The following is a 222906-nucleotide window of genomic DNA, read 5'->3' on the forward strand; positions in this document are numbered from 1 at the left end:
CACCCAGGATGGTGGCGAGAACGCCGAGCAGACCGTCATCGACAAGGTACGTGGCGAGCTGCAGGACCAGTATGATTTCCGCCGCGTCGAAGTGGTGGGACCGACGGTTTCGGGCGAACTCGCCAAGCAGGGCACGATCGCCATGCTGATCGCGCTGCTCGGCATCCTGGTCTATGTCTGGTTCCGCTTCGAATGGCAGTTCGCGGTCGGCGCCATCATCGCGACCGTGCACGACGTGGTGATGACCATCGGCTTCTTCGTCATCACCGGACTGGAATTCAACCAGTCGTCGCTGGCGGCGATCCTGACCATCATCGGCTACTCGCTGAACGACACCATCGTCGTCTACGACCGCGTCCGCGAGGATCTGCGGAAATACAAGAAGATGCCGCTGCCGCAGCTGTTGAACAACGCCATCAACGAGACGCTGTCGAGAACGACGCTGACCTCGGTGACGACGATCCTGGCGCTGCTCGCGCTGGTGCTGTTCGGCGGCGAGGTGATCCGTTCGTTCACGATGGCGATGCTGTTCGGCGTGGTGTTCGGCACCTATTCGTCGATCTTCATCGCCGCGCCGCTGCTGATCCTGTTCAAGTTGCGGCCGCAGGCCACGGCCGCCGACGAGGAGAAGCCGGTGAACGGCAAGGCCGTGGCGACCTGACGCCGCGGCCGTGGCCAAGGGCATCGTCATCCGCGAGGCGCATTTCCCCGGCCGGGCGCCGATCGAGGCCTATGGCAATGGCGGCTTCCGCTTCGCCGATATGTCGCATCGCGGCTCGCTGCTCTGCCTGCCGTCCGGCATCCATGGCTGGGAGCCGGCCGATCCGGTGGCGTTGACGGTGGCGGACTTCAGCAAGCTGCTCGCCGAGGCCGGCAAGGTCGAGATCGTGCTGGTCGGCACCGGCAAGGATCTGCGGCCGCTGCCTGCCGCGCTGCGCGCGGCATTGAAGGAAGCCGGCATCGCCGCCGATCCGATGTCGACCGGCGCGGCGGTGCGGACCTACAATGTCCTGCTCGCCGAAGACCGCGCCGTGGCCGCGGCGCTGATTGCCGTCGACTGACGTGGCCGATACCGCCAACATCGTCATGGATGCGGTGCGCGCTTCCGACCATGACCGTTATCTCAGCGCGCTCTACGCGCCCGCCGACAAGCGCGACGCGCTGTTTTCCCTCTATGCCTTCAATGCAGAGATCGCGTCCGTTCGCGACCGTATCCACGAGCCGTTGCCCGGCGAGGTACGGCTGCAATGGTGGCGCGATGTCATCGCGGCAGAGAACGATGCGGAGACCGGCCATCCGATCGCCGATGCGCTGAGGGCAACGATAGCGGCCAACCGCCTGCCGAAGCCAGCCTTCGACAACATGCTCGAAGCGCGCATCTTCGATCTCTATGACGACGCGATGCCGTCGCGCACCGACCTCGAAGGCTATTGCGGCGAGACCGCCGCTGCGCTCATACAGCTTGCGGCAATGGTGCTCGATCCCCAGGAGGCGCCGCGCTTCGCCGAATTGGCTGGGAGGGCGGGCTGCGCCCAGGCGATCACGGGCCTTCTGCTGCTGTTGCCGCTGCATCGTCGACGCGGCCAATGCTTCGTGCCGGCGGATATCCTTGCGGCGGCTGGCTCGTCATCGGAAGAGTTCGTCAAAGCGGACGGCGGCCCCGGCGCGCAGCGCGCGGTGGCGGCGATGATCGCGCTGGCGCGCGAGCATCTCAATGCTTTCGAGCGCGGCGCCGCCGCGCTGCCGGCTTCACTGCGCCCGGCCTTCCTGCCGCTGGTGCTGACGCGCGCCTATCTCGGCAAGATGGAAGGGCGCTCGCCGCTCGATGGCGCTGCGCGGCTTTCGGCTTTGGGCCGGCACTGGCTGCTGCTGCGTCGCGCCTCGAAAGGCTGGCCGGCCATTTGACGTAAACGTCAATCGTGCTAGGTGTTCTGCCGGTCGGACTCGCGTCGAAGAAGCGCAAGCCGCCGGAGGAGATGCCATTCCATGAGCCTGCCCGTGCTGGTCGCCCTTGTCGTGTTCGGCATCGCGCTGTCGGTCGCTGCCGTGCATTTCACTGGCGGCACCACGACCGCGACGCTTGCCGGCACGGATCAGGCGCTGCAGCGTTTTGCCGAGGATTTTCCCGATGAGAAGCCGGCGGCGGTGCGTCTGACGGCGGACCGCCGGGCGGCATTCCTCGACCTCGGGCCGGCGCGCGCCGGTATCGTCAGCAGCATCGGCGATTGCTTCCTGACGCGCATCGTCACGCCGCGCGACATCCTGGCCCTGACCGTCGACGATCCGCTTTCGATCTCCATCAGGCCAAACGACTTCACCTGGCAGGGCGGCCGGTTCGCCTTTGCCGATGAGGCCGACGCCAAAGCTGTGGCGGCTGCATTGCAGGACGATGATCGGACCGGGGAGGCCGCGTGATGGACGACTACAATTTTCCGCAGGTCACCCAACTGGCCATCCCGTTCTTCGTCGCCGCCATCCTGATCGAATTGTGGCTGGTGCGCACCGGCCGCGCCAGGGGATCGTTCGAGACGCGCGACACGCTGACCAGCCTGATGATGGGCACCGGCAACGTCGTTGCCGGGCTGCTGCTCGGTGTTGTGTCCTACTGGGCGCTGCTTTGGCTTTGGCAGTTCCGCTTCTTTAATCTCGGCCTGTCGGTCTGGGTGTTCCTCGCCGCCTTCCTGCTCGACGATCTGCGCTACTATGTCTACCACCGCATCGCGCACCGGGTGCGCTGGGTGTGGGCCGAGCATGTCAACCACCACTCCAGCCAGCACTACAATCTCTCGACGGCGCTGAGGCAGAGCTGGACCGGGCTGTTCACCTTCATGTTCGTGCTGCAGGCGCCGCTGGTGCTGCTCGGCTTCCATCCGGCGGTGATCGCCTTCACCTTTGGCTTCAACCTAGTCTGGCAGTTCTGGATCCACACCGAGGCGATCGGCAAGATGTGGGGCTGGTTCGAGTTCATCTTCAACACGCCCTCGCATCACCGCGTCCACCACGCTACCAATCCGCGCTATCTCGATGCCAATTATGCCGGCACGCTGATCATCTGGGACCGCATGTTCGGCACGTTCGTCGAGGAGTTGGAGGAGGACCGGCCGCGCTACGGCATCGTCAAGAACATCGGCACCTTCAACCCGCTGAAAGTGGCCTTCCACGAATGGATCGGCATGTTCAAGGACGCGCTGATGCCGGGACTGACGCTGCGCCAGCGCCTGAACTACCTCATCCAGCCGCCCGGCTGGAGCCACGACGGCTCGCGCGAGACGTCGGAGACGCTGAAAACAGCCTATGTCAGGCGAAATCCGGGCGAGGCGGGCAAGCCGGGCTTGCCTGCGGCGCCAGCCGTGCCTGCGGAGTAGTTAGGACGGTTCGTCGCCGCGCATCAGCGTTTCATAGTCGCGGCCGCCGTAGAAAATCCTGACGATGTGGACGAAATCGTCCTCGATCACGTAGGCGATGACGGCGGAATGTTCGAATGGGACAGTTCGCAGTCCCGGCACGATGTCGTCGCGCGACCGGCCACCACGAGGGGCGTTACCGATGCTCAGGCAACGCTCCTTGATCCGATCGATAAAACCGTTGGCGGTAGTTTCGCTGCGGCTACTATCAAGGACATAGGCGGCAATGGCTTCGAGGTCGGATATTGCCTCTTCCCTAAGAACGACGGCGAGACGCTGAATCATCTTTGTCTCGTGCCAATCGTGAAATCCGGCCTCTTACTCTTTCGATTGCCTCTTCGAGCGGAACCGCGGGTCTCGTGTCCTCAAGCGAAGCCTTCACCCGCGCCCGGATCGACGCCATGCGTTCTGCATGCTCCTCTTCTTCGCGCTGAAAGGCGCGAAGCGCGGCGCGGATCACTTCGCTCGCCGAGCCGAAGGATCCGTCCTCGACCTTTTCGCGGATCATGCGCGCCATGGCAGGCGTGACGGTGACGGAGAGTTTTTCGGCGGCTTCCACGGGATTGCTCCAAAAGGCATGAAGTAGGATAATATCCCACTTTGCGCCTTAGGCCAACCGGCGCCTGTTATTCCGCCGCCTCTGCCTGCGCCGGCAGGCCCAGCCATTGGCGGCAATCGGCCAGCGCGCGCCCCGTGATGGCGCGCCGCTTGGCGACGATCTTGTCCTTGCCGCGCAGCCGCTTGCCGTCGGACTTCGGTGCCTCGACCGGTGGGAACAGCCCGAAATTGACGTTCATCGGCTGGAAGGAGCGTTTACCGGGCTCGTCGTCGGAGACGATGTGGCCGCCGGTAATGTGGTTGAGCAGCGCGCCGAAGGCGGTGGTGAGTGGCGGCGGCGCGGCCTGATGGCCGAGCCTTTCGGCAGCGGCGAAACGGCCGGCGAGCAGGCCGATCGCGGCACTCTCGACATAGCCCTCGCAGCCGGTGATCTGGCCGGCAAAGCGCAGGCCCGGCCGCGACTTCAACTGCAGCGAGGCATCGAGCAGTGTCGGCGAGTTGATGTAGGTGTTGCGGTGCAGGCCGCCGAGGCGGGCAAAGTCGGCGTTTTCCAAGCCCGGAATGGTGCGGAACACGCGCACCTGCTCGGCATGCTTCAGTTTGGTCTGGAAGCCGACCATATTGTAGAGCGTGCCCAGTGCATTGTCCTGGCGCAGCTGGACGACGGCGTACGCCTTCACCGATGGATTGTGGACGTTGGTCAGCCCCATTGGCTTCATCGGTCCGTGGCGCAGCGTCTCGACGCCGCGCTCGGCCATCACCTCGATCGGCAGGCAACCGTCGAAATAGGGCGTGCCTTCCCATTCTTTGAACTCGGTCTTCTGGCCGTCGACCAGCGCCTGCACGAAGGCGAGATACTGCTCCTTGTCCATCGGGCAGTTGATGTAGTCCTTGCCGGTGCCGCCGGGGCCGACCTTGTCGTAGCGCGACTGGAACCAGCAGGTGTTCATGTTGATCGTGTCGAAATGCACGATTGGCGCGATCGCATCGAAGAAGGCGAGCGCATCGGCGCCTGTGGCTTCCGCGATCGACTGGGCAAGCGAGGGCGCGGTCAGCGGGCCGGTGGCGATGATCGCCTGGTCCCAGTCGGCCGGCGGCAGGCCCGGGACCTCCTCGCGCTGGATGCTGATCAGCGGATGCGCCTCGATCTTTCGGGTCACCGCGTCGGAAAACCCGTCGCGGTCGACGGCGAGCGCGCCGCCGGCCGGAACCTGGTTCGCGTCTCCGGCGCTCATGATCAGCGAACCGGCAAGCCGCATCTCGGCATGGAGCAGGCCGACCGCGTTGGTTTCGGCATCGTCGGAACGGAAGGAGTTGGAGCAGACGAGCTCGGCAAGACCATCGGTCTTGTGCGCATCGGTGCCGCGGACGGGCCGCATCTCATGCAGCACGACCGGAACGCCGGCCTCAGCGATCTGCCAGGCGGCTTCGGAGCCGGCGAGGCCGCCGCCGATGACGTGAACGGGATTTTTGCTCATGGGCGCCGGAATAATCGCTTGTCGCCGCGATTGCAATCGGCGCGAAGGACTGGAAAGGGCCGATGGCGGGCCGAAGGGCGGCAAAGCCGGCCTCAGAAACACAACACCCGCCGGGGGAGGAGGTCCGGCGGGTGTCGTTTTGGGGGTCGATCCTCGGGAGGAGGTGAAGATCGACCGTATTCGTCATCGCCGGGGAGGAGGTCGGCTCTGACGAAATTCCTTTCGCCGTTTGAAAAGGGGCGAAACCTTTGGAAGACGAACTATGTTCGCTTCGAAGACGAACTGCGTTCGCTTCGGGAACAACGCCCGCCGGGGGAGGAGGTCCGGCGGGCGCCGTTTCAGTGGTCAACCCTTGGGAGGAGGTAAGGGTTGGCCGTATCCGTCAGGGTCGGGGAGGAGGTCGACCCTGGCGAAATTCTTGTACTTAGACCGCCTTGCGGGCGACCATCTTGATCTCGTCACGGACGATGCCGAGATCATGGAGCTGGCGATTCGACAGACGACCCAGCTCGGTAACCGTCTCGCGATAAACGCGCCAGTTACGATAGTTGCGGATCAGGTTCATTGTCGTTCTCTTCTTCAAAACTGGTTCGGACCATTCGCGGTCCGAAGAGGATTAGACCGCCTTGCGAGCGACGTAGTGGATGTCGCTGCGGCTGATGCCGAGGTCGGTCAGTTCACGGTTCGACAGGCGGCTCAGCTCGGAGACGGTGTCCCGGTAGCGGCGCCAGTTGCGGTAGTTGCGGATCAGGTTCATGGTAGTGCTCGTTTCGTCTTTCGTTCGGATCATTCCGTTTGTGTACGAACAGAAAATAGGCGGGGTCATATCGATTTAAAAGTGCCATTGGCGCATGGCAGCAATGCAAATTGTGCAATGCAACATTAACGCGCGTTCACGGCTTCGACATAAAGAAACCCGAATCGGAAAATGCCGTAGCGTCAACGGTTTGACCGGGTGGGCCGAATAAAAGACCGAGGGCAGGGGGAAAGAAAATGGCGAGCTATGCTTCGCGGGTCAGGTCAGACATCGTCCGATGGCGGCAGACCGGCCTGATCGACGCGCCGACGGCCGAGGCACTGGTGCGCGATATCGAGGCCACCGAGCGCAAGTCGCTGAGCTTCGGGTCGATCCTGGCGATGATGGCGGCGCTGCTGTTCGGCGCCGCGATCCTGATCTTCGTCGCAGCCAACTGGGAAGCCATTCCGCGCCTGGTCCGCGTCGCGGCGCTGTTCACCGCCATCCTGGCTGGTTATGTCGGGGGCGCGGTGCTGAAGACACGCGACCACGCGGCCATAGGCGAGGCGCTGTGGATCGTGGCGGCGGCGGCCTTCGGCGGATCGATCGCGCTGATCGGCCAGATGTATCATCTGACCGGCGACGAGGCCTCGGCGCTGCTCACGTGGGGCGCCGGCACGGCGCTGGCAGCGGTCGCGCTACGCTCGAACCCGCTCACTGTCGTTTCCGTCGGCATCGCCGACGCCTGGCTGCTCCTCAAATGGGGCGGCTTTTTCCGGCGCTCGGAATTTCCCCATCTCTTCCCGGCCATTGTGCTGGTGCTGTTCGCGATTTCGTTCTGGACCCGCAGCCAGGCGGCGCGGCACCTGATCATCCTGTCGGTCCTGTTCTATCTCGTGCTGCTGTCGATGGATCACAACACGCTGCAGGTGTCGGTTCCGCTGGCGCTCGTTTCGGCGCTGCTTTTTGCAGCCGCGGTCTTCGCCGCCGAGCCGGTCGACAGGATCGTGCAACTCGGCGGCCGTCTGCCCCTGCACGCGCTGATCGGTTTCCTCACCGGCATGGCGATGGTCCAGTTCGAACTGGCCGACGAGGCGAGCTACAATGGCGCCTTCGCCATTGCCTCGGCGGTGGCGCTCGCCGCCATCGTCGCTGCGATCATGCTGGGCGGCCGCGAGAGCAGGGGTCTGCGCTGGGTCGCCTATGCCGGCTTCGCCTTCGAGCTCGCCATCATCTATGTGGTGATGCTGCAGTCGATGCTCGGCACCGCCGGCTTCTTCCTGGCCGCCGCGCTGCTGCTCGGCACAATGGCGCTGGTCATCATCCGCGTCGAAAAGCGCATGAACACGCCGCGCAGCGAAGGAGCCCTTGCATGATGACCGGCAAAAGACTGATCATCTCGGCGCTGCTGCTGGCGCTCGTCCAGATCGGCTTCCTCGGCTGGATCATCGCCGGGCGGGCGGCGATCCTGCGCGACGGCAAGCAGGTGCTTTTGAAGGTCGAGCCAATCGATCCGCGCGACCTCTTGCGCGGCGACTATATTTTCCTGGGCTACGAGATATCGCGCATCCCGGTAAAGCTGATAGCCAACATCCCGGCCGACAAACTCGTGAGCGACGACACCTCGATCGTGGTCCGGCTGAAAAAGGGCGCAGACGGCTATTGGCAACCGACAACGGCCTGGTTTGGCGCCGCGCCAGCGCCGGCCGCCGCGGACGAAGCCGATATCGTCGGACATATCAACGACGGTTGGGGCCTGCGCGAAGAGGGCGCATCGATCACTCCGGACTACGGCATCGAGCGCTTCTATCTGCCGGAAGGCGAGGGCATGGCGATCCAGAACGACATGCGGGTGCGGCCGTTCGCCGTCCGTGTCGCCATCGCCGCCGACGGCACCCCGCAGATCAAGGCGCTGATGGACGGCGACAAGACGCTGTTCGAGGAGCCGCTCTACTAGCTCCGCATTGCCACCCGGCGTGACCCTGATGATCCCCTCCGAACTGTGTGAAGCATGACGATTGAGCTGACGGCGCGGGGCGACATCAACCTCGACACTGTTTTTCGTGTCGCCTGGCGCAAGGAGCCGGTGCGCATCAGCGACAAGGCCATGCAGCGGATTGCCGCGTGCCGCGCCTCGTTCCTGCGACTTATCGAATCCGAGCCGCCACCGATCATCTACGGCGTCACCACCGCGATGGGCGAACTGGCGAGCCGTAAGCTCGAGCGTGACGAGCGGGACCGTCACGCGCGCATCAAGGCGTTCGCGGCCGCGACTTCGTTCGGCGAGCCGCTGCCGGAGCGTGTGGTCAGGGCGATCGTGCTTGCCCGCCTCACCAATTTCATCGAGGGCAACGCCGCCACCTCGCCGCGCATCGCTGAAGCCGTCGCCGCCATGCTAGACGGCGGGCCAATGCCGATCGTGCCGTCGCAGGGCCAGGGCGGCGCCGGCGAGATCCTGGCCCTCTATCCGCTGTTCGCCGCGCTTTCGACGCGCTTCGACCTGGAGGTCAAGGAGCGGGGATCGCTGATCAACGGCTCGCCCTGCGCGGCGGCGCTGGTCGCCGACGCCGCCCTCGCCGCGCGTAGGCGCATTCAAATGGCGCACAAGGTGTTCGCGCTGTCGATCGAGGCCTTTCGCGCCCCGCTCGAGCATTACGATGCCGCGCTCGACGGGCTTTGGGGCGACGAGCAGGAAGCGGCGGCGCTGCAAGGGCTGAGGGAGTTTCTCGTCGGCGCCGGCGACGGGCGGCGCAACTATCAGGCGCCCGTCAGCTACCGCATCGTGCCGCGCGTGCTGGGACAGGCGCATCGCGCGCTGTCCGGCGCAGAACGGGCGGCGACCGTGTCGCTGGCGTCGATCTCGGACAATCCGGTCTACGTCCCGCCGGACGAGGCGCATCCGCTCGGGCGCTGCATCAGCACCGGCGGTTATCACAATGCGATGGCGACGCCGGCGCTCGACGATCTGGCGGCGATCTGGGCCGACATCTGCCTGCTCTGCGACCGCCATGCCTCAAAGCTGCTGAACGGCAAGGTCTCGCTGCTTCCCGATCTGCTGATGGCCGACCGGCATTGGGCCGACAGCGATGGCCACGGCAATGTCGGCTACGTGCCGATGGCGATCACCGGCTATCTGGAACAGGCGAAGCTTGCGGCGCAACGCACCTTCATCCCGGGCACGGAATCTGCCGGCGCCGGCCAGGACGATGTCGCGACGACGGCGTTCCTCGCCTGGACGAAGGAGGCGGCCGCCGGCCGCTGCCTGGACGCGGCGATGGCGATGCTGGCGATGATCGCCTCGCAGGCGCTTTACGTCACCGGGCGCGAGGCGCCGCCGGCGCTTCGGCCCTTCGTTGCCGACATCAGGGCCATCGTGCCGCCGGTCAGGGATGACCGCGTGCTGGGGCCGGAACTGGCGAGATTCAGCGAATGGTTTACCGGCAAGGTCTTCGAGGCATAGCCGCGGCGCCTCGGTCTGTCAGCCGAAGCGGATGGTGCGGGTAGAGGGACTCGAACCCCCACGATTGCTCGCCAGAACCTAAATCTGGTGCGTCTACCAGTTCCGCCATACCCGCGCCGCCCGGCAATCCCATGTAGCCATCATTCTGTCAATGTCGCAGCCCAAATGGCTGTCATTCGCCACAATGCGAAGATGGTTGAAAATTAGGCCGGCCTGTGACAAAAGGCGTGTCGAATGTGACGGGACGCGACGATCCGCTTCTGCAGAATGTGATAAGAAGTAGGAAAAACAAAGACTTATTCACATCTTGGAACGCAGTTTGGAAGGATTTGAGCCGCTTTAGCGGTCAAGCCGCCAGCTTCCGTACCAAAAGCCATTCCCGGCAAGATTATACCGGCAGGCTGTAAGCGGCATGAACCGCCTGGCAGCCTCATGGGTGAGAACAAAGGTTTTATGATGCAGGTCACCGAAACGCTCAATTCCGGTCTCAAGCGCGAGATCAAGATCACCGTGCCGGCCGGTGACATGGAAGCCAAGCTGATGGCGCGGCTGACGGATGCCCGCAACAAGGTCCGTATCAACGGCTTCCGTCCCGGCAAGGTGCCGGTGCAGCACCTGCGCAAGGTCTACGGCAAGTCGTTCATGGCCGAAGTGGTCAACGAGATCCTCAACGATTCGACCCGTTCGATCATTTCGGGGCGCGGCGAGAAGGCCGCCATGCAGCCTGAAGTGATCATGACCGAGGACGAGAAAGAGGCCGAGAAGATCCTGGCCGGCGGCGCCGATTTCGAGTTCCGCCTCAACTACGAGATCATCCCGGCGATCGAGATCAAGGACTTTTCCGACATCAAGGTGACGCGCCAGGTGTTCGACGTGCCGGACACGGAAATCGACGACCAGGTCAAGCGCATCGCCGAATCGGCGCGCAGCTATGAGCCGAAGACCGGCAAGGCCGCCGAGGGCGACCGCGTGACGATCGACTATGTCGGCAAGATCGGCGGCGAGGCGTTCTCCGGCGGCGCCGGCAACGACCAGCCGCTGGTGCTCGGCTCCAAGGAGTTCATCCCGGGCTTCGAGGACCAGCTGATCGGCGCCAAGGCCGGCGACGAAAAGCAGGTGACCGTCACCTTCCCGGAGAACTACCAGGCAGCGCATCTGGCCGGCAAGGAAGCCACCTTCGACGTCACCGTCAAGGAAGTGGCGAAGCCCGGCGAACTGGAGATCAACGACGAGACCGCCAAGAACCTTGGCCTGGAATCGCTGGAGCGCCTGCGCGAGATCGTGCGCGGCCAGATCGAGAACCAGTTCGGCTCGATGACGCGCCAGAAGGTCAAGCGCCAGCTGCTCGACCAACTCGACGCGTCCTACGCGTTCGAGGCGCCCTCGAAGCTCGTCGAGGCCGAGTTCAACAACATCTGGAGCCAGGTCAACCGCGATCTGGAAGCCGCCGGCCGCACTTTCGCCGACGAGGAGACGACGGAGGAAGAGGCGCGCGCCGAATATATGCGCCTGGCCGAACGCCGCGTGCGCCTCGGTCTGGTGCTCGCCGAGATCGGCGAGAAGGCCGGCGTCACCGTTTCGGACGAGGAGCTGCAGCGCGGCCTGTTCGAGCAGGTTCGCCGCTTCCCGGCCAACCAGCAGCAGGAAGCCTTCGAATTCTACCGCAGCAATCCGGATGCGCTCAACACGCTGCGCGCGCCGATGTTCGAGGAGAAGGTGGTCGACCATCTGCTCGGCCAGATTTCGGTCACCGACGTCAAGGTCAGCAAGGAAGAGCTGATGGCCGACGACGAAGAGGGCGAGACCGCGACCAAGGCGAAGCCGGCGAAGAAGGCCGCGTCGAAGAAGGCCGAAGCCAAGGCAAGTGAAGCCAAGGCCGGCGACGACGCCGAGGAGCCCAAGAAGAAGGCCGCGCCGAAGAAGAAGGCGGCCAAGGACGCCGAATAACCCGGCGCACTTTGTTCAATCGCGAAAGGCCGCCCTCGGGCGGCCTTTTTCGTTGTGGCTGTCTCGTCGGTGTGCCGACCCGCTGAGCGCGCGCTCTAAACCTTCGCAATCTCTGGCTTTTTCTATCCGCCGGCTGGAATCCGTGGTATGTAGGTGCCGCAATTCCACTGCGGTAGTGCGGATATTCCGTACTTGCCATCTAGGGGCGCAAGCCGACGTGATCGGCTGCGTAAATCGTCAAAGGCAAGGATGACGACCAGGGAGGAAGTGCCATATGCGCGCCATCGCATTTATTGCAGCCATGTCCGTAACAGCCTTCACCGCGCATCCCTCGCAGGCGCAGGACGCCGCGGCGGGTGAGAAGGTCTTCGTCAAATGCAAGGTCTGCCACATCGCGGACGAGGACAAGAACAAGATCGGGCCGTCATTGCATGGCGTCATTGGGCGCACGGCGGGCACGCACCCTGATTTCACCTACTCCCAGGCGATGATCGATGCCGGCAAGTCCGGCGTCAAATGGGACGAGCCGACTCTGACGACCTACCTTCATGATCCCAAGGCCATGGTCAAAGGGACCAAGATGGCGTTTGCCGGTCTCAAGAACGACCAGGACGTGGCCAACGTTATCGCCTACCTCAAGCAATTCTCGCAATAGTCATTCTCCTGCCTCCATCGGTGGTCGCCTGCAATGTCGACTAGGGAAAGCCGCCTCGAGGACACCGGCATTCGCCTCTCGGAAGCGACGGCCGCCGATTTCTTCGCACTGCTCAAGCCGCGCGTCATGGCGCTTGCCGTCTTCACCGCTTTCGTCGGCCTGATGACGGCGCCCGGGGCGATGAACCCGGTCATCGCGGTGATCGCGATAGCGGCGATCGCCATCGGGGCAGGGGCGGCCGGCGCGCTCAACATGTGGTACGACGCCGATATCGACGCACTGATGTCGCGCACCGCAAAGCGGCCGGTGCCGTCGGGCCGCGTCAGCCCTGGCGAGGCGCTCGGTTTCGGCCTGGTGCTTTCGGCGCTTTCGGTGATGACGCTCGGGGTGCTGGTCGGCTGGCTCGCCGCGTCGCTGCTTGCCTTCACCATCTTCTTCTACGTCGTCATCTACACGATGTGGCTGAAGCGCTCGACGCCGCAGAACATCGTCATAGGCGGCGCGGCGGGGGCGCTTCCGCCGGTCATCGGCTGGGCGGCGGCCACCGGCGTCGTCGGGATCGAAAGCTCCATCCTGTTCCTGATCATCTTCCTGTGGACGCCGCCGCACTTCTGGGCGCTGGCCTTGTTCAAGGTCGGTGACTACGCCGCTGCCGGCATTCCGATGATGCCGAACGTGGCGGGCGAGGCGTCGACCTGCAGGCAGATCTTCGCCTATGCGCTCATCCTGGCGCCGATCGGCGTGCTGCCCTGGCCGTTCGGTTTCGCCAGCGGCTTCTACGGGGCAGTCGCAGCCGCGTTGGGCATCGGCTTCATCTGGCATGCCTGGAAGGTGCTGGCCGCGCCCGACAAGGAGATGAAGCCGGCGAAGGCGCTGTTTGCCTTTTCGATCGCCTATCTCTTCGCGATCTTCGCCACGCTGCTCGCCGATACCATTGTCGCGCGCGCGGTCGGTTCATTCTGAACCGCTGGCATGAGCCTCAGTCGCCGGCGGGGATGACTGCCGGCGACGTCACGCCGGCAGCGCGAAAAACCCCAGCAGCAGCAGAATGAGTATCCCGAGGCCGAGTATGAGAAGCGTCCGCGTGTCCATGACCTTCACCTTCGACCCGGCAGAGAATAGCGAAAAAGGTGTTTTTGAACCAGCTTATGGCTGGCGACCGCGGGAACCCTAGCCGACAAAGGGCGACAAGTCCCGCGCAAGAGAGTATGGTGATTGCGGTGCAGGTCGCGGTTGGCGTGACCAATCACGCAGATCGATCGCACCATGAAACCGCGACCTTGCCGGACCTGATCTGGAGGAATGGTTCATGGCGAGCTTTCACGTGATTGCAGGTGCCAGCGAAACGCTGGAGCATACAAGAATTCGAAAAATCGGCGTTTCCGATCTTTTCGACGCTCTCAGACGCGGCGTCGACGATTTCATGGTCAAGCCCTCGCATATCGTGTTCCTCTGCCTGATCTATCCGCTGGTGGGCGTGGTTCTCGCCGCCTGGACGTCGGGCGCCAATGCGTTGCCGCTGCTGTTCCCGCTGGTCTCCGGCTTCGCGCTGCTCGGCCCGTTCGCGGCAATCGGCCTCTACGAGATCAGCCGCCGACGGGAGGCCGGTATCGATGCCTCCTGGAGCCATGCCTTCGAGGTCAAGAACTCTCCCGCCCTGCCGTCGATCGCCGCCGTTGGGATCATGCTGTTTGCGATCTTCATCGCCTGGCTTTTGACCGCCCAGGCATTCTACGTGCAGCTTTTCGGTCCGGCGCCGCCTGCATCGCTGTCCGGCTTCATCAATGAGATATTCGCCACCGGGCGCGGCTGGACGCTGATCGTGCTTGGTCACGCCATCGGCTTCGTCTTTGCCGTGGTGGTGTTGTGCACCACAGTGGTCGCCTTCCCGCTGCTGCTCGACCGCGATGTCGGCGCCTACGAAGCCATCCACACCTCGGTGCGCGTGGTCATGGCGAACCCGGTCGTCATGGCGGTCTGGGGGCTGATCGTCGCCGTCGCGCTGATCATCGGCTCGATCCCGGTGTTCGCCGGGTTGGCGGTGGTGCTGCCGATCCTCGGCCATGCCACCTGGCATGTCTACCGCAAGGTGGTGGAACCGCCGCCCTCGGCAAAGCCGGCAGGTTGAGCTTTGGGGCCGCGCCGTTTCGGCGCGGCCCCGATCTCTCGGTAGTTCTCTCGATTTCTCAGTAGGCCGGATGGCTGAAGCGGGCCTGGCGCGCATCCGTGGTCAGGTTGCGAAAGTCCTTGCCGCTGACATGCACCAGCGTTCTGTGGTCGCCGCCCTCGAAATAGACGTCGTCGGCGGCGCCGAGGCTTTCGTCGAGGATCACCGGCACGTCATAGGCGGCACCGATCGGCGGGACGGCGCCCACGTCGCAATCGCCGAAGAGCGAGACCACCTCGTCTTCGGAAGCGAGCCCGAGCCGCTTGTCCATGATGCTTTGCAAGGTGCCGAGCTCGATCCTGTGGGTGCTCGGGACCACTGCCAGCGCATAGCCGAGCTCATGGTGAACGACCACCGATTTGGCCATGATGCTGCCCGGCACATGGGCGGCTATGGCCGATTGCCGGCTGGTGGACGTGCGGTGATGCTCGACGGTGTCGTAGAAAACTCCCTTGCCATCGATGAAATGCTTGAGTTTGTTCGCGATCGTCATTTTGGCGCCTCTTGTCTTGAGTTGTGACGCATTGAAATGACGGCGGTCTCCCACCGTTTCCGATGCCGACAAAGATGGCTCAGCCATCCATTGTTTCAAGGCGAGGCGGCCGTCCAGCAACTCCGGCTGAGCGTCAGGGTCCGGCACCGAAAAACGTGATGCGGGTGAAAAGCGTGTAGTCGGACTCGAAGACCATCATCATCGTGAACACCAGCACCAATATCGGCGGCAGGATGATCGCATAGGCCAGCGCCAGCCTTTCCCAGGCCATGTGCATGAAGACAGCGACGATCAGCCCGGCCTTGAGCATCATGAAGATCAGGATCAACGACCATCTGAGATAGCCGTGCAGACCGAAATAGTCGACCAGGTAGGAGCAGGTGCTGAGGATGAACAGCCACACCCAGACCACCAGATAGAGCTTGATCGGATGTTCCTGATGCGCCTCGGCTACGGCGACCGTCGCAGCATCATGCGCGTGGTCGCCGTGCAGTGCGTGTTGCCCGAGGCCGTTTGCGGTTGCTTCAGCCATAGCTTCCTCTCACCAAAGCCTGCCTCTCACCAAAGATAGAAGAAGGCGAAAATGAAGACCCAGACCAGGTCGACGAAGTGCCAGTACAGACCCATGATCTCGACATTCTCGTAGCGGCCCCTGCGGCTGGTGAAGAAGCCGGGCCGTCCGACATCGTAGTCGCCACGCCAGACCTTGCGTGCCACGATGATCAGGAAGATCACGCCGATGGTCACATGCGTGCCGTGGAAACCGGTGATCATGAAGAAGCAAGAACCGAACTGCGCGGCGCCCCATGGGTTGCCCCAGGGCCGCACGCCCTCGGTGATCAGCTTGGTCCATTCGAAGGCCTGCATGCCGACGAAGGTCGCACCGAGCGCCGCGGTCAAAAGCATCAGGATCGCGGTCTTGCGGCGGTCGTGGCGGTAGCCGAAATTGACCGCCATGGCCATGGTGCCGCTGCTCGAGATCAGCACGAAGGTCATGATGGCGATCAGGATCAGGGGGATCTCCTGGCCGCCGATGCGCAGCGCAAAGACCTCGCTCGGGTTCGGCCACGGCACACGCGTCGATATGCGCGCGGTCATGTAGGAGAGCAGGAAGCAGCCGAAGATGAAGGTGTCGCTGAGCAGGAAGATCCACATCATGGCCTTGCCCCAGGACACGTTCTTGAACGCGCGCTGGTCCGAGGCCCAGTCGGCGGCAATGCCTTTCAAGCCGGCCGGCCTTGGCGCCGTTTGGCCGCTATGCGTCAGAGTCGTCTCGGACATACCCTGCCTCCTCAGGTCAGCAGCCCACGGCAAATGTCGATGAATGTGGCGGCCCAGCCGGCCAGAAGGGCGAAGATGCAGAGCCAGACGAAAAGCAGGAAATGCCAGTACATGGCGCAGAGTTCGACGCCGAGGCGCAGCCGCTCAGGCCGCGAGCCGTTCCAGGCGCCGACGCTGGTCTTGCCGAGACCGATCAGGCCGCCCAGTATGTGCAGACCATGCATTCCGGTGATCAGATAGAAGAAGCTGTTGGCCGGGTTGGCAGCCAGCAGGTAGCCGTCCTCGGTCAATTGCCGCCACGCCATTAACTGTCCGATCAGGAAGGCGAAAGAAGTGAAACCGGCCGTGGCAAGGCCGAGCCGGACATTGTCGATCTGGCCCTTGCGCGCGGCGACCACGGCGCATTGCAGCGCGATGCTGCTCAGCACGAGAACGCCGGTGTTCAGCCAGAGCAGGCGCGGCAAAGGCAGCGGCCGCCAGTCCGACAGGCCCATGCGCATGAAATAGGCGCTGGTGAAAAGCGAGAACAGGCAGCCGACCACGGCGAGGAAGACGCCGAGCCCGATCTTGGCGGTGGGCAAGGCCGACCGGTCGAGGCCGACGAAATCGCCGGCCAGGCCTTGCTCCAGCCACGGCTTGGCGGTCAGCCGCTGGTGCGAAAGCCACCAGCCGGCAAAGCCGGCGATCACAGCCAGGAAGACCAGGATGACGCTCATGCCGGCTCCTTGGAGAGGCCGAAATTGCCCGGCACGTTCTGCGGAATGAAGTCCTCCTTGGCACCCGGCACGCTGTAGTCATAAGCCCAGCGATAGACGATCGGCAGCTCCTTGCCGAAATTGCCGTGAGCCGGCGGCGTCTGCGGCGTCTGCCATTCCAGCGTCGTCGCCCGCCATGGATTGCCGCCCGCCTCGCGGCCATGGCGGATGCTCCAGATCAGGTTGAACAGGAACACCATCTGGGCGAAGCCGACGATGAAGGCCATGATCGAGATGAACGAATTCAGATGATGGGCCGACTCCGTCATGATCGTCATGTCGGTCAGCTCCGCGTAGCGCCGCGGAATGCCGATCAGGCCGAGATAGTGCATGGGGAAGAAGATCAGATAGGCGCCAAGGAAGGTCACCCAGAAATGGAACCGGCCGAGCGTCTCGTCGAGCATGCGGCCGGTGACTTTCGGGTACCAGTGGTAGATCGCGCCGAGGATTACCAGGATCGGGGCGACGCCCATGACCATGTGGAAATGGGCGACGACGAACATGGTGTCCGACAGCGGCACGTCGACGACGACGTTGCCGAGGAACAGGCCGGTCAGCCCGCCATTGACGAAGGTGACGATGAAGGCGAGCGCGAACAGCATCGGTATGGTGAGATGGATGTCGCCGCGCCACAGCGTCAGCACCCAGTTATAGACCTTGATGGCGGTCGGGATGGCGATGATCAGTGTGGTGGTGGCGAAGAAGAAACCGAAATAGGGGTGCATGCCGCTGACATACATGTGGTGCGCCCAGACCACGAAGCTCAGCGCGCCGATGCCGACGATGGCCCAGACCATCATGCGATAGCCGAAGATGTTCTTGCGCGCATGGGTGCTGATCAGGTCGGAGACGATGCCGAAGGCCGGCAGAGCGACGATGTAGACCTCGGGGTGGCCGAAGAACCAGAACAGATGCTGGAACAGGATCGGGCTGCCGCCATTGTGCTGCAGTTGTTCGCCCATCTCGACGATCGCCGGCATGAAGAAGGAGGTGCCGAGCACGCGGTCGAGCAGCATCATGACGCAGGCGACGAACAGCGCGGGAAAGGCGAGCAGCGCCATCACGGTGGCGGTGAAGATGCCCCAGACGGTGAGCGGCAGGCGCATCATCGTCATGCCGCGGGTGCGCGCCTGCAGCACCGTCACGACATAGTTCAGGCCGCCCATGGTGAAGCCGATGATGAACAGGATGAGCGAAGCGAGCATCAGGATGATGCCCCAGTCCTGGCCGCCGGGCGTGCCGGTCATGATGGCCTGCGGCGGGTAGAGCGTCCAGCCGGCGCCGGTCGGTCCGCCAGGCGCAAAGAAGCTCGACACCAGAACCAGCACGGCCAGCAGGTAGATCCAGTAGCTCAGCATGTTGACATAGGGAAAGACCATGTCGCGCGCGCCGACCATCAGCGGGATCAGGTAGTTGCCGAAGCCGCCGAGGAAGAGCGCAGTGAGCAGGTAGATCACCATGATCATGCCGTGCATGGTGATGAACTGGTAATAGGCCTCGGGGGTAATGAAGTCGAAGGTCCCGGGGAAGCCGAGCTGCAGCCGCATCAGCCAGGACAGGCTGAGCGCGACGAAGCCGATCGCCGTTGCCGTCGCCGAATACTGGATGGCGATGACCTTGGCGTCCTGCGAGAAGACGTACTTCGTCCACCAACTGTGCGGATGGTAGAGCTCCATTTCCGCGACTTCGGCGGGCGGGACGGCATCTGCAGGCGTGATATCGACCATGGCGGCACCTCCGTGCCCTGTTCAGCGAGCCTCGACAGTTTCGAGCTTTGCCGCAACGTTCAGACCAGACGCCGTCGCCTGGTCGGCCGAGCCCGTCTTCTGGGGCGCCGACAGTTGCGCGAAAGTCTGCTGCTGGCCCAGCCAGGCCAGGTAGTCCTGTTCGGTGTCGACCATGACCACGCCGTGCATCAGCGGGTGGCCCTGGCCGCAGAGTTCCGCGCACAGGACCTGGAAGGTTCCGGTCCTGGTCGGCGTGAACCAGAAATAGGTGACCGAGCCCGGGATCATGTCCATCTTGGCGCGGAATTCCGGTATGTAGAAATCGTGCAGCACGTCGACCGAGCGCAGCACCATCTTGACCGGCTTGCCGATCGGCAGGTGCAGATCGGCGGCCTCGACCACGACGTCGTCCTGGCCGTTGGGATCGCCGGGGATGACGCCGAGCGGATTTTCAGCCGTTATGTCGCGGGTGTCCGAGGTGCCGAGCTTGCCGTCCTTGCCGGGCAAGCGGAAGCTCCATTGCCATTGCTGGCCGATGACCTCGACCTCGGTCGCGTCGCTCGGGACATTGACGAAGCGGCTCCAGACGAACAGGCCGGGCACCAGGAGAGCGGTGACGCCGACCCCGGTGATGACCGTCAGCCACCATTCGAGGCGCTTGTTCTCCGGTTCATAGGCGGCGCGGCTGCCCTCCCGGTGACGGAAGCGGAACACGCAATAGGCCATGAAAAGCACCACGGCGGCGAAGACGACGCCGGTGATCCAGAAGGTTATGATGATGGTGTGGTCGATATAGTCCCAGTTCGAGGCAATCGGCGTCCACCACCATGGGCTCAGGAAGTGAAACAGCACCGAGCCCACAACAACCAAAACGAGTACAAGCGCAATGGCCATGTCCCGTCCTCCCGGCAATCGAGGGGGCGCGGAGCCGTCCCGGCGAGTGCCAAGATCATCATAGCGTGATTTGCGGTTGAAATTCCAGAGCCGACTATGGGTAGGAAATATATGTGGACAAAGTGGCGCGTCCTGCGGTCGCGGCGGCTGGATTTCAGTCCGGACCGGAGCGCGCGATGATCCAGTCGGCCGCCGCCGCGAGATCTGCGACGGTCGCGGTCGGCGGCGGGTCGAACCGCTTTTCGTCGCCGCGGCGATATTTGCCGGTGCGCACCAGCAGGGCGCCCGAAAGCCCCGCGCGGAGCGCGCCGGCTATGTCGGCCTCGGCGTCGTCTCCGACCATGATGGCCCGATCCGGCGGGCAGTTCATCGAGGCCAGCGCCGAGAGAAAGAATGCCGGTGACGGTTTGCCGAGAACGGTGGCGCGTTTCAGCGAGGCAAATTCCAGCGCCGCCACGAACGGTCCCGCATCGAGGCTGAGCCCGCCGTCGGCATCGCGAAAGGTCCGATTGGTGGCGAGAGCCAGCAGTTCGGCCCCCGCGGTCAATTCGCGGAAGGCGTCGTTCAGCACCGCATAGGTCAAGGTCTCGCCGGCATCGCCGATGATGACGGCGCGCTTGTCGCGGTCCGGCAGTTCGTGAAAGTCCGGCTCGAGACCGGGGTGGACCAAAAGATATGGCGCGCGGCCATTGCGAAGCAGCCATTCGCGCGCGGCCTGCGCCGGCGTGAAGACGTCCGCCTTGGCCGCGATCAGGCCAATCGCCGCGAGATGGTCGAGAACCCGTTGCTTCGACGAGCGCGTGGTGTTGCTGACGAAGCGTATGGAAAAACCGGCCCGCCGCAGACGGGCGACGGCGTCGACCCCGCCCGATATGGCGGTCCCGCCATCATAGATGACGCCTGCGAGGTCCAGCAGCACGCCCCGTGTCATCGGTTCAGCATGACGAGTAGTCCGCTATGCGTCAAATGCGAAAGGAACGAGGTTGCGGCGAAGAGCGGTCCTGCTACTTGTGCTTTCGTCGAGCCATGTCGCCAGCGCGGGGCGGAGATCGACACCGAGCTCAGATCAACAGCAGTCCCTTCATACTCGCATTGCCTTTCCTGCCGATGATGAGGTGGTCGTGGACGGCGATGCCGAGCGGCTTTGCGGTGTCGATGATCTGCTTGGTCATCTCGATGTCCGCGCGCGACGGGGTCGGGTCGCCGGACGGATGGTTGTGCACCAGGATGATGGCGCTGGCCGAGAGTTCCAGCGCGCGCTTGACCACCTCGCGCGGATAGACCGGCGTGTGGTCGACGGTGCCGACCTGCTGCACCTCGTCGGCGATCAGCCCGTTCTTCTTGTCGAGGAACAGCACGCGGAACTGCTCGCGGTTCTCGAAGGCCATGACTGACCGGCAATAGTCGAGAAGCTGCGTCCAGTTCGCGACGATTTCGCGGCCGCGCACCTCGCCGCGCGCCATGCGCTGCGCCGAAGCAGCGATCACCTTCAGGTCGACCGCCACCGAGGGGCCGATGCCCTTCACCTCCTGCAGCAGCGCCACTGGCGCGCCAAGCACTTCGGCGAAGGTGCCGAAGCGCGCCAGCAGCGCCTTGGCGATCGGCTTGGTGTCGACGCGCGGGATCAGCCGGAAGAGCAGCAGTTCGAGAAGTTCGTAGTCGGGGAGGGCGTCGGCGCCGGCGGCCGTGAAACGCTCGCGCAAACGGTCGCGATGGCCATGATAGTGCGGCTGTTCTGGTGTCGCCTTCTTTTCGGCCGTCGCTTTGCCGGCCGGCGGTTCGATCCACCGCTCGGAGAAAAATCCCCGCTCGTCATCGCCGGTTTTTCCCATGCCTGCCCCCTGAAAGGACGGAAGACTAGGCCGGCAGGCCGGGGCGGTCGAGTTTTTTCGGCGAGAGCGTGAAGATCTCGCAGCCGGTGTCGGTGACGCCGATCGTGTGCTCGTACTGCGCCGACAGCGAGCGGTCGCGCGTCACCGCCGTCCAGCCGTCCGACAGCACCTTCACATGCGGGCGGCCGAGATTGATCATCGGCTCGACAGTGAAGATCATGCCCGGCCGCATCTCGACGCCTTCGGTGGCGGTGCCGTAGTGCAGGATGTTGGGCGCGTCGTGGAAGAGCTGGCCGACGCCGTGGCCGCAGAAATCGCGCACCACCGAGCAGCGCTCTGCCTCGGCATAGGTCTGGATGGCGGCGCCGATGGCGCCGGTGCGGGCGCCGGGCCTGATCGCGGCGATGCCGCGCATCAGGCATTCATGGGTGACCTCGAGCAGGCGCTCGGCGGCGCGCTTGATGGTGCCCACCGGATACATGCGCGAGGAATCGCCGTGCCAGCCGTCGAGGATGTAGGTGACGTCGATGTTGACGATGTCGCCATCCTTCAGCGGCTTGTTGTCGGGAATGCCGTGGCAGACGACATGGTTGATCGAGGTGCAGGACGATTTTGTGTAGCCGCGATAGTTGAGCGTTGCCGGCAGCGCGCCATGGTCCATGCCGAACTCAAAGACGAAGCGGTCGATCGTCTCGGTGGTGACGCCGGGCGCGACCATCGGCACCAGCTCGTCGAGGCAACGGGCGGTGAGCTCGCAGGCCTTGCGCATGCCGGCAAAGCCTTCCTCGCCATAGAGGCGGATCTGGCCGGTGTTTCTGAGCGGTGCCGTGGCGGCGTCGAGATAGGTGACCATTTACGTTCGTTTACCGGGTGGGTTGGCTTCTGATACGAGCCGTCGCGAAAATCTCCCCAGATTTGGCACCGGAAGCCGCAAGGTTCAAGGACGAACTGCCGCAGACGGACTTAAGCCCGCTCTATTTGGCCCGTAAGGCGGATTGTCCCAGCCTTGTCCGGCGCCGGATCGGCGCGGTGCTTTCCTTTTGCGGCTCGACCGGATAGGGCGAAGGGAAGAGTTGGAGACTTGATGGCGTCCACGCGCGCAAGATCATCGCCGTCGCTGATCAGGGCGGCCTGCTCGGGGCTGATGGCCCTGCTGCTGGTGTCGCTGCTCGGTCTCGCCCAGCAGCAGGCGATCGGCGCTGCCGCTTCGGGCGGCGCCGGCATCAGCGTGGCGCGGCAGGGCGAGCAGGTCGCGCTGCTGCGCATCACCGGCAAGACGCGGGCGCTCGAAATCCGCGCCGGCCGGGCGCTGCCGGTCAAGTTCCTGAGCAGCGGAACCGGCGCGCTTGCGCCGGCGACCCTTGCACTCCTCGTCGACCAGGTTTCGCCGATCCAGGCGGCAGCCGCGCCGGCGGCTCCACACTTGCGGCAGGCGAGCAGCAACCAGCCGCGCGCGCCGCCTTTCGCTTGATCCCAGCGGTCGCGGACCGCGCCTTCAACCATTCCCCATTCTTTCGCGTCGCGTGCGCGCGGCGGCCGTCGGCCGTCCGTCGCCGCGTGGCGCGCCATTTTCGGAAGCATGCTCAATGCAACGCATCAAGACATTCAAGACACTGACGCGCGGTGCCTCGGCCGCGCTGTTTCTCTCGGTTCAGGTGATCATCTGCATCGGAACCGTTTATTGGGCGGTCGCCGAGACGCTCGGCATGGCGGGAACATTTTCGCCGTGCCCTCGGCCTACGCCCTGTTCTTCGTCAGCCGCATGGCTTTCGAGGCAGAGACCGATCCGGCCAACCAATGAGCGCAGGCCGGGCTTACCGCACTCAGGACACATTCCTGAGTCAAAAGCCCGGCCAAAGCGATTTTTCAGGACGAACGCCGGTGCCGTGACAGCACCGGTCGGGGAGACTTGGAATGGACAGATTGCAATTCGAGGTGCCGGTGCGCATTACCCCGGCGCCCGGCCTGCCGGTCGAGGAGATCTACGGCGTCGAGCAGGCGCTGGATTTCCTGCAGGCATGGCCGACGCGCCGCCAGGGCAAGGTCCATGAGGCCGCCTTCAATGCCTGCTTCGGCGCCACGGTGGACGTGGTCAAGACCGAGGATGCCTGCCGCGCGTTCATGGCGTTCTGCCGCGTCAGCGGCCTGCTCGCCAGGGACATGATGGTTCCCGGCAAGCGCGGCGGCGAGGCGAGGGGACTGCGGGCGTAGCTTGCATCGCCCGCCTTCGCCGGCATCTAGCGGCTGAATTTCAGGTCCGGCTTGTCGCCGTCCCATCCCTGAAGCCCTCCAGGCGCCTCGCGAAAGCGCAGGCACCTTGTGCCCCTCTTGCCGGAAATGCAGATCTGGTCGACGTCGCTCGACTTGCTGGTTCCAGATTCCGGCTGATGCTTGCTCACTTGACCTGTTCAATCTCCGGAGCCGGCGTCTGGTCCGTCGCTGGAGCCGGCGCGCAGTCTTGCCCCTTGCACTCCAGGACAGGGTCCTCAGCCGGGGGCAGGCAATTTTGCCCCTCGCAATGAACTGCCGGCTGCTCTGGCACCGCTTGCCCGTTCGGCGGAGCAGGCTGCTCCTCAGCGCTAACGGCCAGCGGCCCTGCCAGGCCGCCAATGGCCGCGCACAGAAGTGCCATCCGAAGCAAATGCATTCCCGCCTCCACGGCTGAGAGCAGGTCGAACTTTACACTTTCGAGCTGAGGCCGACTCCTGTCACGCGCGAACGGCGTTAACAGCGCGTTTCTGTCCGAGGCGGATTCCGCCTCTTTGGATGGAAGCGATCTCGCGTTTTCGGCGGTTGAGTCGTCGTGGCTACGCAAGTCGCCAGCGCCAGAACTGCACTACTCCTTAGGGCGGTAGGGTTAGCGATTGCGCTTTCGCCGGGAACAATGCAGCCTAGCCTGGGGTTCGAGAAGCTACTTCCCGGCGGGACCATGCAGGACGGATTCGCGGCACGGCAACTGGTGCAGAGGTCATGACACGCGCTCAGTTGGCCGGCGTCGTCCTGGGCCTGTCGCTGGTAGCGGCGCTGACCATTGTCCGGGCGAGCGACCCGCAGCCGTTGAGACTCGCCCGCGAAGCGACGTTCGACCAATATCAGCGGCTGGCACCTCGCAGCTTCGAGGCGATGCCCGTCCGCGTGGTCGACATCGACGAGGCTTCGTTGCGGCAGTTCGGGCAGTGGCCGTGGCCCAGGGATCGCATGGCGGCTCTGGTCGATAGGCTGACGGAGCTTGGCGCGGCAGTCATCGCATTCGACATCCTTTTCGCCGAGCCCGATCGTCTGTCGCCTCGCACTGTTGTCCGCGACGTGCCAGGCATCGATCCTGCCCTGCTCGATCGCCTGCCCGACAACGACGAGATCTTCGCCCGGTCGATCGCCGGCAAGCCGGTTGTCCTGGGTTACGGCATCTCCAACGAAGGGAACTATCATCCGCAGGTGAAGGCTGGCATTGCCTTTACGGGCGAGAGCCCGGTCGATGCTCCTCCCCATATCAAGGCAGCCACACCGCTGCGGCCGCAGCTTGAGGCCAATGCCGCCGGCATCGGACATATCAGCCTCAATCCAGGCAAATCGACCGCTGTCGTGAGGACAGCTCCACTCTTTCTGAGTGATGGCGAGCAGCTCTATCCGGGTCTTGCTCTCGAAGCCATGAGGGTAGCGCAGGGCGCCTCCACCTATCTGATTGCCGGCGCGCCGGAGGGGCAGGGCATAATGACCTCCGTCAAGATCGGCGACTTCGTTATCCCGGTGACCTCGGCAGGCGAACTCTGGCTCTATGTCAGCCCCGACAGGGCGGAACGGTATGTTTCGGCGAAGGACGTGCTTGCACCCAATGGCGTCTCGCCCCAAACAAGGGCCGCGATCGAGGGCAACATCGTGTTTGTCGGCACCTCCTCCGCCGGGCTGCAGGATATTCGTGTCACGGCGCTCGGTGAGAACGTGCCGGGCGTGTCGCTCCACGCGCAGATGGTTGAACAGGTACTGTCCGGCCACTATCTGTCGCGGCCCGACTGGGCAAACGGGCTGGAAATCGCGTCGATCGCGATGCTGGGCAGCCTTCTGGTGCTTCTCACGATTTTCGTGAGCCCTGCGATTGCTCTCGCCTGCGGCCTGGCGATCACCGGCATGGCGCTCGTTGCATCATGGCTTGCCTTTTCGCTTGCGGGACTGCTGTTCGACCCGTTTGCGCCAATCGTCATGGGCTCGATGACGCATTTCGCGACCACCTCTTTCCGCTTCCTGGTGACTGACCGGGAGCGGCGCGCGATCCGGCGGGCGTTCGGTCAATATTTGTCGCCATCGCTGCTCTACCGTATCGAGCACACCCGCGACGCGCTTCGCCTTGGCGGCGACGACCGCGAGCTGACCGTGATGTTTGTGGATGTACGCAACTTCACAGAGATCAGCGAAAGACTGCCGCCCACCGCCGTCGTGGGGTTTCTGAACACGCTTCTCGACGCGCTCAGCCGTCATGTCACCGCCAATGAAGGCACACTCGACAAGTTCATCGGCGATTCGATCATGGCCTTTTGGAATGCCCCGATCGATGTCGCCGATCATCCCGCCAAAGCCGTTCGCGCGGCATTGGCCATGCGCGAGACGATTGCTCGTCTCAACGAAAGCGACGCATTCGGATTCGGGGCCGAGCAGACGGTTCGCATCGGCATCGGAATCCATACCGGCGTCGCCTGCGTCGGAAACATGGGTGCCGAGTCGCGATTCAACTATTCGGCGGTGGGCGACGCAGTGAACACCGCAGCGCGTATCGAGACGGTGTGCAAGACGGTGAGCTTCGACATCCTCGCGTCCGACGACACCGTAAGATCGCTGCCAGGCTGGGCTTTCCTCGACGCGGGATCGCTGGAGCTCAAGGGAAAAAGGGCGAGGACGAGAATCAATGCCGTCGTCGGCGATGAAAGTGTTGCCTCGTCGCCGGATTTTGCGGAATTGCGGCTTCTGCACGGCAAGCTCATCGAGGCGTTGCGTTCGCGCTCGCCAGGCAGCCGAAAGATCATCGCGGCGGCCAAAGCCAAGGCCGCGGGCCTGCCGGCGGGCCTGCAGGACTTCTATGGCAGGATATCGCGCAGAGCGGATGATTTTCTTGCCAAACGGGCGGGAGCGGCGGTGGAAGCGAATGCCGGCTATGCGGAGCAACAATTCGGCTCCAACTCCTGACCTGCATTTGGACAGGGCAGTTGGCCGCCGCGCTCGCTGCTCTTTTTCGGCCACACCGATCTAGAAGGACTCAGCCCCGACCGGCCAGCGAAGCCGAGCACAGGACGCGCCAGGAAAAAGAGCGGCTGTCTGTTGCGCTTGCCCTATCAGTATTTTCGGCCAGGACCGTAGGATTTTCCGGGATTGCTGGGGTCGTGCTTGCCCGGGTCATTTCCATGACCGTTGTTGCCGTCATCCGTTGGCGGGGCCGGCGGGTCCGGCGGATCCGGCGGATTGGGTGTGCCCGGACTGGGTGGACTGGGCGCCCGTTGCTGCTGCGGCCGCGGCGTATGCTCCTGCTGAATGGCGGCCGCAAGCCCGCAATTTCCGCCGGTACCGAAGCCTCCCGAAAGCTGCTGAGTGCCGGTCAGAAACGGCAACGCCCGCTGGGTGCCGAGTGCGGTGAGCACAGATCGATTGACCTTGGTAACGTCGCTCATTGCGCCTGATGGCGAGGCGACCACACAATCGCAGCGCTGCTTCAGTTCCCTGCATCCGCCACCGCTGCAGAACCGAGCCGACCCCTTCAGGAGCACGACGGCGGTTTTGCCGTTGGGCGCGATGTGAACGTCGAATGCTGTTCCCCGCACGCCTATCGTGCCCGCGGGCGTGACGATCTGGTAGGCGGACGAGGACGAGCTTCCGCTTATCCAGCGAAACGTTCCTTTGGCGGCGCGGATGGTAAGGTTCTTCACCGAATTATCATCGTTGAAGACGTACTTGTCGATGACGACGGAAGAACCCCACCCGACAGCCAGTTTGGTGCCATCAAGGAACACGAATTGGCCAAGCCCGGTATTGGATGTCCTGATACGTTCGTCCCGATGAACGGGCGCGCTGACCACCAGCGGTCCGGTTGCGCCGGTGACGGCAGTCTTGATCACGACGGCCTTGCCGACTGTTTCGGCGGCGGCTATCGGTGTCGTATTGCTGAGCGTCGCGGCAAGCGCGACAATAGCAGCCCACCTCAAGGACGGCATGGCATCCCTCCTGCCATGGCTTATTAGCACATGCGCAAAAGGCTGTCCTTACGTCAGGGCATACCTCAAATGGAGTAGGGCAGAGCCACAATCCCACCTGATGCCCAAGGGCTGCGGCAGCGGAATTTCCATGTAGCACGTACCATCGAACCTGATACTTTGGACTTCTCTGAACAACTCGGACTTCACTTATGGAGCGCCGGCTTACCGCGATCCTCGCTGCCGATGTGGTCGGCTACTCCAGGCTCATGGGGCTGGACGAGGCGGGCACGCTGGCGGCGCTGAAGACCCACCGACGCGAGATGGCGGACGCCAAGATTGCCGAACACCGGGGGCGGATCGTCAAGCTCACCGGCGACGGCATGCTGGTCGAATTCCCAAGCGTGGTGAACGCCGTGGCGTGTGCCGCCGAGATCCAGCGCAAAATGCGCGAGCGCAATGTCGACGTTTCGGAAGACAGGCGGATCGAGTTCCGCATCGGCGTCCATCTCGGCGATGTCATTGTCGAGGACAACGACATTTACGGCGACGGCGTCAACATCGCGGCGCGTATCGAGAGCATGGCCAGGCCGGGCGGCGTAGCAGTATCCGGCTCGGTCCGCGACAATGTCGGCAACCGGCTCGACTTGGCCTTCGAAGATACGGGCGAGCAGATGCTGAAGAACATCGAGCGGCCGGTCAGGGTCTATAACGTCGACCTCTTCGCAGACGTGCCGCCCCGATCCATTGCCTCGATCGCTCGAGAGAAAGCCGAGCCGGCCATCCGGGCCAAGCCGTCGATCGCCGTCCTTCCCTTCAACAACATGAGCGGCGACCCCGAACAGGAGTATTTCTCTGACGGAATCACCGAGGACATCATAACGGACCTCAGCAAGGTCGGCGCACTGGCGGTCACTGCGCGCAACACGACCTTCGCCCTCAAAGGCAAGGCAATGGACGTGAGCGAAGCGGCGCGGCAATTGCGCGTTTCGCATGTGCTGGAAGGCAGCGTGCGCAAGGCGGGTAGTCGCGTTCGCATCACCGCGCAGTTGATCGACGGGATGAGTGGGCATCATCTGTGGGCCGAGCGCTACGACCGCGATCTCAACGACATATTTGCGCTCCAGGACGAGATCGCGCGGGCCATCGTCGATGCCCTGAAAATCCGGCTGATGCCGGCCGAGCATGCTGCCATCGGCAAGCGCACGACCGAGAACGTCGAAGCCTATCAATATTACCTGATGGGACGGCAGCATTTCCTGCGCCTGGGCCGTCGCAATCACCTTTCCGCCCGACGCCTCTACCAGCGAGCGCTCGAGATCGATCCCGAATACGCGCTGGCGCGGGCCGGGCTGGCGCTGGCTGAAGGCATGTTGCTGAGATCCGGAGATCGCAGCGCAAATCTTGTCACCTTGAGCGCCGAGGCGCAGCGCGCGCTGGCCTTGGACTCGACGCTGGCGGAAGCACACGTGGCCGACGCGATGGCACATTTCCAGAAGGAGCAGATCGAGCTGGCAGGCGTTGCCTGCCGGCGAGCAATCGCGCTCGATCCCAATCTCTACGAGGCGCACAGGACCCTGGGCGACGTGCTGCGCATGGAGCGCAAGTTTGCAGAGGCCGCAGCCGCCTATGAGAAGGCGGCGGAGGTCGATCGCAACAGCTATGGTGCGATGTGCATGCTGTGGGATTGCCGCAAGACCCTGGGCGACGAGGAGGAGGCCCACAGGCTTTCACGGGGGGTGCTGACCCGCATCGAGAAAGCCATGCAACTGTATCCGGACGATGGGGCAGCCTATGCCTATGGCTGTTACATCCTCCACAATCTCGGCCTGGAGGAACGCGCCCTTGAGTGGGCCGAGCGCGCGATCACCATCGATCCGGAGGACTACAACAGCCACTACAATGTCGCGTGTTTCCTGGCGGCGATCGGCGCAGTCGAAAAGGCTATCGACACGTTGGAGCACAGCGTGCCGCAGCTTGGATTGCAGCAAGTGCACTGGATGGCGCAGGACGTGGATATGAATCCGCTGCGCGATCATCCGCGCTATCGGGCGCTGATCGAGAGCCTCGAGATCAGCTTGGCCGAGGCGGAAGGCCGATCAACCAGCGGGCCCGAAACGCGGCCTAGTGGAACTTAGAGCCACTTCCCGTGCAGGACTGCGATGACGGCTGTGGGGGGCCACAGGGAACGCCGAGGACAACACAGCGCTGCGCTCGGTGGAACAACTCTCTCGTTTGTTCGGAAGCGTCTTCGAACACTCAATGAAATCAAGGCACTTGGGAATTTGGTACGCCCAAGGGGAATCGAACCCCTGTTACCGCCGTGAAAGGGCGGTGTCCTGACCGCTAGACGATGGGCGCGCTCAGATGAAGCGGCTTATAATTGCGTTGTTCGCAACCGGCAACCCGTCTGCCGCCGCCTGCGACAACTTTTTTCAACAGTGGCAAAAATCGCGATTTGGGCACGCCGGGAGATGGGTTTCGAGCCCAAGCGGTTTCGGAAACGGTGCCGGCAATCGGCAAGGCTGGTGAAGGATCAGCCGTCGCCGCCGCCGCTGCGCCGGCGGCAGCGCCAGTTCCAGTCGCGCTCGGGACCGACGTCAACATGGATGGATTCGGTGTGGCAGTAGGTGCCGACGCCGCCGCGGCCGGGCATGGAGCGGACGTAGCTTGCCAGCTCCCATTTGGAGACGCCGGGAACCTGGATGTCGGCGGCGGCGCAATACATGTGCAGCGAATTCTTGGCGCCGTTGGCGCGGCGGTTGCGGGACGGGTCGCGATAGCCTGAGGTGACGACCATCTTGCGGCCATAGTGGCCCTCGATCGTCTTCAGCACCCGCACCAGCGACGGCTTCAGGCAGGCGACGTCGACGCTTTCGTTCTGCTTCAAGAGGCCGTTGGGCGCGAGCCGCGCCATGCCGGCGGCCGACGCCACCTGGTAGGAGCCGCCCTCATCCTCGTTGAGGTCGACGTCGCTCTCGTCGTCGATGCCGGACTTGCGCTTGATCTCGAATAGCGCCGTCTGGCGCACGCCGGGCAAGGCATCGGCGCCGGTGATGTGGTTGCTCGGGTCGTCGAGCGAGGCCAGTTGCACCGGCTTTTCGGCCGGGGTGGCGGAAGCGAGCGTGATGATCGGCTTGGCGGGCGCAGTCGCCTTGGCGGCCGCCGGCTGTTCGCCCGAGCGCGTGTTGACCAGCGGCGTGGGCGCCGCCGACGCCGGCGCGGTGCTGAACAGCGAGGCAAACAGGCCCTTCTTCGGCGCGGCGATCGGCTGCTGGGGTGCTTCGCCGGCGGTCACGTAGACGCCGTTGTTCATCGGCCGCGCGGCGGCCTCGGCCTGCGGCTTGGCTGCGGTCGCGGCGGCATCGCCAGCGGCGACCTGCTGCGCGACGGCCTGCGTCTGCTCGGCTGCCTGGGCCTGCTGCACCAGTGGCTGCGGCGTGTTGCCGGCGATGGTGTCGGCGCCGGCGGGCACGTTGATCGGGAAGGCCGATCCGGGCTTCGTCACCGGTACGTAGGCAACCTTCTCAGGCAGAGGCTTGTCGTCCTCGCTCATCACGGTCGACACCGCCTCCGATGAGGCCGACGTCACCTGCAGAGACGAATCGGTCGAGGTCGCTGGCTTGGCGCCGGTTGCAGCGCTCATCTCGGTGGTGGTGGTATTGTAGCCGGGCATGCCGACCGACATCGTGGGGTCGCCGGCGGAGGTGCAGGAGGCCAGAAGCACTGAGAAAAGCGCTGCCGCAATGCTGCGACCTTCCCTCCGCGCGAGACGCCAACCACCTGATCTCAAAACTAAATTCCCCCTCGGTATCCGGCCGTCTGGTCATCGCCGCAGCGTTCTACGCCCCTCGCAACGGCTGTTCTGTTCCCAAACCGGAAACGGGACCTGTGTCAAATCTGCAAGCCTCGGAAGTAATCGTTTTTTCCAGGCGAAATGAAGCCGCCAGATAGTTGACGCCACCATTTCGACCTGTTTTAGCGGGCCGTCAACTCACCAGACATTACAGACTGTTACACGCGCACCTTGACATAGGTGCCCGGCGCATCGCCCAAGGTTTTCATATGCTTGCCGGGTTTGCGCGCCGGCACGCGGGCTTTGTCCTGGGTCTCGACCCAGTGCTGCCAGTGCGTCCACCAGGAGCCGGGATGCTCCACGGCGGCGGCGAACCACTGGCCGAAATCACCCACCGGTTTGCCGCCGGTCCAGTACTGATACTTCTTCGCGGCCGGCGGATTGACGACACCGGCGATGTGGCCGGAGCCCGCCACCACATATTCGACGTTGCCGCCGAAATAGCGCGAGCCGAGGAACACCGACAGCGCAGGCGCGATGTGATCCTCCTTGGTGGCCAGGTTGTAGACGGGGATCCTGATGTCGCCCAGCGAGACGGTGCGGCCGGCAAGCTCCATAGTGCCGCGCGAGAGGTTGTTCTCGAGATAGCAGTTGCGCAGGTAGAAGGAATGGTTGGCCGCCGCCATGCGGGTCGAATCGGCATTCCAGTACAAGAGGTCGAAGGGCAGGGGATCCTTGCCGCGCATGTAGTTGTTGATGACATAGGGCCAGATCAGGTCGCCCGAGCGCAGCATGTTGAAGGCGGTCGCCATCTTGGTGCCGTCGAGATAGCCCTTCTCGTTCATCGACCGCTCGACCGCCGCGACCTGGTCCTCGTCGACGAATACTTTCAGGTCGCCGGCATAGGTGAAGTCGACCTGCGTGGTGAAGAAGGTCGCCGATTTGATGCGGTTGTCGCCCTCTTGCGCCAACAGCGCCAGCGCCGCGGCGAGCAGCGTGCCGCCGACGCAGTAGCCGATGGCGTTGACTTCCTTCTCGCCGGTGGCCTTCTCGACCATGTCGAGGCCGAATTGCAGGCCTTCGCGGATATAGGCTTCCCAACCCTTGGAGCCGTGGCGCTCGTCCGGATTGATCCAGGAGATGACGAAGACGGTGTGGCCCTGCTCGATCGCCCAGCGGATGAAGGATTTCTGCGGGTTGAGATCGAGGATGTAGAACTTGTTGATCCACGGCGGGCAGATCAGCAAGGGACGCTTGAGCACGGTCTCGGTCACCGGATCGTACTGGATGATCTCGGCGACGTCGCTGCGACCGACCACCTTGCCGGGCGTCGTCGCCACGTTCTTGCCGATCTCGAAGGGCGAATAGTCGGCCTGGCGGAGCTTCAGGTCGCCCTTGCCGGCGGCGATATCCTCAGCCAGCATCTTCATGCCGCGAACCAGGTTCTCTCCGTTGGAGGCGACGGTCTCTCGGAACAGTTCCGGGTTGGTCAGGATGAAGTTCGACGGCGCGATCGCGTTGGACACCTGCTTGACGTAGAAGCTGGCCTTGTGGCGCGTGTGCTCGTCGAGACCCTCGGCATGCTCGACCAGATCGGCCGCCCAGCGCGAGGTGACGAGATAGGCCTGCTTCAGGAAATCGAAGAAGGCGTTGCGGCCCCATTCCGGGTCCTGGAAGCGCTTGTCGCCGCGTTCGGGCTTGACGGCGTCGTCAGGCGGCGCCTCGCCATTCGGGCTGACACGCTGGATAGCGTTTGCCCATACCGTCATGTAGCCGGCGAACAGCCGCGTCTGCGCCTCCAGCGCGCGCTGCGGGTCGGCCAGCCAGTACTCGCTGAGCTTGGAGAAGGTCTTGACCATGTCGACGACAGGCTCGGCGACGTGGTCGCGCACCTCGCCCTTCTCGCGCGGCTCGGCCCAGGCGGAAGCCGCCTTGCCGGCCTGCTCGACCATGCGCGCCATGTTCAACGCGAAGCGTTCCGGGTCCTTGACCAGATATTGCTCGACCGACGAAGGTCCGCCATCTTCCGCTTTGTCCGAATCGGCAGCTTTGGACATGGTTCGCGGGGTTCCTCCCGGGGCGTTTTCTTGACATATTATCATGGGACATCTGACCGGGTCCAACACGCTCTAACCCGGCTGCCAGGAAAACAATATGACGATTAATATTGGCAAGACGGTTTTTTCGGACGCCGGTCGCATTTGCCGCATTGCCGCGGCGATGGCGTTGCTGTCGGCCGGCATGCTGGCGGCGGGCGGCTGCTCGACCAGCAACACTTCGAATACGGCGCCGGTCGCCGGCGTCGAAGGACCGAAGGACACCGGTTCCTATCCGAACCTCAACATTCCGCCGCAAGTGGCCGCCAAGCAGCTCACCAAGGAGGAGACGGACGCCAAGCTTGCCCAGTTGAAGGGCGAGCAGCAGGCGCAACTCGCCAAGAGCGGTGGCGGCGGCCAGACCGCAAGCCCGGCGGCGCTCAACTCGCTGGCCAAGAACCATGGCGACCAGGCGCTGAAGCAGATCGAGACGAAATGCGATCCCGCCCTCGACCCTAGCTGCAATTAGGGATATATCGCGCGCCGAAAACCACCTTTGAATGTCTGGAACTGACATGGAAGAATTTCACAAGGTCCGCCGGCTTCCGCCTTACGTGTTCGAGCAGGTCAACCGGCTGAAGGCCAGCGCCCGCTCGCGCGGCGCCGACATCATCGACCTTGGGATGGGCAATCCGGACCTGCCGACGCCGAAGGCCATCGTCGACAAATTGTGCGAAGTGGTGCGCGATCCGCGCACGCATCGGTATTCCTCCTCGCGCGGCATTCCGGGCCTGCGCCGCGCCCAGGCGGCGTACTATCAGCGCCGCTTCGGCGTGAAGCTCAATCCCGACACGCAGGTGGTGGCGACGCTTGGCTCGAAGGAAGGCTTCGCCAACATGGCGCAGGCGATCACCGCGCCCGGCGACGTGATCCTCTGCCCGAATCCGACCTATCCGATCCACGCTTTCGGCTTCATCATGTCGGGCGGCGTCATCCGCTCGCTGCAGGTGGAACCCGACGACGGCTTCATCCCGGCGGTCGAGCGCGGCATCCGGCACTCGATCCCGAAGCCGCTGGCGCTGATCCTCAACTATCCGTCGAACCCGACGGCGCTGGTTGCCTCGCTCGATTTCTACAAGGACGTCGTCGCCTTCGCCAAGAAGAACGACATCATCATCCTGTCGGATCTCGCCTATTCCGAGATCTATTTCGACGGCAATCCGCCGCCCTCGGTGCTGCAGGTGCCGGGCGCGATCGACGTCTGCGTCGAGTTCACCTCAATGTCGAAGACCTTTTCCATGCCCGGCTGGCGCATGGGCTTCGCCGTCGGCAACGAGCGGCTGATCTCGGCGCTGACGCGGGTGAAGTCCTATCTCGACTACGGCGCCTTCACGCCGATCCAGGTGGCGGCGGCGCATGCGCTCAACGGCGACGGCGCCGACATCGCCGAGGTGCGCGAGGTCTACCACAAGCGCCGCGACGTGATGGTCGATTCCTTCAGCCGCGCCGGCTGGACCATTCCGGCGCCGGCGGCCTCGATGTTCGCCTGGGCGCCGATCCCGGAGCAGTTCCGTCACCTCGGCTCGCTCGAATTCTCCAAGCTCTTGATCGAGCACGCCGACGTGGCGGTGGCGCCCGGCGTCGGCTTCGGCGAGCATGGCGACGATTTCGTGCGCGTGGCGCTGGTCGAGAACGAGCACCGCATCCGCCAGGCGGCCCGCAACATCAAGCGCTTCCTGGCGTCCACCGCCAAGCAGCCCAACAATGTGGTGCCGCTCTCCGCGCACCGCTGAGTTCGCCTGACATCACCGATCGAATTTTTGAGGGGCATCGCCGGACATGGCTGAAGCGTTGCGTGTTGGAATTGCCGGCCTCGGCACGGTCGGCGCCTCGGTGGCGCGCGTGCTGCGCGACAAGGCGGCCGAGCTCACCCGCCAGTGCGGCCGCGACATCGTGGTGGCAGCCGTCTCGGCACGCGATCCCAAGCGCGACCGCGGCGTCGATCTTGGTGGCGCTCAATGGTTCGACGATGCGGTCAAGATGGCGGAGACGGCCGACATCGACGTCTTCGTCGAACTGATCGGCGGCGACGAGGGCCCCGCGCGGGCCTCGGTGAAAGCAGCACTCGAGGCCGGCCGCCATGTGGTCACCGCCAACAAGGCGCTGCTGGCCAAGCATGGCGTGCAGCTGGCCGAGATCGCCGAGAAGAAGGGCGTGCTGCTGAACTACGAAGCGGCGGTCGCCGGCGGCATCCCGGTGATCAAGACGATGCGCGAGGCGATGGCCGGCAATTCGGTCACCCGCGTCTTCGGCATCCTCAACGGCACCTGCAACTATATCCTGACCCGCATGGAAGCCGAGGGCATCACCTTCGACGCCTGCCTGAAGGACGCGCAACGGCTCGGCTATGCCGAAGCCGATCCGACCTTCGACATCGAGGGCCACGACACCGCGCACAAGCTGTCGATCCTGACCAGCCTTGCCTTCGGCACGAAGATCGCCGCCAACGACATCTACATGGAAGGCATCTCCAACATCAGCCAGGCCGACATCCGCGCGGCCGGCGATCTCGGCTACCGCATCAAGCTGCTCGGCGTCGCGCAGCGCACCGAGAGCGGCATCGAGCAGCGCGTGCACCCGACCATGGTGCCGACGGCTTCCGTCATCGCGCAGGTGCACGGCGTCACCAACGCGGTGGCGATCGAGACCGACATCCTGGGCGAGCTCCTGCTTTCCGGCCCCGGCGCCGGCGGCAACGCCACCGCCTCGGCGGTGATCGGCGATATTGCCGACATCGCCAAGAGTCGGCCGGGCTTCCAGCACGGTCCGGTCTTCGGCCGCCCGGCGAAGGAGCTGAAGCCCTACAAGCGGGCGCAGATGCGCAGCCATGCCGGCGGCTATTTCATCCGGCTCACCGTGCACGATCGCATCGGCGTCTTCGCCGCGATCGCCAAGCGCATGGCCGACAACGACATCTCGCTGGAATCGATCGTCCAGCAGGCGGCCGGGCCGGAAACCGACGCCCAGAAGACCGTCATCCTCGTCACCCACGAGACGACGGAGGCCGCGGTGCGCAAGGCTGTCGAAGGCATCACCAAGGACGGCCATTTGACCGACAAGCCGCAGGTGATCCGCATCGAGCGGGCGGAATAGCCAAACTCGCCTTTAATCGATTGATATTGCTTGGATTTCAAAAAAATCCGCGGCCAAGTCTTGCCGTTGTCACGGAGCTTTGACACAAGAAACGCGCCTCTGGCGGGAGGCAGCGTTTCAACGAGGAACTGCCGCTTATGAACATCGCGCAGAACATTGTCGCCGGCCTCGACCGGATACTCACCATGGAGCTGGTGCGCGTCACCGAGCGGGCAGCGGTGGCGGCCGCCAGACTGCGCGGGCGGGGTGACGAGAAGGCGGCCGACCAGGTCGCTGTCGATGCCATGCGCCAGGAGCTCAACCGCCTCGCCATCAAGGGCACGGTGGTGATCGGCGAGGGCGAGCGCGACGAAGCGCCGATGCTCTACATCGGCGAGGAGGTCGGCACCGGCAAAGGCCCGGCGGTCGATATCGCGCTCGATCCGCTCGAAGGCACGACGATCTGCGCCAAGAACCTGCCCAACGCGCTGGCGGTCATCGCCATCGCGGAAAAGGGCAGCCTGCTGTTCGCGCCCGACGTCTATATGGACAAGATCGCCATCGGTCCCGGCTATGCCGACGGCGTCATCGACATCGATGCCGCGCCGGCCGACAACATCGCCAGCCTGGCCAAGGCCAAGGGTGTCGCGGTGTCCGACATCACCGCCTGCATCCTCGACCGCCCGCGCCACGCCAAGCTGATCGATGCGGTGCGCGCGACGGGCGCGGCGATCCGGCTGATCGGCGACGGCGATGTCGCCGGCGTCATCCACACCACCGATCCGGAAGAAACCGGCATCGACATCTATCTCGGCACCGGCGGCGCGCCGGAAGGCGTGCTGGCGGCGGCGGCGCTGCGCTGCACCGGCGGCCAGATGCAGGGCCGGCTGATCCTCGACACGCCGGAGAAGGTGGCGCGCGCCGCCAAGATGGGCATTTCCGATCCGAAACGGGTCTATCAGGCGAAGGACATGGCGCGCGGCGACGTGCTGTTCGCGGCAACCGGCGTCACCGACGGCAACATGCTCGACGGCGTCAAGTTCGGCCGCACCTTCATCACCACCCACACCATCGTGCTGCGGTCCTCGTCGCGGACGGTGCGCGAGATCAAGGCGCGCCACCAGGATCTGGAAAAGTTTTGATTCCGTCCCGATTAGCCGTCGCATATTAGTATCGGCACTATGAAAATATGCGGGCGGCGCGTCGCATGACGGGCGAAAGACGGCTTTTCCTGGATGTCAGGCAGTCGGCCACTGGTGTCTCCTGGGAGCACCGGCTGACCGAACGGCAGGATATGAACGCGCTCGCCATCGCCCAGGGCCATGGCGTGCCCGACATCGTCGCACGCGTGCTGGCCGGACGCGGCGTCACCGCCGATCAGACCGAGCGCTTCCTCGACCCGACGATCCGCGACCTGTTGCCGAACCCGGCCTCGCTCACCGACATGGACAGGGCGGCGGCGCGCATCGCGGAAGCGATCGTCGCCAAGGAGAAGGTGGCGATCTTCGGCGACTACGATGTCGACGGCGCCGCGTCGTCGGCGCTGCTGAAACGTTTCCTGGCGCATTTCTCGGTGCCGTCGGAAATCTATATTCCCGACCGCATCTTCGAGGGGTACGGCCCCAATCCGGAAGCCATGCGCGACCTCGTCTCGCGCGGCGCCAAGCTGATCGTCACCGTCGACTGCGGCACCAACAGCGCCGTCTCCATCGAGGCGGCGCAGGAAGCGGGCGCCGATGTCGTGGTGCTCGACCACCACCAGGTCGGCGGACCGCTGCCGGCGGCGAACGCGGTGGTCAATCCCAACCGCGAAGACGATCTTTCCGGGCAGGGCCATCTTTGCGCCGCCGGCGTCGTTTTCCTCTGCCTGGTGCAGACGGCGAAGGTGCTGCGCGGCCGGCTGCCCGCGGCGGCGCCGCCGGACCTTCTGTCGTTGCTCGACCTGGTGGCGCTCGCCACCGTCTGTGACGTGGTGCCGCTCACCGGCGTCAACCGCGCCTTCGTCGTCAAGGGGCTGCAGGTGGCGCGCCAGCAGAGAAACGAGGGGCTGGCGGCTCTTGCCCGGGTGTCGCGCATCGGCGAGCCGATCAGCACCTTTCACCTGGCCTATCTGATCGGGCCGCGCATCAATGCCGGCGGGCGCATCGGCGACGCCGCGCTTGGCAGCCGCCTGCTAGCCACCGACGATCCAGTCGAGGCCGGCACGATCGCCGAGACGCTGGACCGGCTGAACCAGGAGCGCCAGCAGATGGAGCTGGAGATGCTGGCCGAGGCGCGCGCCGAGGCCGACGCCGAACTCGCCGGTGGCAATGGCCCGGCCATCGTCGTCACCGCCAGCCAGACCTGGCATCCGGGCATTGTCGGGCTGCTCGCCTCGCGGCTCAAGGACCATGCACGGCGGCCGGCCTTCGCCATCGCCTTCAACGCCAATGGCGTCGGCACCGGCTCGGGGCGATCGGTGTCGGGCTTCGATCTCGGGCGGCTGGTTCGCGAGGCGGCCGATGCCGGTCTGATCGTCAAGGGCGGCGGCCACGGCATGGCGGCCGGCATCACGGTCGAGCGGGCCGGGCTCGGCGCGCTACGCGCCTTTTTCGAAGAGCGCGCGGCGGCCGATGTGTTCAGGCTGCAGGACGAGGAGAGCCTGGCGATCGACGGCGCGCTCGCCGCCGAGGGGGCGACGCTCTCCCTGCTCGACGCGCTGGAAAAGGCCGGTCCGTTCGGCGCCGGCCATGTCGCACCGGTGTTCGCGCTGCCGCGCCACCGGCTGACCGACGCGCGGCCGGTCGGCACCAACCACATCCGCGCCGAGCTGCAGTCGCAAAGCGGCGGCCGCATCCAGGCGATCGCCTTTCGCGCCGTCGATACGGCGCTCGGCGAATTCCTGTTCAGGAACCGGGGCAGGACGGTGCATATCGCAGGGTCGCTGTCCGGCAATTACTGGAACGGCAACCGTACGGTGCAGTTCCGCATCACCGACGCGGCGCTGGCCTGAGGCTTTCGGGTTATCGTGAATCAGGCGAGGACGGTCTGCAGCCGGGTCAGTTCGCCGATCTGCGCCTTCGTCGCCTGGTAGCCGAGGCTGATCGCCTCGTCGGCGCGATGGAATTCGGTCAGGCCGATATGGCTGAGCTTGGGCTGCAGCGACATGTCGGGCGGGTCGCCGGCGAGCCTGGCGCGCGAGATCCGGTCCTGGATGATGTTGAAGGCTTCGACCATGACGCCGGTGATGCCAAGCCGTGTCTGGTGCGACTGGTGCGCAGCATCGATGTGGCCGGGTTGAGGCGCGTCCTTCTCGATGACCAGCTCGCCGGCGCTGTGCTTGATGACGGCGGCGCGGCCGAACAGGTCATAGTGGAGGTTGACCGCCACGACGAGCGGCTGCTCGTAGGCGCGGCAGACCGAAACCGGCACCGGGTTGACCAGCGCGCCGTCGACCAGAACGCGGCCGTTACAGTTCACCGGCTCGAACACGCCCGGCAGCGCATAAGAAGCGCGCATGGCCGTGATCAGCGAACCGTTGGACAGCCAGATCTCATGGCCGGTGCGGATTTCCGAGGTGACGGCGACGAAGGGCTTCGACAGGTCCTCGAAGCGGATGCCGGCCATATGCTCGCGCAGCCTTGCGTCGAGCTTGAGGCCGCCGAACAGGCCGCTGCCGCGCAGATTGAGATCGAGGAGGCCGAAGATGCGCCGCTTGGTCAGGCTGCGGGCGAATTCCTCCAACTGGTCCAGCTTGCCGGCCAGGTAGCAGCCGCCGACCAGGGCGCCGATCGAGGTGCCGGCGATCATCGACACTTCAATGCCGGCCTCGTCGAGCGCGCGCAGCACGCCGATATGGGCCCAGCCGCGCGCGCAGCCACCGCCGAGCGCCAGCGAAATACCCGTCTTCTTGCCAGGCTTCTGGTCGGATGCGCCGCCGGACGAGGAGGGGCCGTTGGCCTCTCGAACATCTGGTCTGCCACGTAATGACGCCCATTCGAGCATCATAATCTCCCCTTATCCCACATTCCTTCTACAGCAAGGATGTTTGAGAATAGTGAACATGAGTGGTTTGTGAATATTGAATGGTTCACACCGGCTTCCGATACGTTTCACCCGCATCGAACAGCGGCCTGCTGCCGTCGTCGGCAAGCACCGCCTTGCCGTCGTTCAGCCCCACCGTCCGATAAAAGCAGGAACGTCGACCGGTGTGACAGGTTGCGTCGTGGCCCAACACTTTCACGCGAAGCCATATCGAATCCTGGTCACAATCTGTGAGCATCTCGACGACGGTCTGGACATTGCCCGAGGTCTCGCCCTTCTTCCACAGCGCGTTGCGGGAGCGCGACCAGTAGTGGGCGATGCCGGTTTCCAGCGTCAGCGCCAGTGCCTCGGCATTCATGTGCGCGACCATCAGCAGCTTGCCGTCCTCGGCGTCGGTGACGACCGCGGTGACAAGGCCGGCTGCATCGAAGCGCGGCGAAAAGGCGGTGCCTTCCTCCAGCGCTTTCTTGTCTGATGGAGCCTCTGGGAACTGCAGTGCCGACATCGCCGGTCCTTAGCTATTAAAGATATTCAGGGGAGGCTGGGCCATGCAAAATGGCGGCTTCCGCCGCTTCCAGTGCTCACGTACTTTTCATACGCTCAGCTCCGGACCTCGGAAACCACCATTTTCGACTAAGCCTACGCCTTTGGCAGGTGACGGCCGACGATCAGCCGCGCACCATGGTGACGAAGCGGACCTGCTCCTCGGGCGTGTCCTTGAAGACGCCGGTGAAGGTCGAGGTCAGCGTGGTGGAGTCCTGCTTGCGGATGCCGCGCATGGCCATGCACATATGCTCGGCCTCGATCATGACGGCGACCCCGCGCGGATTGAGCACGTCCTGGATGACGCCGGCAATCTGCGCCGTCATCGCTTCCTGCGTCTGCAGGCGATGGGCGAAGATATCGACGACGCGGGCGATCTTGGAAAGGCCGACGACCTTGCCGTCGGGCAGGTAGCCGACATGCGCCTTGCCGATGATCGGCACCATGTGGTGCTCGCAATGCGAATGGAATTTTATGTCCCTGACGATGACGAGGTCGTCATAGCCGGCGACTTCCTCGAAGGTGCGGCCGAGTTCGTCGGCCGGGCACATGTCGTAGCCATTGAACATTTCGCGGAACGCCTTGGTCACGCGCTTCGGCGTATCGATCAGGCCCTCGCGATCCGGATTGTCGCCGGTCCAGCGCAGCAGCGTGCGCACGGCGGCCTCGACCTCGGCTTCGCTTGGCCGATCGGTGACCGGCTTCTCCATGTATTCGGAGGGGGGCATGAGTTTCTTGATGACGGCATCCATAAAAGGCGTCTCCCGTAGTCCCTCTCTCAGGAGGAACGAGTTGAACGGACCACGACCTTTCGGGTGTTAGAAACTCGCCCGGTTTCCAGCCCGCAAGCGGCGTGAACAAATTTGGGCAGCGATGGCGGCTTTTGGCTGCCTTGTCGATGCCCGACTGCCAGCATTATATATGGTCGTGCCGAGCGAATGAAAGACGCATCAGCGGCAATCCTTGTTCGCTGGGCGGCGACAGATTGGAAAAATATGATCGACGACGTCTACAATGCGAAAATCCTCGGCTTCGCCGGAAACATCGCGCGGATCGGCCGGCTCGATCAGCCCGATGCGACGGCGCGCGCGCATTCCAAGCTGTGCGGCTCGACCGTCACCGTCGACCTCAAGATGGACGGCGACGTCGTCACCGATTTCGCGCATGACGTGAAGGCCTGCGCGCTCGGCCAGGCCTCGTCCTCGATCATGGCCCAGAATGTCGTTGGCGCCCACGCGGATGAGTTGCGCGCAGTGCGCGAAACCATGCTGAAGATGTTGAAGGAAAACGGCGCGCCGCCCGAGGGCCGCTTCGCCGACCTCAAATTCCTGGAGCCGGTGCGCGACTACAAGGCGCGCCACGCCTCGACCATGCTGACCTTCGATGCCGTGGTCGACGCCGTCGGCCAGATCGAGAGGAAGCGGGCTGGCGAGGCGGCCTAAGGATAGGGCTAGGCAGTTCTTCTGGTCACGGCGAACTCGCTTCTGATCCACTCGGCGAACGCCTTGGCGGGTTCCGGCAGATCCCGCAAGCTCCTGGCCACCAGCCAATAGGCGCCGGAAGCAACATCGATGTCGAACGGCTTTATCAAAGTGCCTGACGCGAGCTCCTCGCCGACTTGCAGGAGATCGCCGAGGGCCACGCCATGGCCGAGCAGGGCCGCCTGCTTCGAAAGCGAGATGTCTGCCAGCATAGGGCCTCGCGCGGCTACCGCGTCGGCGGGCACGCCGGCAGCCTGGAACCAGCGCGCCCAACCCTGGCGGTTTTCTTCGTGCAGCAGGGTGTAGTGGCGAAGGTCGATCGGCTTTTCCAGGGGAGGGCCAGATGCCAGCAAGCCCGGTGACAAGACAGGTGAATCGACGGTCGAGACCAGGCGCTCGGCTTCAGTGCGCGGCCATGACGTGGCGTGCGCGCTGAAACGCAAGGCGAGTTCGGGCTGATCGCTGCGGAACTCGATCGGTCGCACATCGACTTCCAGCGACACGTCGATGTCGGGCCGCAATTGGCGAAAGCGATTGAGCCGCGGGACCAGCCACACGGCGGCGAGCGATGGTTCGACGCTGACGCGGACCACGGATTGCGCGGGCGAGGCCGCCAGGTCAGAAAGCACCCGGTCGATGTCGTCGAAGCTTCTGACCAATCGGTCGAGCAGCCGTTGCCCCGCATCCGTCAGCTCGACCCGCCGATGCAGGCGATGGAACAGCGGTTGGCGCAGGAAGGCTTCGAGTTCCCTGATCTGACGGCTAATGGCGGCCTGCGAAACGAAAAGCTCTTCAGCGGCGCGGCTGAAGCTCAGATGCCGGCCGGCGGCTTCGAAACTTCTGAGAGCCGTGAGGGGTAGGCGGCCGCGTTTCATTCGCATAACCTCAAGTTATCCGACCTGGACGTTATACTCGTTTGTGGAAGAAGGCCAGCAGCGGTCTAATCGGCGCTCAAAGGAGAGCTGACATGATCCAGTTCCTGAACATTCTTCACGATGTCATGCGGATCGCGACGTTCCAGTGGCGGGGCGACACGCAGCAGAGCGGATGCGGTGAACGATGGCCCGGCCATTGCCGCGGCGAAAGCGCGTCGATCGATCGCCTTCGCATCCGTCGTGCGCGGCCGTGAGGACGATCGCCGACATGGGATTGCGTTCTGCGCGCAACCTCCACATCTATGGCGGGGAGAACGCGGCGATGCGGAGATTGCGGTGCACGACCACCATGGGCATGCCCACGGCGCCCGGCCGGTCCGGCGCGGGCGCAACTGGCCTGGACCCTGGCGCAGGACGCCGGGCCGTGTCTTCGGCACGTCGCTTGTCCGTCTCTATCAACTGACGCTGTCCGGCTTCGTCGGCAATTCCTGCCGGCATCTGCCGACCTGCTCCGAATACGCGCATGAGGCGATCGCCCGCCACGGCCTGTGGGCCGGCGGCTGGATGGGGCTTTTCCGGGTGCTGCGCTGCGGTCCGTTCGGAACGCATGGCATCGACCTTGTGCCCGAGACGCTCGCCAAACGCTATCTCTGGTTCACGCCCTGGCGATATTGGCGGATCGGCAAGAAGCGCGGCGATCCCGAGGCCTGAGCTCTGCCACGGAGCGGTGGCCGGACCATCAAAACCTTAACGATTTGGTTAGGGTAACCGCATGTTGCTGTGAACTCGCGCATTTGAGACAAAATCGAGACAAGAGGCCCCGCTAAATCGCTCCTGCACCCTTCAGGAGAGAGACTGCCATGCGCCAGATAGATCGCCTTCCGTTCGTTTTTGCCGCCGTTCTCTTCCTGCTGGCCTGGCTGCTCGGATTCCCGATGCGGGCACAGTCGGCGCCGCTCGGAGATGTCGAATGCACGCTGATCCAGGATGCGGCGAGCGGTGACACACTCTATCGCGACGGTGTCTGCGACCAGCGCTTCACCCCGGCCTCGACCTTCAAGGTGCCGCTGGCGCTCATCGGCTATGATGCCGGTGTTCTCACCGACGAACATACGCCGAGCTGGGACTACAAGCCCGAGTTCAACGCGGTGAAGCGCGATCGGAAGACGGTCGATCCGACAGTCTGGGAGCGCGATTCCGTGCTCTGGTACTCCCGCGAAATCACGCGCAAGGTCGGCAGCGAGCGCTTCGCCGGCTACGTTTCGAAATTCGGCTATGGCAACATGGATGTCTCCGGCAATGCCGGCAAGAATGACGGCCTCACACATTCCTGGGTGAATTCCTCGCTGGAGATATCGCCTGCGGAGCAGACTGCCTTCTTGCGGCTGCTGCTTGCCGGCAAGATGCCGGTTTCGGCCAAGGCGCATCAGATGGCGGAGGCGATCGTCCCGAGCTTCCAGGCCGGGGGCTGGGCGGTGCAGGGCAAGACCGGCAGCACGAGACTGGGCAAGGGCGGCGAGGACGAGCGCTCGCTCGGCTGGTTCGTCGGCTGGGCCGCCAAGGGCGAGCGCCGGATCGTCTTTGCCCGGCTGGTCGTCGACACGAACCGCAGCGATATGCCAAAGGGCCCGAAGACGCGGGCAGGGTTCCTGAAGGATTTGCCCGGCCTGGTCAAATAGAGGGGTGCTGCAGCTTTACGGCGGCGGCATCTGCCCATAAAAGACTGCCGCGCCGGACGCATCCGGCATTTCACCACCCGCGCTCGTTTGCGGGACTGGATAGGAGAACTCTATGCTGAATTCCGTTTCCCTGACATTTCCCGATGGCTCCGTCCGCGACTACGACGCGGCGATGACCGGCGCCGGCCTTGCCGAATCGATCTCGAAGTCGCTGGCCAAGAAGGCCGTGGCCTATGCCATCGACGGCACCGTGCGCGACCTTTCCGATCCTCTCGGCAAGTCCGGCAAGGTCGAGATCATCACCCGCGAGGATCCGCGCGCGCTGGAACTGATCCGGCACGATGCGGCGCACGTGCTGGCGGAAGCCGTGCAGGAACTGTGGCCGGGAACGCAGGTGACCATCGGGCCGGTGATCGAGAACGGATTCTATTACGACTTCGCCCGCAACGAACCGTTCACGCCCGACGATTTCCCGGTGATCGAGAAGAAGATGCGCGAGATCATCCAGCGCAACAAGCCGTTCAGCAAGGAAGTCTGGTCGCGCGAGAAGGCGAAGAAAGTGTTTGCCGACAAGGGCGAGCGCTACAAGCTGGAGCTGATCGACGCCATCCCGGACGACCAGGACCTCAAGATCTACGCGCAGGGCGACTGGTTCGACCTCTGCCGCGGTCCGCACATGGCCTCGACCGGGCAGATCGGCAATGCCTTCAAGCTGATGAAGGTGGCCGGCGCCTATTGGCGCGGCGACTCCAACAACCCGATGCTGACGCGCATCTACGGCACCGCCTGGGCCGACCAGGCGCAGCTCGACGCCTACCAGACGATGCTGGAAGAGGCCGAGAAGCGCGATCACCGCAAGCTTGGCCGCGAGATGGACCTGTTCCATTTCCAGGAAGAGGGCCCTGGCGTCGTCTTCTGGCACGCCAAGGGCTGGAAGATGTTCCAGAACCTGGTCAACTACATGCGCCGGCGCCTCGACGAGCAGGGCTATCAGGAGGTCAACGCGCCCCAGGTTCTGGACAAGAGCCTGTGGGAGACATCGGGCCACTGGGGCTGGTATCGCGACGCCATGTTCAAGGTGACGGTGGCCGGCGACGACACCGACGACGACCGGGTCTTCGCATTGAAGCCGATGAACTGTCCGGGCCATGTGCAAATCTTCAAGCATGGGTTGAAGTCTTATCGCGATCTGCCCGTCAAGCTTGCGGAATTCGGCAACGTCCATCGCTACGAACCTTCGGGCGCGCTGCACGGGCTGATGCGCGTGCGCGGCTTTACGCAGGACGATGCGCATATCTTCTGCACCGAGGAGCAGCTTGCGTCCGAGTGCCTGCGAATCAACGACCTGATCCTGTCGACCTATGCCGACTTCGGCTTCGACGAGATCAGCGTGAAGCTGTCGACGCGGCCCGACAAGCGCGTCGGTACCGACGAGGCCTGGGACCATGCCGAGGAGATCATGAGCGGCGTGCTGGACACGATCCGCACCCGGTCGGGCAATCGCATCAAGACCTCGATCAACCCCGGCGAGGGCGCCTTCTACGGCCCGAAATTCGAATATGTGCTGAAGGACGCCATCGGCCGCGAATGGCAGTGCGGAACCACGCAGGTCGACTTCAACCTGCCGGAACGCTTCGGCGCCTTCTACATCGGCTCGGATTCGGAAAAGAAGCAGCCGGTGATGGTGCACCGTGCCATCTGCGGCTCGATGGAGCGTTTCCTCGGCATCCTGATCGAGAACTATTCCGGCCATTTCCCGCTGTGGTTCGCGCCGCTGCAGGTGGTGGTGGCGACGATCACCTCGGATGCCGACGACTACGCGAACGAGGTGGTGGCCAAGCTCAAGGCCGCCGGGCTTTTGGCGGAAGCGGACCTGCGCAACGAGAAGATCAACTACAAGGTCCGCGAGCATTCGCTGGCCAAGGTCCCGGTCATCCTCGTTTGCGGCAAGCGCGAAGCCGAGGAGCAGACGGTCAACATCCGCCGATTGGGGTCGCGCGACCAGGAATCGCTCGGCCTGGCCGAGGCGATCGCACAGTTGAGCGAGGAAGCGGTAACACCGGATCGCAAGCGCAAACGCGCTGCCTGATCCGCACATTCCCGATGGCATGGCGGTGGAGCGCTCCACCGCCATTTTCATATGCCTGTCACGCCAAGCCTGTAACGAGCCGCCATGCTCAAGCTGAAACTGCGGGAAAGGCCGTTTCCCGAGCTTTCCTATGCCAGTCCGCATCAGCCGGCGCTGACGCGCTGGTTCATCCATTCGGTCGAGGGCCTGTCCGGCCGCGACCGTTTTGCAGCACTTTATGATTTCTGGCGGCGCCAGGTGGCGCCGAGCGGCGAGCGCGTGTTCAGCCGCATGCTGGAACTCATCGACGTCAGGGTCCGGAACGCCGCTCCATGGCCGCCGGCGAAGCTGCCCGACACGCCATTGGTGATCGTCGCCAACCATCCGTTCGGCATCGGCGACGGCATTGCCGTGCTGTCGCTGGCCGAGCAGCTCAGACGGCCGTTCCGCGTCATGATCCACAAGGATCTGCTCAAGATCCGCGAGATGGAACCCTATTCGCTGCCGATCGACTTTTCCGAGACCAAGGAGGCGCTGAAGAACAATTTGGCGGTGCGCCATGAGGCGGTGCGGCTCTTGAAGGAAGGCATCACCATCGTTGTCTTCCCGGCCGGCGGCGTCGCCACCGCGCCGAAGGGATTCGGCCGGGCAATCGACCTGCCATGGAAGATGTTCCCGGCCAGGCTCATCCAGGACGCCAAGGCCTCGGTCGTCCCCATGCATTTTTCCGGCCAGAACGGCCGGCTGTTCCATCTGGTTAGCGGTCCCATGAACATGGCCGAGCGCGAAGGGCGGGTGGCGAAGTTCGTCGGCAAGGCGTCGCTGACGCTGCGCTTGTCGCTGCTCATCCGCGAATTCGCGCGGCTGTCGGGCAAGGCCATCGACGTGCGCACCGGCGATATCCTGACCTGGCACGAACTGGAGCCGCTGCGCGACCGCAAGGCGCTGCTCGACCGGCTCCATCGCGGCGTCTTCGACCTGGCGCCGGTCGCGCCGCGCGGTCGCGTGCAATTTCTGCCGCGCCGCATGCGCAAGGCGGCCTGACGGGCAGATCGATCAGTCCGCGCCTTCCTCGGGATCGATCGCCGAAGCCTCGGTGGCCAGCACCTCTATCTCCTGGTTCTGGCCGGCGACGACGGTGAAATCCTTCTGGTAGATGCGGTCGCGGTTCTTGGCGATGATGGTGTAGTCGCCTTCGGCCAGCACCATCGAGGCGAAGGCGCCGACGGTTTCCTTGATCGGGTCGCCGGATTCGTTGAGCAGCGACCAGGAGGTGTCGGCGATCGCTTCGCCGCCGGCCTCGCGCACCAGCTTCATCGTCATCTCGGCGGCGCGGTGCTCGACGGTCGCTTCGGTCAGCTTGCCGGCCTCGACGCGGATGTCGGAGCGGATGACGGCATTCACCGAGCCGTAGGTGGAGACGACATGGTAGGTGCCGGCATTCAGCCGCACCACTGCGTTCGGCTCGACGTCGGGGACGATCAGCGCGCGGTCGCCATTGGCCTCGACCTTGTCCTCGTAGATCGAGAAACGCAGCTTTTTCGGCGGTATGTGCACGCCGCCCGACAGCACGGCGTCGAGCTTGAGGCCGCCGGCGTCGAGGACCAGGCTTTCGCGCTTGGCCTCTTTGCCGACGGTGATGCGCTTGGTGGCGCCGGCACGTCCGTAGGAAGCATGGACAAGATAGCTGCCGGGCTCGAGCTGGAACACGGCGGTGCCGCCATGCGCCGAAGCCACCATCGGCAGCTGGCCGTCGCTGGCCGGCTCGGGCTTGAAGACCCGCCAGACGATGCCACGGGTGATGTCGGCGCCCTTGTCGGTCAGTTGCGCCGATAGCGTGATGGCGCCGCCGCCGCTCAAGGCCAGCGATGTGTCGCCTTTCGGCGTCGCATAGCTCGAAATTCCCGGCAGCTTCAGATTGCTGATGCCGTCCGCGTTCTGCGCAAAGACCGGCGAAACCGGCACCGCGAGCAGTGCGGCCGCGAGCCAGACCAGGAAAAGGCGCAGTGTCCCCTCAAACATGCCTTGCGTTGAAGCCCAAGGCGGTGGCAATTTCAAGGCTTAAGAGTCTACAAGGCTCTTGCCGTCCGGCGCGAAGCGCCACTGCCCGAGCCGCCCGAATTCCCGCCGGCGCGCTTCAGCCCAAAACTTATCTTCTAGGAGACTTGCGCCCATGGCGTCGCCGATCATCGACTTCCTGCTGACCCGGAACTCCGCGCCGATCCCGGACCTGAAGGAACCGGCGCCCAGCGACGCCGAGATCGCCACCCTGATCACCGCCGCCACGCGCGTGCCGGATCACGGCCGTCTCGAGCCTTGGCGCTTCATCCTCTACCGTGGCGAGGCGCGCGTCGAGATCGGCAAGAAGCTGGCGGCCTTGGCCGAGCAGCGCGAGGGGCCGCTGCCCGAGGGCCGGCGCAACCAGGAGCTGGCGCGCTTCTCGCGTGCGCCGCTGGTGATCGGCGTGGTGTCGGTGCCGAAGGAGAATCCGAAGATCCCGCAATGGGAGATGTTCCTCTCGGGCGGCATGGCGGCTATGAATCTGATGATCGCGGCCAACGCGCTGGGCTATGGCACCAACATGATCAGCAACTGGTATTCCGACGTGCCGGAGGGCCGGGCGATCCTTGGCCTGATGCCGCAAGAGCGCGTCATCGGCTTCGTCCATATCGGCTCCTACGAGGGACCGGCGCCGGAGCGGCCGCGGCCAGATCCGGCAAAACTCTATGCCGACTATTCCGGACCTTGGGCAGGCTAGAGGCCAGATGTTCTACGAACCGTCGAAGGGCCACGGCCTGCCACACGATCCGTCCAAGGCGATCGTGGCGCCGCGCCCGATCGGCTGGATCTCGACCATCGACCGGCAAGGCAAGATCAACCTCGCGCCCTATTCGTTCTTCAACGCCTTTTCGACGAAGCCCTTCATCGTCTGGTTCTCGTCCGAGGGCGAGAAGGACAGCGCCACCTTCGCCGAGGAGACCGGCGAGTTCGTCGCCAATCTGGTCAGCCGCGAGCTGGCGCAGAAGATGAATCGCACTGCGGTCGACGCGCCGCGCGGCGTCAGCGAATTCGGTTACGCCGATCTCACCATGGCGCCGTCGCGCCTCGTCGCGCCGCCCCGGGTGGCCGAGGCGCCCGCCGCGCTCGAATGCCGGGTGACCGAGATCATCCGGCCGCGGGCGCTCGATGGCACGCAGACCAGTGCCGTCGTCGTCGCCGGCGAGGTGGTCGGAATTCACATCGACGACGCTTACCTGAAGGACGGCATGTTCGACATCGTCAGAGCCGGCAATGTCGGCCGGCTCGGCTACATGGACTATGCCAGCGTCGACCAGATCTTCTCGATGCGCCGGCCGCGCTGGGAAAAGGGCTGAACAGAGCTCGGGCAGACGCCGGCGGGGCAAGTCACGAAAGGCTGCTCATGATCGCGAGACTGATCCTGCAGACATTCGTGTGGTTCGGCGTCATGGGCGCCGTGCTGTTCCTCTCGGCCGGCACGCTGAACTGGCCGGGAGCCTGGGTGTATCTGGTGGTGATGATCGGGCTCAGCCTGACGCTCGGCATGTCGCTGGCCCGTCGCGATCCCGGCCTGATGAACGAGCGGCTCAGCCCTCCCATCCAGAAGAACCAGCCTCTGGTCGACAAGGTGCTGCTTTCGACACTGCTCGTCGCCATTTTCGCGTGGTTGGCTCTGATGGGGCTCGACTTCCGTTTCGGCTGGTCGGCGGTTCCGTTGTGGGTACTGGTGATCGGCGGGGTGACCCTGCTGGTTGGACTCTGGATCTGCTACCTGACGATGCTGGAGAACAGCTTCGCGGCGCCCGTCGTGAAGATCCAGGACGAGCGCGGACAGCATGTGATCACCACAGGTCCCTACAGCTATGTCCGCCATCCGATGTACGCCGGCGCCATCCTCTATTTTGCCGGCACGGCGCTTCTGCTTGGTTCCTGGTGGGGGCTGGCATCGGTGCTCTTCTTCATCGTGCTGCTGGCGATCCGCACCTTCATCGAGGAGCAGGCGCTGCGGACCGGCCTGCGGGGCTATGACGACTACGCGGCCAGTGTCCGCTACCGCCTGATTCCGCTGGTCTGGTAACGGTCAGGCGGAAATCCCCGCGGCGCGGGCGCGCGCCAGGAGACGCTCGGCCAGGCGCAGGTGCGGCCGGTCGTACATCTTGCCGTCGATGCCGACCACGCCCGGATTTCCGGCCGCCGCGAAGGCATCGACGATTGCCTGCGAGTGCCGCACGGCTTCCGCCGACGGCGTGAAGGCGGCGTTGATGACCGGCACCTGCGCCGGATGGATCGCCATCTTGCCGGTGAAGCCGTCGCGCTCGGCCTCGCGGCATTCGGCTTGGAAGGCGGCCATGTCGCGGAAATCCGGAAAGACGGTGTCGATCGCCGCAACTTCGGCCGCACCGGCCGCAAGGATGGTCATGGTGCGGGCGAGACGGAAGACATCGGTGTAGCGGCCGCTCTCGTCGCGGGCGGCGCGGGCGCCGATCGCGGCCGACAGGTCCTCGGCGCCCCAGGTGAGGCCGGCGAGCCGCGCGCTGGTTCCGGCATAACTCCCCGCCGCCAGCACGCCCATCGGCGTCTCGGTGATGATCGGCAGGATCCTGATCGCGCCGTCGGGCAGGCCGTTCTCGGCCTCGTGCACCCTGAGCTTGGCCGAGAGCTGTTGGACATCCTGGCCGCTGTTCGACTTCGGCAGCATGATGCCGTCGGGTCGAACGGGAACAAGGGCTGCGAGATCGTCGTCGGTGAGGCCGGTCGACAGATCGTTGACACGCACATAGATCGCGGAGGCCGCCTGGTGCCTGTGCCCGGCGATGAAACGCGCCGCGATGTCGCGCGCGGCGGGCTTGTTGCCGGCTGCGACGGAATCCTCGAGGTCGACGATGACGACGTCGGCGCCGGCGCCGAAACCCTTTTCGAGCTTCTTTTCGGAGTCACCGGGAACGAACAGCAGCGAGCGCATCAGGCCGCTTTCTTCAGCATCATCGCCTGCCTGGTGCATTTGGCGACGAGAACGTCATCCTGGTTGTAGGCGCGGTGCTCGAACTCGACGATGCCGCGATCGGGTTTCGAGCGGGACTCGCGCACCGAGATCACCGTGGTTTCGACGCGGATGGTGTCGCCATGGAAGACCGGATGCGGAAACACCGTTTCCTTCATGCCGAGATTGGCGACGGTGGTGCCGACGGTGATGTCGTTGACCGAAATGCCGATCATCAACCCCAGCGTGAACAGCGAGTTGACCAGCGGCTTGCCCCATTCGCTCTTTGCGGCGAAGTCGAAATCGATGTGCAGCGGCTGCGGGTTCAGCGTCATCACCGAAAACAGCATGTTGTCGCTCTCGGTGACGGTCTTGCGCAGCGTGTGGCGGAAGACGTGACCGACGACGAACTCTTCGAGATAAAGCCCGGCCATGCACGATCTCCTCAACGGCTCATGGGTTGATAGGCGCTGCCTGCGGTGCCCGCAAGCCAGTTAATAAACATGGTGAACCGTTCGTAAACCATTTCAGGCCTACGGTTTCCAACGGGGCCGGGACGTTCCGGCAAGGGCGCAAGCTGGTCGGCATGATTGTTTCGCATTTTCTAAAATGGATCGATACGGCAAGGGTTGCCGAACGTGCTGCCGCGGCCAGCGCCCTGGCGCGGGCCTATATCAATTGCGACCTGCCTTTCGAGGACCGCTGCGCCGCGGAAGCGGCGTTGACGCTGCTGCTCGACGACGCCTCGTCGAAAGTGCGGCTCGCGCTGGCCGAGGCGCTGTCGATGAGCCATCACGCGCCGATCCAGATCATCAGCGCGCTGGCCTCCGACCAGCCGGAAGTGGCCGCCATGGTGCTGGCGCGTTCGCCACTGCTTACCGATGCCGATTTGATCGACCGGGTCGCCGGCGGCCAGAAGGCGACGCAGAAACTGATTGCCGACCGGCCGGTCGTCTCGATGGCGCTGGCGGCGGCGATCGCCGAAATCGGCGAGCCGGAGGCCTGCGCCGTGCTGCTCGCCAACAGCGGCGCCGACATCGCATCGCTGAGCTTCCGCCGCATGGCTGAGCGCCACGGCCATCTGCCGCTGGTGCGCGAGGCGCTGATCGCCGACGAGCGCCTGCCCGCCGATTGCCGGCACATGTTGCTGGTCAAGCTCGGCGAGACGCTGAAAGGCTCGCCGCTGGTGCTGGCGCTGATGGGCGCGGCAAGAGCCGATCGCGTCATGCGCGATGCCTGCGTGAAGGCCTCGGTGACACTGATCGAAGGCACGCGGGCCGATGAGCATGCCGCGCTGATCGAGCATCTCAGGCTGCGTGGCGACCTCACCGCGAGCTTCATCATCCGCACCATCGCGCATGGCAAGGTCGACTTCTTCGGCTCGGCGCTGGTGGCGCTTGCCCAGCAATCCGAGCAACGCGTGAGGGCGCTGCTCGCCGGTGGGCACGACGTCGCGCTGCAGGCGCTGTTCCGCAGCGCCGGCCTTGCCGCGGCCACCCACGGCATCATCCTGCGCGCGCTCAAAGTGTGGCGCGAGGTGGCCAATGGCAAACGCGTCGCCGGCGTGCAGGAAGTGAGCTGGCTGATGCTGAAGGAGCTCGGCGGGCAATCGGCCGAGGGCGACCTTGCCGGGCTGGTGAAGTCGATCCATCTCGACGCGCTGCGCGAAAACGCGCGAGGGCATGCGCTGGCGATCGCAGCGGCCTAGCCGGCGTCAGCCCGGCCCTTCGCGAAGAAATCCGGATAGTCCTCCATCGCGGCGGCGATGATGCGCAGCGAGGCGGCGACCTGCAGCATTTCGGCCTTGTCGCTGCGCTCGGCGATGCTCGCCGCATATTGCCTGGCGACGGCGATGGTCGCCGTCTGCGGTTCGCCGGGCCTGCGAAACAGCAGCTCGCGCGCCAGCCCGCGCTGGAAGTTGGTGATCGAGAGAGCTGTTTCCGGCGGGATCTCCGCATCCTGCTGGGCGCTGCGCAGCCGCAGGATCTCGAGCCCGACGGTCACTGCCGCGATGCTACCGCCGAGCACGGCGTCGCCCTTCCTGCCGACGCGCTGCAACAGCGGCATCAACTGGTTGACCCGGTCATAGGCCAGGCTCTCGAAGGCCGACCTTCGGGGCACGCGTTCATGCAGGCAAAGCCGCGCCAGGTCTTCGCGCATGGCCTGGAGGATGCGGTTGACGGTGACCCATGGATCGGCGGGCAGCACGACGATGAAGACGCCGATGGCGATGAGAATGCCGACCAGGATCGACGCCGACCCGGCGAGGAACGGGCCAGGATCGTAGGTCATGGCCTGATGCGGACTGAGGAAGGCGAGGAAATTGATGGCGAAGGCGGTGGCGACGCCGACATGGCGCGGATTGGCCATGCCGAGAGCCGCCGGCACCATGATCGGCACGACGAAGAGCGTGAACCAGCCGAAGCCGGGGAGCGCCGGCAGCGCGACCTGGCCGACGAGGAACGCAAAGGGCAGCGCAAGCAAGGTCCCCTTGAAGAAGCCCCACGCCGAGTCGACGGGGTCGGGGCGGGCGGCGAACAGGCTGGAGACGACGGCGACGAGGATGACCGTGCCTGCCGCTTCCGACCATTTCGTCGTTAGCCAGAACGCCGTGACCAACAGCGTCGCAAGGCCCGCCCGAACGGCGTTGCGCCATGCGGCATGATAGTCGCGATGGACGACGAGCGCCGGCTGGCGACGGTCGCGCGAGGGCCGCGAAGCCGGCGAACGGAGCGCGTCCAGCCCGCGCAGCACCTGCTTCAGCGCTTCGGCAAAATCGGCGGCGATGGTGAGGCGGGTGATGGCGCCGAGGCGGTCGCTTTCGGGATCCGGTGACGCCTCGGGCGTCTGCCGCGCCTCCCTGGCGATCGCGTCGAGCCGCGCCACCCACGGGCTGGTGTCATCCAGCGCGCCCGGGCTGGTCGCCATTTCGCCGACCAGGGCCTGCAATTCGCCGCGGACCGGGATAAGGGCGGCATTCTTCGGCGCGGCATGCGAATGCAGGGCGCGCGCGGCGGAGAGCGCCCACAGGAGCTGGCCGATCGTGCGCCGGACCGGATGGGCGCGGGGAGCAAAGCTCGGCGCTTCGAGCCTTGCGTAGGTGCGCATCTCGGCCAGTGTCTGGGCGTCGGCGATCAGCTTCCTCTGCAGACCGGCCAGGGTGGCTGCGTCACCGCCCGAAAAGGCGCCGCCGGCATAGGTGGCAAGGTCGAGGATGCTGCGCTTCAGCCGGGAGATGATGGCGTCGGCGGCCAGCTTCGGCAGGATCAGCCGGCTGGTCAGGCCGGCGCAGACGATGCCGAGCACGATCTCGGCGCAGCGCGCGACGGCAAGATCGACGACGAGGTGCGGCTGGCCGAAGGCAGGCAGGCCGATGATCATCGCGGTGTAGCCGGCAAGCGCGGCGCCATAGGCTTCGGGGTTGCGCAGCAGCGACGAGACCAGCGTGCAGATCCCGATCCACATCGCGAGCACGACGACCAGCAGCCAGGGATTGGCGCCGAACAGGGAGGTGATGCCGATCGCCGCTAACCCGCCTGCCAGCGTGCCGAGCAGGCGGTAGAAACCCTTGGCCAGCACCATGCCGGCGACGGGCTGGGCAACGATGAACACCGTCATCATCGCCCATTGCGGGTGGTCGAGCTTGAGGGCGTAGGCGGCGAGCAGCGCGATCAGCCCGGCCGAAACGGTGCGCAGGGCGAAGATCCAGTCCGAACGCGTCGGCCGGGTCAGGCTACCGAACCTTGCCTCGATAAGATCTTTCACTCGCGCCAAGGTCCCATGCTCGTCTCCGCAACGGAGCCTGTTATGGACCGGTCAGCACTCAGATATCCAGCACGTCCGCCTCGGCGAATTCGGCGCGCTCCTGGATGAAGCGGAAACGGGCTTCCGGCTTGGTGCCCATCAGTTCGTCGACCCTGTCCTTGGTCGCCGCCGCGGCTTCGATCACGTCGACCCTGAGCAGCGTGCGCTTCCTCGGGTCCATGGTCGTTTCCTTGAGCTGCGAGGCCATCATCTCGCCCAGGCCCTTGAAGCGGCCGATCTCGACCTTGGCGCGCCCGGTGAATTCGGTGCGCAGCAGCTCGTCCTTGTGCGCGTCGTCGCGGGCATAGGCGACCTTGCCGCCCTGCCGGATCGAATAGAGCGGCGGCACCGCCAGATAGAGATGGCCGCCGTTCACCAGATTCGGCATTTCCTGGTAGAAGAAGGTGATCAGCAGCGACGCGATGTGGGCGCCGTCGACGTCGGCGTCGGTCATGATGATGACGCGGTCGTAGCGCAGATCCTCGTCGCGGTATTTGGAGCGCGTGCCGCAGCCGAGCGCCTGAACCAGGTCCGAGATCTGCTGGTTGGCCGCCAGCTTGTCGTTGCCGGCGCTGGCGACGTTGAGGATCTTGCCGCGCAGCGGCAGCACCGCCTGGCTGGCGCGGTCGCGCGCCTGCTTGGCCGAACCGCCGGCGGAATCGCCTTCGACGATGAACAGCTCGGCGCCGGCCGCGGCGTTCTGCGTGCAGTCGGCGAGCTTGCCCGGCAGGCGCAGCTTGCGCACCGCGCTCTTGCGCGACACTTCCTTCTCCTGGCGCCGCTTGACGCGCTCGTCGGCGCGCGCGATCACCCAGTCGAGAAGCTTGGAGCCTTCCTGCGGATTGTCGGCCAGCCAGTGGTCGAACGGATCGCGGAGCGCCGTCTCGACGATGCGCATGGCTTCGATCGTCGCCAGCCTGTCCTTGGTCTGGCCGACGAATTCCGGCTCGCGGATGAACACCGACAGCATGCCGGCGGCCGAGATCATGACGTCTTCCGAGGTGATGATCGAGGCGCGCTTGTTGCCGATCAGGTCGGCATAGGCGCGCAAGCCCCGGGTCAGCACGTTGCGGAAGCCGGCCTCATGCGTGCCACCCTCGGCGGTCGGGATGGTGTTGCAGTAGGAGTTGAGGAAGCCGTCGCCGCCGAACCAGGTCACGGCCCATTCCAGCGAGCCGTGGCCGCCCTGCTTGTCGCTCTTGCCGGCAAAGACCTCGCGCGTGACCTGGAACTCGTCGCCGAGCGTAGCCTTCAGATAATCCTTGAGACCGCCGGGGAAATGGAACTCGGCCTTGGCCGGAGTGGTGTCCTTTCCCTTGATCAGCGAGGGATCGCAGGTCCAGCGGATCTCGACGCCGCCGAACAGATAGGCTTTGGAGCGCGTCATGCGGTAGAGCCGCGCCGGCTCGAAGGCGGCGCCCTTGCCGAAGATCTGCTCGTCGGGATGGAAGCGGGTCCTGGTGCCGCGGCGGTTGTGCACCTCGCCGAGGTGCTCCAGGCCGCTCACCGGAATGCCGCGTGAGAAGCGCTGGCGATAGAGCTGGCGCCCGCGCGCGACCTCGACCTCGAGGTGGTCGGACAGCGCGTTGACCACGGAAACGCCGACGCCATGCAGGCCGCCCGAGGTCTCGTAGACCTTGCTGTCAAACTTGCCGCCGGAATGCAGCGTCGTCATGATGACTTCGAGCGCCGGCTTCTTGAACTTGGGGTGCGGATCGACCGGAATGCCGCGGCCGTTGTCGGTGACGGTCAGATAGCCATCGGCCGAAAGCTCGACATCGATGAAGGTGGCGTGGCCGGCGACCGCCTCGTCCATCGAATTGTCGATGACCTCGGCGAACAAATGGTGCATTGCCTTGTCGTCGGTGCCGCCAATGTACATGCCGGGCCGCCGGCGCACCGGTTCAAGCCCTTCGAGCACCTCGATGTCGGCGGCGCTGTAGCCCTCGCTGCCGTCGCGCGAGGCGGCCGGGCGCCTGGCCGCCGCCTGCACCAGCGGGTCTGCAGGGCGCGTGCTGGCGCGAACCGGCTGCGGTTGCTTTTCCAGGTTGCCGAAAAGGTCGTTGCTGTCGTCCATGCTCGCCTAGAGTCCGGTACTGCGAATCACTCCTCGATACTGCCACGCTTTTGACGGGCGAACGAGGTTCCTGTTCCGTTCGGGGGTTTGGAGCCCTCTTATCCTAAAACCTTTCGATAACCAAGCCGGCGGAAATAGGTCGAATCCAACGGGTTCGGATACGTGTTTCTTTAACAATAACCCCTAGCGTAAGCCCTAACGAACAAAAGACCACGGGCGTCAGGGGTTTCGCGTGAGGGGCAAGGCCATAACCATGATCGGCATCGCCGCCGTTTTCGGCGCGATCTCGATCTTTGCCGCCGATTTCTGGGTCAAGAGCCAGGCGAGAGCCGATTCCGAAGAGAAAACGGCCTCGATCGTGGTGCCCCAGGCGCCCAAGGTCGAGTTCAAGACCATCGTGGTGGCGAACGCGCCGCTGCGCTACGGCATGCAGCTCGACAAGGCTCAGCTCAACGAAATCCCGTGGCCGCAGGATTCTCTGCCGCAGGGCGCGTTCACCTCCGTCGACGAACTGCTCAAGGAAGGCAGCCGTGTGGTGCTGTCGCCGATCGAGGTCAACGAGCCGGTGCTGCTCACCAAACTGTCGGGGCCGAACGGCCGCGCGACGCTCTCCAACATGCTGTCGCCGGGGATGCGGGCGGTGACCATCCGCACCGATGAGATCGCCGGCGTCGGCGGCTTCGTGACGCCGGGCGACCGCGTCGATGTCGTGCTGACCCGCGACGCCGGCGATATCCAGGAAGTGGCCAAGAACGCGCAGGGCGCATCCGGCTCGACGATCACGTCCGAGATCGTGGTCGCCGATGCCAAGGTTCTGTCGGTCGGCCAGGGCGCTGACGAGCGCCAGACCGAGCCGCAGGTTGCCAATTCCGTGACCCTCGAGGTGACGACCGACGGCGCGAAGCAGGTGGCGCTGGCCCGCACCGTCGGCACGCTGTCGCTGTCGCTCCGCTCGGCCAGCGACAGCAGCGCCGGCACGGACGGTCTCACCACGATCTCGTCCTTCGGCGGTTCGGTGGCGGCAACCGCGGGGGCGGCGGCCGGCTCGCTGTTCAACGCGGTGGCGACGGAGCCTGAGAAGCCGAAGTTCAAGACGATCATCGTGACGCGCGGCACGCAGGCCGAAGAGTACAAGGTGCCTTCGCCGGACCAGCAGCAGCAGCAGCAATAGCCGGTGGGGACCGGCGGGGACAGGGACAATGTTTGGGCTGAACACACATAGCTTGACGCAGGGGCTGCGCCTCGCGGGCGCGCTCGTCGTGGCGGTTGCGCTGGCCGGGGCTGGAGTGCTTGCGTTCGGCGGGCCGGCGCGAGCCGGCAATGACGTCGTCTATGTCTCGGCGACCAAGAACGCCTCGATCAAGGTTGCCAAGGGCAAGCCGCGGACGATCATGACGAGCGCGGCCTTCTACCAGATCGTCATCGGCGATCCGGAGATCGCCAACGTCAACCCGTTGACCGACAAGTCCTTCTATGTGCTCGGCAACAACCTCGGCACCACCGGCATCGCGCTGTTCAACGAGAGCAAGCAGCTGGTCGGCACGATCGACATCGAGGTGACGCTCGACACCGAGCAGTTGGCGAACACCATCCGCGCCAGCGTGCCGGACGCCAAGATCAACGTCGGCTCGGCCAACGGCCGCGTGGTGCTGTCGGGCGAGGCGGACGATGCGGTCGCCGCCGAGAAGGCGAACAAGATCGCCAGCCGTTTTTCCGGCAACGAGGAGGTGATCAACTCGGTCAACATCTCGTCCTCGCAGCAGGTCCAGCTCAACGTCCGCTTCGTCGAGATCAACCGCCAGGCCGGAATTGATCTCGGCGCCAAATACAGCGCCAATTTCGCCTACGGCCTCGGCGGCCGCGACGTGACGATCGATCCGGGAACGATCCCGGCGGCGGGAACCGGCGAGATCATCGGCCGGCTGCTGTCCAACGGCGTCTCGATCGACATCGCCATCAAGGCGCTGGAGGAGCGCGGCCTCGCCCGGCGGCTGGCCGAGCCGAACCTGATCGCCCGCTCGGGCCAGACCGCAAGCTTCCTCGCCGGCGGCGAATTTCCGATTCCGGTCTCGGAAGAAAATGGCAAGATCAGCGTCAGTTACAAGAAATACGGCGTCAGCCTCGATTTCACCCCGACCGTGCTGAAGGACGGGCTGGTCAGCCTCGACATCGCGCCGGAAGTGTCGTCGATCGATGCGTCGGCCTCCTACAATATCGGCGAGATCTCGGTGCCGGGCTTTATCGTGCGCCGGGCCAAGACCTCGATCGACCTCAAGAACGGCCAGAGCTTCATGATCGCCGGCCTGCTGCAGTCGCAGAACGACATCACCACGTCGCGCCTTCCAGGTCTCGGCAAGCTGCCGGTGCTGGGTTCGCTGTTCTCGTCCAAGGCCTATCAGCGGCGCGAGACCGACCTGGTGATCATCGTCACGCCGTATCTGGTCAAGCCGGTCGATCCGTCGAAGAAGATGGTCGAGCCAACCGACGGCACGCAGCCGGCCAGCAATTCGGATTATTTCCTCAACAACACCGAGGAAGTGAAGGTTTCCGATCCAAACCGCGCCGTGGCGATGGCCGATGGCCGCGTCACCCAGCCTGCCGCGCCGACGGCCGGGCATTTCCTCGATCTGCCGAAGGATTGAAGCCATGCGTCCGGTTCCGCGACTGATGCTAGCCCTGTTGCTCGCCGGCCTCTGCGGCTGCACCAGCGACGACTATGTGCGCACCGAGGGCGTGTCGCCCGCCGCCGGCAACGCGCAGGCGGCCAATACGGTCATGCAGATGGTCGATCCGTGGAAATACGGCGTCCAGAACACCAGGCTGCTGGTGCCGGCGCAGCGCAGCAGCGCGACCGCCAGCGGCGGCGCCGACCAGGCGGCAGGCGAGAAGACGGCGCAGACGAGCACGACAACCAACTGATTTCTTTGATCTGACGGGCTGACGACATGGCAAGCGGCATCAAGAGCAAGAAGATCCTGCTCGTATCCACCGACAGGACGTTCCTGCAGGACACCCGCACGGCGTTCGCCGCCTCGGACGTCATCGAGCTTCTGACGGTCGAGAAGAACGTCACCGAGCTGCGCGGCGAGGTCCAGGAGGCGGATTTCGGCGCGCTGATCGTGGACATGGACGCGGCCAAGCTGGAGGAGATCGAGTCGCTGCAGCGCGTCATGCGCCGGCTGGAGGGCCGCGTGCCGGTCGTCGTGGTCACGCAGGAATTCAACGCCGCGGCGGTGCGCATCCTGGTCCAGCTCCAGGTCGCCGACTTCCTGGTCAAGCCGATCACCACCGCCGATCTGGTGCGTTCCGTGGTGCGGGCGCTGCAAGGGCCGGGGCGCGAGGAAAACACCGAGTCGCAGATCTACACCTTCATGCCCGCCGCCGGCGGCGTCGGCACCACGACGCTGGCGCTGCAGACCGCCTTCCAGCTGCATCATTCGGTGACGCGCGGCGCCTCGACCTGCGTCGTCGACCTCAACTTCCAGCAGGGCGCCTGCGCCGAATATCTCGACCTCGAGCCGCGCTTCGACATCACCGAAATCGAGAACCAGCCTGAGCGGCTCGACCGGCAGCTGCTGGATGTGATGCTGTCCAAGCATGCGAGCGGGCTGTGCGTGCTGGCCGCACCGACGCGCCCATCGGAAATGCGCTCCTTCAAGACCGACGTCGTGGTGCGCATGCTCGATCTCGTCTCGGCCTATTTCGACAATGTCGTCATCGACATGCCGCGCACCTGGTTCCCCTGGACCGAGACGGTGCTGCTCGGCTCCAACAAGCTCTACATCGTGGCCGAGATGACGGTGCCGTGCCTGCGCCACACGCAGCGCCTGATCCAGGCGATCTACGAGACCGCCGGCAGGGAAGTGAAGCCGAACGTCATCGTCAACCGCTTCGAGCAGAAGATGTTCGACAACGGCATCAAGCAGGCCGACGTCCAGGACATCCTCGGCGAGCATTTCGTCGGCGGCATCTCGAACAACTACCGGCTGGTGCGCGAAGCCGTGGACCGTGGCGTGCCGCTGCACGACATCGATCCGAACGCCAATGTCGTCAACGATCTCAAGAAGATCATCCTGCCCGAGGAAGCGGTGACGACGACGGCCAAGTCGAAGTCGCTGTTCGGCATCGGCAAGGGTCTCTTGAAGAGGAAGGCCGGATGACCAGCCGCTTTTCAACCCTGCAGAACCGCGACCTGCGTCCCCAGCGCCCGGCCGAGGCCGCTCCGGTCGCGCACCATGCCGTCGTCATCCCGACGACCCGCAAGCCCGTGGCGCCCAAGGCCGAAGCAGCGCCCGGCAAGAACACCAACAAGGTGCTCGACGCGCGTGTGCGCATCCACCGCATGCTGCTGGAGGAGATCAACCTCGTCGCGCTGGAGCGCCTGCCGAAGGACGAGATGCGCCGGCAGGTGCATGAATTCGTCTCGGAAAAGACCCGCCAGGAGCGGATGGCGATCAACACCGCCGAGCTCGACGCGCTGGTCGACGACATCGTCGACGAGATGGTCGGCCTCGGCCCGCTGGAGCCGCTGCTCAAGGACCCGGAGATCAACGACATCCTGATCAACGGCCACCAGAACTGCTTCGTCGAAAGGCGCGGCAAGCTGCAGCAGGTGCACATCCCGTTCAAGGATGAGGCGCATCTGCTTCGAATCATAAACAAAATCGTCGCCGCTGTCGGCCGCCGCGTCGATGAATCGGCGCCGATGGTGGACGCGCGCATGCTCGACGGCTCGCGCTTCAACGCAGCCATCCGGCCGGTCGGCGTCGACGGGCCGCTGGTGTCGATCCGCAAATTCTCCAAGAACAAGCTCGGCCTGCACAAGCTGGTCGAGTTCGGCGCCATCACCCAGAACATGGCCGAAGTGCTGGCGGCGGCCGTGCATGCGCGCAAGACCACGATCATCTCGGGCGGCACAGGCACCGGCAAGACGACGATGCTGAACGCGCTGTCGGCCTTCATCCCCGAGGACGAGCGGCTGATCACCATCGAGGACGCGGCCGAACTGCAGCTGCAGCAGCCGCATGTCGCGCGCATGGAGACGCGCCCGGCCAACATCGAAGGCCACGGTGAATTGAAACAGCGCGACCTAGTCAAGAACGCGCTGCGCATGCGTCCCGACCGCGTCATCCTCGGCGAGTGCCGCGGCGAGGAAGCCTTCGACATGCTGCAAGCGATGAACACCGGCCATGAAGGCTCAATGGCGACCATCCACGCCAACACGCCGCGCGACGCCATTTCGCGCCTTGAGCAGATGCTCGGCATGACCGGCATGCCGATGACCGTGCAGTCGATCCGCAGCCAGATCGCCAGCGCCATCGACATCATCGTGCAGTTGACCCGCCTGTCGGACGGCAAGCGCAAGGTGACCAGCGTCGCCGAGGTGACCGGCATGGAAGGCGACGTCATCCAGATGCAGGAGATCTTCCGCTTCGTGCGCACCGGCATGGAGGCCGACGGCAAGATCCTCGGCCATTACGAGGCGACCGGCATCCGCCCGCGTTTCCTCGAGGACCTGCGCGCCATGGGCATCGAATTCCCGGGCAAGTATTTCGAACCCGGCCGTCCGCAGGAGTGAACGGTGTTCGAGGGCTTTAGCGCGATCTACGTCGTCTACGCCGCCGCCGCGCTCACCGGCATCATGATCGCCGAGGCGTGCTACCTGCTTTATGCCGGCCGCAGCGACAAGCGCACGGCCATCAACCGGCGCATGAAGCTGCAGGAGAACAAGATCAGCCAGGAGCAGGTGCTGATCCAGCTGCGCAAGGAACGCGGCCTGGAGGCCGGCGCCTCGGCGTTCTCGCTCGACCGGTTCCGCGCGTTGCGCACCCAGTCCGGCATGACGATGCCCTTGTCCAAGTTTCTGACCATCACCTCCGGCGTGGCGCTGGTGCTGGGCTGCGTGGCCGTCTGGTATGGACTGCCGCTGCTGATGGGCCTTCTCCTGTTTGTCGTGCTGCTGCCGGTGCTGCCGGTCATGGCGATGCGTTTCCAGCGCGGCCGCCGGCTGAAGCGGTTCGGCATGCAGTTGCCGGAGGCGCTGGAACTGATCACGCGCGGCCTCAAGGCCGGCCATCCGGTGCCAGTGGCCATCGCCATGGTGGCGCGCGAGATGCCGGACCCGATCGGTACCGAGTTCGGCGTCATCGCCGACGAGGTGACGTACGGCTCGGACCTGGTGTCGGCGCTCAACTCGCTGTTCGACCGCGTCGGCCACGAAGACCTGCCGCTGTTCGTCACCGCGGTCTCGATCCAGACCAGCTCGGGCGGCAATCTGCGCGAAATCCTGGACGGGCTGTCGTCGACGATCCGCGAGCGCGGCAAGCTGCGCCGCAAGGTGCGCGCGATTTCGACCGAGGGCCGCATGTCGGCCTACATCCTGACGGCGGTGCCGGCGCTGCTGTTCGCCGCCATCATGGTGCTGATGCCGCGGTTCTATCGCGAGGTGTGGGGCGAAGCGAAGACCTGGTACCTGCTGGGCGGCTCGATAACCTGGCTGATGCTGGGCAACGCCATCATGTTCAAGATGTCGAACTTCCGGTTCTGACATGCAGCGCGTGATCGAATTCCTCGCCTCGCTCGCGCCGACCTCGCTGATGCCGGTGGCAGTGCTGCTGCTCCTGCTCGGCGGCAGCGCGGTGGCCTGGCCGCTGGTCGTTGCCAAGGGCGACCGCAACGAGGTCAAGCGCCGGTTGAAGGTCGAGGAGGCGAGCAAACCCGTCGAGCAGGCCGAGCCCGCACCGCGCAAGAATTCCAACGCGGTGCGCGAGAAGGCGGTAAAGCGGGCGCAGGAATTCTACGCCAAGAGCGACCCGGAAAATGTCGCGCGGCTGCGCATGAAGCTCATCCAGGCCGGCTACATGGAACCGCGCGCGATCGGCGCCTTCTTCCTGATCCGCTTCGCGGCCTTCATCGGTCTCGCTCTCGGCGCCTTCCTGGTCAACCACTGGATGGCCAGCGCCGATTCGACCATGACCAGCCGCTGGAGCTTCGTCATCCTTTCCGGCGCCGCCGGCTACTTCCTGCCCGGCCTGGTGCTGAGCCAGAAGGTGCGCGAGAAGATGCGCGAATACCGCAATGGCTTTCCCGACTTCATGGACCTGATGATTGTCTGCTCCGATGCCGGCATGAGCATGGAGGCCGGCATCGAGCGCGTCTCCAAGGAGCTCGCCAAGACCTATCCGGCGCTGAGCCAGAACCTGCAGCTGGTTTCGCTGGAGCTGAGGGCTGGCCGCAGCCTCGACGACGCGCTGAAGGCGCTCGCCGATCGCTTGAGCCTCGATGAGGTGCGCTCCTTCGCAACGCTGCTGCAGCAGTCGAAGGAACTAGGCACCAGCCTGTCGGGCGCGCTGCGCGTCTTCTCCGACGAAATGCGCCACAAGCGCATGTCGCTCGCGGAGGAGAAGGCGCATGCCTTGCCGGCCAAGATGTCGGTGCCGGTGACGGTGTGCATCCTGCCCGTGGTGCTGATGATCGCCATCATTCCGATCATCGTCAAAATGACGGCGCACTAAGGTTTACGCTCCGCGCCGGTTCTCGGAATCCGCATGGTTTGGTCGCTTCGCGCCCGTCTTCGACTCCGGCTCGGCCTGACCTGAATCTCGACAGACCTTGGGTCGAATTGGACCTTTGTTCGAAACCAATTCTTAGGCGCGTTTCGGCACCGAAGGTTAATCGCCCTCTTGTAGAGTGCTTCCTGAAGAACGACCCGGCAAATCGGGCGATGGGGCAGGGGCATGCGTCACAGACTTCCCACGGCAGCGGCCGCACTGGCAGCCGTCTTGATGATCACCGGTTGCACGACCAACAACGCCGTCGACACGACCAAGACGACCGCGATCCAGCCGACGTCCGAGGACGTCAACGCGTCGGACCTGGCGGAAGGCAAGGCGCAGTTCCGCGAAGCGAATTACGGCCTTGCCGAAAAGCATTTCCGCAAGGCGGTCGAGCTCAAGGCCGACAATGCCGAGGCGTGGATGGGGCTCGCCGCTTCCTATGACGAGCTGGGCCGTTTCGACTTCGCCGACCGCGCCTACGACCAGCTCCTGAAGGTCGCCGGGCGCAAGCCGCAAATCGTCAACAATATGGGCTATTCGCAGCTGCTGCGCGGCAACAAGAAGAAGGCCAGGGTCCTGCTGCTCGAGGCCAAGGCCCACATGGCCGACCAGACCGTCGTCGACGCCAATCTGGAACTGCTGAACAAGAGCTAGAGGCCTTACCAGGCCGGACTGAGTCGTCCCGCTCGAATTGACCGGCTATTCGCCGGTTGGTTTCGCGCTGGCGGACGGCCCGCCTCGTCCGCTGGCTTGCCCGCAGCACAACATCGGCGTGCGTCCTCCTTGGGAGGGATCGACACGGGGTCGCAACAGAACTGTTCCAATATAAACCATAACATTCCTAGTCTTCGTGTCTGCCACGCCAAGTAGTGGACGCTTTGTAAACCTTGTCTGAAAGTAGGGTCGAAAGGTTAGCGGAAAACGGTGTCGGCGGGCCGCCGTTAACCTAGAATGGGGGTGCAACCGACGACTCCCAAGAGGCTGCGCTCAAGAATGTTGGATTTTAGTTCGCTCCTGCTCGCGGCGGCGCTGTCGGGCACGTGCCTAAGCATAACCATGCTGGCGATCTGGTTCACCGCTCCGCGGGCGCGCTTCGTGCTGACGGTGGCGTGCGGCATCCTCGTGCTCGTCGCGCATGTCGTGCTGTTCTGGCAGTACACCAAGGAGCCCAACCCCTGGCTCTGCCAGGCGGTGCTGGCGCTGCTCAGCCTCGGCTTCCTCATCATCTGCCTGTCGGCCATGCAATATCTGGGTGTCGGCAACCAGGGCAGCGTCGTTGTGCCGACGGTGACGGCCATGGCCGTCTGCGCGCTCGTGACCTATCTCGGCTTTGACGGTGTCGGCTTCATCATCACCTATACGACCGTCACGGCGCTGCTCGCCGTGATCGGGGTGATGTTCTGGACCAAGGGCGGTCACGATCGTCGGATCCTGCTGGTCGTCTCGTTTCTCAGCGGTACCTGTGCGGTGTCCTTCGCGCTATGCGGCGCGATGCTGGCGATCCACGGACAATGGGTGCTCGGCGTGGCGCCCGATAACTGGGCGGAGCGGCTGAATACCGTCGTGGCGGTCGCCTGCATGACCGGTCTCGGCGCGCTGACGCTTTCGCTGCATCATCTGCAGGCGCAGATCGAATTGAAGGCCGAGACGCTGACCGATCCGCTGACAGGGCTGATGAACCGGCGGGCGCTGAACTCGCTCTACGGCGAGCGCGCCTTCGGTCCGTTCATGGCGGTCGTCATGTTCGACCTCGACCATTTCAAGAGGACGAACGACCTGTTCGGCCATCCGGTCGGCGACAAGGTCTTGTGCCGCTTCGCCGCGATCATCAGGAAGTACGGCAGGAACGGCGTCGATGCCTTCCGCCTGGGCGGCGAGGAGTTCGCGCTGGTCATCTCGCGCATGACCGAAGAGAAAGCTTACGATCTTGCCAGCAAGATCGGCGTCGCCTTCGGCGCCGAGGTCGTGCCGACGCCGCGCGGTCCGTTGCGAAGCACCGTCAGTGGCGGCATCGGCTTTGGCGCGGCCGGCGGCAGCAGCCTGGACGAGGTGCTGGCCGAGGCCGACAGGGCGCTCTATGCCGCCAAGCACGCCGGGCGGAACCGCGTGCTTGTCCTGGACAAGGAGAGCAAGGCCGGCGGGCCGGCCCTGCGTTCCGCCTGATTGCCGGCCAGGCTACTCGGCGGCGCCCAGATATTCCGACAGCGGCGGGCAGGAGCAGACGAGGTTGCGGTCGCCGGCGACATTGTCGATGCGCGACACCGGCGGCCAGTATTTGGCCGAGGTGTCGGCGTCGCCGGCGGGATAGGCCGCCTCAAGCCGCGAATAGGGATGCGACCACTCGCCGGCCAGCGCCTCCGCCGCGGTGTGTGGCGCGTTGACCAGCGGGTTGTCGTTGAGCGGCCACTCGCCCTTCGCCACCTTGGTCGCCTCGCCGGCGATGGCAATCATCGCCTCGCAGAAGCGGTCGAGCTCGCGCTTGGGCTCGGACTCGGTCGGCTCCACCATCAGCGTGCCGGCGACCGGGAACGACATGGTCGGCGCGTGGAAGCCGTAGTCGATCAGGCGCTTGGCGATGTCATCGACGCTGATGCCGGCGCTCTCCTTGAGCACGCGGGTGTCGAGGATGCACTCGTGCGCGATGCGATCGTGCCTGCCCTTGTAGAGGAGCGGGAAGTGCGGCGCGAGCCGTGTCGCCACATAGTTGGCCGAGATGATGGCGGTCTCGGTAGCCTGCTTCAGGCCGGAAGCGCCCATCATGCGGATGTACATCCAGGTGATCGGCAGGATGGACGCGCTGCCGAAGGGTGCTGCCGACACCGCATGCGCCGAGCCTTCAGTGACATGACCCGGCAGATAGGATTTCAGGTGGGCCTTGACGCCGATCGGGCCGACGCCGGGGCCGCCTCCGCCATGCGGGATGCAGAAGGTCTTGTGCAGGTTCATATGGCAGACGTCGGCGCCGATATCGGCGGGACGGGCGAGGGCGACCAGGGCGTTGAGGTTGGCGCCATCGAAATAGACCTGGCCGCCATGTTCGTGGATGAGGGCGCAGAGGTGGCGCGCGCCTTCCTCGTAAACGCCATGCGTCGAGGGATAGGTGAACATCAGCGCCGCGAGATTTTTGGAATGCTCGTTGGCCTTGGCCCTCATATCGTCCATGTCGATATTGCCGTCCTCCAGGCAGCGCACGACGACGACGCTCATTCCCGCCATCGCCGCGCTTGCCGGATTGGTGCCATGCGCGGAGGAGGGGATCAGGCATACGGTGCGATGGCTTTCGCCGCGCGAGCGGTGATAGGCGCGGATGGCGAGCAGTCCGGCATATTCGCCCTGGCTGCCGGCATTGGGCTGCAGGCTGACCGCGTCGAAGCCGGTGATCTCCGACAGCCAGCCCTCCAGTTCGCCGACCATGGCGCGATAGCCCGCCGAATGGCTGGCAGGCGCGAACGGATGCAGGTTGGCGACGCTCGGCCAACTGACCGGCATCATTTCGGCCGCCGCGTTGAGCTTCATGGTGCAGGATCCCAGCGGGATCATGGCGCGGTCGAGCGCAAGGTCCTTGTCGGCCAGCCGGCGCAGGAAGCGCATCATGTCGGTCTCGGAGTGGTTCTCGTGGAAGACCGGCTGGGTCAAAAACTCCTTGCCGCGCGGTTTTCCCGGTACGGTCCGATCGGCCGCCGCGGCGGCCTTGGCGCCGAACAGCGCGGCGATCGCCTCGAGGTCGGCCTCGGTCGAGGTTTCGTCGAAGGCGACGCCGACATGGTCGGCGTCGATGACGCGCAGCAGCCGGCCGATCTTCTCGGCGGCGGCGGCGATCGATTTCGCCTTGCCCTTCACTTCGGCCGTCACCGTGTCGAAGCGGCTGGCGCCGAGCACGGAAACGCCCGATGCGGTTAAGCCGGCGGCAAGGCGGCTGGCGAGACCATGGATGCGCTCGGCGATCGCCTGCAGGCCGGCGGGACCATGCCAGATCGCATAGGCGGTCGCCATGTTGGCGAGCAGCGCCTGGGCGGTGCAGATGTTGGAGGTCGCCTTGTCGCGGCGGATGTGCTGCTCGCGCGTCTGCAGCGCCAGCCGGTAGCCGGGACGCCCCTTGCTGTCGGTCGACTGGCCGACGAGGCGGCCAGGCATCAGCCGGGTCAACTTGTCGGAGACGGCGCAGTAGGCGGCGTGCGGGCCGCCAAAGCCCATCGGCACGCCGAAGCGCTGCATCGGGCCGACGGCGATGTCGGCGCCGAGCTTGGCCGGAGTGTCGGTCAGCGTCATGCCGAGCGGATCGGCGATGAAGATGACCAGCGCGCCGGTGGCGCGGGCTTTCTCGATCGCCGCCTTGTGGTCGCCATAGACGCCGAACGTGTCGGGCCACGAGACCAACAAAGCGGCGGTGTTGTCGTCGATCGTCTCGCCGTCGACCTCGGTGCCGAGCGGCTCGGCGCGGGTGCGCACGACGTCCAGCGTCTGCGGGTGCGGCGTGCCGGCGAGCGCCACCTTGGTGCGCTTGTCGCGATGATGGCGCAGCGCAATGCCGACGGCTTCAGCGACGGCTGTCGCCTCATCGAGCAGCGAGGCCGACGCCACCGGCAAGCCGGTCAACTCGGTGACCAGGGTCTGGAAGTTGAACAGCATTTCCAGCCGGCCCTGGCTGATCTCGGCCTGGTAGGGCGTGTAGGCGGTGTACCAGGCCGGGTTCTCGAACAGGTTGCGCTGGATGACCGGCGGCACGTGGACGCCGTGATAGCCGGCGCCGATGAAGCTCTTCAGCACCTTGTTCTTCGCCATCGTCGCAGACAATTCGGCCAGCGCCTCGGCTTCGCTGGCCGGCGCGGGCAGGGACAGCGGCAGGTCGAGGCGGATCGATCTCGGCACGGCCTGGCTGATCAGCGTTTCGACGGACGGAACGCCGATCACGGCCAGCATGGCTCGGACATCGTTAAGGCCGGGGCCGATATGGCGGGCCGAGAAGGGGTAGGGTGCTGCGGTCATCGTAACTGTCCTGCTTTTCAGCCGATATGGGCTTTGTAGGCGGCCTCATCGAGCAGGCCTTCGAGCTGGCTTTCGTTGGAAAGCCTCATCTTCCACAGCCAGCCGTCGCCGGTGGCGGCCGAATTGACCAGCGAAGGGTCCGACGACAGCGAGCTGTTGGCCTCGGTGATCTCGCCGTCGACCGGCGCGTAGACGTCGGATGCCGCCTTGACAGACTCGACCACGACGGCGGTGTCGCCCTTGGTCAGCTTGCGGCCGGTTTCCGGCAATTCGACGAAGACGAGGTCGCCGAGCTGCTCTTGTGCATAGTCGGTTATGCCGACCGTGGCGACGCCGCCCTCGACACGGAGCCATTCATGGTCTTCGGTGAAATAGGTTTTTGCCATCGGGACTTATCCTTTGCGGTAGCGATGAGGTGTGAAGGGCAAGGGGTTGATATCGATCGGGATTTTCGCCCCGCGCACATCGGCGAACAGTTTTGTTCCGGGCTTGGCCAGTGCTGTGTTGACATAGCCCATGGCAACCGGATGACCAGCCGAAGGGCCGAAACCGCCCGATGTGACATGGCCGGCCGGATTGCCGTCGGCGTCGAACAGGGCAGCACCCGCGCGCACCGGCAGGCGGCCCTCCGGCTTCAGCCCGACACGTTTCTGCGCCGGGCCGCGCTCCAGGATGGCGCGCAGCGCGTCGGCGCCGATGAAGGAGCCGGTCGCCCGGATGTCCTTGGGGATGGCCCACATCAGGCCGGCGCTGGTCGGGTCGAATTCCTCGGTGATGTCCTGGCCGTGCAGGCAGAGCCCCGCTTCCAGCCGCAGACTGTCGCGAGCGGCAAGGCCGATCCAAGCGACGCGCTCGTCCTTGAGCAATGTCGCGACCAGATCCCGCGCATCCGCTTCCGGCAGACCGATCTCGAAGCCGTCCTCGCCGGTGTAGCCGGAACGGCTCATGAACCAGTTTTGGCGCGGCTCGATGCCGTGCATGAACAGCAGCGAGCCGGTCTCGATGCCGGCGCGGGCGAGGGCGGCCCAGGCCTCGGGACCCTGAATGGCGAGGAAGACGCGGTCGAGCGCATCCACCTTTGCCTCGAAATCCCCGGCCAGCGCCCGCAGATGCTTCTCGTCGACGGCTGCGTTGCCGGCATTGGCGACGACCATGAAGCGGTCGTCGCCAAGCCTGGTGATGATGAGGTCGTCGATGATGCCGGCGGCCTCGTTGAGGAAGAAGGTGTATTTCGACTGGGAAATCTCAAGCGCGCCGGCATCGAGCGGGCAGGCGCGGTTGAGCAGGGCAATCGCGCCCGGGCCGCTGACCAGGAACAGCTTCATGTGCGAAATGTCGAACAGGCCAGCATGCTCGCGGGTGTGAAGGTGCTCCTTCATAACCCCGGCAGGATAGGTGAGCGGCATCGACCAGCCGGCGAACGCACCAAAGCGCGCGCCAGCAGCCGTATGCAGATCTTCGAGGGGTAGGTGTTTGGTTTCGTCGCCCGTCATGTCATCTCCAGAGTCGCACGCAATCGGCCGCTGATGGCGACCAGTCCGTGCCCCTCTGTCTGAAGCCTGAGAGACTCGCGCCCCGTAACTCTGTCGGCAGCGCTTACACCTTCGGCGCGGGGCACGAGCCCCGACTTTCCAGAGTGTCTTTCCCGTCTACGGTTCTTTTGCCTGAGAGATTTCGGGCGATTTCCCCTTCGGCGGCAGCTCTCGCTGCTCTCTCCCGCAAACAGGTAGGACTCAGGGTTGAGCCCTCGACTCCTCATCCATAGCCCGTCAACGACACCTTGTCACCTGCCTGCGACATCTTGCTGACAAGTCTTCGCTAACCACGCGGTTTGCCGGTTTTTCAAGACACTGCTGGTATGTTGGGTCGAAACGACCTTTGGGTCCGGCTACGGCCGGCGGCGACGGGGACAAAAATGGGCGAACTGATCATGAGCGCTCCGGTGGCGGGGCTGACCTCCAAGAACCGAATCACGGCCGAAGACGTGGTGATGCTGCGCCGCGAAGTATTTGGTGACGGCGTGGTAAGCCGTGGCGAGGCCGAGGCGCTGTTCGCGCTCGACCAGACGGCGCGCGACAAATGCCAGGAATGGCCGGCGTTCTTCGTCGAGGCGGTCACCGATTACATCGTCCACCAGGAAAAGCCGACGGGCTATATCTCCGAGGACAATGCCGACTGGCTGATCCGGACGATCTCGCGCGACGGCATGGTCGACAGCCTGACCGAGCTCGAGCTCCTGGTGCATGTGCTGGAGAAAGCCAAATCTTCGCCCAGCCGGCTTTCCGCCTATGCGCTGGAGCAGGTCTCGCATGCGGTGGTCGACGGCAAGGGGCCGCTGATGCTGGGCGGCCAACTGGTTCCGGGATTGGTGGCCAAGGCCGAAGTCGACCTGTTGCGCCGCATCCTCTACGCCTACGGCGGCGACGGCAACATCGCGATAACCCGCGCCGAGGCGGACGTGCTGTTCAAGATCAACGAGAGCACCGCGGCGGCCAGCAACGATCCGTCCTGGAACGAACTGTTCGTCAAGGCGATCGCCAATTTCGTCATGTGCTCGGCCGGCTACGAAGCGCCGACGCGGGATGTGGCGCTGCGCCAGGAGAACTTCCTCGATGCGGGCGAGCCGGGCATCGGCGGCTTCTTCGGCCGCATGGTTTCCGGCGGGCTTGCCGGCATCATGGAGGCCTACCGCTCGCCCGACGATATCGAGGCCGATTGGGAAGCCAGGAACCGGGCCGTCGAGGCAATGGTCCGCCGCGCCGAGACGGTCGACGCCGGCGAAGCGAAGTGGCTGGCCGAGCGGATCGACCCGAATCGGCCGCTCAGCGAGAACGAGCGCGCGCTGCTGACGCTGATCAAGCACGCCTCGCCGGAAATCCATCCGGCACTGAAGCCGCTGCTGGATAAGGTCGCCTAGGCGGCGACCGTCCTGCAGAGAATGATGTTGGAATGGCCTTCGGGCCACCCGGCGAATTCACCCATACGCTCGAAGCCCGCCCTCTCGTAGAGACCCGGTGCCTGAAAGTCGTGCGTTGCGACCCAGATGCGTCTAACTCCTCTCGCGGAAGCCTCGGCTACGAAGGCATCGAGCAGCTTACTGCCATGGCCAAGACCTCGACAGGCCTCGTCGACCCACATCAGCTTTAGTTCGGCGATCCCCGCCCAGGAATGGCCTGCGGCGATGCCAATCGGGCGTCCGGCTGTGTCCCGCAGCAGAAAGACTAGGCCGCGATCATCGTCGCGGCCTGTCAGACGCCGGTTGTCGCCGTCGAGACGTTCCTCAATGGCGTTGAGCTCGGTCGGCGCAAGATCGTGCTCGGCCCGCAGGCGAGGAAAATCAAATGCCGCCATACCAGTCGTAGCCATTGTCTTCCCAGTAGCCGCCGCGACCGCCGCCGATCGCGGTGAAGCTGTCGACCAGTTCGATCTTGTAGAGATACTTCGGCATCTTGTAGCCAAGCTGGCGCTCGACGCGTACGCGCAGCGGCGCGCCGTTCTCGACCGGCAGCGGCTTGCCGTTGACGCCGTAGGCGAGGATCGTCTGCGGGTGGCGGGCATCGATCAGGTCGATGGTGCCGTAATATTTGACGTCGCCGGAGAGGCTGCGGTCGATCGTGTCGAGGCAGTGGAACATCACATACCGGGCCTGGGGTTTCACCACCGCCTGGTCGAGAACCAGGGACAGCGGCGTGCCGGTCCATTTGGCGATGCAGCTCCAGCCCTCGACGCAGTCGTGGCGGGTGATCTGGGTGCGGCTCGGCATGTTCTGAAGCTGCTCGCGGGTGAGCGACAGCGGTTTCTCGACGAGGCCGGAGACCTCGAGACGCCAGTCGGCGAAGTTGTTGGCAAGCAGGCCCTTGTAGGTGTCGTCGTCGGGCGCGGTGACGCCGTTCGGCCGCTGCGGCTGGCGGATATCGGCCTCGGTGAACTCCTGCGCCAGCGCGTCGCGGCCGGCGAGCAGGCGCTGGGCCCGGTATGTCAGGCCATTGGCATTCTCGAGGAAGCTGCGCAGACCGCCGCCGATGCCGAGCCCGCCGTCGAAGGCATCGCAGCCCGACAGCGCGATGCCGGACAGGCCGAGACTGGCGGAGGTGAGGAATTTCCTGCGGTTGATTTGAAACTTGGCCATATCAGCCGCTCCTCTCGGACGAGCTGTCGTCATGCGCCGGCGGGTCGGTGCGGTACCAGCCGGTGATGATCGAGCGCAATTCGTTGATCGGGCCGGCGGCGAGGATCATCAGCATGTGGATGATGAAGAAGCCGACGAGCAGCACCATGACGGTGAAGTGGATGGTGCGCGCCGTCTGCCGGCCGCCGAGCAGTTCATTGAGCCAGGGCAGCACCGAATTCATGCTCGGCGACATGGCGAGGCCGGTGATGATCATTAGCGGCAACAGCACGAACAGCACGCCGCCATAAGCCATTTTTTGCAGCGTGTTGTATTCGCGCGTGTGATGGAACTTCAGCTTCGCGTGGTCGACGATGTCCCGCGGCAATCGCCGGAGATCGTCGAGGCGCGGGGCGAGATCGCGCCTGACATGGCCGTTGATCAGGCCGGCGACCAGCCAGACGAGCAAGGTGGCGGAGAGCACCCAGGCGAAGAAGAAATGAACGACGCGGGCGGTGCCGAGATCATAGTAGGAGGGGATCGTCGCCCAGGACGGGAAAGCGCGGGGCGACTCCTGTCCGGGCGGTCCGGACCAGCCGAGCACGCCGGTCGTGTCGAAGCGTTTGCCGAAGATTTCGGTGTAGCCGCGCGGACCCTGGTCGGTGTTTTCGGCGCCGATGGCGAAGATGGTGTTGTTGTAGCCGAAGCCGGATTCCTTGCCGATATAAAGCTGGGGGCGGGCGTTGAATATCTGCAGGCCGGAAAGCAGCATGAAGAACAGCGCGATCGCCCAGAGCCAGTGGGTCAGTCGCGTCCAGCGGGACTGGCGGTAGATCAGCGTCGCGTCCTTCGATGCGGCTTGCGCATCGGCGGCGGGCTCGCTCCTGGCAACGGTTTCCATCGTCCTTCGTTCTCCCGGCCTTGTAGCTCTTCGTTCTCCTCCCAATACGTCGCCAGCCAAAGCGATGTTTCATCCGATCACGGATTTATTACGGGCAAGCGGTCAAGGACTGCTCAGGCTGACGGCGAGATTGACCGCCGCGGCGACGATCACCGTGTTGAAGAAGAACGACAGGATCGAATGGATGAGCACCACCTGGCGCATGTGCGAGGTGGTGATGGCGGTGTCGGCGGTCTGCGCGGTCATGCCGATGACGGTCGCAAAATAGAGGAAATCCCAGCCCTCGGGACGCTTGTCGCCGGGGAAATCCAGACCGCCGACCGGAACCTTCTTCTTGGTGGCAACGTCGATCTCTTCGCCGTTCATCCAGTAGACATGCGCGTAGTGGAGCGAGGCCATGGCGTGGATCGTGAACCAGCCGAGCGGAATCGACATGATGGCGAAGCTGAGCTCGAATGGATGCGCGGCCTCCTGCTGATTGATTAGATGGAACAGCGAAACGGTGGCGACGCCGACGATGAAAAGGGTAACCGCAAAGATACCCAGTACCGGTAGATCGGTAGCGCGCGCGTTCTTGCTGAGATAGCGGCCGGTAAGCCTCGGCATCAAGGCGAGGACGAGAATGATGTAGGTGGCAAAAAAGACATTCGCGCCGATCGAATAGGCGAGCGGCACGCGCAGCAGCGAGGCCAGCAACAAAGCGACAATGCCAATGGCCGCCGACAAAGCGAACTGGATATGCGGATGCATCGGCGTTTTGACGGATGTGTCGTCGTCACCCATGGCCCGGCCTCCAGATCAGTCCGGTGTGGCGGATTTCAGCGCCCGCCGCAAGATGCGGTCGAGCTCGCCAAGAAAGCGCGAGCGGTCCTGCGGCGTGAACCCGGCATTGTAGCCTTTGCTTTCGCCAGTCTCGCGCAGATGCTGCTTGAGGTCGCGCATCGCCACTGCCATGCCGATGGTTTCAGGCGTGAAGGGACGGCCGGTCGGGCCCAACACATGCGCGCCGAGCGCCACGGTGCGCGCGGCAAGCGGGATATCGGCCGTCACCACGATGTCGTTGGACAGTGCATTCTCCACGATCCAGTCGTCGGCGGCATCGGCGCTCTTGGATACCACGACGTTGCGGATCATCGGATCGCGCGACGGGCGCAGGCCGCCATTGGAGACATAGGTGACCATGACGCCGTGGCGCTCCGCCACCTTCTCGACCTCCGCCTTGACCGGGCAGGCGTCGGCATCGACGTAGATGATGGGTGCGGGCATCGTCCCTCCAAAACGAACATGGGGCCGGTTTTGACCGGCCCCATGGCAGAAATTCTCGAACTTGTCAGGCCGGCAAGGCGCCGGACTTCTTCGCGGTCCAGGTGGCGATATAGTCCATCAGGCCGGGGTTGAGGCAGTCATAGGGCTCGAGCCCGATCGACTTCAGCTGCGAGCGGATACCGTCCATGCGTTTCGGATCGACACCGGATTCGATGATCGACGAGACGAAGGCGGTGAAGCCCGGAGGCGACCATCCGTCCTCCTCGAAACGCTCGGGATGGATGAAGCTCAGGCCCTTGAACGGATGGTCGCGCTCGACCGGTCCGTGCATGTGGACGCCGCAGCCGGTGCAGGCATGGCGCTGGATCAGCGCGCTCGGATCGACCACTTTCAGCTTGTCGCCATTCTCCACGACGGTGACGTCGCCGGTGCCGGCAACGGCCACGACGGAGAAGATCGCGCCCTCGGGCTTCCAGCATTTGGTGCAGCCGCAGGCGTGGTTGTGGGCGATCTGGCCCTTGACCTTCACCTTCACCGGCTTGCTGGTGCAGGCGCAGACCAGCGTGCCGCCGGAGAAGCTCGCGCTTTCCTTGGGCAGGCCATTGTCGATTCTAGGATGCAGTTTTTCCGGCATTCCATTCCTCCCATGTTTCACCACAGAGGTCGCTGGCCGATAGGCCGGCGGCGTGCGGCTTCCTCAGTAAACCACGACACTGCGGATCGACTTGCCCTCATGCATGAGGTCGAAGCCCTTGTTGATGTCCTCCAGCTTCAGCGTATGGGTGATCATCGGATCGATCTGGATCTTGCCCTCCATGTACCAGTCGACGATCCGCGGCACGTCGGTGCGGCCGCGCGCGCCGCCGAAGGCGGTGCCCATCCAGGTGCGGCCGGTGACCAGCTGGAATGGCCGGGTCGAGATCTCCTGGCCGGCGCCGGCGACGCCGATGATGACCGATTTGCCCCAGCCGCGATGCGAGGCTTCGAGCGCCTGGCGCATCACCTTGGTGCTGCCGGTGCAGTCGAAGGTGTAGTCGGCGCCGCCGATCTGGTCGGCGCCGCGCTTGGTCATGTTGACCAGATAAGGCACGATGTCGCCGTCGATCTCCTTCGGATTGACGAAATGCGTCATGCCGAACCTCTCGCCCCACGGCTTCTTGTCGTTGTTCAGATCGACGCCGATGATCATGTCGGCGCCCGCGAGCTTCAGGCCCTGGATGACGTTGAGGCCGATGCCGCCGAGGCCGAAGACGACGGCGGTGGCCCCTTGCTCGACCTTGGCGGTGTTGATCACCGCGCCGATGCCGGTGGTGACGCCGCAGCCGATGTAGCAGATCTTGTCGAAGGGGGCGTCGGGATTGACCTTGGCCAGCGCGATCTCGGGCAGCACGGTGAAGTTGGAGAAGGTCGAGCAGCCCATATAGTGGAACAGCTTGTCCTTGCCGATCGAGAAGCGCGACGAGCCGTCCGGCATCAGGCCTTGCCCCTGCGTGGCGCGGATCGCGGTGCAGAGGTTGGTCTTGCGCGACAGGCAGGACGGGCATTGGCGGCATTCGGGCGTATAGAGCGGGATGACGTGGTCGCCCTTCTTGACCGAGGTCACGCCCTTGCCGACGTCGACGACGACGCCGGCGCCTTCATGGCCGAGGATCGCCGGAAACAGGCCTTCCGGATCGGCGCCCGACAGCGTGAACTCGTCGGTGTGGCAGATGCCGGTCGCCTTGATCTCGACCAGAACCTCGCCATCGCGCGGCCCTTCGAGGTCGACCTCCATGATCTCCAGCGGCTTTCCGGCGGCGACAGCAACAGCGGCGCGCGTTTTCATGAGGCAGTTCCTCCCAAGGCAATCGACAATCTCTGATGTGGCCGGCTTGTTGAGCCTGCCCGGCGAAGCGAAATGCCCGCCAGCCCTCCGCAGTGAGCCACGCGCCACTCTACAGAGTTCGGCGACGGCGGCCAACTTCCTTGCGACGTTTTTCGGCGCGCTATTCGCAATCCGGGCAGGGCGGATGCGCGTCGCCCGGCCACTTGAGCCATGGCGGGATTGTCCATAGAACTGGTTTCTCGCCGGAGGAACGACGCCCGAATGTTCAAGAAGATCCTGATCGCCAATCGCGGCGAGATCGCCTGCCGTGTGATCAAGACGGCGCGCAAGATGGGGATTGCCACCGTCGCGGTCTATTCGGACGCCGATCGCGACGCCGTGCATGTCGAGATGGCTGACGAAGCCGTGCATATCGGGCCTTCGCCCGCCGCGCAAAGCTATCTGCTCGCCGACAAGATCCTTGCCGCCTGCAAGCAGACCGGAGCAGAGGCCGTGCATCCCGGCTATGGCTTTCTTTCCGAACGCGCCGCCTTCTGCGAGGCGCTGGAGAAGGAAGGCATCGTCTTCATTGGCCCGAAGCCCAAGGCGATCAGGGCGATGGGCGACAAGATCGAATCGAAGAAATTCGCCAACCAGGCGAAAGTGTCGACCGTGCCCGGCTGGCTGGGCGTCATCGAGAACGCCGACCATGCCGAAAGAATAGCCGGCGAGATCGGCTATCCGGTGATGATCAAGGCCTCGGCCGGCGGCGGCGGCAAGGGCATGCGCATCGCCTGGAGCGAGGCGGAAGTGCGCGACGGCTTCGATCGGGCGCGCTCGGAAGCGAAAAGCTCGTTCGGCGACGACCGCGTCTTCATCGAGAAGTTCGTGGTCGATCCGCGCCATATCGAGATCCAGGTATTGGCCGACGCGCATGGCACTGCGCTCTATCTCGGCGAACGCGAGTGCTCGATCCAGCGCCGCAACCAGAAGGTGGTCGAGGAGGCGCCGTCGCCATTCCTCGACGCCACGACCCGAAAGGCGATGGGCGAGCAGGCGGTGGCGCTGGCCAGGGCCGTCGACTACCAGAGCGCCGGCACGGTGGAATTCATCGTCGACAGCGAAAAGAACTTCTATTTCCTTGAAATGAATACGCGATTGCAGGTCGAGCACCCGGTGACCGAGCTCGTCACCGGCATCGATCTGGTCGAGCAGATGATCCGTGTCGCTGCCGGCGAGAAGCTCGCCATCAAGCAGAGCGACGTGAAACTGAACGGCTGGGCGGTGGAAAGCCGCCTCTATGCCGAGGATCCGTACCGCAATTTCCTGCCCTCGATCGGCCGGCTGACGCGCTACCGGCCGCCGGAGGAGGGGACGTTCGGCGATGTGGTCATCCGCAACGATACCGGGGTCACCGAAGGCTCCGAGATTTCGATGTTCTACGATCCGATGGTGGCCAAGCTTTGCACCTGGGCGCCGACCAGGATCGAGGCGATCGACGCCATGTCGGAGGCGCTCGACAGTTTCGTCGTCGATGGCATCGAGCACAACATTCCGTTCCTGGCGGCGCTGATGCAGCATCCGCGCTGGCGCGAGGGACGGCTGTCGACCGGCTTCATCGCCGAGGAATATCCGCACGGATTCGCGCCGATCGCGCCGGACGGCGAAGAAAAGGCGGTGTTGGCAGCGGTCGCAACGGCGATGGAGCTGCTGCGCCGCGACCGGCTCGACCGGCTGAGCGGTCGGCTGGCGCCGCATTCGGGCATCCTCAAGCGGGACTGGGTGGTCAAGATCGGCGCCGACTACCTTTCGGCCGCTGTTCTCGAAGGCATGGTCTCGATCCCCATGGAAGTCGATTTGTCGATCGATGGCGGCAAGCCTCTGACGGTGGCGTCCGACTGGCGGCCGGGCGATCTCATCTGGCGCGGCACGGTCGGGAGCAACACGGTCGCGGCACAGGTGCGCCCGGCGCTGAACGGCTTGCGCATCGCCTGGAAAGGCATGTCGGTGGCGGCCCAGGCCATGCTGCCGCGCACCGCCGAGCTCGAAAGGCTGATGCCGGAAAAGCTGCCGCCGGATACGTCGAAGCTGCTGCTTTGCCCGATGCCGGGCCTCGTCGTATCGATCGCCGTCGCCGAGGGACAGGAGGTCAAGGCCGGCGAGACGCTGGCCGTGGTCGAGGCGATGAAGATGGAGAACGTGCTGCGCGCCGAACGCGACCTCACCGTGTCCAGGCTCAACGCCAAGCCGGGCGACAGCCTCGCCGTCGACGCGGTGATCATGGAATTTGCCTGACCTGTGCACAGGAGATCGCTGGACTCGCATCCCGCGCTCCCGGACAATACATCTGCACTGATTGTTGAGTCCTTTCGAGCGACGCGAGCCCCATGGCGGATGAACGACTTCCACGCGACCCGTTGCTGCGCGAAGCAGCGGTAAAGGAAGCGCGTCCGGAAACGCCGGCGCGGCCGTTCATCCATCTGCGCGTGCACTCTGCCTATTCGCTGCTCGAAGGCGCTCTGCAGCTCGGCGCCATCGTCGGCCATGCGGTCAAGGACGAGTGCCCGGCGATCGCCGTCACCGACACCAACAATCTGTTCGGGGCGCTGGAATTCGCGCAGAAGGCGGTGAAGGACGGCATCCAGCCGATCCTCGGCTGCCAGATCGATCTCGCCTTTTCCGGCGAGGCGGTCGATGGCCAGCGCGACCGCCGCCGCCAGGGGCCGGAGATGCACGCCCTCGTGCTGATCGCCGCCACCGAGGCCGGCTACGCCAATCTGGTCAGGCTGATCAGCCGGGTCTACCTGGAAACGCCGCCCGGCGAGCCGGTGCACCTGACCAGCGTGATGCTCGAGGGACAATCCGACGGCTTGATCTGCCTGACCGGCGGTCCGCGCGGTCCGATCGGCCGCGCCTTGAAGGAGGACCGCCGCGACCTCGCCGAGCAGCGGCTGCTGACGCTGAAGGCGATGTTCGGCGATCGGCTCTACGTCGAGCTGGAGCGGGTCCAGGGCTACGACCGCATGATCGAGAAATCGACGGTCGACCTTGCCTACAGCCACGATCTGCCACTGGTCGCCACCAACGAGGCGTTCTTCTCCAAGCGCGACGACTATGAGGCGCATGACGCGCTGGTCGCCATCGCCGAGGGTTCGGTGGTCGCCGCCGACAATCGCCGGCGGCTCTCGCCGGACAATTTCCTGCGCAGCCAGGCGGAGATGGCGAAGCTGTTCTCCGACCTGCCGGAAGCAATCGACAACACGGTCGAGATCGCGCTGCGCTGTTCCTACTATCCGAAGAACCGCAGCCCGATCCTGCCGCGCTTCACCGGCGGCGATATCGCCGACAAGGATGCGGCGGAGAAGGCGGAGGCGGCCGAGCTCGCCCGCCAGGCGCGCGAGGGGCTGGAGGCGCGGCTGGCCGCGCACGGCCCGACGCCGGGCTATACGGTCGAGCAATATCGCGAGCGGCTCGATTTCGAGCTCGGCATCATCGAGAAGATGAAATTCCCGGGCTACTTCCTGATCGTTGCCGACTTCATCAAATGGGCGAAGTCGCAAGGCATTCCGGTCGGGCCGGGACGCGGTTCGGGCGCCGGTTCGCTGGTTGCCTATTCGACGACCATCACCGATATCGACCCGCTGCGCTTCTCGCTGCTATTCGAGCGCTTCCTCAATCCCGATCGCGTCTCGATGCCCGACTTCGACATCGACTTCTGCCAGGACAGGCGCGAGGAGGTGATCCGCTACGTCCAGCAGAAATACGGCCGCGACCAGGTCGGGCAGATCATCACCTTCGGTACGCTGCAGGCGCGCGCGGTGCTGCGCGACGTCGGCCGCGTGCTGCAGATGCCTTATGGCCAGGTCGACAAGCTGTCCAAGATGGTGCCGCAGAATCCGGCCAATCCGGTCAAGCTGGCGGACGCCATCGCCAACGAGCCGCGCTTCGCCGAGGAGGCGGAGAAGGAGCCGATCGTCCAGACGCTGCTCGATACGGCGCAGAAGCTCGAAGGCCTCTATCGCCATGCCTCGACGCATGCCGCCGGCATCGTCATCGGCGACCGGCCTCTGTCGGAACTGGTGCCGATGTACCGCGATCCGCGCTCGGACATGCCGGTCACCCAGTTCAACATGAAATATGTCGAGCAGGCCGGGCTGGTGAAGTTCGATTTCCTCGGGCTCAAGACGCTGACCGTGCTGGAGACAGCGGTGAAGCTGATCCGCCGTCGCGGCATCGACATCGATCTCGCGACGATCCCGCTCGACGATCCCGATACCTACGCCATGCTGTCGCGCGGCGAGGTGGTCGGCGTGTTCCAGGTGGAAAGCGCCGGCATGCGCAAAGCGCTGATCGGCATGCGGCCGGACTGCATCGAGGACATCATCGCGCTGGTGGCGCTCTACCGCCCCGGCCCGATGGAGAACATCCCGACCTACAACGCCCGCAAGCATGGCGAGGAGGAGATGGCCTCGATCCATCCCAAGATCGACCATCTGGTGAAGGAGACGCAGGGCGTCATCGTCTACCAGGAACAGGTGATGCAGATCGCGCAGGAGCTTTCCGGCTATTCGCTCGGCGAAGCCGACCTTCTGCGCCGCGCCATGGGCAAGAAGATCCGCGCCGAGATGGACAAGCAGCGCGAGCGCTTCGTCACGGGCGCGGTCGAGCGCGGCGTCGGCAAGCCGCAGGCCGACTTCATCTTCGATCTTTTGGCGAAGTTCGCCGACTATGGCTTCAACAAGTCGCACGCGGCGGCCTACGCGGTCGTCTCCTACCAGACCGCCTACCTCAAGGCGCACTATCCGGTGGAATTCCTGGCGGCGTCGATGACGCTCGACATGGGCAACACCGACAAACTGGCCGATTTCCGCCAGGATGCGCTGCGGCTCGGCATCGAGGTGGTGGCGCCGTCGGTGATGTCGAGCTTCCGCCCCTTCGAGGTCGGCCAGAACAAGATTTTCTATTCGCTGGCCGCGCTCAAAGGCGTCGGCGACGCGGCGGTCGAGCATATCGTCGCCATGCGCGGCGAAAAGCCGTTCAAGAGCCTTGCCGACTTCTGCGAAAGGGTCGATCCGAAGATCGTCGGCAAGCGCGTCTTCGAAAGCCTGATCATGGCCGGCGCGCTGGACTGCTTCGGCCATGACCGCGCCGCCATGATGGCCGGCGTCGAGCGGATGATGGGGCTGGCCTCTCTGGCGCAGCAGAATGCAGTCTCCGGCCAGGCCGACATATTCGGCGCCTCGCTCGGCGCCCAGTCGCAGGCGCTCAATTTGCCGGCGACCGAACCGTGGCTGGCCGCCGACCGGCTGCACCGCGAATTCCAGGTGGTCGGCTTCTATCTCTCGGCGCACCCGCTGGACGAGTACAAGGCGGCGCTGCAGAAGATGCGGGTGCAGAACTGGGGCGAGTTCTCTGCCGCGGTCAAGCGCGGTGCCGCCGCCGGGCGACTCGCCGGCACGGTCACCACCAAGCAGGAGCGCAAGACGCGCACCGGCAACAAGATGGGCGTGGTGCAATTTTCCGACACGACGGGGCAATACGAGGCGGTGCTGTTCTCCGAAGGCCTGGCGCAATTTCGCGACATGCTGGAGCCTGGCCGCTCGGTGGTGATCACGGTTTCGGCCGAAGACAGGCCGGAGGGCATCAACCTACGCATCCAGACGGTGCAGTCGCTGGAGGATGAGGCCAGCCGCATCCAGAAGGCCCTACGCATCTTTGTCAGGGACGATAGGCCATCGTCGATCATTCAGGCCCAGCTCAAGCAGCGCGGCGACAGCCAGGTCAGCATCATCCTTCTCAAGGGAGAGGCGCAGGGCGAGATCGAGATCGATTTGGGTCGTTACCGCGTCTCGCCGCAAATCGCGTCCGCCATGCGCGCGGTGCAGGGCGTGGTGGAAGTGGAACTTATCTAGGAGAAGCGGTACCATCTCCACGCCTGCGGATGGGGGGAGGCATGGACCCGCGAACAGCCGCTTTCGAAGTGATACGCATGGTCAATGAGTACCGGGTGTCGCAAGCGATCTCGGTCGCGGCGATGCTCGGCATCGCCGACCACATCAAGGATGGCAAGCGCTCGGCCGTCGATCTCGCGAGCCTGACCGGCACCCATCCACGCGCGCTCTACCGCTTGCTGCGCGCGCTCGCGGCGGCCGGCTTATTTCACGAGGCGGAAGACGGGCAGTTCTCGCTGACGCCGCTCGGCGGCGCCTTGCGCTCCGACGCCGAGCATTCAGCCGCCCCCTGGGCGGCGTTTGTCGGCCGGCCTTACTATCGGCAGGCGTGGAGCGATCTGCTCTACAGCATCCAGAGCGGCAGGAATGCGTTCCGCCACGCGCATGGCAAGGGCGTCTGGGAATACCGGGCCGAACACCCCGAGGAATCCGCCATTTTCGATCTTGCGATGGCGGCGAACTCGCGCGGCGTCGCGGCGGCGATCCTTGCGGCCTATGATTTCTCGCGCTTCCCCGTCATCATGGATGTCGGCGGCGGGCAAGGTGCGCTGCTCGCCGAAATCCTCGCCGCCAATCCCGGCAGCCGCGGCATTCTGTTCGACCAGCCGCATGTGGTGGCTGCGGCCGGCCGGGTGATGGCCGAGAAAGGCGTGGCCGAGCGTTGCGACATCGTCGGTGGAGATTTCCTCGCGGCGCTGCCCGCAGGGGCGGACGCGCTGCTGCTCAAATGGATCCTGCATGACTGGGACGACGAGACCAACATCTCGATCCTGAAAAATTGCCGCAAGGCAATGCGCGCGGACGGGAAGCTGCTGGTGTTCGAGGCCGTGCTCGCGCCGCCCAATCAAGGGGCGACGGCCAAATTCGCAGACCTCAACATGCTGGTCGCGCCTGGCGGCGAGGAGCGCACGGCCGAGGAGTTTCGGTCGCTGCTGGCAAAGGGCGGCTTCGAGGTCGCCGATATCATCGAAGCGGGGCCACGCATCAGCGTTATCGAGGCGAGGCCGGTCTGATGTCGCGGAGGTGGCGCGCAGCGCCGCGCCGCTATGAAGCGGCGATCTCGGCCGGCTGCGGTGCCTTGCGCTGCAGGTTGAGCAGGTTGCCCGTCAGGATCAGCAGTGCGCCGCCGGCGGTGAAGACATCGATCTGCTCGTGGTAGAGCAGCCATCCGATCAACGCCGACAGCGGCACGCGCAGGAAATCCATAGGCGAGATGAGTGTGGCGTCGGCATGGGTAAGGGCGCGGGCCATGCAGAAATGCGACGACATGCCCGTGAAGGCGATCACCACGATCCACGGCCAGAGCTCGAGCGGCGGGTTGCGCCATTCGTAGAGCGCCGGAGCCAGGCCGAGCACGGACTGGATGATGAGCATCCAGAAGATGATGCTGACGACGCTGTCGGTGCGGGTCAGCGACTTGACCAACACCACGGAGGTACCGAAGCAAACCGCTGCGCCCAGTACGATAAGCTCCCCCAGATTCATGGAGCCTAGCCCCGGCCGTACGATGATGACCACGCCGATCAGCCCGAGCACGATCGCCGCCAGCCTTGGCCGCGAAAGCTTCTCGCCAAGGAAGCTGACGGCGAGGATGGCGGTCCAGATCGGTGTCGTGAACTCGATCGAGATCAGCACCGCCAGCGGGATCAGGGTGAGCGCGTAGAGCCAGGCGGCCTGACCGGAATAGTGGACGATGTTGCGGGCAAGATGGGCGAGCGGACGCTCGGTGCGCATCGCGGCGAAGCCGCCGCTCATCATCACCAGCGGCAGCAGGATGAGGAAGCCGATGACCGAGCGCAGCTCCAGCACCTGGAAGACGTTGAGCTCCGCCGTCGTGGCGCGGCCGGCGACCGACATCGCCAGGAACGAGGCGATCGACAGCGCCATCCAGAACGCGGCCTTGGGGATCGAGGGAGCGGGTGCCATGCGCGCTATGTCGCAAGCCGGACCTTCGAGGGCAACCGCTAGTCGGCGCATTCGACTGGGCCAGCCGATGCGGCGTTAAAAAACAGTCACGTTGAAGGCGGAACCTGGGGTCGCCACAGGCGTTCGAGTCCCTGTATCCGCGCTTAGGCATTTCCGATTCTACCGGGGGAGACCTTCGATGAGATCAATGCTGCTGCTTCTGCTCGCCGGCGGCCTGACCGCCGTGAGCCCCGCGCATGCCGACGATGCCGATTTCCTGCGCTCGTTCCAGGGCAGTTTCGCCGGCAACGGCACCGTCAAGGTGACCACCAATGCGCCGACGGTGAACGTCTCCTGCACCTTCAATTCCGGCGCGACGTCGACTTCGCTGTCGCTCGACGGCAATTGCCGAGGTCTCGTGCTGGTGACGCGGGCGATCAGCGCGGATTTGAAATCCAACGGCAAGGGCTATACCGGCGTTTATGTCGGCTCCCGTACCGGGCCGGCGCAGTTGAATGGCAAGCGGTCGGGCAATGCGCTCAGCCTCGCAATCCGATGGGCCAAAGAGGTGAATGGCGACCGGACAGCGCGGCTAACCGTCGAGAAGACCAGCGGGGACGGCATGCGGCTCACCGTGACAGACGCCGATCCGAAAACCGGCAAGACGGTGGTGACAAGCCGGATCGATCTCAAACGCACGTGAGTGGCGGAAGCCGGATTCGATCACTCCTCGATCGGCTCCGGCGGATTGGCGCCGCGGCCCCTGCCGAACGTATAGCCGGTTTCCACGGCCTTCTTGCCGAACTTGTCGCGCAATGAATCGATGGCGCCCTCGGCCAGCGCGCGCTTGCGCGACTGGATGTCGACCAGGTCGGGCGGGTCGGCCTTCCCGTCATCGGACAGATCGCTGACGCCAATGCCGAGCAGCCGGAACTTCGTCCCGTCGGCTTCCCGGCGCAAGAGGTCGAGGCCGGTCTGAAAGATCCGGTCGGCCAGGCGCGTGGGATCGCCAAGCTGGCGGTTGCGAGTGCGGAGCTTGAAGTCCTGTGTCTTCAGCTTCAGCACCACGGTGCGCCCGGCAATGCCCGACTTCTTCAGCCGTGCCGAGACCTTTTCCGACAGCGCCCGCAGCACCGGCACCAGTTCGGCCATGGCGCCGATGTCGGTGTCGAAGGTGGTCTCGGCCGACACGCTCTTGGCGTCGCCATCCGGGTCGACCCGGCGGTCGTCCTCGCCGCGCGAGAGCCGGTAGAGCCGGTCGCCCATCACGCCGTAGCGGCGCATCAGCTCGGCCCGCTCCATGCGCTGAAGCTGGCCGATGCTGCGGATGCCGTCGCGTTCCAGCGTGGCGGCGAAGGCCTTGCCGACGCCCCAGATCATCGTCACCGGCTGTTCGGCCAGGAAGCCCATCGCCTCGGCTTCGCCGATCACCGAAAGGCCGCGCGGCTTACGGAAGTCGGACGCCACCTTGGCGAGGAACTTGCAGTAGGAAAGACCGGCCGAGACGGTGATGCCGAGCTCCTTTTCCACGGACAGCGCGAAACGCGCCAGGACGAGGGCAGGGGGCATGCCGTGCAGGCGCTCGGTGCCGGCAAGATCGAGGAAGGCCTCGTCGATGGAGAGCGGCTCGACCAGCGGCGTCAATGCCTGCATCAACGCGCGGACTTCGCGCCCGACCCGGACATATTTCTCCATGTCGGGAGGAATGACCACCGCCTCAGGACAGGCTTCCAGCGCCTTGAACATCGGCATCGCCGAACGCACGCCGTGGATGCGGGCGATGTAGCAAGCGGTGGAGACGACGCCGCGCCTGCCGCCGCCAACGATCACCGGCCGGTCCTTCAGCGCCGGATTGTCGCGCTTTTCGATGGCGGCGTAGAAGGCGTCGCAGTCGATATGGGCAAGATGCAGCCGGTAGAGTTCGGCATGGCGGGCAAGCCTGGGGCTGCCGCAACGCTCGCAGCGACGTGCATCGCCGCGCTGCAAGGCCAGGCAGTCACGGCAAAAACCGTGTTCGGGATTGTTGACAGGAGCCGCCATTGCTGCGAACATAAAGAGAACAAACGCAATGGTACGACAGCGCAGGGCAAGCAACAAGGCTGGCCTGGGGAGAACGCATGAGCACGACCATCGCGCCGCTGGCGCCCGAGCTCTGGGCGGATTTCGAGGATCTTTTCGGCAAGCAGGGCGCCTGTTACGGCTGCTGGTGCACGCATTTCCGTTTGGCGCCGGCGGTACGACGGGCCAACGACAAGCAGCGCAACAAGGACCATATCAAGGCGCGCATCGAAGCCGGGCCGCCGCCGGGTTTACTGGCTTTCGAGGATGGCAAGGCGGTCGGCTGGATGCAGATCGGGCCGCGCGCCGACGTGCCCGAATGGAACAACCAGGGCAGGGGGTCGGCGCCGGTCGATCCGGCCGATGCCGCCGACGCGGGAGTCTGGGCGATCTCGTGCTTCTTCATCCGCGTCAAGGCGCGGGGCAGGGGCATCAGCCATCGCCTCGTCGAAGGCGGCATCGACTTTGCCCGCCGGAACGGCGCGCGGCTGGTCGAGGCCTGCCCGATCGACCTGTCGCGCGATTCGCGTTCGATCGGCCTGTTCGTCGGCTCGTCACGGGTGTTCGAGAAGGCGGGCTTCGAGCGGCTTGTCGAGCGCAAGCCCGGCCGGCCGCTGATGCGGCTGGTGCTTTAGGAAGGCGACTAGCCTTTGTCTTGCGGCTGTGATGGTATTTGCCTACCAGCAGCGCGAAGCGATTTTGTCTTCCGAGCCCAAACGGAGAATCGACGTGAAGCGTGTCCTGCCCCTAGTTTTCCTTCTCGCGCTCGGCGCGCCGGCTTTCGCCCAGACGGTCGATAGCCAAGGCGCCAAGCAGCTTTCCGAGGACCTGTCCCGCTACGTCGGCAAGAAGGCGCTCGACACCGGCGTGCTGAAGGTCTCCGTCGAAGGCGACGCCTACCGGATCGCCATTGATTTCAAGGCGCTGGTCGAGGCCCTGCCGGACCAGAAGCTGCTGAAGTTCGACGTCGCGCCTTATGCCTTGAAGGTGAAGCCGCGCAGCGATGGATCCTGGGACGTCTCGATGGATTTCTCGCAGAGCGCGTCCTTCGAGTTCAACGGGCCGGAAGGGCTGCAAAGCACCCAGTTCACCGTCAAGGACGGCAAGGGCAGCGGCGTCTATGACCCCGCGCTCGCAGCCTTCACCAGCGGCGTCAGCACCATAGCCAGCATGACGATGACGTCCAAGGACGCCAAACAGCATGTTGACGCCAGCTTCGGCGCCGGCACGGCGAACTTCGCCGCGACCAAGGCCGCCAATGGCGGCGTTGACGTCACGATGACGCAGAAGATGTCGAGCTTTACCGAGGCGGTCAATTTCGACGATCCCGAGAGCGGAATGAAATTTCCGGTGACGATTAAGTCGCCGGAGCTGTCGGTGACCGCGAACGGCAAGGGCGTGCGAAGCAAGCCGTTGCTCGACCTGCTGGCCTTTGCCGTGGCCAATGAGGACGAAGCGGCGCTGAAGGCGAACCAGGCGCAGCTCAAGTCGCTGCTGCTTGCCGCGCTGCCGGTATGGGAAAGGCTCGATGGAACCTATGGGTTCAAGGACTTCGCGGTCGAGAGCCCGATCGGCACGTTCGGGGCGACGCAATTGAGCACGGCCTTCGGAATGGACGGCGTCTCCCAGAGCGGCAAGATCAACTACGCGATCAAGGCCTCTGGCCTGAAGATTCCGCAGCAGATGCTGCCCGGCTGGAGCGTGGCGTTGCTGCCCACCGACGTCGACCTGAACTTCGGCGGCGCCAACATCGATCTCGACAGCATGGCGAAGAAGGCGATCGAAACGCTTGATCTCAATAAGAATCCGCCGCTGCCGGAAGATTTTGGCGACCAGATCTCCGCCGATTTCCTGGCCAAGACGCCCAAGGCCGTCATCGGCCACAGCACGCTGAAGAACAAGGACATCGAGATCGCGCTGGAAGGCGAGATGACCTTCCCCGGCGAGAAGCCCGATGCGAGCGTGACGGTCGATATCGCCGGCTACGACAAGATCGTCGAAGCCTTGCAGACCGCGGCCAAGACCGACCCGGAAGCCGCGCAGTATTTTCCGATGGTGCTTGCGGTCAAAGGGTTCGGCAAGACGCTGCCGGACGGACGCATCGAATGGGCGATCAACGCCAAGCCCGATGGTTCGGTGACGGTCAATGGTGCCATGCTGAAGCCGGCGGATGCCGTTGAGGACGATACCACCGATCAGGATGATGGCACCGATCAGGATGTCGTTCCCGGCGAGGGCAACAGCGGGTCGGGCGCGAAGCTTCAGCCTTGAGGCATTTTCGGGAAAGGGCGGAGCGGTTTTCCGCCCCCGGGTTCTAGAGCGGTTCAGCGTTTCATGGAATCGCTGAACCGCTCTAACTATTTGTTTCTACGCAATTCCGGACGGAAAACCGTTACACACTTTTCCTGGAATTGCTCTAAAGCCCGAGCGCGCTGACGATCTTCGGCGCCGCCTCGTGCCAATCCTCGACCGAGACGATGCCTTCGGGCGTTGGCGGCAGGAAGGCGCGCAGCGAGTTGTCTGCCATCAGGTGGAAGAGATGCGCGTCTGCCACCGAGTTGCGCACCGACAGAAGGTTGTACGGCTGGTCGTCGACGAAGGCGACCGGCCGACCCTTGGCGCCGCGCAGTTTGGCGACGGCCGGTCCTTTCGCCATCTCCGTCGTCAGCAGCGGATAGTTCAGCCCAAGCGCGTCGAGGTGGGCGCGGCGCGCCGCGCGGTGCCTGTGCGGCATGGCCGTCAAAAGCACGATCTCGGCACGGCCGCCGAATGTCGACAGCGCTTGCGCCGCACCATCGGTGACGCTTTGCCATTCGGCCTGGGCGTCGAAGAATTCGCCGAGAAGCGCCGTCACCTCAGCCTGCTCGATCAACCGGCCGCTTGCCGTCTCGGCAATGTTGCCGGTGAGGCGGAAGGAGGCCAGCGTCAGGGCGAAGCCGCGCGATTGCAGAAAATGCGGGAACGGCCGGATGAACTCCAGCACGACGTCGTCGACGTCGAGCACCAGAAGCGGCCGGTCGTCCGCGGCAAGCTCTTCGATCTGCCGCGCCGTCTCGGGATCGTCGCTCATACCGAGCGCTCGTGATCGTCGTTGCCGAGCGGCAGCGCCCGCAAGGCCTTGCCGACGGCGGCCGGCGGCGTGCCGGTCTCCTCGGCGAAGCGCAGCAGCGTCGGCTCATGGGCGAGGATGAACTGCAGCACGCCGGCCAAAAAGCCTGGCTCGCCCGCCGCCCGCCTGATCGACTGCGCCTCGATGCCGGTGATCGCCAGGAAGCGCGGCAGGAGTTCAGGATCGGCGGCGACGAAGCCGAGAGCCCTGATGGCAAGGGCTTCCGCTTCCTCGCGCATTGACGCCGCGTTTGTCATGACTACCTTTTGTGCGTGGAATTTGAGTCTCTCCGCAGTAACGGCAAGCGCGACTTGCGGCAAGCCATTGCCCTCCGCGAGACGGGATCCGGCCAGTTTTTTGGGGCCGCCGGTTTGCGTTTCGTCAATCATATTGGCGTAGCGTGGATGAGGGTTGGGTGCGACCGGCAAGGACGCATGACGGTGGTCTTCGGCGTCGAGGACCGTCGGGACGGGAAATCGATGCCTAAGAAGGTCATGATCGTCGAGGACAACGAGCTCAACATGAAGCTCTTTCGCGACCTCATCGAAGCCAGCGGCTACGACACTGTTCGCACGCGCAACGGCCTCGAGGCGCTGGACCTGGCGCGCAAGCACCGGCCGGACCTGATCCTGATGGACATCCAACTGCCCGAAGTGTCCGGGCTGGAGGTGACCAAGTGGCTGAAGGAGGATGACGACCTCCATTCGATCCCGGTCATCGCGGTGACCGCATTCGCCATGAAGGGCGACGAGGAGCGCATTCGCCAGGGTGGCTGCGAGGCCTATATCTCGAAGCCGATCTCGGTGCCGCGTTTCATCGAAACCATCAAATCCTATCTGGGCGACGCCTGATGCCCAGCCAGACCGGAGCCTTGTGAGATGACCGCGCGGATCCTCGTCGTCGACGACATCCCTGCCAATGTCAGGCTGCTCGAGGTCAGGCTGCTGGCCGAGTATTTCGAGGTGCTGACCGCCTCCAACGGGCCGGACGCGATCGAGACCTGCGAGAACGGCAAGGTCGATGTCGTGCTGCTCGACGTGATGATGCCCGACATGGACGGCTTCGAGGTCTGCCGGCGGCTGAAGAGCGACCCGGCGACCTCGCATATCCCGGTCGTCATGATCACCGCGCTCGATCAGGTCTCCGATCGGGTGCGCGGCCTGGAGGCCGGCGCCGACGATTTCCTGACCAAGCCGGTCAACGACCTGCAGCTGATGACGCGCGTCAAGAGCCTAGTCCGGCTGAAGTCGCTGACCGACGAATTGCGGCTGCGCGCCTCGACCACGCGTAACATCGGCATCGAGGAACTGTTGAGCCGCAACTTCGCCGCCGAGGATGCGAAGCCGAAGGTGCTGTTGATCGACGAGCGCAAATCGTCCTTCGAGCGCATCAAGAAGATGCTGCGAAGCAGCGCCGAGCTCGACGTCGCCACCGATCCCAATGCCGGTTTCTTCCAGGCTGCCGAGACGGCCTACGAATGCGTGCTGATCTCGACCGCTTTCGCCGATTTCGATCCGCTGCGCCTGTGTTCGCAACTGCGGTCGCTCGACCGCACCCGCTTCCTGCCGATCATCCTTTTGGCGGACGCAGGCGAGGAGGGGCGCATCATCCGCGGCCTCGAACTCGGCATCAACGACTATCTGACGCGGCCGGTTGACCAGCAGGAACTGACCGCGAGGCTGCGCACCCAGGTGCGCCGCAAGCGCTACAACGACCAGCTGCGCGCCAGCGTCACCCAGACCATCGAGATGGCGGTGACCGACGGGCTGACCGGGCTGCACAACCGCCGCTACCTCGACAGCCATCTGCAGACGCTGTTCGACCGCGCGGTGGCGCGGCGGCGTCCGCTGTCGGTGATGATCACCGACCTCGACCGCTTCAAGTCCATCAACGATGCGCATGGCCATGACGGCGGCGACGACGTGCTGCGCGAGTTCGCGCGGCGGTTGCGCAAGAACGTGCGCGGCATCGATCTCGCCTGCCGTTTCGGCGGCGAGGAGTTCGTGGTGGTGATGCCCGACACGGAGGGCGCGGTGGCGGAAAAGGTCGCGGAACGCATCCGCGCCGAAATCGCCCAGTTGCCGTTTGCGATCGGCCATGAGGGCAAGACGATCGAGGTCACCGTCAGCGTCGGCGTGTCGTCGCTGCTCAAGGGGGCCGATACGGTGGCCGCCCTGATGAAGCGCGCCGATCTGGCTCTCTACGAGGCCAAGAGCGGCGGGCGCAACCGCGTGGTCGCCAAGGCGGCGTAGGCTTGGGCGCCAATTAACCGGTCAATCCGACAGGGTTAGCAATTTACCTTAATCCAAGCGATTCGGGTGGCTTGGTTAAGAAACTGTTGATTTTCATAAGCTCTTGCGCAAATGTACAGCATAGACAAAACGAGGCCGGCACGAGGGTAGACCGCCGGATCGTTCCGTTAAATACCCCATGATGCTCAGGTCCGCCGCATCTCCTGGGTCCGTGGGGTCGGCCGGCCGGCGCTGGCACATAGTGGCCTCCTCGTACCGCTGCCAAACGCCGACCGGCCCCCTTTTTTCCAAAAAAATGAACGTCAGGACTTCGCGCCAATCGGCGGAAGCTCCTGCTATCGGGTCAGGCCGAATCGCCGGCCAAAACAAAAACGCCGCCCAAAGGGCGGCGTTTCGGCATTCTCGGAGGAAACCGGATTACTTGATCTTGGTTTCCTTGAACTCGACGTGCTTCTTGGCGACCGGATCGTACTTGCGGAACGACAGCTTGTCCGTCTTGGTGCGGCTGTTCTTGCTGGTCACGTAGAAGAAACCGGTGTCGGCGGTCGACAGAAGCTTGATCTTGATGTTTGCGGCTTTGGCCATGATGTTCGTCCGTTAATGTTCGTGGAGTTTTGGCCGCTGGAGCACGGGGAAAACGCCCGGACGCGGGAAACTTGGCGCGACACATAAAGAACGCGTCCGGAAAGTCAACCCCAAGCGGGTTTCGGCGACGCCCGATGCGGCTGCTGCCGGCAATGGTGGAGCCGGCCAGCGGCGGCAAGGTAGGCGGTCAGGCGTCCTCCCTGACTGGGGAGGCGGCCTTCTTCCAGTCTCCGGCCGTGTTCCACCAGCGGTTGGGGTTGGCGCGGTCGTCAAGGCCCTTGGTGCGGCTGGCAAGCAGCGGCTGGATGCGGATCACGGGCTCCTCATAGCTGTGCGCCTGGTAGATCGCCTCGACGACTCGAGCGGCGAGGCCCTGGTCGTCGGGCAATTCGAACGACACCTCGACCGTACCAGGCCGCTGCCGCAGCAGCGTCTCGGCGCCGGCGGCGGCACCCTCGAGCGGCCGGTAGCGCTCGACGCCATCGGCCGACTGGAAGGCGTTGCTGTCGTAATTGCCCATGCCGAGCGGCGTGATGGCGACCACGGCGTCCATGATGCGATCGACGTCGGCTGCCGGCGCCTGGAAGCTGACAAGCAGCAGCAACTGCATCCGCACGGATTTGGTTTCGAAGCCACTGTCGATCATCTGATATCTCCCTGCATGTGGAGCGTGGGTATAGCAGGGGTGCTCCTGACACGGTGATGTCAGCAGCGTAACCTGACGAGCGTTCAGCCTGTCGGCCTACAGGACCTTGCGGATCAGCCTGACGCCGACCAGCGCTATATAGGCGGCGAAGAACAGAGCGAGCGACCAGCCGAAGCCGGAGGGGCCGAAGACGTCCATGCCGATGCCGATCGCCTGTGGGCCGAGCACCATGCCGACGCCGTAGCAGAGCACGAAGGCGGCGTTGGCGGAGGCGAGCTCATGGCCGGACAATTGCGAGCCGAGGTGGGCAAGGCCGATCGTGTAGAGCGCCGCGACGACGCCGCCCCAGACGAACAGCAGCGCCGCCATCAGGTGCCAGTCCCCGGCGAAATGCGGCATGAAGATCGTGCCGGCAAGCCCGACTGTGGCGCAGGCCAGGAGCAGATGGCGGCGGTCCGAGACGCGGTCGCTGATCATGCCGATCGGAATCTGCAGCAGCACGTTGCCAAGGCCGATCATGGTGAGCAGCAGGGCGGCGTCCGCCTCGGAATAGCCGATGCGGCTGCCGTAGACCGGGAACAGCGCAAAGCCGCCGGTCTCGACCGCGCCGAACACCAGCACCGCGAAGGTGGCGGTCGGCACCAGCCAGATGTAGCGCAGGAAATGACTGGTTTCGCTGTCGGCGACGATGGTCGGGCTTTCGTTGCGCGCCGCCAGCACCGGGATGGCGGCCAGCGTCACCAGGCCGATTGTCACGCCGAAGGGCAGGAAGCCGGTGCTGCCGAGATGGGCGAACAGCCATGGTCCGGCGGCGAAGCCGAGCGACAACACCGTGGCATAGATGCCGAGCACCAGGCCGCGCCGGTGCGGCGGCGCCGAGGTGCTTATCCAGAATTCCGACAGGATGAACAGCACCGTCAGCGCTATGTGCAGCACGACGCGGAGCGGAAACCACATCCAGAAATCCGGCGCGAAGTGGAAGCCGACGAAGGCAAGCGCGCCCGCCGCGATCATCATCAGCATCGTCCAGGCGACGCCGAACCGCATGGCGAGCGGCGTTGCAAGCGGCGCGCCGGCGATCGAGGCAAGGCCGGCGATGGCGGTGTTGAGGCCGATCATCGAAGCCGAATGGCCGCGCGTCTCCAGGATGACGCTGAGCAGCGGCATGCCGAGGCCGATGGCGATGCCGACGACGCTGATCGAGGAGATCGCAGCGATCATCGGCAGCCAGTGTACGCGCTCGTCGCCCTGTTCTTGGGTATCGACCGTCATGGGATGCCTGAATAGCCTAGAGGATTTCGCGGGTGAAGTGGTTGCGGACACGCCGGTAGAGCGGCACCGCGCCGCCGGGGCGCAGCAGCGGATCGTCGGCGAGCCGCTTTTCCAGCTCGTCGAGGATCATCCGGGTGATGTCTGGAATATCGGCCTCGCGGGCCTTGGCGAGCGGCAGCCAGACCAGTTCCTCCAACTCGTTGGTCGGGCCGCCATCCGGCAATTCGATGGCGACGTCGCTGCGCCAGGCGCTGAAGAAGCGGGTATCGAAGCGGCGCACCCGGTTCGGCGGCGTGATCGCGCGGGCGATGAAGCGCAGCACTTCCAGCGAGGGCACGACGCCATGCTCGGCAAAGCCCTGCCAGTCGCGCCTGGCAGTGGTGAAGGCGCCCTTGCGGCCGATAAGCAGGCCGGCTTCCTCATAGGTCTCGCGGATGGCCGACAGCGCGATGGCGCGTGCGCGCGCCTGGCTGGTGCGGCCGAGGCCCGCGGTCAGGTTGGCTTCTTCCTCGGGGTGGAGGTCCGTGGCAACGGCGATGCGGCCGTCGGCCGGATCGGTGCGGCCGCCCGGAAAGACGAACTTGCCTGGCATGAAGGCGTGCCCGGCATGGCGCCGGCCCATCAGCACCAGCACCTCGCTGCCCTTGCGGTCGAGCAGGATCAGCGTCGCGGCATCGCGCGGGCGCAACCGCTTGCCGGCGGGCGCGGCAGCGCTTGGCTCAAGCTTGTCGACGTTCGCCTTGGTCATTCGGTCCCCAAGCTGATGCATGTCGCCCAGACGCCGTCGCGGTCTGGGGACGATGACATGCATGAAAGCAAAGATCTGAAGCGCGTCGCGTGAACCCGTTCATTTGCGAGGCGCTTTAGCGGAAACTTGCCGCATGCGAAAGTGGCGTTCGGACATCGCCGATTGCGCCAGCCGCGACGTCAGGCCTCGGGGTGATGCTCGATGACGTCCTCTTCGCCGCCGAAGCCGTGCATATAGAGCGCCCATTGCAGGCCGATGACGGCGCCCTTGACCGGCTGCAGCAGCACCATCGCCAGAAGGATGGTCAGCGGCACCCAGATGAGGATGTGCTGCCAGGTGGAGAGCGTGGAGGTCGCCTCGACCCCCATGAAGGCGCCAAGCACGATGTGGCCGACGATGACCACCACCAGATAGGCGGGCAGGTCGTCGGCGCGGTGATGGTAGAGTTCCTCGCCGCAATGCTCGCATTTGTCGACGGTCTTGACATAGGCGCGGAACAGCTTGCCTTCGCCGCAATGCGGGCAGCGGCCGAGCAGGCCGCGCTTCATCGCCGTCCACAGCGGGCGGGCGACGCGGCCCGAATGATGCTCGCCGCCGAAAACCTGGTCTTCCATCTGCAATTGCCTTGCCATCACCGTCTCCTGCCGCGTGGGCGCGATTGCGACGCGCGGGCGCGGCCCTTGGCCTTGTGAAACGACCGTTTGGAGCCGGGCAGCGGCTTCGGATCGGTCAGCATTTCGAAACGCATCGCGCCGGCCATGGGCGCGACCTCGACCAATCGGACCTCGACGCGGTCGGCAAGCTGGTAGCCCTTGCCGGTGCGTTCTCCGAAAAGCGATCGGGCGGTTTCGTCGTATATATAGTAATCGCCTTCAAGGCTTGACACCGGGATGAAACCATCCGCGCCGTACTGCGGCAATTGGACAAATAGTCCCGCCTTGGTGACGCCGGAGATGCGCGCGTCGAAACGGTCGTCGATATGCTCGGCGAGATGGGCGGCGACCAGCCGGTCGACCGTGTTGCGCTCGGCCGCCATGGCGCGGCGCTCGGTGGCGGAGATCAGCGCCGACACCTCTTCCAGCCGATCGGCTTCCTGCTGCGTCAGGCCGCCCGGGCCAAGACCGAGCGCGGCGATCAGCCCGCGATGCACGATGAGGTCGGCATAGCGGCGGATCGGCGAGGTGAAATGCGCGTAGCGTTTCAGGTTGAGGCCGAAATGGCCGATATTCTTCGGCGAGTATTCGGCCTGGCTCTGCGAACGCAGCACCACCTCATTGACCAGCGCCTCATTGTCGGCGCCCCGCACGCGCTCGAGGATGCCGTTGAACTGCGCGGGCCGCATCTGCGCGCCGCGCGCCAGCGACAGACTGAGCGTTGCCAGGAATTCGCGCAGCGATTCCTGCTTGGCGAGCGAGGGCGCGTCATGGATGCGGTAGACCAGTGCCTGGCGCTTCGCCTCCAGCGTTTCGGCGGCCGCGACGTTGGCCTGGATCATGAACTCCTCGATCAGCTTGTGGGCATCGAGGCGTTCCGGCACGACGACGCGGTCGACGGTGCCGTCCTCCTTGAGCAGGATCTTGCGCTCGGGCAGGTCGAGTTCCAGCGGCTGGCGGCCGTCACGGCCGCGCTTCAGCACCGCATACGCATCCCATAGCGGCTTCAGCACCGTATCGAGGATCGGCCCGGTCTTGTCGTCGGGCATACCATCAATCGCCGCCTGCGCCTGCGGGTAGGCGAGCTTGGCCGCCGACTTCATCATGACGCGATGGAAGGAATGGCGCAGCTTGCGGCCATCGGCCGCGAACGTCATGCGCACGGCAAGCGCCGGCCGGTCCTGGCCCTCGCGCAGCGAGCAGAGATCGTTGGAGATGCGCTCCGGCAGCATCGGCACCACGCGATCCGGGAAATAGACCGAATTGCCACGCTTCAGGGCCTCGCGGTCGAGCGCGGTGCCGTAGCGGACGTAAGCCGCGACGTCGGCGATCGCCACGGTGACCAGAACGCCGCCGGGATTCTTCTCGTCCGGGTCGGGCGTCGCGAAGACCGCGTCGTCATGGTCCTTGGCGTCGGCCGGGTCGATGGTGATCAGCGGCAGGTCGCGCCAGTCCTCGCGGCCGGCATGCGCCGCAGGCTTCACCGCGTCGGCCTCGGCGATGACGTCGGCCGGGAAGATGTGCGGGATGTCATGGGCGTGGATCGCGATCATCGAGACCGCCTTCTCGCTGGTCAGCGAGCCCAGCACCGCCAGGACCTTGGCGCGCGGCAACCCGTAGCGGGACGCCCGCGCGGGCTCGACCTCGACCAGGTCGCCATTCCGGGCGCCGTTCTGGAATTCCTTGTCGACGATCAGTTCGGGCTGGCGCCGCTCCACCGGTTCGATGCGCAAGGTGCCGTCCTTGAGGACGCGAAAGACGCCGAGCACGGCGTCGCTGCGCTTCTCGAAGATCTTCATCACCCGGCCGGTATAGGCGGGGCCGGCCGGATCGTCGGTCGGGAAGGTCTTGGCGAGCACGCGGTCGCCGATGCCGGGCGCCGGGCCATTGCTTCCACGCGAAATGCGGATGGAGACGACCGGCGGCGAGCCAGCGCCGCTGTTTTCGCTCGGATGCGCCAGGAGCACACCGTCGCCGTCGCGGCCGAAAATGTCGAGCACGGCGACATGGGGCAGGGCGCCGGCGCGCGTCAGCCGCTTGCGTTCCCTCGTCAGCAGGCCCTCGTCCTGCAGGTCGCGCAACAGATCCTTCAGCCAGATACGGTCATCGCCGCGCAGCGCGAACGCCTTGGCGATCTCGCGCTTGCCGGAACGGTCCGGATTTTCGGCTATGTAGCGCAGGATTTCTTCGCGCGACGGGCGGTAATCGTCCCGGACCTTGGCCCTCGTGTCGGCGGTGCGCGGATCGCCGTGGCTTCGTCCGGAGATCCTGCGCGCCACGCCCTATCCCTTTTTCTTGGCCGGGGATTTTTTGGCGGCCGGCTTGCCGGCTGCCGCCTTGCGGAACGGCTTCTTGCCGCCACCGCCCTTGGCTTCCTTCTCGGCGATCAGCGCCAGGGCGTCCTCGACCGTCACCGATTGTGGATCCTTGCCCTTGGGCAGCGTCGCATTGACCTTGCCATAGTTGACGTAGGGCCCGTATTTGCCGTCGCGCACGACGATCTTGCCGCCGCCGTCGGGGTGGTCGCCAAGATCCTTGAGCGCCGCGGGCGTTGCGCCGTTGCGGCCGCCCTTGCCCTTCAACTGCTTCTCCGCGATCACCGAGACGGCGCGATTGAGGCCGATCGAGAACACGTCCTCGATGCTGTCGAGATTGGCGTAGGTGCCGTCATGCAGCACGAAGGGGCCGTAGCGGCCGAGGCCGGCCGAGATCATCTTGCCGGATTCAGGGTGCTTGCCGACGTCGCGCGGCAGCGCCAGCAGCGCCAGCGCCTTCTCATGGTCGATCTGCTCGGCGGCCCAGCCCTTGGGCAGGCTGGAGCGCTTGGCCTCCTTGCCTTCGCCGCGTTGGATATAGGGGCCGAAGCGGCCGCTGCGCAGCGTGATCTCTTCCGCCGTGTACGGATCCTTGCCGATCAGCCTGGTGCCGTCCTCGCCATTGCCGTTCTCGCCATTGGGATTAGCGGCATCGCCGAGCTGGCGGGTGAAGGAGCATTCGGGATAGTTCGAGCAGCCGACGAAGGCGCCGAACTTGCCGAGCTTCAGCGACAGGTTGCCGGTGCCGCATTTCGGGCAGATGCGCGGGTTCGAACCGTCCTCACGCGCCGGGAACACCAGCGGCGCCAGCTCGTCGTTGAGCGCATCGAGCACGTCGGTGACGCGCAGTTCCTTGATGTCGTCGACCGCGCCGGAGAAATCCCTCCAGAAGTCGCGCAGCACGTCCTTCCAGGCGAGCTTGCCGTCGGAAATCTCGTCGAGCTTTTCTTCCAGCGAGGCAGTGAAATCATACTCGACATAGCGCTCGAAGAAGCTCTCGAGGAAGGCCGACAGCAAGCGGCCCTTGGCCTGCGGCACCAGCTTGCGGCGGTCGATGGTGACGTAGTCGCGGTCCTCCAGCGTCTTCAGGATCGCCGTGTAAGTCGACGGGCGGCCGATGCCCAGCTCTTCCAGCTTCTTGATCAGCGACGCCTCGGAATAGCGCGGCGGCGGCTCGGTGGTGTGCTGGGTGGCGTTGATCGCCTGGCGGGCAAGCTGCTCGCCGGCGCGGATCTCCGGCAGGCGGCGGCTTTCCTCGTCCTCCGCGTCCTCGTCCTTCTGGTCGGTATAGGCGGCGATGAAGCCGTCGAAGCGCACGACCGAGCCGACGGCGCGAAGCTCGGCGGTGCGGGCGCCGTTGACCGCCTCGATCTCGACCGTGGTGCGCTCGATCTCGGCCGGCTGCATCTGGCTGGCGATGGCGCGCTTCCAGATCAGCTCGTAGAGGCGGGCCTGGTCGGCATCGAGATATTGGCGGACCGAAGCCGGAGTGCGCTTGAAATCGGTCGGGCGGATCGCCTCATGCGCTTCCTGGGCGTTCTTGGCCTTGGTCGTATAGAAGCGCGGCTTCTCCGGCAGGTATTTTGCGCCGAATTCGCTGACGATGGCATCGCGCGCGGCGTCGATCGCCTCGGGCGCCATCTGCACGCCGTCGGTTCGCATATAGGTGATCAGGCCGGCGGTCTCGCCGCCAATGTCCATGCCTTCGTAGAGCCGCTGCGCCACCTGCATCGTGCGGGTGGCCGAAAAGCCGAGACCCGACGAGGCGGCCTGCTGCAGCGTCGAGGTGGTGAAGGGCGGGCCCGGGTTGCGCTTGGTTGGCTTGGCCTCGACCGACAGCGCCTTGAAGGTGGCGCCTTCGAGCATCGCCTTGATGTCGTCGGCCTGTGCCTTGTTGGCGATGTCGAGTTTTTGCAGTTTCTTGCGCTCGAACGCGGTCAGCCGCGCCTCAAAATTCTCGTTGCGCGGCGTGCCGAGGATGGCGGCGATCTGCCAGTATTCCTCGCGGATGAAGCGCTCGATCTCGGATTCACGGTCGCAGACCAGGCGCAGCGCCACCGACTGGACGCGGCCGGCGGAACGGGCGCCGGGCAGCTTGCGCCACAGCACCGGCGACAGCGTGAAGCCGACCAGATAGTCGAGGGCGCGGCGGGCGAGATAGGCATCGACCAGCGGCGCGTCGATCTGGCGCGGATTGGCCATCGCATCCAGCACCGAAGACTTGGTGATGGCGTTGAAGACGACGCGGCTGACCGGCTTGTCCTTCAGCGCGCGCTTCTGCTTCAGCACTTCCAGCACATGCCAGGAAATCGCCTCGCCCTCGCGGTCCGGGTCGGTAGCGAGGATGAGGCCGTCGGCGTCCTTGACCGCCTTGGCGATGTCGGCAAGCCGCTTGCCCGAGGCGGTGTCGACCGACCAGGACATGGCGAAGTCCTCGTCGGGGCGCACCGAACCATCTTTGGCCGGCAGATCGCGGACGTGGCCGAACGAGGCCAGGACCTTATAGTTCTTGCCGAGATATTTGTTGATTGTCTTTGCCTTGGCCGGCGATTCGACGACGACGACGTCCATGAGGTCTCATATCAGCTATGGGCCAGCGGAAGAATTCCCGCCGCGCGCGACGCGTTGTTTTTCGTCGCTCACATGGCCGTGCTTTTGCAATCGGTCAAGGGCAGGCGGCCAAAATGCGGAGACGTCCGCGGCAATACACTCTTAGAGTGTATGGAGAGGACCACATAATTTCGGGGAGGGCCGTTCGAGCATCGAGCCACTGGAACGACCCGGTCGATTCGAGCGAGTCGCCAGGCGCGGCAATGGCGGAAACTGGCCGCCGGGTGATCGAGACCTTGTCCGGCGGCCAGCCGATGTTTCGGGGCGGAAAATTCAGTCGGCCTTGACGATGTGCCAGACGCCGGAGGCGCCGTCGCCCGTCGCGTCGCCGGCCTTCTTGTCCTTGATGAAGGTGTAGACCGGCTTGCCGTCATAGGCCCACATCTTGGTGCCGTCGGTGCGGTCGACAATCGTCCATTCATCGTCTGCCTTGGCGCCGGCCTCGGCCTTCAGGGGCGGCCAGTTGGTGGCGCATTTGTCGTAGCAGTTCGATTTGCCCTTCTCGTCCTTGTCGTAGGTGTAGAGCGTCATGCCCATGGCGTCGGTGTAGATTTTCGTGCCGCCGACCTCGGCTTCCTTCCACGCCTCGGCGGCCTGGGATGCCGTGGCACCGAGCAAAAGCGCGGCCAATCCAGCAATGATCGACTTCATGAGTACCTCCCTGGGGTCGTGAAACAAGCGCGCGGCGATCGCGGGCTCTTTCTTCTCAACGTGTCGAAGCTGCCGTTTCTTCCAATTTTGTAGCGGCGACTTGCCACGCATTGGTGATTGGCAGACGCGCCTTTGTCTCGCTATATCAGCGCCATAACGTTCTGGAGCACCAGGAATGGCATTGGATATCGGCTATGTCAGCGCGGTCGGAGCGGGGGCGATCTCGTTCCTGTCGCCTTGCGTGCTGCCGCTGGTGCCGCCCTATCTCTGCTACATGGCCGGCGTTTCGGTAGACGATTTCCGCGGCGATGCCGGCGCCACCGCAAGGGCCGGCGCGCGTGGCGCGCTGATTGCATCCTCCATCGCCTTCGTGCTCGGTTTCTCCACCGTGTTTGTGGCGCTCGGCGCCGGCGCTTCGACGATCGGCCGGCTGCTGCGGCTGTGGCAGGAACCGCTGGCGATGGTGGCGGGCGCGCTGATCATCCTGATGGGGCTCAACTTCCTCGGCATCCTTCGCATTCCGCTGCTGTCGCGCGAGGCGCGCTTCCAGTCGCAGGGCAAGCCGGCCAGCGTGGTCGCCGCCTACATTATGGGACTGGCCTTCGCTTTCGGCTGGACGCCTTGCATCGGACCGGTTCTGGGTCCGATCCTGACGTTGGCGGGCGGCCGCGAGACGGTGGGCGAGGGCGCGTTGCTGCTCGCCGCCTATTCGCTCGGGCTCGGCATCCCGTTCCTGATCGCCGCGCTGTTTTCCGGCGCCTTCATGCGCTTCCTCGCCAGATTCCGTGTCCATCTCGGTCGCGTCGAACAGGCGATCGGCGCACTGCTGGTCGTCGCCGGCGTGTTTTTCCTGACCGGCGGCGTGCAGAGCGCGTCCTACTGGCTGCTGGAAAATTTCCCGGGGCTGGGGCAGTTGGGATAGCTCCATCGTCCGCAACGCGGAACGATGCCTGAAAGCCCGCGTTGCAGGCTCGTGCGCAAGCGCGACGGTGAGGCGAGAATGGTATCCAGGGCGGATCTGCAAGAGTTCTTCAAGACGTATGAGAAGGTCTACAACGACGCGATCGCGGGCACCGTCGATCTGGACGACGTCGCGGACATCTACTCGACCGGCTTTGTCTCCGTGACGCCGGCAGGGGTCATCGTTGGCGAAAATGGCCGGCAGTTGAAGGATGTCATGAAAAAAGGCTTCGAGGCGTATCGGGCGATCGGCAGCAAGAAGATGATTTGTGCCGATGTCTCGGTGACGCCCATCGACGAGGACCATTGCGTTGCCAAGGTGCAATGGTCGGGCGAGTACGAACGCAAGAACAAGGATCGTCTGACCATCGATTTCGAGGTCAACTATCTCGTAGAGAGACGCGACGGCCGCCTGAAAGTGTTTGGTTGGATCGCCGGCGATGAGCAGGCGGAATTCAGGAAATACGGTCTGTTGTAGCGGTATGTTATCTGCTGGATCACGCCTTGAGATGCGCTGATCACGAGTGGGCAGATCCGCCGTCTCACCGGAATTTAACCGCATTGGTGCAGCATGGGCGCTGATGCTAGATATGCCTTGATTCCCGACCCTGTTCATATGGTTGCCCTTTCATGAGCCAGAGATCCTGCCTGTCCGTCATCCTTGCCGCCGGCGAGGGCACACGCATGAAGAGCGCGCTGCCCAAGGTGCTGCATCCGATCGCCGGGCTGCCGATGGTCGCCCATGTGGCGAAGGCGGCGGAAGCCGCCGGCAGCGGCGACCTGGCGCTGGTGATCGGCCATGGCGCGGACGAAATGCGCAAGGCGGCACAGAAATTCGCGCCGAACGCCGAGACTTTCGTGCAGGAGACGCGTCTCGGCACCGCGCATGCCGTGCTGGCCGCGCGTGCTGCTATATCAAAGGGTTACGACGATATTCTCGTCATGTTCGGCGACACGCCGCTGATCGAACCGGAAGCGCTTGCCGTCGCGCGGCAGAAGCTGGCGGAAGGTGCCGCGGTCGTCGTCGTCGGCTTCCGTCCGCCCAATCCGACCGGCTATGGCCGGCTGATCGAGAAGGGCGGCCGGCTGGTCGCCATCCGCGAGGAGAAGGACTGTTCCGACGAGGAGAAGAAGATCTGTTTCTGCAATGCCGGAATGATGGCCGTCGCCGGCAGGAGCGCGCTGGAGCTGCTCGACAAGGTCGGCAATGCCAATGCCAAGGGCGAGTTCTACCTGACCGACATCGTCGAGATCGCCGGTGCCAAAGCCCTCGATGTGGTGGCGACGGAAGCCAGTTTCGAGAGCGCGCTCGGCATCAACAACCGGGCCGAGCTTGCCGAGGCGGAAGGCATCTGGCAGGCGCGCCGGCGGCGCGAGGCGATGCTCGCAGGGGTCACCCTGATCGCGCCCGAAACAGTTTATTTCTCGCACGACACCGAAATCGGCGCCGATACGGTGGTCGAGCCCAATGTCTGGTTCGGCCTGGGCGTCAAGATTTCCACCGGCGCCACGATCCATGCCTTCAGCCATATGACGGGCGCCACAATCGCGGAGAACTGCGAGGTGGGACCGTTCGCGCGGCTGCGGCCGGGGACCGATCTCAGGAAAAAGGCCAAGGTCGGCAATTTCTGCGAGGTCAAGCAGGCGACCGTCGAGGAGGGCGCCAAGGTCAACCACCTGACCTATATCGGCGATGCGCGCGTGGGTGCTGCCGCCAATATCGGCGCCGGCACAATCACCTGCAATTATGACGGCTACTCGAAATTCTTCACCGACATCGGCGAGGGCGCCTTTGTCGGCTCGAATTCCTCGCTGGTGGCGCCAATCACTATAGGCAAGGGCAGCTACATCGCCTCCGGCAGCGTCCTCACCGAAAGCGTGCCCGACGACGCGCTGGCCTTCGGCCGCGCCCGCCAGAAGACAATTCCGGGCAAGGGCAAGGAAATACGCGAGCGTTTTGCTTCGGCCGCGGCGGCGAGGAAAAAGTGAATTCCGTCAAACCGGTGGCCTGAAAAGGCGAACGATTGCAGTAATCGGATTGCAAGAGCGGTCTGTCATGGTGCATGCGTAAAAATGACCGTTCCGGTGACACGGAACGAAACGCAAAGTGACTTTCACGGCAGGCCGGCAATCCCTAGATAACGCTGGTTTTCCATGGGGAATCGGGGGTAACGGCCATGTGCGGCATCGTCGGAATTGTCGGCCAACAGCAGGTGGCGCCGCTCATCGTCGACGCGCTGAAGCGGCTCGAATATCGCGGCTATGACTCGGCCGGCGTCGCCACCATCGAGAATGGCGAGCTCGGCCGTCGCCGCGCCGAAGGCAAGCTGATCAATCTCGAGCGCCGGCTGAAGGAAGAGCCGCTCGACGGCACGATCGGCATCGGCCACACGCGCTGGGCCACCCATGGCGTGCCGAACGAGACCAACGCGCACCCGCATTTTTCCGACGGCGTCGCCATCGTCCACAACGGCATCATCGAGAATTTCGCCGAATTGCGCGACGAGCTGACCCGCGACGGCTACAACTTTTCCTCGCAGACCGACACCGAGGTCGTCGCGCATCTGGTGGCGCGGGAACTCGCCAAGGGGCTGAAGCCGGTCGAGGCAGCGCACAAGGCGCTGAAGCGGCTGGAGGGCGCCTTCGCGCTGGCGATCATGTTCAAGGGCGACGAGGACCTCATCGTCGGCGCCCGCAACGGTCCGCCGCTGGCCGTCGGCCATGGCGACGGCGAGATGTTCCTCGGCTCCGACGCCATCGCGCTGGCGCCCTTCACCAACTCGATCACCTATCTGGAGGACGGCGACTGGGCGGTGGTGCGCCGCAACGAGGTCGCCATCTTCGACATGGACGGCAACAAGGTCGACCGCAAGCGCCAGCAGTCGCTGTCGACCGGCTTCATGGTCGACAAGGGCAACCGGCGCCATTTCATGGAAAAGGAAATCCATGAGCAGCCGGAGGTGATCTCGCACACGCTGGCGCATTATGTGGATTTCGTCTCCGGCGTCTCGAAGCCGCTGGAACTGCCGTTCGATTTCGCCAAGATCGGCCGGCTGGCGATCTCGGCCTGCGGCACCGCCTATCTCGCCGGGCTGATCAGCAAATACTGGTTCGAACGCTATGCACGGCTGCCGGTCGACATCGATGTCGCCTCGGAATTCCGCTATCGCGAGATGCCGCTATCGTCGAACGACGCGGCCTTCTTCATCTCGCAATCGGGCGAGACCGCCGACACGCTGGCCTCGCTGCGCTACTGCCGCAAGGCCGGCATGAAGATCGGCGCGGTCGTCAACGTGCGCGAATCGACCATGGCACGCGAGTCCGATGTGGTGCTGCCGACGCTGGCCGGGCCGGAAATAGGCGTCGCCTCGACCAAGGCCTTCACCTGCCAGCTGTCGGTGCTGGCTTCGCTCGCGGTGCGGGCGGGCGTGGCGCGCGGCACGATCTCGCGCGACGAGGAGAAGGCGCTGGTGCGCGAGCTCTCCGAGGCACCCCGCTTCGCCAACCAGGTGCTCAAGCTGGACGGCCAGATCGAACGCATCTCGCGCGAGCTCTCCCGCTATTCGGATGTGCTTTATCTTGGCCGCGACACCAATTTCCCGCTCGCCATGGAAGGCGCGCTCAAGCTCAAGGAAATCTCCTATATCCATGCCGAGGGCTATGCCGCCGGCGAACTGAAGCACGGGCCGATCGCGCTGATCGACGAGAACATGCCGGTGATCGTCATCGCGCCGCATGACCGCATCTTCGAAAAGACGGTCTCCAACATGCAGGAAGTGGCGGCCCGCGGCGGCAAGATCATCCTGATCACCGACAGCAAGGGCGCGGCGCAGGCGAGCATCAAGACGATGGAGACGATCGTGCTGCCCGACGTACCCGAAATCATCTCGCCGATCATCTACGCGCTGCCGATCCAGATGCTCGCCTATTTCACCGCCGTGTTCATGGGCACCGACGTCGACCAGCCGCGCAATCTGGCGAAATCGGTGACGGTGGAATAGGCGTTCGCCAACGCACGCTGTTTAAAAACTTCGCAGTTCCAAAGCGCGTTGTGGTTCACTAATGTTGCGGCGCAACCTGCGCTGCGGTGATCCATGTCCGACGCCCCGAAGACCTCAGGCATGACCCGGCTCAGGAACTATTTCCTGACGGGCTTCATCGTTTGCGCGCCGCTGGCGATCACCGCCTATATCGCCTGGTCCTTCATCGGCTGGGTCGATTCCTGGGTGAAGCCCTATATCCCGCTGCGCTACAGCCCGGACACCTATCTGCCGTTTCCGGTGCCCGGCTTCGGTCTTATCGTCGCGTTGGTGCTGATCACGCTGATCGGCTTCATGACCGCCAACATCGTCGGTCGCGCCATCGTCAATTTCGGCGAGCGGCTGCTTGGCCGCATGCCACTGGTGCGCGGCATCTATCGCTCGCTGAAGCAGATCTTCGAGACGGTGCTGTCGAACAAGGGCGACATGTTCCGCCAGGTCGGGCTGGTCGAATATCCGCGCAAGGGCGTCTGGTCTCTGGTCTTCATCGCCAGCGAGAAGGAAACCGAGATTAACCAGAAGCTCAACCATGAAGGTGACCCGCTGATCGCCGTGTTCATGCCGTGCACGCCGAACCCGACCACCGGCTTCCTGATGTATGTGCGGAAATCCGAGATCGTGCTGCTCGACATGACGATCGAAGACGGCGCCAAGCTGATCGTTTCGGCCGGCCTGGTGGCGCCCGAGGTCAAGACCAAGCTCGTGACCTTGAACGGCGAGCAAATCGAAGGCTCGCTGGCCAATCCGGCGCTTGGGGCCGCTCAACCAGCGCGCAACAAACGCACCGCCTCGTCGCGGCCGAACAGGTAAAGCAGCAGGCGCAGCGCCTCGCCGCGTTCGGACTGCAGTTCCGGATCGCGCGACAGGATCAGACGGGCATCGTCGCGTGCGGCTTCCAGCAGGTCGGCATGGGCCTCGATGCGCGCCACCTGGAAACCGGGCGTGCCGGACTGGCGGGTGCCCAGCAATTCGCCTTCGCCGCGCAGCTTGAGATCCTCCTCGGCGATGCGGAAGCCATCCTCGGTCTCGCGCATCACCGACAGGCGGCGTTTCGCCGTCTCGCCGAGCGGATCCTTGTAGAGCAGGACGCAGGAGGAGGGCTTGTCGCCACGCCCGACCCGGCCGCGCAGCTGGTGCAACTGGGCCAGGCCGAAGCGCTCGGCATGCTCGATGACCATGATCGTGGCGTCCGGCACGTCGACGCCGACCTCGATGACGGTGGTTGCGATCAGGATGCGCGTCTCGCCCTGCTTGAAGGCGCGCATCGCCTCGTCCTTCTCGGCGCCCTTCATGCGGCCGTGAACCAGCCCGATGCGGTCGCCGAACAGCGGCTTCAGCGAGGCAAAGCGGTCCTCCGCGGACATCAGCTTGATCTCTTCGGATTCCTCGACCAGGGGACAGATCCAGTAGATCTTCTGGCCATCGGCGACCGCGTCGCGCATGCGACCGACCAGCTCGTCCAGCCGCTCCAGCGGCAAGGTGACTGTGCGGATCGGCTGGCGGCCAGCCGGCTTTTCGGTGAGCTTGGAGACGTCCATGTCGCCGAAGGCGGTCAGTACCAGCGTGCGCGGGATCGGTGTCGCCGTCATCACCAGCATGTCGGGCGCGTCGCCCTTGGCGGTGATGGCCAGTCGTTGATGGACGCCGAACCGGTGCTGCTCGTCGACGACGGCCAGGACGAGATCGTGGAACGCCACCGATTCCTGGAACAGCGCATGCGTGCCGACGACGATGTCGATCTCGCCGCTGGCCAGCCTCGCCAATGTCTCGGTGCGTTCGCGACCCTTCTCACGGCCGGTGAGAATGGCGGTGCGCAGGCCGGCCTTTTCCGCCAGCGGCGCGATGGTCGCCAGATGCTGACGCGCCAGGATTTCGGTCGGCGCCATCAGCGCCGCCTGGCCGCCGGCCTCGACCGCGCGTCCCATGGCAAGCAGTGCTACGACCGTCTTGCCCGAGCCGACATCGCCTTGCAGCAGGCGCAGCATGCGCTCGGGGTCGGCGAGGTCGGCAAGGATTTCGGCGAGCGCAAATTCCTGTGACGGGGTGAGCGAGTAGGGGAGTGCCGAGCGCAGCTTTTCGACGATGCTGCCGTCGCCGGTCAGCGGCCGGCCGGACAGGCGGCGGATCCTGGCCCGCACCAAAGCGAGCGAGACCTGGCCGGCGAGCAGTTCGTCATAGGCGAGGCGCCGCCACGCCGCCCCCTCGATGGCGACATCGATCGGGTCCGCCGGATAATGGATGCGGGTGAGCGCGTCGGCGAAGGCGGGAAAGGTCTGGCGGCGCATGAAGGCGTCGTCCTGCCATTCCGGCAGTTCCGGCAGGCGGCCGAGCGCCTGGCCGATGGCGCGGCGCAGCACCTTGCCCGAGAGACCGGCGGTGAGCGGATAGACCGGTTCGACCAGCGGCAGGTTTTCCGCCTCGCCGGCGAGCGCGATATGGTCGGGGTGCACCATGGTCGGGCGGCCGTTGAACCACTCCATGCGGCCTGAGATGACGACATGCTCGCCCACCGGCATCGATTTCTCGAGATAGGAAGCGTGGGCGTGGAAGAAGGTCAGTGCGATCTCGCCGGTGTCGTCGTGGGCGTAGACACGGTACGGCACCGATCTGTTGCCGCGCGGCGGCGGCTGGTGGCGGTCGATGCGCACCTCGAGCGTGACGATCGCACCTTCGGCGGCGAGCGCGATGCCCGGCCGGTTGCGGCGGTCGATCACGGTGTGGGGCAGCACGAACAGAAGGTCGCCGGCGCGCGCGGCGCGGTCGCCGAGATCGGCGGCCACGACCTTCTCGATCAGCAGGCCAACCTTCGGCCCGACGCCGGCAAGCGAGGTGATCGGGACGAACAGCGGATCGAGGAGGGAGGGACGCATGATGTCAGCTTATGTCGCGACGGCCATTGCGCAAGGCTGACACCGCGCTCTATCCACGCTATATGCGCCGCTTCAGACAGGGACGCGGCGCCATGACCGGAACGAGAAGATCAAGCGAGGGGCTGGATGCCCGCCGCCGCAAGCTCCTGTTCCGCTCCTGGCATCGTGGCATGCGCGAGATGGACCTTATCCTCGGCTCCTTCGCCGATGCCGAGATCGGCGCCTTGACCGGCGAGGAAATCGACCAATATGAGAGGCTCCTCGAGATTCCCGACACCGAATTCCTGCCTTTGATCACCGGTGAACGCCCGGTTCCGCCCGATATCGATTGCGCGGTGCTGCGAAAGATCCTGGCGTCGCGCCACACCATGACATTTTGAACGACGTGATTTCATGAGCCTGATCCCCACAATCGGCCTGCCGAAGGGCCGCGCCGGCCAGTTCATCGTCGACGGCGTCGCCGATGGCTACGAAGCCTTCGCGCTGGTGCAGACTGCGCACGAGATCGCGCCCGACAAGCCGGTGCTGTTCGTGGCCCGCGACGGCCAGCGCCTGCCGGCGATCACTGAGGCGCTGGCTTTTGCCGCGCCGGGCCTGCCGGTGCTGGAACTGCCGGCCTGGGACTGCCTTCCCTACGACCGCGTCTCGCCCGGTTCGGACGCGGCCGCGCGCCGGCTCGACGCGCTCGCCGCCATGATCGCGCTGGCCAGGAAGCCGCACCGGGCCGTCATCCTCACCACCGCCAATGCGCTGCTGCAGCGCATTCCGCCCGCCGATCTGATCGAAGCGCAGACGTTCCACGCCAGGCCCGGCAACCAGATCGACATGAATGCGCTGGTGTCGCGGCTCGAAACCTCCGGCTTCGAGCGGGTGCCGACGGTGCGCGGCGTCGGCGAGTTCGCGGTGCGCGGCGGCATCCTCGATCTTTACGCACCCGGCTGGAGTGAGGCGCTCAGGCTCGATTTCTTCGGCGACACGCTGGAATCGATCCGCGTCTTCGACGCCGCCACGCAGCGCACCACCGGCCAGCGCACGTCGATGGCGCTGCAGGCGATGAGCGAAGTGGCGCTAACCCCGGAGACGATCAGCCGCTTCCGCCGCGCCTATATCGAGGCGTTCGGCGCGCCGTCGCGCGACGACGGGCTCTATGCCGCGGTCAGCGAAGGGCGGCGCTTTGCCGGCATGGAGCACTGGCTGCCGTTCTTCTACGAGCGGCTGGAGACGGTGTTCGACTATCTGCCCGACGTGCCCGTGGTCTTCGACCATCTGGCGCATGAGGCGCTGGCCGAACGCCACACGCTGATCCTCGACCACTACGAAGCGCGCCGCAAGCAGGCCGACGGCGCGCTGAAGGACGCGGTGCCCTACAAGCCGGTGGCGCCGGCCCTGCTTTATCTCTCGCCGGAGAATCTCAAGGCGTCCCTTGGCCCGCGCGAAGACATCGACTTCACCGTCTTCGATGCGCCCGATGTGGGGGGCAAAAAGGTTTTCCATGCCGGCGCGCGGCATGGCCGCAGCTTCGCCGAGGAACGCGCCGATCCCAACATCAACGTCTTCGATGTCGTGGTGAAGCACATCGCCGACGAGCGCGCCGCGCGCCGCCGCGTCGTCGTCGCCGGCTGGACCGAGGGCTCGCTCGACCGGCTCGGCCAGATCCTGGCCGAGCATCATCTTGGCAATTTGAAGCCGGTGGCGACGCTTGCCGAGGCGGAAAAGCTCGAGCCGGGGCAGGCGGGCCTTGCCGTGCTGCCGCTCGAATCCGGCTTCGAGACCGAGAGACTGGTCGTCGTTGCCGAGCAGGACATCCTCGGCGACCGGCTGATCCGGCGCTCCAAGCGCAAGAAGCGCGCATCAGACTTTATTGCCGAAGCCTCGTCGCTGTCGTCTGGCGACATCGTCGTCCATACCGACCACGGCATCGGCCGCTTCATCGGCCTGCGCACCATCGAGGCGGTCGGTGCGCCGCATGACTGCCTGGAAATCCACTATGCCGGCGACGACCGGCTGTTCCTGCCGGTCGAGAACATCGAGCTTCTGTCGCGCTACGGCTCGGATTCGGCCGAGGCGACGCTGGACAAGCTTGGCGGCAGCGCCTGGCAGTCGCGCAAGGCGCGGCTGAAGCGGCGCCTGCTCGACATGGCCGGGCAGTTGATCCGCATCGCGGCAGAGCGGCAGATGCGCTCGGCGCCCGCCATGATCCCCGCCGAAGGCCTCTATGGCGAGTTCTCGGCGCGCTTCCCCTATGAGGAGACCGACGACCAGCAGGGCGCGATCGATTCTGTCATGGACGATCTCGGCGCCGGCAAGCCGATGGACCGGCTGGTCTGCGGCGATGTCGGCTTCGGCAAGACCGAGGTGGCGCTGCGCGCCGCCTTCATTGCCGCCATGGAAGGTTTCCAGGTCGCGGTGGTGGTGCCGACGACGCTGCTGTCGCGCCAGCACTTCAAGACCTTCTCGCAGCGCTTCTCCGGCCTGCCGATCCGCGTCGCGCAGGCTTCGCGGCTGGTCGGCTCCAAGGAACTGGCCGAAACCAAGAAGGGCATCGCCGAGGGCACGGTCGACATCGTCGTCGGCACGCATGCGCTGCTGGGGTCGGCGATCTCGTTCAAGAATCTCGGCCTGCTGATCATCGACGAGGAGCAGCATTTCGGCGTCAAGCACAAGGAGCGGCTGAAGGACCTGAAGAGCGACGTGCACGTGCTGACGCTGTCGGCGACGCCGATCCCGCGCACGCTGCAACTGGCACTGACCGGCGTGCGCGAGCTGTCGCTGATCGCCACGCCGCCGGTCGACCGCATGGCGGTGCGCACCTTCATCTCGCCCTTCGATCCGCTAGTCATCCGCGAGACGCTGCTGCGCGAGCGCTATCGCGGCGGCCACTCCTTCTATGTTGTGCCGCGCATCAGCGATCTCGCCGAGATCCATGATTTCCTGAAGCAATCGGTGCCGGAGCTGAAAGTCGCGGTGGCGCACGGCCAGATGCCGCCGGGCGAGCTCGACGACATCATGAACGCCTTCTACGACGGCCAGTACGACGTGCTTCTGTCGACGACCATCGTGGAGTCCGGTCTCGACATCCCGACCGCCAACACGCTGATCATCCATCGCGCCGACATGTTCGGCCTGTCGCAGCTCTACCAGCTGCGCGGCCGCGTCGGCCGTTCGAAGGTGCGCGCCTATGCGCTGTTCACGCTGCCGGCCAACCGCAAGCTGACCGACACCGCCGAGCGGCGGCTGAAGGTGCTGCAGTCGCTCGACACGCTCGGCGCCGGCTTCCAGCTCGCCAGCCACGACCTCGATATTCGCGGCGCCGGCAATCTGCTGGGCGAAGAGCAGTCCGGCCACATCAAGGAGGTCGGCTTCGAGCTCTACCAGCAGATGCTGGAGGAGGCGGTGGCCGAAGTGAAGGATTCCGGCGAGGTGCAGGACGGCGGCTGGTCGCCGCAGATCGCCGTCGGCACGGCGGTGATGATCCCGGAAAGCTATGTGCCGGACCTGCAGCTCAGGCTGGCGCTCTACCGCCGCCTCGGCGACCTCGAGAACACCGAGGAGATCGACGCCTTCGGCGCCGAGCTGATCGACCGTTTCGGACCGCTGCCGGAAGAGGTGACGCATCTGTTGAAGATCGTGTTCATCAAGGCGCTCTGCCGCAGGGCCAATGTCGAAAAGCTCGACGCAGGCCCCAAGGGCGTCGTCATCCATTTCCGCAAGCGCGAATTCCCCAACCCGGTCGGGCTGGTCAAGTTCATCGGCGAGCAGGGTTCGCTGGCCAAGATCCGGCCAGACCACAGCGTCGTCTTCATCCGCGACTGGCCGAACGCCGAAAAGCGGCTGGCCGGCTCGGCCGTGGTGATGACGCAGCTGGCGCGGCTGGTCGATAAGGCAGCATAGCCCGTTCGGCGCATTCGCCAGTGCTGAAATTCCGGTCTAGAATAGGAATTCGGCTTCGTGTATGCAGCCGCCACCCCATATAGGGGCGGGAATGGCGGGCGAGGGTGCCCGTTCATCTGTTTGTTTGATGCAATTCCGCACGGAGATCACAGTTTTCCTGGAATTGCCGCTGAAGGGCGTTTGGGTGCAACGATGACGAAATGGTCGCCGAATTCGTGGAGAGAAAAGCCGATCAAGCAGGTTCCCGCCTATCCGGACCTTGCCGCGCTGAAGAACACGGAAGCCCAGCTCGCCACCTTTCCGCCGCTGGTTTTTGCTGGTGAGGCGCGCAAGCTGAAGAAGCAGTTGGCTGCCGTCGCCGCCGGCGACGCCTTCCTGCTCCAGGGTGGCGATTGCGCCGAAAGCTTCGCCGAGCACGGCGCGGACAACATCCGCGACTTCTTCCGCGTCTTCCTGCAGATGTCCGTCGTTCTGACCTTCGCCGGCGCGCAGCCGGTGGTGAAGGTTGGCCGCGTCGCCGGCCAGTTCGCCAAGCCGCGCTCGTCCGACAACGAGACCAAGGCCGGCGTAACGCTGCCCAGCTATCGCGGCGACATCATCAACGGCATCGAGTTCGACGCCAGGTCGCGCATCCCAGACCCCGCCCGGCAGGAAATGGCCTACCGCCAGTCGGCGGCGACGCTCAACCTGCTGCGCGCCTTTGCCCAGGGCGGCTATGCCAGCCTGGAGAATGTGCATCGCTGGATGCTCGGCTTCGTGTCCGACAGCCCGCAGGGCGAAAAATACGAGTCGCTCGCCAACCGCATCACCGAGACGATGGACTTCATGAAGGCCGTCGGCATCACCTCGGAGACCAACTTCGCGTTGCGCGAGACCGATTTCTACACCAGCCACGAGGCGCTGCTGCTGGGCTACGAGGAAGCGCTCACGCGCGTCGATTCGACCTCGGGCGACTGGTATGCGACGTCGGGCCACATGATCTGGATCGGCGACCGCACGCGCCAGCCCGACCATGCCCATGTCGAATATTGCCGCGGCATCAAGAACCCGCTCGGCCTGAAATGCGGCCCGTCGCTGACGCCGGACGGTTTGCTGGAACTGATCGACCTGCTCAATCCGGAAAATGAGCCGGGACGGCTGACGCTGATCGCGCGCTTCGGTTCCGACAAGGTGGCCGAGCATCTGCCGAAGCTGGTGCGGGCAGTGCAGAAGGAAGGCCGCAGCGTGGTGTGGTCCTCGGACCCGATGCATGGCAACACGATCGAGGCCGCCGGCTACAAGACGCGGCCGTTCGACCGCATCCTGAAGGAGGTGCAGACCTTCTTCGAGGTGCACCGGGCCGAAGGCACGCATCCCGGCGGCATCCATGTCGAGATGACCGGCAAGAACGTCACCGAATGCACCGGCGGCGCTCGCGCCATCACCGCGGAAGACCTGCAGGACCGCTACCACACGCATTGCGATCCGCGCCTCAACGCCGACCAGGCGATCGAGCTCGCCTTCCTGGTCTCGGACCTGCTCAAGAAGAGCCATACGGTCCAGCACAAGCAGGTTGCCAACGGCTGAACCGCTTGCTGGTTTGGATCCAGTCAAGGGCGCCGGAGAAATCCGGCGCCTTTTTCGTTTCGGGGCCGAGCCCGGTAACGTCAGACTTACGATAATGTGTTCTGGCGCGACCACTGCAAGACCAAGATTGGGTGGAACTGCATCGTCCACCGCAACTGGTTCCTGCATTCATCATGCGTCACGAGCATGCCGTCATCCACCACCGCGCGCTTGATTTCTGGTCGGCACGCGCGGCGGTCCTCGTCATCATCTGCCTGCAGCTTCTGGTCATAAACGACCTGTCGTTCGGCCCACGCTGGCTAGCGCCTGCGATCGAGGCGGTGCTGCTGGTGCCCTTGTCGGTCGCGACGGCGTGGACGCAAATGGCGACACAGAAGGCCGTCGACCACGAACATTGGTACGCGATCGGCCGGTTTCGCCTTTACATCCGCCGCACCGCGCTGGTCCTCACCGGCGTCATCAGCATCATGAACTGCGGGGCGCTGGTCTTCCTGGTCAGGGCGCTGCTCGAAGGCCATGCCGGCGCCGGCAGCACGCTGCTTGTCGATGCGCTGAATATCTGGGTCACCAACGTCATCGTCTTCGCGCTCTGGTTCTGGAGCACGGACCGGGGCGGGCCGCCGACCTGTGGGCTGGTCAAGCGCGCGCAGGCCGATTTCCTGTTCCCGCAAATGACGCTGCCCGACCGCGAGATCCGCGGCTGGCTGCCCGGCTTCGTCGACTATGCCTTCCTGGCATTCACCAACGCGACGGCATTCTCGCCGACCGACACCTTGCCGCTTACCCAGCGCGCCAAGCTCTTGATGATGGCGGAGGCGTTGATCTCGCTGCTGACAATCGCACTGGTGGCGGCGCGGGCCGTGAACATATTGGCTTAGATCAGGAGGGCGTTTCGTTGGATCGTCATCCCGATCCAACTCTTTGTTGGAGCATGATCTTTTCCGAAAACCGGTTCCCAGTTTTCGGGATCATGCTCTAGCGCCCACGTTCCCAGCGCAGCCTGGCAAGCCGCGGATCGGTAAAGGCCGCCCTGGAGAATTCGATCCGCTTCTCCGGAAATTCGCAGATCGCCTGCACGCCGAAGGCGCCGAGGCGGATGCGCCATGTCTGCGGATCCAGCGGTTTCGGCTTGGCGAAGCCCTTGCACGTCAACAGCGCAATGTTGGCGCCTTTCGGGTCACGCGCCGAGCGGTAGCGGATCGCCTCCAGCCCGGCCTCGCGCGTGACATCGGCGATGGCCTGGCAAGCGGCGTAGTCGGTCGGATGCGTCCATACGGCCGCGTCGCGATCGAGCGGCGGCCTCGTCAGGTCGATGCCGGCGGCGCATTTGATGGCGGCGGCGAATGCGGTGTAGTCGGCGGCGTCGCGCGGCCAGGGCGTGTCAGGGGATTCGGCGAAGAACAGCAAGCGGTAGAACGCCATCTCGGCGACGGCCGTGAACATGGTCTCCGCCGCATAGTAGACGCCCCTGGTCCGGCCGGCGCGGCGAAAGCGCGAGCCATGCGGATAGACCGAGCCGTAGCGAAAGGGCGTCGCCAGCAGATAATGGAGGTGCCGGCATTCGAGCGGGATCTGCGGCTTGGTCTCCTCGATCAGCTCTTCCAGCAGGGCCTGCTCGTCCAGCGTGTCGACGACCTTCAGTGTCGAGACGCGGTGCTGCGCCTCGACCATGCGCCAGTATTTGCCTTCGAGCCGGATGGATTCAGACGAGAGCGCGTCGGGAGTCCAGATAGGCGATGACATCGACAAGTCCTGCTATCGTCTGGATTTTCTCGATCGGGGCGCCGTCGAAAGCCGTGTTGGCGTTCTTCAGCCAGGCCCGGGCGATGCCCTCGTCGCCGCCGACGATGGCGTCGAGAGAACGAAACAGCCGGACAAACAGGACGGCCAGCTCGAACGGCTTGGTGCCGCGCTCGAGCAGGAAATCCTGCTTGCGCATGCGCGAAACCGTGGCTTCGGAGACACCGATGATCGACGCCAGCACCCTGGCGGTGACGTCGAGCAGTTCGGCGGCGCGCAGCGTGGCCTTGGTGACGACGGCGTTTTCGGCCGTGCCGCTGGCGATATGAGGTTGCACGGATGGCATGGCGTCCTCCTTTCCATGGAAAATATAGGCTAAAAAAATTCACATGGAAAGGGATTGCCGCGAAACATTTTCGCGGGCAGGCCGAGGATCGGCACGAAAACTCAGTCCTTCTTGTAGAGCAGCCAGCTCTTGCCGGCGCGGGCGGCCATCGCCGAATGCCTGGTCACGCGGTTGCGGCCGCCGACCTTCGAACGATAGAGCGCCCGGTCGGCCTTGGTGTAGAGGTCCTCGGGGCTTTCGGCCTCGGACGCCATGCAAATGCCCATCGACACGGTCACCGTGCCGTAATTGGTGCCGGTCTGGCTGCTGGTGAACGGCGTCTGCTCGATAAGCTTCCTGATGCGCTCGGCGATCTCGAAGGTAGTATCCTCGCTGGCGCCCTCGACGATGAGGGCAAATTCCTCGCCGCCGGTGCGGGCAACGAACATGTCGCCGCGAATGCTGGTCTGGAAGATCTCGGCGATGATCTGGATGATCCTGTCGCCGACCGGATGGCCGAAGCGGTCGTTGATGTCCTTGAAACGGTCGATGTCGGCGAGGATCAGGGCATTGAACAGGATGCCCTTGTTGGAGTTGTAGATCCTGGTGATTTCCTTGTCGAAGGCGCGGCGGTTCCAGACCTGCGTCAAGGGATCGGTGTCGGCGAGCCGCTTGTACTCCTCGAGCTTCGACTTGACGCTCTCGAGCTCGGCGGTCTTTTCGCTGAGCGTGCTCGCCACTTGCCTGCCATGGTCGATCGTCGAGTTGGTGGCCGCCGACATGGCGGTGACGATCTTCTGCAGCAGGTCCTGCGACAGCATGCTGCGGTTGCCGAGCCCGCTCGACGTCTCGTCGAGGATGCGGCCGTATTTTTCGATGTGGGATCGCTCGCTGCGCAAGAGCGAGGCAATGTCCTCGAGCTCCTTGGCGATGACGTCGCGCGCGTGCTCGACGATGCCGGGGCCATGATGCTGGGCAAAGAAGGTACGGCCGATGCGGTCGAGATCCTCCTGGGTCGGCCGGTTGCTGAGCGAGACGACGGCCAGGCTGAGTTCGTGGTTGCTGCCGCTCAGCGCCTCGTAGAAGATCTCGTAGTTGCGCGGCAGGCCAAGCACGCCGAGCTGGCGCATGGTCGCCACGACGGTGCTCGCAATGTCGGTGTTCCTGTCATTTGGAACGAAAGCCGGCTGCATGTTCTGTTCACTCCTCAAGAACCACCGCAGACCTGCGCGTGCCGGTGTCGCCATGAGGGGAGTGCGACCGGAAATGCCAGACACGAGAAGTATCGCGTCCCCGCTCACGACCTTCACTCATAACGACCATAGATGCGAGCGCGCTAAAGTTTCCTTAATGGGACGGATTTCAGCACGGTTTTCTCTACCTCAGGATGTAATAGCCCCTTATGCAGGTGCAGGGCGAAACACGTCCCGCGGGTGTCGCATTTGCCGGTGCCCGGCGGGCGCAAAACTGGAATCCTGCCACCAGCGCGAGAGGAATTCGAAGGAGACCGGGGATGGACGAAAAACACAGCGGAGCATGCCTGTGCGGAGCGGTGCGCTTCAGGACGAGGGGAGCCCTGCGCGGTGTCGTCTACTGCCACTGCTCGCAATGCCGCAGGCAGAGCGGCCATTTCGTCGCGGCGACATCGGCCAAGGATGCCGATGTCGACATAGAGGGAGCCGAGGTGCTCAGCTGGTATGGCGCGTCCGATGTCGCCAGGCGCGGATTTTGCCGCATCTGCGGCTCGCTGCTCTTCTGGAAGCACAACGAGCTGGACCAGATTTCGATCATGGCCGGCGCCTTCGACAGGCCGTCCGGACTTGCCGGGGAAAGCCATATCTTCGTTGGCGACAAGGGCGACTATTATTCGATCGACAACGGGCTGCCGCAGTTCGAGAAATCGTCGCCCTCGGTCAAGGTCGCCGGTGAGGCCGCCGAATGACCGGCAAGCAAGCAAAGCGGCAGAGCGCGTGATTTTTGCCGGCACTGCCTTATTCCATTGATCCAGCCGTTGCTATATCCCCTGCCGGTCACTCGGAAAGGGGATTTGGGCATGCAGCGGCTGATCGATGCTTTCTTCAACTCGGTGCGGGCGTTCCGCAAGCTGGCTGCCCACGAAAAGGCCTTCCAGCAGGAGCTGATGCTGCTCACCCTTGCCCTGCCGGCGGGCTGGTTCATCTCGGTGTCGTGGCGCGGCTACGCGCTGCTGATCGGCGCGGTGCTGCTGCTGATCATGGTCGAAGTGCTCAACACCGGCATCGAGGCTGCCTGCGACGCCTTCAGCCGCGAGTTCAATGTCGACATCCAGCTCGCCAAGGATTGCGGTTCGCTGGCGGTGCTGATCTCGGTGCTGATCGTAGCCGGCGTCTGGGGCATCGCCATTATCGAGCGCATCACGGGACTACCGATTTAGTATAGCGCTTCCTACATGACGGTTACCAAAGGAGACCGTCATGTCGGACGCCGCTGATTTTCTGTTGCTCGAGCGAGCCGGCCTGCCGGACGATCTGCGCTGGCTGACGCAAAAATATCCGCGCGAGACCTGGCAGGGCCACGGCAATATTCATGGCCTCGCCAATATGTGGCTTGGGCGGCACGACATGTTCCGCGAGCTCGGCGGCATGCTCACCGACGGCATTGGCAATTATCGCGAGGGCAGGCTGACAGCGCCGGACTTCGCGCGCTGGTTCGCGCCGCGGCTGAACCATTTCCTTGGCAATCTCGACGGCCACCACAATGTCGAGGACTATCAGTACTTTCCGGCTTTCGCCAAGGCCGAGCCCCGGTTGAAGCGCGGCTTCGAGATCCTCGATGCCGATCATCACACCATCCATGAGGGGCTGGAGCGCAATGCCGAGGCGGCGAATGCCTTCATCCGGACGCTGCAGGAGAGCGAGGACAGACAGCGCTTTGCGGCCGATGCCTATGCCGATGAGAACAGCCGGCTGATCGCCATGCTCACAAGGCATCTGGCCGACGAAGAGGATTTGATCATCCCGCTGATCCTCGACCGTGGCGACGGCGCGCTCGACGCCGAGACCGACATCGACTGAGCCTATTTGGCCTCGCTCTGACCATCCCTTGCGTCGTTGGCGCGCTCCTTCTTGGCGACGCTATGGGCGAGGAACCAGGCGAGGATGGCGACGGCAAGGCCGATCGCCAGCGCGGTCAGCAGCCGTTCGTGACGCGCCAGCGCCTGGCCGACGATGCGTTCGGCGCCCAGTCCGAAGACGTAGCCGACCGTGCAAAACAGCGCCGCCCAGACCAGCGACGAGATGGCATTGAGGAGGACGAAGCGCTTCACTGTGATGCTGGCGAAGCCGGCGGCGACGCCGCCGACCAGGCGCATGCCGTAGATGTAGCGGTTCGAAAGCACGAAGATGTTGGGATGGGAGGAGACGAGACGGAAGGCATGGCTGAAGCCTGGCCGTGCCTTCAGCCTGAGCACATAGGGATGATCGGCGAAGCTGCGGCCGAGGATGAAGAAGAAGGTGTCACCGGCGAAGGCGCCGATGGCCGCAGCCAGGAAAGCCTGCCAGGCCACGAAGACATGCTGATGGGCAAAGAAGCCGGCGAGGATGGCAGCGCTTTCGCCTTCGGCGACGCAGCCCAGGAAGACCGCGACCAGCCCGTACTGCTCGATGAGGTGATGGATGGCCTCGGTCATCAGGGGCTTTGTCGCGCCGACAGCTTTTCGTCGATGCGTCTGACCTGCTCGGCCAGCCGCACGATCTCGTCGCGCATGCCTATCAGCTCGCTGTGGCGCAGTTCGTCCAGCTTCTCGTGCAGCGCCATGATCTCGATCTCGGCCTTGAGATTGACCTCATAGTCGTGGGCGGCGTCGATGCGGTCGCGCTCGGTCTGGCGGTTCTGCGACATCATGATCACCGGCGCCTGCAGTGCTGCGATCATCGACAGCACGAGGTTGAGGAAGATGAAGGGGTAAGGGTCGAAGGCGGCGCGCGACAGCAGCCAGACATTGCCGCAGGTCCACAGGATCAGGAAGGCGACGAAGGTCAGGATGAACGACCATGAACCGCCGATGCGGGCGATGGTGTCAGCGACGCGGTCGCCGAACGTCTGGTGAAAGGCGATGGCCTTGTTGGTGTCCTTCGAGATGGTGGTGCGATCGAGCGCGCTTTGCAGCACCCGGCTCTCGATCTGGCCGAGGCCATCCAGCCGGCGTTTGAGCCAGCGGTTGGCCAGGTCATCGATTGTCTTGTTCATGTCGCCCTCCGTCATGAAAGCTTGCATAGAGGTAGAGGCTGCCGGCCCGAACGGGAAGTGTTACATTGACGCGAACCCGCGAGGATACCCATGGCCGATTTCCAGAAAATCCGCGCCCGCGCGGCGAAGCGCAAGGGCGGGGAAGCAGCGCTTCAATCGTTGCTCGGGCCGATGCCGGACAACAAGGCCGTGGCGAAGATCGGGGATGACCGCATCCTGTCGACCATGGCCGAGCGCATTTTCGCAGCCGGTTTCGTCTGGCGCGTCATCGAGCAGAAGTGGCCGGGTTTCGAGGAGGCGTTCCTCGGCTTCGAGCCGAAGCGGCTGTTGTTCCAGCCCGACGATTTCTGGCACGAACTGGCCTCCGACAAGCGCATCGTGCGCAATCCGCAGAAGATCAGGTCCGTCCGCGACAATGCCGCCTTCGTCGAGCGCGTGTCGAAGGAGCATGGCGGCTTCGGCAAATTCCTCGCCGCCTGGCCGGCCGACGACCAGGTCGGGCTGACCGCCTGGCTTGGCAAGCATGGCAGCCGGCTTGGCGGCAACACCGGCCAGTACTTCCTGCGCTGGCTGGAGTGGGACACCTTCATCGTCTCGACCGACATGGCGGCGGCACTGCGCGATGCCGGTATCGACATCGCCGAGAACCCGACCTCGAAGCGGGACCTCGACAAGATCCAGGCGCAGATCAATCGATGGTCGGCTGAAACCGGCCTGCCGCGCCGGCACATTTCCCGAATACTTTCGATGTCGATCGGCGAGAACCACTCGCCGGAAGCCTTGCGAGAATATATGGGCGAATAGGATTTCGGGACATTGGCCCGCTGGGCATAGTGGCCCAAGCGAACGCCATTGCCCGGCGAAATTTGCCGCGCTAAACCCGCAGGCATGACCAAGAAGCCCGACATCCTGCGCATCGCCATCGCCCAGCTCAATCCGACTGTCGGCGACGTCGCCGGCAATCTCGCCAAGGCGCGCGAGGCGCGCGCGGACGCCGCCCGACAGGGCGCCGACATCGTGCTCTACACCGAGCTCTTCCTCGCCGGCTATCCGCCGGAGGATCTGGTGCTGAAGCCGGCTTTCCTGAAGGCTTGTGAGAAGGCCGCGGAAGATTTCGCCAAGGACACTGCCGATGGCGGTCCCGGCGTCATCATCGGCACGCCCCTGAAGCGCAAGAGCGGCACGCACAATTCGATCATCGTCGCCGATGGCGGCAAGATCCTCGCCGAGCGCTACAAGCTCGATCTGCCGAACTACGGCGAATTCGACGAGAAGCGCGTCTTCCAGGCCGGGCCGGAATTGCAGGGACCGGTCAATTTCCGCGGCGTGCGCATCGGCATTCCGATCTGCGAGGACATCTGGGGCGAGGTCGCCGTCTGCGAGACGCTGGCCGAAAGCGGCGCCGAGATCCTGCTGGTGCCGAACGGCTCGCCCTATTACCGCGCCAAGATCGACATCCGCCACCAGGTCGTCATCCGCCAAATCATCGAATGCGGCCTGCCGATGATCTACGCCAACCAGCTCGGCGGCCAGGACGAGCTGATCTTCGACGGCGCTTCCTTTGCCATAGGCGCGGACAAGACGCTCGCCTTCCAGATGAGCCAGTTCGAGGAGGCGGTCGACGTCACCACCTGGAAGCGCACGCAGGATGGCTGGGTCTGCTCCGAAGGGCCGATGTCGAAGATCCCGGAGCGGGAGGAGGCCGACTATCGGGCCGGCATGTTAGGCTTGCGCGACTACGTCAACAAGAACGGCTTCAAGAACGTCGTGCTCGGCCTTTCCGGCGGCATCGATTCGGCGATCTGCGCCGCGCTTGCCGTCGATGCGCTGGGCGAGGAGCGGCTGCGCGCCGTGATGATGCCCTATCGCTATACCTCGAAGGATTCGCTCAAGGATGCCGAGGACTGCGCCCGCGCGCTCGGCTGCCGCTATGACATCGTGCCGATCTTCGAGCCGGTCGAAGGTTTTCTGCACGCGCTGACGCAGATGTTCGAAGGCACCAAGGAAGGCATCACAGAGGAGAACCTGCAGAGCCGCGCGCGCGGCACCATCCTGATGGCGATCTCCAACAAGTTCGGTTCGATGGTCGTCACCACCGGCAACAAGAGCGAGATGTCGGTCGGCTACGCCACGCTTTACGGCGACATGAATGGCGGCTTCAACCCGATCAAGGACCTCTACAAGATGCAGGTCTACGCCCTGTCGCGCTGGCGCAACAGCCATGTGCCGCCGGGCGCGCTCGGTCCTTCCGGCGAGGTGATCCCGAAGAACATCATCGACAAGGCGCCGTCGGCGGAGCTGCGCGAGAACCAGACCGACCAGGACTCGCTGCCGCCCTATCCGGTGCTCGACGACATTCTGGAGTGCCTGGTCGAGAACGAGATGGGCGTCGACGACATCGTCGCGCGCGGCCATGACCGGGCGACGGTGGCGCGGGTCGAGCACCTGCTCTACATCGCCGAATACAAGCGCCGGCAAGCCGCGCCGGGCGTGAAGATCACCCGAAAGAATTTCGGCCGCGACCGCCGCTACCCGATCACCAACCGGTTCAGGGACGGGCGGTAGACGCTTTTTTCCTGCCCAGCCTGAACAGCCACGGTACAACCGGCCGTTGTTGCAAAATCGTCTCACTGCTTGGACCAGATGCGCATTCGCCCGCGGTCTGTCTTGGCGATGCGCAAGAGCGTCTCTATAAGAACGTCTCCGCGATTCTCCACCAGGAGGAACCGAATGCCACGATTTGAAATCGTTATGCGAGGCCGCGAAGCCTAGGTCCTGATCGTCGCCTCGCGAAGGCTTGCCTTCGCGACAAAGCTTCGATCGAGGAGAGGCATTTGCCGCTGCAGGTCGCCGCCTGCATATGGGCGAGCCGCCACTATGCTGAACCTCCGTATTCCGGGCGCCAGATTGGCGCCGACGCGGTTTTTCTCAATTCCATCTTACCGGGACCGGGCACATTTGCGCCCGGATGACATCATGGCTCGTTTTCGAATCGACCTGCGCGCCGACGCTTTCCGCAGCGTGCTCGGCTTCACGCTCGGCCATTGGCGGCGCCAGCCGTGGCGGCTTTCGCTAATCATGGGCGCCTTCCTGCTGTCGACGCTGGCCGACGTGCTGACGCCGCTCTATTCCGGCCGGCTGGTCGACGCCGTCGCCAATGGCAGTGCAGCCGATGCCGTCGCCTGGAACGCGGCGATTTCGGCTTTCTGGATGCTGGTTGCCCTGGCGCTGACCGGCGTCGTGCTGCGCAACGCCGCCTTCATGGCCATCGTCGAGCTGACGCTGAAGATGATGGCCGATATCGCGGCCGACGCCTTCCATCGCGTCCAGCGCTTTTCCACCGACTGGCATGCCAACAGCTTCGCCGGTTCGACCGTGCGCAAGATCACGCGCGGCATGTGGGCGCTCGACCTGCTCAACGACACAATCCTGATCGCGCTCTTGCCGTCGGTCGTCATGCTCGTCGGTTCGACGCTGCTGCTCGGCTGGTTCTGGCCGCTTATGGGCGCGGTGGTCGCCGTCGGCTCGGGGCTGTTCATCACGGTGACGGCGACGCTGTCACTTGGCTATGTCGCGCCGGCCGCCCGGCTCGCCAACACCTGGGACACGCGGCTTGGCGGCTCGCTGGCCGATGCGGTGAGCTGCAATGCCGTGGTCAAGGGCTTCGGCGCCGAGACGCGCGAGGAGGCGCGGCTTGCAAGGGTCGTCGCCAAATGGCGCGCCCGCACGGGCCGCACCTGGGTGCGCGGCACCGTCAACGGCACCACGCAGGGCACGATGCTTCTACTGCTGAGGACCGCCGTCATCGGTCTGGCGCTGATGCTGTGGGCCTGGGGGCAGGCCAGCGCCGGCGACGTCGCCTTCGTGCTGACTTCGTTCTTCGTGCTGCAAGGCTATCTGCGCGACATCGGCACGCATATCCGCAATCTGCAGCGCTCGATAAACGACATGGAGGAACTGGTCGACTTCCAGGCCGAACCGCTCGGCATCGAGGACCGGCCGGCGGCCGGGCCGATCCGCATCAACGATGGGCGCATCAGGTTCGACAGGGTCACCTTCCACTATGGCAACCACCGGCTGCCGCTCTATCGCGATTTCTCGGTCGAGATCGCCTCCGGCGAGCGCGTCGGACTGGTCGGCCATTCCGGTTCGGGCAAGACGACCTTCGTCAAGCTGATCCAGCGCCTCTACGACGTGAACGCCGGCAGGATCCTGATCGACGGCCAGGATATTTCCGAGGTGGCGCAGGCATCGCTGCGCGCGCAGATCGCCATCGTCCAGCAAGAGCCGATCCTGTTCCATCGGTCGCTTGCCGAGAACATCGCCTATGCCCGGCCCAGCGCCACCCAGGCCGAGATCGAGCATGCGGCGCGGCTGGCGAGCGCGCATGACTTCATCTGCGACCTGCCGAAAGGCTATGGCACGCTGGTGGGCGAGCGTGGCGTGAAGCTGTCGGGCGGCGAGCGGCAGCGGGTGGCGATAGCGCGCGCCTTCCTCGCCGATGCACGCATCCTGATCCTCGACGAGGCGACGTCCAGCCTCGATTCGGAATCGGAAGTGCTGATCCAGCAGGCGATGGAGCGGCTGATGGTCGGCCGCACGACGCTGGTCATCGCGCACCGGCTGTCGACGGTCAGGGCGCTCGACCGGCTGCTGGTGTTCGATCGCGGCCGCATCATCGAGGAGGGCTCGCACGACCAGCTGATCCGGTTGAACGGCGGCATCTACCGCCGCCTGTTCGAGCGCCAGGCGCTCGAACTGACCAAGGGCCTGGTGATCTGAGGCGAAGGGCATTCCGTGCCGTCCCGGTCCGGGGTGCCCTTTATTTCGATACGGAGAGGAACGACCCGGTCCGGCGAGACCTGGCCTGGGCGACGGCGATCAGCCGTAGTGCAGCTTCGGCTTCGGCTCGGTGCCGCTGAATTGGACGCCGACGCGGTCGTTGCGGCGCCAGCGGACCTCAGACCGATAGGCGACGCCGTCGACCGGCACGTAGAGCAGGAAGCGATCGGGAACGTGGGCGTCCGGCGCGACCTTCAGCTCGGCGCCGCCGTCATTCTGGTTGCGCAAGGTGCAGCTGATCTCGGAATTCTGGATGCCGGTGATGATCGAGCCGCCCTTGAGCACACGCTGTCGGTGCTTACGCCGAAGATCGTCGGAATTGTCCTCGAGGGGTCGTGCGGTATTCGTCATCACCAAAACGCCAAGGCAGCCGAATCGAATCTAGGGGCCATCCTTGCGTACGGCAATGCCCACGCCAAAGCCTTGCCCGCCGGCAATGGCGTTTGGTGGCCAACTCACGCGAATTTGTGCGGGTCGGCGCAGAAATAGGCGATGATCTGGCAGAGGTCCGGCTCGTTGACCATGCGCACAGCTTCGGCGGAGCTCACCCATTTGCGGGTGCGCGCGCGCTTTTCTTTCCAGCGGTCGGCGATGCGGTCGACCCGCAACGGGTAGACCAGCACCTCGCAAGGCACTTCCTCACCGGAAGCCAGCACCTTGGCGTAGAAATACCGGCCGGCTTCAAGATGGGAGACGGTGCCGCGCAATCCGGCTTCCTCGCCGGCCTCGCGCGCGGCCGCCTCGCTAAGCGGCTCCTTGGCCTCTGGCCAGCCCTTGGGCAGCACCCAGCGGCCGGTGTCGCGGCTGGTGATCAGCATGATCTCGACACCATTTTCGGCCTCGCGCCAGGGCAGGGCGGCAACCTGCAGGCGGCAAGGCGCGCTGCCGAAGAGTCGCCGGACTCTTTCGGCCAGATGGTTATGCGTCGTTGGCCTTGTCAGCATCGGAGAAGCTAGCCCCAGCCCTCGGACTCGTTCGTTGCCTCACGAATCTTACCTCCGATCATACGCGACAAAAGTAAAAAACTTCACAGGAACTTGTTGAATTCCACCAAGAAAAGTCGATTGCGTGAAATAGCCTTGCGGCGCGCATTTCATGCGCAGCAAAAAAATGCGTCGTGAACCGTTTCAGTGGAAAAAATGACCGATCAACCGGCGTGATCGTCGGCGATCGGCTTCTGGTAGGTGAAGCCCATATCCCAGGGGAAATAGATCCAGGTGTCTTGGCTGACCTCGGTGACGAAGGTGTCGACCAGCGGCCGCCCCTTCGGCTTGGCGTAGACGGTGGCGAAATGCGCCTTGGGCATCATGGCGCGCACGATGCCCGCGGTCTTGCCGGTGTCGGTCAGGTCGTCGATGATCAGCACGCCGGCGCCATCATCGGCGAGCAACGCCGGCGTGATCTCCTTCAGCACCTGCAACTGCCCCTGGCTGGTGTAGTCGTGATAGGAGGCGACGCAGACCGTCTCGATCACCCGGATGCCGAGCTCGCGCGAGATGATGGCGGCGGGCACAAGGCCGCCGCGGGTGATACAGACAATCGCCTTCCACTGCCCCTTGCTGGCGCCGGCAAGCCGCCAGGCAAGCGCGCGGGCGTCGCGGTGGAACTGGTCCCAGGAGACCGGGAAAGCTTTTTCGGGAAGGGACATTTTTCACGCACTCCGCAGCACGCGACCAGGCGCGTGACGATATCCAAGGGAATGCAGGCGGAATTAGCGGGAAAATGCCGGCTTTGGCAAGCTCGCAACAAGCCATGCCTGTGGACTTAAGCCCGCGCGCTTTGCTTGTCGGGATTATCGCGACAGGAAAGCTGCCACCGGCGCGGTGCGCAGCACCGTGCGCGTCACGCCGCCGAACAAGAGCTGGCGCAGCCAGGAATGGCTGTAGGCGCCGAGCACGAGCAGATCGGCGCCGGTCTCGGCAATGCGGGTCTGGATGAGGTCGTCGACGGAAGCGCCGTTCGACTTCTGCACCGACACGCTGACGGTGGCACCGTGCCTGGAAAGCGCCGCGGCGATTTCGGCGCCGGCGGCTTCCGGGGTCTCGTCCAGCGACTCAGGCGGATCGATGATCAATATGTCCGTCTTCTCGGCCTCGCTGATGAAGGGCAGGGCGTCGAAGGCGGCGCGTGCCGCTTCCTTGCTGCCGTTCCAGGCCAGGAGCACGCGCTTGAAAGTTGTAAGGAGTGGCCCTTCATGCGGCACCACGAGCACCGGCCGGCCGGCATCATAGACGAGCGTGTCGACGTCGGCGCCCGGGTCGCCGCCGGTGTCGCGCTGCGCGGCGATGATCAGGTCGGCGGCGCGGACGGTGGAAATGCCGGTCAGCGCGCTGTCGCCGGAAAAGCTCTCGAGGCTGCGCCACTCGAAGGACAGGCCGGACTCCTCGATACGCCTCAGGAACAGGGCCTCCAGCTTGTCGGCGCGCTCGCGGTTCATCTCGGCCGACACCTGCAGGAATTCGGTGTCCGGAAAGCCGGTGGCCGAGGTGTAGGGAACGGGCAGCGCTTCGGCATGGATGCCGACGAGATGGCTCTGGAAGCGGTCGGCAAGCGGGATGGCGCAAGCGAGCACGCGCTCGGCGTCCTGCTCGTTCTGCAAAATGGCGACGATGGTCTTGAAGCGCATGCTGGGTCCCTCAACGTGTTGGCGCAATGCGGCGCGCGCCCAAGGAAACGTCACAGTGCCATGCTTGGTTCCGGGCCGACCGGGAGCCGCAATCGCCGATCAGCCGGCAGCAGCGGCGAAGCCGGCAACCATGGCTTCGACATCCTTGCGGGCGGCCCCCAGCGCCTCCTCGTCGCGGGCGCGCACGACGAGCTCGGTCCAGAACTTGCCGTCGCCATATTTCGGATAGGAGCCGATGATGGTGTCGGGATGCGCCTTCTGGATGTCGGCCAGCGGGCCGCCGATGAGGCCTTCGCCGAACGGGCAATGGACGGTCGCCGACAGCATTTTGGTGCCCGCCTTCAGCGTCGGCACGACATTGTCGAGCATGGCCTGGAAGATCGCCGGCACGCCGGCCATGACATGGACGTTGCCGATGCGAAAGCCAGGCGCGACCGATACCGGGTTGTCGATGTGGTCGGCGCCGCGCGGCATGCGCGCCATGCGCTTCCTCGCCTCGGTGTATTCGATGCCGCGCGCGGCGTAGCTCGCCTCCAGCATCGCATAGGCCTTGGTGTCATACTCGCACGGCACGCCGAATGCCTTGGCGATCGAATCCGCGGTGATGTCGTCATGCGTCGGGCCGATGCCGCCGGTGGTGAAGACATAGGTGTAGCGGGCGCGCACGGCATTGACCGCGGCGACGATCTCGTCCTCCTCGTCGGGAACGACGCGGACTTCCTTGAGATCGATGCCGATGGCCGTCATGATGTCGGCGAGGTGGCCGATGTTCCTGTCCTTGGTCCGACCCGACAGGATCTCGTCGCCGATGACGAGCATGGCGGCGGTGACGATTTCAGGCATGACAGGCTCCGGCAAACAGGGTCGCCTGAGATAGCGCGGCGACGGAGCGGCGGCAATGCGCCAGCACTATGCCACGGCGGCGCCTTGCTGCGACATCTGCGGCAGGTAAGCTGCCTGCGTTGCCAGTGAGAGGAAAAATGCTGCTGTCGATCTTGTCCTGGCTGCTCGGTGGCCTGCTCCTGCTCGCCGTTGCCGTGGTTGTCGGCCTTGTGCTGGCGACATGGTGGATCGGCGCCAAGGCCGAGAGGCTGGTACCGGCGCGCGGAAAATTCGTCGAGATCGACGGCAACCGTATCCATTATGTCGAGGAAGGCGAGGGCAGGCCGATCGTCTTCCTGCACGGGCTCGGCGCCCAACTTCACCATTTCCGCCACACGCTGTTCGGCCGCTTCGGCCCAGGCTATCGCCTGATCGCGCTCGACCGTCCGGGCTCCGGCTATTCGGTGCGGGCTGGCGACGCCACGGGGCGACTGCCCGAGCAGGCCGAAATCGTGCGGCGCTTCATCGACAGGCTCGGGTTGGAAAAGCCGCTGGTCGTTGGTCATTCGCTGGGCGGCGCGATCGCGCTGACGCTGGCGGTGGAGCACCCCGGGACGATTTCTGGCATCGCCCTGCTGGCACCCCTGACGCATCTGGAAACCAGGGCGCGCCAGAAATTCGACTTGCTCTACGTTCCTTCGCGACTGCTGCGCCGGATCATGGCATATACGGTGGCGATACCGTTGAGTTTGAAATACGCGGAGCCGACAATGAGGTTCATCTTCGCGCCGCAGGCCGTTCCCGGTGACTATATGACCGCAGGAGGCGGCTGGCTTGGGTTGAGGCCCGCCCATTTCCATGCGACCTCGACCGACGTCGTTGCGGTGGAACAGGATCTCGGCCGCATCGAGCAGCGCTATGGCGAGATCGCCATGCCTGCCGGCATTCTGTTCGGCACCGCCGACCGCGTCATTGGCATGGCTATACATGGCGAACCGATGCGGGACAGGCTCAAAGGGCTCGATTTCGAGGCCGTCGACGGTTTGGGCCACATGCCGCAATTCATCGATCCGGAGCGCGTCACCGCCTTCATCAAGCGCATTGCCGCGCGCGCCTTTGCCACGAAGAGCCTCTCAGCCATCGACTGAACGCCGAAGCGGGCTAGCCGGGACCCGATGCCAATGCCGGGCAGAATGTCAACGATCAGTATTGCGGCAAGTCGCAGACCGCGCGCTTTCCAGGTGGCTGGCTAGGATGCCCTCGCGGGCATCCGCGGCCGCTGCGGCAAGAGCCGCCCCAGGAATAGATGCTAATCGGAAACTTCGGTTTGCGGCCGGTCCCTGCCATCGGCCAGTTCATCGTGCCACTTGCCTTCGGCGTCCTCGTACTGGATGCCGTCCGTGGTGCCGGCGATCTGCTGCTCGGCCGAAGCGATCTCGGCGGCGCGCAGCGCGTCCTGGTGGGTGGGGAACGTCTCCGAGAAGGTCGAGCCGACCTTGTAGGCCCAGCCGCCATCGTGCTCGACGATCTTGTAAGTCAGCTTCGCCATGAAGTCCTCCGGTTGAAAAGGCCCCTTTTTGCTCAATGCAGCCGATCGTCGGGCAAGCGGTCGTCGGGCACCAGCACTTCCGATTCCTTGGCCGCTTCGATCAAGGCCCGGCGCGCATCCGCGGTTGAACGATAACCCTCCAGCACTTTCAGGCAAGTGTCGACTGCATCACGATGCCGGGGGCCGCGATTGAGCGGCCAAACCGTCATCAGGCACTCCGCTGCTTCCCTGGTGCTGCGGATCTGGCGATATTTGCCGACATGGCCGAGTTCGACCACCACCGGCTTTTCAAAGGGTTTGCTGTCCATCATGGCCGCAAACGCAAAGCAGCCAAATTGGTTGCAATCGTGTCTTCCGGGCTGCGCCCAAACGTCTCAGCGAGGTGGTCAGCTCGCCGCCTTCATCCAGTGCCGCATCGTCGTCACCGAGCGGGCAAGCTGCGGCGCGGGATGGATCTCCTGGCCGAAGGTCGCCGCGGCGCGCCATCCCCAGCGCGGATCGGCGAGGAAGGCGCGCGCCAGCGCCACCATATCCGCCTGGCCGTCAGCAACGATCGCCTCGGCCTGCTTCGGATCGTCGATCAGCCCAACGGCTCGCGTCGGGATGCCGGCGCCCTTTCGCACCGCTTCCGCCAGATGCACCTGGTAGCCAGGCCCAGACGGCAGCTGCTGCAAGGGGGAATTGCCGCCGCTCGAGCAGCAGAGATAGGCGATGCCCTCGGCCTTCAGCGCCTTGGTCACCTCGATGGCGTCCTCGACATCGAAGCCGCCATCGACCCATTCCTTGACCGACAGGCGCGCGCCGAGCATCAGCCTGGGGACGGCTTTCCGCACCGCCCTGGCGATCTCGATGACGAAACGCATGCGGTTCTCAAGCGAACCGCCCCAGCGATCGGTGCGTCGGTTGGACAGCGGCGACAGGAACTGGAAGATCAGGTAGCCGTGCGCTGCGTGCAGTTCGATGAAGTCGAAACCGGCGCGTTCGGCGCGCCTCGCCGCATCGGCGAAACGCTCGATGATGCGCAGGATCTCGTCTTCCTCCAGGGCGTGCGGCACCTGCCAGCCTGTGTCGTAGGCGATGGCCGAGGCTGACACGGTCGGCCAGGGATCCTGGTCGGGCTTGAGCGGCCCGCCGCCCTCCCACGGCCGCTGGCACGAAGCCTTGCGGCCGGCATGGGCAAGCTGGGTGCCGAATTTCGTGCCGGGCGCGGCGACGCGCCTTGCCGCGTCCAGCGTGCGCCGGGCAGCGGCCTCGTTGTCGTCGGAATAGAGGCCGAGGCAGCCATGCGAGATGCGTCCGCGCCGCTCGACGTCGGTCATCTCGACGGTGACCATGCCGGCGCCCGACATGGCAAGGTTCATCCAATGATAGAGATGCCAGTCGCTGGCGGATCCGTCCTCAGCCGAATACTGGCACATCGGCGCCACGGCGATGCGGTTGGGCAAGGTGAGGCCGCCAAGCGTGATCGGCTGGAAAAGCGATGAGGTCATGAAAAGAACTCCGGCAGGGGATGCTTATTTAGGCGAGGGCACCGGCACGCACCAGACACGAGGCGGTGAAACCTTGGTCTGGCCCAATCGCCGCCCGGATTGCATGAACGCCGGTTCGCGGCTACGCCATGGCGCCGGCACAAGGAGTTCATCATGGAAGATCGCATTCGCATCCGCTCGGAAGAGGTGCTTTCCGACGATTGGGCGGTCCTGAAGAAGACGGTCTTCGACTACCGCCGCCGCGACGGGCAGTGGGAGACGCAGATCCGCCAGACCTACGATCGCGGCGACGGCGCGGTGATCCTGCCTTTCGATCCATCGCGCTCGACCGTGCTGCTCGTGCGGCAGTTCCGCTATCCGGCCTATGCCACCGGCCACCATGAGCCGCTGATCGAGGCCTGCGCGGGCCTGCTCGACGAGAACGACCCGGAAACCTGCATCCGCAAGGAGGCGGAGGAAGAACTCGGCTACCGGCTGAAGGATGTCCAGAGGCTGTTCGCGCCCTACATGAGCCCGGGCAGCGTGACCGAGCGGCTCTGGTTCTTCGTCGCGCGCTACTCGCCGGCCGACCGTATCTCGGCCGGCGGCGGCGCGCCGGAAGAGGGCGAGGACATCGAGGTCCTGGAGATGACGCTCGACGAGGCGCTCGCCGGCATCGCCGACGGTAGCATCGTCGATGCCAAGACGATCATCCTGATCCAGCACCTGAAACTATATCCGATACCGGCCTGAGGCGCCTGCCAGCCCCAAGTTCCGGCGTCTGCACCCTTCGCCTCGGCACGAGGGCGGTTAACTAAGGAAAGCGTACTTCAGAAGAGCGCCATGGAAAAAGCCCGGCCAACATGGCCGGCGCTCTGTGAATTTTGTCACAGACGCATTCACGCATTGGCCTAGGTTGCACGGCGTAGTTTTTCTGCAGCGGTGAAGGGAGCACTCCGATGCTTGTCAACCTTCCTATGCTTGTAACCCTTCCTCTTGTCGTAGTTGGTCCCCTTGTCGATTGGCTCGGTCGCCGAGCCGATCAGAAGGCGCAGTTGAAGGCAACGGACGAACTGAGCGAGTCCCCGGACGACATTCTCAGCGACATCGGGATTCCCGTGACGACATCGAGACCATGCGCTGGCAGTCCAGCCATTAGGGTGGGGTTACACCCATGCTTCCGCCTTAATCGCGGGTGGCCTCGACGTTGTTGCAACTAGCCGCCGGCCAGAGCATGCATCACCCGTGGTCACGCTTTCGGTCTACGCCACCTCTTCAAGAAGCCGGACGAAGGCGCGGCAGCGGCGATCGAAGCTGCGATGAGAGCGGGCGCGGAACGGCAAGAGGGATATTTGGTGCCAAACGGTGCCAAATCCACCCACAGGACTAGACCGGTCTCGCCTTAAGTGCTTGTAATCGCGGCGCGCGGACGTGGCGGAACTGGTAGACGCAAGGGACTTAAAATCCCTCGATCTCTGATCGTACGGGTTCGATTCCCGTCGTCCGCACCAGATTGAAATCATTCCACAATTAGCTTCTTACCTTGGGTACATGGCTACCCTGTCAAATCATGACGTGGGTAGCCGTGCGGGTAGCCGGCCAACGAAAAAGCCCGCCACCCCAAGGATAGGCAGCGGGCGCTAGTTCGGGAGGAGAGGGGCACCCCCGTGGCCCCTTTTGATGACGGTACGCCTCGCCTCGCTGGATAATAAGCGCGCGCCAGTTGCAGCGCTGCATATTCGAGTTGCGTGACTTTTCCGCCACAGACAAAAGAACGCCCGGCCAACCTTGAGCAAAAGCCGAGCCAGGGCATCTGGCATCTTACCTACTTCCATTGCAGGCGCCGGTTACCCCTAATCTCCAGATCGATCAAAGGACGCCTGCTTTTGTATCCTGCTAAAATGTTCGCGCTCGTAGCTCAATCAGGACAGAGCCGCTAGTAAAGTCCTAGGCAGATGCAGGTTCGAGCCCTGCCGAGTGCACCAAAAGCCCGCCACCGTGAGGCAGCGGGCCATCGTTTCGCTTGCGGAATGATCAGTTTGAGAGTTGGCACCGCGAACCAGTCGTTCCTGCCGCTCGATGCCGCATAGACGCCGAGGTAGACCGGATAACCGACCGAATTCGACGCCCGCAAGTATTCGTCGAGTGCGGTAGCTAGCTCCCTTCCTAGCCGCTTGATTTTTTGCTCAGCCGTAGGCGATCTCCGAAAATGAGGTCGCCGCACCGGGGAGGATTATATTCCTCATCACGGACAGGTTGCCAATAGCGATTTGGAACACCCACAGCCCGGCTCGCTTATCTAGGTGACACAGGATTTCGCGAGCCGGGCCATGCGCCGGCTTGAGAGAGGTCGCGCGACGAAAGATGCGCCGCTTGGTGACCTAGTGCAATTCAATTCGCAATCGCTCAAGCATAGCGACGTGCGTGCGTTGCATCTGTTGAAGCTCTTGTAGAATCTCTAAGGGGTCATCAGTGGGGCGGCCGCGGTCCGCCAGTCTATCGATAAGCTCCAGCTGACTAGTGATGCGATGTTCACCCTCGCGGACGTGACGCTCTGCCATTTCAAGCAATGTTTCGCGGCGCTGCATTGGGACAAAATAGCAGGATGCTGCCGGCAGGTGAACCCGCGCTCGCCTCGGACGGGGAAAGCGCGGGGGGTTGCCACCTGAGATTCTCATCACCAAAGGATGACGAGCGCGCCGACACAACCATTAACCATTGCTCATGTCTAGGCCGGATGCCGGCTCCCCACGAAAATCCTGCAGCGAAGCATGCCCAGATCGTCCTCGCCCCGCAGATGCCTCGGCTAAGCCCCTGAAAGGATGAGGCCACTCGCATTTAGCATTAATTGCGCGACTGCTAATCTGTCTCTAGATTCCATTCACGCGCGCGGGGCTTGCTGCGATACCCGTCAAGGCCGGTGCAATGGGGGGTCTGGGTGACCTGCACCGGCCGTTTTCCCACCTTGATTGAGTGATCGTTAATATACATGTAAACTCATTACGCGGTGGGAGATCCCCGATCCGCAATGGCCGGTGTAGGCTTTGCCCAAAGCCAACCAAATGCACCGGCCGTTTCTACCGGTCACACAAACGCTAGATTCTGATAGGCCGTTAAAGGCAACAAAGCTTCAGTCCGCCAAGCTTGCCTTCGCGGTGTTGCATCGCCTGGAGGATCACCTCAAACAAGCTGCCGACCTCTTCGCTGATCTCCTCGGACGGGATGCCCTCACGCTCAGCAGCCTTGATGGCTTCGTCAGTCAAATAGATAATGGGCAAGGGATCATCGGTGATCGCGTTCGGCAGATGCTCCGCCATCCATTTGTCCAGGAAGTTGATGCCGCGAGTGCTCATCTCGCGACAAGCGCCGGCCGGGCATTAGGTTCCTTGCGTCTGAGGTTGATGACCGCATCGAGCGAGGCGATATCTTCCAACGCGGCTAGGTTCTCAGGCCATCGATCCTGCTGCAGTTCTGATCTGCCAATGTTGTCTTTTGGATCGATCCTGTGACCGCCGGAGCCTTGCCGAATCGCCAGGGAAGGCAGCATCAAACCCCGAGATGAAGAGGAACAGAGCCGTCGCCGCGTCGGCGATGCGTCCGTGGGTATGGACGGATCAATTCATGCGCAATATGGATGGGGATGTGGTCTGGCGCGGCCCTTGCATTTTCGCCGCGTCGGCAAGGCAGTCGATGAAGACGTTGGTTCAATGACGCTGCGCCGAACGGGTTGGCCTTTCGATTTGCTGCCCCACTCGCAAAAGTGTCGATATCGGAGGATTTGGTCATGAGCGACAACAGGCCAGACGTTACCAAAGATTGGCAAGCGACGCAGGGCCAGAAGTCTTCCGCGAAGCGGTTGCGCCTTTTCGCCGTGCTTTGCTGGATCGTCGCCATTGGCGGTGAGATCGCCGGGATCTACCTGCTCTACCAGCACAAATTCGACCACGGTAACATGCCGCTGCTGATTGGCTTGCTGGTCGGGATCGCCGTTTTCGCAATCGCCGGCAACTTGCTTTGGAAGGCGGCCAATAGGCACGATCCGGCCCGCGCATCCGACACGGCCAGATTCTTCTTCCAAAATCAGCTCGGCGCGATCATCACGTTGATTGCCTTCCTCCCGCTGGTTTTCCTGATCTTGACCGATAAGAACATGGATCCGCAGACCAAGAAGGTTGCCGGCGGTGTGGGCGCAGCGCTTGCCGTGCTCGCGACGCTGATCGGGGTCAGCTACCAACCCCCCTCGGTCGAGCAGTACACACAGGACATGAACGCGTGCGCGACCCAGATTAAGACGGGGCAGCCGACCACAGCCTGTTCGCCCGACGTCGCCGCCCAGGCGCAAGAGATCGCCACGGACTCAGCCGCGGTGACGGCCGCTACTAAGAACGCGGAACACCCCGCCGGCCAGGATGTTGTCTACTGGATCGCGCCGGAGAACGGCGCCAAAAAGTCCACCGAGCCGCATGTTTTTCACCTCTGCGCAGCCGTGAGCCCGCTGAAGGACAAGACCGTGAACCGCGGTTCCGTGACCGAGGCCTACGCACAGAACGCCATCCGCATTACGAAGCAGATCGAGATGGAACAGAAGCAGTGCGGGTTCACAGTTTCGCAATAGACCTGCCCACGTTCTATTGCGCCCAGCAGCTCCGGATTCATGTCGCCGCTATAGTAGCCGAACGAAAGCGATCCTCTTCCCTAAAATCCTGCAGCGAAGCATGCCGAAGTATGTGCTCGCCGCGAAGGAACTTCAGTCGGCCGGTGACCTACGCGATCACGCCATAGCCTTTCGAGGTAGTTAGCCGAATTGCATATGCGGCGGCCCCTCGGGAGCTGCCAGGCCGGCGCCCGTCCTCAGGCATTCTCCCCAACGAGAGGCGCCGGCCACTGTGGGACAGGGACGGGAATAGGCTGGGGCATCGGCTTGCAGCGCTCATTCCATAAGCGTATCCTAATTTGTTGAACCGATATTGTGAGGCAACAAAAGGAGAGGGCTATGAGGAAGCATCTGTGGTTAGCCTTGGTCTTGGCATTCTCGGGAATACTTTTAAATACGGTAGCCGAGGCAAAGGCTTTCAAGAATTTCCAAGGCAAAGAGTGCAGATCCGACTACAAACGGCTTTGCCCGATGACGCCAATCGGCAAATGTGATCTTCAAGGCATGATCGATCAGCTATCTCCCGCGTGCAAAGCGTTCGTTGAGAAGCACAAATAGGGGTCATTCTTCTTCCCGGAAATCCTGCAGCGACGCATGTCGTGGGTCTTCCTCGCCGCGCAGATGCTTGACGCGGCCGATCAGCCCCGGCTTCACCCATTGCGTCGCCGGCCGCTTCATACCCTTCGGCGGGCTTCCTGGAGCCTCCTGGACGCGCTGCCAGAGCCGTTCACGCATTTCCCGGTTCAAGGTGATGAAGGCGCTCCCAACATAGCGCCCGGTGCCGCGCTCGGCCATCAGAGCGAAAGCCGGCTTGCCGACCTCGCGCTCGACGCCAAGCAGCTCATATTCGTTGATCGTGAAAGCCTTCGTCTTCAGCCAGGCGGTCGAGTTGCCAGAGCTGGTGCGATCACGGAATTACGCTCTGCGCCCATGTCGCTAAGTTCATCTGGCGGCGGATTTGATCCGCCTAGGCCGGCGTCTTACCCCAAAGCCCCCCGCCCAACAGGCGCCGGCCTCTTTTCTAACGCTTCTCGAAAATCAGCTTGCAGTTGCGAGCCCTCTCCCGTCACTCGCGAAAGTCCCGGTTTCGTCCGTTAGAAGTCGCTTAAGTAACCTTGTCGCGATTAGGTATTCGCACTAAACTCTGCCCTTCTCAAAGCGTGCCCAGTCCTCCGGTTTGTCACAAGGGGGTAGCGAATGCGCCACGTTTTGCTTTTGCTTCCATTGGTGCTTTTGCACATACCGATTGTAACGCATGCCGCCGCTATCCACGACGCCGCCACGAAGGGCGACGTGGCGGGGATCACGGCGGCGCTCGACGCAGGTGCCGGCGTCGATGAGAGTGATGGGAAGGCGACACCACTCTATCTTGCGGTCAAGGGTGGGCATTTCGCGGCGGCCAAACTGCTCCTGGATCGCGGTGCCGACGTCAACGCCGCCCCGACACCGGTTTTGGGTCCTGCCCTGATGCCGGCTTTGGCTAAACGCAGGATCGACTTGATCAAACTGTTGCTGGACGGAGGCGCAAATCCAAATTCGAAGCGCAGCCGCGAAAACGCGATCCACATCGCGGTCAATCTCGGTTGCCTCGATTGCGTGAAGGCACTGGTCGAGGCCGGCGCTGACGTGAATGCGAAGACAAAGGACGGCAAGACACCGATCCATCTGGCAAGATTCAAGGGGCTGCGCGAAATCGCTGACTATCTCATGGCGCACGGCGTCGTCTTGCCAACGCCATCCCCGATCTCGATGAAGTTGGCCACTGCCGATATTGAGAAAGGCCGAACTTCCTTCACCCACCTGTGTGCCGGTTGCCACAATGTCGAGCCACAGGGAGGGACCAAGACGGGGCCGAACTTGTGGAGCGTCGTCGGCCGCGACAAGGCCTCCATGACGAAAATGCGTTATTCAGAGACTTTGCTGGGCTGGGAAGGCGTGTGGACGTACGAGGACCTGAACAAATATCTGCTTGAGCCCATGGTCACTACCCCAGGCGTGTACATGGAGATGCCTGGTGTTCCGGACGAGACTGAACGGGTCAACCTGATCGCCTACTTGCGCACACTCAGTGACAAGCCAATCCCGCTACCCTGAGCCCGTCATGCCTCCAGCACGATCCCGGCCCGGCCTCTCGGTCAGCTCGGGATCGAAAAGGCGCTCCGGATCGCCCTGGTGCGATCACGGAATTACGCTTTTCGCCGGCGTCGCTAAGTTTATCTGGCGGCGGACCTGATCCGCGCAGGCCGGCGTCTTTCAGGCCCCACCCATTCCCCGCCCCCTGCGGGCGCCGGCCACCCCATTTCCGTCGAAATCGAGATCCCTGAGCAACGGGGAGGCCGCCTGCGTTTCGCGTCCTGGCGGACTGTCTTGCGGTCAGAATTTGTAGCTCAGGTTCACCCCCAGCGTGTGGAGCTTGACGTCCTGATCGCGGTCGTCCGGGATATCGAAGTGCTCCGAACGGAAATCGAAGTAGCGGTATTGGGCGCCAACCACGAATTTATCCGTCAGGGCATAGTCGACGCCGGCGCCGAGCGTCCAGCCGACTTCCGTGCGCGTGTCGGCAACGCCATTGCGTGACGCTTCGATGCCGGCGAAAGCGATGCCGCCGATGCCGTAGACCAGCACGCGGTCCATGGCATAGCCGGCCTTGGCATCGACGGAGCCGAACCATTTCAGCTCGGCGCCGGCGGAATCTCCGAGGCCGAGGTCCGCCGCGCCGTCGACCGAGGAATAGTTGAGATCGGCTACGGCGCCGAGCACCGCCTGGTCGAATTGCCAGAGGCCGGCGACTTGGCCGCCGATGAAACCGCCATCGAGGTCGGGCGAGGCGGAAAACGGCGCGCCGCCGCTCGAGCCCATGTCGGCGCGGCCCCAGCCATAGCCGGCCTGCAGGCCGGCATAATAGCCGGTCCAGTCGAAGCCCGGGGCCGTCATTGGCAGATCGGCGCCTACGTCCGCCGCCTGGGCCGACCCGGACAGCAGCGCAAGTAAACCGGCACTGGCGAGCGTCAATCGACGCATCGAGCTCTCCGAAATGGCGGTTTCGAAAGACTCCCTGGTACAACCTAGCCTTATTCGCCGCGAAACGGAATTGGCTTCATTCAACAACGGTTTACGCCGGCGGGTTGCGCACCCGATCCTCCAGGTCGCGCTGCTTCTCGAGAGGCGGTGCCAGACGGTTGAAGGCGAACTCGGACAGCACCGAGCCGGCGATGAAGATCAGGATCGGCACGCCCCATGTCCAGAACGAATGCAAGGTAAAGAATGCCAGTCCGGCAAGGCCGGCCGACACTGCGAAGATTGCGAACCTGATCGTCTCTGCCATTTTCCGCCAATCCGAATTATCGTCAGCGACCGACGAGCATTCCAGCTTTCTGGCTATTTGGCGTCGATGAAATCCAGCGCCGCCTTGCTGTATTCGTCCGGCGCCTGCAGCATGGCGAAATGGCTGGCGTTGGGCAAGATGATCAGCTTCGCACCAGGAATGACCGAGGCCATGTATTCGGTGTGCTCGCGTTTTATCGCCTCGTCATGGTCGCCGGCGACGATCGCCGTCGGCGTGGTAATCTTGCCGAGTTGTTCCTTGGTCCACGCCGGCTCGCTCTCCCACATATGGCTGATCTGCGCCACGAAGGCGTCATACTGGTCCGGTGTCTTCGACATCTTCTTGTAGTCGCGGCCAGAGCGCTCGATGTAGGCCGCAAAGGTCTTGTTGGTCATCACGCCCGGATCGACGCCATCGGTGGTGACATTGGCGGCCTGCGCAAAGAGCCTTGTCAGCCGTTCCGGATGATGCAGCGCGATGTCGATACCGATAATGCCGCCATCGCTCCAGCCGACAAGCGCGGTCTTGTCGATCTTCAGGTAGTCGAGCAGCGCCAGATAGTCCGACGCCATCAGGTCGTAGCCATAGGGCTGCTCCGTGCGGGTGGAGCGGCCATGGCCGCGGCTGTCGGCGACAATGACCTTGTGCGTTTTGGAAAGCGTCGCCACCTGGCTCGCCCAGATGTCGGCGTGGCCGAGGCCGCCATGGATGAGCAGAACCGGGTCACCCGCACCGAAAACGGCGTAGTACATCTGGATGCCGTTGACCGGCGCATAGCCGCTCTGCTCGGGTTTGGGCATGGCCGCCGGCTCCGGCAATGTCTGCCAACGTTCCTCGGCTGCGGCAAGAGCGGTTGACGCTATCAACAAGACGACGACTGCGATCGCTTTCCAGAGACGGGTCATGTTTCCCTCTTACGGTTCGGTCCGCGGTCAGCATCGCCTTTTAACCGGGTTAGTCAACAAGCGCGGCCTGCCGACCGGATGCCGGCCGGCGGCTCTGGCGGCACCCGCCGACATTTGCGAGACTGGCCACAACCAAGGAATCGCCAATGCCGAAAACGAAGGCCGCAAGGCCCGCAAAACCCCGTGCGTGGACCGAGATGGCGACGCACCTGGTCGATGTCGCGATGGGCCGCAAGCCGGCCGACCTCGTCATCCGCAACGGCCGCTGGGTGAACGTCCATTCGGGTGAGATCATCGCCGGCACCGACATTGCGATTGCCGGCGGGCGCTTCGCCTATTGCGGACCGAATGCCGGCCACGCCATCGGGCAGGGCACCAAGGTCGTCGATGCGGGCGGGCGCTATCTGGTGCCCGGCCTTTGCGACGGGCACATGCATGTCGAGAGCGGCATGGTGACGGTGACAGAGTTCTGCCGCGCGGTGATCCCGCATGGCACCACCTCGATGTTCATCGACCCGCACGAGATCGCCAATGTGCTGGGCCTGGCCGGCGTGCGGCTGATGCATGACGAGGCAGTCGCCATGCCGATCAACGTGCATGTGCAGATGCCGTCCTGCGTGCCGTCGGCGCCGGGGCTGGAACATGCCGGCGCCGAGCTGACGGTCGCCGATGTCGCCGAGGCGATGAGCTGGGAAAACATCATCGGGCTCGGCGAAGTGATGAATTTCCCGGGCGTCGCCGCCAACGACCCGGTGATGTCGGGCGAGATCGCCGCCACGGTCAGGGCCGGCAAGACGGTCGGCGGGCACTATGCCTCGCGCGACCTCGGCCTGCCGTTCCACGGCTATGTCGCCGGCGGTCCGCAGGACGACCACGAGGGCACACGCGCGGAAGATGCGATCGCGCGGGTGCGCCAGGGCATGAAGGCGATGCTGAGGCTCGGCTCGGCCTGGTACGACGTCGCTTCGCAGATCAAGGCGGTGACGGAGAGCGGGCTCGATCCGCGCAACTTCATCCTGTGCACCGACGACAGCCATTCCGGCACGCTGGTGCATGAGGGCCATATGGACCGAGTGGTGCGACACGCGATCAGCCAGGGCCTGAAGCCGGTGACGGCGATCCAGATGGCGACGCTGAACACCGCCCAGCATTTCGGGCTGGAGCGCGAGATCGGCTCGATCGCGCCGGGACGGCTTGCCGACCTGCTGATCGTCTCGGATCTGGCGGCGATGACCATCGACGAGGTCTATGCTCGTGGCGTCAGGCTGGCCAAGGGCGGCAAGCTCGACATCGACATCCCAGCCTACGACTATCCGAAGACGGCCAAGAACACGGTCAGGCTCGGCAAGAAGCTCAAGGCGAAGGATTTCGACGTGGCGGCGCCGAAGGGGGCCAACGAGGTACGCGTGCGCGTCATCGGCGTGATCGAGAACCAGGCGCCGACGCGGGCGCTGGAGGCCGACCTGCCGGTCGAGGACGGGCTTGTCGGCATGGACCGGCGCAACGACGTCTGCCAGATCGCGCTGGTCGAGCGGCACAGGGGCACCGGCGGCGTCACCAATGCCTTCGTCTCCGGCTTCGGCTACATGGCGGACTGCGCGATGGCGTCCAGCGTGGCGCATGACGCGCATCACATCATCGTCGTCGGCACCAACAAGCAGGACATGGCGCTGGCCGTCAACCGGCTGGGTGAGGTCGGCGGTGGTGTGGTCCTGTTCTCCAAGGGCAAGGAACTGGCGCTGGTCGAGATGCCGATCGCCGGGCTGATGTCAGACGAGCGCGCCGAGACAGTCGCGGCCAAGGCCGAGCAACTGACGGAAGCCATGCGCAAGGTCGGTTGCTCGCTGAACAACGCGTACATGCAGCACTCGCTGCTGGCGCTGGTAGTCATTCCCGAGCTCAGGATTTCCGATGTCGGACTGATCGATGTGACGACGTTCCAGAAGGTCGATCTTTTTATCTGAAACCGTGTGGCGGGCCCATCGATCAGCCGCCGGTAGCGATGGTCAGCACCTTGAACGGGGTGGTGATGACCACCTCGGCAACCGAGCCGACGGCCTTTCCTATGCCTTGGCCGATATTGTCGAACTCGGCCGAGTTAGGTTCGGTCGAGCGCAGGGCGGCTGGTGTGCGCAGCCGGTCGCCGAGCAATTGCACCAGCATCGGATTGTCCGCGAACTTGGCATGGTTCAGGCGATCGCCGCCCTTGGTGTTGGTCAGGTCCGCCACGACCACGCCATAGCTGGCAAGGTCGGCAGCATTGCCGTAGTCGCCGACTCGAGGCTTGTCGCCGGAAATGAGGGAAGACAGCTTCAGCGCCCGGTCGTCCCCCGAGAGCAGGATCGCGAAAGGCTTGTCCGGCTTGCCGTAGCGGATCATCTGCTTCTTGAAGACGTCGACATCGATGTCCGGCGAGGCCAGGATGACATAGCCGATCTTGCCGCCGAGATCGCGGTCGCCGGTGATGGCGAGCTGGCGCAGCGCCTCCATCGTCAGCCAGGTTCCCATCGAATGGGCGATGATGTCGATGCTCTTGACGTGGGTCTTGGCCAGCATCCGCAGCGTCGCCTCGAGGTCGTCACGCGCGGCTGTGGAGCTGTCCTTGTCGTAGATATAGCCGGTCGTCTTGCCGCTCGATGCCCAGGAGAACAGCACCGGCGTGCCTGGGTATTTCGTGTCGTGCGCGATCTGGGTCAGCCGGAAGACGCCATCGTCGAAGCCGTTGTTGAAGCCGTGCACGAAGACCAAAGCGCGGTCGCCGCTTATGGCGATGCTGGAGCCGACGGCCTTGGCGAATTGCTGCTGGTCCCCATAGTGGACGACCTCTGTGGCGGTGAACTGCTTGGCCGGGTTGCTGTCGGCAGAACCCCTGGCGCGTTCGATGGCGCCGACCTGATGCACCTTGGGAACGGTGACGTCGACGCGGGCGTAGCTGGTGGTCAGCGAGCGATCGCCGTCGAACACCTGCCGCTTGTCCTTCGTCGCCTGCTGGCGGGTGGTGGCGACGAAGATCTCGTGCGTCGCGGCGATGTCGGAGGCCGGCACCGTGACCGTCGTCTTGTTGAGCAGGTCATGCGTGTTCCGGCCGGCGCAGCCCGTGGCGACGAGCGCGAAGGCAAGGACTATGACAGTCTTCGAACGCACGATCACCCGGGATCCCTCAAGGGGCGAAAATCATAACGCCTCAGATCAATCCGATAAAGCCCGCGGCCGGTCCGGTCCAGTTCAAAGTGGGCGCGGCGGGCAACCGCGCCGGCCGGGCGGCACCATCAGCTACTGCCCGAGCTGGCTGATGCGGTCGGTGACCGTCTGGTCGCTGGCGAAGCCGTCATCCTCGCGCAGCCGCTGGCCGATCATCTTCACCAGTTCAGGATTGTCGGCGAATTTGGTGTGGTTGAACCTGTCCGATCCCTTGACGCTGGAGAGGTCGACGACGCTGACGCCATAGGTGGCGAGGTCGGCCGCGTCTTTGTAGTCGCCGACGCGCGGCCGCGAGCCGGCGATCAGGCCGGATAGCCGCAGCGCCCGGTCGTCGTCGGACAGAAGCAGGATGAACGGTTTGTCCGGCTTGCCGTAGCGGCGCATCTGGCTCTTGAACACGTCGACGTCGATATCGGGCGAGGCCAGAACCACGTCGCCGAGCCTGCCGCCGAGATCGCGGTCGCCAGTGATGGCGAGCTGGCGCAGCGCCTCCATGGTCACCCAGGTTCCCATCGAATGGGCGACGATGTCGATGCGCCGCGCGCCGGTCTGGGCAAGCATGCGCAGCGTCACCTCCAACTGGTCGCGAGCCGCGCTGGCGCTTTCCTTGTCGTAGACATAGTCGGTGGTCTTGGCGCCGGACGCCCAGGAAAACAGCACCGGCGTGCCCGGATAGCCGGAGTCATGCGCAATCTGCGTCAGCCGATAGACGGCGTCGTCGAAGCCGGTGTTGTAGCCATGGACGAAGAGCATGACGCGGCCGCCGCGCGCGGCGATGTCGGCGCTGAGCGCGCTGGAGAATTTCGGCTGCGTGTCGTAGCCGACGACCTCGGAGGCCATGAAATATTTCGCCGGGTCGTCCGACTTGCCGCGTGAGCGCCGCTCGATTTGTCCGGGCTGGTGGATGCCCGGAACCGTGACGTTGACGCGGGCGTAGTTCAGCGTCGCCGAGCGCTCGCCGTCGAAGACCTTGTTGGGGTCGTCGGAGCGCTTGCGCGTCGTGGCGATAAAGATCGAATGGTTGCCGGCGATTTCCGTCACCGGCGTCGACATCACGGCGCTGCCGAGCAGTTCCTCGGTTTTGCGGCCGCCACAGCCTGCCACCAGCAGGGCAAGCGCAAGAATGCAAATCGTCTTCAAACGCACGTCAAAATTCCATTCGAGCCCAAAAAGGGCCGTCCACCCTCCGCGACATCTCCCCAGCAGGCGAAGTGCGGCGGAAGTAAGTCGCGTCCAGCTAAAATCTCGTCAGCGCCCGGCGACGGCCATCGCAGTGTTGCGCGAAAGCCAGAACGGCGGCAGGAAGGCCGGGATGTTGGAGAAGGGCAGCACTTCGGGCTTGAGCCGAATGCCGAGCACATCGCCCATGAAGGCGCGGCGAGCCTCGATGCGGCGCCAGGCGTCCGGATAGCGGGCGGCGATCTCCTCGCGCAGCGGCTCGTCGGCAAGCGCGATGCCGTCCTCGATATTGGTGGTGAAATAAGCGCTGCCGGTTGCCGGGATGATGTCGACCTGCAGCGCCATGCCGGACTTGAGTTCGATCGCGGAGCCGGAAAACACCGGCGAATGCATCCATTCGTCGATATGGATGAGATGGCCGGGATTGAGCGAGACGCCGAAGAATGGGTCGCCGATGCGCTGATGCACCGCTTTCCACAGCGCGCCGCCGGCGACACCGATGCCTATGGTCTCGTACCAGTCGACGGCAGCGGAAAAATACGGCGCGACCAGCTTTTCGATATAATCGCTTATCCCCGATGGCAGCTCGGCGGCGCTCTCGACCAGGAAGCCGGCGCGGGCGTTCAGCGAACCCTGGATGCCATAGGCCATGGTGATCGGATCGCCGCGCTGGATGATGTCGAGGCGGGGGCTCGGCAAGCCATAGGGCGCGCGCCGGCCGGCCGACAGCATCGGGTGGCAGCATTGCGGCAGGCCGTTGATGCCCATCAGCCGCGCCGCCTGCAGCTCCGTCATGCCGGGTTCGATGCCCTGGAGCACGTTGCGCAGGCCTTGCGAGGAAAAGGTCGCGGCGAATTCGAAGGCTGCGAGCTGATCGGCTTCGTTGATCGCCCGCAAGCCGTCAGCCGGGTTGATCAGGAGATCGGCCGCGTTCTCGACCGCGCCCCTGTCGCCGGCCAGCGCGCGCAGCGTGTCGGCGATGAAGGACGGCAGGTCGAGCGTCGTGCGCCCAAAGCCGGCATCGCCGGCGCCGAGCGGCTTCCAGCCGATGGCGCCGATCCGGTGTCCGGGCTTTAGCCCGCTGGCCGCAAGGATGTCAGGCAGCGTATCGGAACGATCGCGCGGCTGCGCCGGCAGCGAAAAGGTCTGGTAGAGGATGCGCTCATAGGGTCCGTCGCAGAGCTCGGCATAGCCCCAGCCCTCATTGCCCACCAGCAGTTTTGCTTGCCTGCCGGGAACGAAGACCAGCAGCGTTTCCTCGAAGCGGGGGTCATAGCCGCAAAGGTAGGCGACATTGGCGGCATGCTCGCGGTCGCCATAGACGACGAAGCCATCGAGGCCTGCCTTCGCGCCGCGCGCCAGCAAGGCTTCGATGCGCGCCTCGTAGGTGGCGCGAGGAATGAGCGGCATCAGGGTCGGCTCGCCGAATTCCGGCAGCGACACGGTTTTCAGGGCGACCGACGCAACAGGCATGAACAAACGCCTCCAAGTGCTTGCAACGATACCGGGAATGCCCCGCGGCGAGGCTGATGGCAGGCGGACAATGGCCTTGCGGGGCCGGATGTGCAATAGGCTAACATTAACCGCCCAGCACGCTTCGGGACGATTTGCCATGAACAGTTTTTCTTCTCGCGTTGCCACGGCCGCCGCCGCCATCCGCCAGATCTTCCCGGAGACGCCGCTTCAGGAAAACGACTATCTGTCGAAGAAGACGGGCGCCCGGGTGTTGCTCAAGCGCGAGGATCTGACGCCGGTGCGCTCCTACAAGATCCGCGGCGCCTTCAACTTCTTTCGCAAGGCGCTGGCCGCCGGCAATGCGGCAGAGCTGTTCGTCTGCGCTTCCGCCGGCAACCATGCGCAGGGGTTTGCCTTTGTCTGCCGCCATTTCGGCAAAAAGGGCGTCGTGTTCATGCCGGTGACGACGCCGCAGCAGAAGATCGACAAGACGCGGCTGTTCGGCGGCGACTTCGTGGAGATCAGGCTGGTCGGCGATTTCTTCGACGACTGCTATCGCGCCGCGTTCGAATTCGCGGAGAGCGCCGGCGCGCATATGGTGCCGCCCTTCGACCACAGGGACATCATCGAGGGGCAGGCGACGGTCGCCTTTGAGATCGCCGACCAGATGCCTGGCGCGCGCATGCCCGACATCGTCATGCTGCCGGTCGGCGGCGGCGGGCTCGCGGCGGGCGTCACCCATTACTTCGCCGACCAGCATCGCGAGGCGCGTTTTGTCTTCTGCGAGCCGGCAGGCGCGCCGAGCCTCAGCGAGAGCCTGTCCTCGGGCAAACGGATCAAGCTCTCCAAGGTCGACAACTTCGTCGACGGGGCCGCGGTCGCCGAGATCGGCCGCGAGCCGCTGCGGCATCTGAGGGAATTTGCCGCCGAAGCGGTGCGGCTGATCCCGGAGAACCGGCTCTGCGCGACGATGATCGAGATGCTCAACGTCGAAGGCGTGGTGCTCGAGCCGGCAGGCGCCCTGGCGATCGATGCGCTCAAGGATTTTTCCCGCAAGGAGATAAGGGGCAAGACCATCGTCGCCGTGGTTTCGGGCGGCAATTTCGATTTCGAGCGGCTCCCCGACGTCAAGGAGCGGGCGCTGCGCTTCGAGGGGCTGAAGAAATACTTCATCATCCGCTTTCCGCAGCGGCCGGGAGCGTTGCGCGATTTCCTCGAAATGCTGGGGCCGGACGACGACATCGCCCGCTTCGAATATCTGAAGAAATCGGCGCGCAATTTCGGCTCGGTGCTGATCGGCATCGAAACCAAGGACCGGCGCAACTTCGACCTGCTGAAAATGAATTTCGACGCCGAGGGCGTGCAGTACCAGGACATCACCGACAACGAGACGCTGGCCGGGTTCATCATATGAGCGGAAAAGGGACGGTTTTCGTCGCGCTGTTTTCCGGCATCAATGTCGGCGGCAACCGCATCGTCAGGATGGCCGAGTTGCGGAGCTTCTTCGAGGACCTCGGCTTTTCCGAAGTGGCCAGCTACGTGCAGAGCGGCAATGTCGTGTTCCGTTCAGGGAAGGGCGGTGCGGCCAGCTTGACCGACAAATTGGAAGCCGCCTTCGAGAAGAATTGGGGGTTCCATTCGCGCATCATGGTGCGCGATGCCGGCTGGCTCGAGCGGCTGGTGAAGGAAAACCCATATCCGGAGGTGGCCGGCGAGCCGACCAAGCTGCATGCCTATGCGCTGGAGCGCGAACCCACTGCGGAGGAGATCGCCCGGCTCGCCGAAAAATGCACCGGCCCGGAGAGCTTCGAAGTCAAACGCGACGTGCTTTACCTGCACGCGCCGGAGGGGCTCGGCAAATCGGTGTTCGCCAATCTCGTTCCACGCACCCTGAAAGTGCCGGGCACCGCGCGCAACTGGCGCTCGGTGCAGGCGCTGCTGGAGATGGTGACCAAGGCGGGTGCCTGATGCCTCGGCTCAGGCGGCCTTCTGCCAGTCGAAGGTCAGCTCCTCGCGGAAGGCAAAGCGCTTGATGTGGTCGGCGACGACCGTTTCCAGCCGCTCGAGCGAGGTGGCGTCGTCGGCTGCCACGGCGATGTGAAGCGCCTTGGCATCGGCCTCCATGACGGTGCGTCCCAGCGACGTCAGATCGATGGCGCCGTGGTGCGGGTCGAACTCGACCGGAAATTTGTGCGCCCAGTGCTTGCAGAGCTGCTGCAGGTAGCGGCTGGCATGTTCGGTGGCGACATCGGCGCGGCTGGTCGGCATGGATGGTTCTCCGATGGGTCAAGAAAAACGCCAGCCTCGCGAGGCTGGCGCCATGACTGCATAGATAGGCGCCGTCTCGCAAAACGCCATAGGCGACCGATCACATCGGCGTTGCCGGCCTACCAGCTGCCGGTGTTCGCCATCGAGGCCCAGGGCTCGGCCTTGGCCTTGGCCGGACCCTTCTGCAGCAGCTCGATCGAAATGCCGTCCGGCGAGCGGATGAAGGCCATGTTGCCGTCCCGCGGCGGCCGGTTGATGGTGACGCCCTTGTCCATCAGATTTTGGCAGGTGGCGTAGATGTCGTCGACCTCATAGGCGAGATGGCCGAAATTGCGGCCGCCCTTGTAGTCTTCGGGGTCCCAATTGTAGGTCAATTCGACCAGCGGCGCCTTTTCCGTGACGCCGCTCTGTTCGTCTTCGGAGGCGGCGAGGAAGATCAGCGTGTAGCGCCCCTGCTCGTTCTCGTAGCGGCGCACTTCCTTCAGGCCGAGCTTGTTGCAGTAGAAGTCGAGCGAAGCATCGATGTCGGCGATGCGGACCATGGTGTGCAGATAGCGCATGGGATCTTTCTCCGGGGCGTTGCGTCGCGGCGGAACATAGGGGCCACCCGGCCAAAGGGCAATCGCCGGAGCGCCGGGGCAAGAGGGCAATCCGATGGTCAAGCAGAGCCGGAGCGGCGGCAGCGTCCGATTTTAGGACATCGTCACCCCGGCTGCGGACATGCCGGCAAACAACAAATGAGGTATTCCACTGCTCAACAGTGAAAAAAGGCACGTCAGGTCTTGCACAGACCGGAAGCCGCAGTGTTAATCTGATGTCAAGAATCAGTTGCGGTTGTGTTGAAAAAAGGGGGCATTCTTATGGGGGAAAAGGCCTCTTTTACGGGGCGGGACGGAAGCCTTGAGGGCGCCTTGAAGCGTGACAGCGGCGGCGAAGGCGCCGACCTTGTCGAAATCGCCGGCGCAATCAAATGGTTCGACGTAGCCAAGGGCTACGGCTTCATTCTTCCGGACGATGGTGTCTCCGGTGATATTCTCCTCCATGTGACGTGCCTTCGAAAGGACGGGTTCCAGACCGCGCTGGAAGGCGCGCGCGTCGTTTGCCTGGTCAAGCAGGGCGATCGCGGCCTGCAGGCGTTCCGCGTTCTTTCCATGGATGCCAGCACGGCGGTCCATCCGGCCGAGATGCAGGAACAGCGCACCCATGTCACCGTGACGCCGGAGAGCGGGCTCGAGCGGGCGCTGGTGAAGTGGTTCAACCGCACCAAGGGATTCGGCTTCCTGACCCGGGGCGAGGGCACCGAGGACATTTTCGTCCACATGGAGACGTTGCGCCGCTACGGCATTACCGAGCTCAGGCCCGGCCAGGTCGTGCTGGTTCGCTTCGGCCGCGGTGACAAAGGCCTTATGGCTGCCGAAATTCATCCCGATATGGGCACCTTGCCGGTCTCGCACTAAGCTGTGTTGATATTCAGGTGATGCCGGCCTGCAAATGGCGGCTTCCCGTGCTTCCGGCGCTCACGTACTTGAAGTACGCTCCGCTCCGGCTCTCGGAAACCACCATTCCGGACTCGGCCTGACCTGAATCTCAACACACCTTGGGACGACGTCCCGGCTCAGGATTTTACATGCTTCACAGGAACTGGCTGACGGCAGGCGCGATCTGCATCGCGATGGCTATCGTCGTCGCGGCGGGCGCCTATTTCTATTCGCAGCGGCCGACTTCGGCGGACGGCCAGGCCATGATCCTGCCGGTCGACCCGACGCCGCTGGTGGCGGTGACGAAATCGGGCGAGCGTTCCTTTTCGATCGAGATCGCCGACACGCCCGACGAGCGCGAGGCGGGCCTGATGTTCCGCCAGCAGATGGCCGACGATCACGGCATGCTGTTCGTGTTCGAGGAGTCCAGGGACCTGACTTTCTGGATGAAGAACACGCCGATGCCGCTCGACCTGATCTTCGTCGGCCAGGACGGCAGGATCCGGGCAATCTTGCAAGGCGAGCCGCAGTCCGAGGCGATCATCTCGCCCGGCGAACCGGTGCGCTTCGTGCTCGAGCTCAAGGCAGGCACGGCCGCCAAGGACGGTATCGCGGACGGCGACCTGTTGCGCCATCCGGCCATCGGCACGGCGTCGGGGCCGGCCAAGCCGGCGCCTGACAAGGGCGATGCGCCGAGCGTCGATCCCAACTGAACAATCCGGACCTTTGCCGATGCAGTATTTTTCGCATGACGGTTTCGACCTTGCCTATCTCGATCGCCAGCCGGCATCGGGCCACGGCGATCCGGTGCTGATGATCCACGGCTTTGCCTCCAGCCACTATGTCAACTGGGTGTCGCCAGGCTGGTTCAAGACGCTGAACGATGCCGGCTACCGGGCGATTGCCTTCGACAATCGCGGTCACGGCTCGTCGTCGAAGAGTTACAACGAGGCCGACTACACGCCGGCGAAAATGGCTTCCGACGGCGCCGCCCTGCTCGACCATCTCGGCATCGAACGCGCCCATGTGATGGGCTATTCGATGGGCGCGCGCATCTCGGCGTTCCTGGCGCTTTCCGACCCGGACAAGGTGGCGACGCTGGTGTTCGGCGGCCTCGGCATCGGCATGGTCGACGGCGTCGGCGACTGGGATCCGATCGCCGAAGCGCTGCTTGCCGAGGACCCGGCAACGACGACGCATCCGCGCGGCCGCTCGTTTCGCGCCTTCGCCGACCAGACGCGCAGCGATCGCCGGGCGCTTGCCGCCTGCATCGCCACCTCGCGCGAGTTGCTTGGCGAAGACCATATGGCGCGGATCGCGCAGCCGACCTTGGTCGCTGTCGGCACCAAGGACGACATCGGCGGCTCACCGGACGAACTGGCGGCGCTGATGCCGAACGCCCGGGCGTTCCACATCGAGGGCCGCGACCACATGCTGGCAGTCGGCGACAAGAGCTTCAAGCAGCGCGTGCTGGAGTTTTACGCCGAAAACCCGCTCTGATACCGCATCTGTCAGGACCATGGTCGACCTTCTCGTCACCTATATGGAGATGACCGAGCCGCCGTCCGGCGCGGCTTCTTCCGCTCCGGTCGCGGGCGCGGTGGCGGAGCGCGAAACGCTCGATATGGTCAGCTATATCGGCATCTACCGCGCCGTCGGCGAAGCCGTGCAGTGGGATCAGCGGCTGCGCATGAAAGCGGCGGACCTCGAACGGCTGCTCGCCAGTCCGGCGACGCATGTCCATGTCCTGCGCGTCGACGGCGAGGCGGCAGGCCTGTGCGAGTTCAACGGCGTTGGCCAGTCCGTCGTCGAACTCACCCATTTCGGGCTCGTGCCCGCCTTCCAGGGCCGCGGGCTCGGGCCGTTCCTGCTCGACCGGTCGCTTCGCGCGATCTGGTCATATCGGCCCGAACGGCTCTGGCTGCACACCGACACCTATGACCATCCCAATGCGCAGCCTGTCTACAGACGCGCAGGCTTCAGGCCGTATGCCGAGCGCATGGAGACGTTCCCGGATTAGCTAACACCTCCGAGCGCTTGCAGCGATCGCGCCAGGTTTTGTCTGGCCTGGGGCTCGAACCGTCGCCGGAATTCATCGGTGTGGAAGATATGCGGACGTGCGAGGAAACTCTTCAGCACCGCGCCGCGACCGGCGCGCCACATCGGCTCCTCAACCCATTGATACTCCTGGCGTACCGCCCGCTCATAGGTGTCGAAAGTATCGGGCGCGGCGCCAAGGATTGCCAGGTCCATGTCGAGCAAGAGCGCAGTGTCGCGGATGAAGTCCGCATCGCCCGAGCTTGGCAATTCGTGCGTGGCGGTGGCGAGGATCATCGCGGCGATGCGGCCGATGCGCCCGGCGTCGGTGCGGCCGGCGAGTTTTTGCTCTGCAAGAGCGGCACTCTTCGCCTCGTTGTCCTTGGCCCGGCTGCCATAAATGGCGTCGTGGAACCAGATCGCTGCGTGCACCGCTACGGGATCGTGGAGCAGGGCTTCGTGCTCGCCAGCCAGCGCCAGCATCGCCTCGATATGGGCAAGGCTGTGGTAGTGGCGATCCGGTGCCAGATAGAGCGATGAGAGCTCGTTTCTCAACGCTTCGTCGATCAAGGCTTCGTTTTCCATGCTGCTTCACCCTTCCGACATTTGACGCCGGGAGCCAGGGCGACGCAAGTCGACCCTGTATGGCATCGGGCAATTCGCCTGCAGACCCCACCGGCACCGGATTGACCAAAACGCATCGCGGCGGGAAGCTGCCTTCTCGAGGCACTCAAACCCAGGGAGGTTGGCATGACCACCATCGACATGAAGCTTGAGGCCGTCGTTATTCCTGTTTCGGATGTCGATCGGGCCAAGCTTTTCTATGGCGGGCTGGGCTGGAGGCTCGACGCCGACTTCGCGGTCGGCCACGCGTTTCGCGTCGTGCAGTTCACGCCTCCAGGTTCGCCGTGCTCGATCCACTTCGGCACCGGCATCACATCGGCGGCGCCCGGCTCGGCAAAGGTGCTTTATCTCATCGTGTCCGATATCGAGGCCGCGCGCGCCGAACTTGTAGCGCGAGGGGTCGAGGCGAGCGAAGTGTATCATCGCGCGGGCCCCGGGCAGCCATCGCTCAGCGGCAGGCATCCGGAGGGACGCAGCTATTCCTCGTTCGCCTCGTTCAGCGATCCGGACGGCAATGGCTGGCTGCTGCAGGAAATCACCCAGCGCTTGCCCGGGCGCGTCGACGCTCACGATACGACATTCAGCTCTTCCCCGGAGCTTGCCGCCGCGCTGCGGCGTGCGGCGGCGGCACATGGCGAGCACGAGAAGCGGACCGGCGGACAGCGGGACGAGAACTGGCCGGACTGGTATGCCGAATACATGGTGGCGGAGCAGGCCGGCAAGCCGCTGCCGACCTAAGCGGGCGGCATTGACATCACAGCGAACCCGGTGCGGCCAGTGCGTGCAGGCCGCAAGGGTTCGTTTTCCATGGCCGCTTGATTTCCGATGAACCAAATCCATTTGACAAAGCACTAAGGAAAATTGAGTTCCCCCGTGCTATGATCTGGCCTATATGTGCGGCCGGTAAGGAGCCGGCAGGCCGGAGACCGTCTATGAACAGCATTACGATTGCCCGCCCCAGCATTGTGCAGCCGGTCGATCCGATCTGGCGCTCGATCCGCGACGAGGCGATGGAAGCGGTCAACCGCGACCCGCTGCTCGCGGCGTTCCTCTATGCGACCATCCTCAACCAGGAAAGCCTGGAGGAAGCGGTGATCCACCGCCTCGCCGAGCGCCTCGACCATCAAGATGTCGGTTCCGACCTGATCCGTCAGACCTTCAACGCCATGCTGGCCGACAATCCCGATTGGAGCGCCACGGTGCGCGTCGACATCCAGGCCTATTACGACCGCGATCCGGCCTGCGACCGCTTCATCATGCCGGTGCTCTACTTCAAGGGCTTCCACGCCATCCAGACGCACAGGCTGGCGCACTGGCTGTGGAACCAGGGCCGGCGGGATTTCGCGCTCTACCTGCAGAGCCGCTCCTCCTCGGTGTTCCAGACCGACATCAATCCCGCCGCCCGCATCGGCAAGGGCATTTTCGTCGACCACGCCACCGGCCTTGTCGTCGGTGAGACGGCGGTGATCGAGGACGATGTCTCGATCTTGCACGGAGTGACGCTCGGCGGCACCGGCAAGGCCGGTGGCGATCGCCATCCGAAGATCCGCCGCGGTGTGCTGATCGGCGCCGGCGCCAAGATCCTCGGCAACATCGAAGTCGGCCATTGCTCGAAGATCGCGGCCGGATCGGTCGTGCTGTCACCAGTGCCGCACAACAAGACGGTCGCCGGCGTGCCGGCGCGCGTCGTCGGCGAGACCGGTTGCGACCAGCCTTCCAGGCAGATGGACCAGCTCCTGCCCTCGCAAACGATGGACCACGTCGTCAGCTTCGATATCTGAGGCCGGGGCGCCCGCCCGCGCGGCTGAAACCGGCCGCAGATGCGGAGGCGCTTTCGTTCTGCCGCCGGCTTGCCTTTACATCGCCATTGTCGACGTGCCAGAAGCGCGTTCAACCCAGCAAGCCCGACGATCGGAGAAGACTGTTGAAGCCGGACGAAATCAGAAAGCTGGACGCCTATTTCAAGCGCGTCTTCCAGAATCCCAAGCTCCAGGTGAAGGCGCGCCCGCGCAAGGAAGATTCGGCCGAGGTCTATGTCGGCGACGAATTCCTCGGCATCGTCTTCAAGGACGAGGACGATGGCGACTACAATTTCTCGATGGCAATTCTCGACATCGACCTGGGCTGAGCCCTCTGCTGGCCGGGCCTGCGTCAGCGCAGCCCGGTCAACGCTTCCTGTCTTGTAATGGCCTCGTGCCCTATCGTCCTGTCTTCAGGACATGCGCGGCCGCCGCCGCGATCGCCGCGTCAAGCGCCTGCCAGTTGCCGAGAAATTCCCTGGGAAAGCGATAGGTGAGGCTGAGGCCATCGCCGACCTGGAGGTCGCGCTCGCAAGGCGCCAGCGATTCCTCCGCGCTCGGTCCACTCAGGCAGCGGGCAACGAACGGATCCTTGCCCGGACGGCCGGCCACCGCGAGCACCTCGTTGAGATAGCCTGATTTTTCTGTGAAACCGTAAAGCGTCGTGCCGCCGGGTCCCGGCGTGCCGGGCTGGACGATCAGCGCGCTGTAGATCGGGGCGAAGCGGCCGCTCATGTCGCGCGACATCATCTGCTGCTCGAACGAAAGGAAGACCACGTTCTTGCGCGTGCCCGTATGGTTGAAGTCGTCGCGCGCGGCTGTGCTGTAGCCGTCCATCTCGGGGTAGCGCATATAGAGATCGAGGCGCGAGGCGATGCCGTCGCGCCGCGCCTGCTCGAAGCGGATGAAATTGGCCGGGACGGCAATGACATTGTTGCCGATCACCACCTCATGGATGGTCGTGTCGTCGGTGTAGCCGGCCATGGCGATCGAGCGTCCCAACCATTTGCCGCCGAGGCTGATCGCCACCGAAAGCAGCGCCAGCGCCGCGAAGGCATAGAACACCCGCTTCATCAGCGTGGAATCGACAACCTCGAATTCCGGGCCACTCGCGGTCGCCGCCTGCTTCATCGCTATCCCCGTTACGGTCGCCGATCCGCTGGATGTCCCCGGGCGGCACACATTGCGCGGCATGGCTCTTGCAGCGCGCCTGTCGGATGCGACTGTGCGACGTCATGGTAAACGGAAGGTAAAGATGGGTGCTGTGGAGCTGGTGCTCTTTGCTTTCGCCGTCGGCCTCACCGCCGGCGGCCTGATGGGGTCGGCGATGGAACTGGCCAGCGGCCGCAGGCTTGCCTTCGCCGAGCCCTATGTGTCGCCTTCGCACATACTGCGATCGCTGGCCGCGACGGCATGCGCGGGGCCGTTCATGCTCGCCAATGACGCTTTGGATGCCCGCAGGCAAGGCCGCATCACCACGCTGGCGCTGATGTCGTGTGGGTGCACGGCGATTGCCTGGGCGCTGGCGCAGGGCGTCGTCCTGCTCGCCATTGCATCCTGGGCGACCGGTCTCCTAGGGTCGGCTCACTTTCCAGCGTGAGACGATTCGGAGACGGACAATGCCGACCTATGCGATCGACGGAAAAGCGCCCAGCTTCGTGGATGCCGACAGCAACTGGATCGCGCCGGACGCGACGCTGATCGGCGACATCAGCATCGGCCGCGATGCCGGCTTCTGGTTCGGCGTCGTCATCCGCGGCGACAACGAGCCGATCACCATCGGCGCCGGGACCAACGTGCAGGAGCATACGGTGATGCACACTGATCCAGGTTTTCCGCTGACCATCGGCGAGGGCTGCACGATCGGTCACCGCGCGCTGCTGCATGGCTGCACGATCGGCGACAACAGCCTGGTCGGCATGGGCGCCATCGTGCTCAACGGAGCAAGGATTGGCAAGAACTCGCTGGTCGGCGCCGGCGCGCTGGTCACCGAGGGCAAGGCGTTTCCCGACAATTCGCTGATCGTCGGCTCGCCCGCGCGGGTCGTGAGGGAACTCGATGACGCCGCAGTCGCCAGGCTGCGCGGCTCGGCCGCGCACTACGTCGCCAACGGCAAGCGCTTCAAGGCCGGGCTGAAGAAGATCTGAGGCCGCGACCGGCGGCGGCCGTTGGCATCTCTCAACGTTTCCGGCCAGGATTCGAGCCAGGCTTTCCCAGCGCCTCGCGCAGCAGCGAAGCGCCGGCTTCAAAGCCGGCATTGTCGGCCTCCTCCAGCGCCGTCGCATAGTCGTCGATGCGGGTTCTGAGCGCCGGGTCCGCGCCGGCCGCGAGAAGCAGGCGGATCGCCTCGGCATCGCGCATCGCCACCGCATAGTGCAGCGGCGTCCAGTCGTTGACGCCGCGCATGTCGGGATCCGCGCCGCGCTCGATCAGCACGCGGATGATGTCGTGCTTGTCCGGCCGCTCGGTGGAGAGCGCCGCGATGATAGAGGGAAATCCGGCATGGTCGCCGCAGTTCGGATTCGAGCCCGCTTCGATCAAAGCCGAGATGAAGGCAAGCGGACTCCAGTAGATCGCATACTCCAGCGGATGCCCGAGGCCGAGCTCGAACGGCATGCGCTCGTCGAACCAGCGCGGCGCGCCGCCCAGGGCAATGCCGAGCCCGTCGAAATCGCCGGCCTTGAAGGCGTCATCTATGGCCTTGAACAGCCTGGCGCGTTCGCAGCAGTCTTCGGGAATTTCCAGCAATGGCGCCTTCACTCGGATTTGTTTTTCCCTTTCTTTGTCGCAGGTTTGACCCGTATTCGCATGGCCCCGCCCTTGGGATTTTCAATCTCGAATGCGGCTGTCTTTCTCACCAGATCGCTTAGTTTGCCGAAGCCGTAGGTGCGAGGGTCGAAATCGGAAAAGAGATTTGAGAGCTGCTTGCCGAAAGTGCCAAGGAGCACCCAGCCATCCTCGCTGTCCATTTGAGCGATGACTTTCTTCAGTATTGGTGTAGCAGCGCTCGGGGGCTGAAGTGGTTTCGTTACCGGTGCTGCATTCTGAGAATTCTCGACACTGCGAAGAAGGTTTTCGGTATAGACGAAACGGCGACATGCCTGCCGGAAACTCAAGGGAGTTTTCTGCTCTCCAAATCCGAAAACATCGACACCTTGTTCGCGTATGCGCGCAGCAAGCCGCGTGAAGTCGCTGTCGGAAGAGACTAGGCAGAAGCCGTCGAAGCGACCACTGTGAAGCAGATCCATCGCGTCGATCACCAGCGTGATGTCGGAAGCGTTCTTTCCGAGCGTGTAAGCAAACTGCTGCTGCGGAATGATCGCGTGCTTTGACAAGACTTCATTCCAGCCTTTCGATCGCGCGTTCGAGAAATCACCGTAGATGCGGCGGACGCTGGCTTCGCCGATCTTCGCGATCTCTTCGAACAGACCATCGACGATTTTGGCAGAAGCGTTGTCGGCGTCGATGAGAACCGCTAGGCGCGGCGATCGGGCTTCGGTCGGCATGCAGCACGTCCCCCGGCTGGCGCATTCTCGAACTCTCGATTTCTAGCCGGAGATACCACAACCAGGCCCCGGTTTGCGCTGCTTGCTGTTGTAGCAGAGGCGGCCGCAAACAGAAATCCGGACTACTGAGCCGTATCATCCTGCCGGGGTCTCGGTATCTTGGCCAGAAATGGCGGAGCCGGCCCGGGGACAGGGCCGGCTCCTAAAACCCGGTCGTTGGGGACGGGGAGGGTGGGGACTCGACCGGGTTTTCTCCCTAAGCACGTCGCATGAGGGCGACGCCCTTAACTTGTTCATGCATGCCGTCGCCCCAAATTCCCCCACGGGGCGGCATGCATTGGCGCCTTAGCGGACGCTGGCGACCGCGTCCTCGCGGCCGTCATTGATCGTCACCCAAACGCCCGAATTCTCTGTCGATTGGCGCTTGAGGTAGGTGTAGGGGGTGTCGGTCCAGGCCAACACCTTGGGCTGCAGATTGTCGAGGATGAACTCGCCGAGACTGGTGCGCACGGTGAGTACCGCGTGGCCGTCGCCATTCGGCTGGCGGGCCACCGTCATCAGCAGGGCGCCGGCAGGCACGCCGATGTCCATCAACTCGCGGCGCTTTTCCAGCGCATAGTCCTCGCAGTCGCCAAAACCGCTGTCGGGGTAGGACCAGACCTCTTCCTTGCCCCACATTTCCATGTCGGTGCGCGGCGTGATCCTGGTGTTGACCGAATTGTTGATGTTGACGATCGCTGCCCACAGCTTGCGCGTCAGTTCGATCGGCGCCTGCTTCGGCGTGCGTTCGGTGCATTCCTGCGGAAGCTTCTGGCAGAATTCATAATGGCCGACCGGCTGCGTGGTGCGGCCGCCGGTGTGCATGAAGGCCGGTCCCGCATATGCCGTTCCCCAAGCGGAAAGCTGCATCGCTATTGCCATGAGCAATAGCTTGCCCCTCGTCTTTTTCATTGCTTAGTCTCCCCGTTCGAGGAGACCATCCCACAGTCGGATTTATTTGACGCAAAAACCCGAAGTAGACATTGAGTAAAACCCCAATAGAATAAGCATAAAATTTGAATTAGCTTGATCTAAAATTCTGGCGGCCTTGTTAAGGGCGGCATTGCGCCGAATGGCCGGTGTTCGTTAACGGGCGCAGGCGGGTGCGGGGACGGGCGAAAAACAAAAAACCGGCCGCGACGGGCCGGTTCGGTTGTTGGTCGCGCGCCGTTCGTCAGGCGCGCGGCGTGTTGAATTCGGAATCCAGTGTTTCCGGCCGCTGGATGACGGCGAATTCGACGGCGACGCCATCCTCGAAATGACGCACCACCTGGCCGCGCATCGTGCCCAGCATGATCTGCACGCCGATCGCCGGCTTGACGTCGATCTCGACCGCCGCGCCCGAGAGCGACAGGTCGATGATGCGGCACTGGTACTGGCGCCCGTCGGTGAGCTGAAGCACGCTCATCGGGTTGCGCGGCGCGACGCGTTCGTGGCGGCGGTCTTCCGGCAGGTCGAGCTCGTGCTTGTTGGCAAGCCAGGTCAGCTGCGCGGCGAGCTTGTCCTTCTTGCGGTCCGAGGCGATGACCGTCATCGCGAAGCCGTCCTGCGAGGTGCGGGTCACGATGCCCTCGACGCGGCCGATGTGATCGATATAGGCGATGACCTTCTCGCCCGGCATGCCGACCCGCTCGGTCCGCAGCGCCACATTGCCCGGCGACATGTCGATCACCTGGCACGGGTGCTCGGTGCGGTCCTCCAGCATGAAGCGCCCATAGATCTTGACCCGGACGCGCTGAAAGTTACGCCTTTCGGCGCGGGACGGCGCGTAGTCGACCGCCGTTGACCTCATGACTGCCTACACCCCGTTGGCATTCCGCGCGTAGATGCGAGGAATTTCACCCGCAAAACTACAGCAAAGCAGGTTAACAAAGGGGAAAAGCCGAGCCCTTTGCGCTCGATCCGGAGACGGATTTGGCTATTCGCCGCGCCCGCCCTCGAACACGACCAGATGACGGATGCGACGTGCGCGGCCGAGCGCCGAAAACGTTTCTGGCGGGTCGAATTCGGACGGAACAAGCGAGGGAACGTTGATCGCCGGCCGGTTCTTCAGGAACATCGGCTCCTTGTCCGGATCGACGACGCGGATCGAATCGATCAGCGCGTCGGTGATCGGGTCGGCGCCGAGCCAGAATGGTCTTTCGGCAGCGCTGATGACGCCGAGGCAGCGCGGATTCTCGACGCCGCCGTCGAGCGGCAGCGCAAGCAGCTCGAACTTGTTGGAACGGCCGTTGCGGCTGAAGCCCTCATAGGTGATGAGCACTACGGACTTCTGCTCGAAGACGCCGTGGACCAGCCGCGAGACGAGCCGTTGGTCCTTCTCGCGCCACAGCGAGGGGAAGGAAAACCCCTTGAGCTCGCGGCCATAGCCGGCACAAAGCCTCGTCCCGGCCAGCCGGAACACGGCTTCACCGCGCGTATCCCTTTCCAGGATGAATGTGTCGGCCAAAAGCGACTTGATGTCGGCGGGCTCCACTTCCGAACGCTTCGGGGCGGGGCGCCCATCACGCAGCTGGTTCCAATATTGGAACAGCGTGATCGATCCGTTCTGGTTCATTGTGTGCTCTTTCGCGCAATCTGTCTTTTCATGTCCCATCGGCGAACAGACAGGGCGCCCTCCGATGACTACATGCGTTGCGGAGCAGGATGCGTGCCAGCATCGTTAACACTTGTTCACGGATCGGGGACGTTAAGGTTAACAAGTGGTTTACGTTGCCGCCGAACCCTGCCTGTGGCACACCAAAACCACTCCAGAAGCGGTCGTTTCGCGACGATCGGCAGCACTTCAGTTAAGAGTTTCAGGGGAGCAGGGGGCTCGACCGGCCGTTCAAGGGGGGACCTTGGACGGCTTCTTTTTGATTCGCGCATGCAGCGATTCGCGGCATGAGCGGGCGGGAAGCTCTCCAGCGGCCGCAACAGCCATGACGCCCTCGAGCGCAGGCTCGCCGCGCGATCCCCGGACAGCGTGATTGGTAACAGCAACATTTGCCAATCGCACGCTTGGAAAGAGAAAAATCTGCGTTCCGGGCGGCTCCGCCGCCGCTGTACCTTTCGCGAATTCGCACATCGAGGCGCGACGGCGGCGATCCCGCAGTCCGGAGACGTGCCTTGTCGGCGTATTCACGGGGAATTTCTCATGAAGACTTCCATTCTAGGACTATTCGCCGCCGGCCTGCTCGCTTGCGCCGTGCCAGTCGGTGCGGCGTCCGCTGCGGGGATCGCCGGTGCTCCGGCGCCCTTCGACAAGGGCGGCGTAAAGGTGGCGCTCGTCACCTTCATCTCGGCCGGTGATTTCTTCCAGGCCTATCAGGCCGGCGCGACGAAACAGGCGAAAGCGCTCGACATCGACCTGCAGATCTTTTCCGGCCGGCAGGACGCGGCCGCGCAGCGCGATCAGATCGAGCAGGCGATCAATCTCGGCGTGCAGGCCATCATCATCGACCACGGCCAGCCCGAGGCGCTGAAGGACGTTGCGCAAAAGGCGCTCGATGCCGGCATCAAGGTCGTCGCCTTCGACGTCAATCTCGACAATCCCAAAATCCCGCAGGTCGAACAGTCCGATCACGAGCTTGCCAAGGCGGCGCTCGGCCAGGCGCTCAAGGACAACGGTACGTCGTTCCATGCAGGCTATGTCTATGTCGCCGGCTTCGCGCCGCTCGACCGCCGCAACGAGATCTGGGACGAGACCAAGAAGGCCAATCCCGGCATCGTCGAGAAGGCGCGCTGGGGAACGGTCAACGACACGACCGCGGTGTCGACCGCCGATCAGACCAAGGCGGCCTTCCAGGCCAATCCCGATATCAGCGTCGTCTTCGCTCCCTATGACGAGTTCGCGCGCGGCGTGAAACTCGCCACCGACGAACTCGGCATCTCCGGCAAGGTGAAGATCTACTCGGCCGACGTGTCTACAGGCCGACATCACGGAGATCACCGCGGAAGGAAGCCCGTGGGTCGCCACCGCCGCCACCAATCCGGCTGTCGTCGGCGCGGTTTCGGTGCGGGCCGCGGCCAAGCTGGTCGCCGGCGAGGATCCGGGACACAGCATCGTCGTCAAGCCGGTGCTGCTGACGCAGGAGGAACTGCGCAAGAACGGCATCAAGACGGTCGAGGATCTCGATGCCAAGCTTCCCGCCTTCGGCCAGAGCGACGCGGCCGCCGCCAGCTGGATTCCAACCAACTGATCTTCCTTCTCCTCTCCCTCGCTTGCCGCGCGGGAGAGGAGAAATTGCCCGAAGGCTTGGGCAGCCCTTTGCGTCTAGCCGCCGCTGATTGCCGTCAGGACAAAAACCTCGGTGCCGGGCGCTAACCTGGTTTCCAGGGTTGCCCTCTCACCATCGAGGAAGACGTTCATGTGGCGGCGGATGGCGGGGCGGGAATCGCAGATTCGGTCGCGCATGCCGGGCCAGCGCGCGTCCAGCCCGTCAATCATTTCCTTCACGGTGGAGGCCGGCAGTTCGACCCGGCGCGGCGCGCCAGGAAACAGGTCGATGAGCACGCCCGGGAGCCGCGCGACGACCAGGGGCACATTGCGGGCGGTGGCGTTCGACATTTGCGTTACTCGCTCACCACCATCGCCTCGACGGACAGGATCGCGGGCAGATGCTGAGCGATCTCCGACCAGTTTTCGCCTTCATCGGCACTGGCGAAAAGCGAGCCGCCGCTGGTGCCGAAATAGACGCCGGCCGGCTCGAGGCTGTCGGTCGCCATAGCCTGCCGCAACACGCCCGCATAGCAGTTCTCCTGCGGCAGGCCCTTGCGCTCGTCCAACCAGGTGGCGCCAGCATCTTCGGTCTTCCAGACCGCCGCCTTCGCGTCCGGCACGTAGCGGCCGGCACTGTCGCCGTTGAGCGGCAGAAGGAACAGCGTGTCGGCGTCGCGCGGATGCGTGGCCGCGGGAAATCCGAACGTCGAGGGAAGGCCCTTCTCGATGCTCTGCCAGCTCTTGCCGCCGTCGTCGGAGCGGTACATGCCGCAATGGTTCTGCTGGTAGAGCCGATCGGGCTTGCCGGGCGCCATCACCAGGCAGTGCACGCACTGGCCGAACTCTGGATAGTTTTGCCCTTCGGGCAGGAAGTCGGCGCGTGTGCCGCGGTTGCGCGGCTCCCACGTCTTGCCGCCATCCCAGGTGTAGAACACGCCCGCTGACGAGATGCCCACCCAGATCTGCTCCTCGTCCCTGGGGTGCGTGACGATGGAATGGAGGATGAGGCCGGCGCCGCCCGGGTTCCAGTCCTTGCGGCTTGGGTGACGCTGCAGGCCCTCGATGTGGCGCCAGGTGACGCCGTCGTCATCGGAGCGAAACAGGCCGGCCGGCTGCACGCCGGCATAGAGGCTGCCGTTGCGCCTTGCGAGGCTCCACACCGCCTTGATCGGTTCCTCGCCGGCATCATAGGCCAAGCCCTCACTGGAATGCGTCCAGGTCTCGCCAAGGTCGTCCGACTTCCAGACCGCCGGCCCGAACCACTCATTGCCGCCAGCGCCGTAGATCGCGCCGGTCTTAGGGTCGCCGACGACATGATTCATCGGCCAGTGCTCGCAGAACGGACCACGCAGCTTCCAAGACCCGCGCTTGCCGTCGCTCTCGGCGATGAAGGCGCCTTTTTTCGTGCCGATCAGGACCAGGACTTTTTCCGGCATTTTTCTCCTCCCGTTCGCATAGCTACCATCAAGGACGGCGGAGCGCGGGCCTAGCCGACAGGATCAGAGAATTTTTTGCAGTCTAAACCCGTCGAGGCCAAGCTGAGAAGATATGCCGCCGCAATTACGGACGAAAACCGCAAACACACTTTTCCTGGAATTGCTCTCAGCGCTTCTTTCCGAGGCCGAAGGTCGCCGCCAGCGCGCCGACCAGCACGACGCCCTTGACGAAATCCTGCGTGTAGTAGGGCGCGTTCAGCATGGTGAGGCCGTTCAAGAGCACGCCGACGAAGATCGCGCCGACGACCGTGCCGATCACATGCGGGCGGCGCTTGTCGAGCACGGCATAGCCGATCAGCGAGGCCGCGACCGCATCGAGCAGCAGCGAGTTGCCGGCCGAGACGTCGCCGCGGCCGACGCGCGAGGCAACGATCAGGCCGCCGAGCGACGCCAGCGTGCCCGAGATGACATAGGCGGAGAGGCGGTACGCCTTGGTCGGCGCGCCGGAGAGGTGCGCGGCCGTCTCGTTGCCGCCGATGGCATAGAAGACGCGCCCCCAGCGCGTGCGCTCCATCAGGAACCAGGCGAGGAGGGCGACGAGCGCCATCGCCACGACGGACAGCGGAACGAGGTCGAGGAGCCGCGAGCGTCCGAGGATCAGGAAGGCAGGATCGTAGGCGCCGGGCACCGTCGAGCCGTCGGGAAGCACCATGCCGGCGGTGATCGAGCGGCCGCCGGTCGGGATCAGCTGCAGGCCAGCCAGCAGGAACATGGTCGCCAGCGTCGCGAGAAGATCCGGCACGCCGACGCGGACGATCAGCAGCCCGTTGGCGAGGCCGATCAGAGCGCCCATCAGCAGGACAAGCGCCATCGTTTCGGCGGCATCCATCTGCCACACGACCATGGCATAGCTTGCCGCCATCACCGAGGAGGCGGCGACGCTGCCCCGACCGAGAGATCGAAGCCATCCGCCGCCATGGTGATTGACACCCCGACGCCGAGGATCGCGACCACCGAAACCGCCTGCAGGATCGAGAACAGATTGGCCGAGCGGATGAAGGCGGGCTGCACATACCAGAAGCCGATGACCATCAGGGCAAGCAGCGCGAAGAGCGCGTATCGGCGGATCTCGCGCAGAAGCGAGGGACGCGGGGCGGCTTGCGTTGTCGTCAATTCGGTCATCGCGGGTCTCCGGCGGTCTCCTCGCCCTCGACCCTGTCGATCCGGTCGCTGAGCGGGCCATGGCCATCTTCGGCCGCATGAAGGGAATGGTTGCGCATGACGAGGATGCGGTCGGCGACTTCCAGCGCCTCCTCGGTGTCGCTGGTCGCGATCAGCGTGGCCGAGCCGCTCTGGCTGCCGCGGATGGCGGCGATCAGGTCGGCGCGAGCGCCGACATCGACGCCCTGGAACGGCTCGTCGAGCAGGAGCAGCCGACAAGGCGCCGCCTGCCAGCGGGCGAGCACGACCTTTTGCTGGTTGCCGCCGGAAAGCTCGTCGAGCGTGTCGTCCGGACCGCGCGCCTTGATGCCGAGCCGTGCGATCGCCTCGGCGGCGACCTTGCGCTCGCGCTTGGTACTGAGCAGCCCTCCCGGAAACCAGCGTTTCAGATGCGGCAGGGCGATGGTGCCGGCGATGGAGGCGCCGGGAACTTCCGGAGGCAGCAGCGAGGATTGCCAGCGATCCTCAGCGACCATGAACACGCCGTTCTCGATCGACTGTCCTGGCCCGCTCGAAAGCCAGGGTTTCCCATCAAGCCCGAAAGTGCCTTCGGCAAGGGTTTCAAGGCCGAAAAGGGCGCGCAGCAGCCGGCTCTTGCCGGAGCCAAGCGTGCCGGTGATGGCGACGACCTCGCCTGAGCGGAGGTCGAGGTCGAAAGGTGCGGCGCCCGCGACCAGCCTGGCGCCCTTGACCGACAGGACCACGGGTGCGGTCGACGCCTCGCCAAGATGGGTGGCGGCCTCCAGCGGCCGGCCGATCATGGCGGCAACCGCCGCCGGGAAGTCGATCGGCCTGGCAAAAGCGCCGACCATGCGGCCACCGCGCATGACGACGGCGCGATCGGCGATCGCAGCGAGGTCGCCGAGCCGGTGTGAAATGTAGAGGGTGGCCATGCCGCTGTCGCGCAACCGCTTGACGACGGCGAACAGCCGTTCGGCTTCGGTGGCCGACAGGCTCGATGTCGGCTCGTCGAGGATCAGCAAGGAGGCGCTCGCCGCGACGGCGCGGGCGATGGCGATCAACTGCCGTTCGGCTGGGCGCAAATCGACGAAGTCGCGGTCGAGCGGCAGGTCGAGATCGATCAGCGCCGCGATCTCCCGCGCGCGCTTGCGGATCGACCTGTTCGAGACCAGAAAACGCCCGCCCGGGCTGCAGAGCTCGTCGAGCGCCAGATTCTCGGCGACCGTCAATCCGGCAGCCCCCGCCTGGTCTGTCGCTTGATGCACCGTCGCGATGCCGGCGGCCTTGGCGGCGCTGGGCGAGGCGAAGGTGATCGCCTTGCCGCCTAGCGTGATCGTGCCCGCATCCGGCGTGTGCGAACCCGACAGGATCTTCACCAAGGTCGATTTGCCGGCGCCGTTGGCGCCCATCAGCGCCACGACCTCGCCGGAGGCGACGGCAAGGTCGGCGCCGGCGAGCGCACGCGTCGGGCCGAAGGATTTCTCGATGCCGGCAACGGAGACGGCGATGGCGGAGGCGGCTTGTGGCAAGGTGCGTTGGCTTCGGCTGGTGGGCTGCGTTGGGTGGGGCGGCGGGTGACGCTTGTCACCCCTCATATTCCAAGATCGCTGGTCCGGCATTGTGGTCTGGCGAATAGACGACGCCGTTGGCGTCGACGAACGTCGGTCGACTGGATCACCTGCGGCCGGTTCGGGCGCTTGTCGACCATGCAGGCAGGCGCCGCCGGGACCAGCGCGCCGGTTTCCATCGGCGTGTAGGGGTCGGATATGTCGAACACGCGCATGCCGGCATTCTGATAGGTGGCCCCTTTGAAAATCGGCCGCATTCTAGGAAGGGGTCTTGTTGCTTCCGAGAACGCGCGTTGCGAGTTTCGCGAACGCCAGAGCATTTCCGCTTCGTTTCCTTTCGGTTCGTAGCAATTGAAAGCGAGGCTGCGCCGGGTGCCGTGGAGGAACAGAAGTGTTTCAACCTGGGCGCCCTTGCTCTAAAGCTCGCCAATCGAATCCCTGGACCCGTTGTGAATGAGCGAACCGGTTAGCCCTTCGGAAATCGAACAGACGGATGACGCGCCCGAGCCGCGCCGCGAACCGATATTCAATCTGCCGCCGGTGGTGCTGGCGGTGATCGGCATCTGCGTCGTCGTCCACCTGATCCGCGTTTACGCGCTCACCGACGATCAGGATTTCGCCCTGCTGGTGCGGGCAGCGTTCATCCCGGTGCGCTATTCCGGCCGCTACGATCTCGATGTCTATGCTTTCACCAGCCCCTTCACCTATGCCTTCCTGCATGGCGGGCTCGCGCATCTCGTGATCAACATGGTGTGGCTGGCCGCTTTCGGCTCGCCGTTGGCGAACCGCTACGGCGCGCTTCGCTTCGCGCTGTTCTTCGGGGCGACCGGGCTTGCGGCGGTTGCGTTGTTCTTTGCCTTGCATCCGCTCGAGCAGACGCCGCTGGTCGGCGCGTCGGGGGCGATCTCGGGCATGATGGGAGCGGCCGCGCGCTACGGCTTCCGTGTCGATCGCTCGTCCGGCCATGCGGCCTTCGCCGGAGCGCCGCTGCCGATCGGCGCGGTGCTGCGCTCGCGCGGCGTCATGACTTTTCTTGGCGTCTGGATGGTCATCAACCTCGTCACCGGACTTGTCGGCTTTGCTCCCGGCATCGACGGCCAGATCGCCTGGGAGGCCCATATTGGCGGCTTCGTCGCCGGCTTTTTCGGGGTGCGCGTTTTCGACCGCCGCGACCGGACGCCCTGAGCGATCCCTGCTGCGGGCCAAGACGTGAGGTTTCCGAGCGCCATTCTTGCTCCGATTGCATCCCTTCGAAGCCTATTTATTGGAATCTCTCCATCATTCTAATGCTTTGGAACGTTGGCTTACCACCACTTTACACCTTTTCGTCATCTTGCATCGCGCTCCGCCACACGCATACATTGTGGAAAGGAAGCTAGGACGATGTCCAAATCCAACAATCTCGGGAAAGCCGAGGCCGCCATCGCAGGCGATGTTGGCCCCGATACGCAGGCCAAGGATCCTGCGAGCCCTTTGTTCAGCAAGAAACTCTATCAGCAGTGCGCCCTGGTCGCCGGAGCAAGCGGCGGGATTGGCAGATGCATTTCCTTGGCCCTGGCAATGGCTGGGGCGCGTTTATGTCTAGTGGGTCGAGACGAAAGTCGACTAAATTGCACAGCCGATCTCTGCAGGCCGTTTGGGCAACAAGTCAATATCAGGATATGCGATCTAACTGATGAAACAGCGATCAAACAATTGTGTCGTTGTATTGATCGGGCATTCGGCCGCCTTGACATACTGGTTCACTGCGCTGGAATCATAAGTCACGGAAAATTGGAAGAGGCCGCTGCGAAGCAGATCGATTTGCAATATGCCGCCAATGTGCGTGGGCCTCTGGTCCTTACACAGAAAGCGCTGCCTCTCCTTAGGCGACCCAGAGGTCAAATTGTCTTCATCAACTCAAGCGCGGGGCTGACTTGCGCAGCAGGACGAGGCCATTTCGCGGCTACCCAACATGCGCTCAAATCCATTGCCGACACCCTCAGGCAGGAGGTCAATGGGGACGATGTGCGCGTTCTCAGCGTATTTCCGGGCCGCACAGCGACGACCAGAACCGAAAATTTATGTGTGAACGAGGGACGAGCTTTCGAGCCAGATCTGCTACTCCAACCGGAGGATGTCGCCGCAATCGTGATTGATTCACTTACGCTCCCGTGGACCGCCGAGGTAACGGAGATCAGCATTCGGCCGATGAAGAAATCCTACTGAGATAGCGATCCGTCGGACTGCCGCGACGCGGCAGGCCAGACAGGCCGCGCCGCACTTGAAATGCAAACAATCACGGCGCACCATGTTCACCGGAACGTGAATGCCGGTCAGGGCAGGAACCGGCAGCAAAAGCTGAGGAGGACGCCATGACTGTTAAGGCAATTCTCGAGAAGAAGGGCCATGACGTGTTGACGCTCGGGCCGAACGAAAAGCTGAGCGAGGCCATTCGCATCCTGACCGAACACAGGATCGGCGCGCTGGTCATCACCAATGGCGACCACAAGATCGTCGGCATCCTCTCCGAGCGCGATATCGTGCGCGTGCTGGCCAAGGAAGGTGCTGCGGCGCTCGATATTGCGGTGCGTTCGGCGATGACGCCGAAGGTGAAGATCTGCAACGAGAACCACACCGTCAACGAGGTGATGGAGATCATGACCAAGGGCCGCTTCCGCCATCTGCCGGTGGAAAAGGACGGCCTGCTCTATGGCATCGTGTCGATCGGCGACGTCGTCAAGCGTCGCATCGAGGATGTCGAGCGCGAGGCCGAGGAGATCAGGGCCTATATCGCCACCGCCTAGCGGACGCACAGACGATCCGCCGGCCGCTGCCGGTCGGCGGAAGTTGAGGCGCGAACGCCTCTATCTGTTGTCGAGTTCGGCGCGTACGAGTTCGAGCCCGCGCCGGGTGATGCGGTAGGGGCCGCCACCCGACGAGGACACCGCCTTCTTCCGTCTCAGTTTTCGAAAGAGCTCGAGATCGACGCCTGGGTAGCGCCAGCCGTCGCGGGTCAGGCATTGGACCGAAGCGATCTTCTTACTGGCATTCTTTTCCATTTCGATGCGCCCGCCCTGCGCGAGCAGGTGCAGGATGCGCTGTTCAATGCGCGAAATGTCCATCTGGAGAATTCCCGGGAAAACAACAAAAGCCGCCGCCGCGGGATTTCGCGGCACGGGGTTTCAGGTTTTGTCGCCCTGCCTCGCTACGAGGTCAGGGCCTTACCGGGACTGAGCGTAAGTGGACATCCACTCTCCATTGGATGGACGTCCTATAAGCGAAGGCGGCCGAAAAGGCCAGCATGCGGGCTTTGCGCTTGTCTGATGGAGCGGATTGCACTAGCGAAGGCCAACACCCAAATTCGCGAAAATCGCAAATCTCGCGAGCCAGAAGCGCAGGCCACCATGAGCATCATCGATACCCGCACGCCCGACGCAAAACGCCTGATCCCCGGCGCCACCGGCGACTGGGAAGTCATCATCGGCCTCGAAGTGCATGCCCAGGTCACCTCGGAGGCCAAGCTGTTCTCCGGGGCGGCGACCTCTTTCGGCGCGGCGCCCAATGCCAATGTCAGCCTGGTCGACGCGGCGATGCCCGGCATGCTGCCCGTCATCAATGAGGAATGCGTCAAGCAGGCAATCCGCACCGGCCTCGGCCTGAAGGCCGAGATCAATCACAAGTCGGTCTTCGACCGGAAGAACTATTTCTATCCGGACCTGCCGCAGGGCTACCAGATTTCGCAGTTCAAGCAGCCGATCGTCGGTGAGGGCAAGGTCATCGTCTCGGTTGGCCCGGACCGGCAGGGCGAGTTCGAGGACATCGAGGTCGGCATCGAGCGGCTGCATCTGGAGCAGGATGCCGGCAAGTCGATGCACGACCAGCATCCGACCATGTCCTATGTCGATCTCAACCGTTCCGGCGTGGCGCTGATGGAGATCGTCTCCAAGCCCGACATGCGCTCGGCCGACGAGGCCAAGGCCTATGTGACCAAGTTGCGCACCATCGTGCGTTATCTCGGCACCTGCGACGGCAACATGGACGAAGGCTCGCTGCGCGCCGACGTCAACGTCTCGGTGCGCAAGCCGGGCGGCGACTTCGGCACGCGCTGCGAGATCAAGAACGTCAACTCGATCCGCTTCATCGGCCAGGCCATCGAATACGAGGCGCGCCGACAGATCGCCGTCCTCGAGGATGGCGGCAAGATCGATCAGGAAACGCGGCTGTTCGACCCCAACAAGGGCGAGACGCGTTCGATGCGCTCCAAGGAAGAGGCGCATGACTACCGCTATTTCCCCGACCCGGATCTTCTGCCACTTGTATTCGACCAGGCCTATGTCGACGCGCTGGCCAAGGACCTGCCGGAACTGCCGGACGACAAGAAGGCAAGGCTGATAGCGGCGCTCGGCCTGTCGACCTACGACGCCTCGATCCTGGTGTCGGAAAAGCCGATCGCCGACTATTTCGAGAAGGTGGCTGCCGGGCGCGATGGCAAACTCGCCGCCAACTGGGTCATCAACGATCTGCTCGGCGCCCTCAACAAGGCCGGCAAAGACATCGAAAACGCTCCGGTTTCGCCCGAGCAGCTCGGCGCCGTCCTCGACCTGATCAAGGAAGGCACGATCTCCGGCAAGATCGCCAAGGACCTGTTCGAGATCGTCTGGAACGAGGGCGGCGATCCGCGCGCGCTCGTCGAAAGCCGCGGCATGAAGCAGGTCACCGACACCGGCGCCATCGAGAAGGCGGTGGATGAGGTGATCGCCGCCAATCCGGACAAGGTTGAGCAGGCGCGCGCCAAGCCGACCATGGCCGGCTGGTTCGTCGGCCAGGTGATGAAGGCGACCGGCGGCAAGGCCAATCCGCAGGCCGTCAACGACCTGGTCAAGGCCAAGCTCGGCATCGAATAAAGCGATGTTCGTCCGTACCGCCAGCGAGCGCGATCTTGTTGCGATCCGCGCGCTGCTGGTCGAGACGTGGCACGCGACCTATGACGCCATCTATGGCGTCGAAAGGGTGACGGCGATCACCGACGACTGGCATTCGATCGCCTCGCTGAAGGCGCGGCTGACGCGGCCGAACTCCGAATTCCTGGTCGCCGACGACGGCAAGCGGCTCGGCGGCATGGCTTTCGCCGCCGCCACCACCGACCCGAAGATTGTCCTCCTGCACCAGCTCTATGTGCACCCGGCCTGCCAGCGGCAAGGGATCGGCACGGCCTTGCTCGACGAGATCGAGGTCAGCTTTCCGGAGGCGAACAAGCTGCGCCTCGAAGTGGAAGAGGTCAACGCGGCGGCAATCGCCTTCTACCGATCGCAAGGCTTTGCGTCCGCCGGCAAAACCGCCGATTGCGGCGGCGGATCAGGGCTGCCGGCACTTATCCTGGAGAAGGCGCTCGGATAGTCACCGCGGGGGCAGCGCCGCGGGCGAAAGGTATGACCGGGCGCCTCAGGGCGGCTACATGCTGGCAGGGATTTCCAAGTTGTCGATCAGCCTGGTCGTGCCGAGCCAGGCGGCGGCGAGCAAGCGGCCTTCCCGATCGCGTCGCCAGGGAGCGAGTGTCAGGCTTTCGCGCGCGGCGACATAGTCCACCTTCTGGAAGCCTGCCTCGATGAGCGCCTGCCGGGCCTCGGCGGTCGCGCCGGCTTCGTCGGCGCCGGCTGCGAGCGCGGCCGCCGTCCGACGCAGAACCACGTTGAGCTGGCGCGCCACCGCAAGGCCTTTCTCGTCGAGATAGGCGTTGCGCGAGGACATGGCGAGGCCATGCGCGTCGCGGACCGTCGGCGCGCCGATGATGTCGACGGGCAGGTCGAGATCGCGGCAAAGCTGTCTGACGACGCAAAGCTGCTGATAGTCCTTCTCGCCGAAGATGGCACGGTCGGGAGCCGCCTGCAGGAAGAGCTTGGCCACGACGGTGGCGACACCGTCGAAGAAGCTCGGCCTGAACTCCGATTCCAGGCCGGAGGAGGGGCCGCCGACGGAAATCCTGGTGGCGAAGCCGGCCGGGTACATCTCCGCGACGCCTGGCGTGAAGGCGAGATGCGCTCCGGCTTCGGCCAGCCGGTCGAGGTCGCGGGCAAGTTGGCGCGGATATTTGTCGAGGTCTTCCGTCGGCGCGAACTGCGCCGGATTGACGAAGATCGAGACGACGCAGCGCTCGGCGCTTGCAAGCGCCATCCTGACCAGCGAGATGTGGCCGTCATGCAGCGCGCCCATGGTCGGCACCATGGCGATGCCGAGGCCCTCGCGCCGCCAGTCGCGGATTTGCTCGCGAAGGGCGGAAACCGTTTCGACGACGATCGGTCGGCTCATACGTTGTCCTTATCGGGTGTGGCGGCAAAGACGTGGTCCGGGCCGGGAAAAGTGCGGTCGCGCACCTCCGCCGCGAAGCGGGCGGCGGCGTCCGAGACGACATCGCGCAGGTGGGCATATTCCTTGACGAATTTCGGCACGCGGTCGACGGTCAGGCCGACCATGTCGTCGATGACCAGGATCTGGCCGTCGCAATCGCGGCTGGCGCCGATGCCGATGGTGGGAATGGCGACGGCGCGGGTAAGGTCAGCCGCGACGCTTTCGACCGTGCCCTCGATGACGACGGAAAAGGCGCCGGCCTTTTCCACCGCCTCGGCGTCGCGGAACAGGGTCGCGACATTGTCCTCGGTCCGGCCCTTGATCTTGTAGCCGCCGTCCTTCTCCACCGATTGCGGCTGCAGGCCGATATGGCCCATGACCGGGATGCCGCTGGCCACGATCGCAGCGATCTGCCCGGCCATGTCGACGCCGCCCTCCAGCTTGACCGCCTGGCAGCCCGTTTCCTCGACGATCCGCCGCGCCGAAGCGACGGCCTCAGCCGCCGAAGTCTCATAGCTGCCGGCCGGCATGTCGACGACCACGCAAGCCCTGGTGGAGCCGCGCATCACGGCCTGCCCGTGCGCGATCATCATCTCCAGCGATGCGCCGAGCGTGGTCGTGTGGCCGTGCAGCACCATGGCGACGCTGTCGCCGACCAAGAGCAGGTCGACGTGAGGATCAAGCAGGCGGGCGACAGGATAGGTATAGGCGGTCAGGCTGACGATCGGCACGCCGCCCTTGCGACGGCGAATGTCGTCGGCGCTGATCCGGCCACTGGCGGGCGGGTCTTGGACCAATCTTCACCTCCCTCAGCCGGCACCGACCAGGCGCCCGTTGGCGGGCGAGCAGAGCTTTAGAAATATGGGAACTGCTTGGCAAGCATGGCTGCGACCGCCCGCGCCGCTGTATCGATTTAGCGCACGAACCATTTACATTGCGGCCACGGCAAAACCCTTGCCTTCGCGGTTACCTGACGCCATAAGCAGGACAAAGGCGCAGCCGCTGCCGCCGCGAGGACTTGGATGAAAACTTTCCTTACGCAGTTTTTCACCTGGTGGAACAGCCAGACGCTGGGAACGCGCTTCCACACCTGGCGCCACGGCAGGAAGGTCGGCCAGGACGAAGCCGGCAACGTCTATTACGAGGGCGGCATCGATTCGGAAGGCCGCACCCGTCGCTGGGTCATCTACCGTGACTACTCGGAAGCCTCGAAGATCCCGCCGGGCTGGCACGGCTGGATCCATCACCGTGTCGACGTGGCGCCGCCGAGCGACGACTACCGGCCGCGCGAATGGCAGAAGCCGCACCAGGCGAACCTCACCGGCAGCCCCGCCGCCTACCGTCCGAAGGGCTCGGTGCTCACCAACCAGCATCGCCCGCAGGTGACCGGTGACTATGACGCCTGGACGCCCGGTTCGTAATCCACGGTCAAGGTGCTGATCGGTCCTTTGTCGCCACAATTGACGTTTAGCTGCTTGCTGATCTGAAAACGGCGACTAGCCTTGGCGTGAAAGAATCACCCGGGCGCAACCACCGGTATCCTCGCATGAGCATCTTCAGCCGAATCTCGATGGGCGCCGTGGCGGCGGCAGCAGCCGCTCTCGCCGTCTGCACGGTGACGTTTGCGGCCGCGCAGACACAGGCGGCGCCGGTGGCTGCCGACCGCATCACCAATCCGGTGGCCGAGTTCGCGGGCATCGACAAGATCACCGGCCGCATCATCACCTTCGATGTCTATATCGACGAGACGGTGCAGTTCGGCGCCCTGCAGGTGACGCCGCGCATCTGCTATTCGCGGCCGGAGACCGAGGAACCGAAGACTGATTCCTTCGTCGAGGTCGACGAGATCACGCTCGATCGCAAGATCCGCCGCATCTTCACCGGCTGGATGTTCGCCGAGAGCCCCGGCCTCAACGCCGTCGAGCATGCGGTCTATGACGTCTGGCTGAAGGGCTGCAAGCAGAAGTCGGACGTGCCGCCGCCCGAGGCCGCCAAGACCGGTGCGTCACAGGTCGATACGTCCAAGCCGAAGGCCGCCGCCGCTCCGGCTGCGACCGAGCCGGATAGCGGCGAGGCCAACTGATCCAACAGCAGATTCGGGGAACCGCTTCGTTCGCCACACGTTGGCAAAGAGCGATTGCGCACTGTTGCGCATGGAGGATCTTGCGATGTCTGCAACCAAGCACATGACGGTCAGCAAGAAGGAATTGCTAGACCTCGAAAGGGGATTCTGGACAGGCGATGCGGCCTACTACGCGGCCAACGCCGATGCCGAATGCCTCGTGGCCTTTCCGGAGATGGCGCATGCGATCAGCAATGCTGATCTGGCTAAAACCGCCAGCAAGCCACGTCGCTGGCGCGATCTCGACATCGACCTAAAGGGCATGGTCGAACCCGGCAGCGACATTGTCATGCTGACCTACGAGGCGCACGCGACGCGCGAGAATGGCGAAATCTACAACGCGCTGGTCAGCACCGGCTACGTGCATCGCACCAATGGCTGGAAGATGATGTTCCATGCGCAAACGCCGATAGAGGCTTCAGCAAAAGGCTGATCGCTACGGCCTCATGGCAAGAAGATGGCCTCGCCCTTCAAGGCCTCGGCCAGCATCTTCTCATATTGGCCGCGCGGCACGTCGACGGCGCCGAAGCGCTTGAGGTGCTCGGTGGTGAACTGGGTGTCCAGCAGCGCGAAGCCGCGCGCCTTCAACCGCTCGACCAGGTGATACAGACAGGTCTTGGACGCGTCCGTTTCCTTGGCGAACATGCTTTCGCCGAAGAACACGCGTCCGAGCGAGACGCCGTAGAGGCCGCCGACCAGCCTTTCCTCGCGCCAGGCCTCGACCGAATGGCAATGGCCGAGCCGATAGAGATCGACATAGGCCTCGCGGATCGGCGCGTTGATCCAGGTCGAGCGGCGTTCCTCTCGCCTTTCGGCGCAGCCGTCGATCGTCGCCTCGAAATCAAAATCGTAGCGGATCTCGAACGGGTGCTTGCGGATCGTCTTCTTCAGGCTGCGCGGCGTATGAAAGCCATCGAGGGGAATGATGCCGCGCGTCTCCGGCCGCACCCAGAACACTTCCGGATCGCTGGCGCTTTCGGCCATCGGGAAGACGCCCGACGCATAGGCCTTTAGCAACAGGTCGGTCGGGATGCGATAGCCGGGCGCATAGGGACGGGTCATCGCGGCATTATAACTGCAAGCTCAGCGGCTATTCCTCTTTAGCCAGATATTTTTCCAGCCAGTGGATGTCGTAGTCGCCATTGGCGATGTCGGGGTTGCCGACCAGGTCGCGGAACAGCGGCAGCGTCGTCTTTATGCCGTCGACGACGAATTCGTCCAGCGCCCGGCGCAGCCGCATCATGCATTCGACGCGGTTGCGGCCATGCACGATCAGCTTGCCGATCAGGCTGTCGTAGTAGGGCGGGATCTTGTAGCCGGAATAGACGCCGGAATCGACGCGGATGCCGAGCCCGCCAGGCGTGTGGAAATGGGTGATGGTGCCCGGCGAGGGCGTGAAGGTGCGCGGGTCCTCGGCATTGATACGGCATTCGATGGCGTGGCCGTTGAACTTGATGTCCTCCTGCCGGACCGAGAGACCGCCGCCGGAGGCGACACGGATCTGCTCGTGGACGAGATCGATGCCGGTGATCGCCTCCGTCACCGGATGCTCGACCTGCAGGCGGGTGTTCATTTCGATGAAATAGAATTCGCCGTCCTCATAGAGGAATTCGATGGTGCCGGCGCCGGAATAGCCGAGATCGGCGACGGCCTTGGCGCAGATGCCGCCGATGCGCGCGCGTTCCTCGGCATTGAGCGCAGGCGAATTCGCCTCTTCCCAGACCTTCTGGTGGCGGCGTTGCAACGAGCAGTCGCGCTCGCCGAAATGGACGCCGCGGCCGGCGCCATCGCCGAATACCTGCAATTCGATGTGGCGCGGCTTCTCCAGGTATTTCTCGATATAGACGGCGTCGTCGCCGAAGGCGGCGCCGGCTTCCGACTTTGCCGTCTGCAGGGCGATCTCGAGGTCGGCCTCGCTGCGCGCCACCTTCATGCCGCGCCCGCCGCCGCCGGCCGAAGCCTTGATGATGACGGGGTAGCCGATCTCGGCGGCGACGCGCTTGGCTTCCTTCTCTTCGCTGATCGCGCCGTCGGAGCCGGGAACGACCGGAATGCCCAGGCGCTTTGCGGTACGCTTGGCCTCGATCTTGTCGCCCATGATGCGGATATGGTCGCCGGTCGGGCCGATGAAGGTGATGTTGTGGGCGGCGAGGATGTCGGCGAACTTGGCGTTCTCCGACAGGAAGCCGTAGCCCGGATGCACCGCGTCGGCGCCGGTGATCTCGCAGGCGGCGACGATCTGGTGGATGTTGAGATAGCTGTCGCGTGACGGCGGCGGGCCGATGCAAACGCTCTCGTCGGCCAGCCTGACATGCATGGCGTCGGCGTCGGCCGTCGAATGCACCACCACGGTCTGGATACCGAGCTCCTTGCAGGCGCGCAGCACCCTGAGGGCGATTTCGCCGCGATTGGCGATGAGGATCTTCTGGAACATTCCCGGCTCTACTCGATGACGACGAGAGGCATGCCGTATTCGACCGGCTGGGCGTCCTCGAACAGGATCGCGGTCACCGTGCCGGCGCGGGGCGAGGGGATCTGGTTCATCGTCTTCATCGCCTCGATGATCAGCAGCGTCTGGCCCTCCTTGACCTTCTGGCCGATCTCGATGAACGGCTTGGCGTCGGGCGAGGGCGCCAGGTAGGCGGTGCCGACCATTGGCGAGGGCACCGCGTTCTTCGACTGGTCGGCGGCCGGCGCCGCGGCGGCCGCCGCCGCGGACTGCGCCGGGGCTGCCGCCGGCGCATAGGCGGCCGCGGGAGCCGCCACCGCGTGCACGGTCTGCGCCTGCCGCGACACGCGCACCTTCAGGTCACCGAGCTCGACTTCGATCTCGGTGAGGTTGGTGTCGTTCAGTATGCCCGCCAGATCGCGGATCAGCTGCTGGTCAACACCGGTCTTCTTTATAGACATTTTCGAGCCTTCTGTTTGTTGGCCGGTCCCAGGCGTGCCGCCAGCGCCTGCAGCGCAAGCGTGTAGCCGAGCGGCCCGAACCCGCAGATCATGCCGACGGCGACCGGCGCGACCATGGAGACGTGGCGGAACGGTTCCCGCGCATGGATGTTGGAGAGATGGACTTCGGCGACGGGCAGCGGCGCGACAGCGCGGATGGCGTCGTGAATGGCAATCGAGGTGTGGCTGTAGGCGCCCGGATTGATGACCATGCCAGCAGCCTTGTCGCCGGCTTCGTGTATCCAGTCGACGAGGTCGCCCTCATGGTTCGACTGACGGAAATCGATCTCCAGCCCAAGGTCGGCGCCTGCCTTCTTGCAGTCGTCGGCGATGGCGGCAAGCGTCTTGCCGCCATAGATGCCGGGCTCCCGCTTGCCGAGCGCGTTCAGGTTGGGACCGTTCAGGACGAAAACCGTTTTCAAGAATGCCGACCTTTCCCGGCGCCGGCCCCAAGCCGGCGCACTGGGCCTCTATAATGGGCATAGACGCCCGCGAAAAGAGCGCAAGTGCGTTCTTTCGCTGTCCACAACAGGCGGAAAACCGCCTGCCGCAAGGGCCCGACTGGGGTCAGAGCGCGGCCTTCGCCGCCTCGATCTTTTCGGTCAGGACGTCCTTTCCGAGGGCGCCGAACACCACCTCGTTGCCGACCACATAGGAGGGGGTGCCGGTGATCGACAGCTTGGTGGCAAGATCATAGGTGCGGGCCAGCGCCTCGTTGATGCTGGGATCCTTCATTTTCTCGCGCAGCTTGGCCTCGTCGGCGCCAAGCGAGACCGCGGTCTTGATGGCGATCGACTCGGTGGCGCGGCCCTGGCCGCCGAGCAGCGCGGTGTGGAAAGCGCCATACTTCTCCGGCATCATCAGGTGGAAGGCCATGGAGACGACGCTGGCCTTCTGCGAATCCGGGCTGAGGATCGGGAATTCCTTGAGCACGAAGCGCAGGTCAGGGTCGGCCTTGGTCAGCGCCTGCATGTCCTCGATGGCGCGTTTGCAGAAGCCGCAATTGTAATCGTAGAACTCGACGATGGTGACCTTGCCGTTCGGGTTGCCGACGATGCCGTCGAAGGTGGAGTTGAAGATCTCGTCCTTGGCGTTCTTGATGACGCCGAGGGCGGCAATGCGCTGCTCTTCCTTCTGCTTGGCCTCGAGCGCGTCCTGGACCTCGAGCAGCACTTCCGGGTTCTTCAGCAGATAGTCGCGGATAATGCCTTCCACTTCCTTGCGGTCGATTTTGGTGTCCGGGGACGCGGCCTCGGCGACTTGCGCCGTATCGGCCTTTGCCACCTGCGGATTTCCGGCGGCGAAGCCGACCGCCAGCATGGCGAGGGCCGCCACCGCCCCCGTCGTGCCAAGCAGGATTGCCTTGTTCATGATCCTCGATCCCTTTTTTGCCTGTTGCGGTCGCTTCAGTCGCCTGGCGCGGCCGGAAGGTTCACTTGGTTTTGCCCGAAGGCGCGTAGTTTATGATATCCTGGGCGCGAAGCCAGCCCGGCTCGCCACGCTTCATCTTCTGCTGCGCGCGCATGGCGAAGATCTTGGCGTTCCTGTAGTCGCCGGAATAGAAATGGCCTTCGGCGGTGGCGAGATCGGCCGCCGGAATCTCGCCGAGCTCACCATAGGCCTGCGCCAGGTAACGGTAGCCGGCGGCATTTTCCTTGTCGCGTCCGAGACCGTTGCTGATCTGCGCGGCCGCCTTCTTGAGCGATTCCGGGGTGCCGATCGCCATCAATGCCTGGCCAAGCGAGACCGGCAGCAGTCCCGATTTCGCCGGATCGAGGCTGACCGCCTTGGCGTAGGCGTCAGCGGCGTCCTTCGGCTTGTTCGCCTTCATCAGTATGTCGCCGCGCAACTCCTGGAAGTAAGGGTTCTTCGGCTGTTCCTTGATCAAGGCGGCGGTCTTGGCGAGCGCGGCATTGAGGTTGCCGTACAAATAGGCGATCTGCGCATCGCCATAACGCGAGGCAAGGCTGCCCGGGTTCTTGCGCATCAGACGCGAGGCGGCCGCCTGTCCCTGCATGTAGACGGCGATCTTGATGCGCATCATGTCATGCCGCTGCTGCAGCGCCGGCGGATCGAGCTTGTTGACGTAGGGGCTTTGCTTGACCAGCGTTTCGAGGTTGGCGATGCGCTCCTGCGGCATCGGATGGCTGATGCGGTAAGGATCGACCTGGGTGCCGGACAGCGACAAGGCGCTCTGGAAGCGGGAGAAGGTCTTCAACATGCCCATGCCGGACTGGCCGGTGGCGTTGAGATAGGTGATCGCCGAGCGGTCGGCGGTCGTCTCCTCGGTGCGCTGATAGGCGAGGATGCTGCGCTGCGCCATCTCGCCGCCACCCGCCGCGACACCCATGCCGGCGCCGGCGAGGCCCCGGCTGTTGGTGGTGGCGCCGGCCACGATGGCGCCGGCGCCGAGCAGCGTGGCGATGATCGCCATCGTCTTGGCGCGCTCCAGCTGGTCGCGCAGCTTCTGCTGGTGGCCGCCGGCGATATGGCCGGCTTCATGGGCCATGACGCCGATGATCTCGTTGGGCGTTTCCGCCGTCATCAGCGCGCCGGTGTTGATGAACATGCGGCGCCCGGTAACGAAGGCATTGAAGCTCGGATCGTTGACCAGCACGATGTCGATGCCGTCATTGGCAAGGCCCGCCGCCTTGAAGATCGGCCGCGCGTAGTCGCGAACCAGCGCCTCGATCTCGGCGTCGCGCACGATAGGCACGTTTTGCGCAAACGCGCTGACCGAGCCGGAGATCGCGACGGCGGCGGCAAGCAAAAGCGAGACGAAGCCGCGCGCGGTTCCTGCAATGGTCGATCTGGCAGTGGTCGATCTGGGTCGGCTCAACATGACAGGTCCACTGGTAGACGAGCGGGCGAAGGATGAAAAGTCGGCACCGAAAACTTCCTGCGCTTGTGATCCCCACATCAATCGGGCATTTGTGCGGCGCGGCCAGGGCGGATCCTGGCGTGTTGGATTTGAAAATGGTTGTTTCGCTTTCGCGCCGTGGCGAGGTCGAGCCGTTCCACGCCATGGACATCCTGGCCGAGGCCAACCGGCTGAAGGCGACCGGCGTGCCGGTGGTTTCGATGGCGGTCGGCCAGCCGTCTGACCCGGCACCTTCAGGTGTGCGGCAGGCCGCCGCCGCGGCCTTGAAGGTCGGCCGTATCGGCTACACCGATGCGCTGGGCCTGGCGGACCTGCGCCAGGCGATCGCCGGGCATTATGGCGAACATTACGGCCTCGATGTGCCCGCCAGCCGAATCGCCGTCACCACAGGGTCGTCCGCGGCCTTCAACCTGGCCTTCCTGGCGATGTTCGACCCGGGCGACCGCGTCGCCATCGCCGCGCCCGGCTACCCGGCCTATCGCAACATCATGGCCGCGCTGGGCATCGAGATCGTCGAGGTCGAGCTTGGCGGCGATGCCTATCTTCATGCCGAGCATCTGAGAACCGCGCACCGCGAAAGGCCGCTGAAGGGGGTGCTGTTCGCCAGTCCGGCCAATCCGACCGGCGCCGTAATCCCGGCCGACGAGCTCGCCGCGCTGGTTTCGACGGCGGAAGAACTCGGCATCGCCGTTATTTCCGACGAGATCTATCACCGGCTCGCCTATGCCGCGCCGGACACGACGGCGCTGGCCTACGGATCGGGCGTGACGGTGATCAATTCCTTCTCGAAATACTATTGCATGACCGGCTGGCGCATCGGCTGGATGGTGCTGCCGGAAGCGCTGGTGCGCCCGGTCGAGCGCGTCGCCCAGAGCCTCTATATTTCGCCGCCGGAACTGTCGCAGATCGCCGCGATCGAGGCGTTCAAGGCGACGCAGGAGCTGGAAGCGGTGAAGGCGCGCTACGCCTGGAACCGCGAGCTGTTGATGAAGCGCCTGCCGGAACTGGGCTTCGCGCTTGCAGCACCGATGGACGGCGCCTTCTACGCCTTCTGCGACGTCACAAGGCACACCAATGACAGCATGGCCTTCGCGCGTCGCATGCTTGCCGAGGCGCATGTGGCGGCAACGCCCGGCCGCGACTTCGATCCGCTTCAAGGCCATCGCACGATGCGCTTTTCCTATGCCGGCAGCCACGACGACATGGTCGAGGCGATGGCGCGCATCGAGCGCTGGCTGAAATAGCGGGGACGTCATGCCGGAACTCGAACAGGCGCTCGCCGAAGTCGCCGCCGAAATGGCCGAGCGCACGGACCGCGGGGACGTCGCCACCTATATCCCGCAGCTTGGCAAGGTCGACCCGAGGAAGTTCGGCATCGCGGCGGTCACCAATGACGGCCGCGTGCTGCTCGCCGGCGACGCCGAAGAAGCCTTCTCGATCCAGAGCATCTCCAAGGTGTTCACGCTGACGCTTGCGCTCGGCAATGTCGGCGATGCGCTGTGGCAGCGTGTCGGACGTGAGCCGTCGGGCAATCCGTTCAACTCGATCGTTCAGCTCGAGCATGAGAACGGCATTCCGCGCAATCCGTTCATCAATGCCGGGGCCATCGTCGTCTCGGACATATTGCTGGCCGGCCACCAGCCGCGCGAGGCGATCGGCGAGATCCTCCGCTTCATCCAGTTCCTGGCCGACGACGAGACGATCATCATCGACCGCGAGGTCGCGGCCTCCGAACGCGCCACCGGCTACCGCAACTTCGCGCTTGCCAACTACATGAAATCCTTCGGCAATCTCCACCATGCGCCGGAACTGGCGCTGGGCGTCTATTTCCATCACTGCGCCATTGCCATGAGCTGCCGGCAGCTGGCGATGGCCGGTCGCTTCCTGGCCAATGGCGGCAAGAACCCGGCAACCGGACATTCGGTGGTGTCGGCCGAGCGGGCGCGCCGCATCGGCGCGATGATGCTGACCTGCGGCCACTATGACGGCTCCGGCGATTTCGCCTTTCGCGTCGGCATCCCCGGCAAGAGCGGCGTCGGCGGCGGCATATTGGGGATCGTGCCGGGCGTCGCTTCGCTCGCCGTCTGGTCGCCGGGCCTCAATGCCAACGGCAATTCCAAGCTGGGCTCGATCGCGCTGGAGAAGCTGGCGAGGATGATGAACTGGTCAATCTTCGCGCCTTAGCGCCGACGGACCCTTGCGCCCAGAAGATCCTGGCGCCCAAACAAAAGTCCCGCGTCGTGCACGACGCGGGATTTTCTTGTCAGAAAATCAGTCCAAGCAACTGAAAAGCTTAGAAGAAACCCTTGCGCTGCCACCAGCCGGCGCGCTTCGGCTTGTCCTCGGCCTTGGCTTCGTCGCTGACGCTTGACGAGATCACCGGCACGACGGGAGCATCCACCGCCGCCGGCTTGCGCCGGTTCGAGCGGACCGATGCTTCTTCCTCGGACGCTGCCGGAGCGGTAGCGGCTGGCGCCGGCTCGACCGGTGCCGGGTCCTTGACCGGGGCTTCCGTCACGACCTCTGCCACCGTCTCGGCGGCAACTGCCTCCACGGCCTTCTTCGATCTCGAGGCACGCTTTGGCTTCTTTGGCTTCTCGGTGCTTGGCGCGTCGTCATTGGCGGGAGCAGGCACGGGCGGCGCCTCGACGGGTACAACTGCCACGGGTTCGGCTGTGACAGCTTCGTCTTCCGACGCAACGGTCTCGACGCTGTCGGCTTCCTCGCCGGCAGCCGCGTCAACGCCTTCGCCCTCTTCGCGGCGATTGCGCTTGCCGCCGCGCTTGCCGCGCCGGCGCTTCTTGCCCTGACCGTCATCCGCTGCCTCGGCGGCCTCGGCAATGCCGACCGGAGCCTCGTCGCCCGCTTCGATCGCTTCGTCGCTTGCGGTGGCGGGAACGCCATCGGCAGGAGCCGGCGCGGAAACGGCGTCCGCATGGGCGCCATGTTCCCGTTCGCCGTGTTCGCGATCGCGATCCTTGCCGCCGCGCCGCCGGCGGCGCTTGCGGCGCTTGCGGTCACGGCCTTCGCCGTCCTCGCCGGACCTCGGCTGAGGTTGCTGCTGCTGGGGATGGCGCGGCTGTTCGGCCTGGGCGGCGGGTGCCTCGTCTTCGTCCTCGATGACGATCTCGTCCTCGGGCTCCTCCGGCTCGACATAGGTCGGCAGGCTGCGCGCTTCGACGAAACCCTCCGGCTTTTCGGCGATCGCGCCGCGGAAGATCGCATAGTGCTGCGCGCCGACCGTATCGTCGGCCTCGATCGTGATGGTCAGGCCGAAGCGGCTTTCGAGCTCCACCAGCGTGCCGCGCTTGTGGTTGAGCACGTAGAGCGCGGTCGCGGACGGCGTGCGCACCGTGATGTGGCTGCGCGAATCCTTGAGCAGGAATTCCTCGATCGCCCTGACCACCATCAGCGCCACCGAGGAGTCGGAACGCACGTGGCCGGTGCCGCCGCAATGCGGGCAGGGCTTCATGGTCGATTCCAGCACGCTGGCGCGGATGCGCTGGCGCGACATCTCCATCAGGCCGAAATGCGAGATGCGGCCGACCTGGATGCGGGCGCGGTCGTTCTTGAGGTGATCCTTCAGCCGCTTCTCGACGGAGCGGTTGTTGCGGTTCTCCTCCATGTCGATGAAGTCGATGACGATCAGGCCGGCAAGGTCGCGCAGCCTGAGTTGCCGGGCGACTTCCTCGGCCGCTTCCAGATTGGTGTGGAGCGCGGTGTCCTCGATCGAGTGCTCCTTGGTGGAGCGGCCCGAATTGACGTCGATGGAGACCAGCGCCTCGGTCTGGTTGATGATGATGTAGCCGCCGCTCTTCAGCGTCACCTGCGGCTGCAGCATGCGATCGAGCTGCGCCTCGATGCCGTTGCGAACGAAGATCGGCGTCGTGTCGCGATAGGGCTGAACCACCTTGGCGTGGCTCGGCATCAGCATGCGCATGAAGTCCTTGGCCTCGCGATAGCCGTCCTCGCCGGAGACCAGGATCTCGTCGATGTCCTTGTTGTAGAGGTCGCGCACCGAGCGCTTGATCAGGCTGCCTTCCTCATAGACCAGGGCAGGGGCCGTCGACTGGAGTGTCAGGTTGCGGACATTTTCCCAAAGCCGCATCAGATACTCGTAGTCGCGCTTGATCTCGGCCTTGGTGCGGCTCTCGCCGGCGGTGCGCAGGATAACGCCCATGCCCTGCGGCACTTCGAGATCGGCCACGACCTCCTTCAGCCGCTTGCGATCCTGGGCGTTGGTGATCTTGCGCGAAATGCCGCCGCCGCGCGCCGTGTTCGGCATCAGCACCGAATAGCGGCCGGCCAGCGACAGATAGGTGGTGAGCGCGGCGCCCTTGTTGCCGCGCTCTTCCTTGACCACCTGCACCAGAAGGATCTGGCGGCGCTTGATCACTTCCTGGATCTTGTACTGGCGGCGCACCGGCTTGCGGCGGTTGCGGACTTCTTCCAGCGCATCCTCGGCGCCGACCGATTCGATCTCGTGGTCGTCGGGATGCGAGGACTGCACCTCTTCCAGCATGCCGCGGTCGTCGTCGCTCGAAGGCGCTTCGCCGTTCTGTTCGGGTTGCGGGACCGCCTCGGAAATCACATCGGCGTCGACGCTGGCGGCGATCGAGGTGGGGCCGCCCTCCGAAGATTCGCCATTGTCCTCAGAAGCGGCCTCATCGCCATGCCCGGCAGCGCCTTCGTCCTGGCCGCCTTGCTCTGTCTCGGCCTCAGTGCTGACCTCGACGGTCTCGGCGACCGCCTCGACGACGTCTTCGCCGGCAACCGCGGCTTCCTCGCTGCCTGCCGCCTCGCTGCTTTCGCCGTTCTCGTCCGAACCAGCGGCGCTCGCCTCGCGCTTGTGCTCGCCGCGATCGCGGTTCTTGCCGCCGCGCCGGCGGCCGCGCCGGCCGCGATCGCGGGCCTGGTGCTCCTCGCCGTCACCGTCCTCATCGTCGTCGTCCTCGGCCTCCTGCGCTTCCGCGCGCAGCAGCGCCTGACGGTCGGCGACCGGGATCTGGTAGTAGTCGGGATGGATTTCGCTAAAGGCGAGGAACCCGTGACGGTTGCCGCCATATTCGACAAAAGCTGCCTGCAGGGACGGTTCGACGCGCGTTACGCGGGCGAGGTAGATGTTTCCTTTGAGCTGCTTCTTGTCCTGTGATTCAAAGTCGAATTCTTCAATACGGTTACCGCGAATGACGACAACGCGTGTTTCCTCCTGGTGGGAGGCGTCTATCAGCATCTTGTTGGGCATTATTTCGTTTCCCCCCGGCAGCCGCCAGCCGCAGCCTGCGGGGCAAAGCCCGCTGCTTCGGTCCTGGGTAAACATGGGTGCCGGACAATTGAACGTCCGCCGGCCGCCGCTTGAGCGCCATGGCGGTGCCGCCCGCAGCCACAATGGCGCGGTTCGTTGCGGACCTTTCCATGATTGCGCTTGAAGCCATCGGCACCAGCAGAACCTTTTGAACCAAAGCCCGGACGAACCGGACCAGCTTGTTTGCTCATACAGAGCCGGCACGGGACAACCCGGCCGTTTTCCTCACGCAGGCGATTCCCCCGCCACGGGCGCACGCCTGCGAAATTCGTCGCGATCACCTGAAGCCTTTTCGCTGGAAGCGAAAGGAGCCGCCTTTCATCTGACCTGTAGCAGGAAGCTGCGGAGGAAGCGGTTCCAGGATTGCAGTGATCCACCATCGCTTTTATGATTTGGCGGCAGGGAAGGCAACCCCGATTTCCGATGCCGGCAAAAAGGAGTTCCCTTAGGGAAGCCCGGCCGTCGGTTCCTTGCGTGAAAAGGCTTGGTTAACCTTCTCTGGATACCAATCGTTAATCGAGTTCGCGGCCTAACCGGCACTTCGATGAAACGACCCGGCGCCTGGCGCCAAACCGGGAGCGACTGGAAAGAGATGGGACTGGCAGGCACCGCAAACAAGGGTCGTTGCGCCGCTTGGCCTGTCCTGCATGCCGCCTGCGTGCTTGTGCTGATGGCGGCTTTCCTCGTGTTTTCGGGCGTTTCCCGCGCCGCCGACGCGCCGCTTGGCGCCACCGGCTTCAAGATGGCGGGTGATGCCACCAAGATGCGCATCGTCATGACTTTCGACCGCGAGCCAGACGTCAAATGGTTCCTGCTGCGCGGTCCCAATCGCCTCGTCGTCGACCTGCCGCGCACCAGATTCGCCATTGGCGCCAAGGATGTGAAGGCGCGGGGTCTTGTCCGGGCAGTCCGCTACGGCGATCAGGGCGAGGGATCGCGGCTGATCCTCACCGGCAAGGGGCCGTTTTCGGTCGACAAGCTCGACGTGCTTAAGAACGACGACGGCAGCGGCTATCGCATCGCCATCGACATGTCGGCGGCCTCGGCGCGCGAATTCGATGCCGCCCTCGCCAACCAGGCGTTGACCACCGGCTCGACAGTGTCGGCCGACAAGGGCGGCAGGGTCGGAACCGGACCGATCTCCAATCCCGGCCATCGCTTCACCGTCGTCATCGACCCCGGTCATGGCGGCGTCGACGGCGGTGCCGAGGGGCTCAACGGCACCATCGAGAAGAACGTCACGCTCGCCTTCGCCACCGAATTGCGCGACAAGCTCGTCGCGGTCGGCAAGTACGATGTGTTCATGACCCGCGAGAAGGACGAGTTCCTGCGGCTGGACGACCGCGTGCGCATCGCCCGCCAGCATGAAGCCGACCTCCTGATCTCGATCCATGCCGACACGATCAGCGTCAAGGGCATTCGCGGCGCGACCGTCTATACCGTTTCCGACAAGGCTTCCGATCCCGAGGCACAGGCGCTTGCCGATCGCGAAAACCTCTCGGATCAGTTCGCCGGCATGGAGATCAAGGACGAAAACAAGGAAGTGACCGACATCCTGATCGACCTGATCCGCCGCGAGACGCACGGCTTCTCGATGAGCTTCGCCCACACCCTGGTCGGGCAGCTTTCGAGCAGCGTCGGCCTTATCAACAACCCGCAGCGCTCCGCCGGGTTCAAGGTGCTGAAGGCGCCGGACGTGCCTTCGGTGCTGGTCGAGCTGGGCTATCTGTCCAACGCCAAGGACGAAGCGCAACTGCTCAGCGCCGACTGGCGCGGCAAGGCTGCGCAGAGCATAACCAATGCCGTCGCGCTGTTCGCTTCGGCCAAGGCCGGAACGGGAACCGGGGGCTGACGTTGCTGCCGCCTGCAACCACAGGCGGCGTTGCATGGCGACAACACCCGGCGCTATAATTTCCGCGGAGGGAAGCCGAAAACCCCGTGCTGCCGTATTTTGTCCACATGGTGGCGACATGGGTTTCCCATTGCGGATTGGGACCGTCCCGGAAGCTTGCGCGACAGGCGGCTTCGTTTAGGAAATTCCCGAACCACGGACTGGAGCGGGCATGATTCGTCTCATCGGCTATTTCTTCGGCATCGGCACGACGCTGGCCCTTATCGTGGCCGCCGGCGTGGCGATCTACATCAGCCATCTGGCGAAGGACCTGCCCGACTACGAAGTGCTGGCCAAATACGAGCCGCCGGTCACGACGCGCATCCATGCTTCCGACGGCGCGCTGATGGCCGAATATGCGCGCGAGCGGCGCCTCTATCTGCCGATCCAGGCGGTTCCGGATCGAGTGAAGGCCGCCTTCCTGTCCGCCGAGGACAAGAACTTCTACAACCATCCCGGTATCGATGTGACCGGCCTCGGCCGCGCCATCATCGTCAACTTGCAGAACTTCGGCTCGGGCAGGCGCCAGGTTGGCGCCTCGACGATCACGCAGCAGGTGGCGAAGAACTTCCTGTTGACCTCGGACCAGACCTACGAGCGCAAGATCAAGGAGATGATCCTGGCCTTCCGCATCGAGCAGGCCTATTCGAAGGATCGCATCCTCGAGCTCTATCTCAACGAGATCTTCTTCGGCTTCGGCGCCTATGGCGTGGCGGGCGCGGCGCTGACCTATTTCGACAAGTCGGTCAACGAGCTCACCGTCGCGGAAGCGGCCTACCTTGCTTCGCTGCCGAAAGGCCCCAACAACTACCACCCGTTCAAGCATGCCGACCGCGCGCTGGAGCGGCGCAACTGGGTGATCGACCAGATGGTCGAGAACGGCTACGTGACGCGCGAGGAAGGCGACAAGGCCAAGGCCGAGCCGCTGGGCGTGACGCCGCGCCGCAACGGCTCCTATCTGTTCGCGGGCGAGTATTTCACCGAGGAAGTGCGCCGCCAGATCATCGCTCGCTATGGCGAGAATGCGCTCTACGAGGGCGGTCTTTCGGTGCGCACGACGCTCGACCCGAAGATCCAGCTGATTGCCCGCAAGGCGATGCAGAACGGGCTGCTGAAATACGACACGCTGCGCGGTTATCGCGGGCCGGCGACCCACATCGATGTCTCCGGCGACTGGGGCGTGCCGCTCGGCAACGTCAAGGGGCTGGAGGACGTGCCGGAATGGACACTCGCCGTCGTCCTCGACAGCTCCGACACCGGCCTCTCGATCGGCCTGCAGCCGGCGCGCCAGGTCTCGGGCGACATTGTCAAGGAGCGCGTCGAAGGCACCGTCAGCAAGGACGACATGGGTTTTGCCATGCGCCACATCGTCGACGGCAAGAGCGTCAAGGCGAAATCGCCGGCGGATGTGCTGCAGCCCGGCGACGTCATTTTCGTGCAGAAGAACGAAGGTTCGGACAGCGCCTACAGCCTGCGCCAGGTTCCGCAAGTGGAAGGCGGCCTCGTCGCCATGGATCCGCACACCGGCCGCGTTCTGGCCATGGTCGGCGGCTTCTCCTATGCGCAATCGGAGTTCAACCGGGCGACCCAGGCGATGCGCCAGCCGGGCTCCTCGTTCAAGCCGATCGTCTATTCGGCCGCGCTCGACAATGGCTACACGCCGGCCTCGGTGATCATGGACGGCCCGATCACCATCCAGAGCGGCAACACCACCTGGACGCCGAAGAACTACGACGGCACGGCGGCCGGTCCGGCAACGCTGCGCTCCGGTATCGAGAAGTCGCGCAACCTGATGACCGTGCGGCTCGCCAACGACATGGGCATGAAGCTGGTGGTTGAATATGCCGAGCGCTTCGGCGTCTACGACCATCTGGCGCCCTACCTGCCAATGGCGCTCGGCTCAGGCGAGACGACCGTCATGCGCATGGTCTCGGCCTATTCGATCATGGCCAATGGCGGCAAGTCGATCAAACCCTCGCTCATCGACCGCATCCAGGACCGCTACGGCAAGACGGTGTTCAAGCAGGACGAGCGCGGTTGCGAAGGCTGCAACGCCGCCGAATGGAAGAACCAGGCCGAACCGGAACTGGTCGACAATTCCGAGCAGGTGCTCGATCCGATGACGGCCTACCAGATCACCTCGATGATGGAAGGCGTGGTGCAGCGCGGCACCGGCGCCACCATCGCCGAGCTCGGCCGCCATATCGCCGGCAAGACCGGCACGACCAACGACGAGAAGGATGCCTGGTTCATCGGCTATACGCCGAACCTCGTTGTCGGCCTCTATATGGGCTATGACACGCCGAAAGGGCTTGGCAAGGGCGCGACCGGCGGCGGTCTGGCGGCGCCGATCTTCAAGGATTTCATGCGCGTGGCGCTGGACGGCACGCCCAACATCGACTTCCAGGTTCCGGAAGGCATGAAGCTGATCGCCATCAACCGCAAGACCGGCATGAAGGCGGCCGAAGGCGAGGCCGGCACGATCATCGAAGCCTTCAAGCCGGGCACCGGCCCCGCCGACAGCTATTGGGTGATCGGCATGGGGGCCGACGGTTCGAACGGCGCCGGCGGCGCGCTGTCGCCGCAAGCCACGCAAGCCATCCAGGATGGCGGCGGCGGACTTTACTGACGGGCTCGCATCGAATGAAGCCGGCCGGACCACGATCCGGCCGGCCATTTCGCTTTACAGGCGGCGGTGCCGTCCCTATGTATCGCGCCGACCAAAATCAACTGGACAGAACTGGCAGCCATGCGCGCGGAAACGCTCAACATCGTCGACGAGATCAGGCAGGCCATAACCCTGCTGAGGAGGCATCTTTGACTGGGACCAGGCCATTAAGCGGCTTGAGTACCTGAACGTCCGCGCCGAGGATTCCAGCCTCTGGAACGAGCCGCTGGAAGCGCAGAAGCTGATGCGGGAGCGCCAGGAGCTCGAAGATGGCATCGCCGCCGTCAAGGGCCTGACCCAGGCGCTTGAAGACAATATCGGCCTGATCGAACTGGGCGAGGAAGAGGGCGACGAAGGCGTCGTCGCCGAGGCAGAGGCGGCGCTGCGTTCGATGCAGGGCGAGGCCAAGGCCCGCCAGGTCGAGACGCTGCTTTCGGGCGAGGCCGACGCCAACGACACCTATCTCGAAATCCATGCCGGCGCCGGCGGCACCGAGAGCCAGGACTGGGCCTCGATGCTTTTGCGCATGTATACGCGCTGGGCCGAGCGCCGCCGCTTCAAGGTCGAGGTGCTGGAAGTGCACGACGGCGAAGAGGCGGGGATCAAGTCGGCCACGGTGCTGATCAAGGGCCACAACGCCTATGGCTGGCTGAAGACCGAATCGGGTGTCCACCGGCTGGTGCGCATCTCGCCCTACGACAGCAATGCGCGGCGCCACACGTCTTTCGCCAGCGTCTGGGTCTATCCGGTCATCGATGATACGATCGACATCGCCGTCTCGGAATCGGATGTCCGTATCGACACCTACCGCTCGTCGGGTTCGGGCGGCCAGCACGTCAACACCACCGATTCTGCGGTCCGCATCACCCATCTCGCGACCGGCATCGCAGTCGCCTGCCAGGCCGAGCGCTCGCAGCACAAGAACCGGGCCAAGGCTTGGGAGATGCTGCGCTCGCGCCTCTACGAGGAAGAGCTGAAGAAGCGCGAGGCGGTGGCCAACGCCACCGAGGCATCGAAGAGCGACATCGGCTGGGGCCACCAGATCCGCTCCTACGTGCTGCAGCCCTATCAGCTTGTGAAGGACCTGCGCACCGGCGTCGAAAGCACCAGCCCGTCGAGCGTTCTCGACGGCGACCTCGACGAGTTCATGGAAGCCTCGCTGTCGCACCGCATCGAGGGCGGGGCGGGCGAAGCGGTGGCGGATCTCGACTAGGATATGTCCATATTCAGGTGAGGCCGGCCCGACACCTTGGGCACCAGATGAAGGAGGCGCTTGTGACCAAGCCGGACAAGGCAAATACTCACAGGCTTTCCGGAAGGTGCTTTTGCGGCGCCGTCCAGTACGAGGTGGAAGACGAATTCGTCTATGCCTTGAACTGCCACTGCTCGAACTGCCAGCGCGCCACCGGGTCGGCTTTCAAGCCCTTCGCCGGCATCGAGCGGGACAAGCTGCGCCTGACCGCCGGCGACGACAGGCTGCTGGTCTTCGGCGATCCGAGCGGCGCTCACGACAAGCACTGCGGGCTGTGCGGCTCGCTGCTTTATTCGGTGGTGCGGGAGGGCGCCTACGTCCACGTCACCATGGGGACGCTGGTGGATACGCCGAGCATCCGCCCGACGGCGCATATCTTCGTCGGTTCCAAGGCGAAATGGTTCACAGTCACCGACGACCTGCCGCAGTATGATGAGCATATTCCCGGTTGAACGGCTGGAACCAGCTTCATCCGAATTTCGTTGTCCGGCACCAGACATCCGTCGCTAACGGCTCGTTAACCAAGCCGGCGCACGATTCTGGCTGCAGAGGTTTGGCGTGCGGCGCGGCGTTGCCGATGCGGCCGCTTCTTGCGCCGGCCAAGGAATCAGCCCAGCATTCGGGCTGAGGGGATAGAAGCATTTATGGCCGGACGCGGCGTATCTGCGACCTGACGATCCGGCCAGTGGGAAGACACGTTCCGGGAACGGGCAAGCGAAAGGCTTGGAGCTCGTTTGAAAGGAACGTTCCCATGTTTGCTGCCACAATTCGACAGGCCAAAGCCGTTGAACCGGTTGGCCGCTTCCTGTTTTTCCTGGCCGCGGTGGTCGTGGTGTTGACGGCGCCTGCGCTCGCGCATGACGCCAAGCCTACGGCGGCATTGCCGCAAGGCTGGAGCTATCCGTTCTCGTGCTGCGCCAACTATGATTGCCGCACGACCCACTCCGGCGAAGTCCTGGAGAAGCCGGAGGGCTACGTGATTGCCGGCACGGGCGAGGTGGTTCCCATGACCGACAAGCGCGTCAAGGACAGCCCCGACGGCGAATTCCACTGGTGCGCGCATCAGGCGGGACTCGATGCCGGCAAGACTATCTGCCTGTTCGTGCCGCCGCGCTCCTATTGAGGCGACGGGCATCCGACCTCCGGGTCAAGGGGCATCGGGCTTTCCAGTTTTTGAGACCGGGCAGGCAAGCCTGCCGACAGGCGGTTGTCAGGAGCGATTCTTTATGTTGCCTTGCCGCGGTGGACGGCGGGCAACGGAGAGGAATTCGTTCATGACCATCAAGGGAAGCTGCCACTGCAAGGCGACGACATTCGAGGTTTCAGAAGCGCCGCAAACAGTGACGCATTGCACATGCTCCTTCTGCTCGAAACGCGGCTCGCTCTGGGCCTATTATGTGCCCGAGCAATTCAAGCTCACCAGCCCGCCCGAAAACGTCTCGTTCTACCGCTGGGGCTCAAAGACCGTAAAGCACGGCTTTTGCGCCACCTGCGGCTGCGGCACCTTCACCGAAACGCCCGACTGGTCGAGCGGTGAGCCGGACTTCGACAACCCGAAGGTCAGCGTGAATTCGCGCCTGTTCGACGATTTCGATCTCGACAAGGTCGAGGTCGTCGTCATCGACGGCAAGAATCTCTGGTAGGGAGCACTGGCCGGAACAGCCGCGCATGGCGACGATGGAAAAGCTCTGATCGGCATTTTGCCGTTCCGCTTTTCGCCGTATTTCATGCTACAAGACCGCCGGAAGGGCTGATATGGCGCGGCTGCAATGGCCGCGGTTTGGAGAGGGACATTCTCATGAAGAAGACTGTGCTCGTCGTCGTGGCGACGGCTGTATTGGTGAGCGCTTGCACCACCACCGATCCGTACACCGGTGAGCAGAAGGTTTCCAACACGGCGGCCGGCGCCGGCCTTGGCGCGATCGCGGGTGCCGGGCTTGGCCTTCTGGCCGGCGGCAACGACCGTCGCAACGCGCTGATCGGCGCCGGCATCGGCGCGCTCGCCGGCGGCGCCATCGGCGCCACGATGGACCAGAACGAGGCCGAGCTGCGCCGTCAGCTCCAGGGCACCGGCGTCAGCGTCACGCGCACCGGCGACCAGATCATCCTCAACATGCCGTCCGACATCACCTTCAACATCGACCAGGACGCGGTGAAGCCCGGCTTCTATCCGGTGCTCAATTCGGTGGCGCTTGTGCTGAACAAGTTCCGCCAGACCACGGTCGACGTTTTCGGCCACACCGATTCGACCGGCGGCGACGAACACAATTTCGACCTGTCGCAGCGCCGTGCGCTCGCGGTCGCCAACTATCTCTCCGGGCAAGGTGTCGATTCGCGCCGCTTCGCCGTCACCGGATTCGGCAAGACCCGGCCGATCGCGTCCAATGCGACGACACAGGGCCGCGCGCAGAATCGCCGCGTCGAGATCCAGCTTTCGCCGCTCACCTGAGCCCTTCGGCATCGAAACGTATAGACGGACGGCCCCCACGGGGGCCGTTTTCGTTTGAACCGACATTGGCAGCCTTCAGTTCACCCAGTCGTCCTGAAGAATTAGCTAGTTCTAACGAACTGCTTTTCCGGGATAGTGGAAAGGAATAGCATCGGACCGTTCCAGAGGGACGGGGCGGTACAATCGGCCGCGCAATCAAGAAGTTCGACGCCTCGGTCTTGCACGGCCAGATCAGAAAATCTGGGAGGAATGCATGACGAAAACAGTTCGCTTCGGTGCCCTCGCTCTGACGGGTCTTATCGGCGCCTGGCTTGGCGCGGCCACGGCTCAGGCCGAGGATGCCGGCAAGGCCGACATCGAGGCCTTGAAAAAGTCGCTCGCCAAATACGAGGACTACACCGCCGCCATCCGCGACCTCTATCTGTCGACTGTCGGCTGCGTCTACTACAGCGGCGAAAAGATAGCCGGCACGATGGATTATCCGAAGGGCGCCATGGGCATCCACTTCGTCAATGTTCCCAGCGTCGGGCAGAAACTCGATCCGATGCGCCCCAACGTGCTGATCTATGAGCCGACCAAGAAGGGCCTGAAGCTGGTCGGGGTCGAATGGCTGGTGCCGCTGACACCGGACGTCAAGGAAGCACCTTCGTTATTCGGCCAGAAATTCATGGGGCCGATGGAGGGACACTATCCGCTCATCCCGAAGGAGTTCGTCCACTACGACCTTCACGCCTGGTTGAAGGACAACCCGAACGGCGTGTTCAGCCCGACCAACCCGAACGTGAAATGCAACAAGGCCGAGTTCCCGATGCTGGAGAAGCCGACCAAGATGATGCCCGGCCCGATGTGAGGGCCCGCAAGGCCGTCCAGACAAGAAAAGGCAAGCCGAGTGCTCGGCTTGCCTTTTGTCGAAACGGAACAGAGATCAGACCTTGGCGACGATCCGCATGAAGGCGGGCATGTCGTCGCCGAAACCGACGGTGGCGTCGTCTTCTTCCTGACGGTGGCGGGCAGGGCGGTCACGCTCCCGCTTCGGCTCGCCGCGCTGGTCGTTGCGATCGCCCCTGCGCTCGCTGTTTTCGGAACGGATCGCTTCCTTGCGCGCGCGCCGCTCGCCGATATCGGCCACCGTTGCCTCGGCCGCGACCGGCTGCTCCTCGCGGGTCGGGGCCGGCGTGTCTTCGCCGTGCCGGGCATGGCGCTCGCGCGGCTTGCGCTCGCCCCTGTCCTTGCGGTCCTCGTCCTTGCGGCCGGCGCGGCGCGGCGCGCCGCGGCCACGGCGGGGCGCTTCGTCCTCGCCTTCGCTGGCGACCACCGTCGACAGGTCGCCGTCGTGCCACTCGATCTTGTTGCCGATCAGCCGCTCGATCGCATCGATGTATTTGGTGTCCGATTTGGTGGCGATGGTGAAGGATTTACCGGCGCGTCCGGCGCGGCCGGTGCGGCCGATGCGGTGGACATAGTCCTCGGCATGGATCGGCACGTCGTAATTGAAGACGTGGCTGACATCGGGGATGTCGAGGCCGCGCGCGGCGACGTCCGAAGCGACGAGGTAGCGCAATTTGCCGTCGCGAAAATTGGCCAGCATCTGCATGCGCGCGCGCTGGTCCATGTCGCCATGCAGGGCGCCGGCATCGAAATCGTACTTCAGCAGCGAGCGGAACAGTTCCGAGACCTCGACCTTGCGGTTGCAGAAGATAATGGCGTTCTTCAGTTCGGCGTCTTCGGCCTTCATCAGGTTGCGCAGCGTCTCGCGCTTGTCCCAGGGCTTGGAGCCGGACTTGACCAGGCGCTGGGTGATGCTGGTCGCGGTGGAGGCGGCCTTCGATACCTCGACGCGCACGGGCGCGTGCAAGAATTTTTCCGTCAGCTTGGTGATCTCGGGCGGCATCGTCGCGGAGAAGAACAGCGTCTGGCGCGTGAACGGGATCATCTCGCAAATGCGCTCGATGTCGGGGATGAAGCCCATGTCGAGCATGCGATCGGCCTCGTCGATGACGAGGATCTCGACGCCGTTGAGCAGCAGCTTGCCGCGCTCGCGGTGATCGAGCAGGCGGCCGGGGGTCGCGATCAGCACATCGGCGCCGCGCTCCAACTTCTTGTCCTGCTCGTCGAAGGAGACGCCGCCGATCAGCAGCGCGATGTTGAGCTTGTGGTTCTTGCCGTATTTGACGAAGTTTTCCTCGACCTGAGCGGCAAGCTCGCGCGTCGGTTCGAGGATCAGCGTGCGCGGCATGCGGGCGCGGGCGCGGCCTTTCTCGAGACGCGTCAGCATCGGCAGCACGAAGGATGCCGTTTTGCCGGTGCCGGTCTGGGCGATGCCCAGCACATCCTTGCCCAGCAAGGCATGCGGGATGGCGCCGGCCTGGATCGGCGTCGGCTTGGTGTAACCGGCATCGGTGACCGCGGAAAGGACCTTCGGCGAAAGGCCGAGGTCCGCGAATGTCAACGCTTCTTGAGCAGTCTGGGTGTCTGAGGACAAGTTTGGCTGTCTTTGGCTTTTACAGGGGGAAGCGCAACGGTATCCGTCGCGGCAGGCGCCGCGCGCCTGCAAGATCGGCGTTGGAGTTAGGCGCAAGCCCACGATTTGTCAACAGAAACGGCCGGAAATGCTGCGATTGTGAAGACGTAAGCTTAATCGCGATGCTTAATCGAGGCCCTGTCCTGGCGCCGGCTCAGTAGCGGAACTGTTCGGCGAGGATGCGCTCGTTCCACGAATGGTTGGGATCGAACAGCAGCGTGGCCGTCGCGGTCGGCGACTCCCGCACCGTGACCGAGGCCACGGCCTTCACTTCGGTATGGTCGGCGGCCGCGTTCACCGGCCGCTTTTCGGCTTCGAGTATGTCGAAGCGCACCGTCGCCTTGTTGGAAAGCAGGGCGCCGCGCCAGCGGCGCGGACGGAACGGGCTCACCGGCGTCAGCGCCAGCAGCGGCGCGTCGAGTGGCAGGATCGGGCCGTGCGCGGAGAGGTTATAGGCGGTCGAGCCGGCCGGCGTCGCGATCATCACGCCGTCGCAGTTCAGTTCCTCGAGCCGCACCTGCTCGTCCACCGTGATGCGGATCTTGGCCGTCTGGTAGGACTGGCGCCAGAGCGCCACTTCGTTGATCGCCAGCGCAGAGACGGTCTCGCCTTCATGCGTCACCGCCAGCATCTCCAGCGGACGGATGGTCTCGGCGACCGCGGCGGCGATGCGTTCCTCAAGGCCGCCGGCGCGGTATTCGTTCATCAGGAAGCCGATGGTGCCACGGTTCATGCCGTAGACCTTCTTTCCGGTGCTCATCGTGTCACGCAGCGTCTGCAGCAGGAAGCCGTCGCCGCCGAGGGCGACCACAATCTCGGCCTCTTCGACCGATGTCTGCCCATAGTGCGACGACAGGCTTTCCAGCGCCGCTTTGGCGTCGGCGGTGTCGGACGAGACGAAGGCGAAATGGCTGGCGGCTTTGCTCATGGCTTCCCGATGACGAGCGGCTGGCGGTGGCCCGTTTCCGGACCGCGCCAGCGCCGGGGTAGCATGGGCCGCCCGCATCTGCAAAGGTCCGCACATGACGGCAATGAAAGGCAGTTGCTCGCGCATTGTGTCGCCGGATGGCCGAACGTGATGGTTAAGACGAAGCTTAAGCTCTCGTAAAGCCGGATGGGCCATGTTAGCCGGCAGTGGATGGGTTGGCGGGGGCCAGCAAGTCGAGACCTGTCTATTGCCGGTGACACGCCTGATTATCGTCTTCCTGATGCTGGGAAGTTTTGCCCTCGTCTTCGCCGAACTGGTACGGCATTCGGAAGATATGAGTTCCCGGCCCCAGCCGACGGCCTCGCGTTGCGGTGACACCGCCGGAATGCCTTGTCCGCAAAGAGCGCTGTAAGATCGCTATCCCACGTGGCGGCGCTTCCGGCTCCTACTGCGTCACGACCTGAAGATTGGCGTTGCCGTAGAAAGTATAGGCAAGGTAGGTCGGGTCACCCGTTTCGTAAAAGCGCTTGCGCACGCCTTGCAGGATTTCGGCGAGGTAGACCGGCCCGTCCTTGAGCCGGGTGGTGATGCCGCCGTAGAAATCGGCAGAGAAGGCGGCCGCGGCGCGGTCGGTCAGCGGCCACATGCCGCCGATGAAACCGGAAGCGCCGCTCGCCAGCACCGCCGGTCCCCAGCCCTGCACGAAGCCACCGAACATCTGTGAGCGTCCGCTGTCGCAGGCGTTGAAGAAATAGAAGGGATTGCCTGTACCGTGGGCGGCCGCGACCAGCGCGCGCCAGGTGTCGGGATCGAGCGACTGATCGACGAGGTCGATGGCAAAAACCGGTCGGCCGCTGCCAGGCTGGTTGACCTCGCCATGGCCGGAAAAATGGATGAAGCCGGTCGAGACCTCGCCGACGAGCCTTTCGAAAGAGACGAAATCGCCGTCGAAGCGGCGATAACCGGAAAGCTTGCTGAGCGCCTCTATCTCGATCTGCTGGAACGACAGCGACTGCTTGTCGGCATAGGAGGGCGCTACCGCCGCAACGCCGGTGAAGACCAGCCGGTCGAGCGGATTGTCGACCTGCGAGGACATGCTTCGCGGCGCCCAGCGCGCCAGCCGATAACCCATGCCGAGGAAGCCGTCCTGCGTCGCGCCGTCGTCGCTTCGCGGGCGGATCAATTCCCAGGGCAGTGTCGGGCTGTTCGAGGTGATCTGGATCGAGCGCAGTTCGCCCTTGCCACGCAACGACCAGAAAACATGCTTGAACACCTTCGGCACATAATCGCGATAGAGCACATCGCCGAAGCCTTCGGCGGCGAGCGTGACGAAGCGCTTTTGCGCTTCCGGGTCATTGCTTGCGGCAGGCTGCTGCAACGAAACCGCGCCGCGCAGGCTGAGGCCGAGCTGCAGCAGGCGTTGGTATTCGGACTCCAGCCATGCCGCCATCTCCGGCGGCGTCGAGAAACTGTCGGTCACCGGTCCGGCCAGATGCGGCGAATGGATGATGATCTGTCCGGAGCCGAGGCCGCTCGGATCGTCATAGAGGATGGTGACGTCGAGATCGGGCACGTCGCCAGCGCGGTTGAGGTCGATACTGCCGGTCAATGGCTGTCTCGGCGCCGAGGCGAGCAACATTGTCGGGGCAGGGGTGGCGGCTTCGGCGCCGGGAGCGGGTATCCGCGTTCGCGCTATGGTGACGGGCCGCGATGCCGAGCCGAGGAAACGCCCGGCGCTGTAGATGCGGGCGATGAACTGGCCTGGCTTGCTGTCCTGGCCGATCGGCCGCGCCTTGAGCTCGAAGCGGACGAAATCGCTGTCGCCTTCGCGATAGAGCGTGGTTGCCCGGCTCCATTTGCCGCCGTCGGCGAGATCGAAGCCCGAGGCGAAGAGATCGATGTCGATCGGCCATTGCTCCGTGCCGGCAGGCATCGCCATGCGCAGTGCGCCGTCCTCGGTCACTGTCGTGCCGGGTGCGGCTTTCACCTTGACCTCTGGCGTCAATTGCTCCTCGGTCAACGCGATCGATACGGTCACGACGTCACCCGCCACCACCTCGTCCGGCGCATCGATGGCCGGGTGCCGGACGACCTGCTCCGTGGCCGGCTCCGGAGCGGGCGGCGGGGGTGGAAGGTTGCCATCGTCGGGATCGACCTCCGCGCCGGCGGCAGGAAACAAGACCGGCCCGGTCGACGGCTGGTCCTGGGCTGAGGCCGGTGCCGGATCAGGGGGCAGGGGCGGAAGGCCGTCACCGGGATCGATCTCGGTGTTGCCGTCGGGCGGGGGGCCAGCGCTCGTCGACGGCTGGTCCGGGGCCGAGGCCTTGGCGGTTTCCGCGGCGCGCTCCATTTCGGCCCTGAGCGCCTCAGCCTGTGCCCGCATTTGTTGCTCATAGGCCTCGCGTTGGGCCTGCTCGCGCTTATATGCCTCGTAGGCGGCTGCCTCCTCGGCCTCGCTCGTCTCCGGAGCCACGTCCATCGGATACGGCTCCTGGCCGCTGTCCCAACTGCCGCCGCCGCTGCCCGAACTGCCGCCGGCGGCCAAACCGACGCCACCCGAACCACCGCCGCTGCCCGAGCCGCCATTTCCAAGACCGGCCGGTGGGCTGTCATAGCCGCCGTCGTTCGCCCCGTTCTCCGTCGGCGCCGCGGTGACGGGCGCATTGGCCATCGGTGCCATTGCACCCCGCTGGTCGGCCAGCCAGCTGTTGGCGGAAACCATCGCAAGCACGCCGAACATGCCGGCGAGAACAATCAGGATGACAGTTTTGGCGCGCATATGCCCAAGCCCTGTAGTGGGGAATTCGTCTCCGTTGGCATCAGCCCCTGCAGGCTTAGCCTGACAGACTGCAGGCCGGTTCGGCGCTCGTCGCCATCCAGCAACTGGATGGTAAAACCCATCAGCCGCAAGCTTGCCGCGATCCGATCGACTTTGGCGAGGGTGGGTGCGCCGTCATGAGCCGGAGCGGCGACGGTCAAGGCGATACGCTCTCCGCCGCGCGCGGCGGAGACGAGCCCCATGATCATCAGCAGCACGGTCGCCCAAAAAAGGCGCATGACCCCGACCCAACCCTGCAAGCCGCGGCAGTTCACGCCGAGACTTGCCCCAATCCATCAATGCCCTCGTCCTTGACGATACCATGAGACGTTTGCCGGCGCATCGGCGCATTGGTCCGGGTTTCCGATGGCTGCGAGATGGCGCCGGCGCGCACTTTGCCGTGCCAATCAGCGATGGCGCCTGCGGCAGTCCAACCAGGATCGCGGCGCCAAAAAGATATTGACTGTATATTTAGTCATAGTTACTCCTAACGTCGAGGATCGAGTTGGACAGCCGGCTCCGCCGGTGAATGGCCACGCATGGGAGGAACTATTTTCGTCGGACCCGAGGCGCTTTTGCGGCCGGTCCCAACAATGGGAGAACAGCATGAACTGGAAATCGATCGCGACCGTCGCCGGGCTGTCGCTGATGGCCGCGACAGGCTCAGCCCACGCCGACGGCGAGCTCAACATCTACAATTGGGGCAACTACACCAATCCCGACCTCATCAAGAAGTTCGAGGAGACCTACAAGGTCAAGGTCACCGTCACCGACTATGACTCCAACGACACGGCGCTGGCCAAGGTGCGCCAGGGCGCTTCGGGCTACGACATCGTCGTGCCGTCGGCCAGTGTCATGCCGGTCTGGATCAGCGAAGGCCTGCTGCTCGAGACCGATCCCAACAAAATGGAGAACTTCAGGAACGTCGATCCGAAATGGGTCGACGTGCCGTTCGATCCGGGCCGCAAATACACCGTTCCCTGGCAGTGGGGCACGACCGGCGTCTCGGTGAACAAGTCGGTCTATTCCGGCGACCCGAACACGTCGGCCGTTTTCCTCGATCCGCCCGCCGAGCTCGTCGGCAAGATCAACGTCGTGCCGGAGATGGGCGACATCCTTTTCCTCACCATCTCCTATTTCGGCGGCGAATACTGCACCGACGACAAGCAGGTGCTGAAGAAGGTGCGCGACAAGCTGGTCGAGGCCAAGGCGAAATGGTTGTCGTTCGACTATGCGGCCGTCGACGGCCTCGGCAGGGGCGATATCGCGGCCGGCGTGAACTGGAACGGCATATCGCTGCGCGAGCGGATGGAGAACGACAAGATCGTCTACGGCTATCCGAAGGAAGGCTATCCGATCTGGATGGACAATGTCGCGGTTCTCAAGGACGCAAAGAATGTCGAGAACGCCAAGCTGTTCCAGAACTTCATCATGGACCCGCAGAACGCGGCGATGATCTCGGCGTTTGCGCACTACGCGAACGGCATCAAGGGATCCGAGCCGTTCATGCCGGACGAGATGAAGGGTGCGCCGGAGGTCGAGGTTCCGGCTGAATTCGCCGCCAAGGGCAAGTTCATGCCGACCTGTCCGCCGGACGTGCAGGCGCTCTATACGAGGATCTGGACCGATCTCCAGAAATAGCCGCGCCGAAGTCTGTCCGGCCACAGTCGCCGGACCGCGACGCGCGGTCCGGTGTGTCCCTTCGCACCAAGCTCGGTTCCGCCGACCGCAGGAGACTGCCCATGACCGATCTCGATCTCTGCTACATGCCGGCCAGCGAGGCGCTGCGGCTGTTCAAGGCAAAGAAGCTCTCGCCGGTGGAACTGATGCGGGCCGTCATCGACCGCGCCGGGGCCACGAAGGAGACGATCAACTGCTTCACCTTCACGCATTTCGAGGAGGCCATCGGTCTGGCCAGGAAGGCAGAGGCGAAATACGCCAGGGGCGCAAGGACCGGGGCTCTCGAGGGCCTGCCGATCGGCATCAAGGACGAGAGCTACATCAAGGGCAAGCCGACATCGCATGGCTCGCTGCTGACCAGGGATGCCGTATGCGGCCATACCTCCACGATGAACGAGCGCATCATCAGGGCCGGCGGTATCGTGCATGCGCGCACGGCGACGCCCGAATTTAGCTGCGCCGGCTATACCTGGTCGAGGCGATGGGGGGTCACCCGCAATCCGTGGAATCCGGACTTCACCCCGGGCGGTTCGTCAGGGGGGGCCGCTGCGACGCTGGCCTCGGGCACGTCGTCGATAGCGACCGGGTCGGATATAGCCGGATCGATCCGCATCCCGGCATCGGCCTGCGGCCTTGTCGGCTTCAAGCCGCCCTACGGCCGCAATCCCGACGAGCCGCCGTTCAATCTGGACTTCTATTGCCACACCGGACCGCTGGCGCGAAACGTCAAGGACGCGATCCTGCTGCAAAACGTCATGGCCGGACCGAGCCCGCTGGACATCGCCACGCTGCGGCCGAAGCTGCGCCTGCCGGTCGACTACAAGCCGATCAAGGGCTGGAAGATCGCCTTTTCGATGGATCTCGGTTCCTTCGAAGTGGATGCCGATGTGCGCAGGAACACGCTTGCCGCATGCGATGTCTTCCGCTCGCTCGGCGCCGCGGTCGAGGAGGTCGACCTGGGCTGGGGCGACGAGGTGCTGAAGGCCGGCATGGCCTATCTGGAGCATCTTTTCGGCGCCTCGCTGTCGCAATTGCTCGAGGAGCATGGCGAGGACATGACCAGCTATGCGCGGCGGTTCGCCGAGGATGGGCGCAAATCGAAGGCCACGGACTTTGTCGGGACCCTGGAGGTGGCGGCCCGGATGTATCAGACACTGGGTCCGTTGCTCGAAAAATACGATGTGCTGATCTGCCCGACGAACGCACTTCCCGCGGTGTCGGCCGAGTTCGATCAGACCACGGACACTGTGGAGATCAACGGAAAGCAGGTGAACCCGTCGCTCGGCTGGGTGATGACAACCCCGTTCAACATGATGAGCCGCTGCCCGGTCCTTTCAATGCCGTCGGGGAGGGCGGCGAGCGGCGTGCCGACAGGCATCCAGATCGTCGGTCGCACCTATCGCGACGCCGATGTATTTCGCGCGGCGATGGCTTATGAGACGGCCCAGGGCCAATGGTATGGCAGTGCCGCGACCCGCCCTTCGCTTTGAGCAATCCCGGGCTCTCTTGCGTGGGTTCTGGCGGGCGGACGCCCGATGTCGCAAAATGGCGGTGGGACCGGAGGTTCCGCCGCAGGTTAGAAAAGGCCGATGAAAATGGCGCAGCGCAAGGCAACCGCAACTGCCGGAAAGCGGCCCACGATGGCTGAGGGCAGGGGGTCGGCGAATGATGCCGCGCCACCCAAGGACCGTCGGCGCGAGCGCGGCGAGGCGAGCGTCCAGCGCATCATCGATGCCACCATCGACCTCATCGCCGAGGAAGGGCTGGCGAGCGTCACCATGCAGCGCATCGCCGAGCAGGTCGGCTCGTCCAACGCGCTCGTCGTTTTTCATTTCCGCAGCAAGGAGAACCTGTTCCGGGCCGTCCTGCAGTATCTCAGCGATCGATATGATGAGCTGTGGGCCACCCTGGTGCGAGCGCCCGGCCTGTCGCCGGTCGACAGGCTGCTGGGCGCCGTCGACTGCGCGCAACGCTTCGCCCGCCAGCATCCGAAATGGGTTTCGGTCTTCGTTGTGTTCTCCAGCGACCGCAAGAGCATGCAGATCTACAATGAAATCGGCTTGCCGAGCGACCTTGCCTACACCGCCGAAGCGCGCGAATTGCTGATCGAGATCTCGCGCAGCGGCGGCTATGCCGGCGTCGACATAAACACCCTGTCGGAGAGCCTGAACTATCTGGTGCACGGCGCATGGTACTGGGATCACCTGAACCCCTCCGGCCGCGACACCAATGTGCTGCGCAAGACCATGCTGCTCTTGCTGCATCAGGCTTTTCCCCGGCACTTTGACTTGATGCGCTAATGCTCGCTCAGGCGGGCTGCCGCAGATGGCAGCCCGCCTGCCGCTTTTGCGCCAGATACTCGTCGATGAGTTGGCGGTAGCGCACCTTGCCGAAGCTCGGGAAATGGCCGCCATGGACGACCGAAACGTCGAGGTCGCGCATGGAAAGCAGCGTCGCGACATAATCGTCGACCAGCGAATGGTAGACGTCGTCGATCAGCGGCCCGTCATAGATGATGTCGCCCGACAGCAGGATGCCGGTCTTCTTCTCGAAGAGCGCGATGCCGCCCGGCGAATGGCCGGGCGTGTGGATGACATCGAAGGCGCGGTCGCCGAGATCGACGACATCGCCGCCCTCCAGCAAGCGACCCGCCGGCGCCGGCACGATCTTGTAGCGCGCCGTGTCCCAATCTTGCGGCATGCCATCGAACATCGCGTCGGTGGCATAGCGGTCGGCAACGGTCCATTCGTTGCGCGGGTCGGCGAGGATCGCCGCCTCGGCGGAATGCACGCAGCGGTCGGGGAATTCGTGGTGGCAGCCGATGTGATCGAAATGGGTGTGGCTGGCGACGCAGACGAGCTTGCGTTCGGTGACCAGAGGCACGTGGCGCCGAAGGCTGAAATGACCGAGGCCGGTATCGAAGAGCAGATCGCGGTCGCGGCCGCGCACGTGCCAGATGTTGCAGCGGAAAAACGGCTTTATCCACGGCTCGTGGATCAGCGTCACGCCGTCGCCCATGCGAATGGTTTCGTACCAATCCGGGGCCTCGATGACCGGAAGCATGCTCGCCGCTCAGTTCGCCAGCAGGATGATGTCGGCAGCCTTGCATGAAACCGCCACCGTGTCGCCGGGCTTGACGGTCGCCGAGGCGGGCGCCTTGGCGATGAACTGCAGGGCGGGATCCAAAGTCGAGGTGGCGAGCACGCGTTTGAAGCTGCCCTGGAAGACGACGTCGCTCACCTTGGCGGCGCCGAGCGACACGTGTCCTTCCGCTTCGCCGAGGACAAGATGCTCCGGCCTGACGGCAAGGGCGACTTTCGCACCTGCCGCCGCGCTGCCGGGCAGCGAAATCGCGCCGGCCGGCGTCGCGACAGTAACTGACCCGTCCTTCGCCTCCGTCACGGTTCCGGAAAGGATCGTGCTTTCGCCCATGAAGGTGGCGGAAAAGCGCGTCGCCGGTCGCGCATAGACTAGCTCGGGCGCGCCTTCATCCTCGATGCGGCCGTCATTCATCACCACGCAATGGTCGGCCAGCGCCATCGCCTCTTCCTGGTCGTGGGTGACATGGACGAAGGCGGTGCCGACCCGCTTCTGGATCGCCTTCAATTCGTCCTGCATCTGCCGGCGCAGCTTCAGGTCGAGCGCGCCGAGCGGCTCGTCGAGCAAAAGCACTGCCGGCTCGATGACCAAGGCGCGGGCAAGCGCTACGCGCTGCCGCTGGCCGCCGGAGAGCTGATGCGGCTTCTTGTCGAAGGCGGCGGCCAACCCGACCAGCGCCAGCGCCTCGCGCGCCTTCGCGGTGCGCGTTGCGGCGTCGACGCCCTGCATGCGCAGGCCAAAGCCAACGTTGCTGCCGACGCTCATGTGCGGAAACAGAGCGTAGTCCTGGAACACCGTCGTCGTCGGGCGCTTGGCCGGCGGCACGGACGTGCAGTCCTCGCCGCGAATGAACACCTTGCCTTCGCTGGGCGTGACGAAGCCGCCGAGGATGGAGAGCAACGTCGTCTTGCCGGAGCCGGACGGCCCAAGCAGGATGGTGTAGCTGCCGGGCTCGATGGTCAGCGAGACGTTCTTCAACACCGCTTGCTGGCCGAAGCGATGCGAGACGTTGCGGATGTCGACCAGGGATGTGCTCATGCCGGCTTTCTCCGCAGCAGCGTCAGCTCGAAAAACACCACCAGGACGATGGATACGGCGAAGACCAGCGAGCCGACGGCATTGGTCTTGGGATTGAGGCCGGAGCGCAGCAGGTTCCAGATCTCCACCGGCAGCGTGGTGTCGAAACGGGTGAGCAGGAAGGAGATGACGAACTCGTCCCAGGAGAAGGTCATCGACAGGAAGAAGCCGGCAAAGATCGCCGGCGCCATCACCGGCACCGTGATCAGCAAAAGTACCTTCCATTCCGGCGCGCCGAGGTCGCGCGCGGCGCGCTCGATGTTGATCTGGTGGTCGCCCATCTGGCTGTAGATGATGGCAAAGCAGAGCGGCAGGTTGATCACGACATGGCCGATGCCGGCGGCGAGCAGCGATTTCGGCACTCCGGCCCAGTTGAACAGCACCAGAAGCCCCATGCCGATGATGAGGTAGCTGACCGTGAGCGGCAGCGTGATCAGCCCGCGCAGCACGGCCGAGCCGGGCAGCGTGAAGCGGGCAAAGCCCCAGGCCGAGAGGAAGCCGAGCGTGACGGAGGCAGCCGAGGAGAGGATCGCCACCAGCAGCGAATTGACCAGCGCCGAGGTCAGTCGCGTGTCGGAAAGCACCGCCTGGTACCAGCGCAGCGACGGTCCGGTGAAGGGCGGGATCGGGAAGGAGGTCGCCTGCAGCGAAAACAGCACCAGCACGATCACCGGCAGGAAGATGAAGCCGTAGATGGCGATGGCGTAGAGCCAGGCGGCGGTGCGGACGATTGCGCGCATGGTCAGGCCCGCTCGATCTTCAGCCAGCGGGCGCAGGCGAGGTAGGCGACGGTTACGACCGCCATCAGGATGATCGACAGCGCCGAGGCGAGGGGGAAATCGCCACGCCTTCCGATCTGCATCATGACCAGTTGTGGCATCACCAGCTCATTGTTGCCGCCGAGGATCTGCGGCGTGATGTAGTCACCGATGCAGAGCACGAAGGTGAGGAAGGCGCCGACCATGATGCCGGGCAAGGTCAGCGGCAGCACGACATGCAGGAAGGTGCGTACCGGCCCGGCGCCGAGGTCGGCGGCCGCCTTGCGATAGCTAGGGCTGAGCTGCTTGAGGTTGGCAAAGATGGTGAGCGTCAACAGCATGACGAAGAAGTGCACGAAGCCGGTGACGGTGGCGAAACGCGTGTTGGCAAGCTGCAGCGGCTCGGCAATGAGGCCAAGGCCTATGAGCGTCCGGTTGATGACGCCGTTCTGTGCCAGCACCAGCAGCCAGGAATAGGAGCGCACGACATAGGAGGTCCAGAACGGCAGCACGGCCAGCATCAGCGCCAGCCGCTGCCAGTGTTCCGGCACCTGTTCGGCGAGGATCCAGGCGAAGGGATAGGCGAGCAGGATCGAGATGACGGTGACGATCGCCGTCACCTCCAGCGAGTTCACCATCGCCCGCCAGTAGGATGGATCGGTGAAGAACTGGCTGTAGTTGGCTAAAGTGACGCCGCCGCCTTCATGGGCCGTGAGGCTGGAAAACCCCATGGCGATGAAAGGCAGCACGAAGAACGCAAGTGTCCAGCCGAGCGCAGGCGTGACCAGCGCCCAGGGCAGGGCACGCGAAGGATTCGCGGAGGTGCTCACGAGTTCCGTCTACTGCGCCTGCAGCATTTCGGTCCAGACGTCCTGCATCTTCTTGTCGAGGTCGGGGTTCGGCGCCGGATAGGCCTGGGCGCGGGAGAGGAAGCCCGGCTGCTCGTCGAAGCGCAGGATCTTCTTCTGCTCGTCGCTCAGCGCCGCCTTGCTGTTGGCGGGCATGCCCCAGTAGCAGGAGGAGGTGGCAAGCCGCGCCTGGCCTTCCGGGCTCATGATGTACTCAATGAATTTCAGCGCCATGTCCTTGTTCTTGGAATCCTTGAACATGGCAAGCGACTGCGACCACAGCACCGCTCCTTCCTTCGGGATGGAGAAGTCCAGCGCCGGGTTCTCCTTGGCGAGACCGGCTGTCACCCATTCGCCGCCGCCGACCAGGATGTCGACCTCGCCGGTGGCCAAAGCGGTCTGGCTGGCGGTGACCTCGCCAACCAGCTTGGCGTTGGCCTTCATCTTGAGCAGCTCGGCCTTGATGGCGGGAAGGTCGGCCTCGGTGAGATCCGCCGTCTTCTTGCCGATGGCCAGAGCCGCCATGCCGATGACTGGAAGATAATAGTCGTAGATGGCGACCTTGCCCTTGTACTTGTCGCTGGTGAGTGCCGCCAGCGACTGCATGTCGGCCGGGTCGACCTTGGTCTTGTTGAAGCCGATTGTGTTGTAGCCGAATTTTTCGGTGATGCCGTAGCGCTTGCCGCCGACGACCGTAGAGCCATCCATCTTCACTTCGGGGAAGAGGTCGGCGAGGGGCAGCTTGTCTTCCGGCAGCGGCTCGAACAGGCCTTTCTCGACGCCGCGCGGCACATCGATGGAATCGATCACCATCACGTCCCAGTCGCCCGGCTGCGACTGCTCGACGATGGCGAGCCCTGCGCCGGTGCCTTCGAATTCCTTGACGTTGACCTTGACGTTGTTGGCCGTCTCGAAGGGTTCGAGCAGTGCCGGATCGGCATGGTCGCACCAGATCAGCGCGTTGAGGTCGGCGGCCTGAGCGGCGCCCGCCGCGAACAGCAGCGCCGTGGCCGCGCAGGCGGCGGCAAGCTGCGACTTCAGGGCGGAAAGCGGATTGGTGGTTTTCAGTGACATTCGAGTGTTCTCCCTGCCTTGCTGGCTTGTTAATGAAAAATTGAACCAATTCTAAAATTGAGTCAATTCTGTTTTTGTGGCAAGGAAGCGATATGAGCGGATTGCGAGCAAGGCAGAAGGCGGACCGGCACCGGCGCATTATCGAGGCGGCGGCAGCACTTTTCCGCGAGGCCGGCTATGAGGGCGCCAAAATCGAAACGATCGCCGCCCAAGCCGAGGTGTCGATCGGCACGATCTACAATTACTACCAGAACAAGGGTGACATACTCGGCGCCATCGTCTCGATGGAGGTCGACGAGGTGCTCAATGCAGGGCGAGGCGTGGTCGCCAGCCCGCCGGCCAATGTCGGCGATGCGCTGGACACGCTGCTCGGCATCTACATCGAGCATTCGCTGCATTATCTGAGCAAGGAGATGTGGCGGCAGGCGATGGCGATCTCGACGCAACAGCCCGACAGCCCGTTCGGCCAGGCCTACACCGGGCTTGACCGGGAACTGACCGAGCAGATCCGCGCGCTGATAGCCCGCCTGCAGGAGGTCGGCCTGGTGCGCGCCGACATCGATGGGGCAGCGCTCGGCGAGCTGATCTTCAACAACATGAACATGATGTTCATCGAGTTCGTGAAGCGCGAGGAGGCGAGGATACCGGAGCTGCACGCGGCGATACGACGGCAGAACCGGATTTTGGTGGCGGCGATCGGGATGTGAGGGAGTCAGGAGCCGGCAGGAAATGTAGTCATTTTAGCTACGACCAAGGCAATCCTGCTAACTTGCCCTTGAGTTGATTCAGAAATTTGCTACAACTTTTAGGAGCATCGAAAAGGGGGAAGGGGTAATGGGGGCATTTTCTATTTGGCATTGGGCGATAGTGCTGCTGATTATCGGCGTGCCCGTTTTCTTTGCGGTTCGGTCGGCCGCGAAGCCGCCGCAGAATCCTGCGGCTCTTATAGGCTTCGGTGGCTGGCTTCTTCTGCTGGCGATCGGTCAGGCTCTGTCGCCGTTGCGCACGCTTGCCGGACTGGGCTCGTCAAGCGAAGGCTATCAAAACCTCATGGCGCTGCCCAATGGTCCGTTGACCGTCTACGGGGAAATTGCGCTTTTGTTGGCGTTTCTGGTGCTGCAAGTGGTTGTGCTCGTCGCAATGTTGCGGCGGAGTCCGCGCTTCAAGCTGCTGTTTTTATACCAATGGATTGCGATCCCGGTCGTGTTCATCCTCGACGCCGTCTGGGTTTCCACCGTCCTCGACGCTCCGATGAGCCAGGTTCTGGCAGGGGATGCGGTCGCAGCACCCATCCTGTCGTTTATACTGACGGGGATTTGGGTCGCCTATGTCTACAAGTCCGTCCGGGTCAGGAACACCTTCGGAGGAGCAACGGCCAGCACCCAGGTTGCGACTGCCTCTTCGTGAGGGTCGGTCGGGTTTCAACGCTTCGCCTATCGGCTTGGGTACAGATTTTTTCGGCGACGAACTGCCGACAGTCCTCCTTCGCCAAGGCTTCGGAGGACAGCCTTTCGTCTAACGATCTTCGGGTGGTCTGCCACCCGAAGCTCGAAGAGCGGAGGGTGGTGCCCCCGGACGGGATCGAACCGCCGACCTTCGGTTTACAAAACCGCTGCTCTACCAGCTGAGCTACAAGGGCATGGCGCTCCGGTAGCATATTCCGTGCGCCAGTAAAGACAAAACTCCGTTCGCGGCGGCTAATGGACCGGCGAGGGTGGCCGGGCGGCATGCTGAAAATGGCCGGCCGGCTTCCTATATCCTGGAGAGATGCAATTACCTGGTCGAGGGTTTTCGCATGATCCGGCTCATCATCATCTTCCCGCTTGTCGTGGTGGCCTGGCTTCTCGTGGTCAAGCTCGTCAGCGATCTGAAGAAGGCCAGCATCGACTGGACCGGCGTCACAACCATCATCGGCTTCATCGCGCTCGCCTTCTGGCTCCGCCACATCACCGGGATGGGCGGTTGACCGCCAAAGGACCTGCGGGTCGATGACAGAGGCTGTTGGCAGTCGCCATAGACTTTGACCGATCTCAAAATCACGCCCGGAACGGTCATCGTCCGCCGCTCAAATAATTTCAAAAACCTTCGAACCTTTCTCGTGGCCGCGACGACTGATGATCAAGAGGCGGATGGATCGCCTCTCCACGAAACAGGAGATCATCATGTTCAAGCGCACCATTGTTTCCGGCCTCATCGCCACCTCCGTTGCCGCCGGCTCGCTCGTCGGCACCGTGCAGCCCTCGGCCGCCCACAGCCACCATCACAACCGCGAAATCGGCATAGGCATTGCCGCCGGCGTCGGCGGGTTCGTGCTCGGCAGCCTGCTCTCCCAGCAGCAGCCGCAGCCCGTCTATGTCGACGAATATGGCGGCGGTTCCTCGCACGTCCGCCGCTGCCTCGCCCGCTACGCCAGCTACGACCCGTACTCCGACACCTATGCCGGCTACGACGGCTATCGTCATTACTGCCAGCTCTGAGAGGAGGTGAACCGCCTCAGGCAACCGGAAGAAGGGGCTTCTCCGTGGCCCCTTCTTCTGCCGTCGGGGGGCTGGTCCTGTTGCGTTGACCAAGGCTTTCAAGTTGAAAAGCCTCCGCCGTCGGCGGTGTACAGCGATTTTCCGAGCGTCTAATCTCGCCCCAACGGCCAAACCGAGGAGGGACGCTTGGACGAACAGGATCCGAAGCAAGACTTGATCGAGCCCGTTTTCCGCAACGGCACGGTCACCACCGTCGGCATCCTGCTGGCATTTTCGCTGGGCTTCATCACCCATTGGGCCGCCAACCCGATCCCATGGCAAACCTACCATCTGCTGGCGGTGCTGCCGATCCTGATCGGCATCGCGCTGCAGATGCGGGCGCTGTCCTTGCTGCTCGACGTAAGCTCGCTGCAAAAGCCGATCTACGAGCGGGCCAACCGCATCTTCATCACCGGCCTGATCTTCACCGCAAGCGGCGTCGGCCTGGCGATCCTGCTCGACTTCTTCGAGATCGCGGGCAAGAGCGCGCTGCCGAACGGGTAGCTACTGGCAGATGTCGCACCATTCGGCGCTGACCAGGCCCGCCATGCGATCGACGCCGATCCTGACCGCGGCATTGGTGGCGCCGGCGGCCGGCACGACCTCGTCAAAGGCGCGCAGCGACACATCGCAGTAGATCGGCAGGGGCGAGGCGAGGCCGAAGGGGCAGACGCCGCCGACCGGATGGCCGGTGATCTCGGCCACCTGTTCGGCATCGAGCATGCGCGGCTTGCCACCGAAGGCGTCGCGCGATTTGCGGTTGTCGATGCGCGCGTCGCCGCGGGCGACCACCAGCAGCACCCGCTCGCCGACCCGCATGCAGATCGTCTTGGCGATCTGTCCCGGCTCGACGCCATGCGCTTCGGCCGCGAGCGCCACGGTCGCCGAGCTTGTCGGCGTTTCGATCACCGCGATGTCGGGGGCATGCTCGGCGAAGAAGGCTTTGACGGACTGGAGGCTCATGCGTTTCCGGGCGGGAATGGATCGGAGGCGCAGACTTCGGCCGTTGCCGGACCGGTGTCAAGTCGGGCCAGAGTCAAGGCAAGCGCGTGGCGCTGACCTCGAACAGCGATGCCTCGGCAGCGCCTTGTGAAGAATGCCCGCCGATCATCCTGGTTATCTCGGTCGCCGCTTCGCGCACCAGCGGACCGATCTCGGCCAGACGCTCCGGCGTCACCCGAACGGTGGGCCCGGACACCGAAACGCCGCCGATCGGCTCGCCGAACTCGTTGAAGATGGCGGCGGCCACGCAGCGCATTCCCGGGTGCCGCTCCTCGTCGTCGACCGACCAGCCGCGATGCTTGATCGCGACAAGGTCGCGGGCCAGCGCCGAGATGTCGGAAAGCGTCTTGTCGGTGAAGCGCTCGAGCCCGGCGCGACGCAGGATGGCGGCGACACGCTCGGGATCGAGATGCGCCAGCACCGCCTTGCCGATGCCGGAGGCATGGAAGGAGCTGCGCGTGCCCGGCCGGAAGAAGGCGCGGATCGCCTGGTGCGTCTCGACCTGGCTGACGAAGACGACGCAGTCGTCCTCGGCGACGCCGAGGTTGGAGGTCTCGCCGGTCTTTTCCATCAGTTCCTGCATGACGATGCGGGCGCGATCGACCAGTTTGCGGCGGCGCAGAAACGCGGCGCCCATGCGGTAGGTCTCGACGCCGATCGACCACAGCTGGTCGGTGCCGTCGAACTCCACCATGCCGTGGTTCTCCAGCGTCGTCAGCATGCGGTAGGCGGTGGAGGCGGCAAGGCCGCTTTGCGCCGAAATCTCGCTCAGCGACAGGCCGCTGCCTTCGGCGACGATGGCAAGGATGCGCAAGGCGCGGTCGAGCGACTGCACGGAGGCGGCTTCGGACGGGCCGTTGAAGGAGCGCGGACGGCCGCGCTGCCGTTTTTCGCTGGTTTCCATGGCGGGCATTCTCGCCGATTTCGCCGATTTGGCAATGAAAAAGTTTTTCACCGCTCCGCGAGGCTGAATTCTTGGAAAACGGAAAGCGTAGTGAAATCATATCGTAAAAGCTGTTTTCTAGAAATGAAAAAATATTCTGAAAAAGTTGAAAAATAGCGGGTGTGCTGGCATTCTCAGCCAACCAACAAATTCGTGGAGGCTTGCAAATGGCCAGGATGCGTGCTGTCGACGCTGCCGTTCTCGTTCTCGAAAAGGAGGGCGTTTCGTGCGCCTTCGGCGTGCCGGGCGCGGCGATCAACCCGCTTTATTCGGCGCTGAAGGCGAGGGGCACCATTCGCCACGTGCTCGCGCGCCATGTCGAAGGCGCCTCGCATATGGCCGAAGGCTATACACGGGCCAAGGCCGGCAATATCGGCCTCTGCATCGGTACCTCCGGCCCGGCCGGCACCGACATGATCACCGGGCTCTATTCGGCGGCGGCCGACTCCATTCCGATCCTGTGCATAACTGGCCAAGCTCCCCGCGCGCGCCTCAACAAGGAGGATTTCCAGGCCGTCGACATCGCCGCGATCGCCTCGCCGGTCGCCAAATGGGCGGTCACCGTCATGGAACCCTATCTGGTGCCGATGGCGCTGCAAAAGGCCTTTCATCTGATGCGCTCGTCGCGGCCGGGTCCGGTCCTCATCGACCTGCCGGTCGATGTGCAGATGGCCGAGATCGAATTCGACATCGATGCCTACGAGCCGCTCGCCCCCTTCAAGCCGGCGATGACGCGCGGCCAGGCCGAAAAGGCGCTGACGATGCTCAATCAGGCGGAAAAGCCACTGATCGTCGCCGGCGGCGGCATCATCAATGCCGACGCGTCGGACCTGCTGATCGAGTTCGCCGAGGTCACCGGCGTGCCGGTCATTCCGACGCTGATGGGCTGGGGCACGATCCCTGACGACCATCGGCTGATGGCCGGCATGTGCGGGCTGCAGACCTCGCATCGCTATGGCAATGCGACGATGCTGGAAGCCGACTTCGTCTTCGGCATCGGCAACCGCTGGGCCAACCGCCACACCGGCTCGGTCGACGTCTACACCAAGGGGAAGAAATTCATCCATGTCGATATCGAGCCTACCCAGATCGGCCGGGTCTTCGCGCCTGACCTCGGCGTCGTCTCGGATGCCGGTGCGGCGCTGAAGATGCTGCTCGACGTCGCCACCGAATGGCGGACGGCGGGCAAGCTGCGCGACTGGTCGGGCTGGGCGAAGGAATGCCAGCAGCGCAAGAAGACGATGAAGCGCAAGACGCATTTCGAGCAGGTGCCGCTGAAGCCGCAGCGCGTCTATGAGGAGATGAACAAGGCTTTCGGCCGCGACACCACCTACGTCACCACGATCGGCCTGTCGCAGATCGCCGGCGCGCAGTTCCTGCACGTCTACAAGCCGCGCAACTGGATCAATTGCGGCCAGGCCGGCCCGCTCGGCTGGACGCTGCCGGCCGCCCTCGGCGTGCGCGCGGCCGATCCGGACCGCGATATCGTCGCGCTCTCCGGCGACTACGATTTTCAGTTCATGATCGAGGAACTGGCGGTCGGCGCGCAGCACAAATTGCCCTATATCCACGTCGTCGTGAACAACGCCTATCTCGGGCTGATCCGCCAGGCGCAGCGCGGCTTCTCGATGGACTACGAGGTCAGCCTTGCCTTCGAGAACGTCAACCGGGCGAACGATCCCGAAGCGGGCTACGGCGTCGACCATGTCGCGGTCGCAGAGGCGATGGGCTGCAAGGCGGTCAGGGTGCGTAAGCCGGAAGAGTTCGCCGGCGCCTTCAAGCAGGCGCAGCGGCTGATGAAGGAGCACCAGGTTCCGGTCGTGCTGGAATTCATCCTCGAGCGCGTCACCAACATTTCCATGGGCACGGAAATCGACAAGATCACCGAGTTCGAGGAATTGGCCGAACGCAATGAGGATGCGCCGACGGCCATCATGATGTTGGATTGAGCCCGGCGGGGAGAAGGAGAAGAAGAATGCCGCGTTTTTCAGCCAATCTGTCGATGCTCTTTGGCGAGCACGAGTTCCTCGACCGCTTCGATGCCGCCGCCCGCGCCGGCTTCAAGGGCGTCGAATATATCGGCCCTTACGACCATGCGCCGGATGTCGTCGCCGCGCGCCTGAAGAAGAACGGGCTGACGCAGGTTCTGTTCAACTTGCCGCCGGGCGACTGGGCGAAGGGCGAGCGCGGCATTGCCATGCTTCCCGATCGGGTACCGGAATTCCGGCAAGGGGTGGCCAAGGCCATCACCTATGCGCATGCGCTCGGCTGCGAGCAGATCAACTGCCTTGCCGGCATCGCACCGCAGGGAGCCGACCGCGCGGTGCTGGAGAACGTCTTTGCCGAGAATCTGGCTTTCGCGGCCGAGAAGCTGGAGCAGGCCGGCATCCGGCTTTTGATCGAGCCGATCAACACGCGCGACATTCCCGGCTTCTTCCTGAACTATTCGGACCAGGCGCTGGCGCTGATCGACCGCATAGGCTCGAAGAACCTGTTCCTGCAGTACGACATCTACCACATGCAGATCATGGAGGGGGATCTCGCCCGTACCATCGAGGCAAACCTCGACCGCATCGCGCATATCCAGCTTGCGGACAATCCCGGCCGTCACGAGCCGGGGACGGGCGAGATCAACTATCCCTTCCTCTACGAGCACATCGACCGGCTCGGCTATGCCGGCTGGGTGGGGGCTGAGTACAAGCCGAAGGCAGGGACCGAGGTGGGGCTGGGCTGGTTCAAGGCATTGGCCGGCCAGGGCAGCGCGGCCGCCTAAAGCCTTCCTTCTCCCCGTCACTATACGGGGAGAAGGTGCCGGCAGGCGGATGAGGGGCAGCGCCGTACCTTCGGCTAGTTGCAGTTACGAATTTCAGGAGCGAAACAATGGAAACCATCGGCTTTATCGGCCTCGGCATCATGGGCGCGCCGATGGCGGGGCATTTGCTGGATGCCGGCTACCCCGTCGTCGCCAGCGACCATCGCTCCAAACCGCCGGCTGACCTGATCGGCAAGGGGCTGAAGACCGTCACCGGCCATGCCGCCGTGGCGAAGGCGGCTGATATCATCATCACGATGGTGCCTGATACGCCTCAAGTCGCCGACGTCCTGTTCGGCGAGCACGGCGTCGCCTCCGGCCTGTCCAAGGGCAAGCTCGTCATCGACATGAGCTCGATCTCACCTATTGCCACCAAGGAATTCGCGAAAAAGATCAACGATCTCGGCTGCGACTATCTCGACGCGCCGGTATCGGGCGGGGAGGTCGGAGCCAAGGCTGCCTCGCTCACCATCATGGTCGGCGGCGAGGAACAAGCCTTCGAGCGTGCAAAGCCGGTGTTCGAGAAGATGGGAAAGAACATCACGCTCGTCGGCCCGAACGGCGTCGGCCAGACGACCAAGGTCGCCAACCAGATCGTCGTTGCCCTCACGATCGAGGCGGTCGGCGAAGCCCTCGTCTTCGCCTCGAAGGCGGGCGCCGATCCGGCCAAGGTTCGCCAAGCGCTGATGGGCGGGCTCGCCGCCTCGCGCATCCTCGAAGTGCATGGCGAGCGCATGATCAAGCGCACCTTCGCGCCGGGCTTCCGCATCGAACTGCACCAGAAGGACCTCAACCTGGCGCTGGAGGGCGCCAAGGCGCTTGGTGTTTCGCTGCCCAACACCTCGACCACACAGCAGCTGTTCAATTCCTGCGCTGCCAATGGCGGTGCGAAGGAGGATCACTCGGCATTGGTTCGCGCGCTGGAGCGGATGGCCAATTTCGAGGTCGGCGGCTAAGCGACCGAAGCCAAAGGCAAAGCAGCATAGGTCGGGAGAAGGCGGCGCAACGTTCCCAAGTCGCCTGCTCCTTTCCTGTCCGAGAACGGCTTCCAGCGTTGTTGCTGGGATCCGTTTCTCGTTCTTGATCTTTCCGGTTAAGGCGGACTGCCGCTTCGGTCTCAGCCGCGCTTCAGGAATGCGCGCGCCGCATAAAGGCTCACCGCCGCCGCGTTGGAAACGTTCAACGAGCGGATTGCACCCGGCATGTCGAGGCGGGCCAGCGCGGTCACCGTCTCGCGCGTCTTCTGGCGCAGGCCCTTGCCTTCGGCGCCGAGCACCAGGGCGATCTTGTCGCCGGCGAATGTTTTCTCCAGCTCGGCCGGTCCGTCCGAATCGAGCCCGATGGTCTGGAAGCCGGCCTCGTGCAGTTGTCCCAGTGCGTCGGCGAGGTTCTTCACCTCGATCTGGTCGATATGCTCGAGCGCGCCGGAGGCCGACTTCGCCAGCACGCCCGATTCCTGCGGGCTGTGGCGGGCCGTGGTGATCAGCGCGCCGGCTCCGAAAGCGACCGCGGAGCGCAGGATCGCGCCGACATTGTGCGGATCGGTGACCTGGTCGAGCACGAGCACCAACTGAGTGTCGCCAAGCGCGTCAAGGCGCTTCGGCTTCAGCGGCTCGGCCTCGATCAGCACGCCCTGATGCACTGCATCGGATCCGGTGATCCTGTCGATCTCCTTTGGCTCGACCAATTCGGCCTTGAAGGGCAGGGCGGCGAGGTCGGCGATCGCCAGCCGCTCGGCCGCGTTGCGCGTCACCAGCATTTTCCTGATCTTGCGCCGGGAATTGTCGAGCGCCGCCCGCACCGTGTGCAGGCCATAGAGCCGCACCAGGCCGTCGCCGGGGGATTCGCCCGGCGGCAGCGGCTGGCGTGGCCGGAATGCGGGTGCGCCGCCGGCCTTCTGGTCGCGATGGGCGCGACGCAGCTTGGCGTAGTGAGTGTCTTTGGGTGTTCCGGGCTTGTTGTCTTTGCTCATGGCGGGCTTCTATAGCCGTGTCGTCGGGCCATGGATACTGGCAGAAGCCGGCTTGCCGAGGATGCTGTCAAATTCAGCGCATTTTGCCGGGACGTGCGGTTGACACCCACCAGCCTTGCCGCCATAAGGCGCTTCGCTGATTTCGGAGAAGACTTCTACTCGGGCTCCGGATCGGCAATGCCTCGTTGCATGGCTCCGGCGGCAGACTGGAGAGGTGCCCGAGTGGTTAAAGGGGACGGACTGTAAATCCGTTGGCTTAGCCTACGTTGGTTCGAATCCAACCCTCTCCACCACTGCCGGCCCGGAAGCCCTGAAACGAAAAAGTCTCGGACCGAAAAGCGCATGGCGCTTTTTGGGTGAATCCGGTACTTCAGTGTAAGGCGCGGGTATAGCTCAGTGGTAGAGCAGCAGCCTTCCAAGCTGAATATGCGGGTTCGATTCCCGCTACCCGCTCCAGATTTCCCGCATGAAGTCACGCGGAAGTGCCGCCCCAGAAATCCTGGGAGTCAAACGCCTGGCTGCCTGGCCTAGGCAACCGGTATCAGCCGGCGCCTTCTTTCGTCCAGCGACACGATGGCAAGGCCGCTGGCCACCACCAGCAGGATGCCGCAGACGGCGAGCGCGTTCGGAAACTGGCCGAACACCAGCAGGCCCGAGATGACCGCCCACACGGTGAAGCAATAATAGAACGGCGCCACCGCGCTCGTCGGTCCGACGCGATAGGCCATGAAGATGAAGAAATGGCCGAAGATCAGGAACAGTCCGGCGCCGGCGATGAGCAAGAGGTGGCGGGGCTCCGGCATGACCCAGGGCTCGGAAACGAGATGCGCGACGCCGGAGCCGACCAGCACGACCACGACCGCGGAAATGGCGACGATCATGCCCGGCACCTCGGCGCCGACCTTGCGGCCGGCCAGATCTCGCGCGGCCGACAGGACCGCGTTGCCGAGCGCCAGCAAGGCATAGACCGAAATCCCTTGCATCGTCGGCTGCGCCACCATCAGCGCGCCGATGAAGCCGACCCCGATCAGCGCCATGCGCGCGCCGCCGATACGCTCGCCGAACAGCACCGAGGCGCCGACCAGCATCAGCAGCGGCGTGATCTGCCCGAGCGCCGTTGAATCGGCGATCTGCATGTTGGCGAGCGCCACGACGTAGCAAAGGATCGCCGCCAGTTCGAGCAGGTTGCGGCGCAGCACCTTCCTTTCGAAGATCAAAGGGACCTGCCTGGCATAGCCGAGCAGGAGAAGCAGCGGAATTCCCCAGAGCGCCGCCGCGACGCCGCGCAGGAACAGCACCTCGTAAGGCGGCAGGCCGGTGGTCGCGAGCTTCATCATCGTATCGTTGACCAGGTAGGAACCGGTCGAGACGACCATAAACAGCGGGCCGCGGACGTTCGTCGGGATGAACTGCATGCGGCGAAGAAATCAGACCGACGCCGGAGCGGCAATGGGCCAGCGGCCGGGGCGGCTTTCGCCCATTTCATTTTTCGCCTAGCGACCCTATATCCACGCCACATCCCCCCGAAATCGGATCATGGGTTCGGACCGAGCGAGGGCGCTCAGCCACAAGGCACTTGTGTTTTTCAGCCGTTGTCGCTAATCGCCCCGCATTCGACTGAACTGAATGTCCAGGCCGTCCAAGGAAAGAGACTATGGCAAAAGGTAAATTCGAGCGCACCAAGCCGCATGTGAACATTGGCACGATCGGCCACGTCGATCATGGCAAGACGTCGCTGACGGCGGCGATCACGAAGTATTTTGGCGAATACAAGCGCTATG

The 222906-nt window shown here is 64.3% G+C and carries 218 protein-coding genes, 6 tRNA genes, 3 pseudogenes and 1 riboswitch (1 of these 228 only partly in view); of the genes and pseudogenes, 116 read left to right on the top strand and 111 right to left on the bottom strand.

The features are described 5' to 3' along the window. The 5 genes from secDF to PU724_RS11755 form a co-directional block, all read left to right on the top strand. Positions 1-661 carry the end of a protein translocase subunit SecDF gene (gene secDF, locus PU724_RS11735; protein ID WP_292350768.1) on the top strand. 1895 nt of this gene lie to the left of the window's left edge, so 661 of the gene's 2556 nt are visible here — the last part of the coding sequence; its start codon lies beyond the left edge, outside the window; it ends in the stop codon at positions 659-661. Positions 662-671: 10 nt separating this feature from the next. Continuing rightward, positions 672-1061: an Mth938-like domain-containing protein gene (locus PU724_RS11740; protein WP_354422110.1), complete on the top strand. Its 390-nt coding sequence runs from the start codon at positions 672-674 to the stop codon at positions 1059-1061. A 25-nt stretch (positions 1062-1086) separates the two neighbouring features. Further along, the gene (locus PU724_RS11745) at positions 1087-1905 is read left to right on the top strand and encodes a phytoene/squalene synthase family protein (RefSeq protein WP_354422464.1); all 819 of its coding nucleotides are present in this window, start codon (positions 1087-1089) and stop codon (positions 1903-1905) included. Between the two features lie 81 nt (positions 1906-1986). After that, a complete protein-coding gene (locus tag PU724_RS11750) occupies positions 1987-2415 on the top strand; it encodes a hypothetical protein (RefSeq protein WP_354422108.1) in 429 nt (142 codons plus the stop codon). After that, on the top strand, positions 2415-3365 hold the full coding sequence (locus PU724_RS11755; protein ID WP_354422106.1) for a sterol desaturase family protein: 951 nt from the start codon (positions 2415-2417) through the stop codon (positions 3363-3365). The genes PU724_RS11750 and PU724_RS11755 overlap by 1 nt, the downstream gene beginning before the upstream one ends. Here PU724_RS11755 and PU724_RS11760 read toward each other — a convergent pair whose 3' ends face one another. The 5 genes from PU724_RS11760 to PU724_RS11780 form a co-directional block, all read right to left on the bottom strand. Next, the gene (locus PU724_RS11760) at positions 3366-3689 is read right to left on the bottom strand and encodes a type II toxin-antitoxin system RelE/ParE family toxin (protein WP_189556637.1); all 324 of its coding nucleotides are present in this window, start codon (positions 3687-3689) and stop codon (positions 3366-3368) included. After that, positions 3661-3963 (bottom strand): type II toxin-antitoxin system ParD family antitoxin, encoded by a 303-nt coding sequence (locus tag PU724_RS11765; protein ID WP_128275212.1) that lies wholly within the window; start codon positions 3961-3963, stop codon positions 3661-3663. Before PU724_RS11765 ends, PU724_RS11760 begins: the two co-directional genes overlap by 29 nt. Before the next feature lie 67 nt (positions 3964-4030). Beyond that, a complete protein-coding gene (gene trmFO / locus PU724_RS11770; protein ID WP_354422104.1) occupies positions 4031-5440 on the bottom strand; it encodes a methylenetetrahydrofolate--tRNA-(uracil(54)-C(5))-methyltransferase (FADH(2)-oxidizing) TrmFO in 1410 nt (469 codons plus the stop codon). 424 nt (positions 5441-5864) lie between these two features. Next, the gene (locus PU724_RS11775) at positions 5865-6005 is read right to left on the bottom strand and encodes a DUF1127 domain-containing protein (protein WP_126054215.1); all 141 of its coding nucleotides are present in this window, start codon (positions 6003-6005) and stop codon (positions 5865-5867) included. Between the two features lie 51 nt (positions 6006-6056). Then, positions 6057-6197, bottom strand: coding sequence for a DUF1127 domain-containing protein (locus PU724_RS11780; RefSeq protein WP_006335194.1), 141 nt, complete (start codon positions 6195-6197; stop codon positions 6057-6059). Between the two features lie 236 nt (positions 6198-6433). On the opposite strand from PU724_RS11780, the gene PU724_RS11785 reads away from it, so the two are divergent. Genes PU724_RS11785 through PU724_RS11795 form a run of 3 tightly spaced genes read left to right on the top strand, consistent with a single transcriptional unit; the run spans position 6434 to position 9636 of the window. Beyond that, positions 6434-7552 carry a DUF2157 domain-containing protein gene (locus PU724_RS11785; RefSeq protein WP_320254582.1) on the top strand — a complete coding sequence of 373 codons (1119 nt, stop codon included), beginning with the start codon at positions 6434-6436 and terminating at the stop codon, positions 7550-7552. Beyond that, on the top strand, positions 7549-8133 hold the full coding sequence (locus tag PU724_RS11790; RefSeq protein WP_320254583.1) for a GDYXXLXY domain-containing protein: 585 nt from the start codon (positions 7549-7551) through the stop codon (positions 8131-8133). The genes PU724_RS11785 and PU724_RS11790 overlap by 4 nt, the downstream gene beginning before the upstream one ends. 54 nt (positions 8134-8187) lie before the next feature. Then, on the top strand, positions 8188-9636 hold the full coding sequence (locus PU724_RS11795; protein WP_354422099.1) for an aromatic amino acid lyase: 1449 nt from the start codon (positions 8188-8190) through the stop codon (positions 9634-9636). A gap of 32 nt (positions 9637-9668) precedes the next feature. On the opposite strand, the gene PU724_RS11800 is transcribed toward PU724_RS11795, so the two are convergent. Beyond that, a tRNA-Leu gene (locus tag PU724_RS11800) sits at positions 9669-9751 on the bottom strand. A 341-nt stretch (positions 9752-10092) separates the two neighbouring features. Here PU724_RS11800 and tig point away from each other — a divergent pair. The 4 genes from tig (at position 10093) to PU724_RS11820 (ending at position 14366) form a co-directional block, all read left to right on the top strand. Next, positions 10093-11583, top strand: coding sequence for a trigger factor (gene tig, locus PU724_RS11805; protein WP_127284359.1), 1491 nt, complete (start codon positions 10093-10095; stop codon positions 11581-11583). Between the two features lie 274 nt (positions 11584-11857). Beyond that, positions 11858-12238 (top strand): c-type cytochrome, encoded by a 381-nt coding sequence (locus PU724_RS11810; RefSeq protein WP_127284351.1) that lies wholly within the window; start codon positions 11858-11860, stop codon positions 12236-12238. A 33-nt stretch (positions 12239-12271) separates the two neighbouring features. After that, positions 12272-13201: a heme o synthase gene (locus tag PU724_RS11815; RefSeq protein WP_354422097.1), complete on the top strand. Its 930-nt coding sequence runs from the start codon at positions 12272-12274 to the stop codon at positions 13199-13201. Between the two features lie 346 nt (positions 13202-13547). Then, positions 13548-14366 carry a DUF2189 domain-containing protein gene (locus tag PU724_RS11820; RefSeq protein WP_127284349.1) on the top strand — a complete coding sequence of 273 codons (819 nt, stop codon included), beginning with the start codon at positions 13548-13550 and terminating at the stop codon, positions 14364-14366. Positions 14367-14424: 58 nt separating this feature from the next. Here the strand turns inward: PU724_RS11820 and PU724_RS11825 are convergent, their stop codons facing one another. The 9 genes from PU724_RS11825 to map all read right to left on the bottom strand — a co-directional run bounded on the left by PU724_RS11825 (position 14425) and on the right by map (position 22240). Then, complete coding sequence (locus PU724_RS11825) at positions 14425-14898, bottom strand: aminoacyl-tRNA deacylase (RefSeq protein ID WP_127392866.1); 474 nt, start codon at positions 14896-14898, stop codon at positions 14425-14427. A gap of 133 nt (positions 14899-15031) precedes the next feature. Then, a complete protein-coding gene (locus PU724_RS11830) occupies positions 15032-15430 on the bottom strand; it encodes a cytochrome C oxidase subunit IV family protein (RefSeq protein WP_127392867.1) in 399 nt (132 codons plus the stop codon). A 26-nt stretch (positions 15431-15456) separates the two neighbouring features. After that, complete coding sequence (locus tag PU724_RS11835) at positions 15457-16179, bottom strand: heme-copper oxidase subunit III family protein (RefSeq protein ID WP_127284346.1); 723 nt, start codon at positions 16177-16179, stop codon at positions 15457-15459. 11 nt (positions 16180-16190) lie between these two features. Further along, on the bottom strand, positions 16191-16895 hold the full coding sequence (locus PU724_RS11840) for a cytochrome c oxidase subunit 3 (RefSeq protein ID WP_354422094.1): 705 nt from the start codon (positions 16893-16895) through the stop codon (positions 16191-16193). After that, entirely contained in the window at positions 16892-18661 is a 1770-nt protein-coding gene (locus tag PU724_RS11845) for a cytochrome c oxidase subunit I (RefSeq protein ID WP_127284344.1), read from the bottom strand. The genes PU724_RS11840 and PU724_RS11845 overlap by 4 nt, the downstream gene beginning before the upstream one ends. Positions 18662-18682: 21 nt before the next feature. After that, positions 18683-19555 (bottom strand): cytochrome c oxidase subunit II, encoded by an 873-nt coding sequence (locus PU724_RS11850; protein ID WP_127284343.1) that lies wholly within the window; start codon positions 19553-19555, stop codon positions 18683-18685. 154 nt (positions 19556-19709) lie between these two features. Then, a complete protein-coding gene (locus PU724_RS11855; RefSeq protein ID WP_426213194.1) occupies positions 19710-20486 on the bottom strand; it encodes a TIGR01458 family HAD-type hydrolase in 777 nt (258 codons plus the stop codon). A gap of 130 nt (positions 20487-20616) precedes the next feature. Next, entirely contained in the window at positions 20617-21387 is a 771-nt protein-coding gene (gene radC, locus PU724_RS11860; RefSeq protein ID WP_354422089.1) for a RadC family protein, read from the bottom strand. A gap of 25 nt (positions 21388-21412) precedes the next feature. Continuing rightward, positions 21413-22240: a type I methionyl aminopeptidase gene (gene map / locus PU724_RS11865; protein ID WP_292350753.1), complete on the bottom strand. Its 828-nt coding sequence runs from the start codon at positions 22238-22240 to the stop codon at positions 21413-21415. A gap of 231 nt (positions 22241-22471) precedes the next feature. Here map and PU724_RS11870 point away from each other — a divergent pair, with 231 nt between their 5' ends. The 3 genes from PU724_RS11870 (at position 22472) to PU724_RS11880 (ending at position 23598) form a co-directional block, all read left to right on the top strand. Then, a complete protein-coding gene (locus PU724_RS11870; protein WP_354422087.1) occupies positions 22472-22858 on the top strand; it encodes a hypothetical protein in 387 nt (128 codons plus the stop codon). A 108-nt stretch (positions 22859-22966) separates the two neighbouring features. Continuing rightward, a complete protein-coding gene (locus PU724_RS11875) occupies positions 22967-23188 on the top strand; it encodes a hypothetical protein (RefSeq protein WP_426213195.1) in 222 nt (73 codons plus the stop codon). A gap of 113 nt (positions 23189-23301) precedes the next feature. Then, positions 23302-23598, top strand: coding sequence for a DUF982 domain-containing protein (locus PU724_RS11880; protein WP_292104664.1), 297 nt, complete (start codon positions 23302-23304; stop codon positions 23596-23598). A 26-nt stretch (positions 23599-23624) separates the two neighbouring features. Here the strand turns inward: PU724_RS11880 and PU724_RS11885 are convergent, their stop codons facing one another. Further along, positions 23625-23786, bottom strand: a complete 162-nt coding sequence (locus PU724_RS11885; RefSeq protein WP_354422478.1) for a hypothetical protein — start codon at positions 23784-23786, stop codon at positions 23625-23627. A gap of 571 nt (positions 23787-24357) precedes the next feature. On the opposite strand from PU724_RS11885, the gene PU724_RS11890 reads away from it, so the two are divergent. Beyond that, complete coding sequence (locus PU724_RS11890; protein WP_354422085.1) at positions 24358-26562, top strand: CHASE2 domain-containing protein; 2205 nt, start codon at positions 24358-24360, stop codon at positions 26560-26562. 146 nt (positions 26563-26708) lie between these two features. Here the strand turns inward: PU724_RS11890 and PU724_RS11895 are convergent, their stop codons facing one another. After that, complete coding sequence (locus tag PU724_RS11895; RefSeq protein WP_354422083.1) at positions 26709-27581, bottom strand: FecR family protein; 873 nt, start codon at positions 27579-27581, stop codon at positions 26709-26711. Between the two features lie 191 nt (positions 27582-27772). On the opposite strand from PU724_RS11895, the gene PU724_RS11900 reads away from it, so the two are divergent. Continuing rightward, positions 27773-29698 carry a TPR end-of-group domain-containing protein gene (locus PU724_RS11900; RefSeq protein ID WP_354422081.1) on the top strand — a complete coding sequence of 642 codons (1926 nt, stop codon included), beginning with the start codon at positions 27773-27775 and terminating at the stop codon, positions 29696-29698. 148 nt (positions 29699-29846) lie between these two features. Here PU724_RS11900 and PU724_RS11905 read toward each other — a convergent pair. From PU724_RS11905 to phaC, 3 genes are all read right to left on the bottom strand, one after another. Next, positions 29847-29921: transfer RNA gene (locus PU724_RS11905), tRNA-Glu, on the bottom strand. 175 nt (positions 29922-30096) lie between these two features. Further along, positions 30097-31248, bottom strand: coding sequence for a YcbK family protein (locus PU724_RS11910; protein ID WP_245493296.1), 1152 nt, complete (start codon positions 31246-31248; stop codon positions 30097-30099). A 326-nt stretch (positions 31249-31574) separates the two neighbouring features. Then, positions 31575-33413, bottom strand: coding sequence for a class I poly(R)-hydroxyalkanoic acid synthase (gene phaC / locus PU724_RS11915; protein WP_127283310.1), 1839 nt, complete (start codon positions 33411-33413; stop codon positions 31575-31577). A gap of 97 nt (positions 33414-33510) precedes the next feature. Here phaC and PU724_RS11920 point away from each other — a divergent pair, with 97 nt between their 5' ends. The 5 genes from PU724_RS11920 to recJ all read left to right on the top strand — a co-directional run bounded on the left by PU724_RS11920 (position 33511) and on the right by recJ (position 39516). Continuing rightward, the gene (locus PU724_RS11920; protein WP_320319937.1) at positions 33511-33921 is read left to right on the top strand and encodes a hypothetical protein; all 411 of its coding nucleotides are present in this window, start codon (positions 33511-33513) and stop codon (positions 33919-33921) included. A 46-nt stretch (positions 33922-33967) separates the two neighbouring features. Then, positions 33968-35185: an LL-diaminopimelate aminotransferase gene (locus tag PU724_RS11925; RefSeq protein ID WP_292102008.1), complete on the top strand. Its 1218-nt coding sequence runs from the start codon at positions 33968-33970 to the stop codon at positions 35183-35185. A gap of 46 nt (positions 35186-35231) precedes the next feature. After that, positions 35232-36545, top strand: a complete 1314-nt coding sequence (locus PU724_RS11930) for a homoserine dehydrogenase (RefSeq protein ID WP_292102009.1) — start codon at positions 35232-35234, stop codon at positions 36543-36545. Between the two features lie 137 nt (positions 36546-36682). After that, positions 36683-37666 (top strand): class II fructose-bisphosphatase, encoded by a 984-nt coding sequence (gene glpX, locus PU724_RS11935; protein ID WP_128276238.1) that lies wholly within the window; start codon positions 36683-36685, stop codon positions 37664-37666. Between the two features lie 65 nt (positions 37667-37731). Beyond that, positions 37732-39516, top strand: a complete 1785-nt coding sequence (recJ, locus tag PU724_RS11940; RefSeq protein WP_354422078.1) for a single-stranded-DNA-specific exonuclease RecJ — start codon at positions 37732-37734, stop codon at positions 39514-39516. 20 nt (positions 39517-39536) lie between these two features. On the opposite strand, the gene PU724_RS11945 is transcribed toward recJ, so the two are convergent. The 3 genes from PU724_RS11945 to folE form a co-directional block, all read right to left on the bottom strand. Then, the gene (locus PU724_RS11945; protein ID WP_127311330.1) at positions 39537-40508 is read right to left on the bottom strand and encodes a patatin family protein; all 972 of its coding nucleotides are present in this window, start codon (positions 40506-40508) and stop codon (positions 39537-39539) included. Between the two features lie 85 nt (positions 40509-40593). Beyond that, positions 40594-41052: a phosphoribosyl-AMP cyclohydrolase gene (hisI, locus tag PU724_RS11950; protein WP_127283316.1), complete on the bottom strand. Its 459-nt coding sequence runs from the start codon at positions 41050-41052 to the stop codon at positions 40594-40596. 163 nt (positions 41053-41215) lie between these two features. Beyond that, the gene (folE, locus tag PU724_RS11955; protein WP_292171014.1) at positions 41216-41842 is read right to left on the bottom strand and encodes a GTP cyclohydrolase I FolE; all 627 of its coding nucleotides are present in this window, start codon (positions 41840-41842) and stop codon (positions 41216-41218) included. A gap of 243 nt (positions 41843-42085) precedes the next feature. Here folE and PU724_RS11960 point away from each other — a divergent pair, with 243 nt between their 5' ends. Further along, on the top strand, positions 42086-42532 hold the full coding sequence (locus tag PU724_RS11960) for an iron-sulfur cluster assembly scaffold protein (RefSeq protein WP_354422075.1): 447 nt from the start codon (positions 42086-42088) through the stop codon (positions 42530-42532). 8 nt (positions 42533-42540) lie between these two features. On the opposite strand, the gene PU724_RS11965 is transcribed toward PU724_RS11960, so the two are convergent. Beyond that, positions 42541-43446: a LysR substrate-binding domain-containing protein gene (locus PU724_RS11965; protein ID WP_320319939.1), complete on the bottom strand. Its 906-nt coding sequence runs from the start codon at positions 43444-43446 to the stop codon at positions 42541-42543. A gap of 92 nt (positions 43447-43538) precedes the next feature. On the opposite strand from PU724_RS11965, the gene PU724_RS11970 reads away from it, so the two are divergent. From PU724_RS11970 to PU724_RS11990, 5 genes are all read left to right on the top strand, one after another. Further along, the gene (locus PU724_RS11970) at positions 43539-43700 is read left to right on the top strand and encodes a hypothetical protein (RefSeq protein ID WP_354422073.1); all 162 of its coding nucleotides are present in this window, start codon (positions 43539-43541) and stop codon (positions 43698-43700) included. Positions 43701-43782: 82 nt separating this feature from the next. Continuing rightward, entirely contained in the window at positions 43783-44157 is a 375-nt protein-coding gene (gene yidD, locus PU724_RS11975; protein WP_354422071.1) for a membrane protein insertion efficiency factor YidD, read from the top strand. A 149-nt stretch (positions 44158-44306) separates the two neighbouring features. Beyond that, entirely contained in the window at positions 44307-45125 is an 819-nt protein-coding gene (gene blaOXA / locus PU724_RS11980) for a class D beta-lactamase (protein WP_128275421.1), read from the top strand. A 112-nt stretch (positions 45126-45237) separates the two neighbouring features. Further along, the gene (gene thrS / locus PU724_RS11985) at positions 45238-47214 is read left to right on the top strand and encodes a threonine--tRNA ligase (protein ID WP_354422069.1); all 1977 of its coding nucleotides are present in this window, start codon (positions 45238-45240) and stop codon (positions 47212-47214) included. An 84-nt stretch (positions 47215-47298) separates the two neighbouring features. Continuing rightward, positions 47299-48237, top strand: a complete 939-nt coding sequence (locus tag PU724_RS11990; RefSeq protein ID WP_354422068.1) for a lysophospholipid acyltransferase family protein — start codon at positions 47299-47301, stop codon at positions 48235-48237. 12 nt (positions 48238-48249) lie between these two features. Here PU724_RS11990 and PU724_RS11995 read toward each other — a convergent pair whose 3' ends face one another. Further along, the gene (locus tag PU724_RS11995; protein WP_127283324.1) at positions 48250-49215 is read right to left on the bottom strand and encodes a hypothetical protein; all 966 of its coding nucleotides are present in this window, start codon (positions 49213-49215) and stop codon (positions 48250-48252) included. A gap of 151 nt (positions 49216-49366) precedes the next feature. On the opposite strand from PU724_RS11995, the gene PU724_RS12000 reads away from it, so the two are divergent. From PU724_RS12000 to PU724_RS12010, 3 genes are read left to right on the top strand one after another with little or no spacing between them, the layout of a single operon-like run. Continuing rightward, positions 49367-49951 carry a nitroreductase family protein gene (locus PU724_RS12000; protein WP_292170989.1) on the top strand — a complete coding sequence of 195 codons (585 nt, stop codon included), beginning with the start codon at positions 49367-49369 and terminating at the stop codon, positions 49949-49951. Between the two features lie 7 nt (positions 49952-49958). Next, positions 49959-50567, top strand: a complete 609-nt coding sequence (locus tag PU724_RS12005; RefSeq protein WP_127310425.1) for a flavin reductase family protein — start codon at positions 49959-49961, stop codon at positions 50565-50567. A 47-nt stretch (positions 50568-50614) separates the two neighbouring features. Further along, positions 50615-51289 (top strand): methyltransferase family protein, encoded by a 675-nt coding sequence (locus PU724_RS12010; RefSeq protein ID WP_354422066.1) that lies wholly within the window; start codon positions 50615-50617, stop codon positions 51287-51289. A 3-nt stretch (positions 51290-51292) separates the two neighbouring features. Here the strand turns inward: PU724_RS12010 and PU724_RS12015 are convergent, their stop codons facing one another. Together PU724_RS12015 and PU724_RS12020 are read right to left on the bottom strand one after the other, a co-directional pair. Then, positions 51293-52174 (bottom strand): HpcH/HpaI aldolase/citrate lyase family protein, encoded by an 882-nt coding sequence (locus PU724_RS12015; protein ID WP_354422064.1) that lies wholly within the window; start codon positions 52172-52174, stop codon positions 51293-51295. Continuing rightward, complete coding sequence (locus PU724_RS12020; RefSeq protein WP_127310422.1) at positions 52174-52626, bottom strand: MaoC family dehydratase; 453 nt, start codon at positions 52624-52626, stop codon at positions 52174-52176. Before PU724_RS12020 ends, PU724_RS12015 begins: the two co-directional genes overlap by 1 nt. A 152-nt stretch (positions 52627-52778) precedes the next feature. On the opposite strand from PU724_RS12020, the gene PU724_RS12025 reads away from it, so the two are divergent. Next, positions 52779-53900, top strand: coding sequence for a DUF2336 domain-containing protein (locus PU724_RS12025; RefSeq protein ID WP_354422062.1), 1122 nt, complete (start codon positions 52779-52781; stop codon positions 53898-53900). Here PU724_RS12025 and PU724_RS12030 read toward each other — a convergent pair. Then, positions 53897-55957 (bottom strand): FUSC family protein, encoded by a 2061-nt coding sequence (locus PU724_RS12030; RefSeq protein WP_354422061.1) that lies wholly within the window; start codon positions 55955-55957, stop codon positions 53897-53899. The two genes, PU724_RS12025 and PU724_RS12030, sit on opposite strands and share 4 nt — an antisense overlap. A gap of 58 nt (positions 55958-56015) precedes the next feature. Next, positions 56016-58073 (bottom strand): DNA topoisomerase IV subunit B, encoded by a 2058-nt coding sequence (gene parE / locus PU724_RS12035; protein ID WP_135908925.1) that lies wholly within the window; start codon positions 58071-58073, stop codon positions 56016-56018. Between the two features lie 232 nt (positions 58074-58305). Between parE and cpaB the strand changes: the two genes are divergently transcribed. The 9 genes from cpaB to PU724_RS12080 all read left to right on the top strand — a co-directional run bounded on the left by cpaB (position 58306) and on the right by PU724_RS12080 (position 67792). Then, positions 58306-59244, top strand: a complete 939-nt coding sequence (cpaB, locus tag PU724_RS12040; protein ID WP_320319949.1) for a Flp pilus assembly protein CpaB — start codon at positions 58306-58308, stop codon at positions 59242-59244. A 28-nt stretch (positions 59245-59272) separates the two neighbouring features. Next, positions 59273-60715, top strand: a complete 1443-nt coding sequence (locus tag PU724_RS12045) for a type II and III secretion system protein family protein (RefSeq protein ID WP_127285760.1) — start codon at positions 59273-59275, stop codon at positions 60713-60715. Positions 60716-60719: 4 nt separating this feature from the next. After that, positions 60720-60992, top strand: a complete 273-nt coding sequence (locus PU724_RS12050; protein WP_127391509.1) for a hypothetical protein — start codon at positions 60720-60722, stop codon at positions 60990-60992. Positions 60993-61018: 26 nt separating this feature from the next. Further along, complete coding sequence (locus tag PU724_RS12055) at positions 61019-62233, top strand: CpaE/TadZ family protein (protein WP_354422058.1); 1215 nt, start codon at positions 61019-61021, stop codon at positions 62231-62233. Further along, complete coding sequence (locus PU724_RS12060; protein ID WP_127285763.1) at positions 62230-63651, top strand: TadA family conjugal transfer-associated ATPase; 1422 nt, start codon at positions 62230-62232, stop codon at positions 63649-63651. Before PU724_RS12055 ends, PU724_RS12060 begins: the two co-directional genes overlap by 4 nt. 3 nt (positions 63652-63654) lie before the next feature. After that, entirely contained in the window at positions 63655-64620 is a 966-nt protein-coding gene (locus PU724_RS12065; RefSeq protein ID WP_127285764.1) for a type II secretion system F family protein, read from the top strand. Position 64621: 1 nt separating this feature from the next. Next, positions 64622-65587 (top strand): type II secretion system F family protein, encoded by a 966-nt coding sequence (locus tag PU724_RS12070; RefSeq protein WP_127310890.1) that lies wholly within the window; start codon positions 64622-64624, stop codon positions 65585-65587. A gap of 222 nt (positions 65588-65809) precedes the next feature. Continuing rightward, positions 65810-66283, top strand: a complete 474-nt coding sequence (locus PU724_RS12075) for a tetratricopeptide repeat protein (RefSeq protein ID WP_354422055.1) — start codon at positions 65810-65812, stop codon at positions 66281-66283. 339 nt (positions 66284-66622) lie between these two features. Continuing rightward, positions 66623-67792, top strand: a complete 1170-nt coding sequence (locus PU724_RS12080) for a GGDEF domain-containing protein (protein ID WP_292102023.1) — start codon at positions 66623-66625, stop codon at positions 67790-67792. 12 nt (positions 67793-67804) lie between these two features. Here the strand turns inward: PU724_RS12080 and gcvP are convergent, their stop codons facing one another. Genes gcvP through gcvT form a run of 3 tightly spaced genes read right to left on the bottom strand, consistent with a single transcriptional unit; the run spans position 67805 to position 72108 of the window. After that, the gene (gcvP, locus tag PU724_RS12085) at positions 67805-70615 is read right to left on the bottom strand and encodes an aminomethyl-transferring glycine dehydrogenase (RefSeq protein WP_354422053.1); all 2811 of its coding nucleotides are present in this window, start codon (positions 70613-70615) and stop codon (positions 67805-67807) included. A gap of 17 nt (positions 70616-70632) precedes the next feature. Continuing rightward, positions 70633-71001, bottom strand: a complete 369-nt coding sequence (gcvH, locus tag PU724_RS12090) for a glycine cleavage system protein GcvH (RefSeq protein ID WP_127287394.1) — start codon at positions 70999-71001, stop codon at positions 70633-70635. Positions 71002-71007: 6 nt separating this feature from the next. Then, on the bottom strand, positions 71008-72108 hold the full coding sequence (gcvT, locus tag PU724_RS12095) for a glycine cleavage system aminomethyltransferase GcvT (RefSeq protein WP_354422051.1): 1101 nt from the start codon (positions 72106-72108) through the stop codon (positions 71008-71010). Between the two features lie 149 nt (positions 72109-72257). Continuing rightward, positions 72258-72344: riboswitch (glycine riboswitch) on the bottom strand. 186 nt (positions 72345-72530) lie between these two features. Here gcvT and PU724_RS12100 point away from each other — a divergent pair. Then, entirely contained in the window at positions 72531-73532 is a 1002-nt protein-coding gene (locus PU724_RS12100) for a hypothetical protein (protein WP_354422049.1), read from the top strand. Here the strand turns inward: PU724_RS12100 and PU724_RS12105 are convergent. The 7 genes from PU724_RS12105 to PU724_RS12135 all read right to left on the bottom strand — a co-directional run bounded on the left by PU724_RS12105 (position 73529) and on the right by PU724_RS12135 (position 78715). Further along, the gene (locus PU724_RS12105; protein WP_127311426.1) at positions 73529-73966 is read right to left on the bottom strand and encodes a GNAT family N-acetyltransferase; all 438 of its coding nucleotides are present in this window, start codon (positions 73964-73966) and stop codon (positions 73529-73531) included. The genes PU724_RS12100 and PU724_RS12105 overlap by 4 nt on opposite strands. Further along, entirely contained in the window at positions 73953-74744 is a 792-nt protein-coding gene (locus tag PU724_RS12110; protein ID WP_354422047.1) for a molybdopterin-binding protein, read from the bottom strand. Before PU724_RS12110 ends, PU724_RS12105 begins: the two co-directional genes overlap by 14 nt. Before the next feature lies 1 nt (position 74745). Further along, positions 74746-75624, bottom strand: a complete 879-nt coding sequence (locus PU724_RS12115; RefSeq protein WP_354422045.1) for a cytochrome b/b6 domain-containing protein — start codon at positions 75622-75624, stop codon at positions 74746-74748. Between the two features lie 102 nt (positions 75625-75726). Beyond that, positions 75727-76407, bottom strand: coding sequence for a DUF1345 domain-containing protein (locus PU724_RS12120; protein ID WP_354422043.1), 681 nt, complete (start codon positions 76405-76407; stop codon positions 75727-75729). A gap of 15 nt (positions 76408-76422) precedes the next feature. Next, a complete protein-coding gene (locus tag PU724_RS12125) occupies positions 76423-76890 on the bottom strand; it encodes a YaiI/YqxD family protein (protein WP_127286469.1) in 468 nt (155 codons plus the stop codon). Positions 76891-76954: 64 nt separating this feature from the next. Next, on the bottom strand, positions 76955-77524 hold the full coding sequence (gene gfa, locus PU724_RS12130) for an S-(hydroxymethyl)glutathione synthase (RefSeq protein WP_292350695.1): 570 nt from the start codon (positions 77522-77524) through the stop codon (positions 76955-76957). Between the two features lie 63 nt (positions 77525-77587). After that, positions 77588-78715, bottom strand: coding sequence for an S-(hydroxymethyl)glutathione dehydrogenase/class III alcohol dehydrogenase (locus PU724_RS12135; RefSeq protein WP_354422041.1), 1128 nt, complete (start codon positions 78713-78715; stop codon positions 77588-77590). 261 nt (positions 78716-78976) lie between these two features. Here PU724_RS12135 and PU724_RS12140 point away from each other — a divergent pair, with 261 nt between their 5' ends. The 3 genes from PU724_RS12140 (at position 78977) to PU724_RS12150 (ending at position 85658) form a co-directional block, all read left to right on the top strand. Further along, a complete protein-coding gene (locus tag PU724_RS12140; RefSeq protein WP_354422039.1) occupies positions 78977-80989 on the top strand; it encodes an acetyl-CoA carboxylase biotin carboxylase subunit in 2013 nt (670 codons plus the stop codon). A gap of 92 nt (positions 80990-81081) precedes the next feature. After that, entirely contained in the window at positions 81082-84606 is a 3525-nt protein-coding gene (gene dnaE / locus PU724_RS12145; RefSeq protein ID WP_354422037.1) for a DNA polymerase III subunit alpha, read from the top strand. Between the two features lie 41 nt (positions 84607-84647). Further along, positions 84648-85658 (top strand): methyltransferase, encoded by a 1011-nt coding sequence (locus PU724_RS12150; protein WP_127285632.1) that lies wholly within the window; start codon positions 84648-84650, stop codon positions 85656-85658. A gap of 31 nt (positions 85659-85689) precedes the next feature. On the opposite strand, the gene PU724_RS12155 is transcribed toward PU724_RS12150, so the two are convergent. Then, positions 85690-86571, bottom strand: a complete 882-nt coding sequence (locus PU724_RS12155; protein WP_292102036.1) for a DMT family transporter — start codon at positions 86569-86571, stop codon at positions 85690-85692. A gap of 178 nt (positions 86572-86749) precedes the next feature. Between PU724_RS12155 and PU724_RS12160 the strand changes: the two genes are divergently transcribed. After that, positions 86750-87253 carry a hypothetical protein gene (locus PU724_RS12160; protein ID WP_354422034.1) on the top strand — a complete coding sequence of 168 codons (504 nt, stop codon included), beginning with the start codon at positions 86750-86752 and terminating at the stop codon, positions 87251-87253. A 20-nt stretch (positions 87254-87273) separates the two neighbouring features. Here PU724_RS12160 and PU724_RS12165 read toward each other — a convergent pair whose 3' ends face one another. Further along, positions 87274-88602: a DNA polymerase IV gene (locus tag PU724_RS12165; protein ID WP_354422032.1), complete on the bottom strand. Its 1329-nt coding sequence runs from the start codon at positions 88600-88602 to the stop codon at positions 87274-87276. Between the two features lie 65 nt (positions 88603-88667). On the opposite strand from PU724_RS12165, the gene PU724_RS12170 reads away from it, so the two are divergent. Both PU724_RS12170 and PU724_RS12175 read left to right on the top strand, forming a co-directional pair. After that, positions 88668-89243 (top strand): GNAT family N-acetyltransferase, encoded by a 576-nt coding sequence (locus PU724_RS12170; RefSeq protein WP_320319965.1) that lies wholly within the window; start codon positions 88668-88670, stop codon positions 89241-89243. A gap of 94 nt (positions 89244-89337) precedes the next feature. Next, positions 89338-90879 (top strand): hypothetical protein, encoded by a 1542-nt coding sequence (locus PU724_RS12175; RefSeq protein WP_354422030.1) that lies wholly within the window; start codon positions 89338-89340, stop codon positions 90877-90879. A gap of 145 nt (positions 90880-91024) precedes the next feature. On the opposite strand, the gene PU724_RS12180 is transcribed toward PU724_RS12175, so the two are convergent. Next, positions 91025-91678 (bottom strand): hypothetical protein, encoded by a 654-nt coding sequence (locus PU724_RS12180; protein ID WP_128275151.1) that lies wholly within the window; start codon positions 91676-91678, stop codon positions 91025-91027. After that, positions 91675-91974, bottom strand: a complete 300-nt coding sequence (locus tag PU724_RS12185; protein ID WP_128275152.1) for a DUF3572 domain-containing protein — start codon at positions 91972-91974, stop codon at positions 91675-91677. Before PU724_RS12185 ends, PU724_RS12180 begins: the two co-directional genes overlap by 4 nt. 222 nt (positions 91975-92196) lie before the next feature. Here PU724_RS12185 and PU724_RS12190 point away from each other — a divergent pair, with 222 nt between their 5' ends. Further along, positions 92197-92568, top strand: a complete 372-nt coding sequence (locus PU724_RS12190) for a response regulator (protein WP_127283351.1) — start codon at positions 92197-92199, stop codon at positions 92566-92568. Between the two features lie 27 nt (positions 92569-92595). Then, positions 92596-93969 carry a PleD family two-component system response regulator gene (locus tag PU724_RS12195; RefSeq protein ID WP_128275153.1) on the top strand — a complete coding sequence of 458 codons (1374 nt, stop codon included), beginning with the start codon at positions 92596-92598 and terminating at the stop codon, positions 93967-93969. 417 nt (positions 93970-94386) lie between these two features. Here PU724_RS12195 and rpmG read toward each other — a convergent pair whose 3' ends face one another. From rpmG to PU724_RS12235, 8 genes are all read right to left on the bottom strand, one after another. Beyond that, complete coding sequence (gene rpmG, locus PU724_RS12200; protein WP_006201775.1) at positions 94387-94554, bottom strand: 50S ribosomal protein L33; 168 nt, start codon at positions 94552-94554, stop codon at positions 94387-94389. Between the two features lie 187 nt (positions 94555-94741). Continuing rightward, a complete protein-coding gene (locus tag PU724_RS12205; protein WP_354422028.1) occupies positions 94742-95200 on the bottom strand; it encodes a YqfO family protein in 459 nt (152 codons plus the stop codon). A gap of 96 nt (positions 95201-95296) precedes the next feature. Beyond that, positions 95297-96472, bottom strand: coding sequence for an MFS transporter (locus PU724_RS12210; protein WP_354422026.1), 1176 nt, complete (start codon positions 96470-96472; stop codon positions 95297-95299). A gap of 16 nt (positions 96473-96488) precedes the next feature. Further along, positions 96489-97220 carry an NUDIX hydrolase gene (locus PU724_RS12215; RefSeq protein WP_354422024.1) on the bottom strand — a complete coding sequence of 244 codons (732 nt, stop codon included), beginning with the start codon at positions 97218-97220 and terminating at the stop codon, positions 96489-96491. Between the two features lie 179 nt (positions 97221-97399). Beyond that, complete coding sequence (locus tag PU724_RS12220) at positions 97400-97834, bottom strand: DUF983 domain-containing protein (protein ID WP_426213207.1); 435 nt, start codon at positions 97832-97834, stop codon at positions 97400-97402. Between the two features lie 17 nt (positions 97835-97851). After that, positions 97852-100152: a ribonuclease R gene (gene rnr / locus PU724_RS12225; RefSeq protein WP_354422021.1), complete on the bottom strand. Its 2301-nt coding sequence runs from the start codon at positions 100150-100152 to the stop codon at positions 97852-97854. 3 nt (positions 100153-100155) lie between these two features. Next, a complete protein-coding gene (gene topA / locus PU724_RS12230; RefSeq protein WP_354422019.1) occupies positions 100156-102759 on the bottom strand; it encodes a type I DNA topoisomerase in 2604 nt (867 codons plus the stop codon). Between the two features lie 312 nt (positions 102760-103071). Then, positions 103072-103449: a COG4315 family predicted lipoprotein gene (locus PU724_RS12235; RefSeq protein ID WP_127283342.1), complete on the bottom strand. Its 378-nt coding sequence runs from the start codon at positions 103447-103449 to the stop codon at positions 103072-103074. 175 nt (positions 103450-103624) lie between these two features. On the opposite strand from PU724_RS12235, the gene PU724_RS12240 reads away from it, so the two are divergent. From PU724_RS12240 to PU724_RS12260, 5 genes are all read left to right on the top strand, one after another. Then, a complete protein-coding gene (locus tag PU724_RS12240; RefSeq protein WP_354422017.1) occupies positions 103625-104371 on the top strand; it encodes a cytochrome c biogenesis CcdA family protein in 747 nt (248 codons plus the stop codon). Between the two features lie 24 nt (positions 104372-104395). Further along, positions 104396-104887: a nuclear transport factor 2 family protein gene (locus tag PU724_RS12245; RefSeq protein WP_354422015.1), complete on the top strand. Its 492-nt coding sequence runs from the start codon at positions 104396-104398 to the stop codon at positions 104885-104887. Positions 104888-105039: 152 nt separating this feature from the next. Then, entirely contained in the window at positions 105040-106398 is a 1359-nt protein-coding gene (glmU, locus tag PU724_RS12250; RefSeq protein WP_354422013.1) for a bifunctional UDP-N-acetylglucosamine diphosphorylase/glucosamine-1-phosphate N-acetyltransferase GlmU, read from the top strand. A 188-nt stretch (positions 106399-106586) separates the two neighbouring features. Next, positions 106587-108410 (top strand): glutamine--fructose-6-phosphate transaminase (isomerizing), encoded by a 1824-nt coding sequence (glmS, locus tag PU724_RS12255; RefSeq protein WP_354422011.1) that lies wholly within the window; start codon positions 106587-106589, stop codon positions 108408-108410. A gap of 93 nt (positions 108411-108503) precedes the next feature. After that, complete coding sequence (locus PU724_RS12260) at positions 108504-109259, top strand: DUF502 domain-containing protein (RefSeq protein WP_127392441.1); 756 nt, start codon at positions 108504-108506, stop codon at positions 109257-109259. On the opposite strand, the gene recG is transcribed toward PU724_RS12260, so the two are convergent. Next, on the bottom strand, positions 109211-111319 hold the full coding sequence (gene recG / locus PU724_RS12265; protein ID WP_354422009.1) for an ATP-dependent DNA helicase RecG: 2109 nt from the start codon (positions 111317-111319) through the stop codon (positions 109211-109213). The genes PU724_RS12260 and recG overlap by 49 nt on opposite strands. Positions 111320-111411: 92 nt before the next feature. Here recG and PU724_RS12270 point away from each other — a divergent pair, with 92 nt between their 5' ends. From PU724_RS12270 to PU724_RS12285, 4 genes are all read left to right on the top strand, one after another. Continuing rightward, positions 111412-111699, top strand: coding sequence for an FAD assembly factor SdhE (locus PU724_RS12270; protein ID WP_354422007.1), 288 nt, complete (start codon positions 111412-111414; stop codon positions 111697-111699). Between the two features lie 13 nt (positions 111700-111712). Further along, entirely contained in the window at positions 111713-115210 is a 3498-nt protein-coding gene (gene mfd / locus PU724_RS12275; RefSeq protein ID WP_354422005.1) for a transcription-repair coupling factor, read from the top strand. A 192-nt stretch (positions 115211-115402) separates the two neighbouring features. Beyond that, on the top strand, positions 115403-116776 hold the full coding sequence (locus tag PU724_RS12280; protein ID WP_292169061.1) for a class II 3-deoxy-7-phosphoheptulonate synthase: 1374 nt from the start codon (positions 115403-115405) through the stop codon (positions 116774-116776). Between the two features lie 173 nt (positions 116777-116949). Beyond that, positions 116950-117654 (top strand): hypothetical protein, encoded by a 705-nt coding sequence (locus PU724_RS12285; RefSeq protein WP_354422003.1) that lies wholly within the window; start codon positions 116950-116952, stop codon positions 117652-117654. Between the two features lie 97 nt (positions 117655-117751). Here PU724_RS12285 and PU724_RS12290 read toward each other — a convergent pair whose 3' ends face one another. From PU724_RS12290 to PU724_RS12300, 3 genes are all read right to left on the bottom strand, one after another. Continuing rightward, positions 117752-118519 carry an RES family NAD+ phosphorylase gene (locus tag PU724_RS12290; protein ID WP_354422001.1) on the bottom strand — a complete coding sequence of 256 codons (768 nt, stop codon included), beginning with the start codon at positions 118517-118519 and terminating at the stop codon, positions 117752-117754. Further along, positions 118479-118862 carry an antitoxin Xre/MbcA/ParS toxin-binding domain-containing protein gene (locus PU724_RS12295; protein WP_354421999.1) on the bottom strand — a complete coding sequence of 128 codons (384 nt, stop codon included), beginning with the start codon at positions 118860-118862 and terminating at the stop codon, positions 118479-118481. Before PU724_RS12295 ends, PU724_RS12290 begins: the two co-directional genes overlap by 41 nt. Before the next feature lie 101 nt (positions 118863-118963). Further along, on the bottom strand, positions 118964-120034 hold the full coding sequence (locus PU724_RS12300; protein WP_354421997.1) for a GGDEF domain-containing protein: 1071 nt from the start codon (positions 120032-120034) through the stop codon (positions 118964-118966). A 320-nt stretch (positions 120035-120354) separates the two neighbouring features. Between PU724_RS12300 and PU724_RS12305 the strand changes: the two genes are divergently transcribed. The 3 genes from PU724_RS12305 to PU724_RS12315 all read left to right on the top strand — a co-directional run bounded on the left by PU724_RS12305 (position 120355) and on the right by PU724_RS12315 (position 121894). After that, positions 120355-120783: a GFA family protein gene (locus PU724_RS12305; protein WP_128273327.1), complete on the top strand. Its 429-nt coding sequence runs from the start codon at positions 120355-120357 to the stop codon at positions 120781-120783. Positions 120784-120894: 111 nt separating this feature from the next. Then, positions 120895-121254: a diacylglycerol kinase gene (locus PU724_RS12310; protein ID WP_292169064.1), complete on the top strand. Its 360-nt coding sequence runs from the start codon at positions 120895-120897 to the stop codon at positions 121252-121254. A 40-nt stretch (positions 121255-121294) separates the two neighbouring features. Then, positions 121295-121894, top strand: a complete 600-nt coding sequence (locus tag PU724_RS12315) for a hemerythrin domain-containing protein (RefSeq protein ID WP_292169065.1) — start codon at positions 121295-121297, stop codon at positions 121892-121894. 2 nt (positions 121895-121896) lie between these two features. Here PU724_RS12315 and PU724_RS12320 read toward each other — a convergent pair whose 3' ends face one another. Both PU724_RS12320 and PU724_RS12325 read right to left on the bottom strand, forming a co-directional pair. Further along, positions 121897-122508 (bottom strand): DedA family protein, encoded by a 612-nt coding sequence (locus PU724_RS12320; RefSeq protein ID WP_354421994.1) that lies wholly within the window; start codon positions 122506-122508, stop codon positions 121897-121899. Continuing rightward, the gene (locus PU724_RS12325) at positions 122508-123068 is read right to left on the bottom strand and encodes a DUF1003 domain-containing protein (protein ID WP_292102061.1); all 561 of its coding nucleotides are present in this window, start codon (positions 123066-123068) and stop codon (positions 122508-122510) included. The genes PU724_RS12320 and PU724_RS12325 overlap by 1 nt, the downstream gene beginning before the upstream one ends. Before the next feature lie 90 nt (positions 123069-123158). Here PU724_RS12325 and PU724_RS12330 point away from each other — a divergent pair, with 90 nt between their 5' ends. From PU724_RS12330 to PU724_RS12340, 3 genes are all read left to right on the top strand, one after another. Next, on the top strand, positions 123159-123872 hold the full coding sequence (locus tag PU724_RS12330) for a DNA-3-methyladenine glycosylase I (RefSeq protein WP_354421992.1): 714 nt from the start codon (positions 123159-123161) through the stop codon (positions 123870-123872). An 84-nt stretch (positions 123873-123956) separates the two neighbouring features. Continuing rightward, positions 123957-125633: an NAD+ synthase gene (locus tag PU724_RS12335; RefSeq protein WP_354421990.1), complete on the top strand. Its 1677-nt coding sequence runs from the start codon at positions 123957-123959 to the stop codon at positions 125631-125633. 411 nt (positions 125634-126044) lie between these two features. Beyond that, a complete protein-coding gene (locus PU724_RS12340) occupies positions 126045-127850 on the top strand; it encodes an ABC transporter ATP-binding protein (protein ID WP_354421988.1) in 1806 nt (601 codons plus the stop codon). A gap of 99 nt (positions 127851-127949) precedes the next feature. Here the strand turns inward: PU724_RS12340 and PU724_RS12345 are convergent, their stop codons facing one another. The 5 genes from PU724_RS12345 to PU724_RS12365 all read right to left on the bottom strand — a co-directional run bounded on the left by PU724_RS12345 (position 127950) and on the right by PU724_RS12365 (position 131379). Further along, positions 127950-128261, bottom strand: a complete 312-nt coding sequence (locus tag PU724_RS12345; protein WP_127283876.1) for a PilZ domain-containing protein — start codon at positions 128259-128261, stop codon at positions 127950-127952. Between the two features lie 104 nt (positions 128262-128365). Next, on the bottom strand, positions 128366-128854 hold the full coding sequence (locus tag PU724_RS12350; RefSeq protein WP_127283877.1) for an NUDIX hydrolase: 489 nt from the start codon (positions 128852-128854) through the stop codon (positions 128366-128368). Between the two features lie 203 nt (positions 128855-129057). Further along, entirely contained in the window at positions 129058-129558 is a 501-nt protein-coding gene (gene gpt, locus PU724_RS12355) for a xanthine phosphoribosyltransferase (RefSeq protein WP_027145490.1), read from the bottom strand. A 144-nt stretch (positions 129559-129702) separates the two neighbouring features. Further along, positions 129703-130536 (bottom strand): universal stress protein, encoded by an 834-nt coding sequence (locus tag PU724_RS12360; RefSeq protein ID WP_127283878.1) that lies wholly within the window; start codon positions 130534-130536, stop codon positions 129703-129705. A 99-nt stretch (positions 130537-130635) separates the two neighbouring features. Then, a complete protein-coding gene (locus PU724_RS12365; protein ID WP_292102065.1) occupies positions 130636-131379 on the bottom strand; it encodes a competence/damage-inducible protein A in 744 nt (247 codons plus the stop codon). Between the two features lie 137 nt (positions 131380-131516). On the opposite strand from PU724_RS12365, the gene PU724_RS12370 reads away from it, so the two are divergent. Further along, positions 131517-132506 carry an alpha/beta fold hydrolase gene (locus PU724_RS12370; RefSeq protein WP_354421984.1) on the top strand — a complete coding sequence of 330 codons (990 nt, stop codon included), beginning with the start codon at positions 131517-131519 and terminating at the stop codon, positions 132504-132506. A 161-nt stretch (positions 132507-132667) separates the two neighbouring features. On the opposite strand, the gene PU724_RS12375 is transcribed toward PU724_RS12370, so the two are convergent. From PU724_RS12375 to PU724_RS12385, 3 genes are all read right to left on the bottom strand, one after another. Continuing rightward, positions 132668-132907 carry a DUF2188 domain-containing protein gene (locus PU724_RS12375; protein WP_127283881.1) on the bottom strand — a complete coding sequence of 80 codons (240 nt, stop codon included), beginning with the start codon at positions 132905-132907 and terminating at the stop codon, positions 132668-132670. A gap of 32 nt (positions 132908-132939) precedes the next feature. Further along, positions 132940-133218 (bottom strand): DUF982 domain-containing protein, encoded by a 279-nt coding sequence (locus PU724_RS12380; RefSeq protein WP_127310126.1) that lies wholly within the window; start codon positions 133216-133218, stop codon positions 132940-132942. A gap of 75 nt (positions 133219-133293) precedes the next feature. After that, positions 133294-134397 (bottom strand): NADH:flavin oxidoreductase/NADH oxidase, encoded by a 1104-nt coding sequence (locus PU724_RS12385; RefSeq protein ID WP_354421981.1) that lies wholly within the window; start codon positions 134395-134397, stop codon positions 133294-133296. 153 nt (positions 134398-134550) lie between these two features. Between PU724_RS12385 and PU724_RS12390 the strand changes: the two genes are divergently transcribed. The 3 genes and pseudogenes from PU724_RS12390 (at position 134551) to PU724_RS12400 (ending at position 136361) form a co-directional block, all read left to right on the top strand. After that, complete coding sequence (locus PU724_RS12390) at positions 134551-135129, top strand: NUDIX domain-containing protein (protein ID WP_127283884.1); 579 nt, start codon at positions 134551-134553, stop codon at positions 135127-135129. Between the two features lie 672 nt (positions 135130-135801). Beyond that, positions 135802-135887: transfer RNA gene (locus tag PU724_RS12395), tRNA-Leu, on the top strand. Positions 135888-136283: 396 nt separating this feature from the next. Further along, a pseudogene (locus PU724_RS12400) lies at positions 136284-136361 on the top strand. 1128 nt (positions 136362-137489) lie between these two features. Here PU724_RS12400 and PU724_RS12405 read toward each other — a convergent pair. Beyond that, on the bottom strand, positions 137490-137729 hold the full coding sequence (locus tag PU724_RS12405) for a DUF768 domain-containing protein (RefSeq protein ID WP_354421979.1): 240 nt from the start codon (positions 137727-137729) through the stop codon (positions 137490-137492). A gap of 431 nt (positions 137730-138160) precedes the next feature. On the opposite strand from PU724_RS12405, the gene PU724_RS12410 reads away from it, so the two are divergent. Next, complete coding sequence (locus tag PU724_RS12410; protein ID WP_354421977.1) at positions 138161-138991, top strand: hypothetical protein; 831 nt, start codon at positions 138161-138163, stop codon at positions 138989-138991. A 600-nt stretch (positions 138992-139591) separates the two neighbouring features. Here the strand turns inward: PU724_RS12410 and PU724_RS12415 are convergent. After that, the gene (locus tag PU724_RS12415) at positions 139592-139825 is read right to left on the bottom strand and encodes a hypothetical protein (protein WP_354421975.1); all 234 of its coding nucleotides are present in this window, start codon (positions 139823-139825) and stop codon (positions 139592-139594) included. Between the two features lie 402 nt (positions 139826-140227). Here PU724_RS12415 and PU724_RS12420 point away from each other — a divergent pair, with 402 nt between their 5' ends. After that, positions 140228-141124 carry an ankyrin repeat domain-containing protein gene (locus PU724_RS12420; protein WP_354421974.1) on the top strand — a complete coding sequence of 299 codons (897 nt, stop codon included), beginning with the start codon at positions 140228-140230 and terminating at the stop codon, positions 141122-141124. A gap of 279 nt (positions 141125-141403) precedes the next feature. Here PU724_RS12420 and PU724_RS12425 read toward each other — a convergent pair whose 3' ends face one another. The 3 genes from PU724_RS12425 to PU724_RS12435 form a co-directional block, all read right to left on the bottom strand. Then, positions 141404-142051 carry an outer membrane protein gene (locus PU724_RS12425; protein ID WP_354421972.1) on the bottom strand — a complete coding sequence of 216 codons (648 nt, stop codon included), beginning with the start codon at positions 142049-142051 and terminating at the stop codon, positions 141404-141406. A gap of 91 nt (positions 142052-142142) precedes the next feature. Then, complete coding sequence (locus PU724_RS12430; RefSeq protein ID WP_127391529.1) at positions 142143-142355, bottom strand: hypothetical protein; 213 nt, start codon at positions 142353-142355, stop codon at positions 142143-142145. Between the two features lie 53 nt (positions 142356-142408). Further along, on the bottom strand, positions 142409-143260 hold the full coding sequence (locus tag PU724_RS12435; RefSeq protein WP_354421969.1) for an alpha/beta fold hydrolase: 852 nt from the start codon (positions 143258-143260) through the stop codon (positions 142409-142411). Between the two features lie 146 nt (positions 143261-143406). Here PU724_RS12435 and ade point away from each other — a divergent pair, with 146 nt between their 5' ends. Beyond that, the gene (ade, locus tag PU724_RS12440) at positions 143407-145224 is read left to right on the top strand and encodes an adenine deaminase (protein ID WP_320319985.1); all 1818 of its coding nucleotides are present in this window, start codon (positions 143407-143409) and stop codon (positions 145222-145224) included. Positions 145225-145246: 22 nt separating this feature from the next. Here ade and PU724_RS12445 read toward each other — a convergent pair whose 3' ends face one another. The 3 genes from PU724_RS12445 to PU724_RS12455 form a co-directional block, all read right to left on the bottom strand. Then, the gene (locus tag PU724_RS12445) at positions 145247-146410 is read right to left on the bottom strand and encodes an alpha/beta hydrolase (RefSeq protein WP_354421967.1); all 1164 of its coding nucleotides are present in this window, start codon (positions 146408-146410) and stop codon (positions 145247-145249) included. A gap of 123 nt (positions 146411-146533) precedes the next feature. Beyond that, positions 146534-147607: an alpha/beta hydrolase gene (locus tag PU724_RS12450; RefSeq protein WP_127391525.1), complete on the bottom strand. Its 1074-nt coding sequence runs from the start codon at positions 147605-147607 to the stop codon at positions 146534-146536. A gap of 102 nt (positions 147608-147709) precedes the next feature. Continuing rightward, positions 147710-149113, bottom strand: coding sequence for an aminopeptidase P family N-terminal domain-containing protein (locus PU724_RS12455; RefSeq protein WP_354421964.1), 1404 nt, complete (start codon positions 149111-149113; stop codon positions 147710-147712). 139 nt (positions 149114-149252) lie between these two features. Between PU724_RS12455 and ilvA the strand changes: the two genes are divergently transcribed. Both ilvA and PU724_RS12465 read left to right on the top strand, forming a co-directional pair. Further along, on the top strand, positions 149253-150509 hold the full coding sequence (gene ilvA / locus PU724_RS12460; protein WP_354421962.1) for a threonine ammonia-lyase IlvA: 1257 nt from the start codon (positions 149253-149255) through the stop codon (positions 150507-150509). Further along, entirely contained in the window at positions 150506-151063 is a 558-nt protein-coding gene (locus PU724_RS12465) for a DUF1697 domain-containing protein (protein WP_354421960.1), read from the top strand. Before ilvA ends, PU724_RS12465 begins: the two co-directional genes overlap by 4 nt. A 9-nt stretch (positions 151064-151072) precedes the next feature. Here the strand turns inward: PU724_RS12465 and PU724_RS12470 are convergent, their stop codons facing one another. Together PU724_RS12470 and gloA are read right to left on the bottom strand one after the other, a co-directional pair. Continuing rightward, complete coding sequence (locus PU724_RS12470) at positions 151073-151363, bottom strand: DUF2218 domain-containing protein (RefSeq protein WP_126054341.1); 291 nt, start codon at positions 151361-151363, stop codon at positions 151073-151075. Between the two features lie 119 nt (positions 151364-151482). Next, the gene (gene gloA, locus PU724_RS12475; RefSeq protein WP_127285838.1) at positions 151483-151923 is read right to left on the bottom strand and encodes a lactoylglutathione lyase; all 441 of its coding nucleotides are present in this window, start codon (positions 151921-151923) and stop codon (positions 151483-151485) included. 300 nt (positions 151924-152223) lie between these two features. Between gloA and PU724_RS12480 the strand changes: the two genes are divergently transcribed. The 4 genes from PU724_RS12480 (at position 152224) to PU724_RS12495 (ending at position 154861) form a co-directional block, all read left to right on the top strand. Further along, positions 152224-152820, top strand: a complete 597-nt coding sequence (locus PU724_RS12480) for a cold-shock protein (protein WP_127285837.1) — start codon at positions 152224-152226, stop codon at positions 152818-152820. 170 nt (positions 152821-152990) lie between these two features. Beyond that, positions 152991-153554, top strand: coding sequence for a DUF192 domain-containing protein (locus PU724_RS12485; RefSeq protein ID WP_292171314.1), 564 nt, complete (start codon positions 152991-152993; stop codon positions 153552-153554). Between the two features lie 19 nt (positions 153555-153573). Then, positions 153574-154341, top strand: a complete 768-nt coding sequence (locus PU724_RS12490) for an alpha/beta fold hydrolase (RefSeq protein ID WP_292171311.1) — start codon at positions 153574-153576, stop codon at positions 154339-154341. A 19-nt stretch (positions 154342-154360) separates the two neighbouring features. Further along, positions 154361-154861: a GNAT family N-acetyltransferase gene (locus tag PU724_RS12495; RefSeq protein ID WP_354421956.1), complete on the top strand. Its 501-nt coding sequence runs from the start codon at positions 154361-154363 to the stop codon at positions 154859-154861. On the opposite strand, the gene PU724_RS12500 is transcribed toward PU724_RS12495, so the two are convergent. After that, positions 154858-155463: an HD domain-containing protein gene (locus PU724_RS12500; RefSeq protein WP_354421954.1), complete on the bottom strand. Its 606-nt coding sequence runs from the start codon at positions 155461-155463 to the stop codon at positions 154858-154860. The two genes, PU724_RS12495 and PU724_RS12500, sit on opposite strands and share 4 nt — an antisense overlap. A gap of 165 nt (positions 155464-155628) precedes the next feature. Here PU724_RS12500 and PU724_RS12505 point away from each other — a divergent pair, with 165 nt between their 5' ends. The 3 genes from PU724_RS12505 to PU724_RS12515 all read left to right on the top strand — a co-directional run bounded on the left by PU724_RS12505 (position 155629) and on the right by PU724_RS12515 (position 157630). Beyond that, a complete protein-coding gene (locus PU724_RS12505; protein ID WP_354421953.1) occupies positions 155629-156240 on the top strand; it encodes a VOC family protein in 612 nt (203 codons plus the stop codon). Between the two features lie 194 nt (positions 156241-156434). Then, the gene (gene cysE, locus PU724_RS12510; RefSeq protein WP_127285831.1) at positions 156435-157283 is read left to right on the top strand and encodes a serine O-acetyltransferase; all 849 of its coding nucleotides are present in this window, start codon (positions 156435-156437) and stop codon (positions 157281-157283) included. 143 nt (positions 157284-157426) lie between these two features. After that, positions 157427-157630 (top strand): DUF3126 family protein, encoded by a 204-nt coding sequence (locus tag PU724_RS12515; RefSeq protein WP_042644432.1) that lies wholly within the window; start codon positions 157427-157429, stop codon positions 157628-157630. Positions 157631-157700: 70 nt separating this feature from the next. Here PU724_RS12515 and PU724_RS12520 read toward each other — a convergent pair whose 3' ends face one another. Continuing rightward, positions 157701-158432 (bottom strand): hypothetical protein, encoded by a 732-nt coding sequence (locus PU724_RS12520; RefSeq protein ID WP_292106572.1) that lies wholly within the window; start codon positions 158430-158432, stop codon positions 157701-157703. A 124-nt stretch (positions 158433-158556) separates the two neighbouring features. On the opposite strand from PU724_RS12520, the gene PU724_RS12525 reads away from it, so the two are divergent. Both PU724_RS12525 and PU724_RS12530 read left to right on the top strand, forming a co-directional pair. Further along, a complete protein-coding gene (locus PU724_RS12525) occupies positions 158557-158901 on the top strand; it encodes a DUF6949 family protein (protein WP_354421950.1) in 345 nt (114 codons plus the stop codon). Positions 158902-158920: 19 nt separating this feature from the next. Further along, the gene (locus PU724_RS12530) at positions 158921-159448 is read left to right on the top strand and encodes a gamma carbonic anhydrase family protein (RefSeq protein WP_354421948.1); all 528 of its coding nucleotides are present in this window, start codon (positions 158921-158923) and stop codon (positions 159446-159448) included. Positions 159449-159479: 31 nt separating this feature from the next. Here the strand turns inward: PU724_RS12530 and PU724_RS12535 are convergent, their stop codons facing one another. From PU724_RS12535 to PU724_RS12555, 5 genes are all read right to left on the bottom strand, one after another. Further along, on the bottom strand, positions 159480-160049 hold the full coding sequence (locus PU724_RS12535; protein WP_354422461.1) for an ankyrin repeat domain-containing protein: 570 nt from the start codon (positions 160047-160049) through the stop codon (positions 159480-159482). Between the two features lie 8 nt (positions 160050-160057). After that, positions 160058-160807, bottom strand: coding sequence for an NYN domain-containing protein (locus PU724_RS12540; RefSeq protein WP_354421946.1), 750 nt, complete (start codon positions 160805-160807; stop codon positions 160058-160060). A 345-nt stretch (positions 160808-161152) separates the two neighbouring features. Then, a complete protein-coding gene (locus PU724_RS12545; protein ID WP_354421944.1) occupies positions 161153-161758 on the bottom strand; it encodes a transglutaminase-like cysteine peptidase in 606 nt (201 codons plus the stop codon). Between the two features lie 262 nt (positions 161759-162020). Further along, positions 162021-162638, bottom strand: coding sequence for a PilZ domain-containing protein (locus PU724_RS12550; RefSeq protein WP_127286334.1), 618 nt, complete (start codon positions 162636-162638; stop codon positions 162021-162023). Between the two features lie 126 nt (positions 162639-162764). Then, complete coding sequence (locus PU724_RS12555; RefSeq protein ID WP_127286333.1) at positions 162765-163403, bottom strand: PAS domain-containing protein; 639 nt, start codon at positions 163401-163403, stop codon at positions 162765-162767. 579 nt (positions 163404-163982) lie between these two features. Here PU724_RS12555 and PU724_RS12560 point away from each other — a divergent pair. Beyond that, a pseudogene (locus PU724_RS12560) lies at positions 163983-165027 on the top strand (substrate-binding domain-containing protein). A gap of 74 nt (positions 165028-165101) precedes the next feature. On the opposite strand, the gene PU724_RS12565 reads toward PU724_RS12560, so the two are convergent. The 5 genes and pseudogenes from PU724_RS12565 to PU724_RS12585 all read right to left on the bottom strand — a co-directional run bounded on the left by PU724_RS12565 (position 165102) and on the right by PU724_RS12585 (position 169490). After that, positions 165102-165395 (bottom strand): MoaD/ThiS family protein, encoded by a 294-nt coding sequence (locus tag PU724_RS12565; protein ID WP_127286331.1) that lies wholly within the window; start codon positions 165393-165395, stop codon positions 165102-165104. Positions 165396-165400: 5 nt separating this feature from the next. Then, entirely contained in the window at positions 165401-166483 is a 1083-nt protein-coding gene (locus PU724_RS12570) for a WD40/YVTN/BNR-like repeat-containing protein (protein ID WP_354421942.1), read from the bottom strand. Between the two features lie 166 nt (positions 166484-166649). Further along, positions 166650-167665 (bottom strand): annotated as a pseudogene (locus PU724_RS12575) (ABC transporter permease). Then, a complete protein-coding gene (locus tag PU724_RS12580) occupies positions 167662-169194 on the bottom strand; it encodes a sugar ABC transporter ATP-binding protein (protein WP_354421940.1) in 1533 nt (510 codons plus the stop codon). The pseudogene PU724_RS12575 and the gene PU724_RS12580 overlap by 4 nt, the downstream one beginning before the upstream one ends. 62 nt (positions 169195-169256) lie before the next feature. Beyond that, positions 169257-169490 (bottom strand): hypothetical protein, encoded by a 234-nt coding sequence (locus tag PU724_RS12585; protein WP_348633283.1) that lies wholly within the window; start codon positions 169488-169490, stop codon positions 169257-169259. 196 nt (positions 169491-169686) lie between these two features. Between PU724_RS12585 and PU724_RS12590 the strand changes: the two genes are divergently transcribed. The 3 genes from PU724_RS12590 (at position 169687) to PU724_RS12600 (ending at position 172019) form a co-directional block, all read left to right on the top strand. Then, positions 169687-170418, top strand: a complete 732-nt coding sequence (locus tag PU724_RS12590) for a rhomboid family intramembrane serine protease (protein ID WP_127393669.1) — start codon at positions 169687-169689, stop codon at positions 170416-170418. A gap of 198 nt (positions 170419-170616) precedes the next feature. Continuing rightward, complete coding sequence (locus tag PU724_RS12595; RefSeq protein ID WP_127286791.1) at positions 170617-171441, top strand: SDR family oxidoreductase; 825 nt, start codon at positions 170617-170619, stop codon at positions 171439-171441. A gap of 146 nt (positions 171442-171587) precedes the next feature. Next, positions 171588-172019 (top strand): CBS domain-containing protein, encoded by a 432-nt coding sequence (locus tag PU724_RS12600; protein ID WP_126054363.1) that lies wholly within the window; start codon positions 171588-171590, stop codon positions 172017-172019. 60 nt (positions 172020-172079) lie between these two features. Here PU724_RS12600 and PU724_RS12605 read toward each other — a convergent pair whose 3' ends face one another. After that, positions 172080-172337, bottom strand: a complete 258-nt coding sequence (locus PU724_RS12605) for a YjhX family toxin (RefSeq protein WP_127286790.1) — start codon at positions 172335-172337, stop codon at positions 172080-172082. Between the two features lie 282 nt (positions 172338-172619). Here PU724_RS12605 and gatB point away from each other — a divergent pair, with 282 nt between their 5' ends. Continuing rightward, complete coding sequence (gene gatB / locus PU724_RS12610) at positions 172620-174119, top strand: Asp-tRNA(Asn)/Glu-tRNA(Gln) amidotransferase subunit GatB (RefSeq protein WP_127286789.1); 1500 nt, start codon at positions 172620-172622, stop codon at positions 174117-174119. A gap of 4 nt (positions 174120-174123) precedes the next feature. Next, complete coding sequence (locus tag PU724_RS12615; RefSeq protein ID WP_128346591.1) at positions 174124-174612, top strand: GNAT family N-acetyltransferase; 489 nt, start codon at positions 174124-174126, stop codon at positions 174610-174612. Positions 174613-174666: 54 nt separating this feature from the next. Here the strand turns inward: PU724_RS12615 and panC are convergent, their stop codons facing one another. Both panC and panB read right to left on the bottom strand, forming a co-directional pair. After that, on the bottom strand, positions 174667-175521 hold the full coding sequence (panC, locus tag PU724_RS12620; RefSeq protein ID WP_127287309.1) for a pantoate--beta-alanine ligase: 855 nt from the start codon (positions 175519-175521) through the stop codon (positions 174667-174669). Continuing rightward, positions 175518-176357 carry a 3-methyl-2-oxobutanoate hydroxymethyltransferase gene (panB, locus tag PU724_RS12625; protein ID WP_128275882.1) on the bottom strand — a complete coding sequence of 280 codons (840 nt, stop codon included), beginning with the start codon at positions 176355-176357 and terminating at the stop codon, positions 175518-175520. The genes panC and panB overlap by 4 nt, the downstream gene beginning before the upstream one ends. Before the next feature lie 225 nt (positions 176358-176582). On the opposite strand from panB, the gene PU724_RS12630 reads away from it, so the two are divergent. From PU724_RS12630 to PU724_RS12640, 3 genes are all read left to right on the top strand, one after another. Continuing rightward, positions 176583-176981: an NADH:ubiquinone oxidoreductase subunit NDUFA12 gene (locus PU724_RS12630; protein WP_127287276.1), complete on the top strand. Its 399-nt coding sequence runs from the start codon at positions 176583-176585 to the stop codon at positions 176979-176981. A 125-nt stretch (positions 176982-177106) separates the two neighbouring features. Next, the gene (locus PU724_RS12635; protein WP_128275883.1) at positions 177107-177643 is read left to right on the top strand and encodes a DUF2155 domain-containing protein; all 537 of its coding nucleotides are present in this window, start codon (positions 177107-177109) and stop codon (positions 177641-177643) included. A gap of 85 nt (positions 177644-177728) precedes the next feature. Further along, positions 177729-178115 carry a hypothetical protein gene (locus PU724_RS12640; protein WP_126054370.1) on the top strand — a complete coding sequence of 129 codons (387 nt, stop codon included), beginning with the start codon at positions 177729-177731 and terminating at the stop codon, positions 178113-178115. Between the two features lie 11 nt (positions 178116-178126). Here PU724_RS12640 and aat read toward each other — a convergent pair whose 3' ends face one another. From aat to PU724_RS12670, 6 genes are all read right to left on the bottom strand, one after another. Further along, a complete protein-coding gene (gene aat / locus PU724_RS12645; protein ID WP_292348639.1) occupies positions 178127-178744 on the bottom strand; it encodes a leucyl/phenylalanyl-tRNA--protein transferase in 618 nt (205 codons plus the stop codon). A gap of 28 nt (positions 178745-178772) precedes the next feature. Further along, on the bottom strand, positions 178773-180116 hold the full coding sequence (accC, locus tag PU724_RS12650; RefSeq protein WP_127392477.1) for an acetyl-CoA carboxylase biotin carboxylase subunit: 1344 nt from the start codon (positions 180114-180116) through the stop codon (positions 178773-178775). Between the two features lie 8 nt (positions 180117-180124). Further along, complete coding sequence (accB, locus tag PU724_RS12655) at positions 180125-180592, bottom strand: acetyl-CoA carboxylase biotin carboxyl carrier protein (RefSeq protein WP_127286058.1); 468 nt, start codon at positions 180590-180592, stop codon at positions 180125-180127. Next, positions 180583-181053, bottom strand: a complete 471-nt coding sequence (aroQ, locus tag PU724_RS12660; protein ID WP_354421937.1) for a type II 3-dehydroquinate dehydratase — start codon at positions 181051-181053, stop codon at positions 180583-180585. Before aroQ ends, accB begins: the two co-directional genes overlap by 10 nt. 145 nt (positions 181054-181198) lie before the next feature. Beyond that, entirely contained in the window at positions 181199-182002 is an 804-nt protein-coding gene (locus PU724_RS12665; protein WP_127286056.1) for a DsbA family protein, read from the bottom strand. Between the two features lie 61 nt (positions 182003-182063). Further along, positions 182064-183473 (bottom strand): M48 family metalloprotease, encoded by a 1410-nt coding sequence (locus PU724_RS12670; protein WP_127392480.1) that lies wholly within the window; start codon positions 183471-183473, stop codon positions 182064-182066. 134 nt (positions 183474-183607) lie between these two features. Between PU724_RS12670 and PU724_RS12675 the strand changes: the two genes are divergently transcribed. Continuing rightward, positions 183608-184756 (top strand): pyridoxal phosphate-dependent aminotransferase, encoded by a 1149-nt coding sequence (locus tag PU724_RS12675; protein WP_354421936.1) that lies wholly within the window; start codon positions 183608-183610, stop codon positions 184754-184756. A 10-nt stretch (positions 184757-184766) separates the two neighbouring features. Further along, complete coding sequence (locus PU724_RS12680; protein WP_127286053.1) at positions 184767-185696, top strand: glutaminase; 930 nt, start codon at positions 184767-184769, stop codon at positions 185694-185696. A gap of 109 nt (positions 185697-185805) precedes the next feature. On the opposite strand, the gene PU724_RS12685 is transcribed toward PU724_RS12680, so the two are convergent. Further along, on the bottom strand, positions 185806-188757 hold the full coding sequence (locus PU724_RS12685) for an Rne/Rng family ribonuclease (RefSeq protein WP_354421935.1): 2952 nt from the start codon (positions 188755-188757) through the stop codon (positions 185806-185808). A 652-nt stretch (positions 188758-189409) separates the two neighbouring features. Between PU724_RS12685 and PU724_RS12690 the strand changes: the two genes are divergently transcribed. From PU724_RS12690 to PU724_RS12725, 8 genes are all read left to right on the top strand, one after another. Beyond that, positions 189410-190669 carry an N-acetylmuramoyl-L-alanine amidase gene (locus PU724_RS12690; RefSeq protein WP_354421934.1) on the top strand — a complete coding sequence of 420 codons (1260 nt, stop codon included), beginning with the start codon at positions 189410-189412 and terminating at the stop codon, positions 190667-190669. Between the two features lie 211 nt (positions 190670-190880). After that, complete coding sequence (locus PU724_RS12695) at positions 190881-193337, top strand: penicillin-binding protein 1A (protein WP_128275275.1); 2457 nt, start codon at positions 190881-190883, stop codon at positions 193335-193337. Between the two features lie 120 nt (positions 193338-193457). Next, positions 193458-194589 (top strand): peptide chain release factor 2 gene (gene prfB / locus PU724_RS12700; RefSeq protein ID WP_127285894.1). Its coding sequence is split into 2 segments (ribosomal slippage): positions 193458-193523 and positions 193525-194589, totalling 1131 coding nucleotides; the frame shifts between segments, so codons are not numbered across the junction. A 47-nt stretch (positions 194590-194636) separates the two neighbouring features. Further along, the gene (locus tag PU724_RS12705) at positions 194637-195080 is read left to right on the top strand and encodes a GFA family protein (protein ID WP_128275274.1); all 444 of its coding nucleotides are present in this window, start codon (positions 194637-194639) and stop codon (positions 195078-195080) included. Positions 195081-195379: 299 nt separating this feature from the next. Then, the gene (locus tag PU724_RS12710; protein WP_128275273.1) at positions 195380-195751 is read left to right on the top strand and encodes a hypothetical protein; all 372 of its coding nucleotides are present in this window, start codon (positions 195380-195382) and stop codon (positions 195749-195751) included. Positions 195752-195902: 151 nt separating this feature from the next. Continuing rightward, positions 195903-196271 carry a GFA family protein gene (locus PU724_RS12715; RefSeq protein WP_128275272.1) on the top strand — a complete coding sequence of 123 codons (369 nt, stop codon included), beginning with the start codon at positions 195903-195905 and terminating at the stop codon, positions 196269-196271. A 155-nt stretch (positions 196272-196426) separates the two neighbouring features. After that, positions 196427-197077, top strand: a complete 651-nt coding sequence (locus PU724_RS12720) for a YiaD family glycine zipper/OmpA-like lipoprotein (RefSeq protein ID WP_127285898.1) — start codon at positions 196427-196429, stop codon at positions 197075-197077. Positions 197078-197330: 253 nt separating this feature from the next. Continuing rightward, positions 197331-197927 (top strand): hypothetical protein, encoded by a 597-nt coding sequence (locus tag PU724_RS12725; RefSeq protein ID WP_127285899.1) that lies wholly within the window; start codon positions 197331-197333, stop codon positions 197925-197927. Between the two features lie 75 nt (positions 197928-198002). On the opposite strand, the gene PU724_RS12730 is transcribed toward PU724_RS12725, so the two are convergent. The 4 genes from PU724_RS12730 to PU724_RS12745 form a co-directional block, all read right to left on the bottom strand. Further along, positions 198003-199559, bottom strand: a complete 1557-nt coding sequence (locus tag PU724_RS12730; RefSeq protein ID WP_189605948.1) for a DEAD/DEAH box helicase — start codon at positions 199557-199559, stop codon at positions 198003-198005. A gap of 193 nt (positions 199560-199752) precedes the next feature. Further along, complete coding sequence (locus tag PU724_RS12735) at positions 199753-200526, bottom strand: NAD kinase (RefSeq protein ID WP_127285901.1); 774 nt, start codon at positions 200524-200526, stop codon at positions 199753-199755. 445 nt (positions 200527-200971) lie between these two features. Further along, the gene (locus PU724_RS12740; protein WP_354421932.1) at positions 200972-203305 is read right to left on the bottom strand and encodes a CHAT domain-containing protein; all 2334 of its coding nucleotides are present in this window, start codon (positions 203303-203305) and stop codon (positions 200972-200974) included. Further along, positions 203281-203583, bottom strand: a complete 303-nt coding sequence (locus PU724_RS12745; RefSeq protein WP_354421930.1) for a hypothetical protein — start codon at positions 203581-203583, stop codon at positions 203281-203283. Before PU724_RS12745 ends, PU724_RS12740 begins: the two co-directional genes overlap by 25 nt. A 367-nt stretch (positions 203584-203950) precedes the next feature. On the opposite strand from PU724_RS12745, the gene PU724_RS12750 reads away from it, so the two are divergent. From PU724_RS12750 to PU724_RS12760, 3 genes are all read left to right on the top strand, one after another. Next, positions 203951-204985: an extracellular solute-binding protein gene (locus tag PU724_RS12750; protein WP_354421928.1), complete on the top strand. Its 1035-nt coding sequence runs from the start codon at positions 203951-203953 to the stop codon at positions 204983-204985. Positions 204986-205086: 101 nt separating this feature from the next. Next, the gene (locus PU724_RS12755) at positions 205087-206514 is read left to right on the top strand and encodes an amidase (protein WP_354421926.1); all 1428 of its coding nucleotides are present in this window, start codon (positions 205087-205089) and stop codon (positions 206512-206514) included. A 150-nt stretch (positions 206515-206664) separates the two neighbouring features. Then, positions 206665-207324, top strand: coding sequence for a TetR/AcrR family transcriptional regulator (locus PU724_RS12760; protein WP_245478185.1), 660 nt, complete (start codon positions 206665-206667; stop codon positions 207322-207324). Between the two features lie 7 nt (positions 207325-207331). Here PU724_RS12760 and PU724_RS12765 read toward each other — a convergent pair whose 3' ends face one another. From PU724_RS12765 to PU724_RS12785, 5 genes are read right to left on the bottom strand one after another with little or no spacing between them, the layout of a single operon-like run. Then, positions 207332-208087 carry an MBL fold metallo-hydrolase gene (locus PU724_RS12765; protein WP_354421923.1) on the bottom strand — a complete coding sequence of 252 codons (756 nt, stop codon included), beginning with the start codon at positions 208085-208087 and terminating at the stop codon, positions 207332-207334. 9 nt (positions 208088-208096) lie between these two features. After that, the gene (locus tag PU724_RS12770; RefSeq protein WP_354421922.1) at positions 208097-209161 is read right to left on the bottom strand and encodes an ABC transporter ATP-binding protein; all 1065 of its coding nucleotides are present in this window, start codon (positions 209159-209161) and stop codon (positions 208097-208099) included. Further along, a complete protein-coding gene (locus PU724_RS12775) occupies positions 209158-209940 on the bottom strand; it encodes an ABC transporter permease (RefSeq protein ID WP_320320006.1) in 783 nt (260 codons plus the stop codon). The genes PU724_RS12770 and PU724_RS12775 overlap by 4 nt, the downstream gene beginning before the upstream one ends. 2 nt (positions 209941-209942) lie before the next feature. Beyond that, a complete protein-coding gene (locus PU724_RS12780) occupies positions 209943-210788 on the bottom strand; it encodes an ABC transporter permease (RefSeq protein WP_354421920.1) in 846 nt (281 codons plus the stop codon). A gap of 9 nt (positions 210789-210797) precedes the next feature. Then, positions 210798-211880: a polyamine ABC transporter substrate-binding protein gene (locus PU724_RS12785; protein ID WP_354421918.1), complete on the bottom strand. Its 1083-nt coding sequence runs from the start codon at positions 211878-211880 to the stop codon at positions 210798-210800. A gap of 92 nt (positions 211881-211972) precedes the next feature. Here PU724_RS12785 and PU724_RS12790 point away from each other — a divergent pair, with 92 nt between their 5' ends. Together PU724_RS12790 and PU724_RS12795 are read left to right on the top strand one after the other, a co-directional pair. Then, positions 211973-212587 (top strand): TetR/AcrR family transcriptional regulator, encoded by a 615-nt coding sequence (locus PU724_RS12790; RefSeq protein ID WP_354421916.1) that lies wholly within the window; start codon positions 211973-211975, stop codon positions 212585-212587. 127 nt (positions 212588-212714) lie between these two features. After that, on the top strand, positions 212715-213287 hold the full coding sequence (locus tag PU724_RS12795; protein ID WP_354421915.1) for a DUF2569 family protein: 573 nt from the start codon (positions 212715-212717) through the stop codon (positions 213285-213287). Between the two features lie 156 nt (positions 213288-213443). Here the strand turns inward: PU724_RS12795 and PU724_RS12800 are convergent. Beyond that, positions 213444-213519 (bottom strand) — tRNA-Thr (locus PU724_RS12800). Positions 213520-213675: 156 nt separating this feature from the next. Here PU724_RS12800 and PU724_RS12805 point away from each other — a divergent pair. The 3 genes from PU724_RS12805 to PU724_RS12815 all read left to right on the top strand — a co-directional run bounded on the left by PU724_RS12805 (position 213676) and on the right by PU724_RS12815 (position 214900). Continuing rightward, positions 213676-213846 carry a hypothetical protein gene (locus PU724_RS12805; RefSeq protein WP_292106468.1) on the top strand — a complete coding sequence of 57 codons (171 nt, stop codon included), beginning with the start codon at positions 213676-213678 and terminating at the stop codon, positions 213844-213846. Positions 213847-214042: 196 nt separating this feature from the next. Continuing rightward, on the top strand, positions 214043-214357 hold the full coding sequence (locus tag PU724_RS12810) for a BA14K family protein (protein ID WP_128346655.1): 315 nt from the start codon (positions 214043-214045) through the stop codon (positions 214355-214357). A 213-nt stretch (positions 214358-214570) separates the two neighbouring features. After that, positions 214571-214900, top strand: coding sequence for a hypothetical protein (locus tag PU724_RS12815; protein WP_426213203.1), 330 nt, complete (start codon positions 214571-214573; stop codon positions 214898-214900). Here the strand turns inward: PU724_RS12815 and PU724_RS12820 are convergent, their stop codons facing one another. Together PU724_RS12820 and bhcR are read right to left on the bottom strand one after the other, a co-directional pair. After that, positions 214901-215359 (bottom strand): YbaK/EbsC family protein, encoded by a 459-nt coding sequence (locus tag PU724_RS12820; RefSeq protein WP_320320010.1) that lies wholly within the window; start codon positions 215357-215359, stop codon positions 214901-214903. Between the two features lie 73 nt (positions 215360-215432). Next, positions 215433-216302 carry an HTH-type transcriptional regulator BhcR gene (gene bhcR, locus PU724_RS12825; protein ID WP_127287297.1) on the bottom strand — a complete coding sequence of 290 codons (870 nt, stop codon included), beginning with the start codon at positions 216300-216302 and terminating at the stop codon, positions 215433-215435. A gap of 206 nt (positions 216303-216508) precedes the next feature. On the opposite strand from bhcR, the gene gcl reads away from it, so the two are divergent. The 3 genes from gcl (at position 216509) to PU724_RS12840 (ending at position 220109) form a co-directional block, all read left to right on the top strand. Then, positions 216509-218290, top strand: a complete 1782-nt coding sequence (gene gcl / locus PU724_RS12830; RefSeq protein WP_354421912.1) for a glyoxylate carboligase — start codon at positions 216509-216511, stop codon at positions 218288-218290. Positions 218291-218316: 26 nt separating this feature from the next. After that, positions 218317-219114, top strand: coding sequence for a 2-oxo-tetronate isomerase (gene otnI / locus PU724_RS12835; protein ID WP_354421910.1), 798 nt, complete (start codon positions 218317-218319; stop codon positions 219112-219114). A gap of 107 nt (positions 219115-219221) precedes the next feature. Beyond that, entirely contained in the window at positions 219222-220109 is an 888-nt protein-coding gene (locus PU724_RS12840) for a 2-hydroxy-3-oxopropionate reductase (protein ID WP_354421908.1), read from the top strand. A gap of 161 nt (positions 220110-220270) precedes the next feature. On the opposite strand, the gene PU724_RS12845 is transcribed toward PU724_RS12840, so the two are convergent. Next, positions 220271-221125 (bottom strand): TrmH family RNA methyltransferase, encoded by an 855-nt coding sequence (locus PU724_RS12845; RefSeq protein ID WP_292348685.1) that lies wholly within the window; start codon positions 221123-221125, stop codon positions 220271-220273. 208 nt (positions 221126-221333) lie between these two features. Here PU724_RS12845 and PU724_RS12850 point away from each other — a divergent pair. Continuing rightward, a tRNA-Tyr gene (locus PU724_RS12850) sits at positions 221334-221418 on the top strand. A gap of 89 nt (positions 221419-221507) precedes the next feature. Continuing rightward, positions 221508-221581: transfer RNA gene (locus PU724_RS12855), tRNA-Gly, on the top strand. A gap of 71 nt (positions 221582-221652) precedes the next feature. Here the strand turns inward: PU724_RS12855 and PU724_RS12860 are convergent. Beyond that, positions 221653-222540, bottom strand: a complete 888-nt coding sequence (locus PU724_RS12860; RefSeq protein WP_354421906.1) for a DMT family transporter — start codon at positions 222538-222540, stop codon at positions 221653-221655. Between the two features lie 239 nt (positions 222541-222779). Here PU724_RS12860 and PU724_RS12865 point away from each other — a divergent pair. Then, on the top strand, positions 222780-222906 hold a 127-nt coding region (locus PU724_RS12865), incomplete at its 3' end, for a GTP-binding protein (protein WP_244571411.1).

It is taken from the genome of Mesorhizobium abyssinicae, assembly GCF_049887195.1.
Classification (GTDB): Bacteria; Pseudomonadota; Alphaproteobacteria; order Rhizobiales; family Rhizobiaceae; genus Mesorhizobium; species Mesorhizobium abyssinicae.

Coding starts and splice junctions, on each gene's coding strand:
- PU724_RS12105 (WP_127311426.1), bottom strand. CDS start 73,966: ATGGCGGCATTTGATTTTCCTCGCCTGCGGGCCGAGCACGATCTTGCG.
- PU724_RS12470 (WP_126054341.1), bottom strand. CDS start 151,363: ATGCCGACCAGCCGCGCCGATGTCGCCACCGAACATGCCAGCCGCTAC.
- PU724_RS12740 (WP_354421932.1), bottom strand. CDS start 203,305: ATGCGCGCCAAAACTGTCATCCTGATTGTTCTCGCCGGCATGTTCGGC.
- PU724_RS12690 (WP_354421934.1), top strand. CDS start 189,410: ATGGGACTGGCAGGCACCGCAAACAAGGGTCGTTGCGCCGCTTGGCCT.
- mfd (WP_354422005.1), top strand. CDS start 111,713: ATGAGCCTGATCCCCACAATCGGCCTGCCGAAGGGCCGCGCCGGCCAG.
- PU724_RS12635 (WP_128275883.1), top strand. CDS start 177,107: ATGAGCATCTTCAGCCGAATCTCGATGGGCGCCGTGGCGGCGGCAGCA.
- gcl (WP_354421912.1), top strand. CDS start 216,509: ATGGCCAGGATGCGTGCTGTCGACGCTGCCGTTCTCGTTCTCGAAAAG.
- blaOXA (WP_128275421.1), top strand. CDS start 44,307: ATGCGCCAGATAGATCGCCTTCCGTTCGTTTTTGCCGCCGTTCTCTTC.
- PU724_RS11750 (WP_354422108.1), top strand. CDS start 1,987: ATGAGCCTGCCCGTGCTGGTCGCCCTTGTCGTGTTCGGCATCGCGCTG.
- PU724_RS12205 (WP_354422028.1), bottom strand. CDS start 95,200: ATGATCGACAGTGGCTTCGAAACCAAATCCGTGCGGATGCAGTTGCTG.
- PU724_RS12160 (WP_354422034.1), top strand. CDS start 86,750: ATGAGATCAATGCTGCTGCTTCTGCTCGCCGGCGGCCTGACCGCCGTG.
- PU724_RS12605 (WP_127286790.1), bottom strand. CDS start 172,337: ATGGACATTTCGCGCATTGAACAGCGCATCCTGCACCTGCTCGCGCAG.
- PU724_RS12680 (WP_127286053.1), top strand. CDS start 184,767: ATGCCGGAACTCGAACAGGCGCTCGCCGAAGTCGCCGCCGAAATGGCC.
- PU724_RS12280 (WP_292169061.1), top strand. CDS start 115,403: ATGACGAAATGGTCGCCGAATTCGTGGAGAGAAAAGCCGATCAAGCAG.
- PU724_RS12260 (WP_127392441.1), top strand. CDS start 108,504: ATGTCCGACGCCCCGAAGACCTCAGGCATGACCCGGCTCAGGAACTAT.
- PU724_RS12290 (WP_354422001.1), bottom strand. CDS start 118,519: ATGTCATCGCCTATCTGGACTCCCGACGCGCTCTCGTCTGAATCCATC.
- PU724_RS12765 (WP_354421923.1), bottom strand. CDS start 208,087: ATGCTTCCGGTCATCGAGGCCCCGGATTGGTACGAAACCATTCGCATG.
- PU724_RS12555 (WP_127286333.1), bottom strand. CDS start 163,403: ATGAACCAGAACGGATCGATCACGCTGTTCCAATATTGGAACCAGCTG.
- PU724_RS11855 (WP_426213194.1), bottom strand. CDS start 20,486: ATGACACGGGGCGTGCTGCTGGACCTCGCAGGCGTCATCTATGATGGC.
- PU724_RS12180 (WP_128275151.1), bottom strand. CDS start 91,678: ATGAGCGACGATCCCGAGACGGCGCGGCAGATCGAAGAGCTTGCCGCG.
- PU724_RS12005 (WP_127310425.1), top strand. CDS start 49,959: ATGTTCTACGAACCGTCGAAGGGCCACGGCCTGCCACACGATCCGTCC.
- PU724_RS11755 (WP_354422106.1), top strand. CDS start 2,415: ATGGACGACTACAATTTTCCGCAGGTCACCCAACTGGCCATCCCGTTC.
- PU724_RS12100 (WP_354422049.1), top strand. CDS start 72,531: ATGGGCGAACTGATCATGAGCGCTCCGGTGGCGGGGCTGACCTCCAAG.
- PU724_RS12490 (WP_292171311.1), top strand. CDS start 153,574: ATGCAGTATTTTTCGCATGACGGTTTCGACCTTGCCTATCTCGATCGC.
- PU724_RS12305 (WP_128273327.1), top strand. CDS start 120,355: ATGGACGAAAAACACAGCGGAGCATGCCTGTGCGGAGCGGTGCGCTTC.
- recG (WP_354422009.1), bottom strand. CDS start 111,319: ATGCGTCCCTCCCTCCTCGATCCGCTGTTCGTCCCGATCACCTCGCTT.
- PU724_RS12190 (WP_127283351.1), top strand. CDS start 92,197: ATGCCTAAGAAGGTCATGATCGTCGAGGACAACGAGCTCAACATGAAG.
- PU724_RS11775 (WP_126054215.1), bottom strand. CDS start 6,005: ATGAACCTGATCCGCAACTATCGTAACTGGCGCGTTTATCGCGAGACG.
- PU724_RS12185 (WP_128275152.1), bottom strand. CDS start 91,974: ATGACAAACGCGGCGTCAATGCGCGAGGAAGCGGAAGCCCTTGCCATC.
- PU724_RS12345 (WP_127283876.1), bottom strand. CDS start 128,261: ATGACGAATACCGCACGACCCCTCGAGGACAATTCCGACGATCTTCGG.
- PU724_RS12405 (WP_354421979.1), bottom strand. CDS start 137,729: ATGAGCACTCGCGGCATCAACTTCCTGGACAAATGGATGGCGGAGCAT.
- PU724_RS12015 (WP_354422064.1), bottom strand. CDS start 52,174: ATGCGCTCGCTGCTGTTCGTTCCCGGTGACTCCGAAAAGAAGCTCGAA.
- PU724_RS12350 (WP_127283877.1), bottom strand. CDS start 128,854: ATGCTGACAAGGCCAACGACGCATAACCATCTGGCCGAAAGAGTCCGG.
- PU724_RS12110 (WP_354422047.1), bottom strand. CDS start 74,744: ATGGCCAAGTTTCAAATCAACCGCAGGAAATTCCTCACCTCCGCCAGT.
- PU724_RS11990 (WP_354422068.1), top strand. CDS start 47,299: ATGCTCAAGCTGAAACTGCGGGAAAGGCCGTTTCCCGAGCTTTCCTAT.
- PU724_RS12195 (WP_128275153.1), top strand. CDS start 92,596: ATGACCGCGCGGATCCTCGTCGTCGACGACATCCCTGCCAATGTCAGG.
- PU724_RS12715 (WP_128275272.1), top strand. CDS start 195,903: ATGACCATCAAGGGAAGCTGCCACTGCAAGGCGACGACATTCGAGGTT.
- PU724_RS12590 (WP_127393669.1), top strand. CDS start 169,687: ATGAGCGAACCGGTTAGCCCTTCGGAAATCGAACAGACGGATGACGCG.
- PU724_RS12705 (WP_128275274.1), top strand. CDS start 194,637: ATGAAGGAGGCGCTTGTGACCAAGCCGGACAAGGCAAATACTCACAGG.
- PU724_RS12050 (WP_127391509.1), top strand. CDS start 60,720: ATGCGTCCGGTTCCGCGACTGATGCTAGCCCTGTTGCTCGCCGGCCTC.
- PU724_RS12375 (WP_127283881.1), bottom strand. CDS start 132,907: ATGGCGAAGCTGACTTACAAGATCGTCGAGCACGATGGCGGCTGGGCC.
- PU724_RS11890 (WP_354422085.1), top strand. CDS start 24,358: ATGACACGCGCTCAGTTGGCCGGCGTCGTCCTGGGCCTGTCGCTGGTA.
- PU724_RS12795 (WP_354421915.1), top strand. CDS start 212,715: ATGGGGGCATTTTCTATTTGGCATTGGGCGATAGTGCTGCTGATTATC.
- PU724_RS11830 (WP_127392867.1), bottom strand. CDS start 15,430: ATGGCTGAAGCAACCGCAAACGGCCTCGGGCAACACGCACTGCACGGC.
- gcvT (WP_354422051.1), bottom strand. CDS start 72,108: ATGACGGGCGACGAAACCAAACACCTACCCCTCGAAGATCTGCATACG.
- PU724_RS12500 (WP_354421954.1), bottom strand. CDS start 155,463: ATGGAAAACGAAGCCTTGATCGACGAAGCGTTGAGAAACGAGCTCTCA.
- PU724_RS12455 (WP_354421964.1), bottom strand. CDS start 149,113: ATGCCTGTTGCGTCGGTCGCCCTGAAAACCGTGTCGCTGCCGGAATTC.
- hisI (WP_127283316.1), bottom strand. CDS start 41,052: ATGTCGGCACTGCAGTTCCCAGAGGCTCCATCAGACAAGAAAGCGCTG.
- PU724_RS11910 (WP_245493296.1), bottom strand. CDS start 31,248: ATGTCGGTCGGCATGCCCGGCTACAATACCACCACCACCGAGATGAGC.
- PU724_RS12165 (WP_354422032.1), bottom strand. CDS start 88,602: ATGTTCGCAGCAATGGCGGCTCCTGTCAACAATCCCGAACACGGTTTT.
- PU724_RS12760 (WP_245478185.1), top strand. CDS start 206,665: ATGGCTGAGGGCAGGGGGTCGGCGAATGATGCCGCGCCACCCAAGGAC.
- PU724_RS12725 (WP_127285899.1), top strand. CDS start 197,331: ATGACGAAAACAGTTCGCTTCGGTGCCCTCGCTCTGACGGGTCTTATC.
- PU724_RS12785 (WP_354421918.1), bottom strand. CDS start 211,880: ATGTCACTGAAAACCACCAATCCGCTTTCCGCCCTGAAGTCGCAGCTT.
- gpt (WP_027145490.1), bottom strand. CDS start 129,558: ATGTCCCTTCCCGAAAAAGCTTTCCCGGTCTCCTGGGACCAGTTCCAC.
- PU724_RS12665 (WP_127286056.1), bottom strand. CDS start 182,002: ATGAACAAGGCAATCCTGCTTGGCACGACGGGGGCGGTGGCGGCCCTC.
- trmFO (WP_354422104.1), bottom strand. CDS start 5,440: ATGAGCAAAAATCCCGTTCACGTCATCGGCGGCGGCCTCGCCGGCTCC.
- PU724_RS12385 (WP_354421981.1), bottom strand. CDS start 134,397: ATGACCTCATCGCTTTTCCAGCCGATCACGCTTGGCGGCCTCACCTTG.
- PU724_RS12530 (WP_354421948.1), top strand. CDS start 158,921: ATGCCGACCTATGCGATCGACGGAAAAGCGCCCAGCTTCGTGGATGCC.
- PU724_RS12270 (WP_354422007.1), top strand. CDS start 111,412: ATGACCGGAACGAGAAGATCAAGCGAGGGGCTGGATGCCCGCCGCCGC.
- PU724_RS12155 (WP_292102036.1), bottom strand. CDS start 86,571: ATGGCACCCGCTCCCTCGATCCCCAAGGCCGCGTTCTGGATGGCGCTG.
- PU724_RS12245 (WP_354422015.1), top strand. CDS start 104,396: ATGCCTGAAAGCCCGCGTTGCAGGCTCGTGCGCAAGCGCGACGGTGAG.
- PU724_RS12585 (WP_348633283.1), bottom strand. CDS start 169,490: ATGCGGCCGATTTTCAAAGGGGCCACCTATCAGAATGCCGGCATGCGC.
- PU724_RS12325 (WP_292102061.1), bottom strand. CDS start 123,068: ATGAACAAGACAATCGATGACCTGGCCAACCGCTGGCTCAAACGCCGG.
- cysE (WP_127285831.1), top strand. CDS start 156,435: ATGAACAGCATTACGATTGCCCGCCCCAGCATTGTGCAGCCGGTCGAT.
- PU724_RS12845 (WP_292348685.1), bottom strand. CDS start 221,125: ATGAGCAAAGACAACAAGCCCGGAACACCCAAAGACACTCACTACGCC.
- PU724_RS12540 (WP_354421946.1), bottom strand. CDS start 160,807: ATGCCGACCGAAGCCCGATCGCCGCGCCTAGCGGTTCTCATCGACGCC.
- PU724_RS12675 (WP_354421936.1), top strand. CDS start 183,608: ATGGTTGTTTCGCTTTCGCGCCGTGGCGAGGTCGAGCCGTTCCACGCC.
- PU724_RS11825 (WP_127392866.1), bottom strand. CDS start 14,898: ATGACGATCGCGAACAAACTCAAGCATTTCATCGATGGCAAGGGAGTT.
- PU724_RS11970 (WP_354422073.1), top strand. CDS start 43,539: ATGATCCAGTTCCTGAACATTCTTCACGATGTCATGCGGATCGCGACG.
- PU724_RS12485 (WP_292171314.1), top strand. CDS start 152,991: ATGCTTCACAGGAACTGGCTGACGGCAGGCGCGATCTGCATCGCGATG.
- tig (WP_127284359.1), top strand. CDS start 10,093: ATGCAGGTCACCGAAACGCTCAATTCCGGTCTCAAGCGCGAGATCAAG.
- folE (WP_292171014.1), bottom strand. CDS start 41,842: ATGGATGCCGTCATCAAGAAACTCATGCCCCCCTCCGAATACATGGAG.
- PU724_RS12720 (WP_127285898.1), top strand. CDS start 196,427: ATGAAGAAGACTGTGCTCGTCGTCGTGGCGACGGCTGTATTGGTGAGC.
- PU724_RS12210 (WP_354422026.1), bottom strand. CDS start 96,472: ATGACGGTCGATACCCAAGAACAGGGCGACGAGCGCGTACACTGGCTG.
- PU724_RS12545 (WP_354421944.1), bottom strand. CDS start 161,758: ATGAAAAAGACGAGGGGCAAGCTATTGCTCATGGCAATAGCGATGCAG.
- PU724_RS12435 (WP_354421969.1), bottom strand. CDS start 143,260: ATGACCCGTCTCTGGAAAGCGATCGCAGTCGTCGTCTTGTTGATAGCG.
- PU724_RS11925 (WP_292102008.1), top strand. CDS start 33,968: ATGGAAGAATTTCACAAGGTCCGCCGGCTTCCGCCTTACGTGTTCGAG.
- PU724_RS12300 (WP_354421997.1), bottom strand. CDS start 120,034: ATGCAGCCGGCTTTCGTTCCAAATGACAGGAACACCGACATTGCGAGC.
- PU724_RS12025 (WP_354422062.1), top strand. CDS start 52,779: ATGATTGTTTCGCATTTTCTAAAATGGATCGATACGGCAAGGGTTGCC.
- PU724_RS11760 (WP_189556637.1), bottom strand. CDS start 3,689: ATGATTCAGCGTCTCGCCGTCGTTCTTAGGGAAGAGGCAATATCCGAC.
- PU724_RS11745 (WP_354422464.1), top strand. CDS start 1,087: ATGGATGCGGTGCGCGCTTCCGACCATGACCGTTATCTCAGCGCGCTC.
- dnaE (WP_354422037.1), top strand. CDS start 81,082: ATGGCGGATGAACGACTTCCACGCGACCCGTTGCTGCGCGAAGCAGCG.
- PU724_RS12170 (WP_320319965.1), top strand. CDS start 88,668: ATGAGCACGACCATCGCGCCGCTGGCGCCCGAGCTCTGGGCGGATTTC.
- otnI (WP_354421910.1), top strand. CDS start 218,317: ATGCCGCGTTTTTCAGCCAATCTGTCGATGCTCTTTGGCGAGCACGAG.
- PU724_RS11795 (WP_354422099.1), top strand. CDS start 8,188: ATGACGATTGAGCTGACGGCGCGGGGCGACATCAACCTCGACACTGTT.
- PU724_RS11875 (WP_426213195.1), top strand. CDS start 22,967: ATGCTCAATGCAACGCATCAAGACATTCAAGACACTGACGCGCGGTGC.
- PU724_RS12600 (WP_126054363.1), top strand. CDS start 171,588: ATGACTGTTAAGGCAATTCTCGAGAAGAAGGGCCATGACGTGTTGACG.
- PU724_RS11945 (WP_127311330.1), bottom strand. CDS start 40,508: ATGCTCGAATGGGCGTCATTACGTGGCAGACCAGATGTTCGAGAGGCC.
- PU724_RS12045 (WP_127285760.1), top strand. CDS start 59,273: ATGTTTGGGCTGAACACACATAGCTTGACGCAGGGGCTGCGCCTCGCG.
- PU724_RS12390 (WP_127283884.1), top strand. CDS start 134,551: ATGGAAGATCGCATTCGCATCCGCTCGGAAGAGGTGCTTTCCGACGAT.
- PU724_RS12215 (WP_354422024.1), bottom strand. CDS start 97,220: ATGACCAAGGCGAACGTCGACAAGCTTGAGCCAAGCGCTGCCGCGCCC.
- PU724_RS12770 (WP_354421922.1), bottom strand. CDS start 209,161: ATGAGCACATCCCTGGTCGACATCCGCAACGTCTCGCATCGCTTCGGC.
- PU724_RS12595 (WP_127286791.1), top strand. CDS start 170,617: ATGTCCAAATCCAACAATCTCGGGAAAGCCGAGGCCGCCATCGCAGGC.
- glmS (WP_354422011.1), top strand. CDS start 106,587: ATGTGCGGCATCGTCGGAATTGTCGGCCAACAGCAGGTGGCGCCGCTC.
- PU724_RS12150 (WP_127285632.1), top strand. CDS start 84,648: ATGGACCCGCGAACAGCCGCTTTCGAAGTGATACGCATGGTCAATGAG.
- PU724_RS12315 (WP_292169065.1), top strand. CDS start 121,295: ATGTCGGACGCCGCTGATTTTCTGTTGCTCGAGCGAGCCGGCCTGCCG.
- recJ (WP_354422078.1), top strand. CDS start 37,732: ATGACGGGCGAAAGACGGCTTTTCCTGGATGTCAGGCAGTCGGCCACT.
- gloA (WP_127285838.1), bottom strand. CDS start 151,923: ATGCGCTATCTGCACACCATGGTCCGCATCGCCGACATCGATGCTTCG.
- PU724_RS11820 (WP_127284349.1), top strand. CDS start 13,548: ATGGCGAGCTTTCACGTGATTGCAGGTGCCAGCGAAACGCTGGAGCAT.
- PU724_RS12420 (WP_354421974.1), top strand. CDS start 140,228: ATGCGCCACGTTTTGCTTTTGCTTCCATTGGTGCTTTTGCACATACCG.
- PU724_RS12695 (WP_128275275.1), top strand. CDS start 190,881: ATGATTCGTCTCATCGGCTATTTCTTCGGCATCGGCACGACGCTGGCC.
- glmU (WP_354422013.1), top strand. CDS start 105,040: ATGAGCCAGAGATCCTGCCTGTCCGTCATCCTTGCCGCCGGCGAGGGC.
- PU724_RS12380 (WP_127310126.1), bottom strand. CDS start 133,218: ATGATGGACAGCAAACCCTTTGAAAAGCCGGTGGTGGTCGAACTCGGC.
- map (WP_292350753.1), bottom strand. CDS start 22,240: ATGGTCACCTATCTCGACGCCGCCACGGCACCGCTCAGAAACACCGGC.
- PU724_RS11815 (WP_354422097.1), top strand. CDS start 12,272: ATGTCGACTAGGGAAAGCCGCCTCGAGGACACCGGCATTCGCCTCTCG.
- PU724_RS12520 (WP_292106572.1), bottom strand. CDS start 158,432: ATGAAGCAGGCGGCGACCGCGAGTGGCCCGGAATTCGAGGTTGTCGAT.
- PU724_RS12480 (WP_127285837.1), top strand. CDS start 152,224: ATGGGGGAAAAGGCCTCTTTTACGGGGCGGGACGGAAGCCTTGAGGGC.
- PU724_RS11845 (WP_127284344.1), bottom strand. CDS start 18,661: ATGGTCGATATCACGCCTGCAGATGCCGTCCCGCCCGCCGAAGTCGCG.
- PU724_RS12135 (WP_354422041.1), bottom strand. CDS start 78,715: ATGAAAACGCGCGCCGCTGTTGCTGTCGCCGCCGGAAAGCCGCTGGAG.
- PU724_RS12360 (WP_127283878.1), bottom strand. CDS start 130,536: ATGCGCTTCAAGACCATCGTCGCCATTTTGCAGAACGAGCAGGACGCC.
- PU724_RS12805 (WP_292106468.1), top strand. CDS start 213,676: ATGATCCGGCTCATCATCATCTTCCCGCTTGTCGTGGTGGCCTGGCTT.
- PU724_RS12240 (WP_354422017.1), top strand. CDS start 103,625: ATGGCATTGGATATCGGCTATGTCAGCGCGGTCGGAGCGGGGGCGATC.
- PU724_RS11930 (WP_292102009.1), top strand. CDS start 35,232: ATGGCTGAAGCGTTGCGTGTTGGAATTGCCGGCCTCGGCACGGTCGGC.
- PU724_RS11785 (WP_320254582.1), top strand. CDS start 6,434: ATGGCGAGCTATGCTTCGCGGGTCAGGTCAGACATCGTCCGATGGCGG.
- PU724_RS12330 (WP_354421992.1), top strand. CDS start 123,159: ATGGCCGATTTCCAGAAAATCCGCGCCCGCGCGGCGAAGCGCAAGGGC.
- gcvH (WP_127287394.1), bottom strand. CDS start 71,001: ATGGCAAAAACCTATTTCACCGAAGACCATGAATGGCTCCGTGTCGAG.
- PU724_RS12790 (WP_354421916.1), top strand. CDS start 211,973: ATGAGCGGATTGCGAGCAAGGCAGAAGGCGGACCGGCACCGGCGCATT.
- PU724_RS12010 (WP_354422066.1), top strand. CDS start 50,615: ATGATCGCGAGACTGATCCTGCAGACATTCGTGTGGTTCGGCGTCATG.
- PU724_RS12685 (WP_354421935.1), bottom strand. CDS start 188,757: ATGCCCAACAAGATGCTGATAGACGCCTCCCACCAGGAGGAAACACGC.
- PU724_RS12640 (WP_126054370.1), top strand. CDS start 177,729: ATGTCTGCAACCAAGCACATGACGGTCAGCAAGAAGGAATTGCTAGAC.
- thrS (WP_354422069.1), top strand. CDS start 45,238: ATGCTGAATTCCGTTTCCCTGACATTTCCCGATGGCTCCGTCCGCGAC.
- PU724_RS12495 (WP_354421956.1), top strand. CDS start 154,361: ATGGTCGACCTTCTCGTCACCTATATGGAGATGACCGAGCCGCCGTCC.
- PU724_RS11870 (WP_354422087.1), top strand. CDS start 22,472: ATGGCGTCCACGCGCGCAAGATCATCGCCGTCGCTGATCAGGGCGGCC.
- PU724_RS12415 (WP_354421975.1), bottom strand. CDS start 139,825: ATGGCCGAGCGCGGCACCGGGCGCTATGTTGGGAGCGCCTTCATCACC.
- PU724_RS12860 (WP_354421906.1), bottom strand. CDS start 222,540: ATGCAGTTCATCCCGACGAACGTCCGCGGCCCGCTGTTTATGGTCGTC.
- PU724_RS12410 (WP_354421977.1), top strand. CDS start 138,161: ATGAGCGACAACAGGCCAGACGTTACCAAAGATTGGCAAGCGACGCAG.
- PU724_RS12505 (WP_354421953.1), top strand. CDS start 155,629: ATGACCACCATCGACATGAAGCTTGAGGCCGTCGTTATTCCTGTTTCG.
- PU724_RS12750 (WP_354421928.1), top strand. CDS start 203,951: ATGAACTGGAAATCGATCGCGACCGTCGCCGGGCTGTCGCTGATGGCC.
- gcvP (WP_354422053.1), bottom strand. CDS start 70,615: ATGACCGCAGCACCCTACCCCTTCTCGGCCCGCCATATCGGCCCCGGC.
- PU724_RS11790 (WP_320254583.1), top strand. CDS start 7,549: ATGATGACCGGCAAAAGACTGATCATCTCGGCGCTGCTGCTGGCGCTC.
- PU724_RS12615 (WP_128346591.1), top strand. CDS start 174,124: ATGTTCGTCCGTACCGCCAGCGAGCGCGATCTTGTTGCGATCCGCGCG.
- PU724_RS12060 (WP_127285763.1), top strand. CDS start 62,230: ATGACCAGCCGCTTTTCAACCCTGCAGAACCGCGACCTGCGTCCCCAG.
- PU724_RS12020 (WP_127310422.1), bottom strand. CDS start 52,626: ATGGCCGGGCTTTATCTCGAAGAGTTCGTCGTCGGTCACGTCTTCCGC.
- PU724_RS12335 (WP_354421990.1), top strand. CDS start 123,957: ATGACCAAGAAGCCCGACATCCTGCGCATCGCCATCGCCCAGCTCAAT.
- accC (WP_127392477.1), bottom strand. CDS start 180,116: ATGTTCCAGAAGATCCTCATCGCCAATCGCGGCGAAATCGCCCTCAGG.
- accB (WP_127286058.1), bottom strand. CDS start 180,592: ATGTCTATAAAGAAGACCGGTGTTGACCAGCAGCTGATCCGCGATCTG.
- PU724_RS12115 (WP_354422045.1), bottom strand. CDS start 75,624: ATGGAAACCGTTGCCAGGAGCGAGCCCGCCGCCGATGCGCAAGCCGCA.
- PU724_RS12430 (WP_127391529.1), bottom strand. CDS start 142,355: ATGGCAGAGACGATCAGGTTCGCAATCTTCGCAGTGTCGGCCGGCCTT.
- PU724_RS12140 (WP_354422039.1), top strand. CDS start 78,977: ATGTTCAAGAAGATCCTGATCGCCAATCGCGGCGAGATCGCCTGCCGT.
- PU724_RS12295 (WP_354421999.1), bottom strand. CDS start 118,862: ATGCCATCCGTGCAACCTCATATCGCCAGCGGCACGGCCGAAAACGCC.
- aat (WP_292348639.1), bottom strand. CDS start 178,744: ATGACCCGTCCCTATGCGCCCGGCTATCGCATCCCGACCGACCTGTTG.
- phaC (WP_127283310.1), bottom strand. CDS start 33,413: ATGTCCAAAGCTGCCGATTCGGACAAAGCGGAAGATGGCGGACCTTCG.
- PU724_RS11960 (WP_354422075.1), top strand. CDS start 42,086: ATGATCGACGACGTCTACAATGCGAAAATCCTCGGCTTCGCCGGAAAC.
- parE (WP_135908925.1), bottom strand. CDS start 58,073: ATGGACGACAGCAACGACCTTTTCGGCAACCTGGAAAAGCAACCGCAG.
- PU724_RS12310 (WP_292169064.1), top strand. CDS start 120,895: ATGCAGCGGCTGATCGATGCTTTCTTCAACTCGGTGCGGGCGTTCCGC.
- PU724_RS12525 (WP_354421950.1), top strand. CDS start 158,557: ATGGGTGCTGTGGAGCTGGTGCTCTTTGCTTTCGCCGTCGGCCTCACC.
- ade (WP_320319985.1), top strand. CDS start 143,407: ATGCCGAAAACGAAGGCCGCAAGGCCCGCAAAACCCCGTGCGTGGACC.
- PU724_RS12840 (WP_354421908.1), top strand. CDS start 219,222: ATGGAAACCATCGGCTTTATCGGCCTCGGCATCATGGGCGCGCCGATG.
- glpX (WP_128276238.1), top strand. CDS start 36,683: ATGAACATCGCGCAGAACATTGTCGCCGGCCTCGACCGGATACTCACC.
- PU724_RS12340 (WP_354421988.1), top strand. CDS start 126,045: ATGGCTCGTTTTCGAATCGACCTGCGCGCCGACGCTTTCCGCAGCGTG.
- PU724_RS12365 (WP_292102065.1), bottom strand. CDS start 131,379: ATGCCTGAAATCGTCACCGCCGCCATGCTCGTCATCGGCGACGAGATC.
- rpmG (WP_006201775.1), bottom strand. CDS start 94,554: ATGGCCAAAGCCGCAAACATCAAGATCAAGCTTCTGTCGACCGCCGAC.
- PU724_RS12285 (WP_354422003.1), top strand. CDS start 116,950: ATGCGTCACGAGCATGCCGTCATCCACCACCGCGCGCTTGATTTCTGG.
- PU724_RS12080 (WP_292102023.1), top strand. CDS start 66,623: ATGTTGGATTTTAGTTCGCTCCTGCTCGCGGCGGCGCTGTCGGGCACG.
- PU724_RS12810 (WP_128346655.1), top strand. CDS start 214,043: ATGTTCAAGCGCACCATTGTTTCCGGCCTCATCGCCACCTCCGTTGCC.
- PU724_RS12745 (WP_354421930.1), bottom strand. CDS start 203,583: ATGCGCCTTTTTTGGGCGACCGTGCTGCTGATGATCATGGGGCTCGTC.
- PU724_RS12565 (WP_127286331.1), bottom strand. CDS start 165,395: ATGTCGAACGCCACCGCCCGCAATGTGCCCCTGGTCGTCGCGCGGCTC.
- PU724_RS11840 (WP_354422094.1), bottom strand. CDS start 16,895: ATGAGCGTCATCCTGGTCTTCCTGGCTGTGATCGCCGGCTTTGCCGGC.
- topA (WP_354422019.1), bottom strand. CDS start 102,759: ATGGACGTCGTCGTCGTCGAATCGCCGGCCAAGGCAAAGACAATCAAC.
- PU724_RS12220 (WP_426213207.1), bottom strand. CDS start 97,834: ATGGAAGACCAGGTTTTCGGCGGCGAGCATCATTCGGGCCGCGTCGCC.
- PU724_RS12465 (WP_354421960.1), top strand. CDS start 150,506: ATGAGCGGAAAAGGGACGGTTTTCGTCGCGCTGTTTTCCGGCATCAAT.
- PU724_RS11965 (WP_320319939.1), bottom strand. CDS start 43,446: ATGAAACGCGGCCGCCTACCCCTCACGGCTCTCAGAAGTTTCGAAGCC.
- PU724_RS12550 (WP_127286334.1), bottom strand. CDS start 162,638: ATGAGGTCAACGGCGGTCGACTACGCGCCGTCCCGCGCCGAAAGGCGT.
- PU724_RS12120 (WP_354422043.1), bottom strand. CDS start 76,407: ATGGGTGACGACGACACATCCGTCAAAACGCCGATGCATCCGCATATC.
- PU724_RS12775 (WP_320320006.1), bottom strand. CDS start 209,940: ATGCGCGCAATCGTCCGCACCGCCGCCTGGCTCTACGCCATCGCCATC.
- PU724_RS12755 (WP_354421926.1), top strand. CDS start 205,087: ATGACCGATCTCGATCTCTGCTACATGCCGGCCAGCGAGGCGCTGCGG.
- PU724_RS11895 (WP_354422083.1), bottom strand. CDS start 27,581: ATGCCGTCCTTGAGGTGGGCTGCTATTGTCGCGCTTGCCGCGACGCTC.
- PU724_RS12320 (WP_354421994.1), bottom strand. CDS start 122,508: ATGACCGAGGCCATCCATCACCTCATCGAGCAGTACGGGCTGGTCGCG.
- PU724_RS12820 (WP_320320010.1), bottom strand. CDS start 215,359: ATGAGCCTCCAGTCCGTCAAAGCCTTCTTCGCCGAGCATGCCCCCGAC.
- PU724_RS11810 (WP_127284351.1), top strand. CDS start 11,858: ATGCGCGCCATCGCATTTATTGCAGCCATGTCCGTAACAGCCTTCACC.
- PU724_RS12370 (WP_354421984.1), top strand. CDS start 131,517: ATGCTGCTGTCGATCTTGTCCTGGCTGCTCGGTGGCCTGCTCCTGCTC.
- PU724_RS12075 (WP_354422055.1), top strand. CDS start 65,810: ATGCGTCACAGACTTCCCACGGCAGCGGCCGCACTGGCAGCCGTCTTG.
- PU724_RS12425 (WP_354421972.1), bottom strand. CDS start 142,051: ATGCGTCGATTGACGCTCGCCAGTGCCGGTTTACTTGCGCTGCTGTCC.
- PU724_RS11780 (WP_006335194.1), bottom strand. CDS start 6,197: ATGAACCTGATCCGCAACTACCGCAACTGGCGCCGCTACCGGGACACC.
- PU724_RS12570 (WP_354421942.1), bottom strand. CDS start 166,483: ATGCCGGAAAAAGTCCTGGTCCTGATCGGCACGAAAAAAGGCGCCTTC.
- gfa (WP_292350695.1), bottom strand. CDS start 77,524: ATGCCGGAAAAACTGCATCCTAGAATCGACAATGGCCTGCCCAAGGAA.
- PU724_RS12735 (WP_127285901.1), bottom strand. CDS start 200,526: ATGAGCAAAGCCGCCAGCCATTTCGCCTTCGTCTCGTCCGACACCGCC.
- radC (WP_354422089.1), bottom strand. CDS start 21,387: ATGGGAAAAACCGGCGATGACGAGCGGGGATTTTTCTCCGAGCGGTGG.
- PU724_RS12070 (WP_127310890.1), top strand. CDS start 64,622: ATGCAGCGCGTGATCGAATTCCTCGCCTCGCTCGCGCCGACCTCGCTG.
- PU724_RS12000 (WP_292170989.1), top strand. CDS start 49,367: ATGGCGTCGCCGATCATCGACTTCCTGCTGACCCGGAACTCCGCGCCG.
- panC (WP_127287309.1), bottom strand. CDS start 175,521: ATGAGCCGACCGATCGTCGTCGAAACGGTTTCCGCCCTTCGCGAGCAA.
- PU724_RS11920 (WP_320319937.1), top strand. CDS start 33,511: ATGACGATTAATATTGGCAAGACGGTTTTTTCGGACGCCGGTCGCATT.
- PU724_RS11995 (WP_127283324.1), bottom strand. CDS start 49,215: ATGTTTGAGGGGACACTGCGCCTTTTCCTGGTCTGGCTCGCGGCCGCA.
- PU724_RS11900 (WP_354422081.1), top strand. CDS start 27,773: ATGGAGCGCCGGCTTACCGCGATCCTCGCTGCCGATGTGGTCGGCTAC.
- PU724_RS11850 (WP_127284343.1), bottom strand. CDS start 19,555: ATGGCCATTGCGCTTGTACTCGTTTTGGTTGTTGTGGGCTCGGTGCTG.
- ilvA (WP_354421962.1), top strand. CDS start 149,253: ATGAACAGTTTTTCTTCTCGCGTTGCCACGGCCGCCGCCGCCATCCGC.
- PU724_RS11835 (WP_127284346.1), bottom strand. CDS start 16,179: ATGTCCGAGACGACTCTGACGCATAGCGGCCAAACGGCGCCAAGGCCG.
- PU724_RS12125 (WP_127286469.1), bottom strand. CDS start 76,890: ATGCCCGCACCCATCATCTACGTCGATGCCGACGCCTGCCCGGTCAAG.
- PU724_RS12630 (WP_127287276.1), top strand. CDS start 176,583: ATGAAAACTTTCCTTACGCAGTTTTTCACCTGGTGGAACAGCCAGACG.
- PU724_RS12055 (WP_354422058.1), top strand. CDS start 61,019: ATGGCAAGCGGCATCAAGAGCAAGAAGATCCTGCTCGTATCCACCGAC.
- bhcR (WP_127287297.1), bottom strand. CDS start 216,302: ATGGAAACCAGCGAAAAACGGCAGCGCGGCCGTCCGCGCTCCTTCAAC.
- PU724_RS11880 (WP_292104664.1), top strand. CDS start 23,302: ATGGACAGATTGCAATTCGAGGTGCCGGTGCGCATTACCCCGGCGCCC.
- PU724_RS12670 (WP_127392480.1), bottom strand. CDS start 183,473: ATGTTGAGCCGACCCAGATCGACCACTGCCAGATCGACCATTGCAGGA.
- PU724_RS12235 (WP_127283342.1), bottom strand. CDS start 103,449: ATGAAGTCGATCATTGCTGGATTGGCCGCGCTTTTGCTCGGTGCCACG.
- gatB (WP_127286789.1), top strand. CDS start 172,620: ATGAGCATCATCGATACCCGCACGCCCGACGCAAAACGCCTGATCCCC.
- PU724_RS12710 (WP_128275273.1), top strand. CDS start 195,380: ATGTTTGCTGCCACAATTCGACAGGCCAAAGCCGTTGAACCGGTTGGC.